Source organism: Endozoicomonas sp., assembly GCF_965196975.1.
Lineage (GTDB): Bacteria > Pseudomonadota > Gammaproteobacteria > Pseudomonadales > Endozoicomonadaceae > Endozoicomonas.
The window spans coordinates 5,318,530-5,549,215 of the sequence record NZ_OZ239981.1 but is presented as its reverse complement, the minus strand read 5'-3'; the positions used below and the strand labels follow the sequence as shown (position 1 = coordinate 5,549,215).

Annotated in this window: 186 protein-coding genes, 4 tRNA genes, 1 pseudogene and 2 riboswitches (2 of these 193 running past the window's edge); of the genes and pseudogenes, 78 read left to right on the top strand and 113 right to left on the bottom strand. The window is 47.3% G+C overall.

The features are described 5' to 3' along the window. Window positions 1-1,002: the 5' portion of a hypothetical protein gene (locus ACOCLE_RS24580; protein ID WP_419534654.1), read on the bottom strand. It extends 987 nt beyond the left edge of the window; only the first 1,002 of its 1,989 coding nucleotides appear in the window; its start codon is at window positions 1,000-1,002; its stop codon lies off the left edge, out of view. Window positions 1,003-1,632: 630 nt separating this feature from the next. On the opposite strand from ACOCLE_RS24580, the gene rep reads away from it, so the two are divergent. Then, window positions 1,633-3,645 (top strand): DNA helicase Rep, encoded by a 2,013-nt coding sequence (gene rep, locus ACOCLE_RS24575; protein WP_419534653.1) that lies wholly within the window; start codon window positions 1,633-1,635, stop codon window positions 3,643-3,645. Window positions 3,646-3,818: 173 nt separating this feature from the next. Continuing rightward, on the top strand, window positions 3,819-4,208 hold the full coding sequence (locus tag ACOCLE_RS24570) for a Dabb family protein (RefSeq protein ID WP_419534652.1): 390 nt from the start codon (window positions 3,819-3,821) through the stop codon (window positions 4,206-4,208). 50 nt (window positions 4,209-4,258) lie between these two features. On the opposite strand, the gene ACOCLE_RS24565 is transcribed toward ACOCLE_RS24570, so the two are convergent. Both ACOCLE_RS24565 and ACOCLE_RS24560 read right to left on the bottom strand, forming a co-directional pair. Further along, a complete protein-coding gene (locus tag ACOCLE_RS24565; protein WP_419534651.1) occupies window positions 4,259-5,149 on the bottom strand; it encodes a hypothetical protein in 891 nt (296 codons plus the stop codon). Window positions 5,150-5,301: 152 nt separating this feature from the next. Continuing rightward, on the bottom strand, window positions 5,302-6,036 hold the full coding sequence (locus tag ACOCLE_RS24560; protein ID WP_419534650.1) for a copper homeostasis protein CutC: 735 nt from the start codon (window positions 6,034-6,036) through the stop codon (window positions 5,302-5,304). 906 nt (window positions 6,037-6,942) lie between these two features. Here ACOCLE_RS24560 and ACOCLE_RS24555 point away from each other — a divergent pair. Further along, window positions 6,943-7,896: a hypothetical protein gene (locus ACOCLE_RS24555; RefSeq protein WP_419534649.1), complete on the top strand. Its 954-nt coding sequence runs from the start codon at window positions 6,943-6,945 to the stop codon at window positions 7,894-7,896. A gap of 296 nt (window positions 7,897-8,192) precedes the next feature. Then, the gene (locus ACOCLE_RS24550; protein WP_419534648.1) at window positions 8,193-9,020 is read left to right on the top strand and encodes an SDR family oxidoreductase; all 828 of its coding nucleotides are present in this window, start codon (window positions 8,193-8,195) and stop codon (window positions 9,018-9,020) included. A gap of 96 nt (window positions 9,021-9,116) precedes the next feature. Here the strand turns inward: ACOCLE_RS24550 and ACOCLE_RS24545 are convergent, their stop codons facing one another. The 3 genes from ACOCLE_RS24545 to ACOCLE_RS24535 all read right to left on the bottom strand — a co-directional run bounded on the left by ACOCLE_RS24545 (window position 9,117) and on the right by ACOCLE_RS24535 (window position 11,800). Next, window positions 9,117-9,695, bottom strand: a complete 579-nt coding sequence (locus ACOCLE_RS24545) for a 5-formyltetrahydrofolate cyclo-ligase (RefSeq protein ID WP_419534647.1) — start codon at window positions 9,693-9,695, stop codon at window positions 9,117-9,119. Further along, window positions 9,679-10,233 carry a single-stranded DNA-binding protein gene (ssb, locus tag ACOCLE_RS24540; RefSeq protein WP_419534646.1) on the bottom strand — a complete coding sequence of 185 codons (555 nt, stop codon included), beginning with the start codon at window positions 10,231-10,233 and terminating at the stop codon, window positions 9,679-9,681. Before ssb ends, ACOCLE_RS24545 begins: the two co-directional genes overlap by 17 nt. A 223-nt stretch (window positions 10,234-10,456) precedes the next feature. After that, window positions 10,457-11,800 carry an MFS transporter gene (locus ACOCLE_RS24535; RefSeq protein ID WP_419534645.1) on the bottom strand — a complete coding sequence of 448 codons (1,344 nt, stop codon included), beginning with the start codon at window positions 11,798-11,800 and terminating at the stop codon, window positions 10,457-10,459. Between the two features lie 458 nt (window positions 11,801-12,258). On the opposite strand from ACOCLE_RS24535, the gene ACOCLE_RS24530 reads away from it, so the two are divergent. The 3 genes from ACOCLE_RS24530 to uvrA all read left to right on the top strand — a co-directional run bounded on the left by ACOCLE_RS24530 (window position 12,259) and on the right by uvrA (window position 16,715). Then, entirely contained in the window at window positions 12,259-12,891 is a 633-nt protein-coding gene (locus tag ACOCLE_RS24530; protein ID WP_419534644.1) for a hypothetical protein, read from the top strand. Between the two features lie 105 nt (window positions 12,892-12,996). After that, the gene (locus ACOCLE_RS24525) at window positions 12,997-13,842 is read left to right on the top strand and encodes a hypothetical protein (protein ID WP_419534643.1); all 846 of its coding nucleotides are present in this window, start codon (window positions 12,997-12,999) and stop codon (window positions 13,840-13,842) included. Between the two features lie 47 nt (window positions 13,843-13,889). Next, the gene (uvrA, locus tag ACOCLE_RS24520) at window positions 13,890-16,715 is read left to right on the top strand and encodes an excinuclease ABC subunit UvrA (RefSeq protein ID WP_419534642.1); all 2,826 of its coding nucleotides are present in this window, start codon (window positions 13,890-13,892) and stop codon (window positions 16,713-16,715) included. Window positions 16,716-16,757: 42 nt separating this feature from the next. On the opposite strand, the gene ACOCLE_RS24515 is transcribed toward uvrA, so the two are convergent. Both ACOCLE_RS24515 and ACOCLE_RS24510 read right to left on the bottom strand, forming a co-directional pair. After that, window positions 16,758-17,825 carry a hypothetical protein gene (locus ACOCLE_RS24515; protein WP_419534641.1) on the bottom strand — a complete coding sequence of 356 codons (1,068 nt, stop codon included), beginning with the start codon at window positions 17,823-17,825 and terminating at the stop codon, window positions 16,758-16,760. Window positions 17,826-18,010: 185 nt separating this feature from the next. Next, window positions 18,011-19,186 (bottom strand): hypothetical protein, encoded by a 1,176-nt coding sequence (locus tag ACOCLE_RS24510; protein ID WP_419534640.1) that lies wholly within the window; start codon window positions 19,184-19,186, stop codon window positions 18,011-18,013. Between the two features lie 344 nt (window positions 19,187-19,530). On the opposite strand from ACOCLE_RS24510, the gene ACOCLE_RS24505 reads away from it, so the two are divergent. Beyond that, window positions 19,531-20,145, top strand: a complete 615-nt coding sequence (locus ACOCLE_RS24505; protein ID WP_419534639.1) for a trimeric intracellular cation channel family protein — start codon at window positions 19,531-19,533, stop codon at window positions 20,143-20,145. Window positions 20,146-20,190: 45 nt separating this feature from the next. Here ACOCLE_RS24505 and ACOCLE_RS24500 read toward each other — a convergent pair whose 3' ends face one another. The 9 genes from ACOCLE_RS24500 to ACOCLE_RS24460 all read right to left on the bottom strand — a co-directional run bounded on the left by ACOCLE_RS24500 (window position 20,191) and on the right by ACOCLE_RS24460 (window position 37,843). Then, window positions 20,191-21,015, bottom strand: a complete 825-nt coding sequence (locus ACOCLE_RS24500; RefSeq protein WP_419534638.1) for a M55 family metallopeptidase — start codon at window positions 21,013-21,015, stop codon at window positions 20,191-20,193. Window positions 21,016-21,164: 149 nt separating this feature from the next. Continuing rightward, window positions 21,165-21,641: a transcription elongation factor GreA gene (gene greA / locus ACOCLE_RS24495; protein WP_419534637.1), complete on the bottom strand. Its 477-nt coding sequence runs from the start codon at window positions 21,639-21,641 to the stop codon at window positions 21,165-21,167. After that, entirely contained in the window at window positions 21,638-24,883 is a 3,246-nt protein-coding gene (gene carB, locus ACOCLE_RS24490) for a carbamoyl-phosphate synthase large subunit (protein WP_419534636.1), read from the bottom strand. Before carB ends, greA begins: the two co-directional genes overlap by 4 nt. A 27-nt stretch (window positions 24,884-24,910) precedes the next feature. Further along, window positions 24,911-26,041, bottom strand: a complete 1,131-nt coding sequence (gene carA, locus ACOCLE_RS24485; protein ID WP_419534635.1) for a glutamine-hydrolyzing carbamoyl-phosphate synthase small subunit — start codon at window positions 26,039-26,041, stop codon at window positions 24,911-24,913. Window positions 26,042-26,270: 229 nt separating this feature from the next. Further along, on the bottom strand, window positions 26,271-27,074 hold the full coding sequence (gene dapB, locus ACOCLE_RS24480; protein ID WP_419534634.1) for a 4-hydroxy-tetrahydrodipicolinate reductase: 804 nt from the start codon (window positions 27,072-27,074) through the stop codon (window positions 26,271-26,273). A 313-nt stretch (window positions 27,075-27,387) separates the two neighbouring features. Beyond that, complete coding sequence (locus ACOCLE_RS24475) at window positions 27,388-34,002, bottom strand: cadherin-like domain-containing protein (RefSeq protein ID WP_419534633.1); 6,615 nt, start codon at window positions 34,000-34,002, stop codon at window positions 27,388-27,390. An 83-nt stretch (window positions 34,003-34,085) separates the two neighbouring features. Continuing rightward, on the bottom strand, window positions 34,086-34,862 hold the full coding sequence (locus ACOCLE_RS24470; RefSeq protein WP_419534632.1) for a cadherin-like domain-containing protein: 777 nt from the start codon (window positions 34,860-34,862) through the stop codon (window positions 34,086-34,088). An 8-nt stretch (window positions 34,863-34,870) separates the two neighbouring features. After that, the gene (locus ACOCLE_RS24465; protein WP_419533005.1) at window positions 34,871-35,914 is read right to left on the bottom strand and encodes a transposase; all 1,044 of its coding nucleotides are present in this window, start codon (window positions 35,912-35,914) and stop codon (window positions 34,871-34,873) included. Between the two features lie 63 nt (window positions 35,915-35,977). Then, the gene (locus ACOCLE_RS24460) at window positions 35,978-37,843 is read right to left on the bottom strand and encodes a cadherin-like domain-containing protein (RefSeq protein WP_419534631.1); all 1,866 of its coding nucleotides are present in this window, start codon (window positions 37,841-37,843) and stop codon (window positions 35,978-35,980) included. Window positions 37,844-37,857: 14 nt separating this feature from the next. On the opposite strand from ACOCLE_RS24460, the gene ACOCLE_RS24455 reads away from it, so the two are divergent. Next, window positions 37,858-39,138 (top strand): ISKra4 family transposase, encoded by a 1,281-nt coding sequence (locus tag ACOCLE_RS24455; protein ID WP_419532972.1) that lies wholly within the window; start codon window positions 37,858-37,860, stop codon window positions 39,136-39,138. 8 nt (window positions 39,139-39,146) lie between these two features. Here ACOCLE_RS24455 and ACOCLE_RS24450 read toward each other — a convergent pair whose 3' ends face one another. Both ACOCLE_RS24450 and ACOCLE_RS24445 read right to left on the bottom strand, forming a co-directional pair. Continuing rightward, on the bottom strand, window positions 39,147-40,190 hold the full coding sequence (locus ACOCLE_RS24450) for a hypothetical protein (protein ID WP_419534630.1): 1,044 nt from the start codon (window positions 40,188-40,190) through the stop codon (window positions 39,147-39,149). 328 nt (window positions 40,191-40,518) lie between these two features. After that, entirely contained in the window at window positions 40,519-41,190 is a 672-nt protein-coding gene (locus tag ACOCLE_RS24445; protein WP_419534629.1) for a hypothetical protein, read from the bottom strand. A gap of 157 nt (window positions 41,191-41,347) precedes the next feature. Here ACOCLE_RS24445 and ACOCLE_RS24440 point away from each other — a divergent pair, with 157 nt between their 5' ends. After that, a complete protein-coding gene (locus ACOCLE_RS24440) occupies window positions 41,348-41,554 on the top strand; it encodes a DUF2061 domain-containing protein (RefSeq protein WP_419534628.1) in 207 nt (68 codons plus the stop codon). On the opposite strand, the gene ACOCLE_RS24435 is transcribed toward ACOCLE_RS24440, so the two are convergent. Then, window positions 41,535-42,392: a 6-pyruvoyl trahydropterin synthase family protein gene (locus tag ACOCLE_RS24435; RefSeq protein WP_419534627.1), complete on the bottom strand. Its 858-nt coding sequence runs from the start codon at window positions 42,390-42,392 to the stop codon at window positions 41,535-41,537. The genes ACOCLE_RS24440 and ACOCLE_RS24435 overlap by 20 nt on opposite strands. A gap of 417 nt (window positions 42,393-42,809) precedes the next feature. Here ACOCLE_RS24435 and bioA point away from each other — a divergent pair, with 417 nt between their 5' ends. Together bioA and ribH are read left to right on the top strand one after the other, a co-directional pair. After that, window positions 42,810-44,099: an adenosylmethionine--8-amino-7-oxononanoate transaminase gene (bioA, locus tag ACOCLE_RS24430; RefSeq protein WP_419534626.1), complete on the top strand. Its 1,290-nt coding sequence runs from the start codon at window positions 42,810-42,812 to the stop codon at window positions 44,097-44,099. Window positions 44,100-44,180: 81 nt separating this feature from the next. Further along, window positions 44,181-44,666, top strand: a complete 486-nt coding sequence (ribH, locus tag ACOCLE_RS24425) for a 6,7-dimethyl-8-ribityllumazine synthase (protein WP_419534625.1) — start codon at window positions 44,181-44,183, stop codon at window positions 44,664-44,666. 18 nt (window positions 44,667-44,684) lie between these two features. Here the strand turns inward: ribH and ACOCLE_RS24420 are convergent, their stop codons facing one another. Further along, entirely contained in the window at window positions 44,685-45,908 is a 1,224-nt protein-coding gene (locus ACOCLE_RS24420; protein WP_419534624.1) for a dicarboxylate/amino acid:cation symporter, read from the bottom strand. A 391-nt stretch (window positions 45,909-46,299) separates the two neighbouring features. On the opposite strand from ACOCLE_RS24420, the gene ACOCLE_RS24415 reads away from it, so the two are divergent. Further along, window positions 46,300-46,626, top strand: coding sequence for a hypothetical protein (locus ACOCLE_RS24415; RefSeq protein WP_419534623.1), 327 nt, complete (start codon window positions 46,300-46,302; stop codon window positions 46,624-46,626). Between the two features lie 290 nt (window positions 46,627-46,916). Here the strand turns inward: ACOCLE_RS24415 and ACOCLE_RS24410 are convergent, their stop codons facing one another. Next, window positions 46,917-47,807, bottom strand: a complete 891-nt coding sequence (locus tag ACOCLE_RS24410) for an IS982 family transposase (protein WP_419533099.1) — start codon at window positions 47,805-47,807, stop codon at window positions 46,917-46,919. A gap of 147 nt (window positions 47,808-47,954) precedes the next feature. On the opposite strand from ACOCLE_RS24410, the gene ACOCLE_RS24405 reads away from it, so the two are divergent. From ACOCLE_RS24405 to ACOCLE_RS24390, 4 genes are all read left to right on the top strand, one after another. Beyond that, window positions 47,955-48,611: a histidine phosphatase family protein gene (locus ACOCLE_RS24405; RefSeq protein ID WP_419534622.1), complete on the top strand. Its 657-nt coding sequence runs from the start codon at window positions 47,955-47,957 to the stop codon at window positions 48,609-48,611. Window positions 48,612-48,728: 117 nt separating this feature from the next. Then, window positions 48,729-49,370, top strand: coding sequence for an MBL fold metallo-hydrolase (locus tag ACOCLE_RS24400; RefSeq protein ID WP_419534621.1), 642 nt, complete (start codon window positions 48,729-48,731; stop codon window positions 49,368-49,370). A gap of 52 nt (window positions 49,371-49,422) precedes the next feature. Beyond that, the gene (locus ACOCLE_RS24395) at window positions 49,423-50,082 is read left to right on the top strand and encodes an OmpA family protein (protein ID WP_419534620.1); all 660 of its coding nucleotides are present in this window, start codon (window positions 49,423-49,425) and stop codon (window positions 50,080-50,082) included. Window positions 50,083-50,248: 166 nt separating this feature from the next. Further along, the gene (locus tag ACOCLE_RS24390; protein WP_419534619.1) at window positions 50,249-51,046 is read left to right on the top strand and encodes a hypothetical protein; all 798 of its coding nucleotides are present in this window, start codon (window positions 50,249-50,251) and stop codon (window positions 51,044-51,046) included. Between the two features lie 55 nt (window positions 51,047-51,101). On the opposite strand, the gene ACOCLE_RS24385 is transcribed toward ACOCLE_RS24390, so the two are convergent. The 6 genes from ACOCLE_RS24385 to ACOCLE_RS24360 form a co-directional block, all read right to left on the bottom strand. Beyond that, window positions 51,102-52,241: an acyl-CoA dehydrogenase family protein gene (locus ACOCLE_RS24385; protein ID WP_419534618.1), complete on the bottom strand. Its 1,140-nt coding sequence runs from the start codon at window positions 52,239-52,241 to the stop codon at window positions 51,102-51,104. A 305-nt stretch (window positions 52,242-52,546) separates the two neighbouring features. Beyond that, the gene (locus tag ACOCLE_RS24380) at window positions 52,547-54,106 is read right to left on the bottom strand and encodes a long-chain-fatty-acid--CoA ligase (RefSeq protein ID WP_419534617.1); all 1,560 of its coding nucleotides are present in this window, start codon (window positions 54,104-54,106) and stop codon (window positions 52,547-52,549) included. Window positions 54,107-54,154: 48 nt separating this feature from the next. Beyond that, window positions 54,155-55,036 carry an HpcH/HpaI aldolase/citrate lyase family protein gene (locus ACOCLE_RS24375; protein WP_419534616.1) on the bottom strand — a complete coding sequence of 294 codons (882 nt, stop codon included), beginning with the start codon at window positions 55,034-55,036 and terminating at the stop codon, window positions 54,155-54,157. Continuing rightward, window positions 55,036-55,518: a MaoC family dehydratase gene (locus tag ACOCLE_RS24370; RefSeq protein ID WP_419534615.1), complete on the bottom strand. Its 483-nt coding sequence runs from the start codon at window positions 55,516-55,518 to the stop codon at window positions 55,036-55,038. Before ACOCLE_RS24370 ends, ACOCLE_RS24375 begins: the two co-directional genes overlap by 1 nt. A gap of 37 nt (window positions 55,519-55,555) precedes the next feature. Continuing rightward, entirely contained in the window at window positions 55,556-57,595 is a 2,040-nt protein-coding gene (locus ACOCLE_RS24365; RefSeq protein ID WP_419534614.1) for an acetoacetate--CoA ligase, read from the bottom strand. Between the two features lie 131 nt (window positions 57,596-57,726). After that, a complete protein-coding gene (locus tag ACOCLE_RS24360; protein ID WP_419534613.1) occupies window positions 57,727-58,152 on the bottom strand; it encodes an AvrPphF family type III effector in 426 nt (141 codons plus the stop codon). 320 nt (window positions 58,153-58,472) lie between these two features. Here ACOCLE_RS24360 and ACOCLE_RS24355 point away from each other — a divergent pair, with 320 nt between their 5' ends. From ACOCLE_RS24355 to ACOCLE_RS24330, 6 genes are all read left to right on the top strand, one after another. Continuing rightward, window positions 58,473-60,005, top strand: a complete 1,533-nt coding sequence (locus ACOCLE_RS24355; RefSeq protein ID WP_419534612.1) for an acetyl-CoA carboxylase biotin carboxylase subunit — start codon at window positions 58,473-58,475, stop codon at window positions 60,003-60,005. Further along, window positions 60,005-60,553 carry an acetyl-CoA carboxylase biotin carboxyl carrier protein subunit gene (locus tag ACOCLE_RS24350; RefSeq protein WP_419534611.1) on the top strand — a complete coding sequence of 183 codons (549 nt, stop codon included), beginning with the start codon at window positions 60,005-60,007 and terminating at the stop codon, window positions 60,551-60,553. The genes ACOCLE_RS24355 and ACOCLE_RS24350 overlap by 1 nt, the downstream gene beginning before the upstream one ends. Before the next feature lie 71 nt (window positions 60,554-60,624). Beyond that, on the top strand, window positions 60,625-62,157 hold the full coding sequence (locus tag ACOCLE_RS24345; RefSeq protein WP_419534610.1) for an acyl-CoA carboxylase subunit beta: 1,533 nt from the start codon (window positions 60,625-60,627) through the stop codon (window positions 62,155-62,157). A 120-nt stretch (window positions 62,158-62,277) separates the two neighbouring features. After that, window positions 62,278-63,450, top strand: coding sequence for an acyl-CoA dehydrogenase family protein (locus ACOCLE_RS24340; RefSeq protein WP_419534609.1), 1,173 nt, complete (start codon window positions 62,278-62,280; stop codon window positions 63,448-63,450). 5 nt (window positions 63,451-63,455) lie between these two features. Beyond that, the gene (locus ACOCLE_RS24335; RefSeq protein WP_419534608.1) at window positions 63,456-64,310 is read left to right on the top strand and encodes an SDR family oxidoreductase; all 855 of its coding nucleotides are present in this window, start codon (window positions 63,456-63,458) and stop codon (window positions 64,308-64,310) included. A gap of 250 nt (window positions 64,311-64,560) precedes the next feature. Further along, window positions 64,561-64,842, top strand: a complete 282-nt coding sequence (locus ACOCLE_RS24330) for a hypothetical protein (RefSeq protein ID WP_419534607.1) — start codon at window positions 64,561-64,563, stop codon at window positions 64,840-64,842. A gap of 38 nt (window positions 64,843-64,880) precedes the next feature. On the opposite strand, the gene ACOCLE_RS24325 is transcribed toward ACOCLE_RS24330, so the two are convergent. Next, window positions 64,881-65,591: a TetR/AcrR family transcriptional regulator gene (locus tag ACOCLE_RS24325; RefSeq protein ID WP_419534606.1), complete on the bottom strand. Its 711-nt coding sequence runs from the start codon at window positions 65,589-65,591 to the stop codon at window positions 64,881-64,883. Between the two features lie 234 nt (window positions 65,592-65,825). Here ACOCLE_RS24325 and ptsG point away from each other — a divergent pair, with 234 nt between their 5' ends. Together ptsG and ACOCLE_RS24315 are read left to right on the top strand one after the other, a co-directional pair. Continuing rightward, entirely contained in the window at window positions 65,826-67,289 is a 1,464-nt protein-coding gene (gene ptsG / locus ACOCLE_RS24320) for a PTS glucose transporter subunit IIBC (protein WP_419534605.1), read from the top strand. Between the two features lie 160 nt (window positions 67,290-67,449). Then, a complete protein-coding gene (locus ACOCLE_RS24315; protein WP_419534604.1) occupies window positions 67,450-68,232 on the top strand; it encodes a hypothetical protein in 783 nt (260 codons plus the stop codon). 216 nt (window positions 68,233-68,448) lie between these two features. On the opposite strand, the gene ACOCLE_RS24310 is transcribed toward ACOCLE_RS24315, so the two are convergent. Next, window positions 68,449-68,634: a hypothetical protein gene (locus ACOCLE_RS24310; protein WP_419534603.1), complete on the bottom strand. Its 186-nt coding sequence runs from the start codon at window positions 68,632-68,634 to the stop codon at window positions 68,449-68,451. Between ACOCLE_RS24310 and ACOCLE_RS24305 the strand changes: the two genes are divergently transcribed. Next, on the top strand, window positions 68,633-69,913 hold the full coding sequence (locus ACOCLE_RS24305; protein WP_419532972.1) for an ISKra4 family transposase: 1,281 nt from the start codon (window positions 68,633-68,635) through the stop codon (window positions 69,911-69,913). The genes ACOCLE_RS24310 and ACOCLE_RS24305 overlap by 2 nt on opposite strands. Here the strand turns inward: ACOCLE_RS24305 and ACOCLE_RS24300 are convergent. Further along, window positions 69,908-70,726, bottom strand: a complete 819-nt coding sequence (locus tag ACOCLE_RS24300) for an SDR family NAD(P)-dependent oxidoreductase (protein ID WP_419534602.1) — start codon at window positions 70,724-70,726, stop codon at window positions 69,908-69,910. The genes ACOCLE_RS24305 and ACOCLE_RS24300 overlap by 6 nt on opposite strands. A 270-nt stretch (window positions 70,727-70,996) precedes the next feature. Between ACOCLE_RS24300 and ACOCLE_RS24295 the strand changes: the two genes are divergently transcribed. Further along, window positions 70,997-72,289 carry a cytochrome P450 gene (locus ACOCLE_RS24295; protein ID WP_419534601.1) on the top strand — a complete coding sequence of 431 codons (1,293 nt, stop codon included), beginning with the start codon at window positions 70,997-70,999 and terminating at the stop codon, window positions 72,287-72,289. Here ACOCLE_RS24295 and ACOCLE_RS24290 read toward each other — a convergent pair. From ACOCLE_RS24290 to ACOCLE_RS24260, 7 genes are all read right to left on the bottom strand, one after another. Then, window positions 72,283-73,806: a YifB family Mg chelatase-like AAA ATPase gene (locus ACOCLE_RS24290; RefSeq protein WP_419534600.1), complete on the bottom strand. Its 1,524-nt coding sequence runs from the start codon at window positions 73,804-73,806 to the stop codon at window positions 72,283-72,285. The two genes, ACOCLE_RS24295 and ACOCLE_RS24290, sit on opposite strands and share 7 nt — an antisense overlap. Window positions 73,807-74,015: 209 nt before the next feature. Then, window positions 74,016-76,304, bottom strand: a complete 2,289-nt coding sequence (locus ACOCLE_RS24285) for a hypothetical protein (protein ID WP_419534599.1) — start codon at window positions 76,302-76,304, stop codon at window positions 74,016-74,018. A gap of 95 nt (window positions 76,305-76,399) precedes the next feature. Beyond that, window positions 76,400-77,680 carry an ISKra4 family transposase gene (locus tag ACOCLE_RS24280; RefSeq protein WP_419532972.1) on the bottom strand — a complete coding sequence of 427 codons (1,281 nt, stop codon included), beginning with the start codon at window positions 77,678-77,680 and terminating at the stop codon, window positions 76,400-76,402. A gap of 68 nt (window positions 77,681-77,748) precedes the next feature. Further along, a complete protein-coding gene (locus tag ACOCLE_RS24275; RefSeq protein WP_419534598.1) occupies window positions 77,749-78,138 on the bottom strand; it encodes a hypothetical protein in 390 nt (129 codons plus the stop codon). Between the two features lie 40 nt (window positions 78,139-78,178). Further along, entirely contained in the window at window positions 78,179-79,459 is a 1,281-nt protein-coding gene (locus tag ACOCLE_RS24270) for an ISKra4 family transposase (RefSeq protein WP_419532972.1), read from the bottom strand. Window positions 79,460-79,735: 276 nt separating this feature from the next. Continuing rightward, the gene (locus ACOCLE_RS24265; RefSeq protein ID WP_419534597.1) at window positions 79,736-80,029 is read right to left on the bottom strand and encodes an accessory factor UbiK family protein; all 294 of its coding nucleotides are present in this window, start codon (window positions 80,027-80,029) and stop codon (window positions 79,736-79,738) included. Window positions 80,030-80,090: 61 nt separating this feature from the next. After that, window positions 80,091-81,047, bottom strand: coding sequence for a 2OG-Fe(II) oxygenase family protein (locus ACOCLE_RS24260; RefSeq protein ID WP_419534596.1), 957 nt, complete (start codon window positions 81,045-81,047; stop codon window positions 80,091-80,093). A 498-nt stretch (window positions 81,048-81,545) separates the two neighbouring features. On the opposite strand from ACOCLE_RS24260, the gene glnK reads away from it, so the two are divergent. After that, window positions 81,546-81,884, top strand: a complete 339-nt coding sequence (gene glnK, locus ACOCLE_RS24255) for a P-II family nitrogen regulator (RefSeq protein WP_020580987.1) — start codon at window positions 81,546-81,548, stop codon at window positions 81,882-81,884. Between the two features lie 157 nt (window positions 81,885-82,041). Next, window positions 82,042-83,241, top strand: a complete 1,200-nt coding sequence (locus tag ACOCLE_RS24250) for an ammonium transporter (RefSeq protein ID WP_419537259.1) — start codon at window positions 82,042-82,044, stop codon at window positions 83,239-83,241. A gap of 161 nt (window positions 83,242-83,402) precedes the next feature. Here the strand turns inward: ACOCLE_RS24250 and ACOCLE_RS24245 are convergent, their stop codons facing one another. Continuing rightward, window positions 83,403-83,882 (bottom strand): DM13 domain-containing protein, encoded by a 480-nt coding sequence (locus tag ACOCLE_RS24245; RefSeq protein WP_419534595.1) that lies wholly within the window; start codon window positions 83,880-83,882, stop codon window positions 83,403-83,405. A 256-nt stretch (window positions 83,883-84,138) separates the two neighbouring features. Here ACOCLE_RS24245 and ACOCLE_RS24240 point away from each other — a divergent pair, with 256 nt between their 5' ends. After that, window positions 84,139-85,281, top strand: a complete 1,143-nt coding sequence (locus ACOCLE_RS24240; RefSeq protein ID WP_419534594.1) for an efflux RND transporter periplasmic adaptor subunit — start codon at window positions 84,139-84,141, stop codon at window positions 85,279-85,281. A gap of 12 nt (window positions 85,282-85,293) precedes the next feature. After that, window positions 85,294-88,350, top strand: a complete 3,057-nt coding sequence (locus ACOCLE_RS24235) for an efflux RND transporter permease subunit (RefSeq protein WP_419534593.1) — start codon at window positions 85,294-85,296, stop codon at window positions 88,348-88,350. Here the strand turns inward: ACOCLE_RS24235 and ACOCLE_RS24230 are convergent. Beyond that, window positions 88,345-88,803 (bottom strand): ImmA/IrrE family metallo-endopeptidase, encoded by a 459-nt coding sequence (locus ACOCLE_RS24230; protein WP_419534592.1) that lies wholly within the window; start codon window positions 88,801-88,803, stop codon window positions 88,345-88,347. The genes ACOCLE_RS24235 and ACOCLE_RS24230 overlap by 6 nt on opposite strands. A gap of 114 nt (window positions 88,804-88,917) precedes the next feature. Here ACOCLE_RS24230 and ACOCLE_RS24225 point away from each other — a divergent pair, with 114 nt between their 5' ends. The 4 genes from ACOCLE_RS24225 to ACOCLE_RS24210 all read left to right on the top strand — a co-directional run bounded on the left by ACOCLE_RS24225 (window position 88,918) and on the right by ACOCLE_RS24210 (window position 91,421). Continuing rightward, window positions 88,918-89,211 carry a YjbQ family protein gene (locus ACOCLE_RS24225; RefSeq protein ID WP_419534591.1) on the top strand — a complete coding sequence of 98 codons (294 nt, stop codon included), beginning with the start codon at window positions 88,918-88,920 and terminating at the stop codon, window positions 89,209-89,211. Between the two features lie 63 nt (window positions 89,212-89,274). Next, a complete protein-coding gene (tnpC, locus tag ACOCLE_RS24220) occupies window positions 89,275-90,780 on the top strand; it encodes an IS66 family transposase (RefSeq protein ID WP_419532963.1) in 1,506 nt (501 codons plus the stop codon). A 68-nt stretch (window positions 90,781-90,848) separates the two neighbouring features. After that, window positions 90,849-91,016, top strand: a complete 168-nt coding sequence (locus ACOCLE_RS24215; protein ID WP_419534590.1) for a YjbQ family protein — start codon at window positions 90,849-90,851, stop codon at window positions 91,014-91,016. A gap of 159 nt (window positions 91,017-91,175) precedes the next feature. After that, window positions 91,176-91,421, top strand: coding sequence for a hypothetical protein (locus ACOCLE_RS24210; RefSeq protein WP_202969697.1), 246 nt, complete (start codon window positions 91,176-91,178; stop codon window positions 91,419-91,421). A gap of 85 nt (window positions 91,422-91,506) precedes the next feature. On the opposite strand, the gene selD is transcribed toward ACOCLE_RS24210, so the two are convergent. Continuing rightward, window positions 91,507-92,541, bottom strand: a complete 1,035-nt coding sequence (selD, locus tag ACOCLE_RS24205; RefSeq protein WP_419534589.1) for a selenide, water dikinase SelD — start codon at window positions 92,539-92,541, stop codon at window positions 91,507-91,509. A 450-nt stretch (window positions 92,542-92,991) separates the two neighbouring features. Here selD and ACOCLE_RS24200 point away from each other — a divergent pair, with 450 nt between their 5' ends. Further along, complete coding sequence (locus ACOCLE_RS24200; protein WP_419534588.1) at window positions 92,992-93,351, top strand: hypothetical protein; 360 nt, start codon at window positions 92,992-92,994, stop codon at window positions 93,349-93,351. Here the strand turns inward: ACOCLE_RS24200 and tnpC (ACOCLE_RS24195) are convergent. From tnpC (ACOCLE_RS24195) to ACOCLE_RS24160, 8 genes are all read right to left on the bottom strand, one after another. Beyond that, a complete protein-coding gene (tnpC, locus tag ACOCLE_RS24195) occupies window positions 93,302-94,807 on the bottom strand; it encodes an IS66 family transposase (protein WP_419532963.1) in 1,506 nt (501 codons plus the stop codon). The genes ACOCLE_RS24200 and tnpC (ACOCLE_RS24195) overlap by 50 nt on opposite strands. Before the next feature lie 85 nt (window positions 94,808-94,892). Next, window positions 94,893-95,258, bottom strand: a complete 366-nt coding sequence (locus ACOCLE_RS24190) for a type I restriction endonuclease (RefSeq protein WP_419534587.1) — start codon at window positions 95,256-95,258, stop codon at window positions 94,893-94,895. A 47-nt stretch (window positions 95,259-95,305) separates the two neighbouring features. Further along, window positions 95,306-96,391 carry a macro domain-containing protein gene (locus tag ACOCLE_RS24185; protein ID WP_419534586.1) on the bottom strand — a complete coding sequence of 362 codons (1,086 nt, stop codon included), beginning with the start codon at window positions 96,389-96,391 and terminating at the stop codon, window positions 95,306-95,308. Continuing rightward, a complete protein-coding gene (locus ACOCLE_RS24180) occupies window positions 96,391-97,041 on the bottom strand; it encodes a DUF4433 domain-containing protein (RefSeq protein ID WP_419534585.1) in 651 nt (216 codons plus the stop codon). The genes ACOCLE_RS24185 and ACOCLE_RS24180 overlap by 1 nt, the downstream gene beginning before the upstream one ends. Next, window positions 97,034-98,296, bottom strand: coding sequence for a restriction endonuclease subunit S (locus ACOCLE_RS24175; RefSeq protein ID WP_419534584.1), 1,263 nt, complete (start codon window positions 98,294-98,296; stop codon window positions 97,034-97,036). Before ACOCLE_RS24175 ends, ACOCLE_RS24180 begins: the two co-directional genes overlap by 8 nt. Next, on the bottom strand, window positions 98,293-101,016 hold the full coding sequence (locus ACOCLE_RS24170; protein ID WP_419534583.1) for a type I restriction-modification system subunit M: 2,724 nt from the start codon (window positions 101,014-101,016) through the stop codon (window positions 98,293-98,295). Before ACOCLE_RS24170 ends, ACOCLE_RS24175 begins: the two co-directional genes overlap by 4 nt. 291 nt (window positions 101,017-101,307) lie before the next feature. Beyond that, a complete protein-coding gene (locus ACOCLE_RS24165; protein ID WP_419534582.1) occupies window positions 101,308-102,816 on the bottom strand; it encodes a YfjI family protein in 1,509 nt (502 codons plus the stop codon). Between the two features lie 37 nt (window positions 102,817-102,853). Then, entirely contained in the window at window positions 102,854-103,717 is an 864-nt protein-coding gene (locus tag ACOCLE_RS24160; RefSeq protein WP_419534581.1) for a toprim domain-containing protein, read from the bottom strand. Window positions 103,718-103,852: 135 nt separating this feature from the next. Here ACOCLE_RS24160 and tnpC (ACOCLE_RS24155) point away from each other — a divergent pair, with 135 nt between their 5' ends. Beyond that, window positions 103,853-105,358, top strand: coding sequence for an IS66 family transposase (gene tnpC, locus ACOCLE_RS24155; RefSeq protein ID WP_419532963.1), 1,506 nt, complete (start codon window positions 103,853-103,855; stop codon window positions 105,356-105,358). Here the strand turns inward: tnpC (ACOCLE_RS24155) and ACOCLE_RS24150 are convergent. Further along, a complete protein-coding gene (locus ACOCLE_RS24150; RefSeq protein ID WP_419534580.1) occupies window positions 105,309-105,674 on the bottom strand; it encodes a TRSP domain-containing protein in 366 nt (121 codons plus the stop codon). The genes tnpC (ACOCLE_RS24155) and ACOCLE_RS24150 overlap by 50 nt on opposite strands. 133 nt (window positions 105,675-105,807) lie before the next feature. Here ACOCLE_RS24150 and tnpC (ACOCLE_RS24145) point away from each other — a divergent pair, with 133 nt between their 5' ends. Then, a complete protein-coding gene (gene tnpC, locus ACOCLE_RS24145) occupies window positions 105,808-107,313 on the top strand; it encodes an IS66 family transposase (RefSeq protein ID WP_419532963.1) in 1,506 nt (501 codons plus the stop codon). Here tnpC (ACOCLE_RS24145) and ACOCLE_RS24140 read toward each other — a convergent pair. The 6 genes from ACOCLE_RS24140 to ACOCLE_RS24115 form a co-directional block, all read right to left on the bottom strand. Further along, the gene (locus ACOCLE_RS24140) at window positions 107,264-107,899 is read right to left on the bottom strand and encodes a phosphoribosyltransferase domain-containing protein (RefSeq protein ID WP_419534579.1); all 636 of its coding nucleotides are present in this window, start codon (window positions 107,897-107,899) and stop codon (window positions 107,264-107,266) included. The genes tnpC (ACOCLE_RS24145) and ACOCLE_RS24140 overlap by 50 nt on opposite strands. A gap of 337 nt (window positions 107,900-108,236) precedes the next feature. Further along, the gene (locus tag ACOCLE_RS24135) at window positions 108,237-108,815 is read right to left on the bottom strand and encodes a TerD family protein (RefSeq protein WP_419534578.1); all 579 of its coding nucleotides are present in this window, start codon (window positions 108,813-108,815) and stop codon (window positions 108,237-108,239) included. A gap of 120 nt (window positions 108,816-108,935) precedes the next feature. Continuing rightward, window positions 108,936-109,511 (bottom strand): TerD family protein, encoded by a 576-nt coding sequence (locus ACOCLE_RS24130; protein WP_419534577.1) that lies wholly within the window; start codon window positions 109,509-109,511, stop codon window positions 108,936-108,938. A gap of 1 nt (window position 109,512) precedes the next feature. Continuing rightward, window positions 109,513-110,121 (bottom strand): HAD family hydrolase, encoded by a 609-nt coding sequence (locus tag ACOCLE_RS24125; RefSeq protein ID WP_419534576.1) that lies wholly within the window; start codon window positions 110,119-110,121, stop codon window positions 109,513-109,515. Between the two features lie 13 nt (window positions 110,122-110,134). Continuing rightward, window positions 110,135-110,587, bottom strand: coding sequence for a tellurite resistance TerB family protein (locus ACOCLE_RS24120; protein WP_419534575.1), 453 nt, complete (start codon window positions 110,585-110,587; stop codon window positions 110,135-110,137). A 73-nt stretch (window positions 110,588-110,660) separates the two neighbouring features. Then, a complete protein-coding gene (locus ACOCLE_RS24115; RefSeq protein WP_419534574.1) occupies window positions 110,661-111,749 on the bottom strand; it encodes a sodium:calcium antiporter in 1,089 nt (362 codons plus the stop codon). A gap of 278 nt (window positions 111,750-112,027) precedes the next feature. Between ACOCLE_RS24115 and ACOCLE_RS24110 the strand changes: the two genes are divergently transcribed. Beyond that, entirely contained in the window at window positions 112,028-112,402 is a 375-nt protein-coding gene (locus ACOCLE_RS24110) for an IS5 family transposase (protein WP_419534573.1), read from the top strand. 8 nt (window positions 112,403-112,410) lie between these two features. Here the strand turns inward: ACOCLE_RS24110 and ACOCLE_RS24105 are convergent, their stop codons facing one another. Beyond that, window positions 112,411-113,691 (bottom strand): ISKra4 family transposase, encoded by a 1,281-nt coding sequence (locus ACOCLE_RS24105; protein WP_419532972.1) that lies wholly within the window; start codon window positions 113,689-113,691, stop codon window positions 112,411-112,413. Between the two features lie 91 nt (window positions 113,692-113,782). Between ACOCLE_RS24105 and ACOCLE_RS24100 the strand changes: the two genes are divergently transcribed. The 3 genes from ACOCLE_RS24100 (at window position 113,783) to ACOCLE_RS24090 (ending at window position 116,018) form a co-directional block, all read left to right on the top strand. Next, window positions 113,783-114,211 carry an IS5 family transposase gene (locus ACOCLE_RS24100; protein WP_419534572.1) on the top strand — a complete coding sequence of 143 codons (429 nt, stop codon included), beginning with the start codon at window positions 113,783-113,785 and terminating at the stop codon, window positions 114,209-114,211. Window positions 114,212-114,332: 121 nt separating this feature from the next. After that, window positions 114,333-114,884 carry a VWA domain-containing protein gene (locus ACOCLE_RS24095; RefSeq protein ID WP_419534571.1) on the top strand — a complete coding sequence of 184 codons (552 nt, stop codon included), beginning with the start codon at window positions 114,333-114,335 and terminating at the stop codon, window positions 114,882-114,884. Between the two features lie 162 nt (window positions 114,885-115,046). Then, a complete protein-coding gene (locus tag ACOCLE_RS24090; RefSeq protein WP_419534570.1) occupies window positions 115,047-116,018 on the top strand; it encodes an IS5 family transposase in 972 nt (323 codons plus the stop codon). Window positions 116,019-116,177: 159 nt separating this feature from the next. Here the strand turns inward: ACOCLE_RS24090 and ACOCLE_RS24085 are convergent, their stop codons facing one another. Then, entirely contained in the window at window positions 116,178-116,681 is a 504-nt protein-coding gene (locus tag ACOCLE_RS24085) for a hypothetical protein (protein ID WP_419534569.1), read from the bottom strand. A 126-nt stretch (window positions 116,682-116,807) separates the two neighbouring features. Between ACOCLE_RS24085 and ACOCLE_RS24080 the strand changes: the two genes are divergently transcribed. Both ACOCLE_RS24080 and ACOCLE_RS24075 read left to right on the top strand, forming a co-directional pair. After that, entirely contained in the window at window positions 116,808-117,698 is an 891-nt protein-coding gene (locus tag ACOCLE_RS24080) for an IS982 family transposase (RefSeq protein WP_419533099.1), read from the top strand. 392 nt (window positions 117,699-118,090) lie between these two features. Continuing rightward, a complete protein-coding gene (locus ACOCLE_RS24075) occupies window positions 118,091-118,336 on the top strand; it encodes a helix-turn-helix domain-containing protein (RefSeq protein ID WP_419534568.1) in 246 nt (81 codons plus the stop codon). A 49-nt stretch (window positions 118,337-118,385) separates the two neighbouring features. Here the strand turns inward: ACOCLE_RS24075 and ACOCLE_RS24070 are convergent, their stop codons facing one another. From ACOCLE_RS24070 to ACOCLE_RS24060, 3 genes are all read right to left on the bottom strand, one after another. Then, window positions 118,386-119,762: a relaxase/mobilization nuclease domain-containing protein gene (locus ACOCLE_RS24070; protein WP_419534567.1), complete on the bottom strand. Its 1,377-nt coding sequence runs from the start codon at window positions 119,760-119,762 to the stop codon at window positions 118,386-118,388. Next, on the bottom strand, window positions 119,759-120,070 hold the full coding sequence (locus tag ACOCLE_RS24065; RefSeq protein WP_419534566.1) for a plasmid mobilization protein: 312 nt from the start codon (window positions 120,068-120,070) through the stop codon (window positions 119,759-119,761). The genes ACOCLE_RS24070 and ACOCLE_RS24065 overlap by 4 nt, the downstream gene beginning before the upstream one ends. 938 nt (window positions 120,071-121,008) lie before the next feature. Continuing rightward, entirely contained in the window at window positions 121,009-122,493 is a 1,485-nt protein-coding gene (locus tag ACOCLE_RS24060; RefSeq protein WP_419534565.1) for a coniferyl aldehyde dehydrogenase, read from the bottom strand. 88 nt (window positions 122,494-122,581) lie between these two features. Between ACOCLE_RS24060 and ACOCLE_RS24055 the strand changes: the two genes are divergently transcribed. Next, window positions 122,582-123,343 (top strand): nitroreductase, encoded by a 762-nt coding sequence (locus ACOCLE_RS24055; RefSeq protein WP_419534564.1) that lies wholly within the window; start codon window positions 122,582-122,584, stop codon window positions 123,341-123,343. 43 nt (window positions 123,344-123,386) lie between these two features. On the opposite strand, the gene ACOCLE_RS24050 is transcribed toward ACOCLE_RS24055, so the two are convergent. Together ACOCLE_RS24050 and ACOCLE_RS24045 are read right to left on the bottom strand one after the other, a co-directional pair. Then, window positions 123,387-124,199, bottom strand: coding sequence for an enoyl-CoA hydratase-related protein (locus tag ACOCLE_RS24050; RefSeq protein WP_419534563.1), 813 nt, complete (start codon window positions 124,197-124,199; stop codon window positions 123,387-123,389). Window positions 124,200-124,222: 23 nt separating this feature from the next. Continuing rightward, window positions 124,223-125,887, bottom strand: coding sequence for a GMC family oxidoreductase (locus ACOCLE_RS24045; protein ID WP_419534562.1), 1,665 nt, complete (start codon window positions 125,885-125,887; stop codon window positions 124,223-124,225). Window positions 125,888-126,193: 306 nt separating this feature from the next. Here ACOCLE_RS24045 and ACOCLE_RS24040 point away from each other — a divergent pair, with 306 nt between their 5' ends. Genes ACOCLE_RS24040 through ACOCLE_RS24030 form a run of 3 tightly spaced genes read left to right on the top strand, consistent with a single transcriptional unit; the run spans window position 126,194 to window position 130,281 of the window. Further along, complete coding sequence (locus tag ACOCLE_RS24040; RefSeq protein ID WP_419534561.1) at window positions 126,194-128,287, top strand: DUF3604 domain-containing protein; 2,094 nt, start codon at window positions 126,194-126,196, stop codon at window positions 128,285-128,287. A 6-nt stretch (window positions 128,288-128,293) separates the two neighbouring features. Next, window positions 128,294-129,277: a peptidyl-prolyl cis-trans isomerase gene (locus tag ACOCLE_RS24035; protein WP_419534560.1), complete on the top strand. Its 984-nt coding sequence runs from the start codon at window positions 128,294-128,296 to the stop codon at window positions 129,275-129,277. Continuing rightward, on the top strand, window positions 129,274-130,281 hold the full coding sequence (locus tag ACOCLE_RS24030) for a HupE/UreJ family protein (protein ID WP_419534559.1): 1,008 nt from the start codon (window positions 129,274-129,276) through the stop codon (window positions 130,279-130,281). Before ACOCLE_RS24035 ends, ACOCLE_RS24030 begins: the two co-directional genes overlap by 4 nt. A gap of 58 nt (window positions 130,282-130,339) precedes the next feature. Here ACOCLE_RS24030 and ACOCLE_RS24025 read toward each other — a convergent pair whose 3' ends face one another. From ACOCLE_RS24025 to ACOCLE_RS24015, 3 genes are all read right to left on the bottom strand, one after another. Continuing rightward, window positions 130,340-131,233, bottom strand: coding sequence for a LysR family transcriptional regulator (locus ACOCLE_RS24025; protein ID WP_419534558.1), 894 nt, complete (start codon window positions 131,231-131,233; stop codon window positions 130,340-130,342). A 163-nt stretch (window positions 131,234-131,396) separates the two neighbouring features. After that, the gene (locus ACOCLE_RS24020) at window positions 131,397-132,350 is read right to left on the bottom strand and encodes a DUF1186 domain-containing protein (protein ID WP_419534557.1); all 954 of its coding nucleotides are present in this window, start codon (window positions 132,348-132,350) and stop codon (window positions 131,397-131,399) included. Between the two features lie 55 nt (window positions 132,351-132,405). Continuing rightward, on the bottom strand, window positions 132,406-132,690 hold the full coding sequence (locus ACOCLE_RS24015) for a hypothetical protein (RefSeq protein WP_419534556.1): 285 nt from the start codon (window positions 132,688-132,690) through the stop codon (window positions 132,406-132,408). A 105-nt stretch (window positions 132,691-132,795) separates the two neighbouring features. Here ACOCLE_RS24015 and ACOCLE_RS24010 point away from each other — a divergent pair, with 105 nt between their 5' ends. After that, a complete protein-coding gene (locus ACOCLE_RS24010) occupies window positions 132,796-133,455 on the top strand; it encodes a pseudouridine synthase (protein ID WP_419534555.1) in 660 nt (219 codons plus the stop codon). 47 nt (window positions 133,456-133,502) lie between these two features. Here the strand turns inward: ACOCLE_RS24010 and ACOCLE_RS24005 are convergent. Continuing rightward, a pseudogene (locus tag ACOCLE_RS24005) lies at window positions 133,503-135,091 on the bottom strand (ABC-F family ATPase). A 380-nt stretch (window positions 135,092-135,471) separates the two neighbouring features. Here ACOCLE_RS24005 and ACOCLE_RS24000 point away from each other — a divergent pair. From ACOCLE_RS24000 to ACOCLE_RS23980, 5 genes are all read left to right on the top strand, one after another. Further along, window positions 135,472-138,267, top strand: coding sequence for an ImpA family metalloprotease (locus tag ACOCLE_RS24000; protein WP_419534554.1), 2,796 nt, complete (start codon window positions 135,472-135,474; stop codon window positions 138,265-138,267). A gap of 221 nt (window positions 138,268-138,488) precedes the next feature. Continuing rightward, on the top strand, window positions 138,489-139,574 hold the full coding sequence (locus ACOCLE_RS23995; protein ID WP_419534553.1) for a hypothetical protein: 1,086 nt from the start codon (window positions 138,489-138,491) through the stop codon (window positions 139,572-139,574). Between the two features lie 226 nt (window positions 139,575-139,800). Then, a complete protein-coding gene (locus tag ACOCLE_RS23990; RefSeq protein WP_419534552.1) occupies window positions 139,801-140,625 on the top strand; it encodes a putative RNA methyltransferase in 825 nt (274 codons plus the stop codon). A gap of 111 nt (window positions 140,626-140,736) precedes the next feature. Further along, window positions 140,737-141,159 carry a hypothetical protein gene (locus ACOCLE_RS23985; RefSeq protein ID WP_419534551.1) on the top strand — a complete coding sequence of 141 codons (423 nt, stop codon included), beginning with the start codon at window positions 140,737-140,739 and terminating at the stop codon, window positions 141,157-141,159. Between the two features lie 57 nt (window positions 141,160-141,216). Next, complete coding sequence (locus tag ACOCLE_RS23980; protein WP_419534550.1) at window positions 141,217-141,711, top strand: GNAT family N-acetyltransferase; 495 nt, start codon at window positions 141,217-141,219, stop codon at window positions 141,709-141,711. A gap of 91 nt (window positions 141,712-141,802) precedes the next feature. On the opposite strand, the gene ACOCLE_RS23975 is transcribed toward ACOCLE_RS23980, so the two are convergent. From ACOCLE_RS23975 to ACOCLE_RS23950, 6 genes are all read right to left on the bottom strand, one after another. Then, entirely contained in the window at window positions 141,803-143,302 is a 1,500-nt protein-coding gene (locus ACOCLE_RS23975) for an SLC13 family permease (protein WP_419534549.1), read from the bottom strand. Between the two features lie 59 nt (window positions 143,303-143,361). After that, entirely contained in the window at window positions 143,362-144,558 is a 1,197-nt protein-coding gene (gene tnpC, locus ACOCLE_RS23970; RefSeq protein ID WP_419534548.1) for an IS66 family transposase, read from the bottom strand. Continuing rightward, window positions 144,516-144,866, bottom strand: coding sequence for a DUF6444 domain-containing protein (locus tag ACOCLE_RS23965; RefSeq protein ID WP_419534547.1), 351 nt, complete (start codon window positions 144,864-144,866; stop codon window positions 144,516-144,518). Before ACOCLE_RS23965 ends, tnpC (ACOCLE_RS23970) begins: the two co-directional genes overlap by 43 nt. Window positions 144,867-144,951: 85 nt before the next feature. After that, a complete protein-coding gene (locus ACOCLE_RS23960; protein ID WP_419534546.1) occupies window positions 144,952-154,398 on the bottom strand; it encodes a hypothetical protein in 9,447 nt (3,148 codons plus the stop codon). Next, window positions 154,388-155,893, bottom strand: a complete 1,506-nt coding sequence (tnpC, locus tag ACOCLE_RS23955; protein WP_419532963.1) for an IS66 family transposase — start codon at window positions 155,891-155,893, stop codon at window positions 154,388-154,390. Before tnpC (ACOCLE_RS23955) ends, ACOCLE_RS23960 begins: the two co-directional genes overlap by 11 nt. Before the next feature lie 85 nt (window positions 155,894-155,978). After that, window positions 155,979-157,259, bottom strand: a complete 1,281-nt coding sequence (locus ACOCLE_RS23950; protein WP_419534545.1) for a hypothetical protein — start codon at window positions 157,257-157,259, stop codon at window positions 155,979-155,981. Between the two features lie 74 nt (window positions 157,260-157,333). Here ACOCLE_RS23950 and tnpC (ACOCLE_RS23945) point away from each other — a divergent pair, with 74 nt between their 5' ends. Beyond that, window positions 157,334-158,839 (top strand): IS66 family transposase, encoded by a 1,506-nt coding sequence (gene tnpC, locus ACOCLE_RS23945; RefSeq protein WP_419532963.1) that lies wholly within the window; start codon window positions 157,334-157,336, stop codon window positions 158,837-158,839. On the opposite strand, the gene ACOCLE_RS23940 is transcribed toward tnpC (ACOCLE_RS23945), so the two are convergent. Then, the gene (locus ACOCLE_RS23940; protein ID WP_419534544.1) at window positions 158,840-167,638 is read right to left on the bottom strand and encodes a leukotoxin LktA family filamentous adhesin; all 8,799 of its coding nucleotides are present in this window, start codon (window positions 167,636-167,638) and stop codon (window positions 158,840-158,842) included. It abuts the gene before it with no gap. 216 nt (window positions 167,639-167,854) lie between these two features. Further along, a complete protein-coding gene (locus tag ACOCLE_RS23935; RefSeq protein ID WP_419534543.1) occupies window positions 167,855-168,562 on the bottom strand; it encodes a SapC family protein in 708 nt (235 codons plus the stop codon). 143 nt (window positions 168,563-168,705) lie between these two features. On the opposite strand from ACOCLE_RS23935, the gene tnpC (ACOCLE_RS23930) reads away from it, so the two are divergent. Next, a complete protein-coding gene (tnpC, locus tag ACOCLE_RS23930; RefSeq protein ID WP_419532963.1) occupies window positions 168,706-170,211 on the top strand; it encodes an IS66 family transposase in 1,506 nt (501 codons plus the stop codon). A gap of 245 nt (window positions 170,212-170,456) precedes the next feature. Beyond that, window positions 170,457-171,119: a class I SAM-dependent methyltransferase gene (locus tag ACOCLE_RS23925; RefSeq protein WP_419534542.1), complete on the top strand. Its 663-nt coding sequence runs from the start codon at window positions 170,457-170,459 to the stop codon at window positions 171,117-171,119. 156 nt (window positions 171,120-171,275) lie between these two features. Here ACOCLE_RS23925 and tuf read toward each other — a convergent pair whose 3' ends face one another. The 4 genes from tuf to rpsL all read right to left on the bottom strand — a co-directional run bounded on the left by tuf (window position 171,276) and on the right by rpsL (window position 175,774). Then, window positions 171,276-172,469: an elongation factor Tu gene (tuf, locus tag ACOCLE_RS23920; protein WP_066014990.1), complete on the bottom strand. Its 1,194-nt coding sequence runs from the start codon at window positions 172,467-172,469 to the stop codon at window positions 171,276-171,278. Between the two features lie 156 nt (window positions 172,470-172,625). Beyond that, a complete protein-coding gene (fusA, locus tag ACOCLE_RS23915) occupies window positions 172,626-174,728 on the bottom strand; it encodes an elongation factor G (protein WP_419534541.1) in 2,103 nt (700 codons plus the stop codon). Window positions 174,729-174,746: 18 nt separating this feature from the next. After that, a complete protein-coding gene (gene rpsG, locus ACOCLE_RS23910; protein WP_299734140.1) occupies window positions 174,747-175,217 on the bottom strand; it encodes a 30S ribosomal protein S7 in 471 nt (156 codons plus the stop codon). A gap of 182 nt (window positions 175,218-175,399) precedes the next feature. Then, window positions 175,400-175,774 carry a 30S ribosomal protein S12 gene (gene rpsL, locus ACOCLE_RS23905; protein WP_020581766.1) on the bottom strand — a complete coding sequence of 125 codons (375 nt, stop codon included), beginning with the start codon at window positions 175,772-175,774 and terminating at the stop codon, window positions 175,400-175,402. 494 nt (window positions 175,775-176,268) lie between these two features. Here rpsL and glpX point away from each other — a divergent pair, with 494 nt between their 5' ends. Continuing rightward, complete coding sequence (glpX, locus tag ACOCLE_RS23900) at window positions 176,269-177,279, top strand: class II fructose-bisphosphatase (protein ID WP_419534540.1); 1,011 nt, start codon at window positions 176,269-176,271, stop codon at window positions 177,277-177,279. Window positions 177,280-177,371: 92 nt separating this feature from the next. Beyond that, window positions 177,372-177,635: a YihD family protein gene (locus ACOCLE_RS23895; RefSeq protein ID WP_066014987.1), complete on the top strand. Its 264-nt coding sequence runs from the start codon at window positions 177,372-177,374 to the stop codon at window positions 177,633-177,635. A 156-nt stretch (window positions 177,636-177,791) separates the two neighbouring features. On the opposite strand, the gene tnpC (ACOCLE_RS23890) is transcribed toward ACOCLE_RS23895, so the two are convergent. Continuing rightward, complete coding sequence (tnpC, locus tag ACOCLE_RS23890) at window positions 177,792-179,297, bottom strand: IS66 family transposase (RefSeq protein ID WP_419532963.1); 1,506 nt, start codon at window positions 179,295-179,297, stop codon at window positions 177,792-177,794. Window positions 179,298-179,457: 160 nt separating this feature from the next. On the opposite strand from tnpC (ACOCLE_RS23890), the gene ACOCLE_RS23885 reads away from it, so the two are divergent. Then, window positions 179,458-179,769 (top strand): hypothetical protein, encoded by a 312-nt coding sequence (locus ACOCLE_RS23885; RefSeq protein ID WP_419534539.1) that lies wholly within the window; start codon window positions 179,458-179,460, stop codon window positions 179,767-179,769. Window positions 179,770-179,774: 5 nt separating this feature from the next. Further along, complete coding sequence (locus ACOCLE_RS23880) at window positions 179,775-180,155, top strand: hypothetical protein (RefSeq protein WP_419534538.1); 381 nt, start codon at window positions 179,775-179,777, stop codon at window positions 180,153-180,155. 14 nt (window positions 180,156-180,169) lie between these two features. Here ACOCLE_RS23880 and ACOCLE_RS23875 read toward each other — a convergent pair whose 3' ends face one another. The 18 genes from ACOCLE_RS23875 to birA form a co-directional block, all read right to left on the bottom strand. Then, window positions 180,170-180,928, bottom strand: a complete 759-nt coding sequence (locus tag ACOCLE_RS23875) for a TlyA family RNA methyltransferase (RefSeq protein WP_419534537.1) — start codon at window positions 180,926-180,928, stop codon at window positions 180,170-180,172. A 91-nt stretch (window positions 180,929-181,019) separates the two neighbouring features. Further along, on the bottom strand, window positions 181,020-181,898 hold the full coding sequence (locus tag ACOCLE_RS23870) for a hypothetical protein (protein WP_419534536.1): 879 nt from the start codon (window positions 181,896-181,898) through the stop codon (window positions 181,020-181,022). Window positions 181,899-182,146: 248 nt separating this feature from the next. Further along, complete coding sequence (rpoC, locus tag ACOCLE_RS23865) at window positions 182,147-186,358, bottom strand: DNA-directed RNA polymerase subunit beta' (protein ID WP_419534535.1); 4,212 nt, start codon at window positions 186,356-186,358, stop codon at window positions 182,147-182,149. Between the two features lie 75 nt (window positions 186,359-186,433). Then, window positions 186,434-190,510 (bottom strand): DNA-directed RNA polymerase subunit beta, encoded by a 4,077-nt coding sequence (gene rpoB / locus ACOCLE_RS23860; RefSeq protein ID WP_419534534.1) that lies wholly within the window; start codon window positions 190,508-190,510, stop codon window positions 186,434-186,436. A 445-nt stretch (window positions 190,511-190,955) separates the two neighbouring features. Then, a complete protein-coding gene (locus ACOCLE_RS23855) occupies window positions 190,956-191,144 on the bottom strand; it encodes a hypothetical protein (protein WP_419534533.1) in 189 nt (62 codons plus the stop codon). Window positions 191,145-191,288: 144 nt separating this feature from the next. Further along, window positions 191,289-191,663: a 50S ribosomal protein L7/L12 gene (gene rplL / locus ACOCLE_RS23850; RefSeq protein ID WP_066016060.1), complete on the bottom strand. Its 375-nt coding sequence runs from the start codon at window positions 191,661-191,663 to the stop codon at window positions 191,289-191,291. A gap of 96 nt (window positions 191,664-191,759) precedes the next feature. Continuing rightward, entirely contained in the window at window positions 191,760-192,290 is a 531-nt protein-coding gene (gene rplJ / locus ACOCLE_RS23845; RefSeq protein ID WP_066016064.1) for a 50S ribosomal protein L10, read from the bottom strand. A 305-nt stretch (window positions 192,291-192,595) separates the two neighbouring features. Further along, on the bottom strand, window positions 192,596-193,291 hold the full coding sequence (gene rplA, locus ACOCLE_RS23840; protein ID WP_419534532.1) for a 50S ribosomal protein L1: 696 nt from the start codon (window positions 193,289-193,291) through the stop codon (window positions 192,596-192,598). Further along, the gene (gene rplK, locus ACOCLE_RS23835) at window positions 193,291-193,725 is read right to left on the bottom strand and encodes a 50S ribosomal protein L11 (protein ID WP_020581778.1); all 435 of its coding nucleotides are present in this window, start codon (window positions 193,723-193,725) and stop codon (window positions 193,291-193,293) included. Before rplK ends, rplA begins: the two co-directional genes overlap by 1 nt. A 318-nt stretch (window positions 193,726-194,043) precedes the next feature. Further along, window positions 194,044-194,577, bottom strand: a complete 534-nt coding sequence (gene nusG, locus ACOCLE_RS23830; RefSeq protein WP_101748382.1) for a transcription termination/antitermination protein NusG — start codon at window positions 194,575-194,577, stop codon at window positions 194,044-194,046. A gap of 12 nt (window positions 194,578-194,589) precedes the next feature. After that, entirely contained in the window at window positions 194,590-194,958 is a 369-nt protein-coding gene (gene secE / locus ACOCLE_RS23825; protein ID WP_419534531.1) for a preprotein translocase subunit SecE, read from the bottom strand. 89 nt (window positions 194,959-195,047) lie between these two features. Continuing rightward, window positions 195,048-195,123 (bottom strand) — tRNA-Trp (locus tag ACOCLE_RS23820). A gap of 134 nt (window positions 195,124-195,257) precedes the next feature. Continuing rightward, a tRNA-Thr gene (locus tag ACOCLE_RS23815) sits at window positions 195,258-195,333 on the bottom strand. A 24-nt stretch (window positions 195,334-195,357) separates the two neighbouring features. Beyond that, a tRNA-Gly gene (locus tag ACOCLE_RS23810) sits at window positions 195,358-195,431 on the bottom strand. A gap of 120 nt (window positions 195,432-195,551) precedes the next feature. Beyond that, window positions 195,552-195,635, bottom strand: a tRNA-Tyr gene (locus tag ACOCLE_RS23805). Between the two features lie 132 nt (window positions 195,636-195,767). Further along, complete coding sequence (locus ACOCLE_RS23800; RefSeq protein ID WP_419534530.1) at window positions 195,768-196,490, bottom strand: SPOR domain-containing protein; 723 nt, start codon at window positions 196,488-196,490, stop codon at window positions 195,768-195,770. 14 nt (window positions 196,491-196,504) lie between these two features. Next, a complete protein-coding gene (locus ACOCLE_RS23795) occupies window positions 196,505-197,266 on the bottom strand; it encodes a type III pantothenate kinase (RefSeq protein ID WP_419534529.1) in 762 nt (253 codons plus the stop codon). 1 nt (window position 197,267) lies between these two features. Continuing rightward, a complete protein-coding gene (gene birA, locus ACOCLE_RS23790; protein WP_419534528.1) occupies window positions 197,268-198,275 on the bottom strand; it encodes a bifunctional biotin--[acetyl-CoA-carboxylase] ligase/biotin operon repressor BirA in 1,008 nt (335 codons plus the stop codon). A 159-nt stretch (window positions 198,276-198,434) separates the two neighbouring features. On the opposite strand from birA, the gene ACOCLE_RS23785 reads away from it, so the two are divergent. Continuing rightward, complete coding sequence (locus ACOCLE_RS23785) at window positions 198,435-199,505, top strand: pyridoxal phosphate-dependent aminotransferase (protein WP_419534527.1); 1,071 nt, start codon at window positions 198,435-198,437, stop codon at window positions 199,503-199,505. On the opposite strand, the gene thiC is transcribed toward ACOCLE_RS23785, so the two are convergent. Next, window positions 199,472-201,280 (bottom strand): phosphomethylpyrimidine synthase ThiC, encoded by a 1,809-nt coding sequence (gene thiC / locus ACOCLE_RS23780; RefSeq protein ID WP_419534526.1) that lies wholly within the window; start codon window positions 201,278-201,280, stop codon window positions 199,472-199,474. The genes ACOCLE_RS23785 and thiC overlap by 34 nt on opposite strands. Before the next feature lie 145 nt (window positions 201,281-201,425). Then, a riboswitch (TPP riboswitch) is annotated at window positions 201,426-201,542 on the bottom strand. Window positions 201,543-201,590: 48 nt separating this feature from the next. Then, a complete protein-coding gene (locus tag ACOCLE_RS23775) occupies window positions 201,591-202,199 on the bottom strand; it encodes a phosphohydrolase (protein WP_419534525.1) in 609 nt (202 codons plus the stop codon). A 64-nt stretch (window positions 202,200-202,263) separates the two neighbouring features. Between ACOCLE_RS23775 and ACOCLE_RS23770 the strand changes: the two genes are divergently transcribed. After that, a complete protein-coding gene (locus tag ACOCLE_RS23770; RefSeq protein ID WP_419534524.1) occupies window positions 202,264-202,443 on the top strand; it encodes a hypothetical protein in 180 nt (59 codons plus the stop codon). 46 nt (window positions 202,444-202,489) lie between these two features. On the opposite strand, the gene ACOCLE_RS23765 is transcribed toward ACOCLE_RS23770, so the two are convergent. After that, window positions 202,490-203,044 (bottom strand): GNAT family N-acetyltransferase, encoded by a 555-nt coding sequence (locus tag ACOCLE_RS23765; protein ID WP_419534523.1) that lies wholly within the window; start codon window positions 203,042-203,044, stop codon window positions 202,490-202,492. A 361-nt stretch (window positions 203,045-203,405) separates the two neighbouring features. Then, window positions 203,406-204,350, bottom strand: a complete 945-nt coding sequence (locus ACOCLE_RS23760; RefSeq protein ID WP_419534522.1) for a glutathione S-transferase family protein — start codon at window positions 204,348-204,350, stop codon at window positions 203,406-203,408. Window positions 204,351-204,671: 321 nt separating this feature from the next. Here ACOCLE_RS23760 and ACOCLE_RS23755 point away from each other — a divergent pair, with 321 nt between their 5' ends. Both ACOCLE_RS23755 and ACOCLE_RS23750 read left to right on the top strand, forming a co-directional pair. Continuing rightward, on the top strand, window positions 204,672-205,700 hold the full coding sequence (locus ACOCLE_RS23755) for a YbgA family protein (RefSeq protein WP_419534521.1): 1,029 nt from the start codon (window positions 204,672-204,674) through the stop codon (window positions 205,698-205,700). Window positions 205,701-205,858: 158 nt separating this feature from the next. After that, window positions 205,859-206,272: a hotdog fold thioesterase gene (locus tag ACOCLE_RS23750; protein WP_419534520.1), complete on the top strand. Its 414-nt coding sequence runs from the start codon at window positions 205,859-205,861 to the stop codon at window positions 206,270-206,272. A gap of 47 nt (window positions 206,273-206,319) precedes the next feature. Here the strand turns inward: ACOCLE_RS23750 and ACOCLE_RS23745 are convergent, their stop codons facing one another. The 8 genes from ACOCLE_RS23745 to ACOCLE_RS23710 all read right to left on the bottom strand — a co-directional run bounded on the left by ACOCLE_RS23745 (window position 206,320) and on the right by ACOCLE_RS23710 (window position 214,219). After that, on the bottom strand, window positions 206,320-206,853 hold the full coding sequence (locus ACOCLE_RS23745; protein ID WP_419534519.1) for a thioredoxin family protein: 534 nt from the start codon (window positions 206,851-206,853) through the stop codon (window positions 206,320-206,322). Between the two features lie 106 nt (window positions 206,854-206,959). Beyond that, window positions 206,960-207,913 (bottom strand): transaldolase, encoded by a 954-nt coding sequence (gene tal, locus ACOCLE_RS23740; protein WP_419534518.1) that lies wholly within the window; start codon window positions 207,911-207,913, stop codon window positions 206,960-206,962. A 148-nt stretch (window positions 207,914-208,061) separates the two neighbouring features. Further along, window positions 208,062-209,033: a ribokinase gene (rbsK, locus tag ACOCLE_RS23735; RefSeq protein WP_419534517.1), complete on the bottom strand. Its 972-nt coding sequence runs from the start codon at window positions 209,031-209,033 to the stop codon at window positions 208,062-208,064. 145 nt (window positions 209,034-209,178) lie between these two features. Then, entirely contained in the window at window positions 209,179-210,144 is a 966-nt protein-coding gene (locus ACOCLE_RS23730) for an ABC transporter substrate-binding protein (RefSeq protein ID WP_419534516.1), read from the bottom strand. A 129-nt stretch (window positions 210,145-210,273) separates the two neighbouring features. Then, a riboswitch (TPP riboswitch) is annotated at window positions 210,274-210,381 on the bottom strand. Between the two features lie 83 nt (window positions 210,382-210,464). Next, window positions 210,465-210,902, bottom strand: a complete 438-nt coding sequence (locus ACOCLE_RS23725) for a YbaN family protein (RefSeq protein ID WP_419534515.1) — start codon at window positions 210,900-210,902, stop codon at window positions 210,465-210,467. A gap of 30 nt (window positions 210,903-210,932) precedes the next feature. Continuing rightward, the gene (locus ACOCLE_RS23720; RefSeq protein WP_419534514.1) at window positions 210,933-211,322 is read right to left on the bottom strand and encodes a hypothetical protein; all 390 of its coding nucleotides are present in this window, start codon (window positions 211,320-211,322) and stop codon (window positions 210,933-210,935) included. Between the two features lie 86 nt (window positions 211,323-211,408). Next, entirely contained in the window at window positions 211,409-212,419 is a 1,011-nt protein-coding gene (locus ACOCLE_RS23715; protein WP_419534513.1) for a tryptophan--tRNA ligase, read from the bottom strand. Window positions 212,420-212,821: 402 nt separating this feature from the next. Then, the gene (locus tag ACOCLE_RS23710; protein ID WP_419534512.1) at window positions 212,822-214,219 is read right to left on the bottom strand and encodes an MATE family efflux transporter; all 1,398 of its coding nucleotides are present in this window, start codon (window positions 214,217-214,219) and stop codon (window positions 212,822-212,824) included. Window positions 214,220-214,423: 204 nt separating this feature from the next. Between ACOCLE_RS23710 and ACOCLE_RS23705 the strand changes: the two genes are divergently transcribed. Next, window positions 214,424-215,044 carry a GNAT family N-acetyltransferase gene (locus tag ACOCLE_RS23705; protein WP_419534511.1) on the top strand — a complete coding sequence of 207 codons (621 nt, stop codon included), beginning with the start codon at window positions 214,424-214,426 and terminating at the stop codon, window positions 215,042-215,044. Continuing rightward, a complete protein-coding gene (gene mutM / locus ACOCLE_RS23700; protein ID WP_419534510.1) occupies window positions 215,022-215,837 on the top strand; it encodes a bifunctional DNA-formamidopyrimidine glycosylase/DNA-(apurinic or apyrimidinic site) lyase in 816 nt (271 codons plus the stop codon). Before ACOCLE_RS23705 ends, mutM begins: the two co-directional genes overlap by 23 nt. A 245-nt stretch (window positions 215,838-216,082) precedes the next feature. On the opposite strand, the gene ACOCLE_RS23695 is transcribed toward mutM, so the two are convergent. Both ACOCLE_RS23695 and cfa read right to left on the bottom strand, forming a co-directional pair. Next, a complete protein-coding gene (locus ACOCLE_RS23695) occupies window positions 216,083-217,363 on the bottom strand; it encodes an ISKra4 family transposase (protein WP_419532972.1) in 1,281 nt (426 codons plus the stop codon). A 68-nt stretch (window positions 217,364-217,431) separates the two neighbouring features. Next, window positions 217,432-218,460, bottom strand: coding sequence for a cyclopropane fatty acyl phospholipid synthase (cfa, locus tag ACOCLE_RS23690; protein ID WP_419534509.1), 1,029 nt, complete (start codon window positions 218,458-218,460; stop codon window positions 217,432-217,434). Between the two features lie 212 nt (window positions 218,461-218,672). On the opposite strand from cfa, the gene tnpC (ACOCLE_RS23685) reads away from it, so the two are divergent. The 6 genes from tnpC (ACOCLE_RS23685) to ACOCLE_RS23660 all read left to right on the top strand — a co-directional run bounded on the left by tnpC (ACOCLE_RS23685) (window position 218,673) and on the right by ACOCLE_RS23660 (window position 225,299). Beyond that, window positions 218,673-220,178 carry an IS66 family transposase gene (gene tnpC, locus ACOCLE_RS23685; protein ID WP_419532963.1) on the top strand — a complete coding sequence of 502 codons (1,506 nt, stop codon included), beginning with the start codon at window positions 218,673-218,675 and terminating at the stop codon, window positions 220,176-220,178. 203 nt (window positions 220,179-220,381) lie between these two features. After that, window positions 220,382-221,005, top strand: a complete 624-nt coding sequence (locus tag ACOCLE_RS23680) for a 1-acyl-sn-glycerol-3-phosphate acyltransferase (protein ID WP_419534508.1) — start codon at window positions 220,382-220,384, stop codon at window positions 221,003-221,005. A gap of 123 nt (window positions 221,006-221,128) precedes the next feature. Further along, a complete protein-coding gene (locus ACOCLE_RS23675) occupies window positions 221,129-221,449 on the top strand; it encodes a 2Fe-2S iron-sulfur cluster-binding protein (RefSeq protein WP_419534507.1) in 321 nt (106 codons plus the stop codon). A gap of 172 nt (window positions 221,450-221,621) precedes the next feature. Further along, window positions 221,622-222,137, top strand: a complete 516-nt coding sequence (ftnA, locus tag ACOCLE_RS23670; protein WP_419534506.1) for a non-heme ferritin — start codon at window positions 221,622-221,624, stop codon at window positions 222,135-222,137. Further along, the gene (locus tag ACOCLE_RS23665) at window positions 222,109-223,413 is read left to right on the top strand and encodes a murein transglycosylase A (protein ID WP_419534505.1); all 1,305 of its coding nucleotides are present in this window, start codon (window positions 222,109-222,111) and stop codon (window positions 223,411-223,413) included. Before ftnA ends, ACOCLE_RS23665 begins: the two co-directional genes overlap by 29 nt. A gap of 281 nt (window positions 223,414-223,694) precedes the next feature. Continuing rightward, complete coding sequence (locus ACOCLE_RS23660) at window positions 223,695-225,299, top strand: AarF/UbiB family protein (protein WP_419534504.1); 1,605 nt, start codon at window positions 223,695-223,697, stop codon at window positions 225,297-225,299. Between the two features lie 210 nt (window positions 225,300-225,509). Here the strand turns inward: ACOCLE_RS23660 and elbB are convergent, their stop codons facing one another. Next, window positions 225,510-226,184 (bottom strand): isoprenoid biosynthesis glyoxalase ElbB, encoded by a 675-nt coding sequence (gene elbB / locus ACOCLE_RS23655; protein WP_419534503.1) that lies wholly within the window; start codon window positions 226,182-226,184, stop codon window positions 225,510-225,512. A 152-nt stretch (window positions 226,185-226,336) separates the two neighbouring features. Between elbB and ACOCLE_RS23650 the strand changes: the two genes are divergently transcribed. The 5 genes from ACOCLE_RS23650 to panC form a co-directional block, all read left to right on the top strand. After that, window positions 226,337-227,548: an aspartyl protease family protein gene (locus tag ACOCLE_RS23650; protein ID WP_419534502.1), complete on the top strand. Its 1,212-nt coding sequence runs from the start codon at window positions 226,337-226,339 to the stop codon at window positions 227,546-227,548. Window positions 227,549-227,776: 228 nt separating this feature from the next. Further along, window positions 227,777-229,120 carry a polynucleotide adenylyltransferase PcnB gene (gene pcnB / locus ACOCLE_RS23645; protein ID WP_419534501.1) on the top strand — a complete coding sequence of 448 codons (1,344 nt, stop codon included), beginning with the start codon at window positions 227,777-227,779 and terminating at the stop codon, window positions 229,118-229,120. Further along, on the top strand, window positions 229,120-229,620 hold the full coding sequence (gene folK, locus ACOCLE_RS23640; RefSeq protein ID WP_419534500.1) for a 2-amino-4-hydroxy-6-hydroxymethyldihydropteridine diphosphokinase: 501 nt from the start codon (window positions 229,120-229,122) through the stop codon (window positions 229,618-229,620). The genes pcnB and folK overlap by 1 nt, the downstream gene beginning before the upstream one ends. Before the next feature lie 112 nt (window positions 229,621-229,732). Continuing rightward, entirely contained in the window at window positions 229,733-230,527 is a 795-nt protein-coding gene (gene panB / locus ACOCLE_RS23635) for a 3-methyl-2-oxobutanoate hydroxymethyltransferase (protein WP_419534499.1), read from the top strand. Window positions 230,528-230,543: 16 nt separating this feature from the next. Next, on the top strand, window positions 230,544-230,686 hold the beginning of the coding sequence (panC, locus tag ACOCLE_RS23630; RefSeq protein WP_419534498.1) for a pantoate--beta-alanine ligase. It continues 739 nt past the right edge of the window; 143 of the gene's 882 nt are visible here — the first part of the coding sequence; its start codon is at window positions 230,544-230,546; its stop codon lies off the right edge, out of view.

The following is a 230,686-nucleotide window of genomic DNA, read 5'->3' as shown; positions in this document are numbered from 1 at the left end:
CCAGGCATTTACAGGTGTTAATTCCTTCGAAGCTTCGGTTGGGCCAGCTGTAGCTCTTTCGGTTGGGCCAGCTGTAGCTCTTTCGGTTGGGCCAGCTGTAGCTCTATCAGGCTCATTTTCCTTTCTTCTGAGATTACGAGTATCGTGATCTCCGTTTTCGATCCAGATAGTTACAGGTTTTAATTTTTCTTTAACGATAATCTGCTCACCATCGACCTCTAGCTGTCCTCTCAGTTCCCCAGACATTTCAATAAGCTGATGTAGCTTATAGGCTGCCCACAGTTTGGTAGCTCCTTCTATAGACTTGATGAGCAAATCCGTCTTATCGCCAGATGCGAGCTGTTGCGACAGCAACTTACCAAACAACGTACCGACACCAATCCAGCAACCTAAGAAACCTACTGCTGCAGCCCCACCAATAAGTACTTTATTTTTAGTCGTTTGCTGTGCCTCGGTAAGTGCATCATTAAATGCCACGCTTAGAAATGCGACTAACTCCGTACTTTCTTTAACCGCTTGAGCAAAAACAGCACTATTAAATGTTAGTATATTACTCAAAGCCTGTGCAGTCGTCGTATCAGGTATTACAGTTGTGGATCCCTGGCTTGATACCAAGCCGAACTTTGTCATTAAAGCTAACAACGTCATCGCCTTTGAATTAACACCAGGATCTGAAGGTAATGATACACCTTGAGAATCAACAGATTCTTGCAATGAAGACCTAGCAGGGCAATTTTCTGATTCTTTTGTTCCGTAGATTTCCTGATCATGGCCTGCAGCGTGTCCAACGGCTCTTTTTTCTATTGGGGTACCAGCTAACTTTCTAGCTAGAGTTTCTCCCCCCCACCGAATCGTATCCTTAAAACCATCTGGCCAATTTTTAACAGAAAGCCAACCGAACATACCGCTTTCACCTTGTGGTATTGCCCCGCTGCTCTTCTGATTAGCCATGTTCAACATGCTAGCCGCAGCATTTGCTGAATCAAAAACAACATTATCCATTCACGGTTTCCTATGAAGTGAGTGAATCAATCATTTATCAAGAAATACACACAACACCTGACACATAATTAGCCATGCGCTGACAATTCATAGACAAAGCAAAAGATAATTAGTTCTCAAAACTTAATAGTTTTGATAATAATTATTATTTATATTCAGGAAATAAAAATAGAGAGAAAATATATTTCAAATAGTACTTTACGAGGAGGGATATAAGCGTTTTAGAAGCCTTATATGGAGAGGTTTACTTTCACAAATACAAAACCATCGACCTTTAAATACTTACCTCCCCCCCTTAGCCTTAGAACAGGCCCATAACAAATATTACTTATATGTCCGAATGGGATTGCTAAAGCACAATCGCTGCCCCCCACAAAAAACAACCACAACCAAGCTTTCAACCTACAACTCTAATAATCAGATTTTATAAGAATGCAGCCTCAGATTGGCAGAAGGTCTAAAAGCTACATCGAGAGACGGCATGACCACAAATGAGGTTTCAGCAGGCTATTAATAATGGGATTAAGTAACTCCCGCTATCTCCTTGTCTAATGACGGGCATATCGTCCACTCCCCTAACCTTGGTATACTGGGAGACTTCACTCCAATGACTTGCCTGAAACTGAACGCGTGCAAAGACTCAATGATCGACAGGCTGAGGCCGTAAAATATATCGATACGCCCCTGCTGGTACTGGCAGGAGCTGGCAGTGGTAAAACCAGTGTTATTACCACCAAAATTGCGTACCTGATTCAACAGTGTGGCATCAGCGCCAAAAACATTGTGGCCGTTACCTTTACCAACAAAGCCGCCCGGGAAATGAAAGAGCGGGTTGGCAAGCTGGTAAAAGGCAAAGCCTCTTCAGGACTGACGGTTTCTACCTTCCATAACCTTGGTCTGAATATTATCCGTCGAGAGTACAACATACTGGGCTACAAACCAGGGTTTTCGATTTTTGACCAGCAGGATGCCCGATCACTGATTACTGACCTGATGCAACGGGATGCCTCTGCAGATGATAATGGTGTTGATCAGATTCAGCACTGTATATCTAACTGGAAAAATGACCTGATTACCCCGGCCCAGGCGTTACAGATGGCAAGGCAGCCCTGGGAGCAGACTGCAGCAATTGTTTATGAACACTATAACCGTATGCTGAAGGCCTATAACTCAGTGGACTTTGATGACCTGATCATGAAACCGGTTGAGTTATTCAGAAATTACCCGGAGGTTCAGCAACGCTGGCAGGACAAAGTTCACTATATGCTTGTGGATGAGTATCAGGATACCAATGGTGCTCAGTATGAGCTGGTCAAACGACTGGTAGGCGACCGCCGTAAGTTGACCGTAGTGGGTGATGATGACCAGTCCATTTACGCCTGGCGTGGTGCCAAACCAGAAAACCTGGCACAACTGAAAGAAGATTACCCCAGCTTAAAGGTCATCAAGCTGGAACAGAATTACCGCTCCACCAGTCGCATTCTGAAGGCAGCAAATACCTTGATTGCCAATAACCCTCATGTATTTGAAAAAACGCTGTGGAGTGAGATGGGTGTTGGGGATGAAATTCGCGTCATTAAATGCAGAAATGACGAAATGGAGTGTGAGCGGATTGCCACAGAAATCATCGCTCACAAACTTCGGCACGATAACAGCTATAAAGATTACGCTGTTCTGTACCGGGGGAATTTTCAGTCGCGGCTGTTGGAGCTGAAACTTCAGCACCATGGTATTCCTTACCATATTAATGGTGGCACCTCGTTCTTTGCCCGGGCAGAAGTGAAGGACATCATGGCCTACCTGCGCCTGCTGATTAATCAGGATGACGACAACGCTTTTCTCCGGGTGGTGAATACACCAAAGCGGGAAATCGGGCCATCAACACTGGAGAAGCTGGGCAATTACGCCAACAAGCACCACATCAGTATGTATAAGGCCTGTGAAGAAGCAGCCCTTGAAGAAGATCTGGCACCTCAGTATGCAGAAAGACTCCGACGCTTTACCGGTTGGATGGATGATGTTTCACGACGGCTGCAAACCAGCGAAGATCCTATGCAGGTGGTTCGTGAAATGATTGCGGATACTGATTATGAAAACTGGCTGATGCAGCATTCCTCAACACCGGCTCAGGCTGAAAAACGCATGGCCAATGTCTGGTTTCTGGTGGATGCACTTCAACAAACCCTGGAGCGGGGAGATGAAGACAGAACGGTTGAAGACGCCATTGCCCGGCTGATCTTGCGGGATATGCTGGAACGTAATGAGGAAGAGGAAGATGCTGACCGTGTTCAGCTACTGACTCTCCATGCCTCAAAAGGTCTTGAGTATCCCCATGTCTATATGATGGGAATGGAGGAGGAGCTGCTGCCTCACCGGACCAGTATTGAAGAGGATAATATTGAGGAAGAGCGTCGGCTTACTTATGTTGGCATTACGCGAGCCCGTAAATCACTGACCATGACACTGGCCGGGCAGAGAAAGCAGTTTGGCGAGATCATTGATACGATGCCCAGCCGCTTCCTTGATGAGTTGCCACAGGAAGACCTGGTGTATACTGGCTTTGATGAATCCTCCCGTCAGGAAACCAAAAAAATGGCGGGTAAAATGGGGTTGGATGCCTTGTATAAGTCCATTGGAGCCTAGATTCTATTAACAGAACCTAAAAAGCACTTCTAGATATCAACAACAGAAGCAGAGAGTGAACAACTCTCTGCTTCTGCTTTGACAGCCAGAAGTAAATACGCTTTATAACTCTGGTGTTCCATTGCTACTTGAAGAACAATAAACTCTGTACACAGTATTTTCAGGAGGGAACCATGAAGCGTATATACGGCTTGGCCTTACTCTTTAGCCTGACCCTGCTGGGTGGGTGCGCATCAACGTCAGATACCACTCCTGTTCATGGCATAAAACATGTTGTACTGGTCTGGCTGAAGAATGCAGGCGACCCACAAGACCGTTCTACACTGATCAAACACTCTGAAGAACTGCGTTCAATTCATGGCCTGGTCGACTTACAGATAGGAACTGCGGTTCCCAGTGATCGAAAAATAGTGGATGACAGTTTTGATGTTGGGCTGGTAATGACATTTGCTGATCAGAAAAGTATGGATACATACATCAAACACCCACTTCATCAAGAAAAGGTAAAAACCTACTTTGCACCTTTAAGCCATAAGATTGTCGTCTATGACATTAAGTTCTAATTCTTCCAAGGGTTGAGACTTCATCGAAAGTAACTGCATCATTAATTGGCTCATGGACTTGGAGCCTCAACCCACATTCTATATATCTCTGTATCAATCAAACCTTCCCTTGAGCTCCAAAAGTCTGAATACAGAATATTGACTTCCTGGGCTGTCACTGCTGCATCTTCCGCATATCGACAGAGGTCTTCACTATAAGTAGTAAACTGGCCAACATTTGGTACAGAACGGTAAGTTTTTCGAGATGTCAGATAATCCTGTATGCCTTCTCCCGGAATCTGATCACTCATTTGAACCTTCTGAGGTATCCATTCATTTCGATAATTAGCAATATTACGGTAACCTCCCAAGTGCACATCAATAATACACTGATTACTTAATAGCCTTCGATTAATTCGCTGAACTCGAGTAACGATCCCTCTGGACACCTTTTCCCGAAAAAACCAGGTATTGCGATAATCCCATTGAGCTTCCACACCCTCTGGGAACTGCTTATAAGCCTGTGAATCAAGGAAGTTTTCAACGGGCTTAGTGGTTCTTATCAGAATTAAATTACTTTCCGAACTGAATGGGCTGCTCCAGAATGCTTTGCTTCTGAATTCAAAAATATAGCTCTGCGAATCTTGAACATCGAATAAACTATTCCAGTGTTTATTTGACTGCTCGATAACGGACAGTTGATAGTTAAAAGAAGGATAGCGAGCCGGTTGTGAAATATTGTTTGTACGAATATCCAATTCGCCAGAGCTCCAGATAACCCCATCAACCCACTCACTGGCATCTACAGTACCCGTCAATATACCTGTTAGCCACCATCCCTGCTGATCTACAATAATGTGGTTAACATCAGCTGATTTTTCGAATGACATTTCAGACTGATTATCGGCAAAAGTCCCTGATACAGTGAAAAACATAACCAAAATGACAGATACTAGTTTCATCACCCACTTCCTTGTGGCTTTTCTTGAACTTCCCTGCCCACAAATACCTCTCACTCTTAAAAACCGTTGCTGCTAACTTCGGTTCTGGGTATGCAGGCTGCTCTCCTTACCCATAAAGATAACGAAGGTTTGTGTTTAAGAACAGGTTATAATCATGTTTCTTCCGTCAACATCGATTTGAGCTCATGAACCTTTTCGAAATCAACGTTTCCTGCTTCCAGCATTGCACTGTATGCATGTAGCGAAAAGTTTGTGATTTCAGGACGAAGGCCAGCAAGAATTTTGGCGGTATTTTTACGTGATACACCACCACCAACAACTATTTCCAATTCCCCGGACACATATTTCCCCATTTCTATCAGCCGCTCAACCCCATCCAAAGCTGTACCAGAATGTCCCCATGGAATACCGCTGGACAAAACTCTGTCTACCCCCAGCTCTACCAGTGTATCCAACGAACATTTCCAGTCACCTATTGCATCAAAGGCCCTATGAAAAGTGACCGCCAATTCATATTCTCTGGCACGTTCTACCAGTTGATAGCAATAGTCTCGATGAATCGACCCTGTGCCTTTATCCAGTACGCCGATGACAACACCATTAACTCCCGCTTTTGCGGCATCGACTATCTGGCGATCCATTAAATTAATTTCGTCCAGGTTATAAAAAAAGTCACCGCCTGTTGGGCGAACCATCGCCAACAGGCCGGAACGGTCCTTGAAGGCTTCTCGAGCTAACTCTATGTGCGCGATGGAAGGTGTTAATCCATCCTGTTCCATATGGGAGCAGAGCTCAATTCTGTCTGCCCCTCCTTTCCATGCCTCAGAAACCGAGTGAGTCACATATGTGTCACTTTTACTGTGTATACAAACTTCAAGGGATATCATGTTCACACCAGTACTTAGATAGCACCAACATCATCTGAAGGAGCGCCAAACTCAAGTCTGCCGACTTGTGAAAGGCTAAAATGAAAGTCGTATAGCGTACATGAACAAAAGTACTTAAACACCTTAATATATCTAAATTCCAGACTCTCAATTGGCCTAAGCTATCTCTTTCAGCCAGGTTCTTTTTTATAAAGAAAGTGGACCAACCAAATATTGAATTAGATAACGTTTGGTGAATCACCCTCGTCACTTTCCTTCTATTATTCGTATTTATATATTCCCTTAATTAATAACTAGCAGGCATAAAAACAAGTCTAAAAACAATTATATGAGCACCCATGAAAATTCAGTAGAAACTCTACAAAAATTAAACAATACCGGAAAAAACGCCACAATAACTAATTCCCTTAAGAGCATTTCTTCATCCACACTAAAAAACATCCATCAAATGTATAAATTTAAAATTTAAAACTAAAAAAATGACAATGACTATATAAAATCCTCATCCCCACCCAACCTATTACAAACCAAAGCATTACCCTATAAATCAAAACAAGCCTCTTTCAGGAATAATAACTAGACCATGGTTTTATTTATCACTATAGAAACTCTTAGAAATATTGTACCAAAATACCTATGTAAATTAATTCTGAAAAAATTGACAAAAATAAAGATCATTTTGACCAACCATAAACTTGCTCTAAAATTCCAGCTTACTTATTTAAATGTGATAAAAAACTAGCTGAGCCTTAAAAATAATAAACAGTTAAAAACACTATTTCAAAAAGATATATTTCGACCTTGAAATAATAAGGCCTGCTCACTGTCCAACCGTTAGATTCTGGTCTTTATTAAGATCGAGTCAAGTTTATTTAATTAAAACAGCCATCCGGATAAGGGGTTAGCATGTTTAGAGGAAAGTGTTTTTCCACACTATTACTATTGTCAGTACTGTCGACATCATGGGCCAATCCTGACCCCAATGCAGGACCCAATTCCTCCCCTGGTAATATAGACGACACAGAAAGCACTAAAGTTGATAATACCAAAGACATACACAAAGGCCTCACCTGGGCTGGCACCGCGCTTGAACTTGGCGCTTGGATAACCGCAGGTATTGGTACTCTGCCAAATATGTATGGTTATGGAGGAGCCCCTGACGGTTGGCTAGCCTCAATAGCTAAATGGATGCCGGGTGTTACTCCAGGCAAATTCCCAAACAGAATTCCTACATACCCTGCTGGTCATGCTCAAGCTGGACAACCGGTGGTCAGCCTTGCCGGCAACTGGGGGCCCGACTATCTCGGCTCAGCTAGATTTCTCAACTCCTTCAAGAACTTCTTGTTATACAATCAGGCTGCAAGACTCCTACCTGCTGCGAATGACTATGCCTGCGGGATTTATCATTTAAATCTTGAAGACGGCTGGTATATAGACAGTGTTTTGATGAATCAGGGATCAATCCAAAACAGCTTTCAATTTGACCATATTGGCGACAACCTTTACATTCCCAAAAGCAGAGGTCTGACCAACCAGCTGATGGTTAAACAAATAACCGGTCTCATGACTGCCTCAAATATCTACTACACAGAAAAACCGATTGATTTTTATGTCACGGTATCGGATGGCAGACAAACCTCAACACTTCTTGTTCAGAAAGGAGCCTGTACTTTATACAACGTTGGACCTACTAACGTTTCTGTTGTAAAAGGTGATGACGTTCCTTTCTGCCTGATGGACCCTAGTCCAGATACCAACATACCCCAAGCATACACTAAAGTCTTTGCATCTTATTCAACACCTGCATTTATGCTCCTACCAGGGGAAGGGTGTGTAAGTAACCAAGTGTTAGCTCAGTAATAACAACCCAGGAGATTATGTGCTCTTTTAGTCTATCACCCTTTTCTTTCTTATATTCTAAATAAAGAAAAGGGTGAAATCCCTTTAGATTGTGCATAGAGGCTGCACAGCAAAAGATTCAATAGAGCACAGCATATTGTACTACCTCTCCAACTTTTCCTCCTGAAACTAGGAGAGGGGCTGCCCACCCGGTAAGCTGAGCTTTCTATCTTTTGTAATATTTGTATTGTTTTTCTCCTCAGCTGAATCCAATATGGACATTCGTGTCACCGGTACAATAATAAAGAGCACTTCAGATGTCTCAGCTTAAAAATAAAACCATACTTATTACTGGCGCTAGTCGTGGAATTGGTAGAGAGATTGCTCTGCGATGTGCTGCTGACGGTGCCAACATCGTTGTAGCAGCAAAAACAACTGACCCACACCCAAAGCTTCCTGGCACCATCCACACTGTTGCCAATGAAGTTGCTTCTACTGGGGCAAAAGTATTACCGGTTCAGCTTGATGTTCGTGATGAGCAGTCTATATCTAACATGATAGAGCTAGCTGCAACTCATTTTGGAGGTATTGATGTCCTGATCAATAATGCAGGTGCTATCCGCCTGACCTCTGCGGAAAAAACACCCATTAGCCGATTTGACTTGATGCATCAAATTAATACTCGAGCAGTCCTTTTATGTAGCCAGCTCGCTTTACCTCACCTTAAAAAGTCTAATTGCGCACACATTCTCAACCTCTCCCCACCAATCAATCTCAATAAAAAATGGTTCAAAGACTACACTCCGTACACAATAACCAAGTACGCCATGTCAATGCTGACACTGGGTCTTGCTGAAGAGTTTCGTTCAAAGCAAATAGCAGTTAACTCCTTATGGCCAAAAACAGCCATTGCAACATCTGCTGTTGAATTTGAAGCCGGTGGGCAGGAGCTTTTCAAATTATCCAGAAAACCCGCAATTATGGCAGATGCTGCATATGCCATCTTAACAAGTGATACCTCGTTCACGGGAAATCACTGTATCGATGAGGATTTACTGCGGGAAAGGGGCATTACAGAGTTTGATCATTACGCCGTTGTTCCGGGTACAACCGACTTTTTTACAGACTTATATATTGACCAGTAAAGTACTTACACCACTTGAGCAGTTTCTACTTGTAAAAATAGAAACGACAAAAACAGTGTATAGGATCGATACTTTGCGAGGCTTCATGAGTACAGTCTAAGGCACTGAGTAGTACTTACGGTCCGTTGCAATACCAGCCATTGGAATATCCCAGTGCTCTACAGGAATTGCTTCAACTCTCTGACAATCATGGGCCAAGCCAATGAGTATTGGTTTTTCTGAGAACCTGGTAAAGGCAAGTGTTCGGTCATAGAACCCACCTCCCATTCCCAGTCTCCTGCCTGCTTCGTCAAAACCGGTTAATGGCACTAAAACAACATCCAGTTTTTCTGGTGCAATCTCCCTTTCTGCCTGAAAGTGTGGCTCGGGGATTCCATAACGATTCAAAACCAACGGAGTGTCTGGCAGGTATTCTACAAACAAAAGGCCTTTACCACCCTGGGCAATCACTGGCAGGTAACATTGTTTACCAGAATTCCAGAGGAAATCACGGAGAACGTCCGGATTTATCTCACCATCATTGGCTATATAGATCGCAATATGCTGGCTATTGGTAAGCTCAGGTCGCACGCTCAGGTTATCACAAAGCATTTTGCCAGCGCTGGCCTGCTGGTCAGCGCTCAATGCCCGGCGGCGTTCCCGAAGTGAGACTCTTAAATCAGAACGGGATATCATCATCAAAATCGTCAAAACCACCGGCTGGCTGTGGTTGTTGTTGTGTAGATTGTTGCTGATGCGACGGTGCTGGTTGCTGCTGTTGTGGTGATCCGTACTGCTGTGGCTGCTGCGGAGCATAAGACTGCTGCTGTTGGGGTGGCTGCTGCTGATAGCCTCCCCCCATTGGTGCACCCATAGCGCCTTCCTGACGACCATCCAGCATCTGCATCTGGCCACTGAATCCGTCAACGACAATCTCGGTAGTGTATCGATCTTGACCGTCCTGCCCCTGCCACTTACGTGTCTGCAGCTTACCTTCGATGTAGATTTTTGATCCTTTACGGAGGTACTGTTGTGCGATTTCAGCCAGCTTGCCAAAAATAACAACCCGGTGCCACTCCGTTTTCTCCTGTTGCTGACCGGTATTACGGTCCTTCCAGGACTCACTGGTCGCCAGACTCAGGTTTGCAACGGCGCTGCCATTGGGAGTAAAACGTACATCCGGATCATTACCCAGGTTACCAACCAATATTACCTTATTAACGCCTCGAGCCATTTAGCTTCTCCACCATATTCATTCGAATTCAAACCGTCTTCAAAATCCATACATTCATTGAAGACACCATGGAATGCCTCTTTTTCTAGAGGGTCACTCCATATTAATAACCTTATCTTAGAACCACAGCTCTACATCCGGTTCCCTGCTTTTATTCTCTGCAAGCTCACAGCTTGCTATCAGAACCACATTGAACTGTTTCCTATTAACCTTATTGCCAGAGCTAGCACTGACCAAACTGTCTTAACTCAGACCAGTTCAGTGTTTGCTTATCGACTTTCAGATAAGCTGTTTTCTCTGCTGAAAGCACAGTAACTTCCTGAACACCGACAATACCTGCAAGCCGTTCGCTCATTGAACTGACATCACCAAGCTCAGGATTAAGAGCCATTACCATAGTACTCACATACGGTGGTTGTTTCATAGTAACAGACAACCAACACCACAGGGCAGTGGGAATTGTACAAAGTACTACTGCTCCAAGAACACCTGCAGATTCCATGGCTAATCCACCAAGGCTCCCACCCAGAGCAGCACCCAGAAACTGGCTCGTCGAGTATACCCCCATGACGGTACCACGAGTCCCTGCAGGTGCGAGTTTACTAACCAGAGATGGCAGGGTTGCTTCCAGAAAGTTAAAGCCAAAAAAGAAAATAAATAAGCCTGCCAACAACATTGTTGAACTGAGAACCCCTTGATAAACAAGGGCAAAAGCAACAAACAGCATTAAAATACTGAAACAGTAGCACTGCTTGAGCAAACGCTGACGTTCACTGAATATGATAAGGGGGATCATCATGATAAATGAGAGTCCCATGACGGCCAGATAAATACCACCATGAGCAGAGCGCTCGACACTTTTACTCAACAGCTCGGGAATAAAAACAAAGAGAGCCATCAAAACAAAATGGAGGGCAAAGATTCCAATAATATGCCTCCGCAAATCCGGGTTAGTGAAAACCTGATGCAATTCCTGACGATCAACAGAACAGTTTAAGTCCCGCCGTTTAATAACAGGCGTTGGTACCAGAAGAAGAATAACCAGCATCGCTGCCACAGCCATCAGAGCATTCGAGAGAAAGAGACCAGACAACCCCCAGGCATTACTCACCACAGGTCCCAGAACCATAGCGATGGCAAAGGCAACACCGATCCCCATACCAATCATTGCCATCGCCTTGGTTCGATGCTGATCACGAGTAAGGTCAGCCATCAAAGCAGTTACTGCCCCGGCAATGGCGCCACACCCCTGCAAAATACGTCCTGCAATAATCCCTTCAATGGTTGTAGCTTCTGCCGCCAGAAGGCTCCCCAGCAGGAAAATAAACAGTCCCAGCAGAATAACCGGCTTCCTTCCCCAACGGTCTGAGAGCCAGCCGAATGGAATCTGCAACAATGCCTGGCTGAATCCATACGCACCAATGGCCACACCGACCATGCCGGGTGATGCTCCCTGTAAATCTTCAGCAAAGAGCGCTAGAACTGGCAACACCATGAAGAGCCCAAGCATCCGAAAGACAAAGACCATGGTAAGGGATACAGCTGCTTTCAATTCAACAAATGACATGGGATAACAACAAAGCCCTGAACTTTTATTAATAGTTATCATCGATAAACGCTATCGCGGCAAGTCTATCAGGCTTTTCCTCTCAGATGCCACGGAAAGATGCTGCATAGCCCCAAGAACTCTACTGCGGCAAAATGCCACTGTATAGATAAAGATAACTTAACTATAAATACTATAAATTTCAGAAGTGCGATATAAGCAGGATTTGGTTTCATACTCACTGGGAAGAAAGAGGTGGTAAGGCTACTATCCCTGTCGCTCCTAAAGGCATGCAATTAATGACCCATTACATTAACAGAATACTCATTAGTCTGACTCTGGTCATATTGATTTTCTCTAAATCATTAACTGCGCTCAGCGAGGATAACTTTAACTCCAATGATAGAATTTTAACTCGATATACGATTAAAAATCATGATGGCACTACGACCGAATGCTTACTAGACAGTAACGATATTATGGCAACTCGTAAGGATTTAAATGCAAAAGGTTGTACACTTGAAACATTAAGAAAAGATCAAAGCATTGATGTCGAAATGACGTTAGTGACTTCGAGTGGGTTTAATAGCTTCTTCATCAATTCAAAGTATTATCTCATGTGGGTTAACACAGGAGTTCATGCTCTCAACCTAGTTAGATATCTCCCTTTTGCCTTTACCTCTCTTATAATGCTCCACCCAATTGACTCCATGAAACATCTATCATTTGCAGCACTCTATAACGTTGGGCTTTATCATAATGCCAGAAGCACTTTATATCCGTTCCTAAAAAACAGAGTTTATAACTACTTCTTTCCCGAATATAGGGGTGAGAGCAGGAATCATAAGGACTCGAAAACCACTACTGATTCACCAATTAGCAAAAAATCTGATCCAGAAGATAATAGTCCAACATCTAAAAAATCAACCTACCAAGCTCACCTTCTTGTCATTGGGATAGATATATTCATGTGGTGGATAGAGTCAATTACCAATGGCCGTCCTGATATCAACAAGCTAATGGTCATTCTTGACTCACTGATTTTGGCATGTGACCTGGCGATAACTGAAGAAAACAACAGTGAATCAATCGACAATAATTTCGACAACTAAAAGAGAAAATAGTGAGCTTTAAGATAAAGTCATTCAACCCATAAAAAGAGCAAACACTGAATAAAAAACAAACAGATCCTGTCGCACAAAAGCAGAGACACATTGATGATTAAAAAAGTAAATGTTTTTTTTATTTCTGTATTTTTGATTTTGCTTAATTCAGCTTACCCAGATGAAAGTGATATAGATACATCAATATCATCCATTACAGCACAATATACAATAACCAATGAAGATGGCGAAATATTATGTTCTATTTCCAGCAAAGACAGTTTTGAGGACATAGCATCATTAAAATCGTCGGGCTGTACACTCCCATTATTCCAGACCAGTGAATATAGCAGTATCACAATACAAACAGATAATAACCATGAGGAAGTATTTTCTCTTTTGTTCGAGCCCAACACATTACTCCATATCGCCTACACCGCACTTCATACCTATATGATATATGACTCAGCACTAGGCATGTGGTTACTTAAGGATCGCTGTCCATGCAGTAACAAACTAACAAAAGACATTAGCAATAATTACCCAAGAATTGCCGTGAAACTTTTCTTTTTAGCATACTACGTTGCTAGCTTTGGGTATCATAACTGGCCATTAATCAGTACTTATCTATCCCCCAAAGAAAACCATCAAGAAAGTGATCAAGGAACTGATACTAGATACAAACCCCTCCCCCAAAAAGAAAAAGAAAAAGAAAAAGAAGATAATTCCTGGTACTCCTATATTCAGGAAAAGCTCTCTCAAACATTCTCTCAGCCTCATCTTATCCCTTTATTAACAATAGCTATGGATTTTTCTGCGATTGTATTTGATTGCCAGTGTGCAGGACTTTTTAAATACCCAGCCACGCATAAAACGATGGGGGGAATGTTTTACTATAACAAGCATTTATGGATGTTTTTGATCAACCTTGTTTATTTTGCTACAGGCCAAGCCTTTTAGTATTTATAATACTCCGTTCGCTTCCAAACTGGCACGGAGAAAAGGCTGTGGAAAAGATTACCGTACAGGGCGCCCGTACACACAACCTGAAGAACATCAACCTGGAGATGCCCCGTGACAGCCTGATTGTGATCACTGGTTTGTCGGGCTCCGGCAAGTCATCACTGGCATTCGATACACTCTATGCCGAAGGTCAGCGACGCTATGTTGAGTCGCTGTCAGCCTATGCCCGCCAGTTTCTTTCCATGATGGAAAAGCCCGATGTCGATCATATCGAAGGGCTCTCACCCGCCATATCCATTGAGCAAAAATCCACCAGTCATAATCCGCGCTCTACGGTCGGCACCATCACCGAAATCTATGACTATCTCCGCCTGCTTTTCGCTCGCGCCGGCATTCCACGCTGCCCAACCCATCACCTGCCACTGGAAGCTCAAACCGTCAGTCAGATGGTGGATCAGGTACTGGCGCTCCCTGAAGGCACTAAATTAATGCTCCTAGCCCCCGTGGTCAGAGGGCGTAAAGGTGAACATCTCCATGTATTCAACGAACTGAGAAGCAACGGTTTTATTCGTGCCAGAATCAATGGAATCGTCACAGACCTTGATACCCCCCCCAAACTGGATAAAAAGAAGAAGCACACTATCGAAGTCGTCGTAGATCGTTTTAAGGTGCGCGATGATCTGCAACTTCGCCTCTCCGAGTCATTTGAAACCGCTCTGGAGCTGACCGATGGTCTTGCTACTGTCAGCTACATGGATGATGGCTCTAAAGACGATATCGTCTTCTCTTCACGGTTCGCCTGTCCTGAATGCGGTTACAGCCTCAATGAGCTTGAGCCACGGCTCTTTTCCTTTAACAATCCGGCTGGTGCCTGCCCTACCTGCGATGGGCTGGGTGTTAAGCAGTTCTTTGACCAGGATCGCATCGTACAACATCCCGAACTGACACTTGCAGAAGGAGCAATCCGTGGCTGGGACCGCCGCAGCGTTTATTACTTTCATCTGCTGAAATCACTGGCCGCTCACTATGGTTTCAGTATTGACACACCATTTGATGACTTAAGCCCGGAACAGCAGAACGTTATTCTTCATGGTTCCGGTGATGATGAAGTCAATTTCAGTTACGTGAATGACCGGGGAGATGTCTATAAAAAACGGCATATCTTTGAAGGCATTATTCCCAACTTTGAGCGACGCTTCAGGGATACCGACTCACAATCCGTCCGGGAAGAACTGGCCAAATACCTGAGCACTCAGCCATGCCCATCCTGTAAAGGCACCCGCTTACGGAAAGAGGCACGCAACGTATTCATCCAGGATGAGAGCCTGCCGGATCTGGTTAAATTACCCGTTGAAAAGGCCCTGACCTACTTTCAGGATCTTGACCTGCCAGGTCGCCGTGGAGAGATTGCCAGAAAGGTACTTAAGGAAATTTGTGATCGCCTGAGCTTTCTGGTGAATGTTGGCCTCAACTACCTGACCCTGGACCGAAGTGCAGACACCCTTTCCGGTGGTGAAGCCCAGAGAATAAGGCTAGCCAGTCAGATTGGCGCTGGCCTTGTCGGGGTGATGTATATCCTTGACGAACCCAGTATCGGACTACATCAACGGGATAATGAACGTCTTCTTAACACACTGACCCGTTTGAGGGATCTGGGTAATACAGTCATAGTCGTTGAGCACGATGAGGATGCTATTCGCTGTGCTGATCATGTCATCGACATTGGTCCTGGTGCAGGTGTCCATGGTGGAGCTATCGTCGCCCAGGGAACACCAGAACAGGTGATGGATACACCAGCGTCTTTAACAGGCCAATATCTCTCAGGTATTCGTAAGATTGATGTACCGTCCAAGAGAACACCGCTAGACTCAAAGAAAACCCTGAAACTCAGTGGTTGCACCGGTAATAATCTGAAAAATGTTACGTTGGAAATCCCGGTTGGCCTGATGACCTGCATTACCGGCGTTTCAGGCTCTGGCAAATCCACCTTAATCAATGGAACACTGTATCCGCTGGCTGCCACAGCGCTCAATAAGGCAACGACACTAACCGCGGCTCCCTATAAAAAGCTGACCGGTATTAATCACTTTGACAAGTGTATTGATATTGATCAGAGCCCCATCGGCCGCACGCCACGCTCGAACCCAGCAACCTATACCGGAATTTTCACAGCCATACGCGAACTCTTTGCCGGTACTCAGGAAGCCCGCTCACGAGGCTATAAACCTGGCCGTTTCAGTTTTAATGTTAAAGGTGGACGATGCGAGGCATGCCAGGGGGATGGCGTTATCAAGGTAGAAATGCACTTTCTGCCAGATATTTATGTTGCCTGTGATGTCTGTAAGGGCAAGCGATACAATCGTGAGACACTGGAGGTGAAATATAAGGGTAAGAGCATCCACGAAGTGCTCGAAATGACGGTAGAAGAAGCATTGCAATACTTCGACCCAATACCAGCGGTCAAACGTAAATTACAAACCCTGATGGATGTTGGGCTCTCCTATATTCATCTCGGACAGAACGCCACCACACTCTCAGGAGGTGAAGCACAGCGGGTGAAACTGGCTAAAGAGCTGTCCAAACGGGATACCGGTAAAACACTCTATATTCTGGATGAACCGACAACTGGCTTGCATTTCCACGACATTGAGCAGTTACTCTCTGTTCTCCATCGCTTAAGGGATCATGGCAACAGTGTTGTCGTCATTGAGCACAATCTTGATGTCATCAAAACTGCAGACTGGATTATTGACCTGGGACCCGAAGGTGGTGATGGTGGCGGCCAGATTATTGCTGCTGGCACACCGGAAACTGTATCGGAAATTCCAGAGTCTCATACTGGCCGTTTTTTGAAACCAATGCTTGCTTAACACTCCACAACCTCACCCTAGGTACAGGTGATACACTTGTACCTATTGCGAAGAATAGCCTTCTTCTTCTATAGAGAAAGAAGGATACATTGGCCATGAGCCTTTTATATCAATATGTCGGTCACCTGTAGGCCAGGAACCTAATGGTGTTTTCCAGCGATGAGTCTGGATCGTTTTCATGATACGAAGATAGCTTAACGTCATGGTCAGGTTGGTTGCATCCAATGGTATACTGTCAACTTCCTGCCTGAGATATGGGAGCAGCCCAACGTCAACCTTCTTGCTACCAGCGGGTGTCGAATAAGAGACAGAAATCCCCACATAATGATCGCCATGATTGTTGAAAATCATCCGAAATGACCCTATTGGCCGAATCCAGTGCAACATCACCCTTTCACCATCCAGTGAGGCAAAGGTATAAGCTACAGGGACAAGATCAGTACCAGAGGGTTCTCCTTCTCCCGGCCAGACAAAGCAGGCCATATTGCCCTCATAATCAGCACTGGAGTAAAGAGCCTCAGCTTCTCCACCAGCGCTCGTCAACATATTCTTCAAGTAACTGGCCTGACCACTGACACTCCAGTTAGCCCCATCACTGAGAGCGGCCAGATTCATTCCCCCTCTGGCAAGAATTACGCTGGTTATCACCCCAAACCCCTGAGAGATACCATCCACCGGATCATACATAGACTCGTAACTGGCAACAGCCCTCAGTAAGTCCATATGCTTTTTAATCACGCTACCGGGATCTTTAATACTTTGTTTCTCAGCAAGCATCCAGCGTGACGCCATCGCTCCCTGTTGACTGAATTCCCACTTGAGTTGAACCTGTGCATCTCCCAGCTGAGCGAGCCGCCCACGCCCTCCTAAAACCAGCTTAGGCTCACGAACATGTTCAGTGGATACCTTCATCACTTCGTTGAGAGGAGAAATAATGGTTTCAAAATCTCCCAGATACTGACCTGATGGCTGGAAAACACCGCTGCCAACATCAATAACACCTATAGCACCAGGCTTAACGAGAGGATCAAGATTAAAATTCCCCCACCAGTTTGGATGGCTTTCACGGATTAACTGATTAAACGTTCTGGTTATGTAACCAGAATCCATCGGTTTCAAGTTTTGGCTAGCAGGTAACTCTCTAAAAAACAGTATTCCCGAAACAAGAATCAAGCAACGCGCAAATAACAACATATAGCAGTTCCTGATAGCCAAAACCCAACCAAAAAGCTCTATTTGTATGTCCGTCAGTTCATCCAGCACTAAATAAGCATCTAAGCAAGATTATTTGCGCACTAATCCAGTTCGACTCGAAAAGATGTTATGTTCGTGCGATCTTCCTGGATGCTGAACGAAGGCTGTCCCGGCCACCAACCTTCAATCTCTACATGCCTTTTACCCGTAGACCATGTGCCTAACGGGGTATCCCAATGATAAAAATCGGTTGTACTGGGTATTGAATCGACAAACTCCATTTCCAGAGTTAGTTCTGTTGCATTCAATGGAATGTTTTCCATAGTTCTGGTCATAAAGCCAACAATATCCTGATGCAGTTCTTTTTCACCTTCCGGGGTCTGGAATTTCAAGGTTGCTTTGACAAAGTAACTTCCTTTGTTTTCAAAGATGATTTGAAACGCTTCAATCTCTTCTATCCAATAGGGAATAATCTGTTCACCATTAATGGATGCAAAGGTATAAGCGACAGGCACCAGATCATCGGCTGCTGTGTTTGGCTGACTGGGCCAGATAACACTCATCACATCACTATCACCGCCGGCACTGGAGTATGAAGCCTTTGCTGAGCCTCGCCCCAGCATGCTCTGCAAACTATCTGCCTGACCGGTAATGCTCCACTGTGAAGAGTCAGAAAGTGACGCAACATTCATCCCGCTTTTGGCCAGAAGCACACCGGTTATCACCCCAAACCCCTGGGAAATAGCACCGGCTTCGGGGTCGTACATCTCCATATCAGCAGCAACAGACTTCAAAAGGTCCATATTTTCATTAATGACCTGAAATGGCCCTTTCAAACTTTGTTCCTGCACCAGATCCCATTGAGCCATCATCGCTCCCCGCTTGCTGAACTGCCATTTAAGGTCAGTATTCACGCTTACTTTTGATGACTGGTCATTCATTGAAAAAGAGGCCACCTGAGGTCCTTTAACATCAGAGGTTGACAGTTTTAGCTCTTCGGAAATCACACCTGAGACCACAGAAATATTAGAGATCTGCTGCCCTGCTGATCGGAAGGTTCCAGTATTGGTATCAACCACACCGATGGCACCCGGCTTAATGGCGAGATCCAGACTCCAGTTCCCCCACCAGCTGGGCCTCACCTCTCGAACCAGAGCATTGAAGCTATTTGAAAGATCTTCTGGAGGAAGCACCGATAGTGAAGTACTGGCAAATAACTGCCCAACTCCAGAAAACATAACAGTCAGTAGCAGTAATCTATTTTTCAGCTGGGGCATTGCAAATCTCCCAGAAATCAGTATCACGGTTAGAATGAGCAAATATAAAGGTGGGAACTTATAAATGACGGGTCATTAGAATTGAGTCAGTAAAAGGCGCTCTGTGAAACAGCAATATATAAAAGGATATTTTTAGAACGAGGTAAAACAATCATGCTTTCAAGTATAGACAACAAACCTCATCTATCATTTTATGATTGGCTATAAGCGACCTCCTAAGGAAAAAGCACAAGCATAAGTGTTAGATCTCGACAAGCTACTTCGGAAAGCCCTTCCCTGCTAAGCGTTGTTTTGTACCCAGCAGGTTCCTACAATCAGTTCGTTTGAGATTGAGGGATAAAGCCATGCTGACAGTCCTGTATGTAATAGCCATTACGGCAGAAGCCATGACCGGAGCACTTTCTGCCGGACGCAGAGGCATGGACCCTGTCGGTGTTATTTTTGTTGCCTGTTGTACGGCCATTGGTGGTGGCTCCGTTAGAGATATGCTGCTAGGTAGCTATCCACTGACGTGGGTTGAGACCCCAATGTATATCGTAATTACAACGGTAGCCGCCATCCTGACCATTTTCCTGCAACGTTATATGAAGCACATGTTCAAAGTGTTTCTGGTACTGGATGCGGTGGGGCTGATTACCTTCAGTATCATAGGCGCACAGAAAACACTGGATCTGGGCCATGGCTATATTATTGCCAGTGTCATGGCAGTCATTACTGGGGTGTTTGGCGGTATTCTCCGGGATATTCTCTGTAATAACGTTCCACTGGTTTTTCGAAAAGAGCTATACGCCAGTGTCGCCCTGATCTCTATTGGCTTTTACTTCACCCTGCAACTGCTGGAAGTAAACCCAACCGTCACTGTCATCTCAACACTGGTCTTTGGCTTTATTTTCCGAATGATTGCAGTGCGCTTGAAGCTGGAACTCCCCAAATTTGTCTATAAAGAGTCAGCCCATTAAGAATGGGCTGACCTCAGTGAGCTCTTCAGTACTGCCTGACTCTTCTTATGGCAAAGAGGCACTCATGGCCGACAAACTATTGAGCAAAGTCACCAACGCTTTAAAACTGTCTGCTTCATAACTCACCTGATTGGGAGCGATACGCTCTACGCCTGGAACCAGGGCATAGAGATCAGACTGGGCTTGAGAGATAGAAGAAACTGTCAGGCTATATGGTGGCTTTAGACCAAATGCGGCTTTAGGCTGACACGGTTTCAACAGTGACCGACCTGCTGCCGCTGATAGCAGTTCCCTAGCCATTGAAACAGACAAACTCTCTGCAGCATAGGCTCCACGAGCTTTTTTAACCTGAACATAGTCACTGTCTGGAAATGCTTCAGAAACATGAGCCTCTAGGTGATCATCTCCAGAAACCATCAACAGTGGAACCCCAAACTCTGCAGCCAGGCTCCCATAGAGATCCACCTCTCCCATAACATGACCATTCACTTCCACTTTTAAAAAAGCTCTGCTGTTTATAGTATGAGCAAGAACACCGTACTCACCGGCAGCACTGTGGGCACCAATCATCATCAAGGCGTCATAATCGTCATATTGAATGCCATCAATCATACCCAGCATTCTGGGCTTACCCTGAACCAGCTTTGCCTGTGGTGATATATTTTCAATGGAGAGGTTTATCATTGGCCCATGGCTGTCAATAACCGTAATTTCATCAGCACCTGATCTAACAGCCCCCTCAACAACAGCATTAACCTCCTGAACCATCAGCTGTCGAGCCATTTGATACTCTGTATTCCCGGAAACAGCTTGCTCTCTGCAACAGACCCCAGCCACACCTTCAATATCCGCAATAATCAGCAGTTTCATTCAATATCCCTCCTTACATTGGCGCCATAATGAACGACTCAGTAATAAGAAGGTGATGACTGAAGTCATGATGTGGAAAGTTTGTTTTTCTTAAGCACAAAAAAACGGCACGTAAAGTGCCGTTTTCAGTACGTGAAGATTCTGACTAATCAGACATGCTTCACTTCATCAATCTCATACTCAACACCGCCAGAAGGTGTGTTAACCACAACAACATCACCCTCTTCTTTACCAATCATGGCACGGGCAATAGGCGAGTTGACGGAGATCTTGTTTACCTTGATGTCCGACTCATCATCACCAACAATTTTGTACTCCACTTCCTGGTCATTTTCCATATTGATCAGTACAACAGTTGTACCGAAAAGCACCTTACCGGTTTTGGCGATGGAAGTAATGTCAATGAACTGAGCATTGGAGAGCTTAGCTTCAATTTCGTTGATGCGCCCCTCGGCAAAGCTCTGCTGCTCACGGGCAGCATGGTATTCGGCATTCTCCTTAAGGTCTCCAAGCTCCCGTGCTTCTGCAATCGCCGCAGAAATACGTGGACGCTCTACCCCCTTCAAATGAGCCAGTTCCTCACGGAGGGCTTTTTCTCCCTCCACCGTCATAGGAATTCTTTTCATCCAACGTTACCTTCGTGTAGATCCTGAAGCCGTCTGACCAATCTTTCTGATCCAAAGGCGATCGAACGTGCAATCGCTTCTGCTCCCGCCATGGTGGTTGTATATAGCACCTTATTGGTCAATGCGGAGCGACGGATCAGGTAAGAATCGGCAATGGCCTGACGACCTTCAGTAGTATTGATCATGAAGGCTATATCACCATTGACAATCATGTCCACCAGATGCGGTCTTCCCTGATGCACTTTGTTGATGGTGGTAACCGGCAAACCAGCTTCTTCAATCACCTTCGCAGTGCCAGACGTGGCCAGCAGCTCAAAGCCGATATCCATCAACAGGCGGGCAATCATGGGGACTTCAGGCTTATCGAAGTCGCGCACCGTAAGAATCACCTTACCACCGCTTGGCAGCTGCATATTCTCTGCCAGCTGTGCCTTATGGAACGCTTCAGGGAAGGTAGCCCCCACCCCCATCACTTCACCGGTCGATTTCATCTCTGGACCGAGAATCGGATCCACACCCGGAAACTTATTGAATGGGAAAACAGCTTCTTTGACACTGTAGTATGGCGGAACAATCTCAGTAGTAAAGTTCAGCTCTTCCAGTGTTTTGCCCATCATGACCCGTGCTGCGATCTTGGCCAGCGAGTGACCAATGCACTTGGATACAAATGGGACGGTACGGGAAGCCCTTGGGTTCACCTCAATCACGTAGATCTGGTCATCCTGAATGGCCAACTGTACGTTCATCAGACCCACTACCCCCAGTTCGAGAGCCATGGCACGAACCTGTTCACGGATTTCGTCCTGATGACGACGGTTCAGGCTGTAAGGCGGCAGAGAGCAGCTGGAGTCACCGGAGTGAATACCAGCCTGCTCGATGTGCTGCATGATTGCACCAATAACCACACGCTCACCATCACAGACCGCATCAACGTCCACTTCTACCGCACGGTTCAGGAAGTAGTCCAACAGCACCGGACTGTCGTTAGAGACCTGTACCGCGCTCTTCATGTAGCGAACCAGCTCGTCTTCGCCGGCAACGATTTCCATCGCACGACCACCCAGAACATAGGATGGACGTACAACCAGTGGATAACCAATCTCTGCAGCTTTTGCTACCGCTTCCTCTTCACTGCGAACCGTCGCGTTAGCAGGCTGCAACAGACCCAGCTTCTGGATCATCTGCTGGAAGCGCTCACGATCTTCTGCACGGTCAATCGCTTCAGGGCTGGTACCGATAATCGGCACACCTTCGGCTTCAAGGGCACGCGCCAGTTTCAGCGGTGTCTGACCACCGTACTGAACAATCACTCCAGTCGGCTTCTCAACATCAATGATGGCCAGCACGTCTTCCAGGGTTACCGGCTCAAAGTAGAGTCGGTCGGAGGTGTCATAATCGGTAGAAACGGTCTCTGGGTTACAGTTAACCATAATGGTTTCGTAACCGTCTTCCCTTGCTGCCAGTGCTGCATGTACACAGCAATAGTCAAATTCAATACCCTGACCGATACGGTTTGGGCCACCGCCAATAACCATGATTTTTTCACGGTCAGAAGGTTCTGCCTCACACTCTTCGTCATAGGAGGAGTACATGTACGCTGTCGTCGACTGGAATTCTGCCGCACAGGTATCCACACGCTTATAGACCGGCTTGACCTGTTGTTCACGACGATAGTTCCGAACCTCTGCTTCTTTAATACCCAGCAGTTCGGCCATGCGCGCATCACTGAAGCCTTTCTGCTTCAGACGGAACAGGCGCTCTTTGGACAGAGAGGCCAGTGTTTCTCCCGCCAGTACCGCTTCTTCATTCACCAGATCCTGAATCTGTACCAGGAACCATGGATCGATCATGCACTCAGCAAAGATCTCTTCCAGAGTCATACCAGCACGGAAGGCGTCAGCAACGTAGTAGATACGATCCGCTTTAGGCGTCACCAGTTCACGACGAATTCTGGTCAGTGCATCTTCACGCTCAGCATCAGAGCAGGCATCCAGTTTGAAATCAAACATGGAGTTGAAACCAGTAGCACCGGTTTCCAGACCACGCAGGGCTTTCTGCACAGACTCCTGGAATGAGCGACCAATGGCCATGACTTCACCCACAGACTTCATCTGAGTAGTCAGACGGTCATCAGCCTGAGGGAACTTCTCAAAGGCAAAGCGAGGGATTTTGGTAACCACGTAATCGATGGATGGCTCAAAGGAGGCAGGAACCACACCACCGGTGATTTCATTGCTCAGCTCATCCAGAGTGTAACCCACCGCCAGTTTTGCCGCAACACGGGCAATCGGGAAACCGGTCGCTTTGGACGCCAGAGCAGATGAGCGGGATACCCGTGGGTTCATCTCAATGACCACCATACGGCCAGTATCAGGACAGATACCGAACTGTACGTTAGAACCACCGGTTTCCACACCAATCTCACGCAGTACCGCAATGGATGCGTTACGCATGATCTGGTATTCCTTATCGGTCAGCGTCTGGGCCGGCGCGACAGTAATGGAGTCACCGGTGTGAACACCCATGGGATCAAAGTTTTCAATGGCGCAGACAATGATGCAGTTATCATTGCGATCACGAACCACTTCCATCTCGTACTCTTTCCAGCCAATCAGCGACTCATCAATCAGCAGCTCATTGGTTGGAGAAAGGTCGAGACCACGGAAGCAGATCTCTTCAAACTCTTCTTTGTTGTAGGCAATACCGCCACCGGTTCCGCCCATAGTAAACGACGGACGAATGATACAGGGGAAGCCAACCTGATCCAGAACGGCACGGGCTTCTTCCATGGTATGGGCAATACCGGAGCGAGGCGTTTCCAGACCGATATTTTTCATGGCCTGATCAAACAGCTGACGATCTTCTGCCTTATCGATCGCCTGCTGGTTGGCACCAATCATGGTCACGCCATACTTTTCCAGAACACCTTTATGGAAAAGATCCAGGGCACAGTTCAGTGCAGTCTGGCCACCCATGGTTGGGAGAATCGCGTCAGGGCGCTCTTTTTCAATAATTTTTTCAACGGTCTCCCAGCGGATCGGCTCAATATAGGTTGAGTCCGCCATGGCCGGGTCGGTCATAATCGTCGCAGGGTTGGAGTTCACCAGGATGACCCGGTACCCCTCTTCCTTCAGCGCTTTACAGGCCTGCGCTCCAGAATAGTCAAATTCACAGGCCTGGCCGATAATAATTGGACCAGCCCCGAGTATCAGAATACTTTCAATATCAGTACGTTTTGGCATCTTTCTCTCACATCAAAACGGGGTTGGTTACTTCGCTGCCTTCAGCATCTCAACAAAACGATCAAACAGCCCGGCAACATCGTGTGGGCCTGGGCTTGCTTCAGGGTGCCCCTGGAAGCTGAAAGCGGGACGGTCTGTCCGCTCAATACCCTGCAGACTGCCATCAAACAGTGACTTATGGGTTGCTTTCAGGTTTTCTGGCAGAGAGTCTTCGGCTACTGCAAAACCATGGTTCTGGCTGGTAATCATGACCTGACCGGTCTTGAGATCCTGAACCGGATGGTTGGCGCCGTGGTGACCGAATTTCATCTTCTCGGTCTTGGCACCACTGGCCAGTGCCAGCAGCTGGTGACCCAGACAGATACCAAACACAGGCAGAGACGTCTCCAGAATGTCCTTGATGGCGGAAATGGCGTAATCGCAAGGCTCGGGGTCACCAGGACCGTTAGAGAGGAAAACACCATCCGGATTCAGAGCCAAAACCTCTTTGGCCGGTGTTTTGGCGGGCACGACAGTCAGCCGGCAGCCACGCTGAGCCAGCATGCGCAGAATATTTCTCTTAACACCAAAATCGTAAGCCACTACGTGGAAAGGCAGGTCCGTCACTTCGGCATGGCTGTCGGTCTCAAGGCTCCAGACGCCTTCTGTCCAGACGTAAGGCTGGTCAGTGGTCACTTCTTTTGCCAGATCCATGCCTTTCAGGCCTGGGAATTCACGAGCCTTAGCCAGTGCTTTGGCTTCATCGACAGAGTCACCTGCCATGATACAACCATTTTGAGCACCTTTTTCCCGAAGAATCCGGGTCAACCTGCGGGTATCAATACCGGCGATAGCCACAATATTGCGGGACTTCAGATATTCATCCAGTGGCATTTTGCTGCGCCAGTTGCTGGCCAGCAGTGGCAGGTCTTTAATGACCAGGCCTGCAGCATGAATTTCTGGAGATTCTTCATCTTCCGGAGTAATACCGGTATTACCAATATGGGGATAGGTTAGTGTAACGATCTGGCGGGAATAGGAAGGGTCGGTGAGAATTTCCTGATAACCGGTCATTGCCGTGTTAAAAACCACCTCACCACTGGTCTCACCATCAATACCGATGGCGATTCCCCGGAAAATACTGCCATCTTCCAGAGCTAAAACAGCCGTCTTAGTCAAAGGATCCTCCCGAACTTGAACCTGAGCGTCTTATGCCTGAACGCTATGATGCTTTATGCCCTCCAGTTTGCAGACCCAAAAAAAGCGAGATGTTTTAAAAAACCATCTCGCTCTTGATCACGCATTCTGTCGTCAGCACCATAAATCCAATGCAAATTTTTCGCATTTAATCACAACACATCGAGCTTGTCCATCATTAATTCTGAACGGTCATTCAAATCTCATAATCTTACTTCAGACCCAGCACATCCTGCATATCGAACAGGCCGCACTGTTTGTCAGATATAAAGCGAACTGCACGTAATGAACCACGGGCGTAAATCACACGACTGCTGGCTTTGTGGGTTACCTCCACACGCTCACCTTCACAGGCAAACAGCACCGTATGATCACCAATCACATCACCGGCTCGGACAGTAGCAAAACCAATGGTTTCACGATCTCTTGGTCCGGTATAGCCTTCTCGACCGTAAACAGCACACTTCTGCAAATCACGCCCCAGCGTGTCTGCCACCACTTCACCCATTTTCAGCGCTGTTCCAGAAGGTGAGTCCACCTTGTGACGATGGTGAGCCTCAATTACCTCAATATCTGCATCATCACCCAGCACCTTTGCAGCCATCTCCAGAAGCTTGAATACCAGGTTAACCCCGATGCTCATATTGGGCGCAAAAACAATGGCCGTATCTTCTGCCGCTTTAGCCAGCTCCGCCTTCTGATCATTACTCAAGCCTGTGGTGCCAATCACAACGCCTTTGCCATGCTGTCGGCACAGTTCAACATTCTGCATGGTCAATTCAGGGGTGGTGAAATCGATCAGAACATCGAAGTCATCGATGGCCACAGCCAGATCATCAGTAAGGGAAACATTCAATGTGCCAACGCCCACCAGATCTCCCGCATCCACACCCAGCAGGCTATCGCCAGATTTAACGATGGCTGCTCCCAGCTGGCACTGCTCATCAGCGGCAACGGCTTCCACAAGCATTCGCCCCATTCTTCCGGCGGCACCCACAACGGCAACTCTGGTCACGTCACATTCCCTCTGGTTTTAAATCGATTGCAATAAATCGTCCGTAGTCTATCGGACTACGCATAAACAGCAAGCTAGGCGCAAAAAATACCAATCCAGCTTTTATTTTTTAAGGAAAAAACGATAACCTGCACCCCAAGTCTATTTCTTAAAAGTTACAGGTTGAATGATGATCAGACAGTTTGCGAAAGACGTTCGGGAGATGCATTGGGCCCCAAGACTGATTCTTGCACTGGTTATTTTGAAAACCGTTTCGGTGATGATTCGGGAAGCACAGATACTTTAAAACGGACCAGAGTTTCATACCCCACTTCTAGACCTGTAAATTCCCATCATCAATCAGGTTATTGATGATTTCGATATCCGTGGAGCCTCCACCATAGTTGGATAGATCAACACCATCCAGCGTGATCTTCTGAGTAACATCACCACTTTCAGATGATTTGATATCAATGGTTGTGTTGCCATCTTCAAAATTGAGAGCGAGCAGCTCTTCAACAGCGCTTCCTTCTTCAGTGATAAGATCACTGATATCCAGGACATCACCACCCAGCCCAGCATGAAAGTCAGTAATCACATCCTCCGCTGGATTCTGAATATTTCCAACATCACTTACCTGCCAGGAGAACGTATCTGACCCATCACCACCGGTCATCACATCATCGCCAGCACCACCGAAAATGATATCACCTCCACCATCCCCCAACAGCGTGTCATCTCCCAGGCTACCGATTAACTGATCGGCCTCTGATGAACCCTGAACTATGTCGCTGTCAACTGTGCCAGAAAGTGACGTTGTCTCAACCCTGAGCCCATCCAACCCACTGCCAGCCCCCTCAAAATGAAGGAAAAAACCATCCCAGTTGACGGGGTTACTGGCATCCGATGACTCTGGATCCAACCCCAGGTTCAAATCAGTCAACTCGGGCAAAGTTGTCCACTCTGCAGCACCATCCGTCAGGCTCTTGAACATCAATGTGCCCTGCCCCTGACCATCATTTGCTGCGGTATCGATTTCCCATCGAAAACGGAACCACCCGGAGCCACCACCTGCACTGGTAGCAACCGTGGTGCCATCAGCCAGCGTTATATACATTGCACTGTTGTTATAGCTACCAAAACTGAATTTCAACCCCTGTTCACTGTTGCTTCCTTTGGCGGTAATCTGACCATCATTATTACCATCAGCTCCAATCCCAAAAACCGAACCCCAATAGTTTTTCTTGATATCAACTTCCAGGGAAAAAGAAGAAGTGACATTGAAATCAGGCAGGATCCCAACGTCTGAATCTGGAAGTGTTGCACTGGCCCCAACCCCAGGACCACTGGAGTTGAAAACCATCGCCTTACCACCCTCATGACCTGCAGTATCATTCACTGTGATAGAAGAGGAAGTATTAAATTTCTGAACAGACCAGCCATTTTGGCCATTCACATCACCAGCTGAATAACTATTGAGATCCTCTGACTGAACCTGAGAGCCCTGACTTATAGAGAATTGATGCTCGTTACTGGCATGCTGACCATCACTCACAGTAAAACCAAAACCTGTTGGTGAAACACTGTCATCACCATATTCAAACGTCAGATTACCAATATCTGTAACAGCAACTTCCTGGTTAGCAGTGACAGCAATACCATCCAACATCAGCGAACCGTTCTGCGGTAATGACGTAACAGTTATTGATTGAAGTGCATCACCAGCGTCAGAATCAGAGAACTCAAAATCAGCAACCGAGAAATGATAAATACTGCTGCCCTGAATAATAAGGCTGTTATCTGAAGACTCAGGGGCATACTGCGAAATGGAAAGAACCAGGTTGTCGATCCCCCAGGATTCATCATTCAGAGCCTGGTTCAGGGTTGAACCAAAACCAATTTTAAGAGAACTCTGGTCTGGGCTAACCGGGATCGTCATGCTGTAGGTATGAGCCTGATCAACCCATCCATAAAAACCAACGTGCCCACCCTGACCGTGCTCAACCTGACCAACAGTATTCCCCTGAGCATCAATAACAGTCTCAGCCCCAGAAGCAATACTGCCATGGGAGTAACTCTTGGCGTGGTATTGCTGTCCATCGACAAAGACTTGAAACTGCTCACCATCCCAGGAATCTATCTCATAAAGGGTAAACTGGAGCGTTACTTCCGACACACCATCTGGCAGATCAAAGTTTTTAAAAACAGCTTCATTGCCGCCAGTACCACCAAACCGCCCTAACAGATTCCCGGTATTGAAGTTATCACTTGAACTGGTGGACTGATTCCAACCATCAGATCCTGAATTAAAATTATCTTCTGAGATAACTTGATTAACACGCAGCGCTGCCTGTGCTTCGATTGTTGCCTGACCATCAGATACATGAAAGCCAAAGTTTGCTACACCTGAAAAATCAGCAGCAGGCGTAAATGTCCATGTGTCATTTCCATTATCAACAACAACACCATTACTGGACGACAAATCAATAATATTTAGCGCATCACTATTTTCATCTGACGTATTTGTCAACAGCATGGCTTTTGTAATGGTGATGCTATCCACTTCCGTGATAGTACCAAGGTCTACTGGCTCATCAACTGTTGGAGCCTCATTCGCATCAGAAACGTCTATGGTGATTTGCTGGCTGCTTGTCAAATGACCATCACTGACCTGTATCGTGAGATCATGAGAACCAGACGTTTCAAAATCCAGTAATGTTCCATCTGCTACGCTAATCACACCGGAGGATGGATCAATAGTAAAGCGACCACCCGCATCATTACTTAGAGAAAATACCAGAGAATCCGGGTTATCAACATCACTGGCGGTAGCTTGCCCAATAACGGTTCCATTTGAACTACCTTCCAGAACAGTAAAAGCACCATCCCCGGACTCATGAACCTGCAACTCTGGCCCATCATTTTCAGGCGCAAAACTCAAAATACCACTGTCGGAAACGGTACTGCTTCCATCAGAAAGGTCGTAGCTTAGCGTGACATTTCCGAAAAAGTTATCTGCTGGAGTAAACTCAAAATACTCATGAACAACATCTACTCCCCCAGTTGTGCTGACAGAAAAACTATTGGTGGTATCAACCACACCTCCATTCTGTGCACGAAGATCAAAGGCAAGCTCATTGCTGGCTTCAACAACACTCGCGCCAGACTCAATCTGTTCTCGGGAAACTGCATCGTAAGACATGGCAACATGACCAATGCGAGCATTGGTCACTGACTGAGTACTATCGAGACTGCCACCATAGCTGTCCTGTTCCTGACCAATCATCACCCAACCACCGGATGGAATGGTCAAGCCCTGCTTGAACGTACTGCTATCGATCAAAGCCCCATTATCAAATACCTGAATAGCGCCATTCTCACTATCCCAGGTCATGGTAACGGTATGTGTACCTCCATCCTGAATATTCAATCCATCAAAGTTTATTCCTGCCCCCCCGAGGTCAAGGTGCAGGGAACCATCATGATTCTGAATATAAACATTCAGCATATTGTCGCTGGAGGGGACTTGTGCACTCAGAATATTCTCTATATTTCCTGAATGCGACCCCGTTGATGTGTATTCAAATTCAATGGTGAAGGCATCATACTCTGACAGTCGCTGATCCAACTCAATTTGACCATCGGTTCCGGAGTCAAATTCGATATAAGCCACTTCGGATAACGAACCATCACTTCCGTCATAATGAACGTTACTGATCTCACTCTGTCCATTACTGTCATCAACATTGGAAAGTAAGTCCGTTTCTGTGAATCTCAGCACCTGATCTTCGCGGCCATCGGCAATAATATGGGTTCCTTCAACAGACCATGACGTATCAGCAGAAACCATGACGGAGGTTTCAACCGGATCACTCTCAACCTCATACCCCATCCGAGTTAGCTGTATATTGTCGAGAAGCCCACCTGCGCCCTCGTTACTGGTTGCCCGGAATTCCAGGCGCTTTTCTGAGCCATCACCAGTCAGTGTCAGTGTTTGACTCTGCCAGTTGAACTGGCCTGAGCTGCCATCAAGCTCAGAAATTTTTTCTCCCCCCCAATACACATCAACTCCTGAGCTGATAACACCCTGTCGAGGAGAGAAGTCAAAGTTAAGTTCATAACTACGCCCGGCTTCCGTAGAAATATCCCTGTAGAGATTGTTATCACCTACAGCGGCTTCTACCTCAATCACTCTGTTAGAGCCATCAGATCCACCGTAGACGGTTTCATAGTGCAACTCCACATTCCCTGACGGATTACTGGTTTGCCATCCGGTGTTTGCTTCAAGTACAGAGGCACCTGCGGTCGCTGAAGAAAAATTGGCAAAATCGGTGGAGAACAGAAGCTGATCAGCCTCCATTGTTGTTTCTATTACTTGGTAATCGAGATTCAGCTGACCATTAAAGTCAGCGTTAGGCATCAGCGTCCAGGTGCCATCGCCATTATCCGTCAGCTGGCCGCTATCACTGGACAGATTGGTTACTGAGACATTTGAGGCGGAGCTCAATGAAGAATTGGCAATCAATGACTCACTGGTAATAATAAATGCCCCATCATTCTGTGTACTCACAACATCAGAAGACCAGCCAGCCTCTTTACTGAATACCCTACCATCACCAAGACTGATTTTTACTGGTTCATGAACAACCGAGGCTCCTCCAAACTTCGCAACAGCATTTGAATAATTGAATTGACTGTTCCCTTCCGGGTCAAAATAAACAAACTTATTGTCGATATGGACATGACTGCTTAAATCGTCCAATGACGTACTTGAAGATAAAAAAGCACTGAGATCCAATACATCATGCTGTTCTGAAGTTGATTTAAAATCCCATAAGGTATCTATCTCACCATCATCACTGAGTACAAAGGTATCATTGCCACTGCCACCCACCATAAAGTCACGGCCGGCACCACCAGCGATGACATCATCATCATACCCGCCATCCAAATAGTCATTGGCAATACCTCCTTTCAGAGTGTCATTGCCATATTTACCAAAAAGTTCTATCCGCTGAGCGCTATTTTCTTCATAGGCTCCGCTGTTTTTATTAAATCCATCAAGACCGGTATAACTGGACCCATCCAGAACATCATCACTGAAGCCACCGAAGGCTCTTTCAATACCAGTGGCTTGCAAGTTCAGGGAAAGACTTTCGCCAGTATCACCTTGAAGTTTTGCAGTATCAAAACCGTCGCCACCTTCTACCGTTCCCTGGGTAAGGTCGAGCCCATCAACGATCAGGGTGTCGTTGCCTCTACCACCATAAAGATGATCTGCGCTCTCATCATTGGTTAAGGCATCACCATCCAACACATCATTGCCAGCAAGACCAATAAGGACATCTCCACCTTCACCACCACGAAGCTGTTCACCACTACGAGTCCCCACTTGTTCTGACAAGGCATCTTCACGGTCAAATTCGATCTCCTGTCCATCAGGAAGTCTGAAGCGAACCAGGTTGTCGATATCCGAACGTTCCCCAAAGCGGGCCAGTTGATTAGAGGCGTCAAACTGTCCACCACCATTCACATCAACAAATACCCCCGCATCCGTTACCTTAACGAAGGCGTGGATGTTTTCAGCCACCACGTTTTCAGGCAGAACAGTTTGTAGATCAATCAGATCTCTGTGGCCTTCCAGACTGGTAAAGTCGTATAACAGGTCGGACCTGAGATCATCGCCAGTGGTCGTTTCCAGATTTAGTACAAACTCATCCCGTCCCTCGCCACCAATCAGCATGTTACGGCCACCACCAGCAACAATGCGGTCGTTACCACGCCCCCCATCCAGCATGACACCATCGGCATTCCCCTGCAGGGTGTCACCACCATCACGACCGTACATCCAGAGCTTATGATCCGCTACATTGTCGTCTTTTGCATCACTGCTTAGCCCAACCTGAGCAGCATCCAGAATTTCACCGCCATCGGAGCCGTGCGCCTCTTCTACCTGATGTTGATCCAGACGAAAGTTAAACAGCTCTCCAGACTTACTTCTGATAAAGGCAGTACTGGCATCAGCACCAGGACCACTGTCTGACTCATAATCTTGTCCGCGGGGATTGTATTTCTGAGTACGGCTGGCCAGCACCTCCGCAGTCTGAAATGCGTCATCATCCTGAAGTTGTACACCTGCCTGTGCGAAGATATTGAATACAACACGGATATTGTCGCCAATATCAATCAGGATTTCGTTACGGGAAAAAACACTGTCTTCAGTAAAGCGGGCGATCTGGTTTTCTTCCGAAAAGTCACCATTGCCAGAAACATCAAGAAACACCCCTTCTTCGGTAATACTTAAATAACTGAGAAGGTTATTGGCATCTGCGCCTTCAGGAAGTAACTGACTAACATCCAACACATCTTTTTCAAAGCGGGTTGACTTGAAATCCAGAGTTTCCACCGAACCAGTATCCGTCAGGACATAGCGGTCTGAGCCTGCACCACCAATATATACATCGTTACCAGCACCACCCTCCAGAACATCATCACCCCAGGAACCGTGCATCACATCAGCACTGGAAGACCCCATCAGCATATCGGATTGATGCGTCCCTCGAATTTCATTGCCCCCCCCTTGATCGAATGAATCAATAGCTGGAGAATCACTGAGGGGCACATCGGCATTAACGGTGTGATCAAAATGAATAATGGAAGTGTCTGCAACCTGCACGGCCACCATGGCATTCAAAGCCGGCCCCCCAGGAGCAAAACGGGCGACCTGACTGTCTACCGAGAATTGGCCACTACCGGAAGAGTCCACGAATACACCAGAGCCGGTAATTTTAACAAACTGTTTTAAATTGGAAGCATTGACACCACTATCAGGTAACAACTGGCTGACATCCAAAACATCCTGCTGATTGTTATCTGACTTAAAATCCAGTGTTTGGATAGATTCTGGATTATCGATAGTGTGCCGGTTATTACCCGAGCTGGTATCCATGACGTCACATACTCCCTTATGTTCACCACGAAAACTGGTTTAATTATTTCTCATTATTTTTATTTAATAAGTGTTGCCATTAATCAAACCTGAAGGTTTCCATCATCAATCAGGTTATTAATGATTTCTATATTCGAGGTTCCACCGCCATACCCTGATAAATCAACGCCTTTAAGGGTAATTCTCTGGGTAACATCAGATGCATCAGACCTGACTTCCAGAACAGTGTCACTGTCTTCAAAACTGAAGCTCAAATAGTTATCCAGAGGATCAGCTTCATCCAGCAAGTCCGCCAGATCCAGAACATCGCCACCCGGACCGGTCTGGAAGTCGGTAATTAAATCTTCTGCTGGTAGAGCAGCAGTACCAAGGTCAGATGATACCCACGAGAACGTATCTGAGCCTTCTCCCCCTTCCATGCGATCATCTCCAGAGCCACCAAAGAGAATGTCATCTCCGGCATTACCAATCAGCGTATCGTTACCAATACCACCGCTGATGCTATTCGCCGCTGAAGACCCAAGTACAACATCAACACCCTCAGCCCCTGTAACAGAGCTACTGCCACTCTGGGTATTCAGTGTTGCCATTGCAGTATTCGTAAGCTCTCCATCAGTGACGGTAAAACTGAATTCCGTTGAGCCACTAAAGTTATCGTTGGGTTCAAACTGCCAGATACCCTCTCCAGTATTCGTTAATGCACCATCAGAACCGGAGTATGTGACTTCCTGAACCGTCAGATTATCACCGTCATAATCTACCGAGTTTGCCAGAAGCTGCTCTTCGGTAATAACAAATACGGTGTCTGTCAGTAATGAAGCGTTGTTAGTTGGCTGAGCAACAGGCTGACCATTTAACAATGTAGAACTTACGCATTGACAGCTCTGATAAAAGATGGTCTCAGCCAGTCTTTACCATCAGAGAAGCTCTTAATGAAGTCCCAAATAGCATCCTTGAGCGCATCATTCTTAACGCGATAGATGCTACTGAGAGATTCAGATACTTTCTTGGCCTGAAGGCAGGCATACCCAAAGATAGAGGCAAAAATATGGTTCCTGACCTGCTGCTTTCCTCTCACCTGAAAGCGCTCAATACTGCAGAGTTGTTTCAGCGCCCGGTGATACTCTTCGATCGCCCAATGGTGCAGGTGAAGTTCATTAAAGCCTACCTGTGGTGATACCTCTGATCCAGCATGGGGTGTGTAGACGACGTAATGGCGCAGCTCGTTTTTTAGCCGCGTCCGGTACAAACGCACAGAACCAAAATTACGTAGCCAAACGGTTATTCCCTCTTCAGGAATCTCCAGGCTCTGCACTTGTTGGTAGTCACCCTTTTGGATAGAAACAGTACGGTTGCTTTTAACGGCAAACATAAAACCCAGACCGTTGTTTTTCACAGTCTTCAGGTTTGCGGCACTGCTATACCAGGAATCCCCCGTAACAAATGCAGGTCGTAAGCCCCATACAAGTACTTCTTTCAGCATCTCGAGAAAATAATCATTTTTGGACTTTCCGTCCGCAGAGTCATAGATACGGAAATTGACAGGAAGGCTATAGCCTTTGATATCGGTGTAATAGAGCGTTATGAGATTAATGCCCTTGACGGCTTTATGATGCTTGCCCGAGTAATGATAGCCGATGAATGCCGTGTAGTTACTGTACGGCTTATCCAGCACCGTATCATCAACCGATAGCGTGCCCCCATCAAGAATCAGCCTTGCGGCTACTTCCATGAAAAGGTCATTGGGAGCAAAGTCTTCACGTTGTAGAAAACGGTTAACGCTGTGGTGTGACATATCTCCGATCTCACTAAGGCGAGTACAGGTTGCTGATTTCGGCTCACACAATAGAAACCCTGTATATTTCGGCAAATCACACCCAGCTGTTGTAGGTCTTGTTATCTTTCTACGCACGACGACATCCGCTATTTTTTGCTGATCTAGCAATTTTTACAGCTGCCTGTCAATGCGAAAGTCCTACAATGTATTTTGGTCATAAATGCCATCGGAGAACTGAAACCGTTCTACATCAGAGGTTGATTGATCAGTACCGTCTCGATCAGTAACCGTATCTGTAATAATGAAGCCTCCACCAACTCGCTCCTCAATGGTATATTCACTCCGTACTCCACTGAAAACGGCAGTATCGATACCGAAGGAGCCATTTATCTGATCATCACCAGCACCACCGGTAATGATGTCATCCCCATACTCACCATTTAGCTGGTCATTGCCATCACCACCATCAATCACATCATTACCAAAACCGGCAGCAACAATATCCGCACCACCACCAGCATTGATGACATTATCATCATCCCCAACCAGAACATCACTTACATCAGTACCGTTGATGGCACTGCCTGAGTTAACACCCTCGACGACTTGCCAGACCGTCACATCCCCGGCGACCGGCGCATCCACTACAGGAAGCACATAAACCGTCAATGAACTGGAAGAAACGGAAGTGCTTCCAGTGGACTCTGATGACGTGGCAAAAACATCCACATTGAAATTGCCATAGTAATGCTCAGAAGGAGTGATAAGAAGACTATTAATATCCCAGGTACTGACATCAACAACCTGATCGCTGCTCGACAGCGTGACACTGTTTACCCCATCACTGACCAGAGCACCGTCGGGTATGCCTGATAAAGTGACTTCCAGAGCTTCTGAGCCATCGGTATCCACCAGCTCAGCCCCCAGGTCAACCTGGAATGCACCACCTTCATCAATGGTGACGCTGGCATTATCACTCACAACAACATCAATCGTGCCCGAAGTCACATTGGTGCCATCAGTTATCTGATAACTGAACTGATCGGCACCGACAAAGCCTTCTGCCGGTGTGTAGCTGAAGGTGCCGTCACCATTGTAGGTAACTGAGCCATTAGCTCCGTTGCTGTAACCAGAAACCGAGAGCACCTCATCTGCAGGATCTACCGCACCATCAAATACATTGCTGGTTGTCAGTACTCCATCCTGAACCTGCATTTCAAACTGGTAGTCTTCAACGGAAGGAGCCCAATTGGAAGGGGACATTTCCAAGATAAAGTCTGTGTCAGCATTATTATTCAAAACACCGATACGACCATCATTCAATGGCTCACCAAAATCGTGTGAAACTTTAAGCTCACCCTCTGAGTAAAAATTAGCAACGGTCCCATCAACCCTGAGCTGAATAGGCACATAGACATTTTTGGGAATCGTTGCGGGTATAGCAACAACATTGGAGTGAACACCATCGATTATCTGTTCAATACTCCATTTTTGTGCGCCGATTCTTGCCATCACAAACTTGTAGTTATTTTCATCCTGATAATCAAAAATAATCCCACCGTTATACCAGCCAGAGTCACTGGCATTGGTTTTAACCTGAGCATCAAGAGTGAACGATTCGGAAATAGTCCCTTCATAATTAATTAAAGTCACAGGGAAATTATTGCTACTACTGTCAGAGTCAATAGAGAGGCCGGTACCATTGATGATCCAGGGGAAATCATCGATTTCAATAGCATGTGGAGTACCATCGAATACATCCGTTCTAAACTGGAACAAGTCCACATTGTTGAAATTAATGGTCGCCGTATTTCCTGTGCCATCAACATCAATCGTTGCTGTCTTTGTTGAAAGGTCCAGCGTTACCTGATCCGATCTGAAACCCCCTAAATCGACCGTATTACTGCCAGCGCCACCATTAAGGGTAATGACATCACCCGCCTGCAGATTTTCAAATTTAAAGGTATCATCGTAAGCTGAGCCGGTGATCTCATTGGGTGCTCTCTCTGAATGATTGAAACAATAGTGCTCTATTTTCACAGCTACTATGGGAACACCACTCATAATAGTTAACTGTCATGCCCGCTTCTGTTATTTCCAGCTCTACCAAAAGCATCGTTTTGCAAATTGAAGTTTCTATAGATTCAGGCAACATGCTGAATCTTGAAGATAGTTTACAGCGTGCACTCAATGAAGCCGGGCAGCTTGGAACAAAAGAGTTATTGGGGCTATTTGAATCACCCAATAAAGAACCTATCGTCGTTAATCAGCAGAAGTGGAACTACAAAGGAAAGGTTCTTAAGCACTATGAAACCTTATACGGTCGTATACCTTTGGAGCGCTCCGTATATCAGGGTGTCAGAGGTGGCAGTACTCTGGCAGCACTTGATCTTCGTGCCGGTATTATTGGTTCAGCTACCCCCAAATTTGCCAAGTCTATCGCCTGGAAATACAGCCAGATGCCAGCGCCTGCGGTAAAAGAAGATTTTGAGACCAACCATCAAAGGACGCTTTCAAATTCTTATATCAAGCATTTATCGGACAGAGTAGGTGCATTAATTGAAGACCAGCAAGACACTCACTACCACCTTCCTCCACTAAAAGAGCCTGTTGAAACAATAGCCATTGGTCTGGATGGAACCTGCATGCTGCTTTGTGAAGAAGGCTGGAGGGAAGCCATGTGTGGGACATTGAGCCTATATTCTGCAGATGGAGACAGGCTCCACACGATATATACAGCCAGTTCGCCAGAGTATGGTAAACAAAGCTTTATGAGCAAGCTCGACGAGGAGATTGCAGATCTAAAACGACTCTACCCAAATGCCACATACATCGGGGTAGCTGACGGGGCTAGAGAAAACTGGAGTTATTTGAAACAACATACCTCTGGGCAGATACTCGATTTTTATCATGCATCTGAATATTTAGCTGGAGCAGCGGAAGCACTGTTTCCAACCAGTAAGGCGAAGCGACACCAGTGGCTTGAAGACAGGCTACATAGTTTGAAAAACAAGCGTGGAGCAGCCAAAAAAATCCTTCAGGAAATTGAATCAGCCGAGCTCCCGAAAAAGACAATCGCACTGACAGAGAAGCGCTACAAAGCTGTGAGCTATTTTACAAACAATCACCAGTTAATGAATTATCATCAGGCGCTTAAACGCCATTGGCCAATAGGTTCAGGAGTTACTGAAGCGGCTTGTAAGACTCTGGTAAAGCAACGATTATGTGGTTCTGGAATGAGGTGGAAAGCAACAGGAGCGGAAGTGCTTTTGACAACAAGAGCACTGATCCAGAGTAAGGGGCGCTGGGAACAACTTTGGTCTGAGTTCATGACTGGAAAGGTTGAAGCTAACCTATGAGTCAGTTATCAAATTGAGAGAGCACCCTGTTGAACCCCGCAGAATATGGACTTCCAATTGCCTAGCAGTCCTGGATTCTCACGAGTAAAACACTGCTCAGCCAGTTGCCTGACTTGGTTTTCAAGGGCTTGCATAGAGTTTAACCAGGGTAAGTCGATTGGCTTTGCTCCAATAGCAAAAGTGAGGGTGGCACGTGTGCTATGGGGTTCTTGATGATTTGCTGCTTCAGTACAGGGTCTGATTGATGTAAGGCGATAGCAAATACCATCCTTGTCCAGAGTTTTTAAAAATGCTTTTATGGTATCAAGATCATCCGGAGAAAGTCCTGTTGAGGACTTGTTTTTGCTTTGGCGTTCAATACTTACCGTTTCAGCACCAATGTTAATGACGCACCTAGTTTTATTACCCAAATTAAAATTTCCGGTGGTGTGAATAAAAGCAGGGTTGACTCTTTTGTCTTCTTTAGCTTCTGAAATATCTTTTCTCTCAAATAATTGACTTAAAATATATTCGTAACCTGAAGTAATTGAGACAAATAATTTATCTGGCTTCCAGTTTGGGGATAAATGGCAATGATCCTGTACGGTCACTTTTTGATGTTCGTGCAAACTGTGAGGTGGTGATTGTAAAACTTCTTTTTTTTCTAAACAAACAGTAACGCTTTGTCCTGATTCATGCTCATTTCTACTTGCACAGCTTGGATAGTCATTGAGGCTTAGAATACAAACGTCAGAAATGGATTTATTACTGTCTTCAGTAATGAGTCTTACAGAGGCCTCGCTGTTCTCAGGGGATTTTCGATACTCAACTCTTGATGGTGTCGGCAAACGTGATGCTGATCTTTGATCAATGCGTTGTTCGTTTACCTCAGCTATGGTTCCTCTCTCAACTTGTCTTGATACTCCCGATTTTTGAGAAACCTTCATTCCACGCATTGAAGGTGTGATGAGAGAAATACGGTCATTTTTCTCATCTCCTTCACTATCGCTGGATATATCATGGCTATATCCAGCATGAATTGATTCTTTAAAATATCTTACTTCTGTAGACATATTATTTAAGCATTTTTGCAGGATGAACAGTTAGATAACTCCTCTAGGGATAAGTTCCGACAGTGATGTTAAAAACCAAAATACCCATAAGTTTATTGTCATTTCTTTTTTTATAAGAGTGCTTTGACCCAAGAAAAAATGTTGATGAGCTGTCGTTAGCAGAATAATGCGAACTATCTGGAGAAGGAAGAGTATAGCCGCAACGCTACTGAAAGTATTGAGCGGCTTGTTACTCATTGTTGGCTACACTTGTTTTATTTTAATTATCTTGTGGAGTTGAAGGGGATCATCAGCAGAAGTGCTGGTTGTTTTAACCAGCAGCAGTTGTTCAAGAAGCTCTACTGGCAATCTCTGCCTGCTTTAATTCATGCTGAATAACGCCGAAGATCTGCTGAAACTCACTGTCATAGCGAACCAGACTTTGGGTAAATTCTGGCATTAATTGAGCTATTGGCTGTCCTGTATTCTCTGGGAGCGTTTCCGGTATCAGTTTGATCGCTTGAGTCAAATGGTATTCAGTTTGACGAACAAACGTCATCAAGCGCTCATATTCTATCCCCATGTTATGCAGGTCTGGTTTTCTGCCTGAACGGGAAAGAGCCATTTCATCAAATACCTGCTGAAGTCGCACATCATATTCTGCCAAAGCGGCATTAACCTGCCTTAGTTTACTGACATGGCTTGCATCCACAGCAGCACCAATGGGAGCGACAGGTGCTGATTGAACGCTATTGCTGGCATCAATGACAGCAACCTCTGGCTGCTTTCCAAAAGCCATGTCCGGACGAAACGGGTTGGTAGCGGCCAGATTGGCCAGAAGGTTTTCTACCTTATTGAAATCCATCTCTAGCATTTTCGGCAGCTCAGTTAGCGTATCGGTAAAGCTGGCCTCAACGTTATCCTCTGCCGCTGCCTGGACTGATGGTCCAATCTCCGGGTCTTTAATAGGGTCGGGCTGGTTTGGGCGGTTATTAATCTGATCCGTCAGTGAAGACGACATAGCACGTTCTCCTTTTTGGCCATTACCTAAAGATTAGTTGATTGTTAATAGTTTTTTTCTATTGAATGTGTTGGTTTGTTTTATTTTTATAATTGATAATCATTCTCATATAATAAAGCCAACAACGATTGAGTGGTCACGAAGACCGGAGGACAAGATGGCTAAGACCGTTTCTTTTGCAGCAGTACACTTTTGTGTTGCATTTTCAGTAGGTTATCTGATGACTGGCGATATTATGGTCGGTGGTGCACTGGCGATGGTTGAGCCTGCTGTGAATACCGTGGCTTATTATTTCCATGAAAAAGTCTGGAATCGATTTAAAAACGTTAGACCAAAGCATACCGCTACTTTAGTGAGTGCGTAGCAATGGCGCCTTTATTCAGGCCCTCAAAAGCAACGACCCGGATGGTCTTGCCAGGCTTTCGCTCAGCCAGACAGAGAGCAATATGGGTAGCAAGCAGTTCGACAGTGGAGTCGGTGTCGATCAAATAGCAGTTACTGCTGGGCAGGCTGATCTCAAAGTACCCCTGGTTGGCTGTGTAGCAGAATCGATAATGCTCCACGTTGCTCTCTTGGAAGGAAGCCTGTAGATCCTCTTTTGTGGCGATGTAAATGTCACGCCACTGTGATGCCCACCAGGCCTCCAGAGCCTGATCCCGTTGCTCATCGACAAAAACCTTGATCTGAGAGCGGTGCCCATGAGCAATCCGCTGGCAATCCCCATCGTGTTTCTTCAAACCATGGCTGTAATGATAGTAAGCCCCACCAATATCTTCAGGGTATAACCTGAGCTCAACCGTTGTGACATTGCCTGGCAGTTCCCGGTGTATGGCCTCCTCCAGAAAGGGGGTAAGCAACTCCGGAGTTATAGCCTCTGAATCAACCAGCAGAACAGCCTGTGCCGGTGCTGAACAGGTAATAATCCCATGGCAGGTTTGAAAGCGAACAACTAACTGCTCTTTGTTATGGGTAATGGAGGTCTCTTCTGCGTTCAGGGGAACCAGAAGGCGGTGGTCTGACAGGCTATCCAGCATTGCTTTAACCTGTTTCTTCACATGCCCAAAATCAAACACCATGCCCTGTTCATCAAGCTCGCCACCCAGCATGACATCCACAAGCCAGGTTTCACCCACCAACCCGCGCTTTGGACAGAGGTAACTGAAGTCCAGGGTCGACAGTTGGTTTACGAACAGAGCCTGCATATTACTTCCACAATAGCTGCCGCCATTTTTGAAAAATGTCCCATGGAACACTCATCAATAGTGACGAATGGATTTGAAGATCATCTGATTTTGGAACGAACTATTCAAATTATCCACAGGGGCAGAGTAGGTTAGGATCAGGAAAACAGCCATAAGGGGTAAACAATACCCAACGCATTTTCTATCCCCCTATTGTACTGACTGTCTGAGCCTGAATCTGTGTTGAAGCTTCTCGACATAACCATGGCTCTTCACTTCCCTTTGTCTCATGTTTTACGCTTCGGTCAACCATTCTCATAACGGGTTTGGTGAATTTGATGGGTACAAAGTGCTGTTTACGCTTGCTACAGAACAGCACCGCGATTATCTTCTCCATCCGGAAAGGTCAAACACATTACGTGTAAAAAGGAGTCAGGCTTGAGCCCTCTAATAACCCCGGAAGAGCTGATCTTTGATGCCGAACATATCTGGCACCCTTACAGTACGACCATTAATCGCGTGGATATGTTCCCGGTGGTCGGGGCAGATGGTGTCTATTTGCATCTGAATGATGGGCGCAGGGTCATTGATGGCATGTCTTCCTGGTGGTGCATGGTACATGGCTATAACCACCCTGAAATGAATGCGGCACTAAAGAGTCAGATTGATGATTTCTCCCATGTCATGTTTGGTGGCCTGACCCATAAGCCTGCAATTGATCTGGCTAAAAAGCTGGTGGCGATGACCCCTGAGCCTATTCAAACGGTGTTTTTTGCAGACTCAGGCTCTGTGGCTGTTGAAGTTGCTATCAAAATGGCGATGCAATACTGGATTGCCCGTGACAGGCCTGAAAAGAATAAAATGCTGACCGTCAGGGGGGGCTATTACGGGGATACCACCGGGGGAATGTCTGTCTGTGATCCTGATGGCGGCATGCACCACTGGTTTACCGGTATTCTTCCTCAGCACTATTTTGTCCCCCGTCCCGAGTGTCGTTTTGGTGAAGCTTTTGAAGAAAGGCATATTGATGAGCTGCAGCAGATACTGGATCGACAGGGGAATCAGCTGGCGGGTGTGATTATTGAGCCCATTGTTCAGGGTGCTGGAGGCATGTATTTTTATTCACCAGAATACCTGGTTCGTCTGCGCCAGTTGTGTGACGACTATGAGGTACTGCTGATTCATGACGAAATCGCTACGGGGTTTGGTCGCACCGGAAAGCTGTTTGCCTGTGAACATGCGGGTGTTGTTCCGGATATCATGTGTGTCGGAAAAGCCCTGACGGGGGGGTACATGACGATGGCCGCAACTCTGTGTTCAGAGGAGATCAGCCAAACCATTTCTGAACACGGCCCTTTTATGCACGGCCCTACCTTTATGGCTAATCCACTGGCTTGTGCTGCGGGTAATGCCAGTCTGGAGATCCTGTCCAGAGGCGAATGGCATGGTCAGTTGACGGCGATTGAAAAAACACTCAGGGAAGGCTTAATGCCTTGTTTTGAAATGCCTGCGGTTACTGATGTCCGAGTATTGGGGGGTATTGGTGTCGTGGAGCTAAAAGAGCCGGTGGTGATGTCCGAAATTCAACCTTTGTTTGTTGAAGAGGGAGTTTGGGTTCGACCTTTTGGCAAGCTGGTTTATGTGATGCCTCCTTACGTCATTTCCCACGATGAGCTGGTAGCGCTTTGTAGCAGCATTTGCCGAGTTCTTCATCGGGTAAATAATTAAACAGGTTTGCCGGAAGACCGGCAGCCAGCTAACTTTCACCATCAAACTATTATCTAATCGTTACTTAAAGGAGTACCCCTGATGGGCGCAGGCCTTCCTAAAACCCCGGAACAGTTCCACAAAATTCCTCATGCGCGGCTGGCGATTATAGGTAGCAGCTGGCACAGTGACTGTGTCGATGCCATGATTAACCGGGCTCAAAAAGAGCTTCTGGTATTGGATGTTAAACCGGAGAACATCTCTATTCACAAAGTCCCGGGCTCACTGGAACTTCCGCTTGCGGCACGGATTCTGTTTGAAAAAGACCCGGGTCTGGATGCTATCCTGGCTTTTGGGGTGGTTTTGAAAGGTATCACCAGCCATGATGAGATGGTACTTCATGGTGTATTTGAAGGCTTTATGGATGTCACGGAGCGTTTCGGGAAGCCAGTAATCAATGAAGTCATTGGGGTTGATAGCGTGGAAGACGCAAAAAAACGCTCCGGTGATGATCACATGAATAAAGGCGTAGAGGCAGTGTACGCCACCTCTGAGCTTTTACACTGGATCAGCCAGGTTAAAGGTTAAGATCCAAGGTGGATCACTTCAATGGTGATCCACTTGAGTTGCTTTATCACTCTCTCCCTCTCTCAAACTCATATCGGGTAACAGGTCGGCGTTAACCATGGCGGTCACACAAGAGTCTGACCACACGTTAATCGCACTCTCAAGCATATCAATCAAGGCGTAGAACGGCAGAATAATAACCAACAGCTGAAGTGGTACCCCCATAGCGGCCAGAAATGCACTGGACAGCATATAACAGCCCATGGGAACACCGGCATTACCAATGGCGGCAATACTGGCAATCACTATCCATGAGAGCAGCTCCAGAGGTGAGAACATAACGCCGTTACTTTGCGAGACAAAGAGAACCGTAATCAGTATGAAGGCAGCGCAGGCATTCATATTGACGGTGATGCAAAGGGGGAGGCTGAAACGGGCCACTTTACTCTGAACTTTCATGTCTTTTTCTGCACATTCAACGGCATAGGGCAGTGCTGCTGCTGATGATTTTGCAAAAAAAGCAACGGTCAGGGCTGGCCACATGGCTTTCATGGTTTGCCAGGGGGAAATCCCTTTAAATTTCAGAAACAAGGGTAATATCAGACCAGCTTGAACGATATTAGCCAAAAGCACACAGAGCAAATAAAGAGCAAGGTCCTGAAGAATTGCCTGACCCTGAAGGTCATGAATGAACTGGTTTACGAATGCCCAGACGGCCAGAGGCATGAGTTTGAGAATCAGTCCGGTCATTTTCATAATGGCAGCGAACATACTGTCAAAAAAGGAATGCAGAACTTCTTTATGTTGGTTTTCCAGAGCCATAGTGGCAGCACTGAGGAGGAGGGCCAGAAATAAAACGCCCATCACATTATGGGTATAGAAAGGCTCAATAAAACTGGAAGGAATTACGCCAATAAGATAGGACCAATAACTTCCAGATGGGCCTGAAGGCTCTGCAGCTGCCGCTAATGGGCTTATATTTCCCGCCGGGGCTATGAATAAGTATAGAGCCAGGGCAACGGTGGCAGCGACCAGAGTCGTGATCACCGTGTATTTCAGAACCTGGCCGCCAAGGCGCTTAACATCGGAAGCATTGCCCATACCGGAAAGGGTTGAAACCAGTGCGAAAAAAATAATTGGGAGGCTGATAAGTTTCAGCATCCGTATGAACAGGTCGGATACAACCTCACTGGCCTGATTGAACTCATTAAGGTCAAACCATCCGGTGACAACCCCGCATAATCCAGCTATGAGTAGAATCATAGTGCTATTTATAATGGGTTGTTTTTCCTTGTTTTTTTTGCCTGGCTGCATAGGTTTTGGAATCTGTCTACTGGATTGAATTATAAGAGTAGACACGATTTTTACTGGTTATTATTTTGTTTTGATATTTACTTAGGCTGTATTGATTGAGATAGGTTCATTCTTAAATTAACTTATTTTTGTCTTGTTTGTTAAAAAATGGTGGTTTGGCCTGAAGGCTCCATTAATTCAAGAAAGATATTTTTCCCTCGCTGGGGGGGATCAGTAATATGCTTTTTGGTACTTATGACCAGTCTTTTTTTGACTACACTACCTACCTCGAAAGGCCTGTGCGGCTGCACACTAATGATTCTATAAAGTGACGTCTTCTGAATTACCGAGGAGTAGTAACGTGTTGAGACGAACCCGCTTTTCACTGTCTATATCTGATTCAAGGCCCAAGCCGATCAAGAAAGAGTGGATATATCAATGGTCCCTGATTGTAGATGACGTAACTTCAGAAGACCCTGATGACGCTGAGGAGTATGTTCAGGAGTGGAACTTTCCATATCCCGGACAAAAAGAGTTGCTCTCCATTGATGCGATTGCTCTGTTAAGTATCAATATGCCTCTGGCACCAAAACATAAACTTCAGAGAGGTCGAGTGACTTACTTGAAGCAGAATGTTTCTTCCAAACGGGTGGTTTATCCCTCAGCTATGGCAAGTTTGAAAAAATGAAGCCTTTTATAAAAAAAGTATGTTACGCGATGTGCGACTTTGTCTGAAACTATCTCAAATTACTAGCCCGGATATTTCATAAACTGCCCCGAATCTCGGGCAGGACTTTGTCGCCCTAAGGGATTTTGTGAGGGAGTGCCGTACCGGGGAGTACGGTCGACCGAGCAAAACTCCCTTAGGGCGGCAAAGGACAAGCGAGAACGGGAGCACGTTTATGAAATATCCGGGCTAGCATGATGGTAAGTCCAAGTTGTATCTTCAAAATCACGCAATTATTTGCTTTCCGTTTTTTAATCTTCGGAAATAAGGTTCTCAAACTGTATTGCAGGACGACCAGCAATTATATTCAGATAAGAACCAATATTATGTGCCAGTAACTTCCGAGCGATACGTGATGTCATATGCCATCTATCTCGACAATGGCACTTTTCTATTTCAAAGCGCTCTGTCAATTGACCTATCACTGTTTCTATTCTCCGTCGTACCCGTAATACCAGCTTTACAAACGACTTCGGACGTTCATCTTGCATGTTTTTTCTCAGTGGCGTCTGAAGATCAATACCTAATTCCTGACAATCAGCTTTAAACTCAGGCCTTATATAGCCCTTATCGCCAAGCAAGAGGCCAGAAATGGTCTCGAGCATGTCATAGGCTGCATCACGCTCATCTACGTTCGCTGCGGTCAGAGTAAAACCCACAGGAATCCCTCGTGCTTCAACCAGCAAATGCCCCTGAAAGCCATAGAACTTCTTGTCCTTGGAAGCGCAGTAACCATAACCAGCCTCAGCTTTAAAGATACGGCTCTGTGGTGCACGGGTTCTGACGACAACATCAATCGGAAAACCATCGATTAAATGGATATCTGCATTATCTGCATGCATCATCTGGACTATACGAATTTGCAGTCGTTGTTTCACATGCCATAAGTTGGCGGCCTGTTTGACAAATGCCGAGCGTGAAGGAATGTCAGGAAACAGGTGTCGCCAGTGTCGGGTAAAATACTTCCAAATCTCAGTGTCCTTATGATGCCCAAGCCATTCACCGACAACTTCCATGGTGATCGCTTCACTATCAGTGAGCTTTGGTGGAAACCCTCGAAGTCGCAGTGGTACAGGAAAAAGCTCTTTTACCAAATCGTCGATCAAGCAGTAGACTGTAGTGATAAACTCTTCAACGGGCATGACTGAAACCTTCTTTGCTTTCTACTGCTTTTAATAGCAGAAAGCATGATCAGTCATGTCTCCTTATGCAAACCTAAAAGTCGCACATGGCGTGTATGTTCTTATATTGCACTATCAACAATGATAACAATTGATGCAGGGGTATGTATGGACGCATCAGCAATAGAGCCTTCAAGTGAGAGTGGTCATGGAGGTCTCGTTTTCATTCGCCATGGCGAAGGGGAGCATAACGTTGAGCATATTTTTAACAGTAATCCGGAAAACAGTGGCTACAGGCCTGTCAAACTGACGGAGTATGGGCGCGAGCAGGTGAGGGAAACATCCAACCAGCTTATTGAGGCAGGTATCAGTGGTGACAACGTTTGTAAGGTAGTTGTTTCGCCATTGCCAAGAACCATCGAAACGGCTGACATAGTGATGGGGAAGCTGCAAATACCCCGTTTCCTACGAGAGGTTGATCCAAGGGCAATTGAACAGAATGCCGGGGACAGAGAAGGACAGGACTACCGTCAATACAAAGAGCCTGACTTCTGGTTCCCAAAAGCCCCCAAAAGTTATGGTGGAGAGACTCGCTCTGAGATGCAGGGCAGGATGAATTCTTTGATTCTAAGCATTGTTAATGATAGAGATTGTGATCTGAATAAACAGTTCGTTATTGTTGTCAGCCATGGTAGCCCACTGCTTCTTGCACAGGAGCTTATGGGGTTGGGGGATGAGCGACTGGAAACGGCAGGCTACCGTATTATTCCCATTTCTCAGGTTCAAAAATTCGTTAAGGATAGTGTGAAAAAAAGCGCCCTGTGATCGCTGGTAAAATACAACAGTCGCTTTCTTCACTAAAGCAGCCGATAAAGGGAAAGACCCGATAGAAAAATAATATTAGAATCTTGGCCGAACATAGAAAACTACTGTGAAGGTCAAATGACAAACCAAACAGCCTTTATTCGGCAGACTTTCCCTGTTGGGCCCCTGCAATGCAACTGTACAATTATTGGTGATCCGGTAACCCGTAAGGCGTTTGTCGTGGATCCCGGTGGCGATCCTGAAATCATAATGGCTAAGCTGCAGGAATTGGATTTACAGGTTGTTGCCCTTATCCATACGCATGCGCACCTGGATCATTTCCTTGCCAGTGGTGATATCAAAAAGCAAACGGGTGCTCCCATCTATCTGCATGAGGGGGATAAGTTCCTCTGGGATAACCTTGAAATGCAATGCCGCATGTTCGGTGTTCCTTATCACCCGGTTCCGGATCCAGACTATTGGTTAAAAGATGATGAAGAGCTGCCATGCTGTGAAGGTGTAGCTATGCACACCCCAGGGCATACACCTGGCTCCATGTGTTTCTGGTTTGAAAAGCCAAAGCTGCTGATCGCTGGGGATACGCTGTTCCGCAGGTCTATTGGACGAACGGATCTGTGGGGTGGTGATTACAAAGCCATTGAACGTTCGATCAAACAAAGGCTCTATACTCTTGACGAAGAAGCCGTTGTGGTTGCTGGCCATGGACCTGATACCACAATAGGTGAAGAAATTCGGGAAAATAGTATTATTCGCGGCTAAGCAGCCTTGAGCTGATAGAAAGTTCTAAGCTGATTTGCTAAGGAAGATCATTATGCAATTGAAAAAATTATTTGCAGTCGCAACCCTGTTGATGGGGGCTTTGCTTGCAGGTTGTCAGACAACCAATCCTTACACTGGTGAGCAACAGGCCAGCAAATCCACTAAATATGGTTTAGGTGGTGTTCTCGCCGGTGCGGCCATTGGTGCTATTGCTGATGGTGGTGATGGAGCCCTGAAAGGAGCCATCATTGGTGGCGCTGCGGGTGCTGGTTATGGCCACTATCTGGATCGACAGGAAACCGTATTGAGGGCTGAGCTGCAGGGAACCGGTGTGCAGGTTTACCGTCAGGGCGATGAACTGAAGCTGATCATGCCATCCAATATCACTTTCGACTCCAGTAAGTCTGATATCAAGTCTGCTTTCTACCCAGTGCTTGGTTCTGTTTCAAAAGTGTTCAAGGAGTATGACCGTAACGTGATTGAAGTGGTGGGTTATACCGACAGTACTGGGGGGGATAAGATTAATGTACCCCTGTCTCAGGATCGTGCTGACAGTGTGGCTAACTATATTGCTTTTCAGGGCGTCAGTGGTGATCGCATTGCTGCCTACGGTCGCGGTTCTGCAGATCCTATTGCCAGTAATAAAACAGTTGAAGGTCGGGCTAAGAACCGTCGTGTAGAAATCAACCTTCTCCCTGCTCCACAGCGTTAACTATATAAAGGGGCGGAAATTTTTCCGCTCCTGCTTTCTGGTGGTATTAGACTTTTTGCTACGAAAGAGTGGCTAACTGTTCCGTCAGTTTGACTGACATCTGCTGTACATGGAAAAAAATCCCTGTAACCTGAAAGTATGTCTATTTAAGGTCACAGGAAGTGTTATGGCTGATGGATCAGTTACTATTTCAAACATTAACCGCTCTGGCTCATCAGGTCAGCCTTCTGCTGTGCTTATTTCAAAGCCTGTCATTGTGCGAGCGCGCCCTTCAGGAATTATGGGGGATAGCTCAGTTACACAGACATTAAGACGAAATACCAAAGGGCTTAATGGCTTTTCTGATCATAGTAAATTCTCTGACCGAAGTGTTCATTTGCTCAATGCTTTTCGCCAGATATGGAGCAGAAAAGAACTGAACGATATTGATTTGATCTGTGCTTTCAAATTTAAGCTGATTAGTAAGCCTCTTCTGGATAAGTGTGAAAATAAGGCTAGAGGACGGGAGTTAATTGACCTTCAGGATTTAAAGAAGAAACTGAACAAAAAAACCTATGATGAGCAGCTGACAAAGAAACAGCGAAAGCTATTTAAACGAGGTAGGAGGCTTTTCAGGGTTAATGAGTTATCCAATCGCAAGCTCATGCAGGCCGTTAGATATCACTTGATTAATAACTCATTCTTTTCAAAAAAAATGAATTATCAGGAGCCCTATAGAGCTTGCACAGTGAAACGAATCCTTGAAGAAATAAAGAAATGTGAAAATAACGAAGTGAGAAGGTATCTTTTTCTGAGCAGAAGCAGGATTCCTGATACTTTACTTACCAAAAGAGATATCTACGTTATCAAGGGATACTTTGTAAGAAATAGAATCAGCTGGAGACGTGTAAAAAAGAAGAAAACTTCAGCCCACAATGATAAAAGCGATTCTTCAAAAAATACCAGACTGATGAGCATGAAATAAGAAAGTACTCCCCTGCAGGCTAAATAAGGTCCCAGCAGGGAAGAGAGGCTGTAAGCTACAGATCCATTGCCTTTGCAATCACCGTTTTCATAATTTCATTGGTTCCTGCGTATATTCGACTGATGCGAACATCCCGGTACATTTTGGAAATGAGGTACTCATCCATAAAGCCATAACCTCCGTGGAGTTGCAAACACTCATCAACAACACGGCACAACATTTCCGATGTCCAGTATTTACCACCGCAGGCATCCGCAGCACTTAGCGTACCTTCATTGACCTGCTCAATCATACGATCAACATAGGCAAAGCCAAGGTCAATCTCGGTTTTCATTTCGGCCATTTTGAAACGGGTATTCTGAAATTTGCTGACAGCCTGCCCAAAAGCCTTGCGCTCTTTGATGTACTCTTTGGTCAGGTCTAGTGCGGTTCTGGCTGAGGCTACCGCATCAATGCAGAGGTTCAGGCGCTCTACCGGCAGTTTTTCCATCATATACACAAAGCCTTTACCGGGATCACCCAGTACGTTGGCTTTAGGTATTTTGACATTATCGAAGAACAGTTCTGCGGTATCCTGGGATTTCATGCCCATTTTTTTCAGTGGTTCTCCTCTAGAGAAGCCTTCCATGCCTCTTTCTACAAGAAAAAGGCCCATTTCGTGGGGGTTATCGGGATTGGTTTTTGCGGCGACGACAATAAGGTCAGAGAGGATACCGTTGGAAATAAAGATCTTAGAACCATTTAAAAGCCAGTGGTCGTCTTTTTCCACCGCAGTGGTTCTCATGCCAGCAAGATCACTGCCCGCACCCGGCTCTGTCATCCCGACAGCCAGTATGGCCTCTCCGGTTATGCAGCGGCTGAGTAGTCGTTGCTTCTGTTCATCATTGGCGTAACTGAGTAGATAGGGGGCGACTACCATGTTGTGCAGGCCAAGCATAAAACCCCGCTCGTTGACGCGAGCAAGCTCTTCACACATCACTACATCAAATCGGTGGTCCCCAATTCCCAGGCCGCCGTATTTCTCTTCTGCCATGGGGACAAGAAAGCCATTTTCTCCGGCTTTCAGCCAGAGGTTGCGGTCAACAATACCGTCTTTCTCCCACTGTTCCTGATTGGGCACAATCTCCTTTTCCACGAAGCTTCGGAAGGCTGTGCGGAACTGTTCATGATCCTCATTAAAAATCTTTCTTGGCATATACATATCGATGACTTCCAGTTCAATGCCCTTTTGAAGGGGGTAGGCTCTGTTGACATAAGGTTGCAGACTCAGCTCAAACCAGAGCTTTCGTGCCTAGGCGCAGGAACGCAGGAATACAGCGTCTTTCAAGTTCCTGCAACGACGTCACGGGCGCTCTGGTTTGAGCCCGAAGGGTGACTCGTATAGCCGCCTTCCAGCTTCGTTGGACTGGTTGGATGTAGAACCTACTACACCTGCACCAGTCCGCCTCGTGGAAGACGGCTATACGAGCCACTGAGCCTGCAACTTTATGTCAACAGAGCCTAATTAATACTGCGAGCTTTTTTATCCCAGTAGGGTCTTCTTAGCTCATTTTTCAGTATCTTTCCTGCCCCAGACAGAGGAAGCGGACTGTCCTGAATTGAGATACTTCTGGGGCACTTGTAATCGGCAATCAGGGTACGGCAGTGTTCCATGATGACCGTTTCATCGGTCGTGGCTCCGGGGGTGGGAACAATAATGGCATGCACCTGTTCACCCCACTTGTCACTGGGAATACCGATTACCGCACACTGGGCGACAGAGGGGTGCTTATGAATGGCATTTTCTACTTCAATGGAATAAACATTCTCTCCACCGGACACAATCATGTCTTTTACCCGATCGACAATATAGACAAAGCCATCTTCATCAATTCTTCCGCTGTCCCCGGTATGCAGCCAGCCATTCTTCAGTGTTTTTTCAGTGATATCGGGAAGACCAAGATAACCCAGCATGACGTTGGGACCTTTAAGACAGATCTCACCAATATTGCCTGAAGCTACCGGCTCGTCGTTTCCGTCCAATATGGCCAGCTCTACGCCTGGTATCGCCCGTCCTGCAGAGCTAAGTCGACCACTGAGAGGCCCTGTTGTTGTGTGATATTCCGGTGCCAGACCGGAAATAAAGGGTGAGGTTTCTGTCTGTCCATAGCCCTGGTAAAAGCGGGTGTGCGGGAGCACTTCCATCGCTCTGACGATGACGGCTTCCGGCATGGGTGACGCGCCGTAGACAATGTCTGTCAGTGACGACAGGTCATAGCTGGCTACTTCAGGATGATTGACGATCATATTGATCATGGTGGGAACAACCAGCATCCGTTGTATTTTGTGCTCTTCAACCATTTTCATGAAAGCAACGGGCTCAAAAGAGGGCAGGAAGTAGTTACTGCCAGCCACCATGGCGCAGGCGTTGATCATCACACCATCGGCAATATGAAACATCGGGGCAACATGGAGAATCCGCTCATTGTCACTGACTTTAATAAAGTTCCCGGCCTGTAAAGTGTTACTGACCAGATTTTGATGGCTGAGCATGACCCCTTTTGAGCGTCCGGTAGTTCCACCGGTGTAATAGATTGCGGCCAGGTCGTCATTGGCTCTGCCGGCATCAGAAGCAGGCGTGGAAGAAAGCAGTGCGTCAAAACTGATGAAGTCGTGTGGAGGTTCTCCATCATCCATATAGATGACCTGTTTCAGCGCTGGCAGCTTGGGTTTAAGTGTTGCAATTCTATCGGCGAAAGCCCTGTCTACTAACAACGTACCGGCCTGGCAGTCTTCCAGCCAGAATTGAATTTCCGGGTCAGCCAGACGACAGTTTATTGGTACATTGACGGCGCCTGCCCAGGGGATGGCAAACATACTTTGATAATACCGGTCAGAGTTGAGAGCCAGAATGGCAACTCTGTCACCTGTTTTTATCCCCAGTTGCCTGAACCCGCCGGCAAGGCTTGCCACCTGAGACAGCAGCTGCGACCAGGTACTGACACGGCCATTCATGGAGGTGGCAATGCCATTGGGGTTGATCTGTGCAGAGCGACGGATAAGTTGAGTCAGTGAAAACATAAAAGGTCCCTCTTTTTTATTGTTCTAATTAGAAACGTTTTTTGGGTGCTATCTATGTTTGATCAGCGCTTCCTGGTTCAGGGTTTTCTGAGCCTGTCTGAGGTGAGGAATATCGAGCATTTTTCCAGCCAGGCTGACGGTGCCTGCACCGCCAGACTCTGAAAAGGTCTGAACCACCTGTCGGGCATAACGGATTTCTTCCTGTGAGGGCGTAAAACACTCGTTGATGATGGCTACCTGAGCAGGGTGAATAGCGATCTTCCCGGAAAAGCCTTCTTTGCGTGAATGCAGGCACTGTTGACGAAGCAGGTCAGAATTTTTGAAGTCCTGGCAGATACCGTCCACAGCCTGCATGTTTCCCGCTGCAGCAACCACCAGACAGTTGGCCCGGTTTATCTGGTGAATCAGGAAGTAATTGCCCTCCTCATCCTGGTTGGTGGTGGCTCCCAGATCAGCTGACATATCTTCTGCTCCCCAGGTCATGGCCGCCAGACGTGGGCTGGCATCAGGAAACTGGTGCTGGTTCAGCGTGCCCAGTGCTGATTCTGCCACGCTCATCAGGCGGGTAGAGCCGGGAGTGATATCGTTCTGCACTTCCAGTGCTGTCAGGTAGTTGCCGACTGTCTTAAAGGCTTCATGGCTGGATGGTTTTGGTAGGAAAATGCCATAGGGTTTACCTGCCATCACAGCCACTAGGTCTTTAATCAGGTGTTCTGTGGACAGAGCATTAACCCTGACCCATAGGGTGGCAGTCGATGTTTCACTGTAGGTCTTCAGATAGTCAGTAACGATAGCCCTTGCTGCTGACTTATGCGCTTCAGTGACCGAGTCTTCAAGGCAGAGAATCAGTGCATCAGCATCCGTGCCCTGTGATTTCGTCAGTTTTTTCTCACTGTCCCCCGGGACAAACAGATAGGATCGTGCCAGCATCAGCTCTGTTTCTCCGGAGTGTTCCTGGATACGTTAGCCTGTTTGTGCAGCAGGGCAATGCGGATAATGGAACAGACCAGCTCTTCACGCTGGTTATAAACACCGTGCTCAAAGGTCACAATGCCGGCATTGGGGCGGGATTTGCTCTCGCGCTTATCCTTAATCCGGGTTTCCACCCTCAGGGTATCGTTGATAAATACCGGTTTTGGAAACTTCATCTCCCCAAAGCCAAGGTTTGCCACCAGTGTTCCCAGAGTGGTGTCTTCCACAGAGACGCCACAGGCAAAGGATACGGTATACATGCTATTGAATACCCGTTGGCCAAACTCGGTGTTTTTGGCGTACTCCTCATCCAGGTGCAACGGCTGAGGGTTGTGAGTAATTGAGCAGAACAGCACATTATCGGCTTCGGTAACGGTCCGGGTCAGGTTGTGCCTGATGGTTTGTCCTACTTCGCATTGGTCAAAATAAATTCCTGGCATTGCTTATTCTCTTTTTCTTTTTATTTCTTTAAGTGCCCTAAACGGCTTCCTGATGGATTGAACTGGCCAGCTGAATGAAAAAATCCATGGCAGAAGGGTTGGCGCAGGCACCCAGGTTGACAGCCTTCTCCAGGGGAATGCCAGACAGAAGTTTCTTGACCGGTATTTCCTGTTTTTTTCCGGAGAGTGTGTAGGGCACGGCATCAATGACATACACCTTGTCGGGTATATGTCGTGGTGAGCAGTTCTCGGAAAGATTCTGTCTTATCTCAGAAACCAGGCGGTCATCCAGTTGCTGCTTCTCATCCAGCACAATAAATATGGGCATGAATGATTGAGCGCTTTCCAGCTCAAGGTTGATGATCAGGCTGTCTTTAATGCCTGAGATGCTTTCAACGTTTCGATAGATTTCAGAAGTGCCTATTCGTATGCCATGACGGTTCAGGGTTGAGTCACTGCGACCGGAGATATAACTGCCATCCCGCTGATTAAAAATAATCTGATCACCCTGGCGCCAGACTCCGGGCCAGAGCTCAAAGTAGCTGCTTGAATAGCGTTGATTATCAGTGTCGTTCCAGAAACAAAGGGGCATAGACGGCATGGGTTGTTTAATGACCAGCTCACCATATTCTCCAACAACCTGTTGCCCATTCTCGTCCCATGCGCAGGCATCAACCCCCAGGCAGGGAGCCTGAATTTCACCGGCATACACCGGCTCCGTCGGCACGCCGCCAACAAAAGCCGTGGCTACATCGGTACCACCACTCATGGAGACAATATGGAGATCCTTGTGCAGATGCCGGTAGAACCAGGCAAAGTTTTCCGGTGAAACCGGCGAGCCGCCCATGGCAATGGTGTCGACTTTGCCCAGGTTATACTGGCCTTTGGGGGAATAGCCAAGTTTGATCAGGTTGTTGATATACGTCGGACTGATGCCGAAATAGGTAATACCAAACCGCTCGGTCATATCCCATAGCCGGTCTGCCGATGGCCAGGTTGGGCAGCCGTCGTACACCACCAGAGCGCTGCCGCTGGCAAATCCACCAATCAGCATGTTGAACATGGCCCAGCCTGTGGTGGTAAAGAAAAACTTTACCGAGTCCGGTGTCAGGTTGTCGTGCAGCCAGGCAAACTTAATCAGTTCCAGAAGAACGCCACCCTGACTGTGTACGATACCTTTTGGCATGCCTGTGGTGCCAGAGGTATACATAATCCACAGTGGGTGTTCAAAGGGGACCTGTTCAAATTCAAAACTCTGATAGCTGGCCTTATTGTTAAGGGCGGATTGCCAGCTGGTGACCTGAATGTGAGATTGAGCTTTTGGTGGCTTTGGGTTGTTATGATCCAGCCAAGGCAGATGAATCACCTGTTTCAGCTCCGGTAATGCAGTAATAATCTGATCGACTTCTGAAGAGCGGTCAAAAGCTTTACCGTTGTATTGATAACTGGTCATGGTGATCAACAGTTTCGGGTTGATCTGGCTGAAACGCTCCAGAACACTTTTTGCGCCAAAGTCTGGCGAACAGCTGGACCAGATGGCGCCGACACTGATACAGGCAAACAGGGCGACGATGGACTCGATGGAAATTGGCATATAAGCCACCACCCGGTCACCCGGTTTAATACCCATGTTTCTCAATGAGGTGGCCAGTTTGCAGACCTTATCTCTCAGTTCAATCCAGTTTATCTCTCTTGGTTCAAAGCATTCAGACTCAGCAAAAATAGCGGCTCTGGTAAGTGGTCCCAGCTCTCCCTTGGATAACAGATATTCAGCCATGTTCAGGCTGGTGCCCTGAAACCATTGGCTGCCTGGCATGGCATTATTGGTTAGGGGGGGCAGTGCTTTATCTGTAGAAGTTTCGGTTGCTTTGGAAAGGGAAGGCGCAACGTTATAGCACGTCCATATGGCTTGCCAGAATCGACCAACATCGTCGACTGACCATTGCCAGAGCTGCTGGTAGTTTTCTATTTCCAGATCATGGTTTTGATTGAGCCATTGAATAAACTCGGTCAGTCCTGCATTCGCTACCCGTTCTTCGGATGGAGTCCAAAGAAGTTCGCCAGCAGCTGTCTGCACTATGCTTTTCACCAGCAGTTATTTCCTGAATTGTTTTTTATTTGAGTTTGACTCAATTATATCTGGATTAAATAAGTGTTAGTCAATAGTGAATAAGCTATAGGTGCTGATGAAGGGACTTTAAAGAAACGTTAGTCATGCTTTTTAGAGGGGGCGACTCTGGAAAGAACTTTGCAGGCTATCTCTCCATTGGGGATGCTTATGATGAGTGCTTCATCTGGTAAAACTGAAGACTCATCAGGGTATAACTTTCCATTTTGTTTTAAGACATCGCTCACTTTTATAGAGATAAAGCTCTGATCCTTGCAATGCTTATTGTAGTTATTCTCTTGTGAGGTCAATACATTTAATGTTGGATGTTCCAGGTCTCGAGCATTTCTCTCAATGCCTTGCTGGTTTATGGGGGTTGACGTACTGATGCTTTCAGCAGAGTAGAGATCCCTTATGCTTGCAAGTGATCTTGGGTTCGCTATGGCCATGCTTCTTTCAAAGCTTATATGCTTGGAACTTGTTACTCGGGTTAGTGTACTTTCTTTGGTGATTCTGAATTTTTTCATGATGAAATTTGTAATTTCTGCTTGAGTGTATAGCTTTCTCCCATTGTGTCGTGGGTGTTTTCGATGATGCTGCAATGGGTGATAGTACGCTGGATTAGATGGCGTTCCAGACTTTTTTGCGTTCATTATTGCGTTTCAAATGCCGAGCTGTGATTTGTCTTTTGAGACCATGTGTTTTTTATTTAGTTCTGTGTGCTGTTAGTTATTAGCGCTGCTCTGTTTTTTTACAAAAGTAAAAAACTGGTTGTTTTTTTTATTGAGTCTTACTCATTATGTTTTGTCAAAGTGGGTATGCTGACAGTAATAATAAGAAAAGAGCCATGATGACCAGTAACACGGACTGCGCTGATTCTGAACCGCTATTTCAAAAAGTGCTTATTGCCAACCGTGGAGAGATTGCGCTCCGGGTTCTTGAGGCGCTTCATTCACTGGGTATCCCTTCAGTGGCGATTTACCACTACGTTGATCGAAAGTCTCCCGTCGTGCAGATGGCTGATGAAGCCGTGGAGATTGTTGGTGAGAGCCCCAGTAGTGCCCATCTTGATATCAAACAGATTATTGCCATTTGTGAACAACTGGGTGTAGATGCCGTTCATCCCTGTTATGGCTTCCTTTCAGAAAATGCCAGCTTTGCCCGGGCACTGGAGGAGAAGGGTATTACGTTTATTGGCCCGTCACCGGAAGTGATCGAGTTGATGGGGGATAAAATTACTTCACGGGAGTTTGTGGCATCACAGAAGGTTCCCGTTCCACCATCCATCACCCTGTCTGCGGGTGATCCCGGGTTTATGCAGTCCGTTATTGACCTGGGGTTTCCCCTGGTAGTGAAAGCCTCCGCTGGTGGTGGCGGTAAGGGAATGAGTATCGTCAACAGTAAGGAAGAGCTGGAAAGTACGCTTCGTGTCGCCAGCTCTGAAGCCGAGAAGTATTTTGGCGACGATCGGGTTTACATCGAACGTTATTTTCCCAGTGCACGGCACATTGAAGTCCAGGTGCTTGGGGATGGGCAGCAGGTTATCCACCTGGGTGAGCGCGAGTGCTCCATCCAGAGGCGCTTTCAGAAGGTCGTTGAAGAGTCACCTTCACCGGTTTTCTCGGAAGAGCAAGCGGGTGAAAAAGGGGTAAAGCAACGGGAATCAATCTGTCAGGCTGCTGTAGCCATTGCCAGCGCTGCTCACTACACCAGTGCCGGAACCGTAGAGTTTCTGTATACGCCGGAAGGTGAATATTTCTTTCTGGAAATGAATACCCGTATTCAGGTAGAGCATCCGGTTACCGAGATGGTGTATGACGTTGATCTGGTAAAAGAGCAGATCCGGATTGCTGCAGGCCACCCCACGTCGTTAACTCAGGAAGCAGTGACCCCGGTGGGGCATGCCATCGAGTGCCGCCTCTGTGCTGAAGATGCCTTTAATGGCTTTATGCCGGCAACGGGTAAGGTATTACTGTTGAAAGCGCCCTCAGGAGAGGGAGTACGTTTTGACAGTGGGTTATATCAGGGGCAGGAAATCACCACCGCTTTTGATCCAATGCTGGCCAAACTGGTGGTACATGCCGGCAGCAGGGAAGACGCTATTGACAGAATGGTGCAGGCTTTGAGTGAACTGGTCCTGCTCGGCATAGATACCAATAATGAATATCTGACCCGAATTCTTGAACACCCCGCTTTTGCTTCCGGGGAGTTTGATACGGCGTTTGTTGAGCGTTATGCGGATGATCTGGTTACCCGTCATCCGGACAAGGGGGTGCTGGATGCGCTGCTGGTTGCCGGGATGCTGTCTGACCGGAATATCCAGCGGTTGGAAGAGGCTACTCCGCAACCTTATGATGCGATTGGTTACTGGAGGAACTGATGCAGCCCAAATATCGACTGGCAGGTAGCCAGTATGTTGTGTTACCGCTGCGCCGGACACCAAACAGGATCATCGAAATTTCTGGCGGACAGGGCAGAAACCGTCGGGTCAGTGCAGATATTCGCTGGTTTGATCATGTTCATGGTGAACTTTCCATTAATGGAGTTGTACGACAGTTTTACGCAGTTCAGGACGATCAAACCATTCATCTTCACATGGATGGTAAGGTCTGGCAGCTGGAAGCGGTTGATGCGTTTTCTGACGCAGCTGGAGCGTCAGGTCAGGCTCAGTCTGGTCAGGTAAAAGCACCAATACCAGGTGTCGTTCTGGAGATCACGGTCAGAGAGGGCGATCTTGTTGAAGAAGGTCAGGTGCTGATGCTGATTGAAAGCATGAAGCTGCAAATGGAAGTAAAAGCAGGCCGTGCTGGAATTGTTCAGTCACTGGGGGTTGAGAGTGCAGGTGCCAGTTTTGATAAAGGGGCGGTGCTGGCCAGTATCCAATCAGCTGAGCGGCAGGAACCTGCGAACAGGGAAGCAGTATCATGAGAAGAATTGATTCAAGGCTGGACACTAATTCTGAAGAGTTCCAAAGGTATCGAGCTCATAACAGAAAGCTGGTGTCCGGTTTTCAAAAAGCGCAGGAAGAGGCTCGGTTCAAACGCCCGCAGCGTGATATTGAACGCCTGCAGAAACAGAATAAGATGATGCCCAGGGAGCGGCTTGAGTTGCTTCTTGATCCGGGGACTCCCTTTCTGGAATTCTCCTCCCTGGCGGGCAATATGGCTTATGACGGCAGCGCACCTTCTGCCAGCTGTATCACCGGTATTGGTATTGTGGGTGGCCGGGAAGTGGTGATCAATGCCAGTGACAGCTCCGTTAAAGGTGGTGCATGGTACCCACTCTCGGTGAAAAAAATTATCCGTGCCCTGGATATTGCCATTGAGAATCATCTGCCGGTTATTCATATGTGTGACAGTGCTGGTGGGTTCTTGCCGCTGCAGTCCGAGCTGTTTGGTGACAAATACATGGCGGGCCGGATTTTCCGGAATCAGACGCAGCTTTCCAAGATGGGGTGCAAGCAGCTATCACTGGTATTTGGACATTGTACGGCAGGTGGAGCTTATATTCCGGCGTTTTCCGATTACTCGGTCATTGTTGAAGGGACCGGTGCGGTGTTTCTGGGTGGGCCTCCGCTGGTCAAGGCGGCAACGGGAGAAGAGGTGTCTGTTGATGAGCTGGGTGGTGCCCGGATGCATACATCGGTTTCAGGAACCTGTGATTACTTTGCCAGTAATGAAAAAGAGGCGATAGCTATTGGCAGGGAAATCGTTACGCAGTGGGATCAGAAACCGAAGTTTCCCGTTCAGCGTGAAACCCCGGAAGATCCCTGGTATGACCCTGAAGAACTTTATGGAATTATTCCGGACGATATCCGCAAACCATTTGATATGCGGGAAGTCATTGCCCGGCTAGTGGATGGCAGCCGTTTTTCTGAATATCAGCCCGATTATGGTGAGACCATGATATGTGGGTTTGCCAATATCTGGGGTTACAAGGTCGGGATTCTGGGCAATAACGGCGTACTGTTTAACGACAGCTCTCTGAAAGCCGCGCATTTTATGGAGCTGTGCAACCAGAATAAGACACCGCTTGTGTTTCTCCAGAATATTACTGGCTACATGGTCGGAAAAGATTATGAGCAGCGGGGAATTACCAAAGATGGCGCCAAGATGATTATGGTTCAGGCCTGTTCAGAAGTTCCCAAATTTACCATTATGACCAATGGGTCGTTTGGTGCAGGGAATTATGGCATGTGCGGCAGAGCTTTTGATGCCCGGACCCTGTTCAGCTGGCCAAACAGCCAGATCTCGGTGATGGGTTCTGACCAGGCCGCGAACACCCTGGTAACCATCAAGCTTGCTCAGTTAAAGCGTCAGGGAATTGAGCCGGATGAGAAAGAGCTGGCAGAGATACGGGCAGATGTTCTGGGTAATTTCGAAAACCAGACCAGTGCTTATTATACGTCTTCCGAAATCTGGGATGATGGGATTATTGATCCGGTAGACACTCGCAATGCCCTTGGTATTTCAATCAGTGCTTCTCTGAATGCTCCCATAGGTGATGCCCGTTACGGCGTTTTGCGTCTCTGATTTTTTGAAACAGCGATTTGAACCACTGAGTGCACAAAGTTCACAGAGAAAGAATAAGCTTTTTTGTGCTCTTGGTTATTTCTGTGGTGAACCAATAAAAATAAGAAAAGGATATCAACCATGACTGCCAGTCAATTTATGCTTACGGCTGAACAGCAAAGCTTGTTAGACCATGCCGACCGTTTTGGCCGTGAACAGCTCTTACCTCATGCTGCCAGGATGGATAATGAAGAGTGGTGGCCGCAGGATGTCTTCAGGCAGTTCGGTGAATTGGGCTTTCTGGGGGTAACGATTCCCGAGCAGTATGGTGGTGCCGGCATGTCGATGCTGGAGGCAGGGCTGATTTTGCAGGGATTTTCGCGCTGGAATCATGCCCTGGCATTAAGCTGGGTCGCTCACGATAATCTGTGTGCCAATAATATATACAACAATGGCAGTGAATATCTGCGGGAAAAATACCTGCCTAAGCTCTGTTCCGGAGAGTGGATTGGCTGTCTTGGGTTGACTGAGCCGGGAGCCGGCTCCGATGCACTGGGCTCCATGAGAACGAAAGCCGTGCGTGATGGCGATGAATATGTTCTTAATGGCTCAAAAATTTATATTACCAATGGGCCGGTCGCTGACGTCTGCCTGGTGTACGCCAAAACCGAACCCGGTAAAGGCTCAAAAGGCATTACTGCTTTTGTGGTTGAAACCCACTGGCCCGGCTTTAAAGTGGCCCAGAAGCTGGACAAAATGGGTTTTCGGGGCAGTCAGACAGCTGAGCTGGTATTTGAAGATCTTCGTGTTCCGGTTGCAAATATCGTCGGTAAAGAGCACCAGGGACATCAGGTGGTCATGAGTGGGCTGGATTTTGAACGCTCCATGATTGCCCCGATTAATACCGGTATTGCTGAGCGGGCACTGGACCTGTCAATTGATTATGCCGGTACACGTCAGCAGTTTGGTAAACCCATTGCCAGCTTTCAGATGGTTCAGGCGCGGATCGCCGATATGTATGTCTGGGTGGAAACCATGAAAACTTTCTGCTGGAAGGTGCTGGCCGAAGTATCCGAAGTCGATGAAACTCAGGCTGGTCGGGGCGAGATTCATGCCCGTACAGCCGCTTCCGTGATGTACTGTGCCGATATGTGTAATAAGGTATTGGATAATGCCGTACAGGTGCACGGTGGAACCGGTTATATCTGGGAGTCGGAAATCAATCGCCTGTTCCGCTCAACCAAGTTGCTTGAAATTGGTGCCGGTACTACTGAAGTGCGCAAAATGATCATTGCTGGTGAACTGTTGAAGTAGGGATTATGGCCTTAGATAAGGATACTTTCGGGCTGCCTGATCGGCAGCTGGCAGAACTGGATACGGTGTTTTCCAGGGACAGTTTCTCCGGTAAAAGGGTATTAATCAGTGGCGGCGGCAGTGGTATTGGCAAAGCTGCCGCCTGGCTGCTGGCTCGCCTGGGCGCAAAAGTTCTGATTTGTGGGCGCAACCTTGAAAAGCTTCAGGCTACTATTGAACCGATGAAGGAGATGGGACTTGATGTCCGCTGCAAATCACTGGATATCCGGGACCCTGACCGTGTTCAGGTTTTCTTTGATGAAGTCATGAATGAGCAGGGCGGCCTTGATGTATTAATTAATAATGCCGGTGGTCAGTTTCCCCAGCCTGCGATTGATTTCTCGCCTAATGGCTGGCGCGCTGTGATTGATAATAATCTTAATGGTACCTGGTTTATGATGCAGGCCGCTGCTCAGCGCTGGCGAGATGCGAAAAAGCCCGGGAATATTATCAATATTGTGACGGTGATAGATCGTGGAATGCCGGATATTGCCCATACCTGTGCTGCGAGAGCTGGTGTGATTTATGCGTCAAAAACAGTGGCGGTGGAGTGGGCACAATACGGTATTCGGGTCAACTGCATTGCTCCTGGCATTATTGCCAGTGAAGGAATGAAAGTTTATCCACAGGAAGCCGTAAACGAATTCCCCCGCTCTAATCCAATGCAGCGCTTTGGTTCCGCCTGGGATATTGCACAGGCCTGTGCCTATCTTGGAAGTGACGCTTCACAGTTTATGACGGGGGAAGTGATGACATTAGATGGGGGTGGTCGTTTATGGGGAGAGCTGTGGCCTTACAGTAAACCAGAGTATTTCAGTTAATATGGAACGGGAAGTGGTGAATGGTTATTTTCTGAGATCGCTGCTTCTTCTTGCTGAAAACAGTATGAAAAACAAACGTATCCACTTAATTATTTGCTTTCTTGCTAATAGCCGATCTGGGTCTATTTTTACTCTGTATCTTTAACAGAAGAATACTAAATGGATTCAACGCTGAATTAATCCTTTCGCTTGATACTGAAAGCTGCTCAGAACGTTAGCGTTGTTTTCATTATTTGCAAAGATTCAGCTGTTGGCTGGAAGAGCGAGAAAAGCAATGCAGGAATACATCAAGAAAGAAGAGTTTGAAGCTTTTCAATCTCATGTGCTTAGCCAGTTTCGTGATATTGTCGAGTTGTTCTGCAAACAGCAGGCGCATATGGAACGACACCTTGAGTGTACCGAAAGAACCCAGAAGCATCTTGACACCTTTGTTGCCCGAATGGATCACCTTTGCCAGTTTATTCAAAGTGTATCCGATTCGGTAGAAGGCAAATCACAAGAGCATAAGCACAGCAGTACTTCTTGTCACTAAGTTATCTTTCAGTCCAGATTTGGTAACTATTGACCTTTTTAAAGGAGCCTGTTCAGTTTCTTGATGAGTTCGCTGACCTCACCTTTGACCGATTTATCAGGCAGATTTTGATTGTTGTTTGAGATACCGCCAAAAATAAGCCGTGTGATTTGTTGTGACGTTTGATGAATATCCAATGTGGCGGTTTCTGTATCTTTTGAGTCCTGGTACATGCTCCAGAGATAGTGCTCAAGAGTGCCAAACAGTGTGTTACGAACCAGTGTGACACTGACGTCTGGTCTGAGTTCTCCTGATGCAATGCCATCCTGAGTAATTTGAGTAACGACTTCGGTATAGCGCCGATTCAGTAACCTCACCTGTTGCGAGAGCTCGTGATCAATCCCCCGTGATTCATTCAATATGACGCCACAGAGCGCGCGGTTCTGGGTCATGATGTTGAGATGGTTCCATATGACAAAGTAAAAGCGCTCCCGGGTACCATTAACGCCCTGAATGCCTTCTTCTATCTGCCGTGTTATTTGATGGTAAAACTGTTCCATCACTTTCAGAACCAACACTCTTTTGGAGGGAAAGTAACTGAAGACGGTTCCTTCAACAATGCCCACCCTGCTGGCGATTTCGGCAACCGTTGCTTTTTCGTAGCCTCTGGCCTCAAAGACTTCCCGGGCCGCATTAAGAATATCCCGTACCCTGGTTTCCCTGGACTGGCGGACTGCTTTTTTTCTGGCGGTTTTGACTGGTGCTGGCATGGTGCTCGAATGTGCTCAACTTTTTATACAAGAGTAATAAAAAAGTGTCTTTAGATAACAGAAAAACTGTCATTTTTTGATCTAAGTCAGTTCATAAAACACACAATTGTATAAGAATCGCGCACCCAAATTCATAGAACCTTCTTTTCACAACATCATGAGCAGTTAGTACCGCTAAGAGTACAAAAACTGACTTGGCAACGTTTATATTACAGGGTTACTTGAGGTTAACTGGTGCAAAAAGCATTCTCCCTTCTACAGAAAATCGGGCGCTCGCTGATGCTGCCCGTGGCAATTCTGCCCGCTGCCGGCATCCTGCTGGGAGTAGGTAGCGCAAACTTTTCAATCATTCCTGAACTGCTGAATCATATCATGGCTCAGGCGGGTGGTGCTGTTTTTGGTAACCTGCCTCTGTTGTTTGCGATCGGTGTTGTACTCAGCCTGACCGATAACGATGGCGTTTCTTCTCTGGCGGCGATTGTAGGCTATGTGGTTCTGCTCGCTACCATGGGGGTTATGGCCAACACGCTGGGAATCGAAACCAAAACCATCATGGGTATCGCTTCTATTGATACTGGTGTATTTGGTGGCATTCTGGTGGGTATTCTCGCATCGGTGATGTTCAATCGCTTCTATAAAATCCAGCTGCCTGAGTACCTGGGCTTTTTTGCGGGCAAGCGCTTTGTGCCAATCATCACGGCTTTTGCCGCCATCGTCATGGGTGTGGCCCTCAGTTTTATCTGGCCACCAATTGGTAATGCCATTGATGCGTTTGGTAACTATGCCGTAGAAGGTAACCCAACGACCATGGGCTTTGTCTACGGCTTTGTTGAGCGACTGCTGATTCCTTTTGGTCTGCATCATATCTGGAACGTTCCTTTCCAGTCTCAGATGGGTGAGTTCGTGACGGCCTCTGGCGTTGTGGTGAATGGTGATATTCCGCGTTTCTTTGCGGGTGACCCAACTGCAGGCTTCCTGGCGGGTGGCTTCCTGTTCAAAATGTTTGGTCTGCCAGCGGCGGCGATTGCCATGTGGCGCAGTGCGAAAACCGAAAACCAGAAAGTGGTGGGCGGTATTATGATGTCGGCGGCGCTGACCTCTTTCCTGACCGGGATTACCGAACCCATCGAGTTCTCCTTCCTGTTTGTTGCGCCAATCCTGTACGGAATTCACGCACTGCTGGCAGGCATCGCATTCGTGATCACCAACTTCTTTGAAATCAAGATGGGTGGTTCGTTCTCCCACGGTCTGATCGACTATGCGTTGTCCTTCAGCATCGGTACCAAGCCAGCAATGATTCTGGTGTGGGGGCTGGCTTACGCGGCGCTGTATTACACCGTGTTCACCTTTGCGATCAAGATGTTCAACCTGCGTACACCGGGCCGTGAGCAGGAAACGGAAGCTGCGAATACCGCAGAAGTTGGCAGTGAACTGGCCAGAAAACTGTTCGTTGCTTTTGGTGGACAGAGCAATATCAAGAGCATTGATGCCTGTATCACTCGCCTGCGTGTAACCGTCGACAAGCCTGAGAATGTGGACGTTGAAGCCATCAAGGCTCTGGGTGCAACAGCTGTGTTGGTGGTAGGTCAGAATATGCAGGCCATCTTTGGTCCACGCTCTGACCAGATTAAAACAGAGATGAATGAACTGATGAAAAGTGGTCAGGCTCCAGAAGTCGGTGAAATGGCGCTGGCCTGATATTGAATAACTGCTCGGCTTAAGAGCAGCAAATGATTGTCTTTGCAGCCGTGTCTACGTTTATCGTGGGCACGGTTTTTTTAATTTATAAGGAGAAGGATAAATTAGTGGAATCAGGTGTCCAATTATTGAAATAGTCGCTGCTTAATCAGAAAGAGGCGTGATTAGAATGGAGGGTAGAGTAAATAATGGACAACCTGTTGCGCAATCAGGTCTGCAAGCTATTCCTCTGGTTGAGGCTGATAGTACATGCGGCTCGGGTTTTTGCCGCTCTATTCAGAGAGCCTTGTGCTCATGCTTTGTTCGTGGGGCTGATGATGCTGCAGAGCAGGTAGTGGTAGGTTTCAGGCCAGCTCGTGAAAGAGAAGTGCATCCAAATAATGAAGCACTGCAAATAAATGTGTTACAAGAAAGGGGAGCTGAGATTAATCTTGTCGTGGATGAATACCTTTCTTCATCGGGAAGCTCTCAAGATATCGGGCGAGAGGACATTTTTTATATAGCGATATGCTGGTTATCAAATAAGCCCCCTGGTACTGAAATTACAGCAAAACGTATTTTTGAGACTGAGGTTGTGGAGTCTGATGCAGAAAGAGATGCTAGATGTCGCATTGAAAAATGCGAAGAAAAAATTAAAACATTATCCTATGAGATATTTCCTGAATATAAGCCAAGAACATCAGAAGAGTTAAAATCGGCAGAGGAGTGCTGTTTGTCCGATAAACCTTCTGATCAGATGATTCGTTATCAGAAAATTTATTTTTGTGATTATGATTTTTTTATAGCCAGTTGTAGGAATACTCAGTGGCTTGATCCTTTCTCTATGGAGGGAGAGGTTGATTTTGGGGAAATTGAGCAGGTAATACCAGCCAGATCTCTTTCAGGAGAAGTTAACTTGGGATATGAGGCTGAAGGCTCAGAGGTAATGGATTCCAGACTGTAATACAGCAAAGCTCAGCACTTTGTTTCGCTAGTTTTAAGCTCAGTATAATGTCCGCCATATAGATCGGCTCGTTTAAGAATACCTGCCTTTCAATGCTACTGAGGATAATTGTAAGACAATGCGGGTTTCAGTTGTTGAGATCATATTTCATGGTTCTGGTAGACTGCTGAATTTTTACGCTGTGCGTCAGGTTCAGCAGGCACCAGTTAATCGGGTTTACAGGACATCCGGAACCACAGGTGTTGTTCTTTCCAGAATGCTGTTCACTCGTGATTTGAATGCCTCTTCCGATTTTTCACTCATTGGTGTAATCCAGAGGGTGCTCTCTCTGAATGATTGAAACAATAGTGCTCTATTTTCACAGCTACTATGGGAACACCACTCATAATAGTTAACTGTCATGCCCGCTTCTGTTATTTCCAGCTCTACCAAAAGCATCGTTTTGCAAATTGAAGTTTCTATAGATTCAGGCAACATGCTGAATCTTGAAGATAGTTTACAGCGTGCACTCAATGAAGCCGGGCAGCTTGGAACAAAAGAGTTATTGGGGCTATTTGAATCACCCAATAAAGAACCTATCGTCGTTAATCAGCAGAAGTGGAACTACAAAGGAAAGGTTCTTAAGCACTATGAAACCTTATACGGTCGTATACCTTTGGAGCGCTCCGTATATCAGGGTGTCAGAGGTGGCAGTACTCTGGCAGCACTTGATCTTCGTGCCGGTATTATTGGTTCAGCTACCCCCAAATTTGCCAAGTCTATCGCCTGGAAATACAGCCAGATGCCAGCGCCTGCGGTAAAAGAAGATTTTGAGACCAACCATCAAAGGACGCTTTCAAATTCTTATATCAAGCATTTATCGGACAGAGTAGGTGCATTAATTGAAGACCAGCAAGACACTCACTACCACCTTCCTCCACTAAAAGAGCCTGTTGAAACAATAGCCATTGGTCTGGATGGAACCTGCATGCTGCTTTGTGAAGAAGGCTGGAGGGAAGCCATGTGTGGGACATTGAGCCTATATTCTGCAGATGGAGACAGGCTCCACACGATATATACAGCCAGTTCGCCAGAGTATGGTAAACAAAGCTTTATGAGCAAGCTCGACGAGGAGATTGCAGATCTAAAACGACTCTACCCAAATGCCACATACATCGGGGTAGCTGACGGGGCTAGAGAAAACTGGAGTTATTTGAAACAACATACCTCTGGGCAGATACTCGATTTTTATCATGCATCTGAATATTTAGCTGGAGCAGCGGAAGCACTGTTTCCAACCAGTAAGGCGAAGCGACACCAGTGGCTTGAAGACAGGCTACATAGTTTGAAAAACAAGCGTGGAGCAGCCAAAAAAATCCTTCAGGAAATTGAATCAGCCGAGCTCCCGAAAAAGACAATCGCACTGACAGAGAAGCGCTACAAAGCTGTGAGCTATTTTACAAACAATCACCAGTTAATGAATTATCATCAGGCGCTTAAACGCCATTGGCCAATAGGTTCAGGAGTTACTGAAGCGGCTTGTAAGACTCTGGTAAAGCAACGATTATGTGGTTCTGGAATGAGGTGGAAAGCAACAGGAGCGGAAGTGCTTTTGACAACAAGAGCACTGATCCAGAGTAAGGGGCGCTGGGAACAACTTTGGTCTGAGTTCATGACTGGAAAGGTTGAAGCTAACCTATGAGTCAGTTATCAAATTGAGAGAGCACCCAATCCAGAATGTGTCTTTGCGCAGTTCCTGCAGTGCAAAGGACGCCACTTCCTCGGGCTCTGTGGTTTTCAGTTCCCGCTGATACTGAGCCATAATGGCTTTCATATCGTCCAGTGATGAAATACCTGAACCTGGCTTTTCAGGGTTTGCAGGCAGGTCGGAAGGACGATTCCGTTCTGAATTAAAAATACCACTGTTAACCACATGAGGTCCGGGAAAAAGGGCATTCACTTTCACTGGGGACTGACTCATCTGAAGCTGGTAATGCAGGTTCTCAGTAATGGCCTGAACAGCGGCTTTAGTGGCTGTATAGATGGGGGTGTTTGGCATCATCAGAAACGCACCGTTACCTGATCCTGTGACGACAAAATGCGCTTCTTCATTCTGCTCAACCAATCTGGGGATAAAGGCATTGATGGTGTGGATCAGGCCCCAGGTATTCACCCGAAAACCCCACTCCCAGTCATTCAGATCATACTCCCACATCATGCCGCCTTCACCGGTGCCCACTCCGGCATTGGCAAATACCAGATGTATTGCTCCAAACTGCTCTTTAATGGATGCTGCCAGCGCTTTCATCGAGTCACCATTGGTCACATCGGCGATTTGCCCAGCACATTGCAGACCTTCAGCCTTGATGTCGGCAATGGTTTGCTCCAGTGCGGACACTTCGATATCAGAAATAACCACCCTGGCACCTTCACGGGCAAGTTCAAATGCCAATGCTCTGCCAACACCGCTGGCTCCACCGGTGATAACGGCTACTTTATCCTGGAAGTTTTTCATTATTATTATGCTCCACTTTTTTTCGGAATAGGTGTACTGGAATTTCTGTCAGGCAGAAAATGACACTTGATTAAAAAAATACACGGTCGTATAAGTTTGTACAACGGTAATCGTTAGATAAGACTTATGATCTTGTAAATTTACCCAAAGGATTTGGAGTTGCTATACGGCGGCAAGCGAGCGAAGACAACAAAGTAGCAACTTCAAAGGCGACGGATATGACGGCTTAACACCTCCATAACTAATAATAAAAAAAGAGGCACCATCATTATGGCGACCATCGAGCATGATCAGGACGAAGCTCAATACTCTATAAAAAAAGAAGCTTTACCTCCGATTGAAACGGTTTATAACCCTCACTCCCTTGAATATTGTGAAGACCCGGTGCCTCAATGGCGCGAGCTGGTAAAACGGGGTCCTTTGGTCTGGTATCCGCTCTGGCAGGCCTGGATTATGACCGGCATTAAAGACATCATGGACTGCTGGCGTACAGAATACCTTTCATCTGACTTTTATGACTGGGAGTATGCGCCACCCCGTCCTCCAGAAAGTGAGTGGACAAACTTCGAGCGTGCATTGATTGGTCATAGCCTGGTGGCCGATAAAGATCATCACCGGCTGGTTCGTAAAGTGTCGTCTCCAGCATTTTCCAGAAATGTTGTGGAGGCGATCAGCATGCGGATTGAGCCGGATATCAAAGCGCTGTTTGATGAGCTGGGAACGCCGGACAGCTTTGACTATATCGAAAAGGTTGCCGCTCATATCCCCTTTATCTCCATTACCCGAATTGTCGGGATACCGGAAAAGTACTGGGATGATTTTAAACCGGTAGTGACCAGTTTTACCGAAGCCTGGAATCCGACCATATCGGAAGAGCGCCGGCAGAAAGCGCGGGAAGACAGTAACCGGGCCATTGATATTATCCAGGAGGTGATTGCCGAGCGTCGTTTGATGCCCCGGCAGGATGACTTTCTCAGTGCACTTATCCAGGTGGAAAAAGAAAACGAGCAGTTTCGTGAATGGGACATCATTACGATGGTGTTGGCCCTTATTGGAGCGGGTGCAGATACCACGCTGATAGCCCAGCAGTGGAGTGTTTATTCCCTGCTGAAAAACCGCGACCAGATCGCTGAGGCACTGGAAAGCCCGGAAGCGTTTGGCAAGGCATTTACGGAAATGATGCGCTGGTCAGCCAATTCCAAAATGGGTTTTGCCCGTTATGCGCCTGAGGATATGGAACTTCTTGGACAAAAGGTTCGTAAGGGGCAGATGGTGTTATTGATGCCCCATCTAAAGGACTATGATCCGCAATATTATACAGAGCCTGAAAAATTCAATATGAACCGGAGCCACGATAAGGACGTGCTTTTTGGTTATGGGCCGCGCTTCTGTATTGGTGCTGCACTGGCAAAACGACAGTTGTTTCTTTCATTAAGTGAACTGTTCGCCCGTTTTCCGGATGCCGAACTGGCTTATGAACCTGAGAGGGATGAGACAGATCATAACTCGATTGCTTTTAAACAGCTGGTTATCAAAACGAATATTCAGAGGTCGATTTATTGAACGGACTGGCGATCCAGTTGCCGATATTGCATGGCTTCTCCAAGGTGTGGGCTTAGCACCTCAGGGCTGCCTGCAAGGTCGGCAATGGTTCTGGCAACTCGCAAAATCCGATGCAGCCCGCGGGTTGAGACTTGCAGGTGCTCAGATGCTCTGGCGATCAGCCCTTTTTCCTTTTCACCCAGTGCGCAGACTTCAAACAGCTCTCTGGATGACAGCTGGCAATTGATTTTCCCCTGTCTTGCCAACTGTCTTTTTCGGGCTTTGATCACAAGGTCTCTCAGCTTTGCTGAATCGGTTTCTGGTGAGTCGTTGTTCTGAATAGCTGGTTCCATAATGGTTTGAATTGTCTGGGATGGCACCTCAATCTGAAGGTCAATACGATCCAGCAGTGGCCCGGATAGTTTGTTTCGGTAGCGTCTGACCTGATCAGGAGTACATCGACAGGTTCGCTGACTGTCTCCCAGGTAACCGCAGGGGCATGGGTTCATTGCGCCTACCAGCTGGAATCGGGCAGGAAAACACTCCTGACCTTTGGCCCGGGTGATGACCACCTCACCATTTTCCAGAGGCTCTCTGAGCATTTCCAGAGCCGTGCGGGCAAATTCAGGCATTTCATCCAGAAATAACACGCCATGGTGCGCAAAAGAGATTTCGCCTGGTTGGGGTATGCTGCCACCGCCCACCAGAGAAACGGATGAAGATGAGTGATGAGGTGTGCGAAAAGGGCGCTGCCAGACGGTGTCCATGGCGCTGGATGTCAGTGAGTGTATAGCGGCAATATCAAGTGCTTCGGATTCTGTCAGTGGTGGAAGCAGCCCGGGAAGGCGGCTGGCCAGCATGGTTTTTCCGGTACCGGGTGGACCAAAAAGCAGCAGGTGGTGAGAGCCAGAAGCTGCAATCAACAACGCTCGCTTTGCTTGCTCCTGCCCTCGAACCTCCGACAGATCTGGGTAATGTGTTTTACAACCGTTTTGATCTGGTTTTGCGGGCTCAATATGGATTTTCTCTCGTAGGTACGCGCAAACTTCGGTGAGACTTCGGGTTCCAATAATCGTGACACTGCTGACCATGGCGGCAACAGACGCATTCTGTTCAGGTAGGACCAATGCCCGGTTAGTTTCTTTGCAGGCTAATGACGCAGGAAGAACCGCTCGGACGGGACGAAGGTGGCCGGAAAGCGCCAGTTCCCCAAGGAACTCTTTATTCTCCAGAACCTCACCTGGCAGCTGTCCTGACGCTACAAGAATGCCCAGCGCAATGGGCAGATCAAAGCGACCGCCTTCTTTCGGAAGGTCTGCTGGCGCCAGGTTGACGGTAATTCGGCCATCAGGGAAGTCATAGCCACTGTTGATCAAGGCACTTCGCACACGATCCTTGCTTTCCCTTACAGCGGCTTCAGGTAAGCCAACAATATGCAGTGCTGGAAGACCTTGAGAAAGGTGTACTTCCACAGAAACCGCGGGGGCACGGATGCCCTGATTTGCCCGAGTGTAGACTTGCGCCAGTGTTGAAGGCATTTTTATTATTGACCGATTAAACAACTTTAAACGGTCAAAGATAGCAGTTAATGAGAGAATTGCTGTGTAAGTTCGCACACCCATGAGTTAATGGGGGAAAGGTGAAGTGTGAGTTATCATTGTATCAACCCAAAAAATGCTCTTAAACGATAGAGAATGTAAGAGCATCTTTTAGTTCTCCTTTGAAAAGAGTTCTGTTTTTTGAATTATTAAAAACTCAACTCTTGAAGATTAGGAAAGCCCATTTTATTTAAGCTATTGTTTATCCAACCAGCCATAATATTGATATTTCTCTTGGATAGCCGTGTTCCTTCAAAGTCTGCTGAAAAGAATTCTTTTGTTTGTGAAATTGTTTTTGTTTTAGTTAGAGCTAGCTGCATTCTCTGTAGCCATTCATAGAGCTCTGGGAATAAAAGCCGAATGCTTTGGAGCGTTGAAAAAGTGTTGTTTTCAGCGATTCTTTCAAGGTCACTGGCCCTTTCCCACCATACTTTTCCACACCATTTTTCTTTTTCCCATGAAGTATCTCCAACTTTAATTCTAGTGAGTTCATTGGCGTTTTCTATCTTTTCAAGTTTTACCAAGCAGGGTTTTACAGTGGGCTCTAGCTTATGATGTTGAAGTCCTTCGTATGACTTTCTTCCAGTTTTTGATGTCTTGTCAGGATTTTTTCTCATTGATCTAATGTTTTCTTCTATAGTATTTGCAGTCCACTCTGATGATCCAGTAGATGTGGGTATTTTATGTCTGTTAAGAAGTGATGCTCGGTGTCGGCAGAATTCTGGTTTCGTTTGTATTGAGTGCTTCCAGCAAGTTCTAAGGTATGTCACAGCTAGCCCCGCATTTGTCTGGCATCGTCTTAGAAGTTCACGGTTTGCACCTAATGCTCTTGGTCCTTTGGTGGCAAGCTCCTTAAGAAGTCTTTCATCACTTATTGTAGCCTTGAAAAATTTATCAACAGATGGTTGTTCTCCAGGCTTAAAAATCTGGCGCAAATGCTTAAGTGTAAAAGGTGATTGGCCTCTATAATTTATTCCAGCAGCATTAAGCTGCTTTAGTAGAGTTGATGAGAATTGTATTGTTTTTGATTTCTCTGCAATAAATGCTTTAAGTAGATTTAGATTGCCCCCTTTTCTTATCCTTCTGTTTATTTCAACATTCACAGATGTTGCTAACTTCTTTTTTTTCTTCATTGCAAACATGAGTTCTTGGTCAGTGTACCCGGTATACCCTAGATATTTTTTCTGATCCTGTTTGGTGAAGTTTTGTTTGATAAACTGTATCAATGATTTTTTACTAGGCTCGATATAGACACCGTTCACCATAAGGTGAATTTTAGATTTCTTCAGATCGATCAGTAGAGATGCTAAGTCCGACTTTTTGGAAAGTCGCCTGGTAATTATGCAAATTTGTGCTTCAACACTTCCTTTTTTTGCTGCTTCGTATATTTTACGGGATGCACCTCGTAGAAGTGTAGTATTTTCCTTTTCCGTCAGGTAGCAGTCTACAGTATTTTTTGTGACCATTCGTTGCGTAAGTCGAGCAACTCCTCCCAAACGCTCTATTTCTTCAGCTGTCCATGACTTTTCATAGTTTCTTAGTGGATTTGGAACATAGCGTTGAAGGTTCTCAGTAAATACAAGGATATTATCATTTTTTAATAGAGCAATCTTTAATCGTTTCTTTAATAATCTTATCCAGCGAGAATTTTCTTTATGCTGACTTATTTTTTCGCCAAGCCATTCAAGTGATACTGATTGAACATCATCTTCTGGAGTAATAAAGTTACTTTCAAAGCAAAATCGGTAAAAGTCATAAAACCCCCACTTGCAGTGAGAGCCATCTTTTTTGTATCCCTTATGAGGAACAGGGATTGTGTGTCTCGCAAATATTGTTCGAGTATTATTTAATGCTTCAAATACATCCTTACAGCTGTTTAATCGAAATTTAAGGTAGGCTTTCAAAGCAATAATGTTGCTTTCAGCCTGCTCTATCACTTTACCTCTTGTACATTGGTTTCTTCTTATTAAGGGAAGGAATTTGCTTTCACGTGGAGTGTATTTCAGGTCTGCTTTTTTTCGAGTAGTCTCGATTTCTAATCGCCTTTGCAGTATTGCACTAAGATCATCAGTCCTTTTCACTGAAAACTGACCTGAAAAGGCTGACTTCATATGAGACTCAATTGCAGTGTAGTCAGCTTGAGTGTGGTTACCATTTATATGACTTGGTCGATAGCTGACACTGGATGAACCATTTCCGGAGGTCTTACTGCGTTTAGCTTCTGGTCTATAGCACCAAAATAGTTCTTTACCTGGTTGTATTGGCTTTAAAGCTTCCAGCTCAAACTCAATTGGGACTTCATGATTCGATAAACCTTTTAGTACAAGGTCTTGCGTACAGTGAAGGCCTTTTTTTACCGAAACATTAACTTGGCAGTTAGGTTGGATGGAATCATTCATGAACATAACTGGACCATCAGGCATAACACCAAGCTCCATTTCATGCTCATTATCTTGTCTGATTTTAAAAGAGCTCCATAGGATATGTGAGTCATTACTGATAGGTAGGGTGCTCTCTCAATTTGATAACTGACTCATAGGTTAGCTTCAACCTTTCCAGTCATGAACTCAGACCAAAGTTGTTCCCAGCGCCCCTTACTCTGGATCAGTGCTCTTGTTGTCAAAAGCACTTCCGCTCCTGTTGCTTTCCACCTCATTCCAGAACCACATAATCGTTGCTTTACCAGAGTCTTACAAGCCGCTTCAGTAACTCCTGAACCTATTGGCCAATGGCGTTTAAGCGCCTGATGATAATTCATTAACTGGTGATTGTTTGTAAAATAGCTCACAGCTTTGTAGCGCTTCTCTGTCAGTGCGATTGTCTTTTTCGGGAGCTCGGCTGATTCAATTTCCTGAAGGATTTTTTTGGCTGCTCCACGCTTGTTTTTCAAACTATGTAGCCTGTCTTCAAGCCACTGGTGTCGCTTCGCCTTACTGGTTGGAAACAGTGCTTCCGCTGCTCCAGCTAAATATTCAGATGCATGATAAAAATCGAGTATCTGCCCAGAGGTATGTTGTTTCAAATAACTCCAGTTTTCTCTAGCCCCGTCAGCTACCCCGATGTATGTGGCATTTGGGTAGAGTCGTTTTAGATCTGCAATCTCCTCGTCGAGCTTGCTCATAAAGCTTTGTTTACCATACTCTGGCGAACTGGCTGTATATATCGTGTGGAGCCTGTCTCCATCTGCAGAATATAGGCTCAATGTCCCACACATGGCTTCCCTCCAGCCTTCTTCACAAAGCAGCATGCAGGTTCCATCCAGACCAATGGCTATTGTTTCAACAGGCTCTTTTAGTGGAGGAAGGTGGTAGTGAGTGTCTTGCTGGTCTTCAATTAATGCACCTACTCTGTCCGATAAATGCTTGATATAAGAATTTGAAAGCGTCCTTTGATGGTTGGTCTCAAAATCTTCTTTTACCGCAGGCGCTGGCATCTGGCTGTATTTCCAGGCGATAGACTTGGCAAATTTGGGGGTAGCTGAACCAATAATACCGGCACGAAGATCAAGTGCTGCCAGAGTACTGCCACCTCTGACACCCTGATATACGGAGCGCTCCAAAGGTATACGACCGTATAAGGTTTCATAGTGCTTAAGAACCTTTCCTTTGTAGTTCCACTTCTGCTGATTAACGACGATAGGTTCTTTATTGGGTGATTCAAATAGCCCCAATAACTCTTTTGTTCCAAGCTGCCCGGCTTCATTGAGTGCACGCTGTAAACTATCTTCAAGATTCAGCATGTTGCCTGAATCTATAGAAACTTCAATTTGCAAAACGATGCTTTTGGTAGAGCTGGAAATAACAGAAGCGGGCATGACAGTTAACTATTATGAGTGGTGTTCCCATAGTAGCTGTGAAAATAGAGCACTATTGTTTCAATCATTCAGAGAGAGCACCCGATAGGTACACAGATATCCTCTAGAGAAAGCCACTCTATGTAACGTCCAGATGAAACTTCTTTGTGGCGAAGAGCCATTATTCCCGTAATTTTATGGAGAAATACTTCTCCTTTTTTCACTGAAGGTGTATCAGGTGTAGAATGTACACTGGATACTTTGGTAAAAAGGCCTAAACCTGCGCCTTTGGAGCACCTGACGCTGCTCGGGCGGACTTCGAGTCTATTTAAATCTGTTAATTCCCTTTTAAGGGATGCATTATTGGCGCAGGAAACCACTTTTTTTCCATGGGAGAGTTGTGTTTGGCTTACTGACTTTATTGGTTGTGGTCGTGTTATTGAATGATGTTTGTACGCTGCTATAACACTGGTATCCATTTATTTATTAAAAGGGTGCTCTCTCAATTTGATAACTGACTCATAGGTTAGCTTCAACCTTTCCAGTCATGAACTCAGACCAAAGTTGTTCCCAGCGCCCCTTACTCTGGATCAGTGCTCTTGTTGTCAAAAGCACTTCCGCTCCTGTTGCTTTCCACCTCATTCCAGAACCACATAATCGTTGCTTTACCAGAGTCTTACAAGCCGCTTCAGTAACTCCTGAACCTATTGGCCAATGGCGTTTAAGCGCCTGATGATAATTCATTAACTGGTGATTGTTTGTAAAATAGCTCACAGCTTTGTAGCGCTTCTCTGTCAGTGCGATTGTCTTTTTCGGGAGCTCGGCTGATTCAATTTCCTGAAGGATTTTTTTGGCTGCTCCACGCTTGTTTTTCAAACTATGTAGCCTGTCTTCAAGCCACTGGTGTCGCTTCGCCTTACTGGTTGGAAACAGTGCTTCCGCTGCTCCAGCTAAATATTCAGATGCATGATAAAAATCGAGTATCTGCCCAGAGGTATGTTGTTTCAAATAACTCCAGTTTTCTCTAGCCCCGTCAGCTACCCCGATGTATGTGGCATTTGGGTAGAGTCGTTTTAGATCTGCAATCTCCTCGTCGAGCTTGCTCATAAAGCTTTGTTTACCATACTCTGGCGAACTGGCTGTATATATCGTGTGGAGCCTGTCTCCATCTGCAGAATATAGGCTCAATGTCCCACACATGGCTTCCCTCCAGCCTTCTTCACAAAGCAGCATGCAGGTTCCATCCAGACCAATGGCTATTGTTTCAACAGGCTCTTTTAGTGGAGGAAGGTGGTAGTGAGTGTCTTGCTGGTCTTCAATTAATGCACCTACTCTGTCCGATAAATGCTTGATATAAGAATTTGAAAGCGTCCTTTGATGGTTGGTCTCAAAATCTTCTTTTACCGCAGGCGCTGGCATCTGGCTGTATTTCCAGGCGATAGACTTGGCAAATTTGGGGGTAGCTGAACCAATAATACCGGCACGAAGATCAAGTGCTGCCAGAGTACTGCCACCTCTGACACCCTGATATACGGAGCGCTCCAAAGGTATACGACCGTATAAGGTTTCATAGTGCTTAAGAACCTTTCCTTTGTAGTTCCACTTCTGCTGATTAACGACGATAGGTTCTTTATTGGGTGATTCAAATAGCCCCAATAACTCTTTTGTTCCAAGCTGCCCGGCTTCATTGAGTGCACGCTGTAAACTATCTTCAAGATTCAGCATGTTGCCTGAATCTATAGAAACTTCAATTTGCAAAACGATGCTTTTGGTAGAGCTGGAAATAACAGAAGCGGGCATGACAGTTAACTATTATGAGTGGTGTTCCCATAGTAGCTGTGAAAATAGAGCACTATTGTTTCAATCATTCAGAGAGAGCACCCTATTAAAACCCTGGCTCATCAATTCGGCTAACAGCTAGTCTGGTAACCCAGATGCTGTTCTAGCAACATTGAGATAATTTTGATTATTGACTAATTAAACAATTTTAAGCGATCAAAGATAGCAGCTTATGGGAGGTTTGCAGTGTAAGATGCGCCTGCTAAGATCTGCCGACGCAATGGGAAGCATAAGTTATCAACTATCAGAATTTTCCTGATCTTCTTTGCGGTTGTCTTCCAGCACTTTTTGTTCTGATGTAAGTGCTTCCACTTCTTTTTCCAGCGCTTCAAGGCGCTCACGGGTGTGCCTCAGAACAGCAACCTGGGTATCAAACTCGTCACGGGTGATCAGCTCCAGCTTTGACAGCGCACTGCCGACCAAGGCCTTGATATTTTTTTCGATATCTTCCCGGGTCTGGCTTTTGTCACTGTTAAAGAGTTCACCGGCTTTGGCGGCAATATTATTAATTAAGGCGGCTTTATCGATCATGGTTATCGCTGGGCTGGTGGTTAGAAAGAGGAAGGATACCTCAACCTGACCCCTGATAGAACTAGCCGATTTTTTCCCGGTAGCTGCTGCCGTAAATCTGTTCCAGACGCTGTTTCAGGTAATCCCCTGCACTGACCGGCGGGTATTTATTGGGCTCATCCGGGAACAGATCTTTGGAATCAACCCAGGTGGTGGAGGGCGGGGCGGCAAAAAAGATCATGGTATAGCGTTCTGGCCACAGGTCATCCTGGTCTTCGGCATAGACACGATGGGGTGTTGCCACCAGACGCTCATTGCTCCAGCGCGCCAGCATGTCTGCAACGTGTACCAATAAAGTGTTGGGTTTTCTTTTCAGGGAACACCACTCTCCTCGGGGGTTTTGAAACTGCAGGCCTCCGGCATCGTCCAGTAAGAGCAGCAGGGAGATGGTGTCAAAGTCGGTATGTTCACCAAAGCGAATTGAGCCTTTGCGCTGATTTTGCATCATGGACGGGTAATGATTCAGGCGAAAGGTGCTGTTGCCCCGACTCAGTGCGTGCTTGGTGGCCAGGAATCCCGGTGTCAGTTTAAGGGCTTTCTCGGTCAGTGTCAGAATAATGGTGGCCGCCTGTGCGGCAACGCGACGATATTGCTCCAGCTCATCCATTAAACCAGAATCCACAAGCAGGTCTGGCCACTCACTGATGGTCATGCCACTGACAATATCCAGCGACTCGACATAATGTTCCTGATAGGTATCAGCGGTATCACCGTACTGTTCGCTGCCCGGCCCGCTGTAACCACGGATATAACCCGGGACTCCAAAGCGCAGGGCTGCTTTTTGTTCTGCGGTAAATCCGAGAAAGAAGCGTCGGGCTGTATTCAGTACCCTGGCCTGAAAGGCCTCTGTGGCAATGGGCAATCCCGTGAAGTATGCAATACCGGTGGTTGTATAGGCTTCCAGCAGTTGCTGCGAGGCATAGGGGGATGTGACGTCGATGGTGATGACATCGCTCTGGGTGATTGTGCTGTCTGGCAATGGTTATACCTCTGACACCTTCGATTGAAGCCTCAAATTTATTGGGAAGCATGATGCATATGGAATATGCGCCCTCTAGTTCTGCGTAATAGATTTAGCTGCTCTCTGAAGAGGCATCAAGTTTTGATAGTCATCCGACGCATTGATTGCTGCACTAATTTGGTGCGCTTTGCTGAGGAAGGATAAGGTTTTAGTGCGTCAAATGAGTGCGCAGGCCTGTTTCGGTACTTGTTCGAGCTCCTGAAGCCTTCAATCATGCCCATTTATGGGGATATGCAAAAACTGGCACAGAGGCTGCTTATAGAGGGTTAACCATTTAATCAGTGCCAGGCGGGATCGCCTGAAACCAAGACTGGCAGGGTTCATTTTTCCTTTGGTTGGGGCTTGAAATAAAACGGGCTGTTGTAACACAAAGGGAAATGCGTAGACTTTGGAAGCTGTATCGCATCCAGGTCACCCCTCCCGGATGAATATTAAGTAAAGCCAGGAGAATAATGCATGAAGTTAGTATCAGCCATTATCAAGCCATTCAAGCTTGATGACGTGCGGGAAGCGCTTTCTGATATCGGCGTTCAGGGTATTACTGTGACTGAAGTCAAGGGCTTTGGTCGCCAGAAAGGTCATACCGAGTTGTATCGCGGTGCAGAGTACGTTGTGGACTTTCTGCCAAAGGTAAAGATTGAAGTGGCAATCTCCGACGACCTGCTGGATCAAGTGATTGAAGCGGTTTCCAATGCGGCCAACACCGGCAAAATCGGAGACGGAAAGATTTTCGTAACGGCTCTGGAACAGGCCATTCGAATCCGTACCGGAGAGACAGGCGTCGACGCTATCTAATAGCCAGCCAAAGGCATTACTCATCAGCAGCCACTGATGACATCGCTCAGCAGTAATAGCGATATAAAACAGATAAGAAGATGTGAATTTTACTGGGAGGGGTCCCGTGGAAGATATAACTCAGCTGTCGTATGCACTCGACACTTTTTATTTCCTGATGTGTGGTGCACTGGTCATGTGGATGGCCGCCGGCTTTGCCATGCTGGAAGCCGGTCTGGTGCGCTCAAAGAACACCGTTGAAATTCTGACCAAAAATATTGCCCTGTTTGCCATTGCCTGCACCATGTACCTGCTCTGTGGTTACCAGATCATGTATCCAGGCGCAAATGAAGGCGGCATCATGCCTCTGTTCGGCACGTTGCTGGGCACTGAAAACAGCGTCGAGTCGGTGGTTGCCGGTGGTGATGACGCTCCTTATTACTCTCTGCGTTCTGACTTCTTCTTCCAGGTGGTCTTCGTAGCGACGGCCATGTCCATCGTTTCCGGTGCGGTTGCTGAACGTATGAAGCTGTGGGCCTTCCTGCTGTTTGCGGTCTTCATGACTGGCTTTATCTATCCAGTACAGGGCTTCTGGAAGTGGGGCGGTGGTTTCCTGAACGAAGCTGGCTTCCAGGACTTTGCCGGTTCCGGTGTGGTTCACATGGCGGGTGCTTCTGCTGCCCTGGCTGGTGTGCTGCTGCTGGGTGCCCGTAAAGGCAAGTACGGTTCTAACGGTGCCGTTAACGCCATGCCTGGTGCTAACCTGCCTCTGGCCACTCTGGGTACCTTTATCCTCTGGCTGGGCTGGTTCGGCTTCAACGGTGGCTCTCAGCTGAAGATTGCTGATGTTGAAAATGCCAACGCGGTTGCACAGATTTTTGTAAACACCAATGCTGGCGCAGCCGGTGGTGTTATTGCCGCCCTGATCGTTGCCAGACTGCTGTTCGGCAAGGCTGACCTGACAATGGCCCTGAACGGTGCGCTGGCTGGTCTGGTAGCTATTACTGCAGAACCTCTGACGCCAACTGCCTTGGGTGCAACGCTGATCGGTGCTGTCGGTGGAGCCCTGGTTGTCTTCTCTATCCTGGCGCTGGACAAACTGCGTATCGATGATCCAGTAGGTGCCATCTCGGTTCACGGTGTTGTAGGTATCTGGGGTCTGCTGGCTGTACCTCTGACCAACAGCGACGCTACCCTGGGTGCTCAGTTGCTGGGTATCGGCAGTATCTTTGCCTGGGTGTTTGGTGCTTCCCTGGTTGTCTGGGGTGTGATCAAGGTGATCATGGGGCTGCGTATCTCTGAAGAAGAAGAGTACGAAGGTGCTGATCTTACTGAATGTGGTATGGAAGCTTACCCAGAGTTCACCAGCAAGTCTTAAGCATGAGTTGCTTAATGATTTATTAGCCAGGGAGGTTGTCGGTTTACCCATAAACTGACAAAGGCAATAAGCTTAGAAAATCGAGCTCCGGTCTGACCAGATGGTTGGGCCGGAGCTTTTTTGTACCCTCCGGTTACCAGCCAATCAGACTTATCGTGAATTTACGGCTGATAAGTCCCGGAAGTAATAAACTGACCAAAAGCTTCGCACCAGATGATGACCGTATTGTATTTGGCCGGATCAATGGTTGCTGGCAGTGGGATAAGAAAGTTATCAAAGGTTTTGATATCGCCAACCCTCATCATCTCTGACTTGTGCTGGTTAAAAGCGGCTTCCGTTTCAATAAAAACCGGTGACAGGTACAGCTTATAGTCGGGGCCGGGAGCCAGCTTGCCAGTGAAACTGATGGAATCCTTGTTAATGCTGAACTCGCCCTCACCCCAATGGAGCTGATCACTGTCTTTCCTATCCCGGATAAACTCACCGTGGAATCGCTGGCTCTTGCGGCTGTCTTCGATAACAGAAACTGATGGGGCATCGGGAGCCGTCAGAACAGGCAGCAGGTAAATACCGGCGGCAAAGCCTATCAGAAGGCAAAGGCAGTGAGAGGCGGCTAATAACAGTAGTCGAGAGACTTTCATGGTAAAGACTCGGAAGTATTTCGGGCTTTAGTACAGTTGATTATAGGTCGGCAAAGGCACACAACTATTTATACCATCGCCTTTAATGCTCATGTTGATGAGGTCTGGGCTATTGCAGAAGGTTGTTCACCATTAGTTTGGAGAGAAAATAGTGTAAACTGAGTCGATTGTCCTGAATGGTTTATAACGATAATTCAGTGGAAAGCTGCTCGAATTGCCATCTCGGATAACAATAAGAAAGCGCTTTGGAGCCGTCATGAGAACTATGAACTTTCGCCGCTGGTGTATTACGCTCGTTGTCTCGCTTTTGATTTTTGCTGGACTTGCCTCCTTTAAGGTGCTGCAGATACGCAGTGCGATTGCCTTTGCCGAATCATTCCCTGAGCACTCTGAAACCGTTGAATATCAGGCAGTTGGTCTTGTTGAGTACACGCCTGAAGTGAAGGTGGTTGGTGAAGCCGTATCCCCGCAGCGTGTCGAACTGACGAATGAGTTGCCCGGGCGTATTGTTAAAGTAGGCTTTGCCTCTGGTGGAGAGGTTCAGAAAGGACAGCTTCTGCTTCAGCTGGACACCAGTGAAGAAAGGGCTCAGCTTAAGTCAGCCGTTGCCAGGGGGGAACTGGCAAGGCTGGCTTATCAGCGGGTTGCCAATTTGCGCAAAACCAATGCTGCCAGCCAATCCCAGCTGGATGAGGCCAAATCTGAACTCAGCATTGCCAATGCAGATATTGATGCACTGAAAAGCACCATTCAAAAGAAAAAGATCGTAGCGCCATTTAGTGGTCGGGTGGGAATTCACCGATTGGAAGCGGGTAATTTTCTTCAGGGAGGTACAGCCATTACCACGCTTGTTGGTAATCCCGGCTATATCTGGATTGATTTCAACCTGCCTCAGTTTTACAGCGATGTTGTGGTTGGCTCTCCCGTCAGAATCAGACTGCTTCAGAATAATGCAAATGCAGCGGATGCTGGTACTGGAGAGTTTGAGGGTAAGGTTGTTGCTCTGGACACGACCATTTCCTCAAGCTCCAGAAGTCGGCGCTATCGAGCCCGAGTGGACGGTGATTTACTGTCGTTTATGCATAATGCGGTGGTTGAGGTTCATGTGCCAGTAGGTGCCAGTAAAATGGTTGAAGCAGTGCCAGCTCTGGCCATTCAGCAGGACACGCTGGGGCAGTACGTATATCGGCTTGATAAAGATCCCGATGCAGATGGGTTTCGTGCTTATCGTCAGGATATTACAACCGGTGATCGGCTGGGTGACAAGGTGGTAGTGAAGTCCGGTCTTGATCAAGGTGCTCGAATTGCCACCGTGGGGGCTTTTAAACTGAAGCCCGGCATTCTGGTTTATGGCCGTCAGAGTGGTTCTGATCGCTCATCGACTACGTCTGTACAGTAAGTGGGGTGAATGATGGATATATTTGTCAGGCGCCCTGTACTGTCACTGGTGATTTCTCTGGTTCTTTTGATTGCTGGTGCTGTAGCGGTGCAGAAAGTTCCAGTACTGCAGTTTCCCGAGATTGAGAGTTCCTCTCTGGTGATTACCACAGAGTATCGCGGTGCCTCAGCCGATGTGGTTCAGGGATTTGTTACTGAACCTATTGAGCGAATAGCCATGACCGTTCCGGGTGTGGACTATGTGGACTCCACTACTACCGCAGGCATCAGCCGGGTTACGGCCTGGTTGAAACTGAATGAAAACAGTACTTCCGCCCTTGCTGAACTGACGGCTCGTTTGAATCAGATCAGTTACGAACTGCCCGATGAAGCGGATGATCCATCCATTGCAGTAGAAAGAACAGACCGTCCGGCAGCTGTCTTTTATTTGAATGTTCGAAATGAGCACTGGAGTCGTGCTCAGCTGACAGACTATCTGGAGCGCCATGTAACGCCATTGCTGACCTCTATCAGCGGTGTTCAGCGGGTAGGGCTGGAAGGCGGCCGCAACCCTGCCATGCGTATCTGGCTTGACCCGGTCCGGATGTCCGCAATGAACCTGGGGGCTGGTGAGGTTCTGGCAGCGCTGCGTGCCAATAATATTATTGCTTCACTGGGCAAGACAGAAAATGACCGTCAGCAGGTGAACCTGCAGAGCAATGCAACTCTGCGTGAGGTCAGTGATTTTCAGCAGCTGGTTCTGGCCCGGCGTGATGGCGCTATTATTCGTCTTGGCGATATTGCTGAAGTCGTCATGGGCGAAGACCGGGGTACGGTCTCAGCCAGAATTAATAAAACCACGACCGTTTTTATCTCTATCTGGCCAATGCCGGGGGCTAACGAGATATCCATTGGTGATGAGGTTTATCGTCGGCTGGACAAGATCAACCCTACCTTACCCCAGGGTATGGAGATTGAGATCAGCTATGATGGCACGGCTTATATGCGCAAGGCTCTGAAGGAGATTGTGGTTACTCTCGCTGAAACGATCATCATTGTCGGGCTGGTTGTTCTGGCGTTGATGGGGGCCTTTCGTACGGCACTGGTGCCACTGGTGACCATTCCTATTTCGATTCTCGGTTGTATTGCCATCATGTGGCTGGTGGGCTTTTCCCTGAATCTTTTGACCATACTGGCCATCGTTTTGTCAGTCGGTCTGGTCGTGGACGATGCCATTGTCGTGGTTGAGAACGTTGCACGACATATGCGGGAGGGGAAGTCGCGATTAGAGTCGGCATTACTGAGTTCAAGAGAACTGTTGAAACCGATTATTGGCATGACACTGACGCTGGCGGCTGTTTATGCCCCCATTGGTTTTGTTTCCGGCTTAACCGGCAGCCTGTTCAGAGAGTTTGCTTTTACGCTTTCTGTTGCGGTGCTGATTTCTGGCGTGGTCGCTATCACGTTGTCGCCGGTTATGAGCAGTTGGGTCTGTCCTGAAAAGGGGCGTGAGAACCGCTATACACTGAAAGTAAATCAATTCTTTGATCGGTTGCGACAGGTTTATGGGCGTGGGTTGGACTCGGTTTTTCAATGGCGAAACCAGGTGCTTTTTCTGTCGGTTTTTCTCTCATTATTAATCGCCCCGCTCTATCTGTTTTCCGCCAAAGAGCTGGCACCTGTGGAGGATCAGGGCAGTATTAATATTGTCGTTGAGTCTCCCCCGGATGCTTCCATTGCCTATACCGATCGGCATATGAATGGGGTTATCAACTCATTGGATTTTTTACCTGGTGTTGAATTGATTTGGCAGGTCATCTCTTCAGAAGGTGGTTTTGGCGGTATCGAGTTTGTTGATTATGCTCAACGCTCCCAGAGTGTGCATGAGATGCTTCCTACTGTGTTTGGAACCTTGTCAGGAGAGCCAGGCTTAAAGGTTTTCCCAATACTGTTTTCCTCTTTACCAACCGCCGGTCAGTTCGATGTGGAATTGGTGGTGCAGGCTCCTGATGATTATTCGGAGATGGAAAAATACGCGGGTCAGTTGATACAGGCTGCTTATAAGAGTGGTCAGTTTATGTTTGTGAATACCGATTTGCAGATAAATTTGCCTGAGACTCGTCTGGTATTTGACCATAATCGTATTGCTGACCTTGGTATGACGGTCGCTGAGGTGACCGAACAGCTAAGTGCATTATTGTCCGAACAGGATGTGAATCGCTTTAATGCTTCGGGCAAGGCTTATCGGGTGATACCTATGGTCCTGTCAGAAGGGCGGAACAATCCTGAGCAGCTATTGGACTTTACTCTGCGAACCTCTGCTGGAGAGCTTGTGCCTTTGAGAGCCGTAGTAAGCCTTGAAAATATCACCAGCCCTAGAGTAATGGGTAAGTTCAACCAGCAGCGCTCATTCCGGATTCTTGGTGGTGTCTTGCCTGGTACGACGAATGATCAGGCACTGGCAACACTTGAGACCGCTGCTCTGGATATTTTGCCAGAGACGTACACCGTCGACTATGCCGGTGTTTCCAGGCAGCTTCGTCAGGAAGGTAACAGTATGTTTTCTGTACTGGTGATGGCTCTGGCCGTGGTTTATCTATTGCTGGCAATACAGTTTAACAGCTTCCGTTCTCCTCTGGTCGTTCTGCTTGGCTCTGTACCATTAGCGCTTTTTGGCGGATTGTTGTTCAGCTTTACTGGTCTGACCACGGTGAATATTTATGCCCAGATTGGCTTTATTACACTGGTTGCACTGGTTGCCAAAAACGGGATTTTAATTACCGAGTTTGCTAATGAACTTCAATTTAAGGGCTACCAGAAGACGGAGGCTATTCGAGAAGCAGCCAAGATTCGCCTTCGGCCTGTGTTGATGACCACTGCTGCTACCGTACTGGGGCACTTTCCACTGGTCTTGGTCACTGGTGCAGGGGCTGAAGCGAGAAACAGCATCGGTATTATTCTGGTAGCGGGTATGCTGATTGGTACGTTTTTCACGCTTTTTGTTTTGCCTTGCGTCTATCTCTGGCTGGGTGAAGGCTATAAACAGCATGTCAGTGACCCGGGGGCAGAGCAGCAGTCTCATGGCCTATGAGGCTTCAGTTGTTGGTTTCTGGCAGGAATGTTTTGTATAGAATTTGATGGCGAGGGGGATGCTCAGTCTAAATGCCTCGTCCTCAAAGCTCCTTTCCATATAGTGCTTTTGGAACTCTGTAATCTTGATCTGTTTGTTTTCAAGTTGTCGTACATGCACTAATTCATGAGCCATAGTAATGCGGACTTCACTGGGCTCCAGTCCATTGGAAAGGGCAATCTGATAATTTCCATTTTTCAGAGGGATTGTGTACCCCAGCATATTGGGTTCGGGCATCCTCAAGTACACATACTCAATGCTAACATTTGAATCAATGCCTAATTCTTTCATGTAAAAATTCTGCATATCCAGAAATGTGCACTCTGAAGGGTTAAGGGCATCGTTGTACATTGCTTGAATTGGCAGTGATGCAATTGCCCACAGGAACGCAGAAATGTATAGGATCGTCTTCACGGCAACCTGTCTTATATTGCTAAACAGCCATGAGTGAAAAGTGCGGTTTACCTCAGGTTATGAAATTCACTGAAGATTTCGAAACAGCCGCATTTCCATAATAAAGGCACCATCATGAATATTTATCCTTTGATGGCTGACAGGGTTTTATCGGCACCTTTGAGCGAGGGTTTAATTATGTGGTTTCAGAAACAGATTCAGCTTCAGCCTTACCAGAGAGGGTTTCATCTGATTACAGCAGAAATTTCTGACAAATTGCCTGAACTGGAGAGTTATAAGACTGGGCTCTGCCATATTTTTTTACAGCATACTTCTGCTTCACTGACCCTCAATGAAAACGCCGACCCTAATGTTCGTCATGATATGGAAACGTTCAGTAATCGTAACTATTCAGCACCCTTCATATAAATCTGGAATTTTCTGATTTTTCGACCATCATCTTATACTCAATTTTTCTAACAAATCTCCAGTATGGAACCAGACTTCCCAGCTACTCCGTTTACCGAAGCTCTCCTTAAAGAGAATGAAGAGCTTCGGACCGAGAATGCGCTTTTACGGGAACGTTGCAGCGAACTGGAAGAAAGGGTTAATAAAAACAGTCAAAACAGTAGTAAGCCACCATCGTCAGATGGTTATCAAAAGCCCAGTAAAAAAGGGAGTGATAAAGGTGATACATCTTCCAAAGAAGCCCCCTGCTCCTCACAGGAAACACCGAACCCCAAAAGCCTTAGACCATCTTCAGGCAATAAACCAGGTGGCCAGAAAGGTCATCAAGGCTCTTGTTTGAGACGTGTCGCCTTACCCGATTATGTCAGGCATCTGAAGGTTGAAAAATGTTGCTGTTGCCAGTCTTCGCTTATCGATATTAAACCCACCAAATACATTGAGCGACAGGTTTTTGATCCAGGTAGACCCGGAGAATTTGAAGTTACCGCGTACTGGGCAGACGTTAAAGTATGTCCTTGTGGTAAACGGAACACCGCTGAGTTTCCCCAAGGAGTGAAAGCCGCTGCTCAATACGGAGAAGTGACTCAGGCAATGGCTGTTCATTTAAACCAGTATCACTTCATCCCATATCACCGGGTGTCTGAGTATTTCAATACTATTTATTGCATGAGTGTCAGCGCAGGCTCTGTTGCCAATTTTGTTGCCTATACCCATGAGAACCTGGCCTCTACTGAGCAGAGTATCCGCGATGCTTTACAAGAAAGTCCGGTTGCAGGAGCGGATGAAACTGGCATGCGGGTTGACGGTTCACTGTGGTGGTTACACATTATGCGAGATGACCAATGGACGCTTTACTACCTCTCAGAAAGGCGAGGTTGTGAAGCAATGGATGCAATGGGCATCCTGCTGACTTTTGCAGGCATTCTGGTTCACGATCATTGGAAGTCCTACTTTGCCTATGCGGCAGTGCATGTGCTTTGTAATGCCCATCATCTGAGAGAGCTTCAGGGAGTTGTCGATAGGGATGCGAATAAGCTGGCTCTGCGGCTGATGAAATTGCTTACGCTCTCCTGGCACTTCTGCAAGAAATACAAAGCAGCCGGTCTGACTCAAATGCCTGGTGCAATACAGCTTCGCATTGAGACGATATACGACCAAATCCTTCAAAGGGCTCTCACGAAGGAAACCGCTTATATGGAAAAACAACGACAGGTGCTTGGACGTAAGAAGGTCAGGAATACCAAGGCCTACAACCTGTTCAAAAGGCTTATTGAGTTTAAGGTTGAAACGTTGCGCTTCATGTCGGACTTTTCAATTCCCTTCGATAACAATGGCAGTGAACGTGATGCCAGGATGGCCAAACTTAAGCAGAAGATCTCAGGCTGCTTCAGAAGCGAAGACGGAGGTACCATGTTTACCCGAATCCGAAGCTATTTATCATCTGCTAAAAAGCAGGGGTTGAACATATTTCAGGCGCTTCTTAAAGCGGTTCGAAATTACAACAATACGCCTTTGCTGGGTGCTGAATAGTTACCAGTAATCATTATATTCCTGAAAATGAAGAGTATTTTCTCCATGTGATAGAAGGCAGTGATGATATGCCGGCTCATATTAAATCCAGCCTGTTTGGTGCCGATGTAATGATTCCAATTGCAGATGGTTCGCTGGCTTTGGGTAGCTGGCAGGGCATATGGTTGGGAGAGCACAGAGACAACGGAGGAAGCCGTAACCTAATCATCACTTTACAAGGTGAAGGTTATACGTAATTATAAAAATCAGATATTAATAATTTATTTTTTATGAAGGAGGGTAGACCGAACTGGCATTTCAACGATGCTGGACTATAACTATAAAAATCGGACAAGAAGTCAATTTCAATGTTTCGGAACGGATGTTCCGACAACCAGTACCTAGAGGATATAGCTATGGCACGGAAAAAGCCGACTAAAGCTGCTGCTGGTTTTGATGGCGCTGATATTGGGTTTCTGGGGAGTCGCGACGAGCCTGCTGAAGAAAGGACCGTTGAGTCTCGTAAAAAACTCAGGGCAAGTCTGGACTCCCAGATTGAAGAGTTTTTGAAGAACGGAGGCCAGATCGAAGAGATTCCATCGAACATTACTGCAGATCCACCGAAAAAGCCCTCCGGTGAATACGGTAACCGACCAATATGACTTAACTTTGAAAGCCCGGTATTTACCGGGCTTTTTTTATGTTTACGGACACCTCCCAGAAATGCCTGAGCGGCTCATGAAAATTTTAAAGTATCTCTACCCACTTACCACCGTCGTAAGGTGATAGCTCGCCAATTGATTCCAGAGACAACTCAAATCTTGCCGCGACATTGTGGAAGGCTTCTTCCACGGTCGGGTCTACGGCAACCAGAAGACCACCACTGGTTTGAGGGTCACAGAGAATGTGTTTCTGCTGTTCTGTAATTTCTACTGCCTTATGTCCATAGCTGGCATAGTTTCTTTCGGTGCCGCCAGGTATGCAGCCCTGCTGACGGTAATTTTCCACATGTGGAAGCAGAGGGAGTTTGTCCGTATACAGTGTGGCTTTTACCTTACTGCCCTCACAAACCTCTAGAAGATGGCCAAGAAGACCAAAACCGGTAACATCGGTGATCGCACTGATGCCATTCAACAGAGACAGGTCGGCACCCATGGTGTTCATTGTGCACATGGAGTCACGGGCAATATGCTGGTGTTCATCCTGCAGCACCTTTTTCTTTTGTGCTGTTGTGAGAATGCCAACGCCAAGAGGCTTGGTCAGATAAAGCTTGTGACCGGCTTGAGCCTGGTCATTTCTTTTCAGGTGCTCAAGAGATACTCGGCCTGTGACCGCAAGCCCAAAGATGGGTTCAGGAGCATCAATGCTGTGGCCTCCAGCCAGCGGTATTCCTGCATCGGCACAAGCCTGACGACCACCGTCAACTACCTGTGCAGCAACTTCGGGAGGTAGCTTGTTTACAGGCCAGCCAAGAATAGCAATAGCCATTAAGGGAGTGCCACCCATAGCGTAAATATCACTGATGGCATTGGTGGCAGCGATGCGCCCAAAATCGAATGGGTCATCAACAATCGGCATAAAGAAATCAGTAGTGCTGATGATCCCTTCACCGTTTCCCAAGTCAACAACGGCCGCATCATCTTTGCTGGAATTACCAACGACCAGGTTAGGAAAGTCTGGAAGTGTGAGGTTGGTTTTCAAAATACCATCAAGAATCTGTGGTGAAATTTTGCAACCACATCCTGCGCCATGACTGTACTCTGTAAGCTTCAGATCCTTCATTAATACTACCCCTGAGCTAACGCTTGAAATGCGGATACTTTAGCACTGGGAACCTTTTCATTAAATGCCTTGCAGATCTTAAGGGTGAAAGGATTAAACACATTTGCTGGACATAAACAGAAAACAGAGGTTTCTAATGTCATAAGTAACTAACCATATAAAATCATATATTTCTGACGCCTTGTGCAGACACTCTGCTTCGTTACAACTCTGGTTACATAGCTACGGCTATGCTCCCTCCGTTGTGCCTCGCATAGTGCCTGTCCAAGTAGCCAGAAATATTCGATTTCATATGGCCAGCTACTTATCTCTGTGATAAAAGGTGATAATAGACGTCACTGATAAGTAGCTAATCATATGTTCTTGATTGTCTAAGCTCAGCTGCTTATTTGACCGAATTGATCCAAAACGAAAGAAGAATAGCGATAATTGATGGATTAGGAGAATCGGATGGGAGCACTAACTTTGCCTTGTTCTTCTATCGATGATTTGCTGCAGCAGCAGTCGGCAGCGTTACAACAGTGGTTTTCCAGCGGTGGTCGAAAGATCGAAGGGCTGGTTATTCGTAAATTTCCCTCCTGGCTTGAGTCGGATCAGTTTATTAGCGCAGGTTCCGGTGCTCAGTTTGATACTGCGCGCTTTCGCCTGATGATGTGCAATAAACGTGATATCTGGCGTGTTAGTATTGACATGGTTTTTCATCCAAAAGCGAGGCTTATGGATGACGGCTCTACTGTCGGACCCGGAATATTGTTTGTAACTATTCAGCACCCAGCAAAGGCGTATTGTTGTAATTTCGAACCGCTTTAAGAAGCGCCTGAAATATGTTCAACCCCTGCTTTTTAGCAGATGATAAATAGCTTCGGATTCGGGTAAACATGGTACCTCCGTCTTCGCTTCTGAAGCAGCCTGAGATCTTCTGCTTAAGTTTGGCCATCCTGGCATCACGTTCACTGCCATTGTTATCGAAGGGAATTGAAAAGTCCGACATGAAGCGCAACGTTTCAACCTTAAACTCAATAAGCCTTTTGAACAGGTTGTAGGCCTTGGTATTCCTGACCTTCTTACGTCCAAGCACCTGTCGTTGTTTTTCCATATAAGCGGTTTCCTTCGTGAGAGCCCTTTGAAGGATTTGGTCGTATATCGTCTCAATGCGAAGCTGTATTGCACCAGGCATTTGAGTCAGACCGGCTGCTTTGTATTTCTTGCAGAAGTGCCAGGAGAGCGTAAGCAATTTCATCAGCCGCAGAGCCAGCTTATTCGCATCCCTATCGACAACTCCCTGAAGCTCTCTCAGATGATGGGCATTACAAAGCACATGCACTGCCGCATAGGCAAAGTAGGACTTCCAATGATCGTGAACCAGAATGCCTGCAAAAGTCAGCAGGATGCCCATTGCATCCATTGCTTCACAACCTCGCCTTTCTGAGAGGTAGTAAAGCGTCCATTGGTCATCTCGCATAATGTGTAACCACCACAGTGAACCGTCAACCCGCATGCCAGTTTCATCCGCTCCTGCAACCGGACTTTCTTGTAAAGCATCGCGGATACTCTGCTCAGTAGAGGCCAGGTTCTCATGGGTATAGGCAACAAAATTGGCAACAGAGCCTGCGCTGACACTCATGCAATAAATAGTATTGAAATACTCAGACACCCGGTGATATGGGATGAAGTGATACTGGTTTAAATGAACAGCCATTGCCTGAGTCACTTCTCCGTATTGAGCAGCGGCTTTCACTCCTTGGGGAAACTCAGCGGTGTTCCGTTTACCACAAGGACATACTTTAACGTCTGCCCAGTACGCGGTAACTTCAAATTCTCCGGGTCTACCTGGATCAAAAACCTGTCGCTCAATGTATTTGGTGGGTTTAATATCGATAAGCGAAGACTGGCAACAGCAACATTTTTCAACCTTCAGATGCCTGACATAATCGGGTAAGGCGACACGTCTCAAACAAGAGCCTTGATGACCTTTCTGGCCACCTGGTTTATTGCCTGAAGATGGTCTAAGGCTTTTGGGGTTCGGTGTTTCCTGTGAGGAGCAGGGGGCTTCTTTGGAAGATGTATCACCTTTATCACTCCCTTTTTTACTGGGCTTTTGATAACCATCTGACGATGGTGGCTTACTACTGTTTTGACTGTTTTTATTAACCCTTTCTTCCAGTTCGCTGCAACGTTCCCGTAAAAGCGCATTCTCGGTCCGAAGCTCTTCATTCTCTTTAAGGAGAGCTTCGGTAAACGGAGTAGCTGGGAAGTCTGGTTCCATACTGGAGATTTGTTAGAAAAATTGAGTATAAGATGATGGTCGAAAAATCAGAAAATTCCAGATTTATATGAAGGGTGCTGAATAGTTACAAATCGATCAGCTGCACCACTGGGTCTTCCTCTCCGGTGAGCTCATTTACATCCACTTGTGTTTTGAATAATAATTTTTGCACCGACTCATTGGCTTCCAGCAGTGAGCGATTGGGCTGACGCAGAACCTGCTGGCGCAACTCCTCCAGTTGAGCGTCAGTCAGCCAGCATCGCCCCTCTTCGGTTTTGTTGATGGCTTTAACGGCGCTGCGAAATACATCCGGCAGAATCCATTGGCGGAAGTGCTCTCTAAGAGAGGATGCCGGGTTTTGGGGAATGGCTTCCCCCTGATCGATGGCTGTCCAGCCAAGCCCTTCCAGCTGCTTCAGGAAGGGTTGTTCAACTTCAGTGTATTCGCTCACGCTTGAATTACCGGAATGTGCAGAATGTGATCGATCAAAAGAAAGGTTCAGGCAGAAGTAGGGCCGCTTAAGTCCACATGGGCTAATCGCGACAGGGCAATATCAACCGCCCGGCCATCAAACAGTTTGATTTTCCGTTGTGCCCAACGTTCACCGGCAGGCCATTGGCCCATGGCCTTGAGGATGGCATCCCGTTCAGGGGCAATGCCTTCTTTAAACACCAGCCAGTCCACTGTAGATAGCAGCTCCATACCAAAAGGCGATTCAAACCCATCAATCAGTTCAGCGGTTTTTTCCAATGCCGGAAGGAATGCTTTGGCTTCAGAGTGCAAGTAGGTTTCAACAGTTTTGCGCCGCTGGTCATTAAAGGCAATCACATCAAGGGGGCTGCTATCGGCAATACGTTTATCGCTTTGCAGATAACTACCATCCAGACCGTTCAGCAGGTGCCTTAATTCATCCGTGTAAGGGCCGTAGTTGTTGGCCTGAAATTGAAAGCGAAGCGGGTTTTTCAACTGTTGGGCATTGATGGCCCGGTCAAGAAACCATGCCAGCTTCTGGATTTCCAGCAAGCTGCATTCCATGCCCAGCACCCAATAACGGCGTACCAGCTCTGCAATCATCGCCCGTGGCGGGGTCAGTTTTTCAATACCCTGACGTTTGGCCACATTCTGATAACGGGTAGTGGGTTCATAAATAATAATATTAACATCGGTTAAATCGGCCAGTGCCCGTTCAATTTCCACTTTCACATCGGGCCAGTTCAGGCCGCCATTGCCTGCGCCCAATGGAGGGATAGCGATAGAGCGAACGCTCTGTTCAACAATAAAACGCTTGAGATCCTGCAGGCCGTCCACAATCCACTCCATCTTGGAGGGTGAACGCCAGTGCTGCTTGGTGGGGAAGTTAACAATCCAGCGCGGTCCCATCAGCTCGCCAGTTTCGGTGATAAACATCTTACCGGTCTGCACCTGTTTGGCTTTACAGGCTTGTTGATAATCTGCCAGATTGCGCTTAAACCGGTCACTGAACATCAAAGCGATACCTTTACCCATCACACCCACAGTATTGACGGTATTGACCAGCGCCTCTGCATCAGAATCCAGTAAATTGCCTTGTGTATAGTGAATCATTAGAAATACCACCCTGGTAAGCAATGCACTTCAATAGGCAAACCTCGCTGTAAGATTAGAGCCTCAATCTGTAATTTTAGTTCATTGGTATAACAGACTATACCGAACAGGCTGGACAATGGAACCTGCTGGTAGACCAAGGCTTCAGCCTGATACCGTTCAATCTGCGCGGGATCATCCGGGTTGCGCTGGAAGTTCCGGGTCTGTAGCAATGGCCAGTCTATTTCGGTGAGCTGGTCAATCCGATTGTAATAGTGCGTTGTGGGCGGATAGGCATGCCGGTCTGTAAACACGAATGCTAACCCATGCTGGTGGATACGGTGGACGGAAGAGACAAGAATGACGATCTCCTCATTGCTCCGCTGCCGAACACCGCCCCGGCCCGTGTGGATGTTGTACATCATGGGTGAGAATGGCGTGAAATAAAACGGCACGTAATCATTCAAGGTGCCGCCGGGAGGTATCGGCACCTCCCTCAAACTGCGCCGGTCGATCAGCTCTTCATTGCCAATATTGATCCAGTCAGGCGAGCGGGTCTGACTATGGCCCGCATGCAGGCCGTTATCAAGAATCCATGGCAAATTATCCCGGTGCACAATACGCCAGATCAGGGCTTTTTCCGGGTTGAGGTTAGGATAGTGTCTATTCATGAGCCGGTTCAGGCTCCTCGACAGATACAGGGACTTTGCCGGTGAGCAGGTCTTGCATTAATCCATGCTTCTTTTTCTGAAGCTTTTTCAATTCAGCATGATTTTTAGAAATATAATTAGAAACAGCTGTTAGACGTGCGCCTATTTCTGCTTGTTCAGCCGGATTTTGTGGTGTTGGTATTTGAAGTTCTCTTACTCTTCCGATACTCATTTGAGGTAAAGCTTGTCCCACCGTCATATTCTTTGTTTGCTTCTGAATTGATGCACTTCTAAGCATGTTAAACAGAAAGCTGGGGGCAATATTTGTTGGATTAATCACACAGAGAGAATCAAGTAGCGCAAATCTCAAATGATTGGGTAAAAAGCGAGTGGATCCAATAGTTCCCTTTCTAGAGAATGCTATAGAGTCGCCTGAGAATTTGCAGCGCCTTTCCTGCTCTATGACAATTTCTTCGATAACCCTTCTAGGCGTATCAACTTCAACTTGATCATCCTCTATGAATTCCACTGTTGATATAAAGGGGAAACCATCCTCATGATAGATTGGATTTCTATGACTAGGATTTGGATCAATAACACTTGCTAGCTCAATAATGCCTTTTACCTCCCACTCTATTGGAATCCAACCAATAGCCGTTTCTTGATAAAGCTCCGGTGCCTGCTCGTGGGATGGGCGAAGCTGGCCGTTGGGCAATACACCACGGGTAAACAGGTCGTGCATCAGCCCGGCCTTGATCTGCTGGTATTTGGTGATCAGTGCCTCGGTTTTCTCAATCGCTGTGTCGATAGTGGATAGGATGGTGGCGATTTTTTGTTGAGTATGGACCTCAGGTAGAGTACCTGAAGCTTTATATAAATCTTTAACTGATAAGTGCTTGACTGTTGTAGCCGCAGTTAAGTCATTTACTTTTTTGATATATGGCTGCAGCCAGTAATAGATAAAATCCAAAGATAGGCTCGTTGGATCGTTTACCTCAACCTTAAGCACTCGCTGGTTGAGAAGAGCGTCCTCGTTGTTCCATCTTGAAATATTAAAGTCACCATCCATGCCAATCAAAATGTCACCACTTTTAATGACATATTGGGGCAAGAAAGACCCTTTGTAGAAAGTCTCAATTTTTGAGCCAACAATATCTCTTATCCGGATTAGCGGAAACCCATCTTCAGTTGAGAAAAGTTTAGATAAGAAAGGGAAGCCGCTTGTGAGCTTTAGACTTTTCCCTAACTCATTTTTCTGCCAAGTATTATAAGTCAAGATGCAGCTCCCTCTCGGCTAGACTCTTCATACCCAAGCTCCACCAAAAACTGCTGTAACTCTGCCGCAGCCTGATCCCGCTCTGTTTCTATCTGTTTAGCCGTGGTCGCATACTTTTGCCACAGATTTTCAACTGCAGTAGTACAGGCTCGCAAATCTGCCCGAAGGTATGCTGTATAAATTTTAAATAACAACTCACCCAATCGTCGGGTAATCTCTACGCGGGCCTCGTCGTTACTGATTTTTTCCCGAGCTTCATCTACCAGCGTCTGCTTCTGGTTTTCAGTGGACCGAATGGTGGCTTTCAGTTCACGAACCTCATCTTCCAGTGCTTTATGGTGGGTCAGCTGCTTTTCAATACGGGTGGCCTGTTGGCTATAGGCAGTTCCGCTATTTATTGCATTGGAAATAATGCCAACAAAATCAGAGAAGTGACCAACGCTGCCCGCTAACCCAAGGATACGCTCACCATTTTCAAAAACAGGATCTTTCTGTGAGAAACCGTCAGAAATAAAGTAGCTTTTTGGCTCATCATTCGGGCCTTTGTTGCCAACATGACCAGCTACTTTTAGCTCGGTAAACAGGTCTTTCGCGGTATCTTTCAGCGTTTTCAGTTCCGCTTTCCAAGCTGCGTTTGCCACTTTAAGGTCTGCCTTCAGGGTTTTCACCTGATCGGCTGGCAGCACGCCGGTGTCTTCATTGTCTTCAAAATCTTCTTCACTAGCCGCAGCAAAGAGGGCCTGCAGCTCTGCCAGACGTGAACGCTGTTGCTCCAGTTCTTCCAGCACTTCAGGAAACTGGCTTTGCAGAATATCGTCGTCCGGAATCAGTTCCGGCCCCCAGCCACTGGCGGCAATGGATTTGAAATCGGATTTCAGCAGGTTGTAATAGTTGGCAAACGCTCCCCGCACCTGATAGCTCGATAGCAGGTTCTGTTCGGTAAACGTCTTTTCAATGCTGTTCAGCAAATTGCTGCGCATCTCGTACACATTGCGGGGCTTGCCTTCTTTATTCGCCGCATCGGGTGCCAGTGCTTCGACAATGGGCAGGTGCTCATGCCACCAAGTATGCAGGGTGTCCATGAACTGGCTTTGACGATCCATAACGCCCTGATGATGGCTGATATGGTCAGCAATGGCGCGTTTGCCTTCAATTACCGGGCTGAAGTCTTCATAGATGCCTTCCTGCCGTGGAATAAAGGTGTCCTCCCGCAGGCCTTTGTAGTTTTGCCAGAAGTGGTCAAGGTTGTTAATTTCCACAGAGGGCACACCGCCATGAAGATGAGCGCGAACGTCGTGAGGTTCGGCAGGCGGGGCATTATCCACATAACGGCGGATATTGCAGTTGTAATCTTCGGCGGCGATCTCTTCGATGGGAACTTTACGACAATAAGCCGGTATATCTTTACCGCCACGGTAGGCATGGATCACTTTATCAATATCTTCCGGGCGCAGATGGTTCTGTGCTTTGCCTTCCCGGTATTCCCGGTCGGCATTAATAAAGAGCACGTGCTTACGGTCTGCAGCCCCTTCTTTGTTGAGTACCAGTATGCAGGCGGGAATGCCGGTGCCATAAAACAGGTTGGAAGGCAGGCCAATGACCGCTTCCAGCACACCGCGCTCAATAAAATGTTGGCGGCACTCTTTCTCTTCGCCTCCCCGGAACAGCACACCATGGGGCATTACCGTGGCCGCTTTACCATTCGGCTTTAATACCGACAGCATGTGTTGCACAAACATCAGGTCGGCCTTTTTGCCTTTTTGTGGCATCCAGACACTGAAACGCCCCTGATGTTTCATGTTGTCATTACGAGAATAGTTTTGGCTGAACGGCGGATTGGCCAGCACCCGGTCAAAGCGTACCAGCTCACCGTCTCTTTCGTGTTTGGGCTCAATCAGGGTATCGGCGTTATAGATATTGGCGAAGGAGATACCGTGGAGCAGCATGTTCATTTTGCAGATAGACCAGGTGGTACCCATTTTCTCCTGACCATTCAGGGAGAGATTGTCCGGATTGCCACCACATTCCTGCACATAGTCCCGAGCCTGAATCAACATACCACCAGAGCCGATGGTCGGATCGTAAACGCTCATATTCTCTTGGGGGTTGCAGACTTCGACACAAATCCGGACCACTTCGGCGGGGGTATAAAACTCACCGGCTTTTTTACCGGCGGAGTCCGCAAAGTATTTAATCAGGTATTCGTAAGCGGCACCCAACAAGTCAGGAAATTCAAAGTTATCATCACCCAAGGGTATCTTTTCAAAATTCTGGATAAAGTCAGCCAGAGTGTCGTCACTCAGGGTTTGCTGGCCGATTTTACGGTTGAAGTTGATATGCCCGCCTTTCAATACGTCCTGCAATGCATCGGGGTTATCGTCTTCCAACTCTTCCAGCGCTTTGTTCAGGGCAGAGCCTACGTTGGTTTTCAGGTGCTGAATGTTTTTCCAGCGAGCGCGCTCGGGCACATAGAAGTATTTGCCGGGGTAGTTATCCGGGTCATCCAGTTCGGTTTCGATATCTTCATCGCTGAGCCCGTCTTTACGAAACTGCTGGCGCAGTTCTTCCCGGCGCTGGTCAAACAGGTCGCTGGCCCGTTTCAGAAACAGCATGCCAAAGATGTATTCCTTGTATTCGCTGGCATCCATATTGCCGCGCAAATCATCACAGGCCGTCAGGAGCAGACTCTCGAGCCGTGACAGGGTCAGCTTGGTGGTCATTCGGTTTTCCTTGAAATCAGGCACGCTACTGCGCGGAGGTGGGTCGCTATCTTTTATTGATAGCGAGCAGGAAAAAGGAGCCTCGGCAGCTTAAGTGTAGAATTTTTACTGACAGGTAGATTACCGAAAATGGTTGAGCTTGTATCGCTTCAGGGCGGGTTTAAGCAGATTTTTATTGCAGAGTGCGTGTTACCGTTATTGGAGAGATAACAACCGAAAAAACCGAAAATAAAGATAATTCGGTTTTTTCGGGTGCTTTTACGGAATGAAGTTTTTCTGTGCTGGTGGGCGCTATGGTTCATCCAGCGCAAGGGGGTTGATGTAATACTGTATTTTGGGCTTTGAGTTTGTCGTCACAACATCTTTATGCAGGTAGCCTTTCTCACACAGTGTGTTCAGGGCTGTATTTCTTGCAGGCGCTGTTGTCAGATGTTTCCAGTCTCTATTACTGAAATCGGCTGTGGTGAATGGGTTGGGTAGCTGGTTAAGGCGGCTCAATAGCGTGCGAGCCCCCGCATAACAATCACTGGCCATAGCGTAGATACGTCTGGCATGAGCCTCCAGATAGTCGCACCATGCCCAGGCTTTGTTTGCTGAATAGGCATCAATGGGCTTACCAATACCATGATCTGCAATGGATAGGATGCAGGCAAGGGTAGGCATCAACGATGCGTATTTACTGAGATGGTTTTCCATGCTTGGTATCGGAAGTCCTGCCTGTATTCTAGCCATCAGCTGGTTATGCCAAGCTATGAAGACTTTTTGCCCATTCTTATCAAACCTTACGACCATTGGTCTTCCCAGCTCATAAGGAATGGCATCAAAGGCATTAAATACATCGTATGCTTTGTCGCGGGCTGTTTCATCCACAGCTTGATCTGTGTACTTAGGGGTTTGCCCATCTGGCATTACCATCAATTGAAAGCGCTCAATCAAGCCGTCATCCTCAACGCCGTGATTTCTTTTTTCCAGATAGGTCTTGAATTTTCCGGGCTGAATACCGCCTATTATCGAAAGCGTCAGGTTCTCAATATGAACAGTCCCCCTGCCGATTCGATCAAAAGTATAAGAGCCTGCTCCATCCCACGATTCCAGATAGAACGGTCTTTCGCCAGCTCTATCTTTTTTGCTGATTTGCTCAAGAAAGCCTGTGAGCTCATCCCGGTAATGCAGTGTTCCGGATGGGTTCTGAGAGAGTATTTCGCCGAGCTTTTCTACGCTGGAGTCATTTACAAGATAACGTTTTAATATGGGTGGTTCTGAGGCATTGTATTCTGCCTCACGTAGCATTTCTTTCGCCCTTGAATTGTTGTTTTTCAGTTCTTTTAATACCTCACTGTGGAATTGTTTCTCCTGAAGTTTTTCTAGCTTTAAATCGGCTTGATGATCCTTCATCTCATCTTGATAGCGCTCAAAACATTTCTTTTCAAAGTTCTTTATGGGCTTTAAGGTATCAGTAATGCATGGTGTCTTTTTCATAGAGGGTTTGCCAATGATGGCACCCCACAAATTGGGGATCACGGACCATTCATCATATTGCTTTGGGTGAATAACAACCTTACTACCCAATAAAGAACTGAGCGCTACCATGGCTGATACAGCAGGAAAGTCTACAGGAGCGCCGTCTTTTCGAATGGCAATGTCTCGAATCCATTTCTCCATTGAATCAGGTAAAATATTTGATGGAAATTCAGGTACCGGTAATAGCCCTTTTTCAATAGGCTCTGGTTTCTCCCATTGAATTTCGGGGCTGCTATATGCTGGGTTTAATTGCCCAGCAATATCATTATTAATAGACATAATATTCACGGACTTGTTGTTGTATTTGTTAAAAGCGTCAGTGGTACATTTTTTTGTTAATGCGTGCTAAATCATTAAAGTCAGTGCCCTTGGAATCGGGTGGGAATGTTGGGCAGAATAGAGTAGCTCCGGAAGCTTTGGCAGCCAATTTACCTTGTGTGAGTCCGGGATTACCTTTTGTAAAACGGTCATTATCCGCAGCTATAAACAGCACAATCGTTGGATAAAGCCTGCGCATAGTAATGGCCACTGACTTCATATTATGACAGGAGAACGCTATGCAGACGGGAAGACCTGTTATTCGGTGTATAGTGGCGGCTGTAGCATAACCTTCAGCAATATAAAGTTTGGTTACTGGTTTGCCTATCAGGTAAAAGCAACCTGCTGTCTTTCCACCCGGAAAAAAACGCTTGTGGAAATGCATTCCTTGATCGTTATGGCTGGATGAAATGTGTTGTAATGATGTCAGTTGATAGTGTTCATCATGAACAGGTATTAATAAGTCTCCTGCTATCTGCCTTAAGCCGTATGACAATACCCCTTTATTATTCAGATAAGCATGGCTGGATGCCGTTGCTGCTGAGTTCCAAAGGTGAAGACATTTCAAAGCCGCTTGCTGTTGCGTCTGGAGCTCTCTCTTTTTCAGATGGTTGCGCAGTACCGCCATTGCTCGCTGATTATTTTCTATTGTTTCTCTGCTTGCGGTCTTCTCATGCTGCTGTGACCACTGATACCAAGGTGGCCCCTGCCGATGACAGCCAAATGTTCCAAATGGATAAGGGTGGGTGTGGAGTACATACCATCCAGACTTCTTCCCTTTTTTATCTGTTGGCGTGGCAAACCTGTGAACCTGCCCATCATCAATGGGTAAAGAGGGAAGGTGAAAACCTTCCTCCGACATCTTTTCAGCAAATGCCTGACAGTGCCCGGCAGCGTTAATAATTTTCGTAACTATTCAGCACCCTTCATATAAATCTGGAATTTTCTGATTTTTCGACCATCATCTTATACTCAATTTTTCTAACAAATCTCCAGTATGGAACCAGACTTCCCAGCTACTCCGTTTACCGAAGCTCTCCTTAAAGAGAATGAAGAGCTTCGGACCGAGAATGCGCTTTTACGGGAACGTTGCAGCGAACTGGAAGAAAGGGTTAATAAAAACAGTCAAAACAGTAGTAAGCCACCATCGTCAGATGGTTATCAAAAGCCCAGTAAAAAAGGGAGTGATAAAGGTGATACATCTTCCAAAGAAGCCCCCTGCTCCTCACAGGAAACACCGAACCCCAAAAGCCTTAGACCATCTTCAGGCAATAAACCAGGTGGCCAGAAAGGTCATCAAGGCTCTTGTTTGAGACGTGTCGCCTTACCCGATTATGTCAGGCATCTGAAGGTTGAAAAATGTTGCTGTTGCCAGTCTTCGCTTATCGATATTAAACCCACCAAATACATTGAGCGACAGGTTTTTGATCCAGGTAGACCCGGAGAATTTGAAGTTACCGCGTACTGGGCAGACGTTAAAGTATGTCCTTGTGGTAAACGGAACACCGCTGAGTTTCCCCAAGGAGTGAAAGCCGCTGCTCAATACGGAGAAGTGACTCAGGCAATGGCTGTTCATTTAAACCAGTATCACTTCATCCCATATCACCGGGTGTCTGAGTATTTCAATACTATTTATTGCATGAGTGTCAGCGCAGGCTCTGTTGCCAATTTTGTTGCCTATACCCATGAGAACCTGGCCTCTACTGAGCAGAGTATCCGCGATGCTTTACAAGAAAGTCCGGTTGCAGGAGCGGATGAAACTGGCATGCGGGTTGACGGTTCACTGTGGTGGTTACACATTATGCGAGATGACCAATGGACGCTTTACTACCTCTCAGAAAGGCGAGGTTGTGAAGCAATGGATGCAATGGGCATCCTGCTGACTTTTGCAGGCATTCTGGTTCACGATCATTGGAAGTCCTACTTTGCCTATGCGGCAGTGCATGTGCTTTGTAATGCCCATCATCTGAGAGAGCTTCAGGGAGTTGTCGATAGGGATGCGAATAAGCTGGCTCTGCGGCTGATGAAATTGCTTACGCTCTCCTGGCACTTCTGCAAGAAATACAAAGCAGCCGGTCTGACTCAAATGCCTGGTGCAATACAGCTTCGCATTGAGACGATATACGACCAAATCCTTCAAAGGGCTCTCACGAAGGAAACCGCTTATATGGAAAAACAACGACAGGTGCTTGGACGTAAGAAGGTCAGGAATACCAAGGCCTACAACCTGTTCAAAAGGCTTATTGAGTTTAAGGTTGAAACGTTGCGCTTCATGTCGGACTTTTCAATTCCCTTCGATAACAATGGCAGTGAACGTGATGCCAGGATGGCCAAACTTAAGCAGAAGATCTCAGGCTGCTTCAGAAGCGAAGACGGAGGTACCATGTTTACCCGAATCCGAAGCTATTTATCATCTGCTAAAAAGCAGGGGTTGAACATATTTCAGGCGCTTCTTAAAGCGGTTCGAAATTACAACAATACGCCTTTGCTGGGTGCTGAATAGTTACAGTAATTTTATGTTTTATCGCATCCCCAGGTAGAATCGGAGAACGGGTAGTGGATTGAAAGACAACATCCATACCTTTTGCTTCCATGTTTTCTGCAATCAGGAAAGGAAGAAATAAGTGTTCACCCGTACCAACTACAACCCAGTTTCCATCATCACTTGGTAATGGGAGAGTATGCTGATAAGGCAGTCGTATACCTCGCCGCCCAAGGTCGTCACGGGAAGGATCTTTGCAAATACCCTTGTCGATGTTTGCAGGCAGGGTTGGGGTAAATAAAGGATCAGGTTTGTATAAAAACTCCCCTTCAATCAAATTAACAAACCGGACAGGAACCGTTAAAGAATCAAATAGCTGTTGTAACTATTCAGCACCCTTCATATAAATCTGGAATTTTCTGATTTTTCGACCATCATCTTATACTCAATTTTTCTAACAAATCTCCAGTATGGAACCAGACTTCCCAGCTACTCCGTTTACCGAAGCTCTCCTTAAAGAGAATGAAGAGCTTCGGACCGAGAATGCGCTTTTACGGGAACGTTGCAGCGAACTGGAAGAAAGGGTTAATAAAAACAGTCAAAACAGTAGTAAGCCACCATCGTCAGATGGTTATCAAAAGCCCAGTAAAAAAGGGAGTGATAAAGGTGATACATCTTCCAAAGAAGCCCCCTGCTCCTCACAGGAAACACCGAACCCCAAAAGCCTTAGACCATCTTCAGGCAATAAACCAGGTGGCCAGAAAGGTCATCAAGGCTCTTGTTTGAGACGTGTCGCCTTACCCGATTATGTCAGGCATCTGAAGGTTGAAAAATGTTGCTGTTGCCAGTCTTCGCTTATCGATATTAAACCCACCAAATACATTGAGCGACAGGTTTTTGATCCAGGTAGACCCGGAGAATTTGAAGTTACCGCGTACTGGGCAGACGTTAAAGTATGTCCTTGTGGTAAACGGAACACCGCTGAGTTTCCCCAAGGAGTGAAAGCCGCTGCTCAATACGGAGAAGTGACTCAGGCAATGGCTGTTCATTTAAACCAGTATCACTTCATCCCATATCACCGGGTGTCTGAGTATTTCAATACTATTTATTGCATGAGTGTCAGCGCAGGCTCTGTTGCCAATTTTGTTGCCTATACCCATGAGAACCTGGCCTCTACTGAGCAGAGTATCCGCGATGCTTTACAAGAAAGTCCGGTTGCAGGAGCGGATGAAACTGGCATGCGGGTTGACGGTTCACTGTGGTGGTTACACATTATGCGAGATGACCAATGGACGCTTTACTACCTCTCAGAAAGGCGAGGTTGTGAAGCAATGGATGCAATGGGCATCCTGCTGACTTTTGCAGGCATTCTGGTTCACGATCATTGGAAGTCCTACTTTGCCTATGCGGCAGTGCATGTGCTTTGTAATGCCCATCATCTGAGAGAGCTTCAGGGAGTTGTCGATAGGGATGCGAATAAGCTGGCTCTGCGGCTGATGAAATTGCTTACGCTCTCCTGGCACTTCTGCAAGAAATACAAAGCAGCCGGTCTGACTCAAATGCCTGGTGCAATACAGCTTCGCATTGAGACGATATACGACCAAATCCTTCAAAGGGCTCTCACGAAGGAAACCGCTTATATGGAAAAACAACGACAGGTGCTTGGACGTAAGAAGGTCAGGAATACCAAGGCCTACAACCTGTTCAAAAGGCTTATTGAGTTTAAGGTTGAAACGTTGCGCTTCATGTCGGACTTTTCAATTCCCTTCGATAACAATGGCAGTGAACGTGATGCCAGGATGGCCAAACTTAAGCAGAAGATCTCAGGCTGCTTCAGAAGCGAAGACGGAGGTACCATGTTTACCCGAATCCGAAGCTATTTATCATCTGCTAAAAAGCAGGGGTTGAACATATTTCAGGCGCTTCTTAAAGCGGTTCGAAATTACAACAATACGCCTTTGCTGGGTGCTGAATAGTTACTAGCTGTTTTTTATCAGTATCCAGCCAACTAACGATTGAGACAATGATGATCTCATCTATGTGTCTTAGTTCTGGTAATAATTTTTTTGCCAACAGATGAAGGGTGCGACCGGTTGATATTTCGTCATCTACCAGAATAAGGCGTTTTGCAGAATTAATATCTTTCCGGAGCTCGTCAGTGGGCTCATAGAGTATGTGGTCAACAGCATGGCTGTGTGACTCATCAATGGTTAACCAGATATCACTATTGAGTTCGTGTCGAGTCGTGTGTTGGTATACAACCGTTTCCTGAGCATCCAAACAAGAGAGGCTATCAGCGACACCAGCGCCAAGCCCGGTAGCCGTTTCAGCCATACCCACAACGTAGGTAGAAGGTCCGGAACCACAGAGTTCTGATAATTCCTGGTATACGGATCTCATCACTGATGGCTTGACGGGGATGTGTTTGCCAAGAACTTTGCTAACAAACAGGTAGCCTCTTTTTTGATTCTCCCTGCTGGCAAAATCAAGCAGAGTCTTCAAGCGATCTTCGCCCTTGCTGAACCCAAGGGTTAAGGTGCCCGCAGAAATATTTACTTCCATATGTACCTTTATGAGGATGCAGTGCGTATCAGGTTTAGCGCCATAATCAAACACGGAGAAGGGAGTAGGGGAATGTGCAAAGCGTAAGAGAAACATCAACTAATGTTGCAAACCCAACGCCTAGTCCAACAACACAGGCTATTGCTTACAGAATTCACATATAGGAAACCAGTCTGAGCTATTGAAAAGGCAACACTAAATGCATGACTATGACTTAGTTTTTGGGGCAGGCCAATAAGATCAATATCTACAACTAATGAAAAAAGGCACCATTTATTGAGGTGCCTTTTCTATATGCGAAAAGTTAAAAGGTTAAACTCTCTAGTTGGCGAGAGGATTAACCAATGTTAACTCCATAATTCTTCGCCATTGCGCTCAAACCACCCTCATAGCCTTGGCCTACCGCACGGAACTTCCATTCAGCGTTATTACGGTACAGTTCACCGAAGATCATAGCGGTTTCAATGCTATAGTCTTCAGACAGGTCGTAACGACACACTTCCTGATTGTTGGCTTCGTTTACAACACGGATAAATGCATTGGAAACCTGACCGAAGTTAAGACCATTTGCTTCAGCATCATGAATAGTAACAGTTACAGCAATTTTATCGATTTCTGCAGGAACAATGGATAAATCAACTCTAACGGATTCATCATCACCTTCACCGGCACCAGTTCTGTTATCTCCAGTATGCTCTACTGAACCACACTGAGACTTCAGTTGATTGTAAAAAATGAAATCGTGGTCCCCGCGAACCTTACCATCTGCCTTCACTAGGAACACGCTGGCATCAAGGTCAAACTCTTTACCATCTGTTGACCGCTCGTCCCAACCAAGACCAATCAAGACATTTTTAATACCAGGAGCTTCTTTTTCGAGGGAAATGTTTCCGCCTTTGGAAAGTGATACAGCCATGATAATACATCCTTCATAAGTATTTTCGCACCAACAAGTCAGCGCAGTGGGAAGTTTGCAGGTGGCGAACCTATATCAGGCAATCACCACATACCCCGCAAAACAGGTAAAATATTGGTATCAGGAACCTAAACCATAAGTCCCAAGAAATGCAGATAGGCCACCCGCAAATCCTTCACCTTTGGCGGCAAAACGCCATGAACCATCTTTTTTGTAGAGTTCACCAAAAATCAATGACGTCTCTGCGCTGTAATCTTCAGTCAGGTCATAGCGGGCAATTTCTTCACCAGTGTCCTTGTTTACCACTCGAACAAAGGCATTATCAATCAGGCCAAAATTCTGATTCCTTTCATCAGCCTCATGTATAGTGACAGCAATCAGCATTTTTGCTACAGATTCAGGTACTTTCGATAGCTCAACAGTGAGCACTTCATCGTCGCCTTCACCAGCGCCAGTTCTATTATCACCCAAGTGCTTAACTGAGCCGCAGGCACTGGTCGAGGTATTATAAAATACAAAACCACCTTCACCGATAGCCTTGTCATCCTGATCAAGCATCAGCACGGAAGCATCCAAGTCAAAGTCGCTTCCATCTGTCTTTCTAAGATCCCAGCCAAGGCCCAGATGAATATTCGACAAACCCGGAGCTTCTTTCTCCAGGTTAATTCGCCCACCTTTTTGCAAGTTGATAGCCATACTAATCTCTTTCGTAAGTACTGATCTTACCATTCGTCACTACATAGCTTTCTTTTGCCATGGACAGCATTTCTCTGTCATGGGGAAGATTGCCATAGGCAATAACGGTATCAAAATGAAGCCCATGATTGGTTAACAACTCATGCACCTCATAAACTTTCCTCCCTCTGGAACATTCGACTTCAGAGAGATTAAACGAAACACATGGGGAAGAAAGTCGTGTACCTATAACAAGATTACAGGGAAGATCCAGGGCGCTTATCACTCCCTCAATATAGGGTTGAGGAGAGGCAGTAATCACCCAGATTGTATGACCCTGTTCATAGTGATGTTGCAACATTTTGCATACATCAGAATTCAGCGTAAAAGTTATACCAAAGGCCTTGCCAAAATAGTATTGACGAGAGTCAGTTATCGAATATAAACAGTGGTTATAGACACGATTCTTGACCGCTTGTCTTAAGTCTTTCCAGTTTGCCGGATTAATCAGTACTCTCAACGCTGTTGGCCAAAGGAACCGACGACCAGAAGCCGCATAAAGCAGCTTCCGAATTGAGTTCTCCTTTATGATGGTTTCATCAAAATCAAAGAGAACTAACGTCTTACTCATATAAGTAGATAACTCAGCGAAGGTCAAATTCAGCTGGATCAAGCCCCAGCTCTCGAGCTACTACAGCAGCAACCCGTTTTTCATCCGCATCAAAGTCACCATCAGCAGCACCTATAGCAATGACCATTCTCATAACCAGACGAGCCTGGTCTTCTTTTCCTTTAATCTTGCCAATAGCATCAAGGGCTTTTGCCTCGCCGATGTCTGCGTCCAGCTCCAGAGTTTCAAGATAATCTTTCCAGATTTTCACAACTTCAGACGTATCAAAAACTGATAGTGCTTCGTTGCTCTGGATAAAGCGCATCATTTTGGATTTTTCATTGGCGTCAATATTACCGTCCGCCATGATAACCAGAGCGCTGCCACCAAGGGCGGCATGAAGAAAATCCTTGGACTTATACTTCAAAACATCAGTTTTGAGCTCTGATACTTTTGCCTTTGCCTGATCAAACAAACCTTTGAGCATTGGGTACTTTCTCTTCTTCGAATTTTAGATACTGCTGGATTCAAATTACATAAATCCGGCAGTTAACTACATACTACAAAGCAAATCCACCCACTTGACTAGCCCAGATAAGGTAACCCACCCAAACTGCAAAAAGTGCTGCAAGGCCAGAAGCTGTGTAGCCAGTGACTTTCTTAGGAATGTAAAACATTAGCAATACGGCAAGAGTGATCACAACCAATAACACACGAAGAACTGCAATATCAGTTCCCTCAGGCATAGGCACAGTGCCGTAGATTAGTCCATAGACCAACAGTGGTAACCCAAGAGCAACAGTGATGTCAAAGGTGTTACTACCGAAGGCGTTAGAAACTGCATCATCATACTGACCTTTCACAGCATCTTTGATACTCAGGAAAGTATCTGGGACAGATGTGGCCGCTGCTGCAAACACCAAGGCTGACAAATACACAGGAATATTTAGACCATCAGCAATACCCACCACGGAAAGGCTAAGGAAGTGACACGCAATTGCAATGATAAGGGTTGCAAAGAACAGGTTAATCCATGCTGAGAATTTACTTAGCGGCTTATCATTAAAGAAAACCTTGTTAAAATCGAACTTGATCAGTGCCGCCAAAATATTGCTGCTTTCAAGGGACTCAAATTCATAATCATCCTCACCATCGTGGCTTCCGCTTTTCAGCATGTGTACTAGATAACCAAGATAAACAATGATTAGTGCAGCACCCATCCACCAGTGGAATAGATTAAACTTGATCAACATGAAGATTAGAACCACTTCTCCGAGCAACAGCCAGAAGCCATCTCTTTTCAACGCAGTTTTACTGATGGTGAACGATTTTACAGATTGCCCTCTAACGCCATAAAACCTAACCGCAAGAATGCAAGTCAATGGTATTACAATAGCGTTGAAAACCGCACTACCTACAGTTACTGAGACACCCGCTGCAAAGCCTGCTTCATCATGAAGAAAGAAGAGAAGTGAGAAGGTAGTGAGCATTTCGGGCAGGGACGAGCCAACTGCGTTAATCAGCCCTCCTTTTACGCCCTCGCTCATATTGCGGCCTAAATACACTGCGCTTTGCTCGAAGGTATCGCACGCGTACTTAATAACCACTGATACAAATATCAGTATCGCGAAATTACCTAAAAGTCCCATGAGAACCTCGAAATATAAAATACAGCCTGCCTTATACTCCCATGCCCGGAAGTAATCAATCTGTCGTTTATTTAAGGTGTAGCAAGTGATTATTATATAATCAGATTCTCAGAACATACGTACAAAACCATATACTGATACGGTGCTATTCTGCACCTTACCCACTACCAATTAAGGCATTACTGCCATGCCTATTGAATTAAGAAAACATGTAATCAACTTAGGGGGCGTTCCCACTTGACCGGTTAATTCACATTCTGAAAACCAGCAATCTGTTAATGACGAGCTACATTATATATTTTGGATTCACTACGGCTCGTACAGTGCTCAACGATGATCAATGGAACCGCGTTAAAGATATCTTGCCCGGCATAGCTTCTGACTCCGGAACGACAGCTGCTAATAACCGATTGTTTGTTGAAGCTGTTCTCTGGATAGCCCGAACTGGAGCTCCCTGGAGAGATTTACCAGAACAGTTTGGCAGCTGGCACAATGTATACAACCGCTATAGTCGGTGGTGCTCAAAAGGTATTTGGGAGAAAGCCTTCAAAGCGTTAAGCTCGGATAGTGATATGGAATACCTCATGGTTGACGGATCAATTGTTCGCGTACACCAGCACGGTGCTCCTGAAAAGGGTGCTCTCTCAATTTGATAACTGACTCATAGGTTAGCTTCAACCTTTCCAGTCATGAACTCAGACCAAAGTTGTTCCCAGCGCCCCTTACTCTGGATCAGTGCTCTTGTTGTCAAAAGCACTTCCGCTCCTGTTGCTTTCCACCTCATTCCAGAACCACATAATCGTTGCTTTACCAGAGTCTTACAAGCCGCTTCAGTAACTCCTGAACCTATTGGCCAATGGCGTTTAAGCGCCTGATGATAATTCATTAACTGGTGATTGTTTGTAAAATAGCTCACAGCTTTGTAGCGCTTCTCTGTCAGTGCGATTGTCTTTTTCGGGAGCTCGGCTGATTCAATTTCCTGAAGGATTTTTTTGGCTGCTCCACGCTTGTTTTTCAAACTATGTAGCCTGTCTTCAAGCCACTGGTGTCGCTTCGCCTTACTGGTTGGAAACAGTGCTTCCGCTGCTCCAGCTAAATATTCAGATGCATGATAAAAATCGAGTATCTGCCCAGAGGTATGTTGTTTCAAATAACTCCAGTTTTCTCTAGCCCCGTCAGCTACCCCGATGTATGTGGCATTTGGGTAGAGTCGTTTTAGATCTGCAATCTCCTCGTCGAGCTTGCTCATAAAGCTTTGTTTACCATACTCTGGCGAACTGGCTGTATATATCGTGTGGAGCCTGTCTCCATCTGCAGAATATAGGCTCAATGTCCCACACATGGCTTCCCTCCAGCCTTCTTCACAAAGCAGCATGCAGGTTCCATCCAGACCAATGGCTATTGTTTCAACAGGCTCTTTTAGTGGAGGAAGGTGGTAGTGAGTGTCTTGCTGGTCTTCAATTAATGCACCTACTCTGTCCGATAAATGCTTGATATAAGAATTTGAAAGCGTCCTTTGATGGTTGGTCTCAAAATCTTCTTTTACCGCAGGCGCTGGCATCTGGCTGTATTTCCAGGCGATAGACTTGGCAAATTTGGGGGTAGCTGAACCAATAATACCGGCACGAAGATCAAGTGCTGCCAGAGTACTGCCACCTCTGACACCCTGATATACGGAGCGCTCCAAAGGTATACGACCGTATAAGGTTTCATAGTGCTTAAGAACCTTTCCTTTGTAGTTCCACTTCTGCTGATTAACGACGATAGGTTCTTTATTGGGTGATTCAAATAGCCCCAATAACTCTTTTGTTCCAAGCTGCCCGGCTTCATTGAGTGCACGCTGTAAACTATCTTCAAGATTCAGCATGTTGCCTGAATCTATAGAAACTTCAATTTGCAAAACGATGCTTTTGGTAGAGCTGGAAATAACAGAAGCGGGCATGACAGTTAACTATTATGAGTGGTGTTCCCATAGTAGCTGTGAAAATAGAGCACTATTGTTTCAATCATTCAGAGAGAGCACCCCCTGAAAAGTGATTCAATCTACTGAAGCCGCAGGTAAGTCGAGAGGTGGGTTAACAACAAAGATTCATGCTGCAACTGACGCCTTAGGAAACCCGCTTCGCTTCATTCTCACTGCTGGTCAAGTATCAGAATATGGTCAGGCCAATGCTTTGATCGAAGGATTGAGTACGGATTTTATTCTTGCGGATAAAGGTTACGATTCCAATGCATTCATCAAAGCGGTTGAGATGTCAGGGGCTCAGCCGGTAATACCACCCAAGAGGAACAGGTTAAATCAGAGGGCTTATGATAAAGAGGTCTATAAAGAACGTAATCTGGTTGAACGTTTATTTCAAAAGCTAAAGAACTTTCGACGTGTGGCCACACGCTATGAAAGGTTGGCAAGAAATTATATGGGGATGCTTCAAATAGCGGCTGTAATGATCTGGCTGGCATAAACCCAGTCGACCGGTTGTTTGAGAACGCCTCCTAAGAAAAACTGCAAAAATTGAAATACAAAAGAGAGATCTTGAACAAATTAAAGCTCAAGTGGTTCTAGTGTTAGATATCTCGAAGTCAATGAATCGTTTGTTCAAAAGTGGGGAAATGCAGAAGGTCATTGAAAGAATTCTTGCCCTCGCATTCAACTTTGATGGTGATGGTGAAATCGATATCATTTTGTTCGGCACTAATGCTTATCAGCTTCCTCCCGTATCCATCAATAACTTAGATGGTTATGTAAAAGACGTTGTTCTAAAAAAATACAAAATCATTGAAGCAACTAAATACGCAACCGCTCTCAATTTGATTCATGAAAAGTATCAGAACAATAAAGCTGATCCAGTATTCGTCATTTTTATCACCGATGGAAACAATAGTGACAAAACAGAAACAACTGAACTTGTTCGAAAACTGTCCAAGGAGGCTTTTTTCCTACAGTTTGTTGGAATTGGAGTCGAGAATTTCCCGTATTTGAGAAAACTGGATGAATTAAAAGGGCGGTTGGTCGATAACGCTGGTTTTATGCATATAAATTATATAACCAACATCCCTGATGAAGAATTGTATAGCCAGTTGCTGAATGAATTTCCTGAGTGGATTATAAGCGCAAAGAGTCTTGATCTTCTTTAATTCGGTATCATTACTTGTAGAAGCTCTGAGCAAGAAGTGAACTTCTACAGCCGAAAGAATCAAATTACTGCTTAATGATGGCCAGAGCTGTGATTCTAGGGAACCTGCGATTAAGTCCCCGATAATAAGCTAATCTCCTCTCACCCTTGCTGGAGGTTAGCCATGGATCAACAACTCAGCTTTTCGGACGCTGAATTCACTCAAAAGCGTCGCCAGACCCGCAAAGAAATATTTCTTGCCCGTATGGATAAACTGATTCCCTGGCATCGTCTTGAGGCAATTATTGAACCTTATTACCTCAAACCCGGTAATAGCCGTAGGCCTTATCCACTGTCCACCATGCTCCGAATACACTGCCTTCAACAATGGTACAGCCTCAGTGATCCGGCCATGGTAGATGCCCTTTATGAAATTGCATCCATGCGCTTATTTACCGGATTATCTCTGGATAAATCGATTCCAGATCGTACAACCAGTATGAACTTTCGGCACCTGCTGAAGGGTCACAATCTGGCTCGGACTATTTTCAAGGACGTAAACCAATGGCCGACAGAGTCTGGTATCGTTCTGAAAGAAGGCTCACTGGTCGATGCCACAATCATCGAAGCGCCGACATCGACAAAGAATCAGACGGGACAGCGAGATCCCGAAATGCACCAGACCAGAAAGGGTAACCAGTGGTATTTCGGTATGAAGGCGCATATTGGTGTCGATGCCCGTACAGGTTTGACTCATAGTCTGGCGACAATAGCCGCCAATGAACATGACCTTAATCAAGCAAGTAACCTGTTGCACGGTGATGAACAGTTTGTCTTTGCCGATGCTGGCTACAGGGGAGCTGAGAAACGAAAAGAGCTCAATACAGATGCTGTACAGTGGCATATAGCCGAACAACCAGGTAAGTTGAAGAAACTCAGGAAACATCCTCGAACCAATAAAGTCATTTTGAAAACGGAATACCTTAAAGCCAGCATCCGAGCCAAGGTGGGACATCCCTTCAGAATCATCAAATGCCAGTTTGGATTTATAAAAGCCCGTTATCGGGGACTGCGGAAAAATGATGGCAAGCTGGCGATGTTATTCGCCCTGGCAAACATGGTTAGACTGGACCAAATGATCCGGGCGCAGGGTTAATGTATCTGAAAGCCGGTAAACCGGCCTAAATAACAGGAAACTGAGTTATTTTTGAGCTGCATAATAGTGAATTAATAACTTCCATAAACTGTATTTCTTGAAAGTCACTTGCTCGCAGATTCCATAAAGCTCTTACTCTCACTCTGCCAACTAACCAGCCTACCCCCTTAATTTGAACCATTCATGCTGTGGCATGCTTTTACGCCACTGATCGATGTGGCTTGGTGTCGGTGGCATACAAAACGGTGTGTATGAGGCTAGCCTGATTAAGTGCTGCTGAGAGAGATCAGCGATAAACGCTTTAGACTTTGTCATGTCGGCCCGATTAGTTGACCTCAGGATGGTTTCCATCTTGCTTATAAGCTGATCAATATAATTACTCAACTGATCTGTAAATACACAGAAAATCCTGGAGTCTTTGTAGTTATTGATTGGTTCGATGATGGGTAGTATTGGTTCTGCTGGCAGGTTTTCAAATTCCTCCTCACAGATTAATCCTGGCGTTAATTCGTTCAGGTAGTGGCAAAACTCATTTGCAAAGCATTGGTTTGAAAAACACAACTCCCATACCAGCCTTTTTGATACTTCAAATTCAGGACAAATCCAGCGAGAAAGCAATGACGCCACTAAGTCTAACTGTTCTTCAAGAGTATAATATTCCATAACAATTCCCTTTGTTGATGTTTTCTACAATACACGCCATGTGCGACTTTTAGGTTTGCATAAGGAGACATGACTGATCCTGCTTTCTGCTATTAAAAGCAGTAGAAAGCAAAGAAGGTTTCAGTCATGCCCGTTGAAGAGTTTATCACTACAGTCTACTGCTTGATCGACGATTTGGTAAAAGAGCTTTTTCCTGTACCACTGCGACTTCGAGGGTTTCCACCAAAGCTCACTGATAGTGAAGCGATCACCATGGAAGTTGTCGGTGAATGGCTTGGGCATCATAAGGACACTGAGATTTGGAAGTATTTTACCCGACACTGGCGACACCTGTTTCCTGACATTCCTTCACGCTCGGCATTTGTCAAACAGGCCGCCAACTTATGGCATGTGAAACAACGACTGCAAATTCGTATAGTCCAGATGATGCATGCAGATAATGCAGATATCCATTTAATCGATGGTTTTCCGATTGATGTTGTCGTCAGAACCCGTGCACCACAGAGCCGTATCTTTAAAGCTGAGGCTGGTTATGGTTACTGCGCTTCCAAGGACAAGAAGTTCTATGGCTTTCAGGGGCATTTGCTGGTTGAAGCACGAGGGATTCCTGTGGGTTTTACTCTGACCGCAGCGAACGTAGATGAGCGTGATGCAGCCTATGACATGCTCGAGACCATTTCTGGCCTCTTGCTTGGCGATAAGGGCTATATAAGGCCTGAGTTTAAAGCTGATTGTCAGGAATTAGGTATTGATCTTCAGACGCCACTGAGAAAAAACATGCAAGATGAACGTCCGAAGTCGTTTGTAAAGCTGGTATTACGGGTACGACGGAGAATAGAAACAGTGATAGGTCAATTGACAGAGCGCTTTGAAATAGAAAAGTGCCATTGTCGAGATAGATGGCATATGACATCACGTATCGCTCGGAAGTTACTGGCACATAATATTGGTTCTTATCTGAATATAATTGCTGGTCGTCCTGCAATACAGTTTGAGAACCTTATTTCCGAAGATTAAAAAACGGAAAGCAAATAATTGCGTGATTTTGAAGATACAACTTGGACTTACCATCATGCTAGCCCGGATATTTCATAAACGTGCTCCCGTTCTCGCTTGTCCTTTGCCGCCCTAAGGGAGTTTTGCTCGGTCGACCGTACTCCCCGGTACGGCACTCCCTCACAAAATCCCTTAGGGCGACAAAGTCCTGCCCGAGATTCGGGGCAGTTTATGAAATATCCGGGCTAGTAATTTGAGATAGTTTCAGACAAAGTCGCACATCGCGTACAATACACAAAATAACATCCATATATTGAAATATAGTTCAATATATGGATACGTAAATTAATATTATGGAACTAATAGTATTTATTTGATATTCCTATATTTATACAGCTTATGATGGGTTTGACATGATCAGAGTTATGGTGAGAAAGGCATTAGATGACAAAAGCTTTGCAGAAAATCGTCGCATAACTCTGGCTGAGGTTTGTAGGGACACAGGTATCAGCAAAGGGACAATGAACCGAATCATCAATGAGCCTGGCTGCAATATAGGCATACAGTGTATCAATGAGCTGTGCCGATACTTTAACTGTCAGCCAGGCGATATTTTGACGTATGTACAAGAACAACCGGCTAAACCAAGTGATGGCTGACCCATAATAAAAACATCGATGGCTTTAGATAGCCGTTTTTTTGAGCACTTCATGACGACGGAAATTGTCTGCTCTTTTCGGTCGGTGCGTGCTTTACTCCCTTCTGAAGCCTGTTAGAAGGCTGTTTTGAATGGGCTTGTTTGAAGAGACGATTTATTTCGCTCTTTACTATTGCATTTAAAAGCTGCAGAACAATTTTTATAGATTCAGCAGCTAACTCTTGATTCTTTTGGTGGACTCTAGCCAGCTCTGCATTGGCAGCACTTACAATTGCCCGAATATAACTTTTCATCCACTCTGGACAATCCTCAGGGAAGTGAGGTGTTATTGATTCTGAGCTCCCCAATGAAGAACCACCAACAGCAGATGGCAACGTATGATTTTTATTCGAATTCTTTACCTTATTGTTATAAAAAGTACCAACTTCAGCCGCATACTGTTTTCCACCATGCTGATGATTTACCCACTCGATAATACGATGATCAGAGAATTTCAGTATTTTTGTGTTTATCCCAGGGTTTTGATCAAACGCTATTGTTGAGGCTAATTTTGGCCAGCTATAGGCCTTACCCAGAGCTGATCCTCTAATACCTCGTTTAGAAAATATTCCATAATGAAACCTAAGCCCTACCACTCGACCTGTAGACTGAATGTTTACACTGACACCAATGTTTTTCGACCGAAGAGAGCTCATAAATCGAGAGAACCTCTCCGCCCCTGACGCTGATTTACAGTCATCGATGGTTTCCTGTATCAGTTGTCTCAGTTTCTGTTTATGCGACGGCTCATTCGTGCGCTGAATTTGCCTGAATTCAGATGCTTTAGGATTTGTACCATCAGGCTCCCGCAGTGGGCTCTCATGTGCATAAGCAGCCCTTTTTTGCACTCTATGCAAGCCGTATTTAATCTCCAGCACCTCCATTGCTGCCTCCCACACACGATAGTCTCGATGGAGATTGTAAATTTTTCCTGTTTCATTCACTGTCGAATAGAGCATGTGTACATGAAGATGCTCTTTGTCTCCATGTACCACATAAAGTGCTGGGCGCTCTCCCGGTGCAGCGATATTTAGTGACTCTCTGGCTATATCACACGCATCCTTAGGGTTCAGCTTTTTGCTGTCAGCTGGGTGAAGGCTCACCACACGATGCTCCCAGTGTGATTGAGGAGGTTTTTTTCCAGGGCGATTTCTTCTATTCCACAGCAGAACACCATTCATAAATGATTTTGCTGATTTCTTGGGACAACTGCCAATTAAAATCGGGTTAGCATGATCGGTTTCTATATGCAGTATTCGCTCAGCGCCTTTAGATGCCTGCATTTTTTTGACATCGTCATCATTTATTTTTGCATCTGGGTTAAGCATGTAATGGGCTACGGCTGCGCCTTTAGCAACACTACCGTTTAGTTTGGCGTCAGCAATCATCTTTTCAACTCATGAATTTTTATGAAAAGACTGATGGCTTTGATGACCAGCTGCATGTCTTCAGAATCAGGAACTTTTCCAGATTGTACAATGACTAACAGTTGATTAAGCGTGTTCCCGATTTGAGCTACTTGTTTTAGCTGCTGCCGCTCAATATTTGATGGTGGGAGAGGCAATGATTTTCTCTTGTGCAGGGACAAAATATATTCTGATAATTTCAGATTTAGTGACTTTGCCTTTTCTCGAATTTCAGCTTTTTCCTGCTCACTCACTCTGAATTGGATCTGGGTTGTTTTGTTCTTCTCCATGGGATCATCCTAGTTGAAGCACACAGGATAACCTATTTCGAGCAGGGAAAGTGTTAAGCAGTATTTTTTCTAAGAGAATTGTATTCTGTAATCCAGAATGTCACATGACGGGCATAAGTGTAACTCTTCGAAAGATTTGGCACTCTAGATAAGCAGCACTTAAATCTTAGTGCTCAAATGCCAGGTCATGAATCAGAACTGTCCTATCCGGCAAGGCTATTGGCTTATTCGACATCACTCCAGTCGAATGCAGCATTTGCTGATAAGGATGTTGATTCAGCGTTGTTGGTATTTTCCTAAGGCTTTTGATTGCGGTGGAGTGAAACGACACCGCACCCACTCAGTGCGAGAGCACTCTGAGTCAGTCGCAAAGTAATGACATGTCATTACTTTGCCCTTGCTTGCACCCACACATTTTATACTATTCACAACCTGATGACATTAATGGGGTTTATGAAGGGTAATTATAGAGGCTGGAAATAATACTTTATTTTATCTACCGATTGTAATAGACAGAGCCTCGTAAAACAAAAAGGGCTTATTAAAGCCCGAAAAAACCCACCAAAAGAAATTAACATTTAGAAATCAATATATTAAAAACCAAGCACCGTGACCGTTACGGCCACGGGCAAACGTGGCAGCGGCAGGGTGGGGAGGTTTCGCCTTATTCCCCCATCACCCCTCTCTGCCCCCCTTGTATTGTTAGCTCTTCATAGTGAATAAAATTAACAACCCGCAATAAAAAATTCGTTCTATTAAGGGACTCTTTCTTAATTAAGAAGATCCCGAAAGTAAATCCGTATCACCTATTTGAAGTCATTGATTAAATAAACAGAACACTCCATCCTTTGTCAGGTAGAAACCACTCTGGGAAAAACCAAGATTAAACTCCCACACAACATTGCATGCCAAATAGATTTAAACACATCTTCCCCCTGCTATTTTTTCACTAACCCCCTCGACAACTTATCAAACTTGTCACCATAGGGCGGTAGCATACCACTCACTTTGGGAAGGTTAAGAAAGCCCTGCTTGAATACGGACTTGGCATGACTGAATGTCTTGAACCCTTCCCAACCATGAATCTGACCCATGCCGCTTTTACCAACGCCACCAAAAGGAAGATCATCACAGGCGTAATGTACGGCAATGTCATTGATCGTCATGGCGCCCGCCATGGTGTTGTTTATCAGTTTACGCTGTACTGCCTTGCTATTACTGAACAGATAGAGCGCAAGAGGGTTTGGGCGGTTATTAATATCAGCAATACAATCCTCAAATGCCTTGTAGCTACGAAGACAGAGAATGGGGCCAAACAGCTCCTCCTGCATAACCAGCATGTCTTCTGAAGGATTGATCACCAGATGCAGAGGAATTTTCTGTCCCGACGTGTGTGCCCACTCCGTTTGTGTTGGATCCAGAGAGATAACCCGAGCTCCCTTGCTCTTCGCATCATCAAGATACCTGTTGATGCGGTCAAAATGCCGCTCATTAATGACAGAGACAAAGTCTGGATTATCCTGAACCGTCGGGTAGAGTTTGCAGATCACCTGGCGGCACTTATCCACAAATACATCCAGGGATGATTCAGGAACAAAGCAGAAATCCGGGCTGATACAGATCTGCCCCGCATTCATCGCTTTGGCTGCCATCAGCTTGTCTGCAGCATCATCAAGATCATAGTCATCGGCAATGATCACCGGAGACTTGCCACCCAGCTCCAGCGTTACTGGTGTCAGATTGGCCGCTGCTGATGCCATGACTTTTGCACCTATTGCCGTGCTACCTGTAAAAATTAAATGGTCGAATGGGAGCTGACTGAAAACGGCTCCAGTTTCAGCATCACCATTAATCACAACCACTTCTTCATCAAAAAAATATTCTGAGATTAGCTTTTCCAGCAATTCAGAGGTATGCGGAGTGAATTCTGAAGGCTTTATCATTGCCCGGTTACCAGCCGCCAGAACATCGGCCAGCTGGGAAAAAATGGGGTTCACCGGTACATTCCACGGCGTCATGATGCCAATGACGCCTTTTGGTTGGTAGTGAATCTCACTGCGGGCACCGATCAAATTCATGGGAAAGGGCGCTGAACGCCGCTCAACCTTCATCCACTGCTTGAGTCTCTTTTTGGTAAATTTCAGAGACTGCAGTGAAACGAACAGATCGGACATGCGGGTGACATGAGCAGAGCGACAGCCAAAGTCTCTGTTTACCGCCTCACAAATCTCATCCTGGTGGGTAACCAGCAGGTCAATGCAGCGATCCAGCCGTTTAATTCGTGTTTCATAATCGGGATAAGGTATCGCTGAGTGAGCAAGACGCTGCTTATTTAATAACGCCGTCAGCTTTTCAGTCGGCACAGGGTAAACCGACTGGGGCGATTTTGACTCTATGGGCACAACTTCAGCAGAGGCTAACATCTTATTTACCTTTTTATTTTTTGCTAAAGACTACCGCCCTGACAGCCATTATCGAAATTTATTTTATGAATAAGGAGCCATTCACACATTGAATGAGAAGTCATTCTTTGTCGTTTATCTGGTAAATTGGAGAATCAAACGCCTCTATTTAGACGAAAGAAAAAGAATAATGAACAGTCCAACGGTTACCGAAGCATTACAGACAAGAAAATCAATCCGGGCATTCAGCAGGCAGCCAGTTGAATTGTCAGTTGTTCAGGAAGTTCTCGAATTGGCAGCGCTGTCCCCTTCCGGCGGGAATGTACAACCATGGAAGGTGGATGTGTTGACGGGAAATGCACTCAGAGAGCTTGCCCAGAAAGTTCAAATCGCGGTACAGAGCAGCGGAGGAAAAACGGAGCCGGAATTCCCAACCTACCCTGAAAACATGGTGGTTCCATATAACAACCGGCGTAAAGACTGCGGTGAAGTCATGTATGAAGCGTTGAACATTCCACGGGAAGACAAAATGCAGCGCATGATGCAGACCTTGAGAAACTTTGAGTTCTTTGGCGCTCCAGTAGGCATCATCATCACTGCCCACCAGCAGATGGGCATGCCTCAGGCGATGGATATTGGCATTTTTATGCAGAGCATTATGCTTCTGGCCAGTGAGCGAGGTCTGGATACCTGCCCTCAAGTCAGCTGGAGTATATTCCCGCAGCCAGTAAAGGAGTATTTAGGGTTAGGTGATGATAGGAAAGTAATGGCTGGAATGTGCCTGGGTTATAAAAATAATGACGAGGCGGTGAATAATATCAGCCAACCCCGTGCCAACCTCAACGAGTTTGCTTCATTTCACGGATTCTGAACGTCCATTAAAAAATCCCCGCTTGCGGGGATCCAAATTGGTATTACTCACCAACCCATTCAGGCTGACGTTTCTGGGCAAAAGCCTTAATGCCTTCAAGAATATCGCGACTGGTTCGCATGCTCTCCAATGCAGGGTACCGGTTTTGGTCCTGGCCTTTAATAGCCTCAGCCATGTCCATATCCAGCCCTTCACGAACACATTGTTTGGTTGCCTGCATGGCCAGTGGTGCGGGCTTCAGCAAACGATGAATCCAGCGCTCTACCGCATTATCCAGACCTTCTGCCGGCACCACTTCATTAACCAACCCCCAGTCCAACGCGGTATTTGCATCAATGGTTTCACAGGCCAGCAGTAACTGCATCGCCCGCTTCATTCCAATCTGGCGAGGCAGACGATGCATGCCACCAGCATAGGCAACAATGCCCACCATGGGCTCTGGCAGACCGAAAGTCGCATGCTCTACTGCAATGACCAAGTCTGCAGCCAGGGCAATTTCAAAACCACCGCCCATGGCGAGACCATTCACTACCGCCAGCACCGGTTTATCCAGATCAAAGCGGCTGGTCAATCCACCGTACCCAGTGTCAGGTACTTTATAGGGCTCTCCCCCGTCTGCCGCATTATTCATGGCCTGAATATCGCCACCGGCAGAAAACGCCTTGTTCCCACTGCCCCGGATCACCGCAAGCCAGAGCGAGTCATCTGCCGCATAACGATCCATGGCTTCCGCCATCAGCCGGTTCGTTTCAGTATCAATGGCATTCATCCGTTCGGGACGGTTGATCGTGATATACAACACTCGTCCATTGACATGGGTAAGGACTTTTTTATTGTTGTTATTGGACTCTGACATATCTTTTATATCATCCCTGTTAATCAGGCGAATTGCCCAGAAGCCTGTACGGAAATAGTGTCACTCTCCGCAGATTTCCTGGACTTAAGAATCATATCTGCGGCTTTTTCCGCAATCATAATCGTGGGAGCATTGGTATTACCGGACGTCAGGCTTGGCATCACAGAAGCATCTGCAACCCTCAGACCTGTCACACCACGCACGTGCAGTTCTGGATCAACCACTGAATCTGAGTCACTGCCCATACGACAGGTACCAACCGGATGATGAGCAGTTGTTCCAGCCCACCGGGCATAATCCAGCATCTGGGTTTCCGTAGCCTGATCACTGCCCGGCAGGCGCTCACTGGCCACCAGTGAGGACAGTGCTGGCTGCGACACAACTGCCCTGGCAATATGCATACCGGCCAGGGTTACCTCTACATCTCGATCAGTAGACAGATAGTTCAGATCAAACTGTGGCGCTGAATGTGGATCTTTATCCTGCAGGTAAATCCTTCCCCTCGACTCGGGATGCATAAAATACGGAGCCAGAGTCAGCCCTGCCTGTTTATGGGCCGTTTTGCCACCTGGGTGGCCGGTCACGGGCAAGCAGTGAAACTGAATATCGGGCCGTTCGACATCAGGTGAAGACTTTAGAAATGCCCCTACTTCAGAACCAGGTAATGTCATTGCGCCTTTTTTACTGACCAGGTAATGCAATACTTCTTTTACGATGCGTGGTGGATGCAGGCGCTCATTTAGGCTGGCAACGCCCTTGTTGAGTATCCACATCATGGGAACGATAAAATGATCCTGAAGATTAGCCCCGACCATTGGGCTATCGCTGATCACCGGGATTCTCATTTCATCAAGGTGCTGTCGTGGACCAATACCCGAACGCAACAAAATACGGGGGGAATCCATCGCACCCGCACAAAGAACGGTCTCTCTGCGAATGAATACCTGATGCTGTTTTTTATTAATGAAATAAGTGACCGAATGCGCCTTACCTTCCTGGACATCGACCCGATCAACAATCGCTCCGGAAATAATATCAAGGTTCTTTCGTTCTTTTACTGGCTCAAGAAAGGCCTTGTTTGTGGATAAGCGGGAACCTTCACGCATGGTAACCTGAAAGTATCCACAACCTTCCTGCACCCCATCATTAAAGTCACTGGTACGTGAGTAACCTGCCTGGGCAAAGGCTCTGATAACGTCTTCACTCAGTGGGTGTGGATCTGGCAGATCAGTCACGGTCAGCTCACCACCACGGCTATGGATCGGCGAAACGCCTTTGTGCAGCTGATCCTGGGAGCGAAGAAAGTACGGCAACACCTGATTCCAGGACCAGCCGGTTGCACCCTGCTTCTCCCAGAGATCATAGTCATGGCTCTGGCCTCTTAAATACAGCATGCCATTAATATTGGAAGAGCCCCCCAGCATACGACCACGGGGTAACAGGTGGGAGCGGTTGTTGGTCTCCTTATCCGACTCAGAGTTGTACAGCCAGCTGTAACGGGGATTATCGGTAATTTTCCCCCAACCTGCCGGCATATCAGTCATCAAGTCTTCTTTTTTGGTTCCTGCTTCCAGCAGTAAAACCCGGTTATCTGAATCCGTACTGAGTCGATTTGCAAGAACACAACCCGCAGAGCCACCACCAATAATAATATAGTCGTATACATTACCTTCGTCGTTTTTATTCATTTACGAATAACTCCCGATGGCGGCATTTCGTTATTAATCCACCAATAAGTCGTGCCATTAATTTGAAAATTACAAAAGAAATGGTAATTCCATGATTCAAAGCGGAATTATTTTTTAGTCAGGGGTATTTTCTTATTTGAGTATGTTGCTCTTGGAAAAACACCAACATCATCCATATGGACTAAAAAGCAATTGCATAAGAAGTGTGAATGGCAGCCTATTCAGACAATAAATTTTTAAATCAGAAGCGGCAGCCATACTCTATGGCACTGTCGGTAAAACAATAAAAAATAATCATGGGATGGAATGCGTGCAGTGAAGACTTTTCTTTCGACGATAATCGCCGGTGCATTACTGCTCAGCGGATCTGTTCTGGCAGAAGCGACAGAGTCCTCTCAGGCTTCCGTCAATAATAACATTCCTGAAGAACTGCCTTTTACCGTTACTGAAGAACGGGTCCGGTGTGCAAGCTATGAGCCAATGAAACAGCCATTATTTGGCGATCTTCATGTGCATACCAGCTACAGTTTTGACTCATTTGTTTCCAGTCAGAGAAATACGCCCTGGGACGCCTATCGTTATGCCAAAGGGGAAGCAATCACCCTGCCGGATGAAAGCGGCGACCAGAAAGTCATTGCCCAGATCCAGCGCCCTCTGGACTTCACAGCAGTCACGGACCATGCCGAGTTCCTGGGACAGATCAATATCTGTACCGATGACCCCACTGAACCGGGCTACTGGTTTCCCTATTGCATGATGACCCGAAGCAACACCTTTCCCATACAGCTGCTGGCAGCAAGTTACTGGCAGGATCTTGGGGTCAGCAGCACCCGGGAGAACAGGGACAAGTCCTTTGCCTGCACACTGTCTGACTGTGATGAAGGACAGGCTAAATACTGGAGCAATATCCAGCAGGCTGCTGAAGATCATTATGACCGCACCGAAGCCTGCAATTTTACGACTATGGTCGGTTATGAATACACCGATGCTCCTCAATACAAAAATATGCACCGGAACGTCATCTTTCGGAATGACAAAGTCGCCGAAAAAACCATCTCAACCTACGAAACCGGCAGTTATAACTACCCCGAACTCTGGAAAGAGCTACGGAAAGAGTGCACAGATAAAGGCAATGGCTGTGATGTTATCTCCATCCCCCATAACCCTAACCTTTCCGGTGGTCTGATGTTCCGTGACCCACTCAACGATGAAGAGCGGGATAATCGAATCTATTTTGAGCCTCTGGTTGAGCTGGTTCAGCACAAGGCGGCCTCTGAGTGCCGTTATGATCGACTGGCAGGTCGGGGTGTCCAGACCCAGGACGAACTCTGTGATTTTGAACAGGCCGTGGCAGATAACCTGAGTATGCTGGGAACGGTGTACGGCAAAGTAATGACAGAGACGGCCAAACCCGTTCCGGTGGAAGAGTATGCGCCACGCAACATGGTAAGAAATGCCCTGAAAGATGGCTTGAAGCTTGGCCAGGAAACGGGGGTTAACCCATTCAAGATGGGCTTCATTGGTTCTACCGATACCCACAGTGCCACACCAGGGGGAGCGGAAGAGGACAACTACACAGGTCACCTGGGCAAACGGGATGCCGGCTATCGAAATGTACAGGACCACTTTTTTGATAACCCTGGTGGTCATGCCGTGGTCTGGGCTGAAGAAAACTCCCGGGACAGTATCTTTAATGCCCTGAGAAACCGTGAAACTTACGCCACCAGTGGCACCCGCCCTATTGTCCGTTTTTTTGCCGGCTGGGATTTTACTCCGGAAATGTGCGGTTCCTTTGACCTTGTGCAACAGGGGTATAACCGCGGTGTTCCCATGGGCAGCGATATGAAGCCAAGGCCTGGCAGTGAAGCCCCCACCATACTGATTACTGCATTGAAGGATCCGGGTATTTATGGTCATCCCGGTACTGACCTGCAACGACTTCAGGTCATCAAAGGCTGGGTAGATGAAAACGGCAAAACTCACGAGAAAGTAATCGATATTGCCGGCGACCCGAATAATGGAGCCACGGTCAATAAGAACACCTGTGCGCCCGAAGGCCAGGGATATACCAGCCTTTGTGGCGTATGGCAGGATCCGGAATTTGATCCTGAACAACCCGCCTTTTATTACGCACGCGTTGTAGAGAACCCCAGTTGCCGCTGGAGCACCCTCCAGTGCAAGTCCTATGGTGTTGACCCTTTCTCATCGCAGTGTGAAGCCCAGGCGGCTGAACAGACTGAAAACATGGATGGTATGGGGGATATTTTCGGTCGCTGTTGTATCGACCCAGAGACAGAGCCTTTTTACTCACCCACGATTCAGGAACGTGCCTGGACGTCACCGGTCTGGTACACCCCAGAGGGTAAGGAACCCATCAAAACAGCTTCTACTGAAAGGTAATTCACCATGATAAGACGTATCGGCAGACGTCTGCTGTTGTCACCATTAATGCACTGCCTCTGGCTTGGCCTGACCCTTCTCTGGGTCACTGCCGAGCCTGAGCCAGCCCCGGTGATTGCGATCAGTGAGCAGCAGATAAAAGATCTTCAGGTCCAGTGGCAGTTACAGACCGGCAGGGTCCCCGACACGCAGCAAACAGAACGACTGATTGCGGTCAGTATTGAACATGAGATTCTGTTTCAGGAGGCCATGAACCGACGGTTCGATCAGTTGCCTGTCGTCAAAACCCGGCTGCAGCAGCTGGGTGGATTTCTGAAACTGACCAGTGGCGATGCCAGTGACCGTGAAAGGGAGGCATTGAAGCTGGGGCTAGATCAAACCGATCCGTTGATTCGTCGATACCTGATCTCGGCCATGCAGGAAGTGATTGCGGCTGAAAGCCCGATTGAAGAGCCGGATCAAATAGCCCTTGAAGCTTATTACCAGAACCATAAAGAGCAATACCGGCAGCCTGCCACAGTGAAAGTCAGCCATGTCTTTTTCGGTGGCTTCGGACAGCAAGCTCTGGACAGGGCAAATGGCCTGCTATCGAGTATGCCAGCCAGCACAGATGAAGCCATTCAGTCCGGTGACCCATTCTTTCATGGTCATCAGTTGCCATTGCTCAACGAACAGCAATTATCGAAAAAGCTGGGCCAGGAGTTCGCTCGCCAGGTGATGACGCTTGGGTCAGCTCAGTGGCATGGCCCTGTTGCCTCCAGCTATGGCTATCACCTGGTCATGATCGAAGAGAAAAAGCAGGGACTGTACCGCCCTCTGGCTGACGTGGCTGAGAATATTCGCTCCCACATTCTCCGGGATAGACGACTGTCGATGTTGGATCAGGAAATAGAAGCGATGAAGAGAAACTACATTATTGAGATCGCTGATGTCAGCCTTGATGCCTCAACCATCACCTTCCCGGATTTCAGCAGGAGCCAAACCCTATGAAGCATGGAGTACTGCTTATATCACTGCTACTGATGCTTGTGGGAAAGGCCAGTGCACACCCGATGGCGCCTGGACTCTGGGTTATGAATGAGCAAAGCCTCGGACACTACCTGGTGATCTGGAAAACCTCATTAAAGCCCATGCCAGGTATCAGCCCTGCGCCCATTCTCCCCGAAGGCTGCATCAGCGATGGCCAGCTAAGTGGCAGCAAAGAGGGAACCGGAAATGTCGTTCAATGGACGACGGACTGCTCATCCATTGAGCGTATAGGCAGTGAGTACCGGGTGGAAGGTCTGGATGGCAGCCCATCTGGCGTTCTGTTCCGTATGAAAACGCTGGATGGCAACAGCTATCACCGAATGCTCAGCAGTGATGACCCATCAATCACCATTGAGCCTGCACCCAGTGCCCTGGAGGTTATGTGGACCTACGTGGTTTCCGGCTTTGATCACCTGCTTTCCGGGTTGGACCATGTTTTCTTTGTCATCATGCTAACACTGTTGGTGGGCTGGGGAAGACAACTGTTCTGGACCATTACCCTGTTTACCCTCGGGCACTCCGTCACCCTTTCGTTAACCGCCCTGGGTTATGTCAACTTCCCCGTGATGCTGGTTGAATCCATTATTGCCCTGAGCATTGTGGTAGCCGCTGCCGAAGTGATTCGCAATGATAAAAGCAGCCTCTTCAGACGACACCCTTGGTTAATGTCCGGAGAGTTTGGCCTGCTGCACGGCATGGGGTTTGCCGGTGTATTGAGTGAGTTTGGTCTACCACAAAATGACATCCCACTGGCTCTGGCCGCTTTCAATATTGGCATCGAGGTTGGGCAGTTGCTGGTGATTGCCGCCTTCATGGTGTTGTGGAAAGGTTTGCTGATGGTTAAATCTGACTGGTCCCAATGGTCACAGAAACTGGCCAAACTGCTTCCTGCCTATACCATTGGTGCAGTGGCGGCTTTATGGTTCTGGCAACGAACCGGGATTGAACCGCTGCTTGCCGGTTAACCACGAACTCATTCCTGTCCTTTGCGGGAATGAGAATGATGCTCTCATAAAGAACACATTAAACCGTAGCAGCTGTATCGATAATCAGCTGCCGCAGCCATTGGTTAGCCGGATCTTCTTCTTTCGCAGTGGACCAATATAGATGCAGTGCTTTTTCTGGCACGTTGAAGGGCAGCTCCAGCGTGGCCAGGTCGAAATTGACCGCCAGTTTCCGCGGAATAGTCAGTGCAAGATCGGTGACTTTGACCAGCTCAGGTGCCACCAGATAGTTCTGCAGGCGGGCAGCAATTTTTCGCTTCTTACCAATTCGGTTCAGAGCCAGATCAATATGGCCAGGGCCTTTTGGTCTTGAAGAGGTATGAATGTGGTTCAATGTTAAATACACATCCAGTGTCATTTTTTGGTGGAGCACTGGATGGTTTTTCCGCACCATACAAACGTAATCATTGCTGAGCAGCAGCTGGTTTTGCAGGCGCTGATCCATGATCTGGGGCGACTGAATACTGAAATCCAGGTAAAAAGAGGTCAGGTTTTCCGCCACTTCATCCTGAGGAATGTGCCGAGTTTCCAGCACAATACCCGGAGCCTGTTCACGAAGCACCGGTAATAATGCTGGCATCAGCAGTGCCGACGACAGATCACTCATACTGATGCGAATCACTTTCCTGGTTTCCCTGGGATCAAAGTGACTCTTACTCATCAACCCATTATTTAACAGCCACAGCGACTCACGAACGGGTCCAATCAGATTTTCGGCAAATGCCGTGGGTTTCATCCGGTCGCCATGACGTTCAAACAGTGGATCATCCAGAGAATTTCGAAGGCGGGAAAGTGCATTGCTGACAGCAGGCTGGGTGATATTGAGAATTCTGGCCGCTCGAGTCAGATTCCCTTCTCGATAAATAACTTCAAAAACGATAAACAGATTCAGGTCGATTTTGGCCAGTTGCATTTTTTATGGTGTTATCTATGAATAATGGCCACGACATCTTATCGCAGTTTATTTATGCCTCCAATTAATTGACAGGGTGATGACAAATATCTGGAATTAGCGAGAGTATTCATAATACCCCGCTCCCATGATCAGTATGGAAACGAGGCTGCTTCGATGGCTATTAATGCAGGCAACACTTCTTGAATTTTTTACCACTGCCACAGGGACAGGGATCATTTCTGCCGACACCGGCTGGTGAGGAAGTAAACGCAGGTGTTGGTTGAGAATGCTCACCCTGCTTTGGAGCCGTCTGGTTGATCACCATATTCTCCAGATTGGTTAACAGCTCGTTGCCCTCTCCGGAATAACAGGTCAGCTGTCTCAATGCAGCCACCGCATCATTCAGGTAGCAGTAAAACTCACCTTCCTGCTTCATTACTGACTTGTTAATCACCTCCAGAGCCACACCACAGCGCAGTTTAAGCTCGTCCAACGTGATGTAATAGGTATCCGCCCACTCTTTTTCATAGAGGTCTTTCAGGGCTTCCATAAAACTCTCAGGCTGAGTGTTATAACAAGCTTGAACCCAGGCATTCCAGACCTGATTCTTTTCCTGTTCAAGACCATACTCATAGAGCTGATGCAGATAAGTCGTCAACTCCTGAAGCTCAAGGTCTCCCTGTTGATAACGGACAATCAGAGATCCCAGAGCCGCATCCCGGACGTATTCATCAATACTGGTGTTTTCAATGATGGATTGCAGGGGGCGAATATCACCCGGACAGAGTGTCGCAAAGATCTGGCTTAGCCGGTCACAGACTACCTCATCAAAATCATCGCCAATGGCAATATTGTCTTCAGAGCTCATGGTGCTGAACAGGTCAATGACAGTAGGCCAGGCCGCTGGTTCACGAAACTGCGTCAACAGATAAAGCGCATGAAGTGCCAGACGGCTTTTTGAAGATGAGCTGCTACGCTTGCCACGGATTTTCACCGCTTCAAGAGCCTCCAGAAGCACCGGTGTGATCTCTTCCTGATGCTGAGCAGCTTCTCTTAATGCCGACAGAGGCAGTTCACTGGATACCAGGGAAAGGCTTTTTTTCAGCCTGAAGATATCCTCGGTAGAAAGGGGCATAACCAGTTAATCCATCATATAAACAAATTGGGCGCTAGGATAGACCTTCACGACGTTAAGATACAGCTCTTGAGGCTTGTACCAGATTATTCTTTTCAAGGGCTGTGTATATCTTTCGGGCCGTTTTAGCCAGCCTGTGGATATCTCCAAGGTTTGGTTTATCACCCGCATTCAGGCGCATGGTCCAGTCTGAGAGTTCCTGATCCAGAAACTCCAGCAGTTTTTTGGAGCACCCTTTACAGGTACCTGAGCACAACTCAGCCTCGGAAAGGCCAAAGGGAATTGCCCCTCGAATATCATTGATCAGAGAAGCCATCGCATCCGGTGTTGAAGGTTTCATGACTGCTTCTTCAAATGAAAAGGTGAGAATGGCATCAGAACAGGCAAATTACGATCCGCATTATCCCCAGATGACTTACCCCGGGTTTATCCTGATAATCAACCCATGAATGATACTTTTATTGTCCCCTTCTGTAACGAGCCATTGGCGGAACTTTACCGCGATGAGTGCATCGTCGTTGTGAATAAACCAGCAGGCCTGCTCAGTGTTCCCGGAAAACCACCCAATCATGAAGACAGCGCGCTGTCACGGCTGCAGAAAATCAACCCGGAAACCCGCGTTGTTCATCGGCTGGACATGTCCACCTCCGGACTGATGGTCTTTGGGCTTGATGCAGACAGCCATCGCGCATTGAGCCGACAGTTTCAGGATCGTACGGTTGCCAAAGAATACATTGCCGAAGTATGGGGAAAGCTTAAGGAACTGGAAGGGAAAGTAGAACTGCCACTGCGCTGTGACTGGCCAAACCGCCCAAAACAGATGGTTGACCATGAGCTTGGCAAACCATCACTGACGCTCTTTCACGTGATTGACAATCAGAGGCCAGCATTTGATCGGGTACTGCTCAAACCCGTTACCGGTCGCTCCCATCAGCTCAGAGTTCACCTGGCTGAACTGGGACACCCCATTCTAGGCTGTGAGTTCTATGCCCACCCGGATGCACAACAGGCCAGCCAACGCCTGAACCTGCATGCAACAAGACTGAGCTTTACTCATCCGATAACTGGAGAGTTAATGACTTTTCAGTCAGAAACACCTTTCTGATTTAGAAATTGATACCAACGGAATAACCGCTGGTATCAACTGGCTTTTTATTCGATACCCTGACTGCGCAGGTAATCGTCATAAGTACCGTGGAAGTCCACAATACCGGTATCCTTGATTTCGATGATCCGGGTGGCCAGAGATGATACAAACTGACGGTCATGGGATACAAAAATCAGGGTGCCTTTGTAGTTTTCCAGCGCCAGGTTCAAAGACTCAATAGATTCCATATCCATATGGTTGGTTGGCTCATCCATCAACAGGATATTGGGTCGCTGCTGAATCAACTTACCAAACAACATACGACCCTGCTCACCACCGGAAATAACCCGAACGGATTTTTTCAGATCACTCTGAGAGAACAGCATCCGCCCTAATACGCCGCGAATAACCTGCTCATCATCACCCGGATTCATCCACTGGCTCATCCAGTCGAACAAATTCATATCCATATCAAAGTCAGCGCTGTGATTCTGGGCGTAATAACCAATATTGGCATTTTCTGACCATTGCAGGGTTCCGGTACGCGGAGCCATTTTACCAGCCAGCGTATGCAGCAGAGTGGTTTTACCAATACCGTTCTGACCGATAATGGCGATACGCTCACCCACTTCAACCATCAGGTTGACTTTGCTGAACAGATCATCTTCATAGCCCTGGCTCAGCTTTTCCATAACCAGCGCATTACGGAACAGTTTCTTTTCCTGCTCAAAGCGGATGAATGGGTTCTGACGACTGGAAGGTTTAATCTCTGCCAGCTGAATCTTATCAATCTGCTTCGCTCTGGAGGTCGCCTGTCGTGCTTTGGAAGCATTAGCAGAAAAGCGGCTGACAAACGACTGAAGCTCGGCGATCTGGGCTTTTTTACGGGCATTATCCGCCTGAAGACGCTCACGGGCCTGGGTCGCTGCCGTCATGTATTCATCATAATTACCCGGCATTACCTGCAGCTTACCGTAGTCCAGGTCCGCCATATGAGTGCAGACACTGTTCAGGAAGTGACGGTCGTGAGAGATAATGATCATGGTGCAGTCACGCTGCTTCAGGATATCTTCCAGCCAGCGGATAGCGTTGATATCCAGGTTGTTGGTCGGCTCGTCCAGCAGCATGATTTCCGGGTCTGCAAACAGTACCTGAGCCAGCAGCACGCGCAGTTTCCAACCTGGAGCCACAGCACTCATCAGCCCGTAGTGCTGCTCAATAGGGATATCCAGACCCAGCAGCAGTTCGCCGGCACGGGCTTCTGCGGAGTAACCATCCATCTCACCAAACTGAACTTCAAGGTCTGCAACCCGCATCCCTTCTTCTTCCGTCATTTCAGCTTTGGCATATATCGCATCACGCTCTGCTTTTACTTTCCAGAGCTCTTTATGCCCCATAATAACAGTATCGATGACCGTATAGTTTTCATAAGCAAACTGATCCTGACTCAGTTTAGCCATACGTTCATGAGGGTCTTTGCTGACAGTTCCTGAGGTCGCTTCAAGCTCACCGCCAAGGATTTTCATAAAAGTTGACTTACCACAACCGTTGGCACCAATGAGTCCGTAACGGTTACCTTCGCCAAACTTGACGAAATGTCCTCAAACAGGGGCTTGTCACCGAACTGCATGGTGATGTTGGCTGTAGAAATCAAATTTATTGTCCTGCTCTATATTTAATGAATCAGAAAGTGCCGCGCAGACTACAGTGACTATTCCCTTGAGCCAATAGGTAGTTTACAAATTCTGCTGTTGTAATTTTCAGTAATACCCCAAGCCTCAAACCCAAATTAATTCAAGGCCACGGTATTTCCACAAGGAAATATCGGCCAGACCCTAGCGAATATCAAGCCAGTGATGCTACTGCCCTTTATTTTTACTCAAATTGATAACCGGGCGCCTCAGACAACCTTTTTTAAGAACCGGTAAAAATGTGTGATTAAGCTCGCAAGGTTTACTCTGAAGCGTTAAATCACTGGAGCACCATAGGGTGTTTACTTAAAATCGCAAAAATTTAGCTTATAAACTTTCTATAATGGAAAAAGCATTTTTTATGGAATTGAGAAAAAGGCTTTTTATTGTTTTGATGATGGCTACTCTGACTGCCTGTAAGAGTGGTGAAACATCAACCGATGAACCTGTCACCGACCCAATCGAACAAGCCCTGCAAGTTGCGTTTCAAACAGGCGATGCCTCAGGAATTCCCTCTGCTGAAGCGCTCACACAAAAAATCGATAACCTGATCGAAACGGGCCATGGTCAGTTCAACCCGGTAATCTATCGTCTGTTTCAGCTTAACAGTGATGGTTCAGCCAATGCCAACAGCCTGACCAATGTTGACTGGGATGTCACCCACGACTCCGCCATCATTGCTCCGGAATTTGGCAAGTCAGCGACCTTTCTTCAGGCCAATGCTTCCGACCGAAGTGAGTTTGATCCTTTAAAACCGGGTGGGCTTGGTGTTCTGGGAGAAGAAGGGAACAGTCGTTTCATCGCTTTATCATCCAACCCGATGCGGGTCTGGAAGCGGTTTCCCAGCGCCATCAATGATCAAGCCAACCAGTTGATGGTTAACAGCATTGACTGGCTGGCAGGACAATCTCTAAACAGTGCTGAGTCCATGAAGGTTGTCATTGCCCAGATGGATGAGTCACATTATTTCCCGGATCAATCCAGCACACGACTCTGGCTGGATACCTTTATGCCGGGACGGGTCAGTTACAACGATCGGGCAGCCTGTAATGGCGCAGCCCTTTCTGACTGCCTTGAGGGTGCTGATGTGCTGATCGTCTCTTCTTTCGGAAAGCTGACAGAAGGGTTGAAAGACGGCATCAGCAAAGCACGAAATCAGGGCATTGGTATTCTGTACCCTCACTACTATCGTGATGATAATGCCATCAGCCAGTACCTGCTTCCGACCATCAACGCTAACTTCGTTGCCAACAATTACTGGAGCTATCTGATTCTCAGAGGGTTCAACATTGTTGAGTGGGGCAATCCTCTGTCCACAGAAGTTGCAGCAGTAAACCGTCTGCTCACAACTCTGAAAAATCAGGGAAACAATATTAACTTTGCCCAGTGTAATGGCAGCGACTGTTCCGAGGCCGAAGGATTCAACGTCGACTTTCTGGATGGACTGCAAACCATGCAGCGCCAGCTCCGGCAACTGGACAGAAACAAGCATGCCATCTTTACATCCACCAATGATGATAAAGCGCTGTGGCGCTGGCTGGTGCTTCTGGCTGATTATTACCGGGCAGAAACTGAATACCCCCTGGATAAGTTGAAAAATACGGAAGATTTTGTAAAAGCGGCCTTTTCAGATTTTGGTGTTTATCAATACCGTTCAACTAACGCTGTACCTGCTGATTTGGGTAATTTCGGGCGGACTGATTTCAGCCATGTAACACCGAGCAGCAAGACCATAAACATGACCAGCAAAGTACCCTTCCGTTCAGCGGGTGTCTTTATCATGCCCGGCAAGCCAGTCACTGTTCACCGTACCGATAATACAGACGCTGTCGTCAGTGTTTTTGTCAACTCCATCCGTGATGGGGCCACCCACTGGCTGGATAATGATGGCTATAAACGTCCCCGTTATCTGTGGGGGCAGGAAATGATCATCGCACCGGGTGAAACCCTCACCTTTACTTCTCCAAATGGCGGCCCTCTTCAACTGCGATTTGACCGTAATGACCAGCAGGTCAGCCTGAATGTCAGCAATGTTGGTCTGCATCCCTACTGGACAAAACCTGAAGACAATGAAGCGTTTGCAGAGGCTCTGGCGAAAGGCGATTTTGACTGGGCTGAACTGGTCACCGATGGTTTTGAAGTCCACTCTCGACTGGACCTGATGCGCCAGTCCATGAGTAACTGGAATAATTCGGCAGCCGAGCTGGCGACAGTGACGGATCGCTATATGTCTAATCTGCCTCATATGCTGGCAGGCTTTCGGGGTGATCGTATTGATCAAGACCCCGAAATTATCCAGTTCGCGGAACAGCAGGGGTATAGCATTGATCTCATTGATCACGTGAAACACATGAATGCGGATCAGGCCACCTGCGGTTACGGTTGTTCTGGCAACCCTTACGACGCCTACTGGGCATTTGATCCACTGGGGCATGGCGACCTTCATGAACTCGGCCATGGCCTGGAAAGAAAACGCTTTTTATTTGAAAGCTGGACTCCCGGTCATACCGCCACCAACTTCTACTCCTATTTCTCCAAGTCCCGTGCTTACCAGGAAATGGGTAAGGCACCTTCCTGTCAAAACCTGCCCTTTAAAACACTGTTTGACTGGTTGCAGGAGTCCCAGAACTCAGAAGACCCACTAGCGTCCATACAGAATAAAGACTTCAAGAACTGGAGCAGTGGAGCCGCCATCTATCTGCAGATGATGATGGCCGCCCAGAGTCAGGGAGCATTAACCGATGGCTGGATGATATTGCCCAGGCTTCATATCCTCGAACGGGAATTTTCGCGGGCACTCAGCAACAGTGATACCTGGAATGCCAAGCGTACCTCCCTGGGGTTCAGTGAATACACATGGGAAGAAGCCAAAAGCATTTGGAGCCCAACACCTGAATTGCACAATGACTGGCCATCCATTTCGCTGTCGATGGTCACTGGCCGCAATATGCTCAATTATCTCTATAAGTGGGGACTGACCAGCAGTGCCAAGGCTCAAAGCCAGATAATGGCTCTGAATCTTCCACCCATGGAAGCCATCTATTACAAAACCGATGGTAGTCAGTTCTGTGAACAGTTTGACAATCCTGAGATTCCCATCGAGAAAGGAATGGTGTGGGATATTCCCGATACGCCTTAAACAGCTCGGATTTGATAAGGATGGACAGGGAAGTCCCCACTATAAATACCTATCAGTCGGAAACATACTCAGAGATAGAGAGCTGGCGACCCATATGCCTGTCTATTGTCGTCAGCTTATTTCAACTGTTTCATAACAATTGAGCTTCCTTATTAACACCCAGGAGGTAGAACTTTTTGCCAGCTTATCTGTCATAGGTCTTAGAAAAAAAGAGGTCAGATATGGACGCATCAACGCTCAAAACAATCTCTCAACCTAGCTCATCCTCCTCTAACAGCTTCACTGCCAGAGCCTGCGACTGTGCTTCAGCCTTCGGCAGAAAGGTGGCACCGTTGACTGCCGGGGCCTTCATTGCCTGGCTGTCTGTAACAGCTGCCCCAACCATTGGTGTATTTTGTTTGGCAGCAGGGGCTGTGTGGACAGGGTGTTTAGTCATCAGGGAGTTATGTTCTTATGTTATTAGCGTTCTCTATTCTGATCCTGAGTCAGAAAGCTTCAACGAGCAATTAAAAGAGCATCTGAATATATCCTTTAAGCCAATAATTAATAAGCGGAAAAACTACTACTTGGGAAACGAACATCTTGTAGACGTTAGTCGACTAGCTTTTGATAATATAGATAGGCAAAAGATTATATGTGATTTCGAAAAAGATTTTACTCGGCCAATGAGTTTTAGCGCTGAGTGTCCTAATGGGGTCTCATACTTTTATACGTCGGGAGACAAATGGTTACACTTCATTAAAGAACAGGATGGCAGAGTTTTACAAGAAATTAAGCTTAAACATTCAGATTTAAATAAATTACCAGCCCAACCAGAGGCAAGTGAAGGTAGACATTCATTTGATGATAATAAAAAGAAGCTCGAAGCTGCCTGCCATGGTGCTTTTGCTGAACTGTCTAATGAAAAGGGTGAAGTAGATGATCTAGCCGCGGCTGCTATGGATCTGACAATCCAAACAGTGGGTACTGCCATGTGGGAGTTCACAAGGAAACTTTATTCAGACCTATGTTTTCCCGACGCTACCGTTCAATGCGAAGGCAATCCGGTCATAAGTTTTGGCAACAGAACTGGTTTTACTGAATTAAAAAGAGGTAGAAATGGTATTATAAATGTCAAAGTCAATATTGATGTACCACGCTGCATAATAAAAATACGTGATTACAGAACCCAAAGAATCTATCAAGTAGAGCAGCAGCTCCTGATAGAAACTTCTGTGACGCTCGACCCTAGAAAGCTTGATCAGCGCGAGTTTGGCCAGACCACCGTTAAATTTGGAAAGTTACTCAGTTTTTTTGAAGAAGAGTAGCTGCCTAAAAGTTTTTACCCCTTTCAAACGATGTATTTTTCACAAAAATAAGCTCAACTTATAATAACATACCGTTCCTGCTTACTTGCACATGGGTAGGAAAATATTCTCTGCATTATTACCCAGCGATTCTGGAAACACACACGGCTTTCTTGACTATGAATATTGATATCAATACTTTACTATCCGTGTAATCTCCACCTGCCCCTTAACTCGATTTTACCCAATGCCCATCCTTCTTCGTTGTCCCATCTGTTATGAAGCACTCTCATCAGAACAAAAAAACGCTGAATGCAAAAATAACCATCAGTTTGACCGGGCACGCCAAGGCTATCTGAACCTGTTACCAAGTAATAAGAAACGCAGTAAAAATCCTGGTGATGACCAGATAATGGTCGAAGCCCGGACCCGCTTTTTGAATCATGGTTACTATCAACCCGTCATCGACGCATTGATTGATAAAATTCATTCGTTCAGCAATAAGCCCCCCCAACGCATTCTTGATGCCGGTTGCGGTGAAGGCTATTACACATCGGCAATAAAAGAGCGGCTTGAAGATAGTGAGGTCTGTGGATTTGATATCGCCAAACCCGCCATCCTGGCTGCCAGCAGACGGAACAAAACCATAGAGTGGCTGGTTGCCAGCGTCAGTGAACTTCCACTGATGGATGAACAGTTTGATGTTGTTATCAGTATCTTCTCCCGCAGTGACTGGCCCGAATTTTCACGAGTTCTTAAACCTGGCGGACATATTATTATTCTGACCCCCGGTCAGAACCACCTGATGGCACTCCGCCATGCCATTTACGATGAGGTTCGTCCTTATCCGGAAGATAAACGCCTGCAGGATCTGCCAGAAAACCTTCGTCTGCTGGAAAGCCAGACCATTGATCATTTGATGATGCTGGAAAACACTCAGGCGATTATGGACCTGCTGGCCATGACTCCTCATTACTGGCATGTGAATGCCAGACAAAAGGAGCAACTTGAGCAACTGGCTCAGCTGGAATGTGAACTGGAAATGCGCCTGTCTGTTCTACAAAAGCGGTAGACAGAAACACAGTGAACCAACATAAGTAAAAATACTGCCTTACATCAATTTTACCAAACTTGACTGGTGGTATAACTGAGACATGGTCATGGCCTAATCGGGGGGTTCACCATGTTTCAGTTAGCTCAGATCATCACCGGCAAAAGCGAAAAAGACCTCTTCACCGTTCTGGCACTCAAAGCCGATATTATCCTTGCCGTAACGCTGACCATTGCCATCTTACAGCTGGCCATAAGAGGTATGGAAACCAGCTGGATGCTGTTACTGATCGGATCCTTATTCTCCATTATTGTTCTCACGGGTCTTAATAAAGGAGCACGCAAAGCTTTAGCGGGCCTTCCCAGTTACATTCCTTATGTATTCGGTATTTATCTTTTTTTTATTGAGGGCTTTGGTCGCTTAACTCAACTATTGGCAAGCTTCAGCATCCTTGATGCTGGGTTAGTTATTCTGTTCTTTGTGGCTGGTAATATTGTAGCGACTGTCGGTTATAATGCTGTCGTCTATGCCAAGCGGTTGGAACAGTCTCATTAACCCCCCCCCAGCTGACCTGGCGTAAGAAAATAACGCAGCCTGGGAAAAAGAAACAGCATGGGAACAGAAGCCGTTACAACCTGGTCACTGGAAATGGTGTCTCCAGAAGAACTTATTCATAAGCCAGTGACCGACCCGGATTTTATAATCCAGGAATGCCAGGTAAAACAGTTTCAATTCAACCGTTTTCTCTACAGCTATATTGGCCAGCAATGGCAATGGACTGACAAGCTGGCCTGGTCTGATGAGCAATGGCGTGACTATGCAGAGAACGACAATCTTCGCCTCTGGGTCGGTTACTACAAAGGCAGCCCAGCCGGTTACTTTGAACTGAAAAAGGCTGAAGGTGATGTTGAAATTGCCTACTTTGGTCTTGCACAACCTTTTATTGGTAGAGGCCTGGGTGGTGCTTTGTTAAGTGCCGCTATTCAGGAAGCATGGAATTGGGGAGCAGAGCGAGTCTGGGTACATACCTGTACGCTGGACCACCCTTTTGCCCTGAAAAACTATCAAGCCAGGGGTCTCAAAATTTTTAAGGAAGAGATCGACTGAACGGAACTAAATACCAAAGAACAATAGTCCAGCCAGTTGTCCTCAGCCAGTAAGGAGAAAGCGCCCCCCTTCCTGGCTTGTTAACTTCTGACTAAATAATCCAGTCCACCAGCCAGTGGCATAACAGCGTAATAATCACGATACCCGCAAGATTCAACACCATACCGCTGCGTACCATATGACGGATAGGCAACATTCCTGAGCCATAGACAATGGCATTGGGCGGTGTCGCTACAGGCAGCATAAAGGCACAACTGGCTGCAATAGCCGCTGGGATGGCCAGAATGGCAGGATCCATACCCAATGAAATAGCCAGGGCTCCCAAAGGAGGAAGGAAAGCCGCGGTTGTTGCCGTATTACTGGTGACCTCGGTCAGAAAAATAATAATGGTTACGACCAGGGCAATGGCCATCAAGGCAGGCATGTCACCAAGAATGTTCAGTGATCCGGCGATCCACTCTGCGAGCCCGGTCCTTCGAATCATCGCTGCGAGACTCAAGCCCCCACCAAACAACAGCAGGACATCCCAGGGTAAACGATGCATCTCTTTCCAGGTCATCAGAAACTCAAGTTTTTTCCAACTGGCTGGCAGGATAAACAATAGAACTGTTGCCACCAGAGCAATCATAGTGTCCGAGAGGTCCAATAATGGAATCATCTCACCCAGCCAGGGTCGCACTATCCAAGCCAGGGCGGTCAGAAGAAAGATCGCGGTTACCGCTTTTTCAGCCCCACTCATTGAACCGTTCTTCTTTTGCTGCTCTTTGATTGATTCCCGAACCACATGATTTTCCTCTCCACTAAGCCGGTATCCGAAGTACCCCAGCCAGACACCGGTAATGGCGAGCATAATAATTGAAGCCGGCAGACCGATAATCAGCCAGTGAGCAAAACCAATCTGTATACCGTACTGCTCCTGGAGAAAAGCGACCAGCAAGGCATTTGGTGGTGTCCCGATAAGGGTGCCAAAGCCTCCGATCGAAGCGCCATAAGCAATGGCCAGCAACAGCGCAACCGGAAAACCGCGGCTCATCTTTCCCTGGTGACGAATCATCGAGACGACGGATAAACCGATGGGCAGCATCATAATGGTGGTTGCCGTATTGGAAACCCACATACTGATCAGAGCTGTGGCAATCATAAAGCCAAGCACCAGCCGTTTCTCTCCGGTCCCCATAATCATCATGATTCTGAGAGCTATACGACTGTGCAGGTTCCAACGCTCCATTGCCAGACCTAGCACAAAGCCTCCCATAAACAGGAATATCACCGGATGCGCATAGGGAGCAGCCGCTTTATCAATACTGGCCAAGCCAAGCATTGGGGACAGAATCAGTGGTAACAGTGCCGTAATGGCAGTCGGGAGAATTTCTACGGACCAGAATACGGCCATCATCATGGCAAGACCGGCACAGCGCCAGGCCATCTCATTCATCCCTGGTGGAGGCTCAACCAGTAACGTGAATAACTGCAAGGCAATTCCAATCATAAGTCCTGTGAGCCAGAAGAGCGGTTTCCCTTCCTGAGGGCTTTCCTGCTGACTTTCCTGTCGTGCAGGCTCTGGCGTCAATCCCGGAGAACCTGAATTCATGATTCGCTCCATTGCATTTAATAAAATTTATAGGCAATTCAACAGTAAATCGGTTGTAACTATTCAGCACCCAGCAAAGGCGTATTGTTGTAATTTCGAACCGCTTTAAGAAGCGCCTGAAATATGTTCAACCCCTGCTTTTTAGCAGATGATAAATAGCTTCGGATTCGGGTAAACATGGTACCTCCGTCTTCGCTTCTGAAGCAGCCTGAGATCTTCTGCTTAAGTTTGGCCATCCTGGCATCACGTTCACTGCCATTGTTATCGAAGGGAATTGAAAAGTCCGACATGAAGCGCAACGTTTCAACCTTAAACTCAATAAGCCTTTTGAACAGGTTGTAGGCCTTGGTATCCCTGACCTTCTTACGTCCAAGCACCTGTCGTTGTTTTTCCATATAAGCGGTTTCCTTCGTGAGAGCCCTTTGAAGGATTTGGTCGTATATCGTCTCAATGCGAAGCTGTATTGCACCAGGCATTTGAGTCAGACCGGCTGCTTTGTATTTCTTGCAGAAGTGCCAGGAGAGCGTAAGCAATTTCATCAGCCGCAGAGCCAGCTTATTCGCATCCCTATCGACAACTCCCTGAAGCTCTCTCAGATGATGGGCATTACAAAGCACATGCACTGCCGCATAGGCAAAGTAGGACTTCCAATGATCGTGAACCAGAATGCCTGCAAAAGTCAGCAGGATGCCCATTGCATCCATTGCTTCACAACCTCGCCTTTCTGAGAGGTAGTAAAGCGTCCATTGGTCATCTCGCATAATGTGTAACCACCACAGTGAACCGTCAACCCGCATGCCAGTTTCATCCGCTCCTGCAACCGGACTTTCTTGTAAAGCATCGCGGATACTCTGCTCAGTAGAGGCCAGGTTCTCATGGGTATAGGCAACAAAATTGGCAACAGAGCCTGCGCTGACACTCATGCAATAAATAGTATTGAAATACTCAGACACCCGGTGATATGGGATGAAGTGATACTGGTTTAAATGAACAGCCATTGCCTGAGTCACTTCTCCGTATTGAGCAGCGGCTTTCACTCCTTGGGGAAACTCAGCGGTGTTCCGTTTACCACAAGGACATACTTTAACGTCTGCCCAGTACGCGGTAACTTCAAATTCTCCGGGTCTACCTGGATCAAAAACCTGTCGCTCAATGTATTTGGTGGGTTTAATATCGATAAGCGAAGACTGGCAACAGCAACATTTTTCAACCTTCAGATGCCTGACATAATCGGTAAGGCGACACGTCTCAAACAAGAGCCTTGATGACCTTTCTGGCCACCTGGTTTATTGCCTGAAGATGGTCTAAGGCTTTTGGGGTTCGGTGTTTCCTGTGAGGAGCAGGGGGCTTCTTTGGAAGATGTATCACCTTTATCACTCCCTTTTTTACTGGGCTTTTGATAACCATCTGACGATGGTGGCTTACTACTGTTTTGACTGTTTTTATTAACCCTTTCTTCCAGTTCGCTGCAACGTTCCCGTAAAAGCGCATTCTCGGTCCGAAGCTCTTCATTCTCTTTAAGGAGAGCTTCGGTAAACGGAGTAGCTGGGAAGTCTGGTTCCATACTGGAGATTTGTTAGAAAAATTGAGTATAAGATGATGGTCGAAAAATCAGAAAATTCCAGATTTATATGAAGGGTGCTGAATAGTTACGTCAGATCAATTGTCGGGGCATAAACCCCCAAAGGCCCACCATCGGTCATACTGATCTGATTAACCACCACACTTTCCCTGGAAGCCAGACCGCCCCGATCCAGGGTCATCAGGTCTGCAAACAGGAAGTCATTCACCAGCAGCCATGGGGTACCAATCAACTCTTCGATCTCAAGGTAACCCAGTGCTGTCATGTAGATGTTGCCATTGGTGGCTTTCAGCAGACGGGCATGCAGGTCTGAACTGGCCAGAATATTGATATCGCCATTGTCGGTTTCTGCAGACAGCCAGGGCAGATCAATCACCAGTGGATCACCAATACCGGTTGCGGCCATCAACTGCCCCTGTCCACCAGTGCAGTTTTCGCCTTCTGCATCGCAACCAACCCGCTGGGTTGCTTTCAGGTGACGTTCACCACTGGCAATATCCAGATCGGAACGTCCATTGATGCTACCTTCTGTCGTCTTGAGGTAAAACGCAGAATCCGCAGCATCGGATACCAGTTGACCAATCAGCTGATCACCACGGGTATGGACAAGCGTCAATTCACGGGTGTGGATAACTGCATCTTCACCCATGGAGAAACTGTCTGCACCCAGCAATGTTTCAGAACCAATGGCCATTGAGCCAGCATTAATTGCCTGCTGGGCTGCAAGGATAATCTCCCGGGCAGCCAGCAGATTCATATCATTGGCGACAGTAACCGACTCATTAAAGTGAATGGCTCCCTGCTGGCTGGTTGCTGTAAAGTCATCGCCAATATCCAGAGTCGCCAGTTCCTGATCGCCATCGGTAAACAATGAGGTACTTCCACCTGAGTTGATAATCGAGCGATCACCCATGGTGAAAGTGTCTGACTCAGACCGGATCCAGCCAGTGCTTTCTATCTTCTGGTCATCAGCAAGCGTGATTGCATTCTCAACCAGAAGATCAGTATTGCCGAGCACGGATACATGCTCTTTAAAATCAACAGCGCCAGCTGAACTATCAACATCCAGACTTCCACCGACGTTCAGGGTAGCCAGTTCCTGGTTACCTGAAGTATTAATTGTCAGGTCAACAGCGATATCAAAGCGAGCAGTATCACCCATGATTACGCTGGCAGACTGGATGGCAGTGTTGCCACCGGAGGCGATGGTTTTACCACCAGTCAGGCTGACACCATTGGTAATCACCAGGTTGATTGAGTCGTTGACGGACACATCATCATTAAAGGTCAGAGCACCACTGCCCAGAATATCGAGCAGGCCGGCATTGCTGGTCAGGACACCATTAAACTCTGCATCCTTCCCTACGGTAATATTGATGTCGTTTTCTACGGTCACCGTATCATTTACCGTCAGCTTGCCATCAATATCATCCGCCAGCAGCGCATTGCCCACATTCACTGCCTTGTTAAAGATGGCATCACCTGCCACATCCAGAGTCAGGTTATCACCGATCAGAACATCGCTAATGGTGGTGAGGCTTCCACCATTAGTGAATACAGCACCACTCGCTACATCCACCTTGAACAGTTCGGCATCCGCTTTCGTGCTCACATCCAGCGCACCATCAACCTCCAGAACCGAACCGTTAGCAAACGTCAGTGATTCAGCGTTAATGGTGGTATCACTGCCAGAATAAAGCTGTTGGTTCTCAGCCAGCGTCACGGCACCATTGAGAGCATCAATGGTTACTGCATTCATCACCGTAACGTGCTCTTTGAGCTCAACACGGCCATTCGCACTGTCGATATCGAGATTGCCATCAATATCCAGAGTTGCCAGCTCCTGATCACCAACCGTGTTGATAATCAGATCAGAGCCAGTATCAAAGCGGGCACTATCCCCCATGATTACGCTGGCAGACTGGATGGCGGTGTTGCCACCGGAGGTGATGGTTTTACCACCAGCCAGACTGACACCATTGGTGATCACCAGGTTGATTGAGTCGTTGACGGACACATCATCATTAAAGGTCAGAGCGCCACTGCCCTGAATATCGAGTAACCCGGCATTGCTGGTCAGGACACCATTAAACTCTGCATCCTTCCCTACGGTAATATTGATGTTGTTTTCTACGGTCAGCGTGTCATTAACCGTCAGTTTGCCATCAATATCATCCGCCAGCAGCGCATTGCCCACATTCACTGCCTTGTTAAAGGTGGCATCACCCGCCACATCCAGAGTCAGGTTATCACCGATCAGAACATCACTATTGGTGGTGAGGCTTCCTCCGTTAGTGAATACAGCACCATTTGCTACATCCACTTTGAACAGTTCGGCATCCGCTTTCGTGTTCACATCAAGCGCACCATCAACCTCCAGAACCGAACCGTTAGCAAACGTCAGTGATTCAGCGTTAATGGTGGAATCACTGCCAGAATAAAGCTGTTGGTTCTCTGCCAGCGTCACGGCACCATTGAGAGCATCGATGGTTACTGCATTCATTACCGTAACGTGCTCTTTCAGCTCAACATGGCCGTTCGCACTGTCGATATCGAGATTGCCATCAACATCCAGGGTTGCCAGTTCCTGATCACCAACCGTGTTGATAATCAGATCAGAGCCAGTATCAAAGCGGGCAGTATCACCCATGGTTACGCTGGCAGACTGGATAGCGGTGTTGCCACCGGAGGCGATGGTTTTACCACCAGCCAGGCTGACACCATCGGTGATCACCAGGTTGATTGAGTCATTGACGGACACATCATCATTAAAAGTCAGAGCGCCACTGCCCTGAATATCGAGTAACCCGGCATTGCTGGTCAGGACACCATTAAACTCCGCATCCTTGCCTAAGGTAATATTGATGTCGTTTTCTACAGTCAGCGTATCATTAACCGTCAGTTTGCCATCAATATCATCTGCCAGCAGGGCATTCTCAATCAGTACTGCGCCATTGAACGTAGCATCCCCACCCACATCCAGAGTCATGTTATCAACCACATCCAACCGATCGTTGATGACCAGGTTGCCACCATTAGTCAATGCTGCACCGCCTTCAACATCAACCGTATAAAGCTCTGCCTGCCCAACTGTGGATAAGTTCAGTGAGCCATCAACATTCAGAATGGAGTTATCACCAAAGTTAACCGAGCTGGCATTAATGTCTGTGCCAAGTGTTGAGTTGAAGCCCTGGTTGTCGGCCAATGTCAGGGAACCACTGGTATCGATATCCGCTGCTCCCTGGGTAGTGACCGTTTCATCAAAAGCGACCCACCCGGTAGAGCTTTCGACTTTCAGATCTCCACCCGCATCCAGCGTTGCAAGCTTTTGATTACCGGTTGTGGTGAGCGTAAGAGCCGACAGTGCGTCCAGCTTGCTGCCTGCCCCCATCTGAATAGCAGCGGCATTAATGGCAACAGCACTTTCAGAAATGATGTCTTTGCCCGCTGCCACAGATACCGTTTGAGCATCAGTAACCGTAAAGCTGCCCTTGGTAGAGACCGTGTTATTAATCGTCAGGTGACTGTCGCCACGGAACAGGAAGGCTCCTTCTGCTGAAGTTACCAGTCCGTTCATGGTGGCTACACCAACAGCGTCTATAGCAATATTGTCTTTTGCAGCAACCGCTTTATGGAGTGTCAGCGTTCCATCGGCGTCGATCGAAAGCGCAGTACCCGCATCAATCGTACTGTTCACCGTCAGAGCGTCACCGGCTGACAGGTCAACCGCCTGAAGAGACTCAATTTGATGGAAAGTTGCACTTCCTGAAGTCTTTGTCTGAATACTCTGTGCGGCTTTCAGCAGAGCACCGTCACCCATACTCATGGTGTTATTTATCAGGTTGAGCGCTGTACCAGCATCCAGAGTACTGCCTGCAAGCATCTCCAGTGCAGTGGATTGAACCTTCAGGCTACTGCCTGAGGATAACATCTGCTGCTCAGCGATGGTCACGTTTCCTGCCGCAAAAATATCCGCAGCCATGGCCATATCCGCACGCTCATTGAAGCGGATGGAACCTGTGGAACTGTCTGCATCAAGGCTGCCCTCTATATCCAACTGGGCCAGCACCTGATCACCGGAGGTTGCCAGTATCAGATCACCTTCGATATCCAGCTGACTGCCCTGGTTCATTTGCAGGCTTGCAGCTTTCAGCGTTGTCTTCTGACCCGATGCAATGGTTTGTGCAGCATCCAGGGTTAACGTCCCCACAACATCCACATCCACATCCACTTCACGACTGGCATCAAGACGACGATTGACAAACAGATCTTTCTGACCACGGAGGATGATAGAACCCTGCTCGCTGGTCAGCGGGCCATTGATGGAAATATTATCACTGGCGGTAATGCTGAAGTTATCACCAGAGGTAGCCACTGCATTAACCGTGGTAAAGGTTCCACTGTTCAGAACCGCAGTATTCTCAATATCCATCTGACCAGCAGTGATACTCGCCTGACTGGTAATTTCAGCCTCTCTGGCAGCCAATCCAGTCAGCACAATCGCTCCCAGGGAAGCATTCTGATTATTGGCAGTGGTCAGCTTAACCTTGCCGCTGTTGGCCGTCAGGTTAAACAGTGCCATGGAGTCCGATGCCGTGGCAGTGATATCACCGGCACTGTTGATGGTTGCCAGACTGTCCATAACCAGACGGTTGGCATCCATCACCAGGTTACCGGTTTGAGTAAGAACGCCTCCATTCAGGTTCATCTGACCATTGGCCAGCAGAGACATCAATCCACTGGTTGTGGTGATATCTGACAATGTCAGGCTACCACTCTGGGCATAAAGGCTGGCAGTTCCAGTCTGAACAGTTACCTCTTCCAGATTAATGCCGGCAGCATCCAGATCAGTATGATTTGTGACATTGATGGCCAGACCATCACCAGAGGTAATGTCGCCGGAAACATCCAGTTTCAATCCCTTGGCCTTGATATTACCCTGAAGATCCAGAGCCCCTGCGCTGGTCAGGGTGAACTGGTTATCCACCTCGGTGTTATCAAGGGTGAAAAGGCTGGTATCGCGGACGTTCAACCAGGCATTACCAGCGTCCATCTGCAGTCCACCGGTACCGGTCATAATGACATCAAGAACATCGCTGGAAGCGCCAATATTGTGGCTGTCTACATCAAGATCAAAGGTATCCGCAGAGATAAAGCTCTCATCGTTATAGGCCAGCAGATCATTATTGTTGTAGATCGACAGCAGACCACCTGCGCTGACAGAGCCCAGGTACAGGTCACCATTCACATGGTGGAGGTACATATCGGAAGCAGCACCTGCCTGGCGCAATGCACCGCTGAGATCAAGCTTCAGTGCATTGCCGGAAGCACCAATATCGCCGCGGGTATTGGAAATATAGAGATCACGGCCAAGGATATTGGTCAGGCCTGACTTTGACCCTATCGCACCATCGACAATCAGACGAACATCATCACTGCTTGAGATCAGTTGCCCTACCGTCAGCCCGGATGTGGACTCAATATAAATCTCATCACTGGCCGAGGCATAAAGCTCGCCGGGAACGTCTACTTTGATGGGGTCAACCTGCTTAACCCGGAATGTAACCGAACTGTCGGAAACCTCTGTGGAAATATCACCGGCACCTGCGGCCAGCAGTGCGGCTTTCTGAGCATCAGAAACAGTGCCACTACCCGTGGTATTGACGGTAAACACCAGGTCATCAAGGTTTTCACCAACACCACCACTGTTCACGATAAAGTGAACGTCAGAAGCCGTAACGTTGGCATCACGATTGGATAACTGGCTGGACGCATCACCGTTCAAAGCCGTAGAAGAGATACTGATATCCAGCTGACTCTGCTTCCACTGGGCACCATCCACCATATCGGTGTACCAGGAGGAGTCCTGTGCCAGGCTCAGTTTATAATCCTGATCATAATCACCGGAGAACAGATCCGCATAGTCGTAACCATAAAGGATGCCTTTCTGTTCCACACCCTTGGCATCTTCAGGGTTAACGAAGTTCTCCGGTGTGGCAACCTGGTCAGCAAACCACTGCTCAAGCCCCTGATAATCTGATTTAACCAGGCTGGTCAGCACGGCTTCATCCGTTTCGTTGTAGCGAAGTTTCAGGGCTTCAAGATATGCGGGGTCAATGGTAAACCCTTGATCGCTGGTATCGGTCAGACGCTGCTTCAGCATCCAGTAGGTGTGATATTTGTGGGTAAACTGGTTTTCATAGGACGATACAGTGACCGCTCCGGCATCATCATCCAGAAGGTGCAGGCTGTCCCAAACAGCAGCATCGTACGCCAGCTCCTCATCGGTCTTATCCAGACGGCCAATGGCATTCTTCAAACGACCATTGCCCAGTTTAATCACCACCTCTTCGCTGGCGCTGGCGCTGTAAAGTTCCAGATCACCACTGGCCTGATTAACTGCTATGTCCGTCGCTGCATTCAGCTTCACCGCCCCAGTGGTCGAGATATTGATAAACTGGTAGCTGCTGGTATTCCCAATGGTACCGACCTTACCAATACCCCCGGTTGAGCTGGTCAGGTCCAGTTGATCAGCCTGAATAATGGTGCTGCTGTTTTTGGCAACAATCCCCTTATCAATCACACCAACAATGTCGTATTTAGCTTTCAGATGCTGAAGCTCAACATCACCATCGGTACCCGTTACATTGAAATAAAGGGAGCCATGACTGGAGGACATTCCAAGCTCATCGGTGATTACAGACAGCGGATTTTCCAGGCTGCCGATAGTTCCTTTGGCGGAGATGGTGGTGACATCGGAGGTAATCGCAGTGGAGCCAGCGGTAATCAGATTATTCTGAGTGTTGATGTTCGTATTGCCACTGGGGTTATAAACATTACCAGTAAGCTCAATATTCCCTTTTGACGTTAAGTCGATAGACCCTGTAGAGGATCCGGTGAACTGGAACTTAATGGCATTATCGGCCTTAATATAAGTATGGGTATCCATACTGAGCCGGTAGGCCACTTCGACCAGTGGATCCACATTGGTCATGTTGCTGCCGTAATACTTGTCGTAACTCAGCCCCCAGTTCACACGCCAGACAGACGCGCTTCCATAGTCGTAGGTTTGAGTCAGATAGTTGGAGGCAGTGCCACCGCTACAGGCTTCAGGCTTGTAGGTACAGGTAGTGTAGTAGCTGGTTTCGGTATTCCAGTTGGTCTCGTAATACCAGTCCCCCAGCGTATTCGGGTATTTGGCAAAGTAACCATCAATGGACTTGCCATCATAAGGGGCAGAACTGTCTCCGGGTGGATCAAAGCTCCGGGCAATCGTTGCACCTTCACGAATGTAATAGAGCTGGCCAGCGACCGGGTTATAGGTCATGGACGACGTAGTCCCTGTACCACCATGACTGGCTACGTAATTAGACTCATCATAACTGACAGCCCAGGCACTGGTCTCATATTGACGGATCTGACTGCCTGGTGAGTGGACAAACCACTCACTGTATTCAACCTTGTACCCACGGCCATCACCGGGAATGTTCTTTTTCTTATTCAGGTCAGTAATACGGATAATACCAGTGGCATCATCCCCTGCACTGATGGTGCCCAGCACCAGCTGACTGTTCGAATCGTTATTGATATCAATCTGGCCAAGACCATCCTTGACAGTGATATTGCCATCTTCTCCGGTCGACGAGATTCTGGCTCGAATCGCTACATAGCCACCACCGCTGACAGGAATATCATCAGCAGTGATATTGCCGGTAGCCACATCATAGGTCAGCCCGATTCCGGATGAGCCGGCACTTGTAGATACATCAAAGTTATACTCTTTCCAGGTGTATCTGTCCGGGTCGTAACTGGGCTTTAAAAAGTCAGGCTGATAACTCGGGTTCTCCACTCTCAACCACTTGGTCTGACCCGGAACAATGGATACCGTATCTCCAGATGAAAGGCCCGCATCCTTAATGTAAGTCGCTATTGTCGCATCAAAGCCATTGCCAACATCAACCGACCAGCTGTTATCGGTACCAACAATGATCTTGCCGTTGATGTCCAGACGCTGAGCATTGATAACGACCTTTTCCCCAATGATGGAAGTACCCGTTCCTCCCAGCGTGCTTTTCACATCGCTGTAGCTGGCGCTTTGTGTCAGACTGGATTGTTTATTAGAGATCGGTTTGAACTTCCACTTACTGCCGCCACGACTGTCGCTGTTGGTCTTCATCTCAAACACAATAGCGTCAGAACCGTGGTATTCAGCGGCATTGGCGAATCCCCAGTTGAAGTAGATGTTCATCTCATCGTAACCGTAGTCACAGGACTTACAGCTACTGCTGTTCTGGTAATAACTGATCTGGTCACCGGTGTGACGAATCGCCCGCCCGGAGAACCAGTTATTGAAGTTGTTGATGCCTGTGGCGTTGATGGCCGTACTGTATTTGTCGTTAATGTAAAAATTAACAAAATCATCAGCAGAGGCCGGCTTCCACCCGGCTGCGGATGTATAGTTCACCAGAGCATCCGGATCACGGCCATAGGTTTGAGGCTTATTGCTGTTCAGCAACAGACTGCCATTTTTAACATCCAGGTTAATGGCATTGGCTTCGATGACAGCCTGTTGAATCAGGTCACCTTCCGCCACACTGATATTGACACTGGACAGAAGATTGGAAATATCTCCGTTAATGATGACATCAGAGTCCAGATAGTTAGCACCTGATGGGGCATGATCAATGGTAATACCGGTGGTATCGGTATAATCGCTACCGGACTGTTCATCAATGTAGGTATCTGACAGTGATGCTCCACCGGTTACAAAGACGTTACCACCGGTCTGATTGGTAATGCTCAGGTTACTGAGTACCAGATGTTCGTCTGTTTTGTTTTCAACCCGGATATAAGCATCGCCCTTTGCAGTAAAGGTTGGCTTACTGGAACCTGCAAGCGTGATGGTGTCTGCCACCAGATTGACGTTACCGGCTGTTGCCTGGACATTGGCAACCTCAATGGCAAAGTTGGGGTTCTCTGACAGGTCGTCCACAATGGCGGAAAGTAATACGACTTCCGCCTTCAATTCATCAATCTCTGTCTGGTATGGATTGCTGTTATCCACCACCAGGTCATCACCGCTACCGGTTGGTGCGGCAGGGTCATCGGCACCGGGATCACCAACGGCATCGTCATCTGCACCATCTGCTACATCAATACCCTCCGCACCGGAGTCTGGTGTCCAGGCTTCCAGTTCGGCAATGCGGTCTTGCAGATCCTGGATATAGGCTTCAAGCTCTGCACGGCTGGAATACTTATCGTCCATTTGGGCGGCAGTACCGTAACGGTAAAGCTGAGAAGTGATACTGCCATTGGTAGCCACCTCAACCCACTGGTAAGCGTACTGTCCTGCCACAACCGAACCACTGCCATTAAAGGTCAGCACATTGCTGGTGCTGGAATCACTACTGCCGAATGTGGTTTCAGAACTGAACAGCTCCAGATAGGGGTTTTTTTCAATGCCGCGGTGTGTGGAGCTTAACGCCCCCTCATTAGCCTCGTAACTATTCAGCACCCAGCAAAGGCGTATTGTTGTAATTTCGAACCGCTTTAAGAAGCGCCTGAAATATGTTCAACCCCTGCTTTTTAGCAGATGATAAATAGCTTCGGATTCGGGTAAACATGGTACCTCCGTCTTCGCTTCTGAAGCAGCCTGAGATCTTCTGCTTAAGTTTGGCCATCCTGGCATCACGTTCACTGCCATTGTTATCGAAGGGAATTGAAAAGTCCGACATGAAGCGCAACGTTTCAACCTTAAACTCAATAAGCCTTTTGAACAGGTTGTAGGCCTTGGTATTCCTGACCTTCTTACGTCCAAGCACCTGTCGTTGTTTTTCCATATAAGCGGTTTCCTTCGTGAGAGCCCTTTGAAGGATTTGGTCGTATATCGTCTCAATGCGAAGCTGTATTGCACCAGGCATTTGAGTCAGACCGGCTGCTTTGTATTTCTTGCAGAAGTGCCAGGAGAGCGTAAGCAATTTCATCAGCCGCAGAGCCAGCTTATTCGCATCCCTATCGACAACTCCCTGAAGCTCTCTCAGATGATGGGCATTACAAAGCACATGCACTGCCGCATAGGCAAAGTAGGACTTCCAATGATCGTGAACCAGAATGCCTGCAAAAGTCAGCAGGATGCCCATTGCATCCATTGCTTCACAACCTCGCCTTTCTGAGAGGTAGTAAAGCGTCCATTGGTCATCTCGCATAATGTGTAACCACCACAGTGAACCGTCAACCCGCATGCCAGTTTCATCCGCTCCTGCAACCGGACTTTCTTGTAAAGCATCGCGGATACTCTGCTCAGTAGAGGCCAGGTTCTCATGGGTATAGGCAACAAAATTGGCAACAGAGCCTGCGCTGACACTCATGCAATAAATAGTATTGAAATACTCAGACACCCGGTGATATGGGATGAAGTGATACTGGTTTAAATGAACAGCCATTGCCTGAGTCACTTCTCCGTATTGAGCAGCGGCTTTCACTCCTTGGGGAAACTCAGCGGTGTTCCGTTTACCACAAGGACATACTTTAACGTCTGCCCAGTACGCGGTAACTTCAAATTCTCCGGGTCTACCTGGATCAAAAACCTGTCGCTCAATGTATTTGGTGGGTTTAATATCGATAAGCGAAGACTGGCAACAGCAACATTTTTCAACCTTCAGATGCCTGACATAATCGGGTAAGGCGACACGTCTCAAACAAGAGCCTTGATGACCTTTCTGGCCACCTGGTTTATTGCCTGAAGATGGTCTAAGGCTTTTGGGGTTCGGTGTTTCCTGTGAGGAGCAGGGGGCTTCTTTGGAAGATGTATCACCTTTATCACTCCCTTTTTTACTGGGCTTTTGATAACCATCTGACGATGGTGGCTTACTACTGTTTTGACTGTTTTTATTAACCCTTTCTTCCAGTTCGCTGCAACGTTCCCGTAAAAGCGCATTCTCGGTCCGAAGCTCTTCATTCTCTTTAAGGAGAGCTTCGGTAAACGGAGTAGCTGGGAAGTCTGGTTCCATACTGGAGATTTGTTAGAAAAATTGAGTATAAGATGATGGTCGAAAAATCAGAAAATTCCAGATTTATATGAAGGGTGCTGAATAGTTACTTAGCCTCTATAAAGACGTGGCTATCCGAGCCCACCGCAAAACCGTCAGCAAACTCCACCTTATTGGTCAGCGAGATGTTGGACTTGGCTTTATTACCTGCAGGGATCGGAATGGCAGTCCAGTTATACACATTGGCCAGCGCATTACTGGTCAGCTGGTTTTCCTGAAAGTAGTTACTGGCACGACCACTGTAGATACCCACATCACCATAGCTATTGATAATGGCATTCTTACCAATATTCACCTGGTTAAGAACGTCCAGGTAAACATCACTGACCCCACCGGCTACACCTGCTGCCGCCCACACACTGACGTTTGCCTGGGCAACAGCGGATCCTCTTGAGTAGGTACCAATACCGATTTCACCCACCGGGTTATAAATGTTGTAGCCTTCACCAACGGTGATTTTATTTCGGGTTTTAACATCAACGTCCGACTCAGCGCCTGCTCCCTGAAGCGCCCCACCAATTTCCAGTTTGGACTCGTCGTAGACATAGAAGTCGGTGTTGGCATCGATGGTAATATTGTGATCGTAAGTGCTGTCCAGCCAGGCCAGATCCGATATTTTCAGCACACCGTTCTTACCAAGGATCACCTCAGCCGTCAGGTTTTTCAGGTTTTGATAGGAGAGGCCAGCAGAACCATTGGCCGCACCACCACCCGCGCCATACACTGAAGAGCTGAAGCCACTGAAGTACGGATTTTGAATCTGATAGGCACTGTTGAACGCATCAATATCCACCTGCATGGCAGAGAAGCTGACGTTCTTGCCCAGATCGACCCGAACATTGGTATCCACTTCTGTTTTTGACGTTGCACCGGAACCACCAACGACAGAGACCGTTGTGGAATCAGTACCTGCAAAGAATTCGGTCTCGCTGGCGGCCGAAATATAAACGCCACCCGCATCCACTGGCAGCACCCGGTAACCACTGGACCAGTCATCCACCAGCACAGCGGCAGAGTACTTGCCACTGCCATAGTCACCAGCGTCCATCACCGATTCCGCCGCACTGCCAGCGTAATAACCACCTCCACCTGCAGTGGTAAAGCTCTGGTTCTGGTTGAAACTGTTGGCATCAAGTGTCAGGTCACCTGTCCGCTCCAGGGCAGCAATGGGGTCTTTACCAAACTCAACTCGGGTAGAGGTAAATGATTGAGCAACACCTGTCTGATAACCACCAGCCACCAGCCCCACAAAATAGCCATCGGCATCGGCAATCTGCACACCGGTATGACGGGCATAAACAGAAAAGTCAGAGTAACTATTCAGCACCCTTCATATAAATCTGGAATTTTCTGATTTTTCGACCATCATCTTATACTCAATTTTTCTAACAAATCTCCAGTATGGAACCAGACTTCCCAGCTACTCCGTTTACCGAAGCTCTCCTTAAAGAGAATGAAGAGCTTCGGACCGAGAATGCGCTTTTACGGGAACGTTGCAGCGAACTGGAAGAAAGGGTTAATAAAAACAGTCAAAACAGTAGTAAGCCACCATCGTCAGATGGTTATCAAAAGCCCAGTAAAAAAGGGAGTGATAAAGGTGATACATCTTCCAAAGAAGCCCCCTGCTCCTCACAGGAAACACCGAACCCCAAAAGCCTTAGACCATCTTCAGGCAATAAACCAGGTGGCCAGAAAGGTCATCAAGGCTCTTGTTTGAGACGTGTCGCCTTACCCGATTATGTCAGGCATCTGAAGGTTGAAAAATGTTGCTGTTGCCAGTCTTCGCTTATCGATATTAAACCCACCAAATACATTGAGCGACAGGTTTTTGATCCAGGTAGACCCGGAGAATTTGAAGTTACCGCGTACTGGGCAGACGTTAAAGTATGTCCTTGTGGTAAACGGAACACCGCTGAGTTTCCCCAAGGAGTGAAAGCCGCTGCTCAATACGGAGAAGTGACTCAGGCAATGGCTGTTCATTTAAACCAGTATCACTTCATCCCATATCACCGGGTGTCTGAGTATTTCAATACTATTTATTGCATGAGTGTCAGCGCAGGCTCTGTTGCCAATTTTGTTGCCTATACCCATGAGAACCTGGCCTCTACTGAGCAGAGTATCCGCGATGCTTTACAAGAAAGTCCGGTTGCAGGAGCGGATGAAACTGGCATGCGGGTTGACGGTTCACTGTGGTGGTTACACATTATGCGAGATGACCAATGGACGCTTTACTACCTCTCAGAAAGGCGAGGTTGTGAAGCAATGGATGCAATGGGCATCCTGCTGACTTTTGCAGGCATTCTGGTTCACGATCATTGGAAGTCCTACTTTGCCTATGCGGCAGTGCATGTGCTTTGTAATGCCCATCATCTGAGAGAGCTTCAGGGAGTTGTCGATAGGGATGCGAATAAGCTGGCTCTGCGGCTGATGAAATTGCTTACGCTCTCCTGGCACTTCTGCAAGAAATACAAAGCAGCCGGTCTGACTCAAATGCCTGGTGCAATACAGCTTCGCATTGAGACGATATACGACCAAATCCTTCAAAGGGCTCTCACGAAGGAAACCGCTTATATGGAAAAACAACGACAGGTGCTTGGACGTAAGAAGGTCAGGAATACCAAGGCCTACAACCTGTTCAAAAGGCTTATTGAGTTTAAGGTTGAAACGTTGCGCTTCATGTCGGACTTTTCAATTCCCTTCGATAACAATGGCAGTGAACGTGATGCCAGGATGGCCAAACTTAAGCAGAAGATCTCAGGCTGTTTCAGAAGCGAAGACGGAGGTACCATGTTTACCCGAATCCGAAGCTATTTATCATCTGCTAAAAAGCAGGGGTTGAACATATTTCAGGCGCTTCTTAAAGCGGTTCGAAATTACAACAATACGCCTTTGCTGGGTGCTGAATAGTTACAAGTCAGAATAAGGAATCGATACCCCATCGCCCACTTTGGCAATGGACTGTGAACGGTTGGTTGCTCTTGCCTCACTACCGGCAATACCTGCCAGCAAGCCACCTGAAGCAGCAAAGGCGGCGGCATAAGCAGTTTCATAACCATCATTACCACTGCCCGTCTCAGAGCGAACAACCACATTGCCACTGCCATTGAAAATGGCACCGTCCGCAATTTCGGCCTGGGCTTTGGTTTCGGTGGTTGCATAAGCAAACGAACCACCCATGGCACCGCCGGCGGCCACTGTCACCCCATAAGCACTGGAGTAGAGACTCGGAGCTGACTGGGCATTAACATTAACAACCCCAGAACCGGTACCGATCGTTCCATAAACCGTGGCATTAACATCAGAATCATCATGCGCAGAAGTGATAACACCCTGTACGCCTGCCAGCAACCCACCGGCCAATGCAAAGCCGGTACTCTTGACCATACCCTCATTAACAGCCGATAGCGTAATGTTGCTATACCCATCAATCAGCTTGCCCTGCTCACCAATCCAGGCATCAATATCACCATCTTTTTCTGCATACCCGACACTGACCCCGATAGCGGCAGCACCAACATTGATATTCAGAGAACCATCGGTCACAGAAGACGGCTTACCACTGCTGACATCTCCCAGGCGGATTTCAGTACTGTCTTTGGCGGTGACCTGCAGGTCACCGGTGTCATCACCAACCGCTGAATTAATGCCAGCAACTACCCGGTTCTCACTTCGGGCATCGGTATAGTTGATAACGACGCTGGTACCACCAAGACCAACAATAAAACTCTTCATCTCCAGAGCGCCATCGTCATCGCTGACATTTTCCAGACTGGCACCAATCACTGCATTGTTGGCTTTGACACTGCTGTCCACCGTGGCAATGTTCATTTCATAAGAGCGGCTGATACCCACAACCCCGGCAATGCCGACGGAGCTTGCCTGCGCAGCCCCCAGCCCCTGGTAACTGTGCTGCAGCGTCCGGCTGTTAACATTCAGGGTATCCACATCCACCAGACCACCACTGATACGGGCAGCTGTGACACTTTCACCACTGAGTTTGAGGGACTTACCGGATTCGGTTGTAGTTGACGCTGCAGGTGTACTGCCCCGGGTGATGGTCAGGCCGGAATCCGCTTCCAGGGTCGCAATATCATCATCTGACAGATGTCGGTTATAACTGGCGGTATCGGTAGCCAGAACCGTATTGGCTTCGTTACGGCTGGGATCAAACTCATCTTCAGCGTTCGTGCCATCTTCCGCAGTGGTATCACCCTGGCCATACAGGGCAACACCGATACTGACAGCAGCTGCCACATTGGTGGAGGCCGCACCGGCCACACTGATCAGGTCAGATTCGCGCTGTGCCACTGCATCCACATCCAACGTACCAGCCTTAACATCAGAACCCACCACTTCGCTGTAAACCTGAGAGCGCCCCAGAACCACGTTGGCGACAGCACCAACCCCCACACTGGCACCAGCACCAATCCCAGCTGCCATCTGATTGGCGTATTGAATTTCCTGGGCATTGACCGTCACATTCGTCGCAGCAGAAGAGCCATCACTGCCTCGTAAATCGGTGGTCAGATCGCTGGATTTGAGATATCCATGAACAGCTGCCCTGGTTTCGCCGCGGAACTCCGTGGTATTGATCATCGCGGCAACGCCATAACTGCCACCAATACCGGCACCAAAGGTATAGCTGTTAACACTTGAGACACGATCGGCATCAACGGTCACTGTGTCTGAATTGACAGTGGTCGTATAAGTATCACCATTGTCATCGAGGTCATTGCCAATGATTGCCTGCGAGTCACCACCAACGATATTGACCGCCAGGCCGATCCCGACACCGACTGTGGTACCAATACCTGCGGCACCGGCAGCGACATTGGACTCCTGCCTGCGGTCAGCTACCACAACCACTTCATTGGCATTAGTGGTTCCACCACGGAGCCATGCGCGGGTATCTCCCATCTGTTCCGTAATTACCACCGAAGCGGCTCCGCCTAAACCTCCAGTGGTTCCAAGTCCGGCAGCAACACCGGCAGATACGGCTTGAGCCAGCTTGGAGCTGTTGGCATCGATCGTCAGCTTGTCGGCATTGACGGTGCTGTTAACAACGGTTGCTTCACTGGAGCGTTTCTGGGCATTGGTTGCAAAACCACCTACGCCAGCTCCGGCAGCTTCACCGCCACCAGAGACGGCGATACCGGCAGAAACCGCCAGCCCTGCTTCATGAGCGTTGGCCCGCACATAAACATCGGCACCGCTTTCATTGGTAACGCCAGAGTTGATGGTTGAATCTTTGATGTAGGCTTTTGTGGCATTGTAGGTGCCATTGGTAGCAACGTTGGCATTGATCGCCACGGTCTTGCCACCGGCGCCACCCACCGTAATGGCACGCTGTTTGGTTCGTGATGTCGCGTTAACCACCAAACCATTAACGGACTCTTTGGTTCGGTTCACTGAGAGCAGATCAAAGCCACTGGTCAGATCACCCATTGAAACCGAATCGGGATCAGAATCATCCCCTGCTGTGGATAAGTCGGGCAGATCACCATAGCCCTGCAGGTCACCGGTATCGACCTGCATGGTGCTGCCCTTGCCTTTGGCGATGACGACCGCGTCATCAATGTAAGCTTCTGTTTTGCCATATTCCATGGCGGTAGAGATGGCGACAGCACCGGCACCACTGTCGAGACCAATACCCACAGCACCGCTGCCCACCAGATTGACACTTAGCGCATCCGCATTGACCAGTACATTATTCCAGGCCTCTACCCGGGCATCCTCAGCGATTCTTGCCGTGACATCGCCGTCTATGACACCCGTACCGACCGACCCGGCGAGAGATACCTGTTTTGAAGCGGCGACCCCGGCATCAATGGTTAGCAGCCAGTTTCTCCGGAAGGCATCAACCACCACGTTCTGTGCTTTTAATGTGGTGCTTCCCGCTGTGCTCCCATTACCCAGTACCTCTGCCGTAACATCAGAGTCCACCCGGTTGGTGGCAATGGCGACACCACCGGCAGAACCGTTACCGGACCCTGCCCCCATCCAGGCAGTAGCGACACTGTCGGTGTAATCATGTCCCTTAACGATGACATCGCCACCACTGTTTGAAGAAGCATCGCCAGAACGATTGGTCGCCGTATCCTTGATAGCGGCTTGAATGGTCTGGTCCACGTTATTCGTGGAAATCGCACCGGCAAAGCCAATGCCGCTCTGCCCAAGTGAGGCGCCAATGGCAATGGCATTGCCCACCAGCAGGTTCTTATCGTTTGAAGCACCACTGAGCGCTTTGACCGTCAGGTCTTCATCAACTTTAAGGGTGGTATTGCTGACTCTTGCCCTGGTGGAGTGTTCATCGGTACCCACAAGGTTGAGCGCCACGGCCAGCCCACCAGCACTGGCACCACCCTGTCCACTGGCAACGGCTACGGAACCAGCGACGTTGATCATGTCCATATCGTTCTGGGCAGTCACAGCGACATTAGACGCATTGATAGTGCCTTTATCGCTGCCATCCCAATCACCGATCTCTGCCAGAATCTGGTTATTCAGTCGGTTCACGGCCACCGAGCCAACGCCAGAGAACCCACCGGTACCCACACCGACACCAATGGCTACGCTGTAGAGCAGTGAGTTATCACGGGCATTAACATTGACCGTTGCCCCGGTGTTGTCATCCTTGTTGATATTGGTGTCTACAATGCGGGCTTTGGTTTCGCTTTTTACGTCAGCATGGGCGTAAGAAATCCCCAGGTTCTTTTTGCCCACCTGCACAACACCGGCAACCGCAATAATCCGTTTGCCTTCACTGTTGTAACTGTAGGTTGAACCACTGCCGTCTTCCGCAGTATGGACATTGGTATTGTCCATCGCTTCAGCACCGCTGAAGTCAAAGTCTTTATTGGTATCACTGCTGCCCAGGTTACTGATGATGGTATCGAGATCACCATCTTTCTCACCGGTGGCGTTGACATTCACCGTGGTTGCACCGGAAATATCCGAGCCTTTGACCAGTGCCTTCGTGTCCGCACCAATCGACCCAATGGCAAAGCTGCCCTGGAAGCCGAGGGAGTCCTCAAGGTTATCGTTATAGCCAATACCCGCGGCACCAATGCCAATACGGTTCAGGCTGCGGGCACTGACATCAATCTGGTCAAAATTGGAAATAGTAGAACGGGTACTGCCACTGAAATCGATGATGGCTTCTGTGGCTTTGCCATCATAAACATCTTCATCGTAGGCTGAGCTGAGGACATTATTGCCATCGGGGTTGGCATCGCCAACAATAGCCGATGGGTCATTGATTTCGGCAAAGGTAATGGCCAGACCGGCGCCCTGCTTTCCTCCGGCATACAGCGTACCACCACCAACACCCACATAACTGTTGTTGTAGGCTGATACTTCTAGATCGTTATTCGCCCCATTATTCGAGCTGATTGACGACCCTTCGATTCTGGCCGAGGTACCGTCGTATATCTGGGCTCCGGAGATGGACAGGGCACCATTCTGGGTCATCTGGGAATTGCCCGCCGGACGGGTGACAGAAAGCGCCAGGGCAACGGAGGTTAATTCACCACCATGAAGCGCCTGAACCGCCACATCATCTGCATAGCTGATGGTCGTGTCTTTTATCCAGGCCAGGGCATCATTAAAGCTGATCTGATAGGCGATGGCACCTGCGATCGTATTCTGGTTACTTGGGGACTGAGTACCCAACATAGAAAGGGCAGCTGAACCGGAGGCACTGGCAGAGATGACTTTTTCCAGTGCCTGTACTTCTACATCAACATCGTTGTAACCATTGCCATTTGAATGGCCGCTGATGGATGCCCCGTCAATGATGGCTTTGGCATCCATATTGTTGACGGATACCGTGAAGCTACCTGCACCGGCTAATCCCGTTTGAGCGGAGGAGACTTCCGCACTGCTCTGGCCATTGCCATTGGAGTTACTATTGTCATTCGCTCCATCACTGGATGCCTGCCCGACGGAAGAATCTCCATTGCTGCTGTTTGCACCGGTATAGTTCGCCGCCACCTTGGAAGACAAACCGTTATACCAGTTCTCAAACTTCTGCCCGACTCCCGGCTCGTTGGTTGGTTCTGTCGTTAACGCACCCGCAACGGCAATGGAACCATTAGTACCACTTGAACGACCACGGACAGATACACTGTTGGCAACAATCCCTTTGGTGGGGGTTGGTGCGGTAGGCGATGTAGGGTCCGGTTTCGTGGTATTACTGTTGCTGCTGTCCTGAAACTTGACCTTGTCATATTCGCTGCTGTTATCGCCAATAAAGGCTTTGGTGTCACCCTGGGATACATTAGCCGCGATGGCAATACCGACAGCAGATTCTGTAGACCAGTTAACCGCACCGGCAGCCGCCCAGTTACCAAATTCATGGTCGGCAACGATCACCAGATCACCAGCGCTCAGCTGGGCGCCTTTATGAAGCGATGCATGAGTCAGCACTTCCGAGTTCAGAAACCCCAGAACGCCGTTAAAGCCAAGCCCTTTTCCCATGCCGGATGAAGGCGTTACCAGAATGTGCCGTTCATCGGTTTCAGAATAGATATCAACATCACCCGCAGCAGTTACCGTCGCTTTACCGATACCGGCAACCGCCTGACCACTTTGCTGAACGTAAGTAATGGAAGCACCAACCGATTTACCCTGTTTGTTGGTTCCATTGCCATTGGGCAGAATACCCAATGAGCCGATATTCCCTGCCAGGTTAGCCGTTTCCATCAGGTTATAAGCGCTGACTTCTACGGAGTTATCAAAGCTGAAGCTATAATTGATGTCTTTAAAGACGCTGTAGTTACCCAGAATGCTGGTAACCTGGCTGTTGGCTTTCACCTCACGGCTGGCATTCCAGCTGCCAGTCCCCGTGGTGGTCACCTTGGCGCTATCACCAATCCAGGCCTTGGTGTCCATATCGTTCCAGACCACATTAAGTGATCCACCATAGGCTTCTTTATCAGCAGAAGCGCCAGCGTTAGCGAAGGTCGTCAACAGATTATTCTGCAGCCCGCCAATGCCATTGAACTTACCGAGGACATCCGCAATCGTGTCCCATTTATCGTAAGTACTGACGATCGGCATATACTGGCCAGCTATAACGCCCAGGTTGGCGGCATTAATCTGCACAAACTTACCAACTTCAGATACAACATCACTGTCGTTAATAGCGAAGTTCAGCGCCAGAGCCAGACTGGTATCTGCCGCTGATGTCTGACCTGCACCGGCAGAACCTTCCGCAGGCGCAGTTACTGCGGTCTCTGCAGAGGTCCGGTACCCACCCTGGTCACCACCAAGAGAGCCAGTACCATAACCGCCCGCCATTTTTTCATTATCAGTACCGATGTCGACCTGACTGGCCACCAGCACATTACCCGTGGCATTGATTTTCGGAGCATCCGTCTGGTTGCTGGTATTGGTGCCCAGATAGCTGTAAGCATCGTGATCGGAGAGGTTAAGAGAAAATGCCAGACCACCTTTAAAACTGACCTTGCCCGACTCGTTTTTTTCAACGGACTGACCAGAGCCCGTCAGGAACTGATTGGTATAATTGGTAACACCGGTCTGTAAAGCAGACACTCCCTGCACAACTTTTGAACCAACGGTTCTGAAAAGCAGACTGCTGCCGACCGTCACACCAGAGTGAACCCGCTGGTTCAGGGTTCGGTTTAACGACGTAATGGTCACATTACCGGTTTTATCCAGATCGGAGCCAAGGCTGCTGCCCAGCTCGGCTGTGGTATTGGTATCAAAATCGCCAACGGCTACTGCTACACCATACTGAGTGTTTTTCAGACCATAAGCAGAAGCTGAGACGTAGTAGTAGTTCTGGTTTTCTGCTGCCAGCACCAGGTTGTTGGCATCCAGAGTTACACCGGAATCAATTTTTGCGGTTGCATCAACATCAGACTCGCCCACCGCGGCAGCTATCACCACCTTATTGGCATCTTCGGCGATGATGTCCATGGCCGATGCTGAGATGTAAGACTCGTTATGAGCAGAAACTTCAAGGTCACCACCGGCTTCAATGGTCGCTCCACTTTTGACATGAGTCGTACTGGTAGCATCACTGGTGGCATACACCGCAGCCAGAGAGCCTGTCAGCTGGCTGCCAAGGCTGATTGAGGAGGCTTCGGTCAGTGCATGAGACTCTGATGTGAGTGTTACATTGCCGCTGGCCTGGATGTTGGCTCCGCTGTTCACATTCACCGTGGCATCAGCATCAGCATCCATAAAATAGAACGATGCCCCGGCAAGTGCACCCGTCGCAGCAACCCCCATTGCGGTACCGGGTTCTTCATAGAAAGAGCTGTTGGCAATGGATTTGGCTGTCGCTGTTACATTTGCTGCATAAACCTGCCCACCCAGATCGATATTGGTTTCCGACGTTGCTTTGCCAATCCCGATGTTTTCTGTCACTGATGCCGTCAGCGTTACATCACCACGGGCAGAATCACCACTATTACGGGTATCCAGCGTACTGCCAGAATTCAAATCAATATCTTTGGAAGTGATGGTAATTCCGGATTCAGCAGCCAGAGTGCCAGACACATCAGCCTTACTGTCGGCAGTAACGGCCAGGCTTCCACTGATATCCAGGCTGCTGCCTGTATTGGTTTTTAAGGTGTCCGAAGAAACCGTAGTAGAGCCGGCAACTGTCGTATTACCAATCAAGGTAATACCTTCAGCAGACTGCTCAGGATTGGATGCGGTTCCAGATTCAAAAAGCACCGTTTTTCCGGAAGCGCTTAAACTCAACGTTGTTGTGGTTTGATCCGTCTTTCCTTTAAAGGCGATGATGCCTGCAGCACTGGCAGAGATTGAGTCCCGGCTATCCAGCGTTGCCCCGGCCTTAACATCAACATTCTCGGCCATGATGGTGAAGCCACCATCGGCATAGAGGTCACCGGAAAGATCAATGGCCCCAGCGGCTGAGCTGGAAGCCCTGAGGGTAATAATGCCGCCATCAACATTGAGTTCTGAGGGAATGGTCAGATCATCGACATTGACTGCACTTAATGCAACCGCACTGGCCTGGGCTGCACGCCCTGAGATCACAATACCGCCACTATCAACCTGAATGGTACTCGCATTGACATTCAGGCCACTGGCGGTATTGATCTTACCTTTGATTCTGACGGTACCGGAGGATGAAACACTAAAACTGTCGTTAAGCAGGTCAGTAATTTTTGCATCAACGGCATCAGCACCACTGGTTAACCCTGTAATTTCAGCTTCTGTAGGGGTCTTGATCGCCAGACTACCAACATTCACCACACCCGACTCGCCCACCAGAAAACCGGCAGAACTGGCAAATACAACATCGCCACCCAGGGAACCACTCTTGTAGCTGTTCATAATCCCGTGAACAGCTGGAGCTTCAGAGCCTCGAACGATATTGACCAGTTTGCTGGCACTGTCAGGAACCTGAAGGTTTACGGTATGCGAGGAACCCACCACAAATTTGTTGAATACGTTGATCGCGGACGTACCCGACATTTTTTTGGAGGTAATGTCATGAATATTGCTATTAGTGCTAATGGAGGTGAAGTCACTGACAGCCTGAATATCGTGATCAACAGCAACCGCAGCACCCGATAACAGCATGCCTAATGCAGCAGGCATTCGAAGCGCCGAAGAAAAAGAGGCTCCGGTGGATTTCTGGTAAGCCCTCGCCGAGTTAACCCGACCGATGGAAACCGATAGCTGAGTGCGATCAAAGTCAGCCATAATTTGCATCCTTGTCTAATATTTATTCTTATGCCTGAACCACCTACTTCCAACGGTTCAGTGCTGTTCAAAATACAGCAACATCTCTACTTAATGCTGAAAGGCACAATGAGAACTTACTGATACAGCTTTTTATATTTTCCGACCAATAATTAAAGTTGTAACAAAACCGTCACAAATCAAAAGAGCCTTACAATGAAGGCTCAATATCATTAATTACAGTGTTTCTTTTTGTCGTTTAACCAAGCGATTCAACGCCCCGAGGGAATGCAAGTGAGCATAGGTCCATGCTAACCAGCCTGAGTCGAACCAGCCTTTTACTTTGTCTTCAGGAATTGAATTCAATTTTTTTTCATCAATAACAAATAACCCTTCAAGCCTTAAGGGTTTATCTTTCTCCAAAAGAATCTGGAGATTAAACGGAGATAACAGATCAAGCTCTTTTAATTCCTTACAATAATCAAGGGTATTCTTATGCTGCTGGTCATAATTATTAAGAAATTGAATAATGTTATTCAGAGTTTCCGTATTTTCACCGTCATCACTGAAAAGGGCCTCACCTTCTTCGCCCTCAAACTGACTGGCGTTCTGATCAAAGCAGACGGTACCTTCATCAGTCAGAGCGAAAGGGTAACGGCGGATAAAAGCGGGAATATAGCTGTCACTCCAACTGCCCGCCTCACCCAGATGCTTATGGCCTGCATCCATCAACGAAAGAAGGGCAAGGGGGAAAAAGTTTCCCTGATCATCCTTACTGAATAGCACGGGCATATCACGGCTGGCTTCAAAAAATTCGATACCCGTCAGTGGAACAGAGTTTACATCTTCCGTGAAAGAGTAATCGACCGATGCCTTAAACTTAAGGGTCTTGTGCACTTCGCGGTTCAGAAATGCCGGCTCATTGTAGAACAGTAATGTTGCCATAATCAGGGACCGCCTCTCTTGTTTTGTCTGGCTATAAAGCCTTTTAAAAATAGTGTAACTATTCAGCACCCTTCATATAAATCTGGAATTTTCTGATTTTTCGACCATCATCTTATACTCAATTTTTCTAACAAATCTCCAGTATGGAACCAGACTTCCCAGCTACTCCGTTTACCGAAGCTCTCCTTAAAGAGAATGAAGAGCTTCGGACCGAGAATGCGCTTTTACGGGAACGTTGCAGCGAACTGGAAGAAAGGGTTAATAAAAACAGTCAAAACAGTAGTAAGCCACCATCGTCAGATGGTTATCAAAAGCCCAGTAAAAAAGGGAGTGATAAAGGTGATACATCTTCCAAAGAAGCCCCCTGCTCCTCACAGGAAACACCGAACCCCAAAAGCCTTAGACCATCTTCAGGCAATAAACCAGGTGGCCAGAAAGGTCATCAAGGCTCTTGTTTGAGACGTGTCGCCTTACCCGATTATGTCAGGCATCTGAAGGTTGAAAAATGTTGCTGTTGCCAGTCTTCGCTTATCGATATTAAACCCACCAAATACATTGAGCGACAGGTTTTTGATCCAGGTAGACCCGGAGAATTTGAAGTTACCGCGTACTGGGCAGACGTTAAAGTATGTCCTTGTGGTAAACGGAACACCGCTGAGTTTCCCCAAGGAGTGAAAGCCGCTGCTCAATACGGAGAAGTGACTCAGGCAATGGCTGTTCATTTAAACCAGTATCACTTCATCCCATATCACCGGGTGTCTGAGTATTTCAATACTATTTATTGCATGAGTGTCAGCGCAGGCTCTGTTGCCAATTTTGTTGCCTATACCCATGAGAACCTGGCCTCTACTGAGCAGAGTATCCGCGATGCTTTACAAGAAAGTCCGGTTGCAGGAGCGGATGAAACTGGCATGCGGGTTGACGGTTCACTGTGGTGGTTACACATTATGCGAGATGACCAATGGACGCTTTACTACCTCTCAGAAAGGCGAGGTTGTGAAGCAATGGATGCAATGGGCATCCTGCTGACTTTTGCAGGCATTCTGGTTCACGATCATTGGAAGTCCTACTTTGCCTATGCGGCAGTGCATGTGCTTTGTAATGCCCATCATCTGAGAGAGCTTCAGGGAGTTGTCGATAGGGATGCGAATAAGCTGGCTCTGCGGCTGATGAAATTGCTTACGCTCTCCTGGCACTTCTGCAAGAAATACAAAGCAGCCGGTCTGACTCAAATGCCTGGTGCAATACAGCTTCGCATTGAGACGATATACGACCAAATCCTTCAAAGGGCTCTCACGAAGGAAACCGCTTATATGGAAAAACAACGACAGGTGCTTGGACGTAAGAAGGTCAGGAATACCAAGGCCTACAACCTGTTCAAAAGGCTTATTGAGTTTAAGGTTGAAACGTTGCGCTTCATGTCGGACTTTTCAATTCCCTTCGATAACAATGGCAGTGAACGTGATGCCAGGATGGCCAAACTTAAGCAGAAGATCTCAGGCTGCTTCAGAAGCGAAGACGGAGGTACCATGTTTACCCGAATCCGAAGCTATTTATCATCTGCTAAAAAGCAGGGGTTGAACATATTTCAGGCGCTTCTTAAAGCGGTTCGAAATTACAACAATACGCCTTTGCTGGGTGCTGAATAGTTACAAAATAGTTATTCTGACGTTTTTTAAGCTGACCTGAGCTTGAAATTCTCACACAGCGCAGTAAAGGTATCAACGAATAAAATGTTATATGCTTGTGAAGGTTAATCGATTACGATAACAGAGTGATAACAATGAATAATAATCGCTCATTTTCAAGCTTCTATTTCTGACTTTATAGTCAATAATCAGCTCCATATATCCGGTTTATTTTTTCTAATGAAATAAAAGGATTCACCCAAGCAATGTCTACTGAAACCCTGCAGCTCAACGACACTCTTTATCAATATATTTATAACGTTGGTTTACGTGAGCACCCGGTATTAAAAGAGTTGCGTGAAATTACCAGCCACCATCGCTACCGAATCATGCAAATCTCTGCTGAACAAGGGCAGCTCATGGGCATGCTGGCTAGATTAGCCAATGCACGAAGGACCATTGAAATTGGCGTTTTCACAGGCTACAGCGCTCTCTCTGTTGCCCTCGTACTGCCAGAAGACGGGGAGTTAATTGCCTGTGATATCAGCAGCGAATATACCGACATTGCCAAACCCTACTGGGAAAAAGCCGGTGTATCCCAGCGGATTAAACTTCACCTGGCTCCGGCATCGGAAACTCTGGATAAACTGATACAGAAAGGAGAACTGAATCAGTTTGATATGGCCTTTATTGATGCGGATAAAACAGGGTACGACGCTTACTATGAACAATGCCTGCAACTGATTCGCCCTGGCGGATTGATTCTTATTGATAACGTACTGTGGAGTGGCAGAGTCGCAGACAAAGACGAAAATGATGAAGATACTGCGGCTTTGAAAGCCTTAAACCAGAAAATTCACGACGATCATCGTGTTGATATGATGATACTGCCGGTTTCCGATGGACTTACTATCGCTATAAAACGTTAAGAATAATAAGCATAGAGAAGGCTCCCGCACGGGGAAACGCCCAACAGCCCTATCAATAACTTCCTCTAATTTTATTTTTCTAACTTAAAACGAGAAACCCCGGCATAAGCCGGGGTTTCTATGGGGTTGGATTATAAATTTTCGTTAGAAAATTTATTAGTCCATGATCTTGGCAACAACGCCAGCACCAACAGTACGGCCACCTTCACGGATCGCGAAGCGCAGACCTTCTTCCATCGCTACTGGGTTGATCAGAGTAGCAACGAAGTTGATGTTGTCACCAGGCATTACCATTTCAACGCCTTCGTTCAGTTCTACAGCACCAGTTACGTCAGTAGTACGGAAGTAGAACTGTGGACGGTAGCCCTTGAAGAATGGAGTGTGACGACCGCCTTCTTCTTTAGACAGGATGTACACTTCAGCTTCGAACTTGGTGTGAGGAGTAACAGTTCCTGGCTTGATCAGACACTGACCACGCTCAACGTCTTCACGCTTGGTACCACGCAGCAGGGCACCGATGTTCTCACCTGCACGACCTTCGTCCAGCAGCTTACGGAACATTTCAACACCAGTAACGGTAGTCTTGGTAGTCTCTTTGATACCAATGATTTCTACTTCGTTACCAACGTTAACGATACCACGCTCAACACGGCCAGTTACTACAGTACCACGGCCAGCGATGGAGAATACGTCTTCGATAGGCATCAGGAACGGCTGGTCGATAGCACGCTCTGGCTCTGGGATGTAGGAATCCAGAGTTTCTACCAGCTTCTTAACAGCGGTAGTACCCATTTCGTTAGTGTCTTCACCGTTCAGAGCCATCAGGGCAGAACCGATGATGATTGGCGTGTCGTCGCCTGGGAAGTCGTAGGCATCCAGAAGTTCACGAACTTCCATTTCTACCAGTTCCAGCAGCTCTTCGTCGTCAACCATGTCGGCTTTGTTCAGGAATACCACGATGTATGGTACACCTACCTGACGGGACAGCAGGATGTGCTCACGAGTCTGTGGCATGGGGCCATCAGCAGCAGAACATACCAGGATAGCGCCGTCCATCTGAGCAGCACCGGTGATCATGTTCTTAACGTAGTCAGCGTGTCCTGGGCAGTCTACGTGCGCGTAGTGACGATTTGGAGAATCGTATTCTACGTGTGCAGTAGAGATGGTGATACCACGCTCACGCTCTTCAGGAGCGTTGTCGATCTGGTCGAATGCACGAGCAGTACCGCCCCAGATTTCAGCACATACGCGAGTCAGTGCTGCAGTCAGGGTAGTTTTACCGTGGTCAACGTGACCGATGGTGCCGACGTTTACGTGCGGCTTCGAGCGTTCAAATTTTTCCTTAGCCATGTCTCTTAACCTTTAGCTATAGATAGTTCGAGGGTAGCAATATCAAGCAGGGCATTCTAACAGCCATTTTCACCGGAAAGAATTTCTCATGAAAAAAAAACATAAAAAATTCTATTATTTCCGAGAGCCAAAACCGTTAGAACCCCTTATTCAATATCAACCCTGGTTTTTGATGACCGCTTCAGCAATGCTGGCGGGCGCTTCGGCATACTCATGGAATTCCATGGAGTATGTAGCACGCCCCTGAGTTGCTGAACGCAGATCGGTAGCGTAGCCGAACATTTCACCCAGCGGCACCTGAGCATTAATCACCTTACCAGAAGGTGTATCTTCCATACCCTGAACAATACCGCGACGACGGTTCAGGTCGCCCATAACGTCACCCATGTAGTCTTCAGGTGTTACCACCTCAACCTTCATCATAGGTTCCATCAGGACAGGCTTAGCCTGAGGCGCGTATTTCTTCAGAGCCTGCGAAGCAGCGATTTTAAACGCCATTTCGTTAGAGTCAACATCGTGGAAGGAACCATCGTACAGACGAGCTTTCAGACCCAGCAGTGGGTAGCCGGCGATAACGCCGTTCTTCATCTGTTCTTCGATACCTTTCTGGATAGCCGGGATGTATTCCTTAGGAATAGCACCACCCACGATTTCGTTGATGAATTCCAGACCTTCTTCGCCATCAGCAGCAGGAGAGAATTCAACAACAACGTGTCCGTACTGACCACGACCACCAGACTGCTTGGCAAACTTGTGGTTGGCATCGACAGAGCCTTTCAGCTTCTCACGGTAGGCAACCTGAGGCTTACCAATGTTCGCTTCAACCTTGAACTCGCGACGCATACGGTCAACGATGATGTCCAGGTGGAGCTCACCCATACCGGAGATGATGGTCTGGCCACTTTCTTCGTCAGTGTGTACACGGAAAGATGGATCTTCCTGAGCCAGTTTGCCCAGAGCGATACCCATTTTTTCCTGGTCAGCCTTAGTCTTAGGCTCAACCGCAACAGAGATTACCGGCTCTGGGAACTCCATGCGCTCCAGAGTGATAATGCTGTCCATGGCACACAGCGTGTCACCAGTGGTTACATCCTTCATGCCGATCAGGGCAACGATGTCACCAGCCACACACTCTTTGAGTTCTTCACGGTTGTTCGCGTGCATCTGCACCATTCGACCAACACGCTCTTTCTTGTGCTTAACCGGGTTGTAAACCGTATCACCGGAGCTCAGAACACCGGAGTAGTTACGGATAAAGGTCAGCGTACCCACGAATGGGTCAGTCGCAATTTTGAACGCCAGAGCAGCAAAAGGTGCACTGTCATCCGCTTCACGAGTTGCTACAGTACCTTCAGCGTCGTCCAGAATACCTTCGATAGCCTTAACTTCTTTTGGAGAAGGCATCAGCTCGATCACGGCATCCAGAACAGCCTGCACACCCTTGTTCTTGAAGGCAGAACCACCAAAGACAGGAATGATCTCATTCGCCAGAGTACGGGCACGGATACCGGCCTTGATCTCTTCTTCGGTCAGATCACCTTCTTCAAGGTACTTTTCCATCAGCTCTTCAGTGGCTTCAGCAGCAGCTTCAACCATGTACTCACGCATTTCTGCGCAGAGCTCTTCCAGATCGGCAGGGATGTCTTCGTATTTGAAGGTCATGCCCTGGTCTTCTTCGTTCCAGATGATGGACTTCATCTTCACCAGGTCAACAACGCCCTTGAACTCGTCTTCAGCGCCGATGGTCATCTGCATGGGAACAGCATTAGCGTTCAGACGGTCACGCAGCTGGCTGATAACCATTTCGAAATCAGCACCGGTACGGTCCATCTTGTTAACGAAGACCATACGAGGAACTTCGTACTTGTCAGCCTGACGCCATACGGTTTCAGTTTGAGGCTGAACACCGGAGGAGCCACACAGTACAACGACAGCGCCGTCGAGTACACGCAGGGAACGTTCTACTTCGATGGTGAAGTCAACGTGTCCTGGAGTATCGATGATGTTGACACGATGCTCATCAAACTGAGCATCCATGCCACGCCAGAAACAGGTAGTTGCAGCAGAAGTAATGGTAATACCACGCTCCTGCTCCTGCTCCATCCAGTCCATGGTGGCAGCACCATCATGAACTTCACCGATTTTATGGCTCAGACCTGTGTAAAACAGAACACGTTCTGTGGTCGTTGTCTTACCCGCGTCAACATGGGCACAGATACCAATGTTGCGATAGCGGTTGATCGGGGTTTTACGGGCCACGACTCAATCCTCTGATACTTAGAAACGGTAGTGGGAGAACGCCTTATTGGCTTCAGCCATACGATGCACGTCTTCACGCTTCTTAACAGCTGCGCCCTTGCTTTCGGCAGCATCCATCAGTTCTCCAGCCAGGCGGAGTTTCATGGATTTTTCACCACGCTTACGCGCAGCGTCTACCAGCCAACGCATTGCCAGGGCAGTACGACGGGCAGGACGAACTTCAACGGGCACCTGATAAGTGGCACCACCAACACGGCGGGACTTAACCTCTACCATAGGAGCGATGGTTTCCAGAGCTTTTTCGAACAGCTCCAGAGGCTCCTTGCTGGTACGCTCCAGAACGACGTCCAGGGCACCATAAACGATCTTTTCAGCGACAGATTTCTTACCGCTGACCATCACGTGGTTGATGAATTTAGTGAGTGTTTTGTTGCCAAACTTAGGATCTGGCAGCACGTCGCGCTTAGCGACTACGCGTCTTCTTGGCATTGATAAGCCCTCTACGTCGGTCTTCAGGTAATCCAGGATCAACCAGTGACTTTCTCGGTTCTGAAAAAGCAGTGACCTGGCCTTACTCTCATCAACCTGATATTAAATTCTTACTCTTTCGAGCGTTTTGCCTGATTTTCCCCTAAGGGCACTGCAGGCGGAAACTTAAGCTAACCAGGCGATTAGGACTTAGGTTTCTTGGTACCGTACTTGGAACGGCCCTGCTTACGGTCGTTAACACCCTGAGTATCCAGGCTACCGCGAACGGTGTGGTAACGAACACCTGGCAAGTCTTTTACACGACCGCCACGGATCAGAACAACACTGTGTTCCTGCAGGTTGTGACCTTCACCACCGATGTAGGAAGTCACTTCAAAGCCATTGGTCAGACGCACACGACATACTTTACGCAGCGCTGAGTTAGGCTTCTTAGGGGTAGTGGTATAAACACGGGTACAAACCCCGCGACGCTGTGGACAAGCCTGCAGCGCAGGCACGTCCGTCTTTCTAACCTTACGCTTACGGGGCTTGCGCACCAGCTGGTTAATTGTTGCCATTCAGCAAACTCCAATCTCTATTCGAGAACCGTTTCTAAGTGTTGAGTCTGAACCGTCAGAGGAAATAGCGGTCCAAACTCCTGCTTTAAACAGCAAAAGCCGGCACAAACCGGCTTATGCAAGCCCTAGCCCAAAAACTGGACCACGGGCAAAATAAAGCGCAGAAATTTTACGGATCGACAATAGCAACGTCAAGTAGGGGATTCAGCCATATAAAGCGGGGAATAACCCATAGTCTGGCAAAGAACCCTGTTTAACAGGGAATCCTTACTAAATTAAGGAAGGTTAACAATAGACCTGAAAGATGATTTTCGCGCAAAAAGTTAACACAAGAAGCCCATAAAAAACAGCTAACCCAGTGATTTATATACACTCTTTAATAGATTTTCATTTTCGACAATCACTTACCCAGCGAACAGATACTGTATCTCTGCCAGAGCATTGCGAGATATGCTAAAGTCGCCACCTCACACACCTTCAAAGTTTAAAACTCAATGAAACGCGAACTGGCAATCGAATTTTCACGGGTCACCGAAGTCGCCGCCCTGGCAGGTTATAAATGGCTTGGCCGAGGCGATAAAAATGCCGCTGACGGCGCCGCAGTCGAAGCAATGCGCACCATGCTGAATAAAGTCGATATGCAGGGTGAGATTGTGATCGGTGAGGGTGAAATCGATGAAGCCCCCATGCTCTATATTGGTGAAAAAGTCGGAACCGGTAACGGGGAAAACATTGATATCGCTGTAGACCCGATTGAAGGCACCCGCATGACGGCCATGGGCCAGAATAACGCCATTGCCGTTCTGGCTGCCGGCGAAAAAGGCTCTTTCCTGAAAGCGCCGGACATGTACATGGAGAAGCTGGTCTGTGGACCCGGAGCCAAGGGCATCATCGACCTGAACCTGGGTTTGCGTGACAATATCCAGAACGTTGCCCGTGCCCTGCACAAGCCAATTGAAAGTCTGGTGGTCATCACCCTTGCCAAACCACGCCATGATGCCGCCATTGCCATGATGCAGAATATGGGTGTTCGTGTTTTTGCCATTCCTGATGGTGATGTTGCCGCTTCCATTCTCACCTGCATGCCAGACAGCGAGGTTGACCTGATGTACTGCGTGGGCGGAGCACCCGAAGGTGTGGTTTCAGCTGCCGTTATCCGCGCACTCGGCGGTGATATGCACGGCCGCCTCGTCACCCGTGACAAGGCCAAGGGTGAAACACCGGAAAATATTGAAGCGGGCAGACTGGAAGCTGAACGCTGCCGGGAAATGGGTGTTGAACCGGGCAAAGTACTGCGTCTGAATGATATGGCCAGCTCTGATAATGTTGTCTTTTCTGCCACCGGCATCACCAAGGGTGACCTGCTCCAGGGCATCATGCGCAAGGGCAATATCGCCACCACAGAAACCCTGGTGGTTCGTGGCAAATCCCGCACAATCCGCCGCATCCAGTCCAGCCATTACCTGGATCGAAAGGATGATGATATTAAGAACATCATTCTTTAACCCACAGGTCAGACTGCCTAAATAAGCCGATACCAACCATAAGCAGCCCCTCCCCTTCAGGCTGCTTATATCACTTTGTTGAGCACTGAAGTATGAGCTGTCACCGAATTAACGAACTGATCGAACTCCTCTCCCCTGAGTGGCAAAAACAGGGTCATCTGAATCTGGTTCAGATTATTGAAGCACTGGCCACAGAAGCTGGCCACAAAGGGCCCCTTAACGAAGTAACGGATGACCTGCTGATCTATCACCTGAAAATGAAAGGCGAAGCACCTGATGCCATGATTCCAGGTATTGCCAAGGATGTAGAGGTAGACTTTAAAGAAGCCCTGCTCAAAGCCCGCGGCTTTAAGTAACCCCCCTCTGTCAGGCACATCATCACTTAACAGACATATTGTGTGCCTGACTACTCCTCCGCCCAAAAAACGCAACCTGAATAAATCCCCTCTCTGGACGATAAAGAAAGCAAGGTCAAAACGGGGATAATCCAAAGCTTAACAGAGTCTTAGTAACTATTCAGCACCCAGCAAAGGCGTATTGTTGTAATTTCGAACCGCTTTAAGAAGCGCCTGAAATATGTTCAACCCCTGCTTTTTAGCAGATGATAAATAGCTTCGGATTCGGGTAAACATGGTACCTCCGTCTTCGCTTCTGAAGCAGCCTGAGATCTTCTGCTTAAGTTTGGCCATCCTGGCATCACGTTCACTGCCATTGTTATCGAAGGGAATTGAAAAGTCCGACATGAAGCGCAACGTTTCAACCTTAAACTCAATAAGCCTTTTGAACAGGTTGTAGGCCTTGGTATTCCTGACCTTCTTACGTCCAAGCACCTGTCGTTGTTTTTCCATATAAGCGGTTTCCTTCGTGAGAGCCCTTTGAAGGATTTGGTCGTATATCGTCTCAATGCGAAGCTGTATTGCACCAGGCATTTGAGTCAGACCGGCTGCTTTGTATTTCTTGCAGAAGTGCCAGGAGAGCGTAAGCAATTTCATCAGCCGCAGAGCCAGCTTATTCGCATCCCTATCGACAACTCCCTGAAGCTCTCTCAGATGATGGGCATTACAAAGCACATGCACTGCCGCATAGGCAAAGTAGGACTTCCAATGATCGTGAACCAGAATGCCTGCAAAAGTCAGCAGGATGCCCATTGCATCCATTGCTTCACAACCTCGCCTTTCTGAGAGGTAGTAAAGCGTCCATTGGTCATCTCGCATAATGTGTAACCACCACAGTGAACCGTCAACCCGCATGCCAGTTTCATCCGCTCCTGCAACCGGACTTTCTTGTAAAGCATCGCGGATACTCTGCTCAGTAGAGGCCAGGTTCTCATGGGTATAGGCAACAAAATTGGCAACAGAGCCTGCGCTGACACTCATGCAATAAATAGTATTGAAATACTCAGACACCCGGTGATATGGGATGAAGTGATACTGGTTTAAATGAACAGCCATTGCCTGAGTCACTTCTCCGTATTGAGCAGCGGCTTTCACTCCTTGGGGAAACTCAGCGGTGTTCCGTTTACCACAAGGACATACTTTAACGTCTGCCCAGTACGCGGTAACTTCAAATTCTCCGGGTCTACCTGGATCAAAAACCTGTCGCTCAATGTATTTGGTGGGTTTAATATCGATAAGCGAAGACTGGCAACAGCAACATTTTTCAACCTTCAGATGCCTGACATAATCGGGTAAGGCGACACGTCTCAAACAAGAGCCTTGATGACCTTTCTGGCCACCTGGTTTATTGCCTGAAGATGGTCTAAGGCTTTTGGGGTTCGGTGTTTCCTGTGAGGAGCAGGGGGCTTCTTTGGAAGATGTATCACCTTTATCACTCCCTTTTTTACTGGGCTTTTGATAACCATCTGACGATGGTGGCTTACTACTGTTTTGACTGTTTTTATTAACCCTTTCTTCCAGTTCGCTGCAACGTTCCCGTAAAAGCGCATTCTCGGTCCGAAGCTCTTCATTCTCTTTAAGGAGAGCTTCGGTAAACGGAGTAGCTGGGAAGTCTGGTTCCATACTGGAGATTTGTTAGAAAAATTGAGTATAAGATGATGGTCGAAAAATCAGAAAATTCCAGATTTATATGAAGGGTGCTGAATAGTTACGAGTCTTATTAAGTAATTACTGCAGGCTCATCGGTGCTGTAACCCTCTCAGTATCATTAATTACCTGGTGGATGGATCTGGCAGATATTGTCTCTGTATGTATTTTCTGCCGAACCCAGAGAACCGCACTGGGACTTTTAGGACTGATTATGCTTCTTCCTCACTACCGATACCTGACCATACTTCTTGCCAGCGCGGTTGCCTGTGTTGGACTCAACGCCTCTGCCGAGCATCTTTTCCTCCAGTTCAAGCGTATGTCTTTATCCTGGACATACACCGGCCTTGCTATGGCAGCCCTGCTCATCATGTGTTTACAGCTAATTGCTATTTTTGAGAAAGACAAAAAACAGCAGCCAAAAAATCAGGCGCTCCCTGCCGACTAAAACACATGGCTGTCTTAGGCAAAGAAGCGATCAAAAGCATATTCCCAGCGATACTTATGCTGACCAGTAAAATGGTGAATGCAGCTCCTGCTGAAGCCTGGTACCAAAAAGTCTGGTGTGAAGGCATGGGAGGAGAAGTTGAATATCGTTTAAAAAACGGACAACGAATAGATTGCCTGACACATTCTTATGCCATTGAAATAGAATTCGCCCCAAAGTGGCCAGAAGCTATTGGCCAGTCACTGAACTACAGCTTTCTGACAGGAAAAAAACCCGGCATTGTTCTGGTCCTCAAAACCCATCAAGACCATACTCACTGGCAGCGCCTGCAAAGTCTAATTAAAAACTACGATCTTCCTATAAAGCTTTGGAAACTAGGACCTTAACATGACCACATACATCAGAGGCGCTGTGCCCAGATGAAAAACTCCCTATTTCCATCCCCACCCTTGATGGGACTGTCGAAATAACCATGAACCGTCAAACCCAATTCAAGACAACAACATCGGATCTGCTTCTCCACTTCAAGATACAGGCTTTCATCTCTAACAATGCCGCCTTTACCCAACCCGGAGGGACCCACCTCAAACTGAGGTTTAACCAGGCTGAGCAACCGACCGCCTTTCTTTAATAGTGGTACCAGAGAGGGCAGAATTTTGGTCTGAGAAATAAATGACACATCCATTATTGCAACATCGAATCCCACGCGTTGATCGGTGTATTCAAGCAGACTTTCAGGAAGCGCCCTTGCATTCACTCCTTCCAGACATATGACACGAGGATCATTTCGCAAAGATTCAACCAATTGTCCATGCCCAACCTCTATACCCACCACCTTGGCTGCACCTGCTTTTAGTGCACAGTCGGTAAAGCCCCCGGTAGACTGACCAACATCAATGACGTTAGCGCCAGACAGTGAGAGCTCAGTATAATCCAGCGCCCCCTCAAGCTTTATCCCCCCACGAGAAACAAACCGATCCAAATCATCTGGACAAATTGTAATCTCAATATTGTCTGGAAACTTCTGACTGGCCTTGACAACAACTTCCCACTCACTGGATTGCAGGACTTTTACTTTACCATCACTGATTAACCGCTGAGCCCGGCTTCTGGAAGACACTTTTCCCTGATCCACAAGAATAAGATCAAGTCTACGCATGAGTTAAATACATCACATCAATAAATAGGCTAGCCAGTATACATGAACAACGTCATATTGGGCTTAAATTGCCATAGCAAAAAATAACACTCTAAGAGTAGCTATCACCATTCGAAGCTTGGTTAGGCTTTCTCAACCTCAACCCACCCTGAGTTTGATTTAAAGCCGATCTTCCTCCCGGTTCTTCTGTACTTATCTCTTCATTCTCCACTATTCCAGCATCTGCTTTAGCTTTTTTTACAACCGGCCTATTTTCTGAAATGAACTCTTCAAGAGCCTTCTGCCGGTCTTTATCCAGTTTCGCCTCCAGAAATCCTAAAGCCTCTTGTCGAATTTCATCTCGGGTAGGGCATTCCCCAAACTCCATAGCTTTATCCACAAAGTCTTTCCTCCCCTTAACCATCCGCACAACCTCTAAAGAGCCTTTCGAAGCCAGCTCCTCACTCCTAGCTATTTTCTGATCAGTATTAACCGCAACCTCAAATAGTGTTGCATTATGATGCTGTTTTAGAATTGCCAACAATTTTCCACGATCTTCCTTACTAAGTTTATCCACCCACCGATCAGACTCACTCTTCTGAAACATTAAGAATGATTCATATCCCTCCTTCATAGCGATTACGTCCAATTCCCCGCGATTGCTAACAACTTTTTGTCTATCTTCTCTATCTTTTTCAGAGCAAACTATTCGCTTCGTTATAAGGTGGTTTGCAACAATAGTAACAAAGGTAAATGGCCAAATCTGATAACCACTCTGAGAATAAACACCCAGTGTAGCTAAGCTCATCAATGTATTTCTTCCAGCTTCAGTTTTAATGAAACCATACGTTTCATCCACAACAATCTTAAAAAGCTTCCATGGTCCAAAGCGCCCCCCCTCTTGAGAGTTAGGTTCTAACTCTCCATCTCTATCAATAACACTCAATACTAATGAAGGAACCCTATTATTTTGAGGCAAAGCATTAGCCATTCATTTCCCCTTATTTGATCAAACCCGGCTGATAACGCTCATTGTGCATTGCAATGAACATCCGATACTTAGATCAACCGTCAATTATCAAAGTTCCATGATAATTTCTTGATACTCCGCTCCAATCAAACCAGCACTTTTCAGCTACCAATTTAATTCGCAAATAAAGCGAATATAAAAAAACCGCCCATTAAGGGCGGTTTTCCTTCAGCAAAGACAAAGAGAGCTATTCCTCTCTATCTCTTAGGTCAAACTTCTCCAAAGTTCAGAGCGTCAGACAGAGCCTGTTCAACTTCAGAAGCCGATACCTTGGCAGGTGCCTCGAACTCAACTTCTTCACGCCCTTTACGACGCTCAGCGTGGTAAGTCAGACCAGTACCTGCTGGAATCAGACGGCCTACAACCACGTTTTCCTTCAGGCCACGCAGGTAGTCACGCTTACCATGAACTGCCGCTTCGGTCAGAACCCGCGTAGTCTCCTGGAAGGAAGCAGCGGAGATAAAGGACTCTGTTGCCAGAGAAGCCTTGGTAATACCCAGCAGCACACGCTCAAACTTCGCCGGGAAGCCATTCTCACGATTAACACGATCGTTCTCTTCCAGCAGACGGGTGTACTCCAGCTGATCACCACGAATAAAGGATGAATCACCAGTATCGGTAATTTCCACCTTACGCAGCATCTGACGCAGAATGGTCTCAATGTGCTTATCGTTAATCTTTACACCCTGCAGACGGTATACGTCCTGGATTTCATTAACGATATAGCGAGCCAGCTCACTGACGCCCAACAGACGCAATACGTCATGCGGGTTGGTCGGACCATCGGAGATAACTTCCCCTTGAGTCACCTGCTCACCTTCAAACACGTTGAGGTGACGCCACTTTGGAATCAGCTCTTCGTATGGATCACCACCGTCGGTCGGTGTAATCACCAGACGCTTCTTGCCCTTGGTCTCCTTACCGAAGCCGATGGTTCCGGAGATTTCTGCCAGGATGGAATGCTCTTTTGGCTTACGCGCTTCAAAGAGATCAGCAACCCGTGGCAGACCACCGGTGATGTCCCGGTTACCGGAAGACTGCTGCGGAATACGGGCAAGTACCGCACCCACTTCCACCGTTGCACCATCCACCAGATTCACCAGAGCGTTTGCTGGCAGGAAGTACTGGGCAGGAACGTCAGTACCTGGCAGCTTCAGCTCGTTACCATTGGCATCTTTCAGCTGAATGGCTGGACGAATATCCTTACCGGCAGACGGACGATCCTTCGGATCCATTACTTCCATGTTGGACAGACCGGTCAGCTCATCAGTCTGCGTCTTAACGGTGATGTTTTCATCCATACCCTGGAATTCAACAATACCGGCAGTTTCCGTGATGATTGGGTGAGTGTGTGGATCCCACTTGGCCACCGTCTGACCCGCTTCAACCAGGTCGCCATCCTTAACCGAAATCATGGCGCCGTACGGCAGTTTGTAGCGCTCGCGCTCACGACCAAACTCGTCAGCAATCGCCAGCTGTCCGGAACGGCTGACAGCAACCAGAGTGCCATCTTTACGCTCAACAGACTTCAGGTTCAGCAGGCGGATAGAGCCTTTGTTCTTGACGGTTACGCTGTCTGCTGCCGCATTTCTGGATGCAGCACCACCGATGTGGAAGGTACGCATCGTCAACTGTGTACCAGGCTCACCGATCGACTGGGCAGCAATAACACCCACCGCTTCACCCTTGTTAACCAGGTGACCACGACCCAGATCACGGCCGTAACACTTGGAACAGATACCGTGACGGGTTTCACAGCTGATTGGAGAGCGTACACGCATCTCGTCAACGTTCATGGTTTCAAGGCGCTTCACCCACATTTCATCAATGAGGGTTCCGGCAGGTACGGCAATTTCGCTGTCACTGCCTGGCTTGAGCACATCTTCTGCCACGACACGGCCCAGAATACGCTCACCCAGCGGCTCTACTACATCACCGCCTTCAATGTGCGGAGTCATCAGCAGGCCATCGCTGGTGCCACAATCGTCTTCTGTCACAACCAGATCCTGGGCAACATCAACCAGACGACGGGTCAGGTAACCGGAGTTCGCTGTTTTCAGAGCGGTATCCGCCAGACCCTTACGAGCACCGTGGGTAGAGATAAAGTACTGGAGTACGTTCAGACCTTCACGGAAGTTCGCGGTAATTGGCGTTTCGATGATGGAGCCGTCTGGCTTAGCCATCAGACCACGCATACCGGCCAGCTGACGAATCTGTGCCGCACTACCCCGCGCACCGGAGTCCGCCATCATGTATACGCTGTTGAAGGACTCCTGCTCTTCTTCCTCACCCTGCTTATTGATAACAGTGTCGGACTTCAGGTTGTCCATCATTCGCTTGGCCAGCATTTCGTTGGCACGGGACCAGATGTCGATGACCTTGTTGTACTTCTCGCCGGCGGTTACCAGACCGGAAGCAAACTGGTTTTCGATTTCCTTAACCTCTTCGTTGGCGTCGTCGATGATGCGAGCCTTCTCAGGAGGAATAACGAAGTCGTTAACACCGATGGACGTACCGGAAATCGTTGCGTACTGGAAACCCAGATACATCATCTGGTCAGCAAAAATAACGGTTTCTTTCAGACCAACGTTACGGTAGCAGGCATTCAACAGGCCGGAAATCGCCTTCTTCTTCATTGCCTGGTTAACCAGGGCAAAAGGCAGACCTTCAGGAACGATATCCCACAGAATCATACGACCAACTGTCGTATCCGCCAGGAATTTGTTTTCGTGCTCAACACCTTCGCCGTCCCTGTATTTCTCATGGACACGAACCTTGATGCGGGCATGCAGATCAACAGCCTTGGTACGGTAGGCACGCATTACTTCGTCGATATCAACGAATGCCATGCCTTCACCTTTAGCGTTGATACGCTCACGGGTGATGTAGTACAGACCCAGTACCACGTCCTGGGAAGGTACGATGATTGGCTCACCGTTTGCCGGTGCCAGGATGTTGTTGGTGGACATCATCAGGGCACGGGCTTCCAGCTGAGCTTCCAGCGTCAGAGGAACGTGTACCGCCATCTGGTCACCGTCGAAGTCGGCGTTATAGGCCGCACACACCAATGGGTGCAGCTGAATCGCCTTACCTTCGATCAGAACCGGTTCAAATGCCTGAATACCCAGACGGTGCAGGGTTGGCGCACGGTTCAGCATGACCGGGTGTTCGCGGATTACGTCCGCCAGAACGTCCCATACCTCAGGGGTTTCACGCTCAACCATCTTCTTGGCAGCTTTAATGGTCGTTGCCAGACCTTTGGCTTCCAGCTTACCGAAGATAAATGGCTTGAACAGTTCCAGAGCCATCTTCTTGGGCAGACCGCACTGATGCAGACGCAGGGTAGGACCCACGGTAATAACCGAACGACCAGAGTAGTCTACACGCTTACCCAGCAGGTTCTGACGGAAACGACCCTGCTTACCCTTGATCATGTCGGCCAGGGATTTCAGAGGACGCTTGTTGGAACCGGTGATGGCTCGACCACGGCGACCGTTATCCAGCAGTGCGTCAACAGACTCCTGCAGCATCCGCTTTTCGTTGCGGACAATGATGTCAGGTGCGTTCAGGTCCAGCAGACGCTTCAAACGGTTGTTACGGTTAATCACTCGACGATACAGGTCGTTCAGGTCAGACGTCGCAAAACGACCACCATCCAGAGGTACCAGAGGACGCAGATCTGGCGGCAGAACCGGCAGAACGGTCAGGATCATCCACTCAGGGTTGTTGCCTGAGTTATGGAAAGCTTCCAGCAGCTTCAGACGCTTGCTCAGCTTCTTAAGCTTGGTTTCAGAGTTGGTCTGTGGAATCTCTTCACGCAGTGTATTGACTTCGTCTTCGATGTCGATATCTGCCAGCAGGCCTTTGATGGCTTCTGCACCCATACGGGCATCAAAGTCATCACCAAACTCTTCCAGGGCTTCGTAGTATTGCTCATCAGACAGCAGCTGGTTTTTCTCCAGCGTGGTCATGCCCGGATCAACAACAACGTAAGATTCAAAGTAAAGCACCCGCTCGATATCACGCAGGGTCATGTCCAGCAACAAACCGATACGGGATGGCAGTGACTTCAGGAACCAGATATGAGCAACCGGGCTGGCCAGCTCAATGTGACCCATGCGCTCACGACGCACCTTGGCCAGAGCAACCTCAACACCACACTTCTCACAGATAACACCACGGTGCTTCAGTCGCTTGTACTTACCACAAAGGCACTCGTAGTCTTTGACCGGTCCAAAAATCTTGGCACAGAACAGACCATCACGCTCAGGCTTAAACGTACGGTAATTAATTGTCTCCGGCTTTTTAACTTCGCCGTATGACCAGGACCGGATCATCTCCGGTGAAGCCAGCGCAATCCGAATAGCGTCGAATTCGTCCGTCTGGCCCTGTGTCTTGAGCAGATTCAATAAGTCTTTCAAGATCGTATCTCCTCGCGGTGCAAGGTGCCTGCTTCTCTATAAACTAGAAAGCAGAGCACCCTGGCCACACGTTCGTTATTCGGTTTCCAGTTCGATGTCGATGCCCAGTGAGCGGATTTCCTTCAACAGTACGTTGAAGGATTCCGGCATACCGGCTTCCATTCTGTGGTCGCCATCCACGATGTTTTTGTACATCTTGGTACGGCCGGTGACGTCATCGGACTTCACAGTCAGCATTTCCTGCAGAGTGTAGGCGGCACCGTAGGCTTCCAGCGCCCAAACCTCCATCTCCCCGAAACGCTGGCCACCGAATTGAGCCTTACCACCCAGAGGCTGCTGGGTAACCAGAGAGTAAGAACCTGTAGAACGAGCATGCATCTTGTCGTCTACCAGGTGGTTCAGCTTCAGCATGTACATGTAGCCAACAGTGACCGGACGCTCAAAAGACTCGCCGGTACGGCCGTCGAACAACTTAACCTGGCCACTGTCATTCATGTCCGCCAGACGAAGCAGTCGCTTGATCTCAGTTTCCTTGGCACCATCAAATACCGCAGTTGCCATCGGTACACCACCACGCAGGTTGCGGGCCAGCTCAAGCACTTCTGCGTCACTGAAGGACTCAACCTCTACCGGACTGGAACCAGGAATGCCGTTGTAGACCTCGTCCAGGAACTTGCGCAGTTCCGCCATGCTCTGCTGGGCTTCCAACATGCGGTTGATCTTGACACCAAGGCCCTTGGCCGCAGCACCCAGGTGAGTCTCAAGCACCTGACCAACGTTCATTCGCGACGGTACACCCAGAGGGTTCAGTACGATATCAACCGGATTACCCTCTTCATCGTGCGGCATGTCTTCTACCGGCATGATGATGGAGATAACACCCTTGTTACCGTGACGACCCGCCATCTTGTCACCAGGCTGGATACGACGTTTGATGGCCAGATAGACCTTAACGATCTTCAGAACGCCAGGCGCCATGTCATCGCCAGTCTGGAGCTTCTTCTTCTTGTCTTCGAAGCGCTCATCCAGCTGGGCACGACGCTCTTTCAGCTGTTCTCTGGACAGATCCAGCATCTCATTAAGAGCTTCGTCTTCCATGGACAACTTGAACCACTGCTCGTGCTCCAGGCCATCCAGATAGCCGTCACTGACCGGGTCACCCTTGCCAAGGCCTGGGGCGCGAACAACAGGCTGACCAGACAGCGCAGCACGCAGACGGGCAAACGTATCGTTCTCTACAACGCGGAACTCTTCATTAAGGTCTTTGCGATACTCATCTAACTGCGCCTTTTCAATAGAAAGCGCACGGGAGTCCTTCTCTACGCCATCACGGGTAAAGACCTGAACATCAATAACAGTACCTTTCACACTGGTCGGTACACGGAGAGAGGTGTCCTTAACATCGGAGGCCTTCTCACCAAAGATGGCACGCAGCAGCTTCTCTTCCGGAGTCAGCTGGGTTTCACCTTTTGGTGTCACCTTACCCACCAGAATATCACCAGCGCCCACTTCAGCACCGACATAAACAATACCGGCTTCATCCAGCTTGTTCAGGGCAGACTCACCAACGTTTGGAATATCGCCAGTGATCTCTTCTGCACCCAGTTTGGTGTCACGGGCCACACAGGTCAGTTCCTGAATGTGGATAGTGGTAAAGCGATCTTCCTGAACGACACGCTCAGAGATGAGGATGGAGTCCTCAAAGTTGTAGCCGTTCCAGGGCATGAACGCGACACGCATGTTCTGACCCAGCGCCAGTTCACCCATATCAACAGACGGACCATCCGCCATGATGTCACCACGGGAAATCTGATCGCCAGCCTTAACCAGGGAACGCTGATTAATACAGGTATTCTGGTTAGAACGGGTGTACTTAGTCAGGTTGTAGATATCCACACCTGCTTCACCTGGCTGTACTTCATCGTCGTTAACACGAACAACAATACGAGCAGCATCAACGGTATCAACCACGCCACCACGTCGTGCAACGACACAGACGCCAGAGTCAGAAGCAACATTACGCTCCATACCGGTTCCAACCAGAGGCTTCTCTGCTCTCAGGGTTGGTACCGCCTGACGTTGCATGTTCGAGCCCATCAATGCACGGTTAGCATCATCATGCTCAAGGAATGGAATCAGGGAGGCAGCAACAGATACCATCTGCTTGGTGGACACGTCCATGTACTGGACTTTATCCGGACTCATTAGAGTGGCTTCACCACGGTAACGAACAACAACCAGCTCATCAGTCAGTTGTTTGCTTTCGTCCATAGCGGCTGATGCCTGCGCGATGACGTACTCGCCCTCTTCAATAGCAGAGAGGTAATCAACGTCATCAGTAACCTTGCCGTCAACAACGCGACGATATGGAGCCTCCAGGAAGCCATAGTCGTTGGTACGGGCATAGGTTGCCAGAGAGTTAATCAGACCGATGTTTGGACCTTCAGGAGTCTCGATCGGGCAGACACGGCCATAGTGAGTCGCGTGTACATCTCGAACCTCAAAGCCTGCACGCTCACGGGTCAGACCACCTGGGCCCAACGCAGATACACGACGCTTGTGAGTAATCTCGGACAGTGGGTTGTTCTGGTCCATAAACTGGGACAGCTGGCTGGAACCAAAGAATTCCTTGATAGCAGCCGCCACCGGTTTAGCATTGATGAGGTCCTGAGGCATCAGGCCTTCAGACTCAGCCAGACTCAAACGTTCTTTAACTGCACGCTCAACACGTACCAGACCAACACGGAACTGGTTCTCAGCCATTTCACCAACAGAGCGTACACGACGGTTACCCAGGTGATCGATATCATCACAGATACCTTTACCGTTACGAATGTCGACCAGAATTTTCAAAACATCAATGATGTCGGAATTATCCAGAACACCGGAACCGGTATCTTCATCACGTCCCAGGCGGCGGTTGAACTTCATTCGACCGACTGCAGACAGGTCATAACGCTCTGTTGAGAAGAACAGATTCTGGAAGAGCGCTTCAGCAGCATCCTGTGTTGGTGGTTCACCAGGACGCATCATGCGGTAGATTTCAACGAGCGCTTCCAGACGGTTGGTCGTGGTATCTGCACGCAGGGTGTCAGACATGAACGGACCGCATTCCAACTCATTGATATAAAGCGTCTCTACTGTTTTGATACCGGCAGACAGCAGCTTCTCATAAACCTCAGGTGTAACTTCAGTGTTGCACTCAACAATGATTTCGCCAGTAGATTTGTGAATAACTGTTTTTGCCAGAACACGACCATAGATGTAATCAACCGGAGCATCCAGGCTCTTGATGTTCGCTTTCTGCAGGTCACGGATATGTCGCGCAGTTACACGACGCCCCTGTTCTACAACAACATTACCGTCGTTATCGTAGATATCAAAGCTGGCAGCCTCGCCTCTGAGGCGATCGGCAACAAACTCGGTACTGACATTTTCAGCGCCAATTTTGAACTCAACAAAATCAAAGAAATTCTCAAGAATTTCTTCATTGGAAAGCCCAAGAGCTCTCAGCAAAATGGTGGCAGGCAGTTTACGACGACGGTCAATACGAACATAGAGCAGATCCTTTGGATCAAACTCAAAGTCCAGCCAGGAGCCACGGTAAGGAATTACACGGGCGGAATATAGCAGTTTACCGGAGGAATGCGTCTTTCCCCGGTCATTATCGAAGAATACGCCCGGAGAGCGATGCAGCTGGGATACGATAACACGCTCTGTACCATTAATAACAAAGGTACCGTTATCGGTCATGAGCGGAATTTCGCCCATGTACACTTCCTGCTCCTTGATATCCTTGATTGCCTTGTTAGAGGAGTCTTTATCGTAGATAATCAGACGCACCTTGACGCGCAGTGGTACTGCGTAAGTGACGCCTCTCAGCTGGCATTCCTTGACATCAAACGCAGGAGCGCCCAGTCTGTAGCTAACGTATTCAAGTGCCGCGTTACCGGAATAGCTTACGATTGGAAAGACGGATTTAAAGGCTGCGTGAAGCCCGATATCTTCTCTGGCTGCCGGCTCTTTATCTGACTGCAACAGCTTGTGATATGAATCAAGCTGAATCGCCAGCAGATAAGGCACATTCATGACACTCGGCAGTTTGCCGAAGTCCTTGCGGATGCGTTTTTTCTCTGTATACGAGTATGCCATCAGCGTTCCCCAGCTTGGTTACCTGTTTTTGACCTCAGGCGGCATCGCCTGGCCATAGTAGGTTAGTTCGAGAGCGGGTGGCTCCCTGTCAAAACCAATAAATTTTCAACTTTTCTGGTCATAAACTGACCTGTATCACAGACACCTTTGAGGTGTTGCAGATACTCTCAATGTCGTTACAGACACTTTCGCATCGTTGTAGACATCGACCGTTGTATGAGCTTTAGCGCCTGAACAGAAAGCAATCTGATACCATTGTTCAGATTTACTACTCTGCTTTCACGGCAATACCGCTTACATCGCATAAAGCAACGGAAGCGGTACTGGGTCCACCTGATGAATCATCAGGCAGTATATGTATTTCAGGCCGAGGCAAAACGGTCAGAACAGAATTTTCTACAGCAACCTACCATCATCTCACAGCTTAATATGAAGTGATACTATATTACCGAAAATTCCCTGCATTGAGCCGTTTTACACCAACACAAAAAGCCATCTCCAGATTGGTCAGATTCTGCGACAACTTTTCCAAGCTCATATCCCTGCCACATGCATCCGCTAAGGCAGTAGTTCCTAACAAAATCACGAAAAAACCCATCCAGCCACAAGAGCCGAAGAAAATGGAAATCTTCATGATATAAGACAGACGCTACGTGCAAATACAGTTACTCAGACGATATAGCTCATACAACGGAAAAAAGGCCGGCGCCCTCGCAGGCACCAGCCACCTGAATCTATTATGCAACAGACTCGGGATTATGCAATGCTTTTATAGAAATTACTTGATTTCTACTTTAGCACCAGCTTCTTCCAGCTGCTTCTTCAGCTCTTCAGCTTCTTCTTTAGAAGCGCCTTCTTTCAGAGGAGCTGGAGCGCCGTCTACAACAGCTTTAGCTTCTTTCAGACCCAGGCCAGTAGCAGCACGTACTACCTTGATAACGTTAACTTTCTTGTCGCCAGCGTCAGCCAGGATTACGTCAAACTCAGTCTTCTCTTCAGCAGCAGCAGCAGCTTCAGCAGGAGCAGCAGCAACAGCAACAGCAGCAGCAGCAGAAACGCCGAACTTTTCTTCCATAGCGGAAACCAGTTCAACAACGTCCATTACAGACATTTCAGCGATTGCATTCAGGATATCTTCTTTGGACAGAGCCATCTCTATATCTCCAAAAATCTTGGTCGGGGCAAACAAAAAAAAGCAAGCCCCAAAATTTGTTTAAGCAAAAAAGCAAGAAAACCAATCCAGCAAGGATTAAGCGGCCTTCTTCTTCTCGTCGGCAACAGCTGCCACAACACGGGTAACGCTTGCAGGAATCTCGTTCAGAGTTCTTGCCAGCTTGGTTACCGGTGCGATCATTACGCTCATCAGCATTGCGCGAGCCTGATCCAGAGTAGGCATCTTGGCCAGAACGTCGATCTGTTCTGCACCCAGCAACTGTCCAGAAATAGACAGAGCTTTGATGTCCAGCTCTTTGTTCTCTTTGGCAAAATCTTTCATCAGACGCGCAGCGGCACCTGGATCTTCCATAGAGAAAGCAAGCACAGTAGGGCCTACCAGAACTTCCTGCAGGCACTGAAGATCAGTACCTTCTACAGCGCGCTTGGCCAGAGTGTTACGAACCACCTTCAGGTAGACGCCACCTTCACGAGCCTGCTTACGCAGAGCAGTCATTTGACTAACAGTAAGACCACGGTAGTCCGCGATTACAGCCGACAGAGCGCTTTGTGCAGCCTCGCTGACTTCGGCAACAATTGCCTTCTTGTCTTCGAGTCCTAACGCCATGGGCTTTACTCCAAATTTATGAAGTTTCACTTGATCGCTCATCAGCGACAAACCATCAAGCGCTTACAATACGGTGATGGGTGCACACTTTTGTCTTTCAAAAAGCATACTCACCGTCTACGCAGGAGATTAAGCCATCTACTTTTTGTCCTTCATCATGAAGAACCCTGTCGAAACAGGCACAGCATCCGACACCTGCGATCTTTGACGACCCCCGCAACAGCAGGGACCCCAAAGAAGGTTGCGACTGGCATCCTGCCAGCCAGAGACCTGGCAAGCCAGACCTCAGCAATTCTTTCTATCGCTTACGCAGACAGAGAGGACATGTCGATAGTCAGACCTGGACCCATGGTAGAGGACAGGGTAACTTTCTTCATGTAAACGCCTTTACTGGAAGAAGGCTTCAGCTTCTTCAGATCAACCAGCAGAGCTTCGACGTTCTGCTTCAGAGCAGCCGCTTCAAAGTCAATCTTGCCAACACCGGCGTGGATAATACCGTTCTTGTCAGTACGGAAACGTACCTGACCAGCTTTAGCGTTTTTAACGGCTTCAGCAACGTTAGGCGTTACAGTACCAACCTTAGGGTTAGGCATCAGGCCACGCGGACCCAGAATCTGACCCAGCTGACCAACAACACGCATCGCATCCGGAGAAGCGATAACTACGTCGAAATCCATCTGACCAGCTTTAACCTGCTCAGCCAGATCTTCCATACCAACCACTTCAGCACCCGCTTCTTTAGCGGCTTCAGCGTTAGCACCCTGAGTAAACACAGCTACACGAACGTCTTTACCAGTACCATTAGGCAGCACGGTAGAACCACGAACCACCTGATCAGATTTACGAGGATCTACACCCAGGTTCACAGAAACTTCGATAGTTTCCTTGAACTTGACGCTGGAGATCTCTTTCAGCAGACCTGCAGCTTCTTCAAAGCCGTAAGACTTGGTAGAGTCGATCTTTTCAGCGATCAGTTTTGCACGCTTTGACAACTTAGCCATTACTCAACACCCTCCACGATCAGACCCATGGAACGAGCTGAACCAGCAATGGTACGAACAGCCGCATCTTCGTCAGCAGCAGTCAGATCAGGCTCTTTGATCTTGGCAACTTCAAGCAGTTGCTCGCGAGTCACAGTACCAACTTTCTCGGTATTTGGACGACCAGAACCTTTCTTCAGCTTCAGAGTCTTCATCAGCAGAACAGAGGCAGGCGGAGTCTTGGTTTCAAAAGTGAAACTGCGATCACTGTATACAGTAATAACAACAGGAATCGGCATACCAGCATCCATTTTCTGGGTGCTTGCATTGAACGCCTTACAGAATTCCATGATGTTTACACCGTGCTGACCCAGAGCAGGACCAACAGGTGGAGATGGGTTTGCCTGTCCAGCAGGCACTTGAAGCTTAATATAAGCTTGTACTTTCTTGGCCATTTTTAACCTCTAAATGGGTCACAGCCTCATCCAACCCTCTTTCCCAGCCCTCTTTACACCAAGAGGCCCAAGGAGAAAAGCATCAAAATCCACGGCTACCCGTCTACAAAGCGCGGTAGTTTACAGAAATCATCCCGAAAGCACCAGCGCAAAAACACTTAAGATAATTGCAATTCACACAATCATCTCTTTTCAGCACACAGAAGAAGAAAGCAATCAGAGAAAAGCATTCAGCCAACCCCAAAAACTCCAACCCCTGAAAACACAAAACCCCGCTACCAGAACGGCAAACGGGGAATTGAGAGCAATCCGATCGACTTACACTTTTTCGACCTGGCCAAACTCAAGCTCTACAGGCGTTGAGCGACCAAAGATCATTACCGCCACCTGGAGACGACTTTTCTCGTAGTTAACGCCTTCCACCACACCATTAAAGTCAGCAAAAGGACCCTCGATAACACGAACCATCTCACCCGGCTCAAACAGCGTTTTAGGCCTTGGAGCCTCAGCACCTTCGTGCACACGACGCAGAATGGCGTCAGCTTCCTTTTCGGTAATCGGTGCAGGCTTATCAGCCGTACCACCAATAAAACCCATAACACGCGGCGTATCTTTAATCAGGTGCCACGAGTCTTCGTTCATCTCCATCTGGACTAACACATAGCCCGGGAAGAACTTCCTTTCACTCTTGCGCTTCTGGCCGTTCTTAATCTCTACCACTTCCTCGGTAGGCACCAGAATTTCGCCAAAATACTCTTCCATACCAAGACGCTTGATACGCTCATTCAGAGAGCGCAACACCTGCTTCTCGTATCCAGAGTAGGCATGAACCACATACCAACGTTTCGCCATGTCCTGTCCCTATCAAATCAGGCTGCTGATCATCCAGCCTAGCAGAGAATCGAGCCCCCACAAAATAAGACCCATCACTAACACGACAGCTACAACCACGAGCGTGGTTTGTACCGTCTCCTGACGAGTAGGCCAGACAACCTTGCGAATCTCGGTTTTGGCATCCTTCAACAACGTCCAGAAGGCACCACCCTTTACAGTCTGCAGAGCAACAAACCCGGCAACCGCCGCAATCACCAGCAGACCAACGACCCTGAGAAGGAGCGACTCAGCAGAGAAGTAATAATTACCGTAAACACCAACAGCGACCAGAATCGCCACAAGGCCCCACTTGAGACCATCCAGACGACCCGAAGTCGCAATTTCAGAATTTCCACTCATCAGCTTGATTTTCTCTATCTAGGCTTTCTTTAAAAGACCTTTAAAAAGACCTCTGAGAACAAGCATCCCAAGAGCTTGATCATTGGAAATGGCAGGCCAGGAGGGAATCGAACCCCCAACCCCCGGTTTTGGAGACCGGTGCTCTACCAATTGAACTACTGGCCTAAATCCTTATCACTCTGGATACAGAATCGGTGAATTATAATCATCATCTACCGACCTGAAAAGCCCTGCGGCTTATCGAGCGCAAAAAAACCAATCAGCACCCGAAAAAAAAAGAGACAACTGCCTCTCAAATATGGAGCTCTTAACCGGAATTGAACCGGTGACCTCATCCTTACCAAGGATGCGCTCTACCGACTGAGCTATAAGAGCATTCTTTTACAAAAAGACATGAACTGGAGCGGGTAGCGGGAATCGAACCCGCATCATCAGCTTGGAAGGCTGAGGTTCTACCATTGAACTATACCCGCACAAACAAAGTATTATTTATGCAGAAGCTTCTAGACATCCAAAGAATACAAGAGAAGCCAGCAGTCTCCAAGCATCAAGCATCATTTTTTTGACACCGCTTAACACGAGGAAGTGAAATCTGGTGGTGGGGGCTGGATTCGAACCAGCGAAGCTTTCGCGTCAGATTTACAGTCTGATCCCTTTGGCCACTCGGGAACCCCACCAGATGCTGCGCTATTTTATTCAGGAAGTTCTCTTTGTCAACCCAGCCTTTTTTTCCTCTTCAGCAACCTTCTTAATCGATCGCTTCCGCTTGCCGGCTTGGCTAACTGCCTCCCTGAGCAGCGAGGCGTATACTAGAGAAACTCTTTGTCCGTTGCAATGCTTTTACAACTCTTTTTTAACTTTTTCAGCTCAGGAAACTGGTCAGCGGCTTCATCCCAGAATGACGTACTCAGCTTTCCTTCTACCGCGGCATCCATCTCAAGCCACCACTGCTCAGGAACCCTGGGTAGAGACTTGATCGCAACTACATAGCCTGCATCCATTAAACGACGACTTACCGCTTTTGCAGACTCACTTCGCGAAAAAAGCCCCAGCGATATCCCATTGGCCAACTCACCCTGAGTAATCACAAAACTGTCAATTCTCTGGGCCTGAAGCTCTCTTAACAGCCGTATCGCTGCATCCCTGCTGGCCAGTGGCGGTATATGCACCCAGTAATCTTCCTGCTGACTGTTTTCATCCGCACGCTCTTTGCTGCTGACACCAACTGCAAAGAGCCGCTGCTGCAGCTCATCAACCTTAACCACATTCGCAAAAGGCCCAACGACCAGACATTCCTGAGCCTCCCCCCCTGAATACAGCGATGTATTCAAGGCGGGCTGCACCGCAATATCTTCACGACGAGACTGAAGAGATTCCTCAGTTTCAGTTAACAGGACCAGTCGCTCACCAGAGGCTTCTGTATAAGCATCATCATTCTCAGGCAACCAGTAACCAACCTTGGACTCCTGCCATGAGCCCCAGGCAAAGTAACTGATATTGGCAAACACAAGAAAAATTACTGTCAAACGCATCTTATAAAATGGAGTTACCCTTCCCCCTCATCTTCGAAGGCAAGACCCAAACCATCCATCACCAGCGCGGGATGATGATAACACTCACCCTGGATATAAGGCTGAATCAAAGTAGCATCCCCCCCCGTGAGATAAATGACGCACTCTTTTCCATAAGCCGCCTTATGCTGTAACTGTTGTGTATTAATCATTGCTACTGCCATGGCCAGAATACCGTTATTAATGCAGTCAGCACTGCTTGTTCCGGGAGTAACCGTTAACGCTTCAGCTTCTACCATGGGAAGTTGTGCTGTCTTGGTATGCAACATCCTCTTCATCAGGCCAACACCTGGTACTATATATCCTCCAAGGTGATTCCCGCTGCCACTCAGCAAGTCAATGGTAATGGCTGTACCACAACTCACCACCATTTTGCTGGAGGCCTCTTTACACTCAGCCCCGCCCACATGGTGGGCAGCAAGCATCGCCAGCCAACGATCAACGCCCAGACCAGGATAAGCAACCTGAACTCCCCGACACTGCTCTTTAACCTCGACCCTTAACAGGGATACATTAAAGTGCTGATTAACAGCAGCGCTCAGCAACGTAAAACGCTCATCACCCGATACAATGGATGCCCTGGCAGAATCGACCGGCCCAATTTGATCAAACAACCTCGGTAACTCGTACTGCCAGTCTTCGCTGTTTGTAAGAAAGCCACTGGAAATGATTTGGCCTTTATTCAGAAGTCGCCATTTTAATCGGCTATTGCCTGCATCCAACTCCAGAATTCTCATGTTATTTGCTCTTGCCACACTGGCTCTTTCCAAGTGTCGCGGCCTTTAACGAAACCTCACCGCCATTGAAAGTCATCATACCTTCACCCGTCTTCAATAACAGTCCGCCATGATCATTTATACCTGAAGCGACTCCGGAGACTGTTTTGCCCGATGCGTCCAGGACAACCTCATGTCCGGCAAACGCATCATAGTGTTCCCACTGCTCTTTAAAATGGCTAAAGCCCTGTAGGCTGAACTTATCCAGGGTACGACACAGTTCGTTAATCAACTCACTGGCTACCTGATTACGACTCACTGTAGCACCACAGACTCGCTGCATATCTACGGCCGGCTGGTTAATACCATTGATCTGTTTCTGGCTCAGAGCAATATTGACACCAATACCGATGATCACCTCACAGTCTCCGGTGGGGTCTCCGTGCACTTCCAACAGTATTCCACTCAGCTTCTGAAAACCGTTTGGAGATTTCCAAAGTACATCATTTGGCCACTTCAATTTGAGATCACTGCCACCACAGCGCTCCAGTGCTTTCAGCACACTCAACCCTACCGCCAGACTCAGCCCCTCCAGGGATGCCATACCCGCACTGTAAAACCAGCGTACAGACATACTGATGGTAGAGCCAAATGGGTTATCCCAGGATCGGCCCCGGCGACCACGCCCGCTGGTCTGGTACTCTGCCAGACACACCCCTTTTATTAAGGGGCTGGTAACAGGAATCTCTCTGACCAGATCATTGGTCGATGCGGTTTTCAGACAGGTATGGACGATAACCGCCTCTCTGACAGCGGGATCTAAAGCTTTGAGAATACGTTCATTATCAAGCAGCTCAACCCCAGGGTGTAGCCTGTACCCCCTGCCTTTGACTGAGTCAATCTGAAGACCAAGCTCTTCAAGCACTTTCAGCTTTTTCCAGATTGCTGCGCGACTGATACCCGACACACTACCCAGCTCTTCACCTGAGTGGAAACCGCCGTCAGCCAGAAGTTCTAATACCTTTTCCATTTATAGGAGTTCCACAGACCTGTCAGGAAGCTGAATAGTATATCAGGGTAGAACATTTAGCGGACCCAGCGCCTTTCTGATAGCTTCTCCCAAGAGCTCTGCTCTATACTGCATCTTCTCCAGACACTGACAAAAACAGATGGATCAGGGAAACAACAGATGAGTATTTTCAAGTCCCACATCACACGGATGAGCGCCTACACTCCGCCACTTGAAGGCAGAGACCCTCATCACCATCTGCTTTTGGATTTCAATGAAAGAACACGGCCTGTCAGTGAACATGTTAAACAGGCACTCATTAACTATATCAATGATGATCGCCTGCAGGTTTATCCATCCTATGGTGACCTGTCCCGAAAAATTGCAGACTACGCAGGCATCAATGAACCCCAGGTAATGATCACCAATGGCTCTGACCAGGGGATTGACATTATTATCCGTGCTGCCTGCACAGAAGATGATGAAATCATCATCCCCGGTCCAACCTTCGCCATGTACCATCAGTGCGCGAATATTGAAAGGCTGAACATTATTGAACCTGATTATACGCGTGAAACAGGCTTCCCAGTTAACGCAGTATTGGCCGCCATCACACCAAAAACCCGGTTGATTGTCATCGCAAACCCGAACAACCCCAGCGGCACCCAAATCAGTCGTGAAGATATTCTGACCATTGCCAGATCCGCACCGGATACCGCCCTGCTGGTTGATGAATGCTACTTTGAATATTCTCAGGCAACTGTTGCTGATGTGGTTATGGAATACTCCAATATTCTGATCACCCGCACATTCTCTAAAACCTGGGGCCTGCCTTCCATTCGGCTGGGCTACGTGATCAGCCACCCTGACAATATCAGCGCACTGCTGAATATTCGTGGCCCTTATGATGTTAACCAGTTTGCAGCCGTTGCCATCAGTGCTGCCTTAGACCACCCGGAGTATACCCATCAGTACGTCCGGGAAGTCATGGAAGAATCAAAACCGTTGTTTGAGCAGTTCCTTGATCAACAGGGCATCCCCTTTTGGCCCAGCGCAGCCAATTTCATCTGGGCATTTCCGGATAACCCTGATGTCATCGAACAGCACCTGCGCAGCCATGGCATCCTTGTTCGCCCCAAGCCTGACCAGGCTGGGCGCAAAGGCCTGAGAATAACACTGGGTGATATTGCCCAGACCCGGCAGCTGATAGACAGGATTCAGGAGGTGCTTTCTACCACTGGAGACTTTTGATCAGCTAAAGGTTCATGGCTGGCTGAAGGTCCTTCCAACTCACGCACGTCATGTGTCATGCGCATTGGGCAGAAGTTTGGTCCACACATTGAACAGAAGCCCGCATCTTTGGCGCTGTCCTGAGGAAGGGTTTCATCGTGGTAGGCTTTCGCAGTATCCGGGTCCAGGGCCAGGTTAAACTGGTCCTCCCAGCGAAACTCAAAACGGGCACGGGAAAGTGCATCATCTCTTAGCTGGGCTCCCGGATGACCTTTCGCGACATCTGCCGCATGAGCAGCAATTTTGTAAGCAATCAGCCCCTGCTTAACATCCTCACGATTGGGTAGACCAAGATGCTCTTTTGGCGTCACATAACAGAGCATCGCACAGCCAAACCAGCCGATCATCGCCGCACCAATCCCGGAAGTAATGTGGTCATAGCCAGGAGCAATATCTGTTGTTAGAGGACCCAGTGTGTAGAAAGGAGCCTCATTACAATACTCAAGCTGTTTATCCATATTTTCCTGAATCAGGTGCATCGGAACATGACCCGGTCCTTCAATCATCACCTGCACATCATGCTCCCAGGCTTTCCTGGTAAGTTCACCTAACGTTTTCAGTTCAGCAAACTGTGCAGCATCATTGGCGTCAGCAACAGACCCCGGACGAAGTCCATCCCCCAATGAAAGAGTAATGTCGTATGCTTTGCATATTTCGCAAATCTCATCGAAATGCTCATACAAAAAGTTTTCCCGGTCATGAATCTCACACCACTGCCCGAGTATTCCACCTCCCCTGGACACAATACCGGTCAAACGATCAGCCGTTAGTTTTACATGATCTCTCAATGTTCCTGCGTGAATCGTAAAGTAATCGACCCCCTGCTCTGCCTGCTCAATCAATGTGTCTTTCATCACCTCCCAGTTAAGATCCTCTACCTTGCCATTTACTTTCTCCAGTGTTTGATAAATAGGCACTGTACCAATCGGTACCGGAGAGTTTCTTAAAATCCACTCCCGGGTTTCATGGATATTCTTACCTGTAGAAAGATCCATCACCGTATCGGCACCCCAGCGCGTTGCCCAGAGCAACTTTTCAACCTCTTCCTCAATGGTGGACGTCACTGGAGAATTACCAATATTGGCATTGACCTTTACCAGAAAGTTACGACCGATGATCATTGGCTCCGTTTCGGGATGATTAATGTTAGCGGGTATAACAGCACGGCCTGATGCGACCTCCTGACGAACAAAGTCCGGAGTTATCTTCGATACTTCTGGGCGCCCCATGTTTTCCCTGATCGCTATATATTCCATCTCTGGTGTGATGATTCCCTTCCTTGCATAGTGGAGCTGAGTTACATTTCTTCCGGGAAGGGCACACCTGACAGAAACAGGCGACTGAAAACGCAACGGCTCAACCTGAATATCTTGTTTTCGTCGCAATGCGTACTTTGAAGAATGGGCACTTTGCTCTTCTGAGTCTTCACGCCCCAGTATCCATTCTGAACGGATAGGCTGCAGCCCCTGCAGCAGATCCAGAGTGTATTCTGGATCAGTATAAGGACCAGATGTGTCATAAACCCGAACGGCAGATTCAGTTGCCAACTTACTGAACTCCCCATTCCTCTGCCCAATCGTTATTTCTCGCAGGCCTACACGAATATTATGGCGACTGCCGGCGAGGTAAATTTTTCTTGAAGCAGGAAATGGACGACAAGCTTCTGCCAGAAGCGATTGACTGTCAGAAATTGGGGCATTCGTCTGAACATTCTGACGGTGAGAGTTACAAGCCATGTATATCCCTTATCTATTATTATGTGTATGGCTTGCCGGTGTTGCTTTAGAAAAAAAGAGTAAAAGAAGGGCAATAATATCAGGCATTACTGATGCATTGTTGACCTAAAGAGTGATCGACCATCCAACAAAACGATATCGATCTCTATTCTCTTTTCTTGTTCCCTTCGCAGGTATTATCCTGGGCAGGTTCAACGGATTTGCTGCAAATAACTCCGATAAAATGCAGCGATCTCAGCTATACGCACTCCGACAAGATGCAAGGATTATAAGGGTGCCCCCCCTGGAAAAATAGTACCAATCCCCCTTTTCAGGAATAATCACCATTCAGTTCTTTTAGTAACTTGCCCATGTATTCTCTAAGGTAATCAGAATTCCGCTCTGCCATCCTGCGTCCGGCATTTGTTTGCATAGTTTCTGACAACTTCAGCAGTTTTACCTGAAAATGATCCAGAGCATATTCACGATCATCAAGCGCTCGATGTTCGGCTAGAGGGTCCTCAGGATCAAACATCTTTCGCCGCAGGAGACCCGATGTATAAAAAACCCGGGCTAAACCAATTGCACCAAGAGCCTCCATCCGATCAGCATCCTGTACAACTTTTGCTTCGATAGTTTCGGGCACAATGCCAGCAGAATAGCTGTGACTTTCCACTGAGTGACATACGTTATCAATTAATTCACAAGGGAACCCCATATCCTCAAGACAGGTTCTGGTTTTTATCGCAGCGAGCGAAGACGCCCTGGACCGCTCAGGATGATCTTTTGGCAAAACCACAATATCGTGAAAATAGCAGGCAGCGAGAACTACCAGTCGATTCACAACTACCTGCTCCTGATCCATTATCTGCTGTGCAGTTTTCCAGACTCGCTGAAAATGAGAAAAGTCATGAGAGTCATCATCATTATCGTGATCCATGGATCTTAGACAGATGATAATTTGCTGTTCCCAGCGGTACAGTGTTTCTTTGGAAGTATTGACCATGAAGTTACAAAAAAGGCAATGGATGATTGAAAGTTGGAAAATATTTTTTGATGCCAAGCATCAGAATTGTACTGCCAATAAAAATACTTTTCAGATATTTGCTATCTGTTCACACATAAAGGGAAAGGCATTATCAGTATCTAAAAACTGCCTTGAAAATGGGCAGGTCATCAAGTAGGGATAAGAAGGGATTGTTATATTGTGATAAAGTGCAATGGATAGCGTCATGCAGGGGATTGAATACGATATCTTGCGACTGTACAAGTACTCCAGCCTTCAAAACGATCGAGCGTCATTCCAAGCTGCTGCATCACTCCTTGAGCAAACTCATTATTCGGAGTTGTATAAGAAATAATCTCATCAATACCCAGCTGGATAAACCCAAATTGAGTGACAGCCTCAACGGCCTCAAGCACTAAGCCTCTGCCACGATACTCTGGGAGGAAACGCCAGCTCATTTCGATATGTTTACCGTAAGGTGAAAAACCACAATAACCTATTAACTGATTGTTTTCTTTGAAGACAACAGCCCAGCGAGACCAGCCCCATTTGTCGAGCTCAGCCTGATACCGCCATAGTTCAGTTTCTGCCAGACTGCCCGGTTCCTTTGCCATAACATCAGGATGGCTTGAAGGTGTTTCTCCTAATAGAGCAGAGTAGGCATCTGCATCTTGTAGCTGCCAGGTGCGAAGTATCAGGCGAGGCGTATCTGTAACAATCAACACGGTATAAACATCTCCAGAAATGTCTCTGAACAATTGGACAATTAAACGATCCAAAAAGTTCTCTCTATGCAGACACTAGAACAAAATAATTAATTGATTTTTTTCGTTTTTTTCTCAATAAACACTATTTACTAAAGACAGGAATACAGTGATATTAAGAGTCATCAGATGATTAAAACATGGAGCAACGTCATTAGGGATTGAGAACCTTGGAAAAGGACCTTTTAAAAAGCCCCCTTCCAATAAGGACGTGTATTTGTATCTAGGGCCGTAAAGTCTAGCTACAAAATATTAGTGTATCCGGACTGCCAAAAGTTCCCTTTATAAAAACTAAAGCCTTAACCTAAAAATGCAGTACCCTTAACCCCTAAAAAAGTAAGGCATTTATATCAACTCTTAAAGTCAGCGCTCAATATCAAATTCTGTCTCTAAAATGAGCACTATCCAAATCCAAATCAGGCCCTTTGGGAATTATCTGGGTCGGATTTACCCCAGTATGACTGTAATAGTAGTGTCGTTTTATGTGATCAAAATCTGTTATTTCTCTAACACCCGAAACCTGATAAAGCTCTTTTAAATACCCCTGAAGATTTAAATAGTCTGCAATGCGTTTTTTATTGCACTTAAAATGACCGACATAAACGGCATCGAAGCGAACCAGCGTTGTAAAGAGTCGCCAATCAGCCTCGGTAATTTTAACACCTGCAAGATACCGATTTTTTGTCAGATGAGCATCTACCCGATCCAGTGCTGAAAACAGATTATCAAACGCTTTCTCGTAGGCCATCTGGCTGGTTGCAAAGCCACAGCGATAAACTCCGTTATTAATGTTCTCATAAACAATATTATTCCAGTGTTCAATATCATTCCTGAGCTGTTCTGGATAATAATCATCACGATTCCCGGTAAGCTCATTAAACTCGGAATTAAACATTCTGATAATTTCAGAGGACTCATTACTGACAATAGTATTGTGTTTTTTATCCCACAGCACTGGTACCGTGACCCGCCCGGTATAATCGGGCTTGGCCTGAGTGTAGACCTGATGCATTCGGGTAAACCCAAAGAGAAGATCTGGCGAACTCATTTCCCAACCTTCTGAAAGCATATCCGGGGATACAACAGTAACCTCAATATGTGTTGCCAGATCTTTCAACTCCCTGAAAATCAATGTTCGGTGAGCCCAAGGGCAGGCCAGGGATACATAAAGATGATACCTCCCTGATTCCGGCTGAAACCGGGCAGATGGCTCATTTTTGATCCAGCCACGAAACCCGGCATCTTCACGGATAAACTCACCGTTACTGGCTTCAGTATCATACCACTCGTCCCGCCATACCCCTTTCACTAACCTGCCCATATTTACTCCAACACACTCTGCCTGATAAACAATAACTACATTATAAATAAGGCCTGAATTCCTTAAACCGGAAAAAACTGACCATTGAATTCATTTATTTTGAACCAATGAAATCTTCCCAGAAAACAGATAAACCAATCCAATGAAAAAGTCTTACCGTATAGGCAGTTATAAGTGAAGATGCGTTAATGAACATGTCACTTATGCTTCAGGGGGACTGTACAGTAATGCCTGACTTCAGCGACTGACAGACAAAGGAACTGCTGGTAACTGGCGATATTCGTTAGTACTGTACTTCTAACGTAAAGTGGAGAATAACAAGTGGCTATCGTTTCCATACCTGAGCCTGAAAAGCAGATCACACTGGGAATCAGCTCTTGCCTTTTAGGCCATAAAGTACGCTACAACGGGGGACACAAACGTTCATCTTTTTGTGTTAACACTCTCGATAACTTCTTTCTCTTTGAGCCGGTCTGCCCTGAGATGGCTATAGGACTGGGAACCCCCAGAGAGCCCATCCGGCTGGTAGGTGAACTGGCTGAAACATCACAAACTTCTCGGCAGAGTTCATCGTCTGCTCCAGATAAACAGTTGAAAGTCCGAGTCGTCGGCACTGAAAATTCCAGTTTGGATGTAACCGATGCTTTAGAAAATTATGGTCATGAAATGTCTGACCAGCTCTCCCATATTTGCGGCTACATCCTGATGCAGAAGTCTCCCAGCTGTGGAATGGAAAGGGTTAAGGTATACCATGAAAATGGTCACCCACTGGGGGAAAGTGCGCCCGGAGCCTATGCCAAGGCATTTATGGATAACAACCCATTATTGCCCGTAGAGGAAGAAGGCAGACTCCACGATCCAATTCTCTGTGAAAATTTTTTCACACGAGTCTACGCCTATGATCGCTGGCAGAGAGCCGTATTGGCAGAGCCATCTTATGCAGCACTGGTCGACTTTCACTCTACTCACAAATACATGATCATGGCCCATTATCCCCAGGGGTATGAGTTGCTGGGTCAAATCGTGGCCAAAGGCAGTAAAGCGTCTCTGGATGAGCTGCTGAATGAGTATCTCCTGAACTTTATAAATGCCCTTAAACGACGTGCAAATCGAAAATCGCACACCAATGCCATGATGCACATCCTCGGATATGTTAAAAAGAGTGTCGATGGTAAAGAAAGAAACCAGCTTCTGAAGTTGATTGAAGAGTACCGTCAGGAAATGGTGCCTCTCATTGCCCCAATGACCATGCTGCGGCATTTTATCGAAAATCATGGCAGTGAATACATTCAACGGCAAACCTACCTGACTCCTCACCCGGATCAGCTGGGCTTACGAAACCGGATCTAATACCAATCGTGCTTTCTAACTCCCGTTATGAGCAAGAAGATTTGAGCCTTAAGACAAGGCGACGATCGGCAACGCAGGATTAAGGCCCAGCTCTTCAGCGCAATAGGGAGTCAGAAGGTTCTGATTGGTATAATAAGTAAAGAGGAAAAGGAAACAAGATGTCCATTTGGAAAAGGCCCTACAACCCTGACACAGCCGTATTCAAAGAGAATATGTGTGACTATGTAGGCATTGAAATTACAGAAGTGGGTGAAGACTTTCTGCGTGGCACAATGCCAGTTGACCGCAGAACCATCCAGCCCATGGGATTGCTCCATGGTGGGGCCTCTGTCGTTCTCGCTGAAACACTGGGCAGTATTGCCGCCAACCTGTGCTGTGAAGACGGAGCCTATTGTGTTGGTCTGGAAATCAATGCCAACCATCTTCGATCAGCCACCTCTGGAAAAGTGACCGGCACAACCCGGCCGATCCATATCGGCCGCAGTACCCAGGTATGGGAAATTAAAATTGAGGATGATAAGGGTAGGCCCACTTGCATATCCCGCATTACCATGGCAACAAAGAAGATGTAATTATCTCCCTATCTCAGACTTCCCACCACCATGCCCTTCAAGGCCGATCACTTGAGAATATCCACCAGATCTTTCTCAAGTGAAACCACCGGGCGCTCAACAATGCGGCCAACTTCCAGGCCATTCTGCATCACTATGAACGTAGGGATCCGACTGAATTCATACTGTGCAGCCAGACCCTCCTCATCTTTCTTATTCCGGTCAACGGCAATGTAAGTTATGTGGATATCTGGATTATCAATCGCTTCCATAATTCGCATAAAGCGGGGCGTTTCCCGATGGCAGTCTGGGCACCAGGTAGCGATAATGACAACAACCTCCGTTGGTATTGATAGTTGTCGAAGTGGTGCAACTGCATCGGTATCTACCTGATAGCTCTGATAGTACCTGCGGAATTCCTCCTGCCCTGCAATCAATTTTTCCGGATTTATTTTTCCTGTTGGAACCACGGGGAGATACTCATTTGGACAACTGGCAACTTCCTCAGCCGCTTCCAGGTTGAAGCCACAGCTTTCAGGCTGCGCCTGAAAGCTGAGAGCGACAGCAACCAAAGAAAGCACCAGTTTTACTTTATTCTTCATCTTGGCCAGACCCTCAAGCTACATTGCTAATGTGTCTGGCTCGTCAGTATACGCAATCCTGGATCATTTACAGGGGATTTTCATCTCAGTGTGAAATCCCTGGCTCCTAGAGTGCATCAAGCAACTGTTCTTCCAGCTTAAGCTGATCGGCAGTAAAGTTCCTGATACCCTCAGCCAGCTTTTCTGTTGCCATGGCATCTTCATTCATCGCCCAGCGAAATGCTGCCTCATCCAGCACCACTTTGTCATCACTGCAACTTGGTGAGTCAGCAAACAATTTTTGCTCAAGTGGCTTCTCAGTCGATTCCAGCTGATCCAGAAGGTCTGGAGCAATAGTCAGGCAGTCACAACCGGCTAACTCAATAATCTCACCAGTATTGCGGAAGCTGGCTCCCATCACTACGGTTTTATAACCGTGCTGCTTATAATAATTGTAAATACGGGTGACCGATTGAACGCCCGGATCTTCTGAAGCAGTAAAGTCTCTACTTTCTGCTTTTTTATACCAGTCCAGAATCCGGCCAACAAAGGGTGAAATCAAATAGGCACCGGCATCGGCACAAGCCTGAGCCTGAGCAAAACTGAACAGCAATGTCAGATTACAACGAACACCTTCTTTTTCAAGCACCTCTGCAGCTCTAATACCTTCCCAGGTAGAAGCTATTTTGATCAGCACCCGATTACTATCCGCACCCAGCTCTTTATAAAGATCAATCAGCTGTCTGGCCTTTTGAATCGTCGCATCAGTATCAAATGACAGTCGTGCATCCACCTCAGTAGAAACAACACCGGGAACCACCTGCTGGATCTCCTTGCCAATACCAACAGTCAACCAGTCACAGGCATAACGGGCACTTTGTGCTTTATCTTTTGAACCATTGCGGCCAAAGGCAATGGCTTCATCAACAAGCGCTTTATACGCTGGTAGCTGAGCAGCTTTTAAAATCAGTGAAGGATTGGTCGTCGCATCAACCGGCTGGTATCGACGGATGGCTTCGATATCACCGGTATCGGCCACAACCTTGGTCATATTTTTTAATTGGTCGAGCTGATTTTGCATACTGCACCTTCTTCCAGCCAATAACAAAGCTGGATCCTTTATAACCAGATAAGAGCTTTAAAAGTTTACAACCACCGTCTTCGCATTTGATAAACGAGAGGATTCCAGAGTATCCGTATTAGTCTTTTAAATCAAAGAAATACATGAATCATGATTTGCGTGAGACTTCAGCAGCATCCGCAATTTCCTGGTCACAATGAATAAATTCTTCAACTTGAAAACGATAGGGAATAGACGACTGAGATCCAGCACTCATTACAGACAGGCCTGCACTGGCATTGGCAAAAAGGGCAGCATCTTCCAGAGACTTTCCTTCTGCCAGAGCCACCAGCAACGCGCCATTAAATGTATCACCGGCAGCCGTTGTATCAACCGCCTTAACAGGAAACCCGCGAACAATCAGACCTTTAGGATGGCCTGAGCTCATTGACGATACATAGGCTCCAATCTGCCCCATGGTGATCGCTACGTCAGTAATACCTTGCTCATGCAATATCCCAGCAGCCTGTCTTGCAGACGGCTCATCAGAAACTTTGATGCCGGTAATAATTTCCGCTTCCGTCTGATTGGGAGTAATCAAATCCACAGCCAGTAAGTAATCCTTGGAAAACTCTCTGGCAGGTGCGGGATTCAAGACAACTTTCGTATTGTTTTTCCGGGCAACATGAGCAGCCTGTAGAATGACCGGTTCAGGAACCTCCTGCTGCAAGAGCAGATAGTCTGCATCAGCGATCAGGCTCTGGTTCTGCTCAATATGCTCTTCTCTCAGGCAGCCATTAGCTCCAGCAGAAATACCAATGATATTTTCGCCTTTGGTATTAACGAAAATCAGCGCAACTCCGGTATCCATATCCACAACTTCTGTAATAGCAGTTGTATCAACGCCCTCATCACTGAGTTGCTGTACTATTTCCCGCCCCAGGTCGTCCTGACCAATAGCCGCCATCATGTGCGTGTTCCCACCGAGGCGGGCACAGGCTACGGCCTGATTAGCACCTTTGCCTCCAGCCATAACGGTATAAGATGAGCCTGTAATGGTTTGGCCTGGTTTTGGAAAACAATCAACCCTCAGAACGTGATCAACATTAATACTGCCTAAAACGAGAATCTGCTTACTCATATCACCACCGGTGAAAATCAGGCTAACAATGCGTAAAGTGTAATTCAAATGTCGTTTGAGCCAGGTGGTTTTATAAAACAGGATCAGGAAGTCTGGACAGAACCAGACTTCTATTTACTTGAAACTCGTTATAAGTTTAATTGCTCTATGAGGCTTTAAGCTGCTCAGAAATGTAAGCCCCATCCAAAGGCTCAAAAGTAGAGTGAGGACGGTCAGGTAAAAATTCATTGGTATAACAGCTGTGGCAATCCATGGTTTCATCCGTAATACCAAGCTGCTGAGCGTAAAGACCAACTTTCTCCCAATCTCTGTCCACATTAATCAGGTCACGGGAGAAATAGGGAAGGCAACTGATATAAATTTTCCTGAAGGTATCCGTTCTCAATCTCGGAATCTGCTCACAAAGTAGCTCATACGCTTTTTCGGGATTTTCGAGCGTCCACTGAGTCCCTCTTAGAGTCGCTCTAATAAACCGTCTCACATTCTCCTGGTTGTTCTCCAGGTAGGCCTCATTCACCAGGAAAAGAATTGAACAGAAGCAGCAACACCCGAGTCCGGCAAGTTCATCCACCCGCAACATGCCCGTCTCCTGGCCACTGACCTGCTCCAGCTCCACCTGTTGAAAGCAGCCAATCCCCATGCCAGCATCCACCTTATTCTGAATAATGGCATCGGTAATATTCATACCAACACGAACCGTTTCATAGGCATCAGGCTCTATATTTGCCCTACGGGCCAGGTCATCAATGATGATTTTTCCAAACCGACCGATATAGCCGATTCTTTTTCCCCGGATATCATCAAACCCCTTAATGCCACTGGACTTTAGAAAAATAAGGCCCGTTGGGGGCTCATGAAACAGCGTGCCCACAGAAACAACCTTATAGCCCTTGGCTCTGGCCGCATAAGTATGAATCATCGCTTTCAATGCAATATCCACTTTGTTCTGACCGATCAAGTCGGTTACATCTGAAGGATCAGTGGTTTCCATAATGGCGGGAGCAAGCCCTTCTTCTTTATAAAAACCCAGATGGTGAGCCATAAAAACAGGGGTGTGATAGGGGTTGGCATACCAGTTGAGAAGCATGGAAAGCCGAGGCGTTGCAGTCATGCGTTAATCCTCACGACAGATAGAAGTCATCGAATAACGTGACGCATAAAGGCCCGAAGAGGACAGCACCACCTATGCTGTGAACATAACGTAGAGGCAAAGCACCTCTCCAGAATGTCTATAGAATAAGCGGTAGCTTTATGGCAGTTCCTACGCCGGTACTAACCGGTTCAGGTTCAACAGGTATAATCTCAGCCTGAAAGCTTACTGATCAAACAGGCACCCTGCGCCACTGGAGTCCACCAGAAACCATTAATAAGTAATGAGTCAGGCAGACCTTAACGCAAAATTATAGAGTGCTTTTTGCCTTCTGCCAGCCGTCAGGAGGAGTGCTCTCTGGCCCCCCTTCTCTGCAACCTTGTCAGATACATCGTCACGCTGACAGCTATAGCCACAAGCAAGTATTTAACCCATACCAATTTTACAATCCAGATTGAGATGCTCATGGTCAGCCAGAGAAAAGCAACCGCGCGGATATAAACCTTTCTGGAAATACTGCGTTCATCAAGATACTGGCGCAAAGGGGGACCCAGCACCTGGTGATTCAATAGCCAGGAGTGAATGGCTGGAGATGACCGTAAACTGAAAAACGCCGCCAGCAACAGAAAGGGCGTAGTGGGCAACAGCGGCAGGAAAACACCGATAAATCCCAGTACAACACAAAGCAGGGCACAGGCTTTAAAGACCCATCGAACCACTGGGTTACGTATCAGAACGCCTGATGATTGAGGGGCCGGAGCTTTATCTCTTGGGTTCATTCTTATCGATAGCTGATTCTTCGGTTATGTTTACTCAAAAAATGCCTCTTGAATCCGGGTGACATACTGCAGTTCAACCAGCTTTTTCAGGGTCACTAGGTAATTGGCCTGATATGTATCACCAACCACCAGATACTGTTCCTTACCACACTGTAAACGTCCAGGGGATTCTTTGTAGACAATTGCGGTTGGGTCAATGGACATCACCTGCCGTGCGGTATTCACATGTGCAGGAATACAGAACTCATAACTCAGGGACCGTTTGCCATCAGCTGGGCCATACAGACCATCGGCATCCAGGCGGGTCAAATCAAATTCCACCTTTTGCTGAACCTTGTCTTTAAGGAGACCATCCAGATGGCTACAGGCCGACAGCACGAGCGCACTCAGCAGAATGGCAACTAACTTTGATGTGTTCATGGGGTATCCAGTCGAGCGATGATGCCTATCATTATTATTGTCGGCTTTCCCAAAGGAAAGCCGAACTTAAAGGCGACTGCAGAATTTTATGCGAGCGGCTTGAGGCCTACGGCTTGACGAATAGACGTCAGGAAAGGTGCGGCTTCAGCCCGGGCCTTTTCAGCCCCTTTAAGCAGCTCTTTTTCGATAAATGCCGGATCTTCGATCAATGCATTGTAACGTTCACGCGGATCTTTCAAGCGCTCATTCAAGAACTCAAACAGCTCATTTTTCAGATCTCCCCAACCAGCACCATCGGCATATTGCTGACGTTTCACCTCAATCTGAGTGGCATCGGCAAATGCAGAGTAGATCTGGAAAAGAGTACAGGTATCCGGATCTTTTGGTTCACCCGGCTCCAATGAGTTGGTTTTGATCTTGCGAATCAGCTTGAGCAGTTTCTTTTCAGGCACAAAAAGCGGAATCGTATTATCGTAGCTCTTGCTCATCTTACGACCATCAAGACCGTTAAGAACTGCAGTGCTTTCACCAACAACCGCCTCAGGCAAAGCAAACCGGGTCTTGTAATGGTGATTCATGCGTCCAGCAATATCCCGGGCCATCTCAATATGCTGAACCTGATCACGCCCCACCGGCACTTTATGGGCATTGAACATGAGAATATCTGCCGCCATCAGCACCGGATAGCAGAAGAGTCCCATCGTCACCCCCTTGTCCGGATCCTGCTCACCGGCTTCTTCATTGGCCTGAACCGCTGCCTTATAAGCATGAGCACGGTTCATCAGGCCTTTGGCGGTCATACAGCCAAGAATCCAGTTCAGCTCGGCAATTTCCGGAATGTCTGACTGACGATAGAAGGTCACACGATCTGTATCCAGACCCAGTGCCAGCCAGGTAGCCGCAATCTCCAGCGTAGACTGGTGGATGCGCTTAGGGTCACGACCTTTGATCAAGGCGTGATAGTCAGCCAGAAAATAGTACGAAGCAATATCGTCACGCCAGCTTTCCTCAATCGCAGGCTTGATAGCCCCCACGTAGTTACCCAGGTGTGGTGTTCCAGTTGTCGTAATACCTGTCAGTACTTTCGTTTTACTCATGAGTTCACTCGCACAGCGACGATGTAACCTGGCCTGAAACGCAGACCAGAAAGGAATTTCCTTTAGGTTCTGTTGACATAAGTTTCCTTTCTCAGCTCAAGCCAGAATGCTTCTGACTAGGCGCAAAGACGCAGGAATACTCGCCGTCTTTCAAGTCGTTGCAACAACGGCAGAGGCATTCTGGCTTGAGCCCAAAGGGTGGCTCGTAAAGCCGTCTTCCAGCTTCGTTGAACTGGTTTGATGTAGAACCACTACACCTTCACCAGCTCGCCTTGTGGAATACGGCTTTACGAACCACTGAGTTTGGAACCTTATGTCAACAGAACCTAATACAGATTTCAGGAAAGGGCTGCATTATAGAAGAGCGCAGCCCTCTCTCACAATAGACACCTGATCTCAGGGTCAGGCGGGCATCGGCACGATTTCAGAGGCCAGCATCCGATTCCGGCGAATGATGGCACGCAGACGCAGGGTCAAAAGGAAAGCGCCTATGGTCAAAGCAGTCACCAGACCAATCCATAAGCCATGAGGCCCCATTGGCTCAACAATCCAGTCGGTCAGCCCCAGGATATAGCCTAAAGGTAATGCCACTCCCCAGCAGGCGAACAGGATCATTGCCATAGGCACACGGGTGTCTTTATAGCCACGCAATGCACCGTTCGCTGCGATCTGTATACCATCAGCATATTGGAACAGTGCCGCATAAACCAAAAGCTGGGCAGCCAGAATGGCGACCTCTGAATTCTGTGTATAGATCGAGGTCACCACACCTGGCAGGAACAACATGACGGAAGCACTCACTGTTGCGCTGACCAGCGTCGTTGCAATGCCCGCATAGCTTGAGTATGCAGCCTGCTCGGTTTTACCAGCCCCCAATGCCTGCCCGACACGAATGGTCAGCCCCATCGCCAGGCTCATCGGCACCATAAAGGCCAGTGAGGTAAAGTTAAGGGCAATCTGATGCCCCGCCACCACGATTGCACCTAATTTACCAATCAGCAGTGCCACCACCGAGAAAATACTGGCTTCAAAGAAGATGGCCAGACCAATAGGCACCCCCAGCTTTAGCTGACTGGAAATAATGCTCAGGCTGGGCAAGTCCCAATGGTCAAACAAACCAATCTTACGATGCTGCTGACCCAGCATGGTGTAACCCGCCATCATCAGGAACATGACCCAGAAACAAACGGCTGTCGCATAACCGCAACCAACACCGCCAAGCTCAGGGAACCCGAACTTTCCATAAATCAGTACATAGTTCAGCGGAATATTCAGGGCCAGCGCAATGAAACTGAATACCATACTGGGCTTGGTTTTCCCCATTCCTTCGCAGTAGCAGGTAAGCGCCTGGAACAAACAGATCGCAGGAATACCCCAGGCCAGTGCTTTTAGATACTCGAGCGTTTTGGCAGCCATCTCAGGCTCAACTTGCAACCATTGAAGTACAGCATCGGATTTGTAAATAAAACCAAGGGCCAGAAGACTCATTAGTAGAGCAATCCACAGCCCCTGACGTACCTGACCACCAATTTCACCGGTCTGACGTGCACCATACAGGTGGGCAACCGTTGGTGTAATGGCCATTAAAATACCACGGATTAACAGGTAGACCGGCATCCAGATACTTGAGCCCAGGGCAATGGCCGCAAGATCCATAGCTGAATATTGTCCGGCCATACTGGTGTCGACAAATGTCATACCAGTGGTTGCCAACTGAGCCCCCATAATAGGCCCAGCCAGATAAAGTAATTCACGAAGTTCGCCACGATAGCGGGCAAAGGCTGAAAGATTTGTTCTCATTTTTGCTCACAGGATAGACTCCCAACGCCAGACAGACCCGGGGCGAAGGGTTTTATATTCTATCAATGAATCAAAAAATGATTGGATTGGATATTTCGAAATAATGCGCGGTGTTTATCCCTATAAAAAACTGATCAGAAAAGGCTTGTGCAAATGGTCAGTCCGTGTACTGTGAGGCCATTTCCAAATTCAACTGAGCCAAAGATGTCTTCATTCAGTTCATTTAAGCGCGGCAATGCCGTCACACTCACTGACGGTTTTACCATTTCTCTGATCAAGAGCAGTGACTTTCCTGACATCCTTGAGATGCTGGAAAATCCAAAGGTGACTGAATATTTATTCTTTGCCCCTGCCTCGGAAGAGCTATACCGAGGCTATTTTGACCCCATCATTGATGGCACCAGAGAATCAATTAACAGAGGCGAGGTACCCGAAGGCCCGACGGCCATTATCCGTGATACTTCTGGTCGTTACATGGGGATGTGTGGATTACATCCGGTCATGTTTCTTCAGGGTAACTATGAAGTCGGTTACCAGTTTTCTGAACATGCCTGGGGGAAAGGGTTAGCCAGCAGCAGCGGCCGTTTTCTTCTTTCGCTGGCGTTCAGGGAAATGGGAGCACATAAGGTGACAGCAGACTGTTATCGTTCCAATACCGGCTCCTATAAAACCATGGAAAAGATCGGCATGATTCAGGAAGGCTGCCAGTGTGCGTATTATAAAACTGAAAGCGGATTTGATGATCGGCTACTCTACGGCATCACCAGACAGCAGTTTGAGCGTATGAACGGAGCAGACAACCATGCCGGAACTACCAGAAGTTGAAACGACCCGGCGGGGCATTGAGCCTCATATTGAAGGTCATACCATTGCGGAAATCATTGTCCGTGAACCCAGGCTCCGCTGGCCGGTGCCTGAAAATATCAATCAAATCCTGAGTGGTAAAACCATTACACAGGTAAAAAGAAGAGCCAAATACCTGCTGCTGGATACCGGTTCTGGTCATCTCATTATGCACCTGGGGATGTCCGGTAGCCTGAGAGTATTAAAAAACGAGATACCGCCGGAAAAACACGACCATATTGATATTCTTCTGACAGATGGCCAACGATTGAGGTACACAGACCCTCGTCGCTTTGGTGCTGTTCTCTGGTCTGAACGCCCTCTCCACGAGCATAAACTTCTAAAGAATCTGGGACCTGAGCCTCTGGACAGTGAGTTTACGGCTCAGCGGCTTTTTCAAATGTCTCGAGGCAAAAGTCAGTCAGTAAAGACATTTATTATGGACAATAAAGTGGTGGTTGGTGTCGGTAACATTTATGCCAGTGAAGCGTTGTTCAAAGCCGGGATAAGGCCTGACCGGGCCTGTGGAAAAATCTCACTTAACCGTTATGAGCGGCTGGTTGAAGCCATAAAAGAGACGCTGGCCAAAGCCATTGAACAAGGCGGTACTACCTTGCGTGACTTTGTCGGGGGTGATGGCAAACCCGGTTACTTTAAACAGGAACTGGCCGTTTATGGCCGTACAGGACAGTCCTGCATCACATGCGGCAAGACCATTAAGGAAATAAAACTGGGGAACCGGAGCAGTTGTTATTGCCCTCACTGTCAGCGGTGATGAACACAAGCCCAACAGTAATTGTATTCCATCTCTACGAAGACACAGGGCACAAAGCTTTGTTGCTATACGCTTAGCCTAACGGGGAACTCTTATACCACCGGATACACCATGAGGGCTGAACAGGATCTGCCAGAGCTGCAGATCTCTGGCCCGGAACCCTCCGGCACAAGACAACAGGTAATAGCGAAACATTCGATAAAAAGAGTCACTGTAATGGGTGCTCTCTCAATTTGATAACTGACTCATAGGTTAGCTTCAACCTTTCCAGTCATGAACTCAGACCAAAGTTGTTCCCAGCGCCCCTTACTCTGGATCAGTGCTCTTGTTGTCAAAAGCACTTCCGCTCCTGTTGCTTTCCACCTCATTCCAGAACCACATAATCGTTGCTTTACCAGAGTCTTACAAGCCGCTTCAGTAACTCCTGAACCTATTGGCCAATGGCGTTTAAGCGCCTGATGATAATTCATTAACTGGTGATTGTTTGTAAAATAGCTCACAGCTTTGTAGCGCTTCTCTGTCAGTGCGATTGTCTTTTTCGGGAGCTCGGCTGATTCAATTTCCTGAAGGATTTTTTTGGCTGCTCCACGCTTGTTTTTCAAACTATGTAGCCTGTCTTCAAGCCACTGGTGTCGCTTCGCCTTACTGGTTGGAAACAGTGCTTCCGCTGCTCCAGCTAAATATTCAGATGCATGATAAAAATCGAGTATCTGCCCAGAGGTATGTTGTTTCAAATAACTCCAGTTTTCTCTAGCCCCGTCAGCTACCCCGATGTATGTGGCATTTGGGTAGAGTCGTTTTAGATCTGCAATCTCCTCGTCGAGCTTGCTCATAAAGCTTTGTTTACCATACTCTGGCGAACTGGCTGTATATATCGTGTGGAGCCTGTCTCCATCTGCAGAATATAGGCTCAATGTCCCACACATGGCTTCCCTCCAGCCTTCTTCACAAAGCAGCATGCAGGTTCCATCCAGACCAATGGCTATTGTTTCAACAGGCTCTTTTAGTGGAGGAAGGTGGTAGTGAGTGTCTTGCTGGTCTTCAATTAATGCACCTACTCTGTCCGATAAATGCTTGATATAAGAATTTGAAAGCGTCCTTTGATGGTTGGTCTCAAAATCTTCTTTTACCGCAGGCGCTGGCATCTGGCTGTATTTCCAGGCGATAGACTTGGCAAATTTGGGGGTAGCTGAACCAATAATACCGGCACGAAGATCAAGTGCTGCCAGAGTACTGCCACCTCTGACACCCTGATATACGGAGCGCTCCAAAGGTATACGACCGTATAAGGTTTCATAGTGCTTAAGAACCTTTCCTTTGTAGTTCCACTTCTGCTGATTAACGACGATAGGTTCTTTATTGGGTGATTCAAATAGCCCCAATAACTCTTTTGTTCCAAGCTGCCCGGCTTCATTGAGTGCACGCTGTAAACTATCTTCAAGATTCAGCATGTTGCCTGAATCTATAGAAACTTCAATTTGCAAAACGATGCTTTTGGTAGAGCTGGAAATAACAGAAGCGGGCATGACAGTTAACTATTATGAGTGGTGTTCCCATAGTAGCTGTGAAAATAGAGCACTATTGTTTCAATCATTCAGAGAGAGCACCCACTGTAATTGTCTTTAAGCTCTGACCATCCGGCCTTAAAACGCTTTTCCCACTCCACCAGCGTCAAGTCATAGTCAGCACCAAAGTTATGCCAGTCTTCAGTTACAAACAGGCCTTCAGTGCTCTGCGTAATTTGCAGCATTGACGGCAGACAGCCATTAGGAAAGATGTATTTCTCTATCCATGGATTAACACTCAAGTCACTCTGCAGAGAGCCAATGGTATGCAGAAGAAAAAGACCACTGTCTGATACAACCTTTCGTACCGTTTGAAAAAAAGTATCGTAATTACGTGGTCCAACATGTTCAAACATACCAACGGAGACAACACGGTCAAATGTATCGTTCAAATCCCGATAATCCTGAAGTCGGATTTCAACATCAAGGCTCTTACATCGATCACGGGCAAGCTGATGCTGTTCTTTTGAAATGGTAATACCGACCACGGATACCCCATATCGACTGGCAGCAAACTCTGCCAGACCTCCCCAACCACAGCCTATATCCAGCAGTTTCATGCCTGGCTCGAGCCCCAGCTTTCGGCAGATTAAATCGAGCTTAGCCTCCTGAGCCTCTTCCAGAGTATCCGCCTCTTTCCAGTACGCACAGGAATATTGCATCCTTGGATCCAGCATGACTTCAAAAAGGTCATTGCCGAGATCATAATGCTCCTCTCCAACAATCCAGGCTCGCTGCCTCGATTGCAGATTGGCAAGACGCGCCCAGATCAGACTAAGAAGAACAGAGAGTTGTTGTGGTAACTTTTCACTGAGATGAGCTTCTACCAAACGAGTAAACAGCTGATCAAGCCTTTCACACTCCCACCATCCATCCATGTAACTCTCACCCAGCCCTACGATTCCATCCTGAAGAACCCGCTGATAAAAGCCTGGGTTATGTACCTGAATATCCCAGGGATGAGAGCCATTGAAGCCAACTCCGGCAGTTTCTGCCAACTGTTGAATAGCAGAAGAGCAGCGGTTATTCGCTTTAGGTGATGTTGTGAGGAAGTTCATAACTGTGCCTCTAAGTATCCAGAAATAAGTATCCAGAAACAGCCGGAGGAAAAGTTATCCGGTCGATGACAGTAAGAAGGAGCGGGTAAGCTTGAATTATTTTAGTACATGAAACTTTATTACGTAACTATTCAGCACCCTTCATATAAATCTGGAATTTTCTGATTTTTCGACCATCATCTTATACTCAATTTTTCTAACAAATCTCCAGTATGGAACCAGACTTCCCAGCTACTCCGTTTACCGAAGCTCTCCTTAAAGAGAATGAAGAGCTTCGGACCGAGAATGCGCTTTTACGGGAACGTTGCAGCGAACTGGAAGAAAGGGTTAATAAAAACAGTCAAAACAGTAGTAAGCCACCATCGTCAGATGGTTATCAAAAGCCCAGTAAAAAAGGGAGTGATAAAGGTGATACATCTTCCAAAGAAGCCCCCTGCTCCTCACAGGAAACACCGAACCCCAAAAGCCTTAGACCATCTTCAGGCAATAAACCAGGTGGCCAGAAAGGTCATCAAGGCTCTTGTTTGAGACGTGTCGCCTTACCCGATTATGTCAGGCATCTGAAGGTTGAAAAATGTTGCTGTTGCCAGTCTTCGCTTATCGATATTAAACCCACCAAATACATTGAGCGACAGGTTTTTGATCCAGGTAGACCCGGAGAATTTGAAGTTACCGCGTACTGGGCAGACGTTAAAGTATGTCCTTGTGGTAAACGGAACACCGCTGAGTTTCCCCAAGGAGTGAAAGCCGCTGCTCAATACGGAGAAGTGACTCAGGCAATGGCTGTTCATTTAAACCAGTATCACTTCATCCCATATCACCGGGTGTCTGAGTATTTCAATACTATTTATTGCATGAGTGTCAGCGCAGGCTCTGTTGCCAATTTTGTTGCCTATACCCATGAGAACCTGGCCTCTACTGAGCAGAGTATCCGCGATGCTTTACAAGAAAGTCCGGTTGCAGGAGCGGATGAAACTGGCATGCGGGTTGACGGTTCACTGTGGTGGTTACACATTATGCGAGATGACCAATGGACGCTTTACTACCTCTCAGAAAGGCGAGGTTGTGAAGCAATGGATGCAATGGGCATCCTGCTGACTTTTGCAGGCATTCTGGTTCACGATCATTGGAAGTCCTACTTTGCCTATGCGGCAGTGCATGTGCTTTGTAATGCCCATCATCTGAGAGAGCTTCAGGGAGTTGTCGATAGGGATGCGAATAAGCTGGCTCTGCGGCTGATGAAATTGCTTACGCTCTCCTGGCACTTCTGCAAGAAATACAAAGCAGCCGGTCTGACTCAAATGCCTGGTGCAATACAGCTTCGCATTGAGACGATATACGACCAAATCCTTCAAAGGGCTCTCACGAAGGAAACCGCTTATATGGAAAAACAACGACAGGTGCTTGGACGTAAGAAGGTCAGGAATACCAAGGCCTACAACCTGTTCAAAAGGCTTATTGAGTTTAAGGTTGAAACGTTGCGCTTCATGTCGGACTTTTCAATTCCCTTCGATAACAATGGCAGTGAACGTGATGCCAGGATGGCCAAACTTAAGCAGAAGATCTCAGGCTGCTTCAGAAGCGAAGACGGAGGTACCATGTTTACCCGAATCCGAAGCTATTTATCATCTGCTAAAAAGCAGGGGTTGAACATATTTCAGGCGCTTCTTAAAGCGGTTCGAAATTACAACAATACGCCTTTGCTGGGTGCTGAATAGTTACTTTATTACCACCAAAATCACACCATAATTAGTACATATGATTCGCTTTCAGTGGATAAAGAGGCATTTACGAGCTGACGTACTGAAACAAAAGTGACATACTCTTGCGCTTTCCTCACTTCGCCACTTACCACCTGATCCATTTGTTACCTGACAGTACACTGGGATATCAGAGTGCTGACTTCTTTACCAAGTTTAATATGCAATCATCTCTTACCAGCAACTACCTTCCAAAAAACCCTTTCAAAATAGGCCTTGGACACTTCGTCCTCTGGTTACTTGGAGGGTGGAAAATTGAGGGGAGTCTTCCGGAAAACCTCAATAAATACGTCATCATCGTTGCCCACCATACGTCAAACTGGGACTTCGTCGTTGGTGTTGCTGTTAAGCTGATAACCCGTATCCGGGTTCGATTCTTTGCCAAGCACTCTCTCTTTTTCTGGCCATTGGGTGTGCTAATGCGCCGACTGGGAGGTATTCCCATTGAGCGGGATAAATCCATCAACCGCGTTGATCAGGCCATCGCTGAGATCAAAAGCAGCGAACACTTCGTGCTTGTGATTGCTCCCGAGGGTACAAGGTCAAAAGTACAGCGCTGGAAGACTGGCTTTTATCACATAGCGAATGGGGCCAATGTGCCGGTTGTGCCAATTGCTTTTGACTTCAGAGATAAAAAAATCATTATTGGATCACCTATGAGCATGTCGGGTGACACTCCCACTGACTTTGAAAAAATGCATGAGTTCTTTCTTTCTCATCCAGGCAAGCACCCTGAACTTGGGTGCGATGGACCATTTGAGACACCGAATATATATAACCCATAAGTGACAGGTAAGAACCAGCACACTGCTCTCACATACCGTCATTTACACGCCCTTCAATGACTTTTCTTTCCATGGCGAGTCCGATAGAGTGAAACAACAATAAAAAGACAGTAAAGGACTCCCATGCCTCTGATTCAGTTTGTTACTCATGATGGCAATCAATACGAAGCAGACATCGACTCAGGTAGTACTCTGATGCAGGGTGCCGTTGATAATATGATCGATGGTATCCTTGCCGAGTGTGGTGGCGCATGCTCCTGTGCAACCTGCCACTGCTATATTGATGAGGCGTGGATAGGGGTTATTGGAGCAGCTGAAGGTATAGAGCATGAAATGCTGGATGTTGTTCGTGAGCCTAAAGAGACCAGCCGGCTAAGCTGCCAGATTGTCGTCACCGATGAGATGGAAGGTCTGGTTGTTCATTTGCCTGAATCTCAATATTAAATTCCTATAACCCATAGCAGTAAACTATGGGTTACAATCCCCCCTTCAAAACCAGAATTTTTATAAGGTTATTGATAATTATTCGTAATCGGCCTAAACGAACCGTTACGTTCTAGCCGTAAATTCTCATTAGCACTAACAAATCAAAATACTGAAAATGTCAGGAGTCCCCATGCTCAGCCAAACCATGATCGACAAACTGAACGAGCAAATTAATCTGGAGTTTTACTCCTCAAATCTGTATCTGCAAATGGCATCCTGGTGTGAAAGCCAGGGACTGGACGGTTGTAATAACTTCCTTCGCCGCCACGCCCGTGAAGAAATGGAGCACATGCAGAAGCTATTTGATTACGTCAATGAAACCGGAGCCATGGCCATTCTTGGTGGTATTGATGTCCCTCCCCATGAATTTGCGTCCGTCAGGGATGTGTTCCTCGCTACTTATGAACATGAGTGCACGGTTACTCAAAAGATCAATGCGCTGGCACACACCGCATTTACCGAACAGGACTACTCTACATTTAATTTCCTGCAGTGGTACGTTGCGGAGCAGCACGAAGAAGAGAAGCTGTTCAAATCCATTCTCGATAAAATTGATATGATCGGTATGGAAAACAAAGGTCTATATTATATTGATCAGGAAGTGGCCAAACTGATGAGTGAGATGCCAGAGCCTTCTGCTGTATAACGGTTATTACTTTTCTTTTATACGGTTACTGCAAAGCCTGAAATACATTAGCCAATGTTACAAGTTCTGTTGTCGTAACATTACCAACAGAACTTATTCAACAAAAATTCCTATTCCTGAAAGTACAATTGTGATTTCAAAACACCTCAACCCTGCGCTTAATCATCAAGACCCATTCCTGTTGAGATATTTTTTAAAGTCAGCCTTACTTTTCTTGATCATCCTGTCCAGTGGGTGTGGCGTATTAAAAAAAGCACCGGAGCAACGACCAGTAAAATTCAGTGAGTTGAAGGGCTGGAGTCAAGAGCAGGCTATTGCAGCCAGACCTGTATTAGTGAACAGTTGCCAACACCTGAGTCGCTCAGTATTGACCGATAAAAGCCCCTGGGGAGATTACCAACAATGGCAATCTCTTTGCAGGGAGCTTATACAAACCCCCGACCGACAGCTGAAAGCCTTTTTTGAACAGAATTTTAAGCCGGTTCAAATTGCCCCTGAAGAGAAAGGCTTGTATACAGCCTACTTTTCACCCGTTATTCCCGGCAGCCTGACTCCTTCAGAAGAATACTCTATTCCACTGCTAAAACTTCCACGAGATTTGGTCAAGGTCAGGCTTTCAGACTTTGGACTTAGCGGTCAGGGCCTGGTTGGTCGGGTTGAAAAAGGCTTCCTCAAGCCTTACGGGAGCCGGGAAGAAATTGATCAGAATACCCCAAAAGAGAGAGATGTACTCTTATGGCTGAAAAGCCCTGTAGACAAGTTTTTCCTGCAGATACAGGGTTCTGGAAATATCGAGCTACCAGATGGAAAGATAATTCATGTCGGTTATGCGGGTAATAATGGTCACAACTATGTAGCCATTGGAAAAGTTCTTAAGCAACAAGGGGCACTGGAAGAGATTTCCATGCAAACCATTCAAGCGTGGCTGGAGGGAAACCCCGATAAAAGGGAGTGGCTACTCAACCAGAATCCGCGCTATATCTTTTTCAGTTTTTCGGATGAAGGAGCCATAACAGCTCAAGGTGTACCTGCCAGTGCCAGAAGAACACTGGCAGTGGACCCAGCCTATATTCCCCTGGGGATGCCTGTATGGCTGGACACCCAGCTGACAGCCACCGGAGAGCGATTTCGACAATTGATGGTTGCCCAGGATACAGGCAGTGCCATCAAAGGCCCTGCACGCGGAGATATTTATATGGGCCTTGGAAAAGATGCAGCCCTGCTCGCTGGCCCACAGCAGGAACCAGGTAGGCTATATGTCTTACTTCCTAAGTAACTCAATAAAAACCTCTATTTGAGAAAACCTATTATACAGGAGTCGGATTATGGATCCGGCTCGCTATTGTACGTAACAAGTATATCCACCCATAAAATAATCAGAACCATTCTCGTATTACAATAATTTTTACTCAGTTATCAATAGGTTATTTTAAGTAATACTGGCTAGTTCTATTTTATAAAAAAAATGAACTATGTTCCCAATAAAACTGTCTTATAACAGTAAGCCTTAAAGGCCATCAATTAATATGAGTCATATCTTTAAAAAAAGGAAAAGAAATGGACGGTTCTCCAATACTAGAACAGAGCACATTATTCACTCCCGGTTTCCAGATCGGATCTTTCTCAAGTCATGATATTGAAACAGAAGGAACCTTTTTAACAAGAGCAGTCAGGCAACATCATGGAGAGGCTCCAAGCCTAATTAACGAGAGTCAAAGTTATACCAGTAGAGCATGGTCTTCAATTAAGAACATACCAGACAATATTTCAATATTTTGCAGAGCAGCCTGCAAGGTTATTTTAATCAATTATTATCTGTTAAAACATAAACTCATTGGTATTGAGTTCACAAGTGACCATCTTAAGTCCTGTATTCAATCGCTTGGTCCAGCTTATGGCAAGATATTCCAATCTATTGGTGCTGACGAAGCATTATTGAATAAGCTAGCCGATTATCTTGGCTCTACGGCTGAAGAACGAGGTAAATTTGCCGAGGTTATTCGAGAGGTTCTCGGTAACAACCCTAAAATACCTGATGAGGTCGCCAAGTCTATTCTTGATAATGCAGAGTGTGAGGGTTATGAATTAAATTCCCATATAAAAACAGGCACGATTGGCTCATGTTTTGAAGTTGAAAAAGAGGGTAAATTACAGATAGCAAAAGTCATTCCTAGCTGGAAAGCTAATGATTTAGCGGCAGGAATATTGTCAATGAAAATGTTATTTTTACTTTTGCCGAAAAATCTAAAATGCACTGTCAAAGAATTAACCGATCCATTCTTGGCTGAATGTAGCCTTGCCGAAGAAAGGCGTAACCTTATTCAATTCAAGGAAGCGCTAGAAAGTGTTTCATGTACAGAAGAACTGGATACTTACGGTACTCCACGAGCGACATTAACGTTTAAAGCACCACACCTGACTCAGGATGTCAGAGTGGACAATTTACTGCTCATGGAAAAAGTCCCTGGAGACACCCTTGATGAATTAACCAACCCTCAAAATCATCAACTGCGTTCACGCGTCTATCAAACCTGCTTTGGTACAGAGCTAAATGATGATGATGATTTTTTAGATATATTACAGACTATTCATGAACAAACAAAAGAAAAATGGCGTGAAATGGCGATAAATAAAGGTGTTGTCCATTGCGACTGTCATCCTGGCAATATAATGCTAAGTTTCAATCCAGGCAGAAGTATTGAGGTCTGGTTTATCGATTTTGGCAATCTCGTAGTGCTTACAAAAACAGAACAACAATTGTACCCTGAAGTTGTTCACTTAATCAGTGGTCTAGCTAACCCATTTGAGAGATTAGATGATACAAAAATGAATCATCTGGTAAACATGCTGTGGAATAGAGTTGCAGTCGCTCGTAAAGATTATAGTCAAAACGGATTGGAAGAGTTTAAACGAATATTAATCGACGAGTTTAACTCTAGCAGAGTAATACTTGAAGCCATAGAGCAACTGCCTCCAGAACAGGGAGCACAACTTCAACAAGAGCTTCAGAATCCAATGACTCGGCGTGCTTTAATGACTATTCTTCCCGGCATTGCCTCCACTAAGTTAAGCGGAGTATGTCAAAAAGCAGGAGTTCAGCTACCTCCATCATTCACACGTTTTATAGCCGCACACTTCAAGGCTGGAGCCGCGCTTCAGTAATCTCTAATCAGATAAATCCGAGTGAAGTACCAAGACTATAAATTATAGTCTTGGCTTCCCCTTTTTAGACTTAAATACAAATTAGGCTCTTTAAAAGAGTATCAATCCAACTAATATTGAGCTTGTACAAGTAACGGTGAAAAGATAAAACTCAATGCTTTGTTTTTGAGCGTATCTCCTTCCTCTAAGCATATACAAAGTATGCAAAGCTTAAATACAAAGGGTCATTGCAAGCACTTTACCAACCAGTTTATTAATACCTTCTGCCACCTCACTGATGCTCTTTGCCAACATGTAAGCTGGAGTGGTAATGAGCTTATGAGTCTCATCCACAACAATATCATTAACCGCACAGGCCTGATGAGTAACTCCAGTCTGCTCCATGGCTTCAGCGGTAGCTGCATCATTGCCAATGGTCGCAACCACACCCTCACCAAAAATACGACCCGCCATTGCCGGAGCAATACAAATCAAACCAGTGGGCTTGCCAGCTTCGGCAAAAGCCTTAACAGCAACCATCATATCGACCTGCACTCGCAGCTCGGCTCCCTCGAAAGCGAAGTCTGAGAGGTTTTTGGCTGCACCAAAGCCTCCCGGGACAATCAAGGCATCAAAATCAGCAACCCTGAGGGCAGTCAGGGGTTCGATATCACCCCGGGCAATTCTGGCCGCCTCAACCAGAACATTTCGTTGTTCCGAGGTTTCTTCACCCGTCAAATGGTTGATAACGTGGTATTGGTTTATATCAGGAGCGAAACACTTATAGACGGCCCCATTCTGCTCGATACTCAACAACGTGAGTACTGACTCATGAATTTCAGCACCATCGTATACACCACACCCGGAAAGGATCACTGCAACTTTCTTCTGATGACTTGAACTCATTGTTTATTCTCCTATCTATACATTCATTTATAAATCGCACAGAAGGTTTTCTGAAAAGGAACTGAGCCTCAACAGAGGTTATTCGTATACCTTGAGTGTTCTATAAAGTAGCTTCAGGCTCAACTCGTCGATGAATTAATTTGGAGTCAATCTTGCCATTAGCCGATCGTTTTCAAGCCCCAGCGCTGTGTACTCTATCAATAGTTGTTGGAATCACCATCGGGTGGTGGCTTAGAGATAATCAGTATGACTCTGATATTTCGCCGTCTTACAGGAGCCAATCTGAGCATTCAAACGATCACACCATTGCAATTAATACTATTGAGCCAATAGGAAGTGTCAGCAAAAGCAGTGCCGAACGAATACGTTCCGAATTCATTCAGGCTCTGGATTCAGAGCAATTTCCCGATGCCTTACTCATTTTTCAGCGATATGAACAGCTTCATTCAGACACCCTGGCAAGGCTTTCTACTGAACTAATCAACTACGCTCATCGTTACCGCACAAGTAATAATCTGGTACCAGCTATTCAACTTCTCGAGTTTTTTACAGAACACGATTACCAGAACATTGAATTACAACGAGAACTCGCTGCCTGTTATGTTGCTACAAACCAGTTCATCAAAGCATTGGATATCTATACCAGTGCGAGATCCTACAGTCATACCAGAGAGGACATACAGTCATTCGATCAGCAAATTCACCAGATTGCCCAGATGCTGTATGAAAAGAACAAGGAAGCATCAAGCCTTAAAGACCTTATTCCCGTCTTTTTAAGGCTCAGTTACCTTGAGCCAGATTACAGCCTTTACCGGCTAGCTCTGGCTGAAGGTTACCTCTTGAGCGATGACACCGAGAGGGCAACCCAGGAATTACTCGTATTACAAATGGATAATGAGTTTAATGAACTGGCCAGCCGATACCTGACCAGAATCTCATCTGAGCCCTCACCTGAGAGTACTGATAACGAAAAATCAACGGTCCCACTATCCGCTACAGGTGAACACTATGTCGTCGACACGCTACCTGGTAACAAACATCATGCCCGCCTGCTAATTGATACAGGATCCAGTCTCACAACCTTACCAGACAGTATTTTGTCGGAGCTACATAGACAAAATCAGGCAAGCATGATCGGCTCTATAGACCTGACAACGGCTATTGGAACCCATCGATCCCCACTTTACCGTCTCAAGCGGTTCCAGATTGGGGACTTTCTTATCAACAATCTGGAAGCGGCTGCATTTGACCCTGTTGATCCGAATATTGATGGGTTACTTGGTATGAATGTTCTTAATCACTTCCACTTTTTTATTGACCAGAACCGGCAACAGTTGTCACTAACGCCAAGACACATGGAGTGAAAAGATAGCCAGTGCTATCATAAGCGCTGATCCTCATGGTCCTAGACTTTAGGTCAAGAGTCACAAACAACCACGGTAAACCACTTTATCTATGCAACTCATGCAAGACTTATGATGCCAGGCACCGGAATGTACAGTTATATAACAGCAATTGCTGTCCTGGTGCTTGGAGGCACATTTATTTTCTGGCTCATGCGTAACAGAAAACAGTCAAAACGCCCCCAGCCCATGCTTGACCCTCAGAAAACCATTATCCCCAGGGATAAGCACCCGGTTTCCCGTCGTCACATCAACGATAATGCGCTGAAGGTCATTAATCGCCTGAACAGTCAGGGCCACGAGGCTTATCTGGTGGGTGGATGTATCCGGGATCTCTATCTTGATCTTCACCCCAAAGACTTCGATGTTGCGACCAGTGCCAGCCCTGAAGAAGTGCGCAGGCTGTTTCGTAATTCCAGACTGATTGGCAGACGCTTTAAATTGGTCCATGTCCTCTTTGGTCGTGAGATGATTGAAGTCGCTACATTCAGGGCGAATCATGAGCAACACCATGGACAGGAAAAATCCCGCCACTCTGAGTCCGGAAGAATTCTCAGGGATAACGTATATGGCACCATGGAAGATGATGCCATGCGTCGAGATTTCACCGTTAACGCCCTTTACTATGATGGCCGTGATTTCAGCGTTGTCGATTTCTGTAACGGTGTTGATGACATACGTACAGGCACTCTACGACTGATTGGAGACCCGGTTACCCGCTACCATGAAGACCCGGTACGGATGCTGAGGGCAATACGGTTTGCAGCTAAGCTCAATTTCAGTATGGCTCCGGAAACAGAGCAACCCATTCGGGAACTAGGACACTTGTTGCGCGATATTCCATCTGCACGATTGTTTGATGAAGTACTGAAATTACTGCAGTCAGGTCAGGGTGTCCGGACTTTTGAGCTGCTGCGTGAATACCAGTTATTCGGCTCACTTTTTCCAGCGACAGAGCATTGTCTGAAAGAGCAGGACAAATATGCCTGCAATGTGATTATTGAATCGTTGAAAAGTACCGACCGACGTATCAGACAGAACCGCCCAGTTACACCGGCATTTTTATTTGCCGCCCTTTTATGGGCGCCCATGAGACGGTTGGCAAGAGAACTTATGGATCAGGGAATGCCACCGGTTCCGGCTTTTCAGCAGGCATCCATGACCGTCATCACCAACCAGTGCAATCATACGGCCATTCCCCGCCGTTTTTCGATGATGGTGCGTGACATCTGGGACCTGCAAATCCGACTTGAACGCAGACAACCAAAACTGATCGAGTCATTATTGGAGCACCCTAAATTCCGTGCTGCTTATGACTTCCTGGTTCTCAGGGAACAATCCGGAGAAAACCTGTCTGCTGCAGGACAATGGTGGACTGAAATTCAGGAATTAGACGAGCATGGTCGTTATGCCATGATCAAGTCGCTTTCCAACCATGGAGGCCAGAAAAAACAGGGACATAAACGCCGGCGGCGCAGGCGGAAACCACGCTCTGATGACACTTCATCTAACAACCAATCTGGAGAATCCTGATGACAGAAACCGCTTATGTGGCATTGGGCAGCAATCTTGAGCAGCCAGAGCTCCAGCTGCAAAGAGCCGTCGATCATATTGACAGTGCCCCACATATAGCCGTTTCTGCCTGTTCCAGGCTCTACCGAAGTGACCCTGTTGGCCCTCCGGGTCAGCCGGATTACTGCAATGCGGTTGTTGCTGTTAATACAACGTTAGAGCCCATTCAATTACTGGATGCCCTGCAGTCTATAGAAAATGCTCACGGCCGCGTCCGCTCTGTACGCTGGGGACCCAGGACTCTGGATCTGGACATCATTCTCTTTGGTGACCAGACCATTGAATCAGAACGACTGACCATCCCTCACTATCAAATGCATGTTCGCAACTTTGTGCTTTGTCCTTTGCTGGATGTCGCACCTGAACTTGAGCTTCCGGATGGCACGGTATTGAAAGCCATGGTTGATGAACTGGGTTATCAGGGGCTTAATGTCATCGCAGAGAGCTATCCGTGGGTTTGAAAAGCCCAGTCTCTGCAAACGTGTCGACTTGTGTATTGCGCCAAGCCCTTAACTGACAAGCATTCACACTTCTCGTATAATCCGCGGCAGCAACTAATCAAGGTCTTTACCCATGGCTAAAGTCACCCTAAGTATCCTGTCCGAGATGAAAAAAGCGGGTGAGAAATTCACCAGTCTGACTGCCTATGACTCCACTCAGGCTCACCTGGCCAGCAGCCAGGGCGTTGAAGTGATACTGGTTGGTGACTCCCTTGGCAATGTCTGTCAGGGACAAACCAGTACGGTTCCCGTTACTGTAGACGACATGTGTTATCACACCCGCTGTGTCAGTATGAAAGCGGGCGACTCCCTGTTAATGGCAGACCTGCCTTTCGCATCCTACACCAATGAGCAGCAGGCACTGACCAATGCAACCCGCCTTATGCAGGCCGGTGCTGAAGTCGTCAAGCTGGAAGGTGAAGCCTGGTTGGCCCCCATCGTTACCCGCCTGCGTGAACAGGGAATCCCTTCCTGCGTCCACCTTGGCCTGACACCACAGTCAGTACATGTTCTGGGTGGCTACAAAGTCCAGGGAAGGGATGAAGCCCGTGCAAATGCCATGATTGAAGCAGCCATCCAGCTGGAAAAGGCTGGCGCCGCCATTCTGGTACTTGAGTGCGTACCTTCTGTGCTTGCCAGAGAAATTACCCGTGCTGTTCAGATTCCAGTTATTGGTATTGGTGCCGGTGCTGACACCGATGGTCAGGTACTGGTGATATACGACATGCTCAATATGACAGCCGGACGCAAGCCCAAGTTTGTGAAAAACTTCATGGCGGAAGGTGGTTCTGCGCAGGATGCTGTTGCAGCCTATGTTAAAGAAGTAAAGAGCGGCACATTCCCAGGCTCAGAACACGGATTCGAATAAACGGATAGTATCCATCATGCAAACTGTACACTCTATTGCTGAAGTTCAGGATATCGTTGGTGCCCGAAAGTCTGAAGGGTTACGTATTGGCTTTGTACCTACCATGGGGAATCTTCACGGTGGGCACCTGACACTGGTGGAGAAAGCGAAAGAAAGCTG

Coding starts and splice junctions, on each gene's coding strand:
- ACOCLE_RS24570 (WP_419534652.1), top strand. CDS start 3,819: ATGAAGCGTATATACGGCTTGGCCTTACTCTTTAGCCTGACCCTGCTG.
- ACOCLE_RS24565 (WP_419534651.1), bottom strand. CDS start 5,149: ATGAAACTAGTATCTGTCATTTTGGTTATGTTTTTCACTGTATCAGGG.
- ACOCLE_RS24560 (WP_419534650.1), bottom strand. CDS start 6,036: ATGATATCCCTTGAAGTTTGTATACACAGTAAAAGTGACACATATGTG.
- ACOCLE_RS24555 (WP_419534649.1), top strand. CDS start 6,943: ATGTTTAGAGGAAAGTGTTTTTCCACACTATTACTATTGTCAGTACTG.
- ACOCLE_RS24550 (WP_419534648.1), top strand. CDS start 8,193: ATGTCTCAGCTTAAAAATAAAACCATACTTATTACTGGCGCTAGTCGT.
- ACOCLE_RS24545 (WP_419534647.1), bottom strand. CDS start 9,695: ATGATATCCCGTTCTGATTTAAGAGTCTCACTTCGGGAACGCCGCCGG.
- ssb (WP_419534646.1), bottom strand. CDS start 10,233: ATGGCTCGAGGCGTTAATAAGGTAATATTGGTTGGTAACCTGGGTAAT.
- ACOCLE_RS24535 (WP_419534645.1), bottom strand. CDS start 11,800: ATGTCATTTGTTGAATTGAAAGCAGCTGTATCCCTTACCATGGTCTTT.
- ACOCLE_RS24530 (WP_419534644.1), top strand. CDS start 12,259: ATGGCAACTCGTAAGGATTTAAATGCAAAAGGTTGTACACTTGAAACA.
- ACOCLE_RS24525 (WP_419534643.1), top strand. CDS start 12,997: ATGATTAAAAAAGTAAATGTTTTTTTTATTTCTGTATTTTTGATTTTG.
- ACOCLE_RS24515 (WP_419534641.1), bottom strand. CDS start 17,825: ATGGATTCTGGTTACATAACCAGAACGTTTAATCAGTTAATCCGTGAA.
- ACOCLE_RS24510 (WP_419534640.1), bottom strand. CDS start 19,186: ATGCCCCAGCTGAAAAATAGATTACTGCTACTGACTGTTATGTTTTCT.
- ACOCLE_RS24505 (WP_419534639.1), top strand. CDS start 19,531: ATGCTGACAGTCCTGTATGTAATAGCCATTACGGCAGAAGCCATGACC.
- ACOCLE_RS24500 (WP_419534638.1), bottom strand. CDS start 21,015: ATGAAACTGCTGATTATTGCGGATATTGAAGGTGTGGCTGGGGTCTGT.
- greA (WP_419534637.1), bottom strand. CDS start 21,641: ATGAAAAGAATTCCTATGACGGTGGAGGGAGAAAAAGCCCTCCGTGAG.
- carB (WP_419534636.1), bottom strand. CDS start 24,883: ATGCCAAAACGTACTGATATTGAAAGTATTCTGATACTCGGGGCTGGT.
- ACOCLE_RS24475 (WP_419534633.1), bottom strand. CDS start 34,002: ATGGATACCAGCTCGGGTAATAACCGGCACACTATCGATAATCCAGAA.
- ACOCLE_RS24460 (WP_419534631.1), bottom strand. CDS start 37,843: ATGAGTGGTGTTCCCATAGTAGCTGTGAAAATAGAGCACTATTGTTTC.
- ACOCLE_RS24455 (WP_419532972.1), top strand. CDS start 37,858: ATGCCCGCTTCTGTTATTTCCAGCTCTACCAAAAGCATCGTTTTGCAA.
- ACOCLE_RS24450 (WP_419534630.1), bottom strand. CDS start 40,190: ATGTCTACAGAAGTAAGATATTTTAAAGAATCAATTCATGCTGGATAT.
- ACOCLE_RS24445 (WP_419534629.1), bottom strand. CDS start 41,190: ATGTCGTCTTCACTGACGGATCAGATTAATAACCGCCCAAACCAGCCC.
- ACOCLE_RS24440 (WP_419534628.1), top strand. CDS start 41,348: ATGGCTAAGACCGTTTCTTTTGCAGCAGTACACTTTTGTGTTGCATTT.
- ACOCLE_RS24435 (WP_419534627.1), bottom strand. CDS start 42,392: ATGCAGGCTCTGTTCGTAAACCAACTGTCGACCCTGGACTTCAGTTAC.
- ribH (WP_419534625.1), top strand. CDS start 44,181: ATGGGCGCAGGCCTTCCTAAAACCCCGGAACAGTTCCACAAAATTCCT.
- ACOCLE_RS24420 (WP_419534624.1), bottom strand. CDS start 45,908: ATGATTCTACTCATAGCTGGATTATGCGGGGTTGTCACCGGATGGTTT.
- ACOCLE_RS24410 (WP_419533099.1), bottom strand. CDS start 47,807: ATGCCCGTTGAAGAGTTTATCACTACAGTCTACTGCTTGATCGACGAT.
- ACOCLE_RS24405 (WP_419534622.1), top strand. CDS start 47,955: ATGGACGCATCAGCAATAGAGCCTTCAAGTGAGAGTGGTCATGGAGGT.
- ACOCLE_RS24400 (WP_419534621.1), top strand. CDS start 48,729: ATGACAAACCAAACAGCCTTTATTCGGCAGACTTTCCCTGTTGGGCCC.
- ACOCLE_RS24395 (WP_419534620.1), top strand. CDS start 49,423: ATGCAATTGAAAAAATTATTTGCAGTCGCAACCCTGTTGATGGGGGCT.
- ACOCLE_RS24390 (WP_419534619.1), top strand. CDS start 50,249: ATGGCTGATGGATCAGTTACTATTTCAAACATTAACCGCTCTGGCTCA.
- ACOCLE_RS24385 (WP_419534618.1), bottom strand. CDS start 52,241: ATGCCAAGAAAGATTTTTAATGAGGATCATGAACAGTTCCGCACAGCC.
- ACOCLE_RS24380 (WP_419534617.1), bottom strand. CDS start 54,106: ATGTTTTCACTGACTCAACTTATCCGTCGCTCTGCACAGATCAACCCC.
- ACOCLE_RS24375 (WP_419534616.1), bottom strand. CDS start 55,036: ATGCTGGCACGATCCTATCTGTTTGTCCCGGGGGACAGTGAGAAAAAA.
- ACOCLE_RS24370 (WP_419534615.1), bottom strand. CDS start 55,518: ATGCCAGGAATTTATTTTGACCAATGCGAAGTAGGACAAACCATCAGG.
- ACOCLE_RS24360 (WP_419534613.1), bottom strand. CDS start 58,152: ATGAAAAAATTCAGAATCACCAAAGAAAGTACACTAACCCGAGTAACA.
- ACOCLE_RS24355 (WP_419534612.1), top strand. CDS start 58,473: ATGATGACCAGTAACACGGACTGCGCTGATTCTGAACCGCTATTTCAA.
- ACOCLE_RS24350 (WP_419534611.1), top strand. CDS start 60,005: ATGCAGCCCAAATATCGACTGGCAGGTAGCCAGTATGTTGTGTTACCG.
- ACOCLE_RS24340 (WP_419534609.1), top strand. CDS start 62,278: ATGACTGCCAGTCAATTTATGCTTACGGCTGAACAGCAAAGCTTGTTA.
- ACOCLE_RS24335 (WP_419534608.1), top strand. CDS start 63,456: ATGGCCTTAGATAAGGATACTTTCGGGCTGCCTGATCGGCAGCTGGCA.
- ACOCLE_RS24325 (WP_419534606.1), bottom strand. CDS start 65,591: ATGCCAGCACCAGTCAAAACCGCCAGAAAAAAAGCAGTCCGCCAGTCC.
- ACOCLE_RS24305 (WP_419532972.1), top strand. CDS start 68,633: ATGCCCGCTTCTGTTATTTCCAGCTCTACCAAAAGCATCGTTTTGCAA.
- ACOCLE_RS24310 (WP_419534603.1), bottom strand. CDS start 68,634: ATGACAGTTAACTATTATGAGTGGTGTTCCCATAGTAGCTGTGAAAAT.
- ACOCLE_RS24300 (WP_419534602.1), bottom strand. CDS start 70,726: ATGAAAAACTTCCAGGATAAAGTAGCCGTTATCACCGGTGGAGCCAGC.
- ACOCLE_RS24295 (WP_419534601.1), top strand. CDS start 70,997: ATGGCGACCATCGAGCATGATCAGGACGAAGCTCAATACTCTATAAAA.
- ACOCLE_RS24290 (WP_419534600.1), bottom strand. CDS start 73,806: ATGCCTTCAACACTGGCGCAAGTCTACACTCGGGCAAATCAGGGCATC.
- ACOCLE_RS24285 (WP_419534599.1), bottom strand. CDS start 76,304: ATGGAGCTTGGTGTTATGCCTGATGGTCCAGTTATGTTCATGAATGAT.
- ACOCLE_RS24280 (WP_419532972.1), bottom strand. CDS start 77,680: ATGCCCGCTTCTGTTATTTCCAGCTCTACCAAAAGCATCGTTTTGCAA.
- ACOCLE_RS24275 (WP_419534598.1), bottom strand. CDS start 78,138: ATGGATACCAGTGTTATAGCAGCGTACAAACATCATTCAATAACACGA.
- ACOCLE_RS24270 (WP_419532972.1), bottom strand. CDS start 79,459: ATGCCCGCTTCTGTTATTTCCAGCTCTACCAAAAGCATCGTTTTGCAA.
- ACOCLE_RS24265 (WP_419534597.1), bottom strand. CDS start 80,029: ATGATCGATAAAGCCGCCTTAATTAATAATATTGCCGCCAAAGCCGGT.
- glnK (WP_020580987.1), top strand. CDS start 81,546: ATGAAGTTAGTATCAGCCATTATCAAGCCATTCAAGCTTGATGACGTG.
- ACOCLE_RS24250 (WP_419537259.1), top strand. CDS start 82,042: ATGTGTGGTGCACTGGTCATGTGGATGGCCGCCGGCTTTGCCATGCTG.
- ACOCLE_RS24245 (WP_419534595.1), bottom strand. CDS start 83,882: ATGAAAGTCTCTCGACTACTGTTATTAGCCGCCTCTCACTGCCTTTGC.
- ACOCLE_RS24240 (WP_419534594.1), top strand. CDS start 84,139: ATGAGAACTATGAACTTTCGCCGCTGGTGTATTACGCTCGTTGTCTCG.
- ACOCLE_RS24235 (WP_419534593.1), top strand. CDS start 85,294: ATGGATATATTTGTCAGGCGCCCTGTACTGTCACTGGTGATTTCTCTG.
- ACOCLE_RS24225 (WP_419534591.1), top strand. CDS start 88,918: ATGAATATTTATCCTTTGATGGCTGACAGGGTTTTATCGGCACCTTTG.
- tnpC (WP_419532963.1), top strand. CDS start 89,275: ATGGAACCAGACTTCCCAGCTACTCCGTTTACCGAAGCTCTCCTTAAA.
- ACOCLE_RS24215 (WP_419534590.1), top strand. CDS start 90,849: ATGCCGGCTCATATTAAATCCAGCCTGTTTGGTGCCGATGTAATGATT.
- ACOCLE_RS24210 (WP_202969697.1), top strand. CDS start 91,176: ATGGCACGGAAAAAGCCGACTAAAGCTGCTGCTGGTTTTGATGGCGCT.
- selD (WP_419534589.1), bottom strand. CDS start 92,541: ATGAAGGATCTGAAGCTTACAGAGTACAGTCATGGCGCAGGATGTGGT.
- ACOCLE_RS24200 (WP_419534588.1), top strand. CDS start 92,992: ATGGGAGCACTAACTTTGCCTTGTTCTTCTATCGATGATTTGCTGCAG.
- tnpC (WP_419532963.1), bottom strand. CDS start 94,807: ATGGAACCAGACTTCCCAGCTACTCCGTTTACCGAAGCTCTCCTTAAA.
- ACOCLE_RS24185 (WP_419534586.1), bottom strand. CDS start 96,391: ATGATTCACTATACACAAGGCAATTTACTGGATTCTGATGCAGAGGCG.
- ACOCLE_RS24180 (WP_419534585.1), bottom strand. CDS start 97,041: ATGAATAGACACTATCCTAACCTCAACCCGGAAAAAGCCCTGATCTGG.
- ACOCLE_RS24170 (WP_419534583.1), bottom strand. CDS start 101,016: ATGACCACCAAGCTGACCCTGTCACGGCTCGAGAGTCTGCTCCTGACG.
- ACOCLE_RS24165 (WP_419534582.1), bottom strand. CDS start 102,816: ATGTCTATTAATAATGATATTGCTGGGCAATTAAACCCAGCATATAGC.
- ACOCLE_RS24160 (WP_419534581.1), bottom strand. CDS start 103,717: ATGTCGGAGGAAGGTTTTCACCTTCCCTCTTTACCCATTGATGATGGG.
- tnpC (WP_419532963.1), top strand. CDS start 103,853: ATGGAACCAGACTTCCCAGCTACTCCGTTTACCGAAGCTCTCCTTAAA.
- tnpC (WP_419532963.1), top strand. CDS start 105,808: ATGGAACCAGACTTCCCAGCTACTCCGTTTACCGAAGCTCTCCTTAAA.
- ACOCLE_RS24140 (WP_419534579.1), bottom strand. CDS start 107,899: ATGGAAGTAAATATTTCTGCGGGCACCTTAACCCTTGGGTTCAGCAAG.
- ACOCLE_RS24135 (WP_419534578.1), bottom strand. CDS start 108,815: ATGGCTGTATCACTTTCCAAAGGCGGAAACATTTCCCTCGAAAAAGAA.
- ACOCLE_RS24130 (WP_419534577.1), bottom strand. CDS start 109,511: ATGGCTATCAACTTGCAAAAAGGTGGGCGAATTAACCTGGAGAAAGAA.
- ACOCLE_RS24125 (WP_419534576.1), bottom strand. CDS start 110,121: ATGAGTAAGACGTTAGTTCTCTTTGATTTTGATGAAACCATCATAAAG.
- ACOCLE_RS24120 (WP_419534575.1), bottom strand. CDS start 110,587: ATGCTCAAAGGTTTGTTTGATCAGGCAAAGGCAAAAGTATCAGAGCTC.
- ACOCLE_RS24115 (WP_419534574.1), bottom strand. CDS start 111,749: ATGGGACTTTTAGGTAATTTCGCGATACTGATATTTGTATCAGTGGTT.
- ACOCLE_RS24110 (WP_419534573.1), top strand. CDS start 112,028: ATGACGAGCTACATTATATATTTTGGATTCACTACGGCTCGTACAGTG.
- ACOCLE_RS24105 (WP_419532972.1), bottom strand. CDS start 113,691: ATGCCCGCTTCTGTTATTTCCAGCTCTACCAAAAGCATCGTTTTGCAA.
- ACOCLE_RS24095 (WP_419534571.1), top strand. CDS start 114,333: ATGAATCGTTTGTTCAAAAGTGGGGAAATGCAGAAGGTCATTGAAAGA.
- ACOCLE_RS24090 (WP_419534570.1), top strand. CDS start 115,047: ATGGATCAACAACTCAGCTTTTCGGACGCTGAATTCACTCAAAAGCGT.
- ACOCLE_RS24085 (WP_419534569.1), bottom strand. CDS start 116,681: ATGGAATATTATACTCTTGAAGAACAGTTAGACTTAGTGGCGTCATTG.
- ACOCLE_RS24080 (WP_419533099.1), top strand. CDS start 116,808: ATGCCCGTTGAAGAGTTTATCACTACAGTCTACTGCTTGATCGACGAT.
- ACOCLE_RS24075 (WP_419534568.1), top strand. CDS start 118,091: ATGATCAGAGTTATGGTGAGAAAGGCATTAGATGACAAAAGCTTTGCA.
- ACOCLE_RS24070 (WP_419534567.1), bottom strand. CDS start 119,762: ATGATTGCTGACGCCAAACTAAACGGTAGTGTTGCTAAAGGCGCAGCC.
- ACOCLE_RS24065 (WP_419534566.1), bottom strand. CDS start 120,070: ATGGAGAAGAACAAAACAACCCAGATCCAATTCAGAGTGAGTGAGCAG.
- ACOCLE_RS24060 (WP_419534565.1), bottom strand. CDS start 122,493: ATGTTAGCCTCTGCTGAAGTTGTGCCCATAGAGTCAAAATCGCCCCAG.
- ACOCLE_RS24050 (WP_419534563.1), bottom strand. CDS start 124,199: ATGTCAGAGTCCAATAACAACAATAAAAAAGTCCTTACCCATGTCAAT.
- ACOCLE_RS24045 (WP_419534562.1), bottom strand. CDS start 125,887: ATGAATAAAAACGACGAAGGTAATGTATACGACTATATTATTATTGGT.
- ACOCLE_RS24040 (WP_419534561.1), top strand. CDS start 126,194: ATGCGTGCAGTGAAGACTTTTCTTTCGACGATAATCGCCGGTGCATTA.
- ACOCLE_RS24035 (WP_419534560.1), top strand. CDS start 128,294: ATGATAAGACGTATCGGCAGACGTCTGCTGTTGTCACCATTAATGCAC.
- ACOCLE_RS24030 (WP_419534559.1), top strand. CDS start 129,274: ATGAAGCATGGAGTACTGCTTATATCACTGCTACTGATGCTTGTGGGA.
- ACOCLE_RS24025 (WP_419534558.1), bottom strand. CDS start 131,233: ATGCAACTGGCCAAAATCGACCTGAATCTGTTTATCGTTTTTGAAGTT.
- ACOCLE_RS24020 (WP_419534557.1), bottom strand. CDS start 132,350: ATGCCCCTTTCTACCGAGGATATCTTCAGGCTGAAAAAAAGCCTTTCC.
- ACOCLE_RS24015 (WP_419534556.1), bottom strand. CDS start 132,690: ATGAAACCTTCAACACCGGATGCGATGGCTTCTCTGATCAATGATATT.
- ACOCLE_RS24010 (WP_419534555.1), top strand. CDS start 132,796: ATGAATGATACTTTTATTGTCCCCTTCTGTAACGAGCCATTGGCGGAA.
- ACOCLE_RS24000 (WP_419534554.1), top strand. CDS start 135,472: ATGGAAAAAGCATTTTTTATGGAATTGAGAAAAAGGCTTTTTATTGTT.
- ACOCLE_RS23995 (WP_419534553.1), top strand. CDS start 138,489: ATGGACGCATCAACGCTCAAAACAATCTCTCAACCTAGCTCATCCTCC.
- ACOCLE_RS23990 (WP_419534552.1), top strand. CDS start 139,801: ATGCCCATCCTTCTTCGTTGTCCCATCTGTTATGAAGCACTCTCATCA.
- ACOCLE_RS23985 (WP_419534551.1), top strand. CDS start 140,737: ATGTTTCAGTTAGCTCAGATCATCACCGGCAAAAGCGAAAAAGACCTC.
- ACOCLE_RS23980 (WP_419534550.1), top strand. CDS start 141,217: ATGGGAACAGAAGCCGTTACAACCTGGTCACTGGAAATGGTGTCTCCA.
- ACOCLE_RS23975 (WP_419534549.1), bottom strand. CDS start 143,302: ATGAATTCAGGTTCTCCGGGATTGACGCCAGAGCCTGCACGACAGGAA.
- ACOCLE_RS23965 (WP_419534547.1), bottom strand. CDS start 144,866: ATGGAACCAGACTTCCCAGCTACTCCGTTTACCGAAGCTCTCCTTAAA.
- tnpC (WP_419532963.1), bottom strand. CDS start 155,893: ATGGAACCAGACTTCCCAGCTACTCCGTTTACCGAAGCTCTCCTTAAA.
- tnpC (WP_419532963.1), top strand. CDS start 157,334: ATGGAACCAGACTTCCCAGCTACTCCGTTTACCGAAGCTCTCCTTAAA.
- ACOCLE_RS23940 (WP_419534544.1), bottom strand. CDS start 167,638: ATGGCTGACTTTGATCGCACTCAGCTATCGGTTTCCATCGGTCGGGTT.
- ACOCLE_RS23935 (WP_419534543.1), bottom strand. CDS start 168,562: ATGGCAACATTACTGTTCTACAATGAGCCGGCATTTCTGAACCGCGAA.
- tnpC (WP_419532963.1), top strand. CDS start 168,706: ATGGAACCAGACTTCCCAGCTACTCCGTTTACCGAAGCTCTCCTTAAA.
- ACOCLE_RS23925 (WP_419534542.1), top strand. CDS start 170,457: ATGTCTACTGAAACCCTGCAGCTCAACGACACTCTTTATCAATATATT.
- tuf (WP_066014990.1), bottom strand. CDS start 172,469: ATGGCTAAGGAAAAATTTGAACGCTCGAAGCCGCACGTAAACGTCGGC.
- rpsG (WP_299734140.1), bottom strand. CDS start 175,217: ATGCCAAGAAGACGCGTAGTCGCTAAGCGCGACGTGCTGCCAGATCCT.
- rpsL (WP_020581766.1), bottom strand. CDS start 175,774: ATGGCAACAATTAACCAGCTGGTGCGCAAGCCCCGTAAGCGTAAGGTT.
- glpX (WP_419534540.1), top strand. CDS start 176,269: ATGAAACGCGAACTGGCAATCGAATTTTCACGGGTCACCGAAGTCGCC.
- ACOCLE_RS23895 (WP_066014987.1), top strand. CDS start 177,372: ATGAGCTGTCACCGAATTAACGAACTGATCGAACTCCTCTCCCCTGAG.
- tnpC (WP_419532963.1), bottom strand. CDS start 179,297: ATGGAACCAGACTTCCCAGCTACTCCGTTTACCGAAGCTCTCCTTAAA.
- ACOCLE_RS23885 (WP_419534539.1), top strand. CDS start 179,458: ATGGATCTGGCAGATATTGTCTCTGTATGTATTTTCTGCCGAACCCAG.
- ACOCLE_RS23880 (WP_419534538.1), top strand. CDS start 179,775: ATGGCTGTCTTAGGCAAAGAAGCGATCAAAAGCATATTCCCAGCGATA.
- ACOCLE_RS23875 (WP_419534537.1), bottom strand. CDS start 180,928: ATGCGTAGACTTGATCTTATTCTTGTGGATCAGGGAAAAGTGTCTTCC.
- ACOCLE_RS23870 (WP_419534536.1), bottom strand. CDS start 181,898: ATGGCTAATGCTTTGCCTCAAAATAATAGGGTTCCTTCATTAGTATTG.
- rpoB (WP_419534534.1), bottom strand. CDS start 190,510: ATGGCATACTCGTATACAGAGAAAAAACGCATCCGCAAGGACTTCGGC.
- ACOCLE_RS23855 (WP_419534533.1), bottom strand. CDS start 191,144: ATGAAGATTTCCATTTTCTTCGGCTCTTGTGGCTGGATGGGTTTTTTC.
- rplL (WP_066016060.1), bottom strand. CDS start 191,663: ATGGCTCTGTCCAAAGAAGATATCCTGAATGCAATCGCTGAAATGTCT.
- rplJ (WP_066016064.1), bottom strand. CDS start 192,290: ATGGCGTTAGGACTCGAAGACAAGAAGGCAATTGTTGCCGAAGTCAGC.
- rplA (WP_419534532.1), bottom strand. CDS start 193,291: ATGGCTAAGTTGTCAAAGCGTGCAAAACTGATCGCTGAAAAGATCGAC.
- rplK (WP_020581778.1), bottom strand. CDS start 193,725: ATGGCCAAGAAAGTACAAGCTTATATTAAGCTTCAAGTGCCTGCTGGA.
- nusG (WP_101748382.1), bottom strand. CDS start 194,577: ATGGCGAAACGTTGGTATGTGGTTCATGCCTACTCTGGATACGAGAAG.
- secE (WP_419534531.1), bottom strand. CDS start 194,958: ATGAGTGGAAATTCTGAAATTGCGACTTCGGGTCGTCTGGATGGTCTC.
- ACOCLE_RS23800 (WP_419534530.1), bottom strand. CDS start 196,490: ATGCGTTTGACAGTAATTTTTCTTGTGTTTGCCAATATCAGTTACTTT.
- ACOCLE_RS23795 (WP_419534529.1), bottom strand. CDS start 197,266: ATGAGAATTCTGGAGTTGGATGCAGGCAATAGCCGATTAAAATGGCGA.
- birA (WP_419534528.1), bottom strand. CDS start 198,275: ATGGAAAAGGTATTAGAACTTCTGGCTGACGGCGGTTTCCACTCAGGT.
- ACOCLE_RS23785 (WP_419534527.1), top strand. CDS start 198,435: ATGAGTATTTTCAAGTCCCACATCACACGGATGAGCGCCTACACTCCG.
- thiC (WP_419534526.1), bottom strand. CDS start 201,280: ATGGCTTGTAACTCTCACCGTCAGAATGTTCAGACGAATGCCCCAATT.
- ACOCLE_RS23775 (WP_419534525.1), bottom strand. CDS start 202,199: ATGGATCACGATAATGATGATGACTCTCATGACTTTTCTCATTTTCAG.
- ACOCLE_RS23770 (WP_419534524.1), top strand. CDS start 202,264: ATGAAGTTACAAAAAAGGCAATGGATGATTGAAAGTTGGAAAATATTT.
- ACOCLE_RS23760 (WP_419534522.1), bottom strand. CDS start 204,350: ATGGGCAGGTTAGTGAAAGGGGTATGGCGGGACGAGTGGTATGATACT.
- ACOCLE_RS23750 (WP_419534520.1), top strand. CDS start 205,859: ATGTCCATTTGGAAAAGGCCCTACAACCCTGACACAGCCGTATTCAAA.
- ACOCLE_RS23745 (WP_419534519.1), bottom strand. CDS start 206,853: ATGAAGAATAAAGTAAAACTGGTGCTTTCTTTGGTTGCTGTCGCTCTC.
- tal (WP_419534518.1), bottom strand. CDS start 207,913: ATGCAAAATCAGCTCGACCAATTAAAAAATATGACCAAGGTTGTGGCC.
- rbsK (WP_419534517.1), bottom strand. CDS start 209,033: ATGAGTAAGCAGATTCTCGTTTTAGGCAGTATTAATGTTGATCACGTT.
- ACOCLE_RS23730 (WP_419534516.1), bottom strand. CDS start 210,144: ATGACTGCAACGCCTCGGCTTTCCATGCTTCTCAACTGGTATGCCAAC.
- ACOCLE_RS23725 (WP_419534515.1), bottom strand. CDS start 210,902: ATGAACCCAAGAGATAAAGCTCCGGCCCCTCAATCATCAGGCGTTCTG.
- ACOCLE_RS23720 (WP_419534514.1), bottom strand. CDS start 211,322: ATGAACACATCAAAGTTAGTTGCCATTCTGCTGAGTGCGCTCGTGCTG.
- ACOCLE_RS23715 (WP_419534513.1), bottom strand. CDS start 212,419: ATGAGTAAAACGAAAGTACTGACAGGTATTACGACAACTGGAACACCA.
- ACOCLE_RS23710 (WP_419534512.1), bottom strand. CDS start 214,219: ATGAGAACAAATCTTTCAGCCTTTGCCCGCTATCGTGGCGAACTTCGT.
- ACOCLE_RS23705 (WP_419534511.1), top strand. CDS start 214,424: ATGTCTTCATTCAGTTCATTTAAGCGCGGCAATGCCGTCACACTCACT.
- mutM (WP_419534510.1), top strand. CDS start 215,022: ATGCCGGAACTACCAGAAGTTGAAACGACCCGGCGGGGCATTGAGCCT.
- ACOCLE_RS23695 (WP_419532972.1), bottom strand. CDS start 217,363: ATGCCCGCTTCTGTTATTTCCAGCTCTACCAAAAGCATCGTTTTGCAA.
- cfa (WP_419534509.1), bottom strand. CDS start 218,460: ATGAACTTCCTCACAACATCACCTAAAGCGAATAACCGCTGCTCTTCT.
- tnpC (WP_419532963.1), top strand. CDS start 218,673: ATGGAACCAGACTTCCCAGCTACTCCGTTTACCGAAGCTCTCCTTAAA.
- ACOCLE_RS23680 (WP_419534508.1), top strand. CDS start 220,382: ATGCAATCATCTCTTACCAGCAACTACCTTCCAAAAAACCCTTTCAAA.
- ACOCLE_RS23675 (WP_419534507.1), top strand. CDS start 221,129: ATGCCTCTGATTCAGTTTGTTACTCATGATGGCAATCAATACGAAGCA.
- ftnA (WP_419534506.1), top strand. CDS start 221,622: ATGCTCAGCCAAACCATGATCGACAAACTGAACGAGCAAATTAATCTG.
- ACOCLE_RS23660 (WP_419534504.1), top strand. CDS start 223,695: ATGGACGGTTCTCCAATACTAGAACAGAGCACATTATTCACTCCCGGT.
- elbB (WP_419534503.1), bottom strand. CDS start 226,184: ATGAGTTCAAGTCATCAGAAGAAAGTTGCAGTGATCCTTTCCGGGTGT.
- pcnB (WP_419534501.1), top strand. CDS start 227,777: ATGCTTGACCCTCAGAAAACCATTATCCCCAGGGATAAGCACCCGGTT.
- folK (WP_419534500.1), top strand. CDS start 229,120: ATGACAGAAACCGCTTATGTGGCATTGGGCAGCAATCTTGAGCAGCCA.
- panB (WP_419534499.1), top strand. CDS start 229,733: ATGGCTAAAGTCACCCTAAGTATCCTGTCCGAGATGAAAAAAGCGGGT.